Origin of the sequence: Pseudomonas sp. R43(2017) (genome assembly GCF_002112345.1) — a bacterium.
Taxonomy (GTDB): domain Bacteria; phylum Pseudomonadota; class Gammaproteobacteria; order Pseudomonadales; family Pseudomonadaceae; genus Aquipseudomonas; species Aquipseudomonas kribbensis.
The window spans coordinates 1-224,622 of sequence record NZ_NEHJ01000009.1 but is presented as its reverse complement, the minus strand read 5'-3'; the positions used below and the strand labels follow the sequence as shown (position 1 = coordinate 224,622).

Below are 224,622 nucleotides of genomic sequence, written 5' to 3'. Positions count from 1 at the left end.
TCTGGATCGCATCGTTGCGGCGTTCATGCTGGTGGTGTGCTGGATCGTGGCGACCCTGAACCCGAGCATCCTGGGCATGATCGAAACCATCGGTGGCCCGGTCATCGCGGCGATCCTGTTCCTGATGCCGATGTACGCGATCCGCAAAGTGCCGGCAATGGCGCGCTATCGTGGCCAGGCGTCGAACGTGTTTGTTACCGCCGTAGGCCTGGTGGCAATTTCGGCGTTGATCTACTCGCTGGCCGCCTGATTCCAGGCCAGCAGCTCCAAACGGGGGCGAGCAATTCGCTCCCGCTTTTGCAAGACCCCTCAGTGCCTGATCCAGGGCACGCATCCCAAGGCATAAACGGCTACGCTTGAAAGGCACTTTTCCCCGGAGATGCCACATGCCCCGTGCACGACCCCAATTGATCAGCGCCAAACTGGAAAAACTCCATCCCACTCAGCTTACGGTCGGCCTCGCCGAAGTCGCCGACAAGCGCCAGGAATGGAAAAAACTCAAACGCAAGGAGCGGGCGGCTGCGCTGGACAATCACTGGTTCCCCAGTGTGCTCGGGCCTGAAGGCGTCTATTACATCGTCGATCACCATCACTTTGGTCTGGCGCTGATCGAGGAAGAGGTCAAGAAGGCCTCCCTGCTGGTGCTCAAGGACCTTTCGTTTGTCGACACGGTGACCTTCTGAAACGTGATGAACTTCAACCAGTGGGCGCACCCCTACGATGGGCGCGGTGTCCGGCGTACCTTTGAAGCCATTCCCAAGTCCATCGCCGATCTGCAGGACGACCCTTATCGCAGCCTCGCCGGACGCTTGCGCCGGGCCGGTGGCTACGCCAAGGACGCGACGCCCTACAGCGAGTTTCTCTGGGCGGACTTCTTTCGCAGCCGCATCGCCAGTGATCAGATCAGTGACCTCAGTCCCAAATTGCAGACCAAAGCCATGAATCTGGCCCGCAGTCAGGAAGCTCGGTATCTGCCAGGGTGGGTGGGTCCGATTGTCAACTGAACCTCTGAGTACCGCTTCACGCCCCGAAGTGCAAAGTCGTAGCCAGGACCTGCTGGCCGGGTTGTCGATTGCCGGCCTGTTACTGCCCGAGGCGGTGGCATATTCCAGCATTGCCGCGCTGCCACCCCAGGCCGGGGTGATTGCGTTGTTCGCCGGGCTGCTGTGTTACGCGTTGATGGGCACCAGCCGCTTTGCTGTGGTCTCGGCCACGTCGTCCTCGGCGGCGGTGCTGGCGGCTGCAACGGCTTCGCTGGCTGGCGGCGATCCGGCCTTGCGCCTGAGCCTGGCGGTCGGCCTGGTGATGATGACCGGGGTGCTGTTTCTGCTGGCGGGGTTGTTCAAGCTTGGCAGCGTGACATCCTTTATCGCCAAACCGGTGTTGCGTGGCTTTGCACTGGGATTGGCGGTGACGATCATCCTCAAGCAGGTGGCGAGTGTCGTCGATGTCCACCTGACTGAGAGCAACCTGGTTCGCTTTCTGCCGCAGTTGTTGGAGCAGTGGCCAAAATGGAACCTTGCGGGCGCCGGAGTAGCGCTGGTGGCGTTGCTGGTACTGATGGTCTGCGCCCGTTTTCGCCGGGTGCCGGGTGGCTTGATTGTTGTCGCATTGGGCATTGCCGCCAGCCAATGGCTGAACCTGCCGGCCCACGGTGTGAAGCTGATCGGGGTTATCGACCTGGCGCTGGAGATGCCGCAGTTGCCGAACATGCCGTTTGCCGACTGGCTGCGCCTCGGTGAACTGGCATTCGCCATGGTGATGATTCTGTACGCCGAGTCCTATGGCTCGATCAGCTCGTTTGCCCTGAAGCATGGCGACCGTGTGTCCTCGAATCGCGATCTGCTGGCCCTTGGCGCGTCGAATCTGCTGTCGGGGCTGTTTCATGGCATGCCCGCCGGCGCCGGGTATTCGGCAACTTCGGCCAATGAAGCGGCGGGCGCTACATCGCGATTGGCGGGTGTTGTCGCAGCGGCAGTGGTGTTGCTGATCGTTTTGACGGTGCTGCCTTACATCGCCCTGACCCCGGAACCGGTGCTGGCCGCGATTGTGATTCATGCGCTGGGACGAGCGCTGAGCCTGCAACCGCTGGGTCGCTACTTCATCTGGCGCCGCGATCGCCTGTTGGTGATTTGCGCGGTGGCGGCGGTGCTGGTGCTCGGCGTGCTCGATGGTTTGCTGCTGGCAGTAGCGATCAGCGTGGTGCTGATGCTCAAGCAGATGTCCTCGGCGGATATTCAGGTGCTGGGGCAAATGGGCGGCGGTCACGATTACGTCGACGTGCAGCGCCATCCGGATGCCCGGGAAATCCCTGGTGTGCTGATCGTGCGGCCGAGTGAGGCACTGTTTTTCGCCAACGTGGAACGGATTCTCGGCGGCGCGCTGCGGCTGGCTCGGCATGCGCCGGCGGCGGTGCACACGATCATCCTGAGTCTGGAAGAATCACCGGACCTGGATGGCACCAGCATCGAGGCGCTGGAAGCGTTCTTCCTGCAGGTGCGGGCCGAGGACAAACTGTTGATTCTGGCCCGTCTCAAGCATGAAGCGCAGACCGTGCTGGCGCAATTGCCGGCGCTGGAACGCGAGCAGGTGCTGTTGAGCGGTTTGAGTGTGGACGAGGCGGTTCAGCAGGCACTCAAGCTCAATGCATGAGTTTCCGCAGGCATAAAAAAACGCCGCTCATCTCGCGATGGGCGGCGTTTTTCATTGCGTTGCAGCGTCAGGCTTGAACGACCGGGATCTTGGCGTTCGCAGCAGCTTCACGGAACTCGGCAATCTGGTCGAAGGACAGGTAGCGGTAAACATCGGCCGCCATGCTGTCGATCTTGCCAGCGTATTCCATGTACTCCTCGACGGTCGGCAGGCGACCCAGGATCGAAGCCACGGACGCAAGCTCAGCCGAAGCCAGGTAGACGTTCGCGCCGTCGCCCAGACGGTTCGGGAAGTTACGGGTCGACGTCGACACCACGGTGCTGTTCGGCTCAACGCGTGCCTGGTTACCCATGCACAGCGAGCAGCCTGGCATTTCCATGCGTGCGCCGGCCTTGCCGTAGATGCCGTAGTAGCCTTCTTCGGTCAGTTGGTGAGCGTCCATCTTGGTCGGCGGCGACAGCCACAGACGGGTTGGCAGCTGACCCTTGACCTGATCCAGCAGTTTACCGGCAGCGCGGAAGTGACCGATGTTGGTCATGCACGAACCGATGAACACTTCGTCGATCTTCTCGCCAGCAACGCTGGACAGCAGACGGGCGTCGTCCGGGTCGTTCGGCGCGCACAGTACAGGCTCGCTGATGTCGGCCAGATCGATTTCGATGACTTCGGCGTATTCGGCGTCGGCATCGGCTTCCATCAGTTGCGGGTTGGCGATCCAGGCTTCCATCGCTTGAGCACGACGTTCCAGGGTACGCGCATCGCCGTAGCCTTCGCCGATCATCCAGCGCAGCAGGGTGATGTTGGACTGCAGGTACTCGGTGATCGACTCTTTCGACAGCTTGATGGTGCAACCGGCAGCCGAACGTTCGGCCGAGGCGTCGGACAGTTCGAAAGCCTGTTCCAGGGTCAGACCTTCCAGGCCTTCGATTTCCAGGATGCGGCCGGAGAAGGCGTTTTTCTTGCCTTTCTTCTCGACGGTCAGCAGACCGTTCTGGATGGCGAAGTAAGGAATGGCATGAACCAGGTCACGCAGGGTGATGCCAGGTTTCATCTTGCCTTTGAAGCGCACCAGGATCGATTCCGGCATGTCCAGCGGCATGACGCCGGTGGCTGCGGCGAACGCGACCAGACCGGAACCGGCCGGGAACGAGATGCCCATCGGGAAACGGGTGTGCGAGTCACCACCGGTACCTACGGTGTCCGGCAGCAGCATGCGGTTCAGCCACGAGTGGATGATGCCGTCGCCCGGACGCAGGGAAACGCCGCCGCGGGTCATGATGAAGTCAGGCAGGGTGTGGTGGGTGGTCACGTCGATCGGCTTTGGATAAGCCGCGGTGTGGCAGAAGGACTGCATCACCAGATCAGCGGAGAAGCCCAGGCACGCCAGGTCTTTCAGTTCGTCACGGGTCATTGGACCGGTGGTGTCCTGAGAACCTACGGTGGTCATCTTCGGTTCGCAGTAGGTGCCAGGACGGATGCCTTTGCCTTCTGCCAGACCGCAGGCCTTGCCGACCATTTTCTGCGCCAGGGTGTAACCCTTGGTGCTTTCGGCCGGTGCTTCAGGTTTCTTGAACAGGTCGAACGCTGGCAGACCCAGTTCGGCGCGAGCCTTCTCGGTCAGGCCACGGCCGATGATCAGCGGGATACGGCCGCCGGCGCGGACTTCGTCCAGCAGGACCGGGGTCTTCATTTCGAAGGTGGTGATGACTTCGTCGGTACCGTGCTTGCAGACTTTGCCGGCGTGCGGGTACAGGTCGATCACGTCGCCCATGTTCATGTTCGATACGTCGAACTCGATAGGCAGTGCGCCGGCATCTTCCATGGTGTTGTAGAAGATCGGAGCGATCTTGCTGCCGAAGCAGAAGCCGCCGCCGCGCTTGTTCGGCACGTAAGGGATGTCGTCGCCGAAGAACCACAGGACCGAGTTGGTCGCGGATTTACGCGAGGAACCGGTACCGACCACGTCACCGACGTAGGCGATAGGGAAGCCCTGGCCGCGCATTTCTTCGATCTGCTTCATCGGGCCGGTCTTGCCTTGCTCGTCCGGAACGATGCCGTCACGGGCCATTTTCAGCATGGCCAGGGCGTGCAGCGGGATGTCGGGACGCGACCAGGCGTCTGGAGCAGGGGACAGGTCGTCGGTGTTGGTTTCGCCGGTCACCTTGAAGACGCGCAGGCTGATCTTGTCGGCCAGCACAGGGCGCTTCTTGAACCACTCGCCGTCAGCCCAGGATTGCAGCACGGCCTTGGCGTGAACGTTGCCGTTCTTGGCTTTTTCAGCCACGTCGTGGAAGGCATCGAACATCAGCAGGGTGTGCTTGAGTTCTTCGGCGGCCACTGGCGCCAGCTCGGCGTTGTCCAGCAGTTCGACCAGGGTCACGATGTTGTAGCCGCCCTGCATGGTGCCGAGCAGTTCTACAGCGCGTTTCTTGTCCAGCAGAGGGGAGGAGACTTCGCCCTTGGCCAGTGCGGAGAGGAAACCGGCCTTGACGTAGGCGGCTTCGTCCACTCCTGGTGGTACGCGATTGGTGATCAGGTCAACGAGGAAAGCTTCTTCGCCAGCCGGAGGATTCTTCAGCAGCTCGACCAGGCCTGCAGTTTGTTCGGCGTTAAGCGGCTGGGGAACGATACCCAGTGCTGCACGCTCTTCGATATGTTTGCGGTAGGCTTCAAGCACAGTTATTACCCTCATCAGTGGTCCCAAATGGGTGTCCGGGACGCTCATCCCGAAATTGCCGTACTCATGCTCCTCACGACGTTGTGGGTCGTTCGGCCAGAATTACCGGCAATTCCTTACAGAAGCTGCTTTCAAAGTTTTACGCCTGCAGAACGGGGAGCTGATGAGGGTTGGCGTTGGGCTTTTCCCCGCTGGAAAAACCCTTCGCCAACACCGCTCTGAAGGAACGACTGTGCTCGTGACGCTTTGAAAACAGCTTCTAACGGACATTGGCGCCTAAAAAGGCTGGCTGATTCTACGGCAAAAAAAATTTAAAGGTAAGTCGGGCTCTATTGGACTTTGGTGGCGTTGTGCGCCGGCAGGCCAAACCCCGATCCAGCGCTTGCCCCTGACGTTTGAGGGGTGATGAATGCCGGACAAAGGGCTAACATGCCGACCTGTTCCGCGTTTCAAGTGTTCTGCCCATTTATGCCCAATCAGACCATCAAGACCCCCTGCGTCGGCCTCTGCTCCACTGTTTACGGTGATCTGGTGTGCCGTGGCTGCAAGCGTTTCCACCACGAAGTGATCCACTGGAACGGTTACAACGAGGAGGAAAAGCGCGCGGTGTGGCTGCGTCTTGAGCAATTGCTGTCACAAGTGATGGCGAGCAAGGTCGAGGTCTTCGATCCGGCGCGGCTGCGCCAGCAGCTGGAACAGCGCAAGATCCGCTTCGTGCCGCATCAGTCGGAATATTGCTGGGCGTACCAGCTGATCGCCCGGGGCGCGCGGGTGATCATTAATCTGGAAGCCTACGGGATGGTATTGCTGCCGGAGTTTCGCGACTGGAACCTGCCGGAACTGCGCGATGCCATTGATCGGGAATTTTTCCTGCTGTCGGAAGCGCACTATCAGCGCTACATCGCACCCGGTTTCCTGAAGGATGCGCTGGGCGAGTAAGCGTTACCTGTGGCGAGTGTCCTCGCCACAGGATGACAACAGTGCTTAATGCTTCACCGCCAACTCCACCAAATGGTCTTCAACCTCCTGCGGCTTGAGCACCAGCACATCACTCTCCAGCGCATCCAGCACCACTTCGGCGGTATTGCCGATCAGCGCCCCTGACAACCCGGTCCGCGCCACGGTGCCGATCACGGTCACTGCGGCCTGCAGCTTGTGCGCCATGAACGGAATCAGCACATCCGCCGGGCCTTCCTCGACATGCAGATGTTCGTCATCGACATCGAATTCAGCCTGGAACGCCCTGCATTGCTCGCGATAGCGCGCCTCGATGGTTTCCTTGAGCTGGAAAGTCGGGTCGGCGGCCGAGAGCATCGGTGACGGATGGGCGGTAATCACGTGCAGATGCCCTTTGGCCAGACTGGCGATGTCATAACCGTGGTCGATGATAGTGGTGTGCAGGTGGCGGTGTTCGCCATCGGCATTGCCCACATCGACCGCGGCCAGAATCACCCGGTCTTTCCAGGAGGCCGAGGTTTTCACCAGCAGCACCGGGGTCGGGCAGTGGCGCAGCAGTTTCCAGTCCGCCGGCGTCAGCAGGGCTTTTTTCAGCGAACTGTCGGGGAAATGCTGCTTGATTACCAGCCCGCAACCTTCGGCCTGCTGCACGTCGATGATGGTTTCGTGCAGGCTCTCGTTCCACGCCTGTTCGGTGGTGACGCTGTAGCCGTCCGCCAGCAGCGCGGCCTTGAGCACGCTGAGCATGCCGGCGTGATCGTGCTTCTTGTCGCAGACCAGCAGGTGCAGATGGGCCTGGGTCACCCCGGCGATCAGCTTGGCGCGCTTGAGCGCCAGGCTTTCCGCGTGTTCGGGTTCGATGACCACCAGAATGCTGCGAATGGCTTGCATGAGTGAGTCTCCAGCAATGAAAAGGCACGGCGTTGCACAACTATAGTTGCTGCGCATCCGTCCGCGACTTGATGCATATCAAGGGCTGGCGCTGGTGGTCTGCGGGCAGGCCGGTATAATCGGCGCCCTTCGCTCGAACACCTTTGACCGTGAGCCCCATGATCCTTCCCGAAATCCACGAATTCCTTGGCTGCCGCACGCCAGACGCCTGGGTCCAGGCCGCGCTGGCCGATCAGGAAACCCTGCTGATCGACCACAAGAACTGCGAGTTCAAGGCCGCCAGCACCGCGTTGAGCCTGATCGCCAAGTACCATTCCCATGTCGATCTGATCAACATGATGTCGCGTCTGGCCCGGGAAGAACTGGTGCACCACGAACAGGTGATGCGCATCATGAAGCGGCGCAAGATCGAACTGCGCCAGCTCCACGCCGGCCGTTATGCCTCGAGCCTGCGCAAAGTGGTGCGCAGCCACGAACCGGTGAAACTGGTCGACACTCTGGTGGTCGGCGCGTTCATCGAAGCCCGCAGTTGCGAGCGGTTCGAAGCGCTGGTGCCGCATCTGGACGAAGAACTCGGCAAGTTCTACTTCGGCCTGTTGAAAAGCGAGGCCCGGCATTTCCAGGGTTACCTGAAACTGGCCTACCAGTACGGTGACGCCAAGGACATCGCTCAAGTGATTGAGAAAGTCCGCGCCGCCGAGCAGGACCTGATCGAGTCCCCGGACGAGGAATTCCGTTTCCACAGCGGCGTACCCGTCGCGGCATGAATTGTTAAAAACTCTTAAGAGCATGAAACATCAACGAAAACCGGCCCAAGTGGCCGGTTTTTGCTGCCCGCGATAATCGTCTTGCCTGCGAATGCCGCCATAATGTCGCCCACTTCACTGAGGGTTGGCGACGGTCGTTATGGATAACCTGGGTTTTGGCAGAGTCCTGCTGGTGGAAGACGATGAGCGGCTGGCCGCGCTGATCGCCCACTTTCTCGAACAACACGGCTACGAGGTGCGCACGGTGCATCGCGGCGATCTGGCCGTGGCCGCGTTTCTTGAATTCAAGCCCAAAGTCGTGGTGCTCGACCTGATGTTGCCGGGGCAGAGCGGCCTGCACGTGTGCCGGGAAATCCGCAGCGTGTCGGACACGCCGATTGTCATCCTGACGGCCAAGGAAGACGATCTCGACCACATTCTGGGCCTGGAGTCCGGGGCCGACGATTACGTGATCAAACCGATCAAGCCACCAGTGCTGCTCGCGCGTCTGCGGGCGCTGCAACGCCGGCAAGTGCCTGACAGCGGCGTGGTCAGCTCCCTGGAGTTCGGTCAGTTGCACATCGACCGCAGCTGCCGCGAAGTGCGTCTGGCCGGCGAACTGATCGAGCTGACCACCATGGAATTCGAACTGCTGTGGCTGCTGGCCAGTGCCGCCGGCAACATCCTGTCGCGCGATGACATTCTCAACCGCATGCGCGGCATCGCCTTCGACGGCCTCAATCGCAGCGTCGACGTGTACATCAGCAAGTTGCGCAACAAACTCAAGGACAATCCCCGCGAACCGGTGTGCATCAAGACCGTGTGGGGCAAGGGCTATCTGTTCAATCCGTTTGCGTGGGAGTTGTAGATGCTGCGGTTATTTCTCGGGCTGTTTCTGGTGATGACCGTCGGGCTGGTGGCGGCGCTGCAAACCGTCGAACACACTTTCAACGCGCTGCTCGACAACCAGATGCAGGCCTACAACCGCGAGGCGGTACGTGGCCAGGCCTGGTCGCTGATCGAGCACATGCGCGACCAGAAAGGCGCGGCGCGCGAGGCGCAACTGGACGCGCTGCGCCCGCACTACGGGTTGACGCTGAGTCTGGTCGAGGCCGATCAACTGAACCTCAGCGAGGAGGAAAAAGCCGAACTGGCCCAAGGGCTGCTGGTGATACGCCACGACTACACCCAGTTCATCAGCAACATCGACGGCGGCTCGCAACTGCTCAGCATCAAGTTGCCGCCAGAGCCGAGCCTGATGCCGTTCTACATTTCGGCGGCTTACATGATGCTGGCCGTGCTGCTCGGGATCGTCCTGTACTTCTGGGTGCGCCCGCACTGGCGTGATCTGGAAAAATTGCGCCTGGCCGCCGAGCGATTCGGCGACAATGACCTCTCCGCACGTATCCAGCTTTCAAAACGCTCGAACATTCGCGATCTGGCCGAACACTTCAACCTGATGGCGGCGCGCATCGAAGGCCTGATCGCCAATCAGCGTGAACTGACCAACGCCGTGTCCCACGAACTGCGCACGCCGATTGCCCGGCTGTCGTTCGAACTCGACCAGCTCAAGCAACAACCGGACGCCAGCCAGAACCGCGAACTGATCGCCGACATGTACGCCGACCTTGGCGAACTGGAAGAAATGGTCTCCGAACTGCTGACCTACGCCAGCCTCGAACGCGGCGCGACGGTCATCACCCGGGAGAACATTCAGGCCGCCAACTGGCTCGACAGTGTGGTCGGGAGCGTGGCCCTGGAAGCCGAGGCTGCCGGCGTGCAACTGCTGATCGGCGAATGCCGGGTCGACGAGGTGCGGATCGAGCCGCGCTTCATGGCGCGGGCGGTGATCAATCTGCTGCGTAACGCCATTCGTTATGCCGAGCAACGGGTCGAGGTGTCGCTGGTGCGTATCGGCGATCAATACGAAGTGCAGGTCAACGACGACGGTCCGGGTGTGCCGCTGGCCGGTCGGGAGAAGATTTTCGAACCGTTCTCGCGCCTGGATGCCAGCCGCGACCGCCGCACCGGCGGTTTCGGTCTCGGCCTGGCATTGGTGCGACGGGTATCGCAATCCCATGGTGGCCGGGTCGAGGTTGGCGATTCACCGTGGGGCGGGGCGTCGTTCCGCATGACCTGGGCGCATCTGGATTAACCACAATCACTGTGGGAGCGAGCTTGCTCGCGAATGCGCCCGTTTAGCCGACATCGATTGTGGAGCCTACCGGCCTCTTCGCGAGCAAGCTCGCTCCCACAGGATAGGAGTTCCGTCAGCTGAGGACATAGTCGACAGGCTTGAGTGCCGGTGGCAAAGGCTCGACCCCGAGTTCCGCCAGAATATCCCGCTCGATCCCGCGCACCAGTGCATCGGTCGGCAGGTCATTTTCATCCCGGCCGAACGGGTCTTCCAGCTCATCGGCAATCGCATCCAGACCAAAGAACGTGTAGCTGACAATCGCGGTGAACAGCGGCGTCAGCCAGCCCAGCGGTTCGGCCATGGCGAACGGCAGCAAGATGCAGAACAGGTAGATCGTGCGGTGCAGCAGCAGGGTGTAAGGGAAGGGCAGCGGCGTGTTCTTGATCCGCTCGCACACCGCTTGGGCCTGGGTCAGGCTGGTCAGGTGATTGGCCAGCAGCATGTAGCGCCATTCACTGAGATCCCCCGCCTCGTGCAGGTCGGAACACTGCTGGCCGACGGTTTGCAGGATGCGGCCGCTGTAGTCCGGCACCTGTGCGTCGTGTTGCGGGGTGATCCACTCGGCGCTGGCGGCGGCTTCGTTTTCCCGGCGCAACCGTGCGTTCAGGGCATGAGCAAAGCCGCAGAGATTCAGCAGCAATAACCGACGTTGCGCCGATTCGCGGATGACGTGTGTTTCGCGAATCACCGATCGCACATGCACGATCACTTCACCCCAGGCCTTGCGCGCCTCGTACCAGCGGTCGTAGCAGGCATTGTTGCGAAAGTTCATGAAGATCGACAGCGACAGGCCAAGCAGGGTGAACGGCGTGGCGTTGACCTTGGTGAAGTTGCTCGGATGAAGGATTTCCACCAGCACAATGGCCGACGCCAGTAACGTGACCATCAGGGTGCGCAGGGCGATGCGTTTGGCAATCGAGCCCTTGAGGGTGAACAGGATGGCGAACTGATTGACCTTGGGTCGGATGATCATGCTGTTTTTGCCTTGAAAACGTGGCGGCTCAGCCGCCGGTCATGTTCATGAAACGCACCACTTGTACGTCGTCGTTCACTTCAAAGTTATGCCGGTACGGCTTGAGCTTCATCGCGTCGATGATCGCTTTCTCCAGCCGTTGCGGTTGACCCGGATGGGCCCGCAGCACCGCTTTCAAGTCCACCGAATGCTCGTTCCCCAGACACAGTAGCAAACGCCCCTCGACCGTCAGCCGCACCCGGTTGCAGGTGCCGCAAAAGTTGTGGCTGTGGGGCGAAATAAACCCCAGCCGAATGTGCGGCGCTTCGGCCAGTCGCCAGTAGCGCGACGGGCCCTGGGTCGATTCGGCGGAATCGATCAGGGTGAAGCGCTCTGCAATCCGCTCGCGCACCTGAGTGCTTGAGAAGAACGACTCGGCGCGGCTGTGTTCGCTGATGATGCCCAGCGGCATTTCCTCGATGAAGGAAATATCCAGATCCCGCTCGATGGCGAACTGCACCAGATCGTTGATCTCGTGATCGTTGCGGCCCTGCATCACCACGCAGTTGAGTTTAGTGCGGGTAAATCCGGCCTCGCGGGCGGCATCGATGCCGTTGATCACTTGTGCCAGGTCGCCGGTGCGGGTCATTTGTTTGAAAAGCACGGGGTCAAGGCTGTCGAGACTGACGTTGAGGCGTTTAACTCCGGCGTCGAACAGCGGGCCGGCGAGTTTGCCGAGCTGCGAGCCGTTGGTGGTCAGACACAGTTCGCGCAGGCCGGGCAGGGCGGCGATCTGTTTGCACAAACCGACAACGCCGGGCCGAATCAGCGGCTCGCCACCGGTCAGGCGAATCTTGCGGGTGCCCAGCGCCACAAAGCTCTGCGCCAGTTGATAGATCTCCTCCAGCGTCAGCACTCGTTGGCGCGGCAGGAACTGCATGTCTTCGGCCATGCAATAGACGCAGCGGAAGTCGCAACGGTCGGTGACCGACATGCGCAGGTAGTCGACGCGGCGGTTGTAACCATCGATCAAGACGCGCTCTGACATGACAGCCTCGCTTGGGTGAAATCCGCTATTAAAGGGATCGGGTCGGCGCAGGTTATGAGCAACTTCGAACAGCGTCCAATCACTATTAATGACCGGCCGATTGATGCTGTCGATGATGAAATAATTATCTTGGTTTTTGCGTTTCTTAGTTTTGCAAGTGCCCGTATTTAAAGGGTTTACGTCCGTGATAGATGCTTTCGATAACGCAGTCATTAATAGCGATTAGACAAGTTTTTGCAGCGGTTCATATTCTTGGCCCCGTCAAACCAAACGACCGCTTTTGAACTTGAAAGTCAGTCGTCGCTGTTTAAACCCGATCAGGTTTTTGCCTGTGTGCATCGTCATGGAGAAGTCCCATGTCACAAGTCGACCGTTATAAACCCTACAAGGGCGCCGCTGCGGGTTGGGGCGCTGTGATCAGCCTCACCAAAAACTGGCTGGGCAGTGAAAATGCCCTGAAAAACATCCGCGCCATGCTCAAGACCAACCAGAACGGCGGCTTCGACTGCCCCGGTTGTGCCTGGGGTGAAGCACCTGGCGCAAGCATGCTGAAGTTCTGCGAGAACGGCGCCAAAGCGGTGAACTGGGAAGCCACCGGGCGCCTGGTCGATCCGGCGTTTTTCAACAAGTACACGGTGTCGACGCTGGCCGAGCAGAGCGATTACTGGCTCGAATATCAGGGCCGGATCACCCATCCGATGCGTTACGACGCGCGGGTCGACCGCTATGTCGAAACCACCTGGGACGAAGCCTTCGCGCTGATCGCCAAGCACCTCAAAGGCCTGAAGTCACCCCACGAGGCCGAGTTCTACACCTCGGGCCGCGCCAGCAACGAAGCGGCGTTTCTCTATCAGTTGTTCGTCCGTGCCTACGGCACCAACAACTTCCCGGACTGCTCGAACATGTGCCATGAAGCCAGTGCGGTGAGCATGGGCGAAAGCCTCGGTGTCGGCAAAGGCACGGTGGTCTATGAAGACCTGCACCACGCCGACGCGATTTTCGTCATCGGCCAGAACCCCGGCACCAACCACCCGCGCATGCTCGAACCGCTGCGCGAAGCGGTAAAACGCGGCGCTCAGGTGGTGTGCATCAACCCGCTCAAGGAGCGTGGGCTGGAGCGTTTCCAGAACCCGCAAAACCCGATCGAGATGCTCAGCAACGGCTGGGAAGCGACCAACACCGCATACTTCCGCCCGGCACTGGGCGGTGACATGGCGATGATTCGCGGCATGGCCAAGTTCCTGCTGGAGTGGGAGCGTGAAGCCCAGGCCACCGGCGGCGAACCGGTGTTCGATCATGCGTTCATTGCTGAACACACGTCGGGTCTCGACAGCTATCTGGCCGAAGTCGATGCCACGAGCTGGGAGCACATCGTCGAGCAGTCCGGCGTGCCGCTGCATGACATCGAACTGGCCGCGCGCATGTATGCCCGCGCCAAGAGCGTGATCATGTGCTGGGCCATGGGCCTGACCCAACACGTGCACTCGGTGCCGACCCTGCAGGAAGTCATCAACCTGCAACTGCTGCGCGGCAACGTCGGCCGTCCGGGCGCCGGGCTGTCGCCGGTGCGCGGCCACAGTAACGTGCAGGGCGACCGCACCATGGGCATCAACGAACTGGCGCCGAAAGCGCTGATGGACGCCCTTGAAAAGCGCTTCAACTTCAAGGTGCCGCGCATGCACGGCCACAACACGGTGATGGCGATCGGCGCCATGGAGCGCGGCGAAGCCAAGGTGTTCATCGGTCTGGGCGGCAACTTCGCCCAGGCCACGCCGGACACGCCGCGCACCCACGCGGCGATGCGCAAACTCGACCTGAGCGTGCACATCTCGACCAAGCTCAACCGCAGCCATCTGGTGACCGGGCGTGACGCGCTGATTCTGCCGTGCCTCGGCCGTACCGACATTGACGTGCAGGCCGAAGGCCCGCAAGGCGTGACCGTGGAAGACACCTTCAGCATGGTGCATTTGTCGTTCGGCCAGTTGAAACCGAAGTCGGCGCATCTGAAATCCGAGCCGGCGATCATTGCCGGGATCGCTGCCGCCACGTTGGGCAAGCACCCGATCGACTGGGAATGGGCGGTGGGCGACTACGGGCGCATCCGCAACCTGATCGCCGACGTGATTCCGGGCTTCGAGAATTTCAACGAGAAGCTGCTGATCCCCGGTGGTTTTCACCTCGGCAACGACGCCTCCGACCGTGTCTGGAAAACCGAATCCGGCAAGGCTCAGTTCACCCCGTGCGTGCTGCCTGAGCATTTGATCAGCGAAGGCGTGCGCAACCTGCCGGTCAAACCGCATCTGATCCTGCAAACCATGCGCTCCCACGATCAGTACAACACCACGCTGTACGGCCTCGACGACCGTTATCGCGGGGTCTACGGCATGCGCGACGTGGTGTTCGCCAACGAGCAGGACATCCGCCGGCTCGGTTTCGAACCGGGGCAGAAGGTCGATCTGGTAGCGCTGTGGGATGACGAGCGCGAGCGTCGGGTCAGCGGTTTCACCCTGATCGCCTACGACATTCCGGCCGGGCAGGCTGCCGCGTACTACCCGGAAACCAATCCGCTGGTGCCGCTGGAAAGCTACGGTGACCGCACCTACACGCCGACCTCCAAGTTCGTGGCGATCCGCCTCGAAGCGGCCGAGGCGAGCAACCTGATCCCGTCATCGGTGGCCTGACCGACCCACGCGATCCAACCCTTTGCATTTTGACTGGCTGCAGGCGTTCACGCCTGGCGGTGGCCCGGCCGTGTGCTGCCGCTTTTCAGCCTTGATGAGGACATCATCATGTTCAACCTGGAGGCACTGGACCTGGCGCGAATTCAATTCGCGTTCACGGTTTCGTTCCACATCATTTTCCCGGCGATCACCATTGGTCTCGCGAGTTTCCTGGCGGTGCTCGAAGGCCTGTGGCTGAAAACCCGTAACGACACGTACCGCGATCTCTACCACTTCTGGTCGAAGATCTTCGCCGTCAACTTCGGCATGGGCGTAGTGTCGGGTCTGGTCATGGCGTACCAGTTCGGCACCAACTGGAGCGGGTTTTCCGACTTCGCCGGCAGCATCACCGGGCCGTTGCTGACCTATGAAGTGTTGACCGCGTTCTTCCTTGAGGCGGGGTTCCTCGGGGTGATGCTGTTTGGCTGGAACCGTGTGGGCCGTGGCTTGCACTTCTTCGCCACGGTGATGGTCGCCATAGGCACGCTGATCTCGACCTTCTGGATTCTCGCCTCCAACAGTTGGATGCAAACCCCGCAGGGTTTCGAAATCGTCGACGGCCGGGTGATGCCGCTGGACTGGCTGGCCATCGTGTTCAACCCGTCGTTCCCGTTCCGTCTGGCGCACATGGCGATTGCCGCATTCGTTGCCACGGCGTTCTTCGTCGGCGCCTCGGCAGCCTGGCATTTGTTGCGCGGCAACGACAGCAAACCGGTGCGCAAGATGTTTTCCATGGCGCTGTGGATGGCGCTGATCGTCGCGCCGATTCAAGCGGTGGTCGGTGACGCCCATGGCTTGAACACCCTGGAACACCAACCGGCAAAAATCGCCGCCATCGAAGGCCACTGGGAAAACGCTGACAACGGACCGACCCCGCTGGTGCTGTTCGGCCTCCCGGACATGCAGGCGGAGAAAACCAAATACGCAATCGAGATTCCGTACCTCGGCAGCCTGATCCTGACTCATAGCCTCGACAAACAGATCCCTGCGCTCAAGAGCTTCCCGAAAGAAGACCGGCCGAATTCGACCGTGATTTTCTGGAGCTTCCGCGTGATGGCCGGGCTCGGGATGTTGATGATTCTGGTCGGAATTCTGGGGTTGGCGTTGCGGCGCAACGGCAAGGTCTACCGCCATCGCGGTTTCCAGCGTCTGGTGCTGCTGATGGGGCCGAGTGGTCTGATCGCGCTGCTGGCGGGTTGGATCACCACCGAAGTCGGGCGTCAGCCGTGGGTGGTGTACGGCCTGATGCGTACCCATGACGCCGCGTCCCATCACTCGGTGGCGCAGATGAGCACGTCGCTGGCGCTGTTCGTCGTCATCTACTGCTCGGTGTTCACCGTGGGCATCGGCTACATGATGAAGCTGGTGAGCAAGGGCCCGCAGCCGCACCACGAACACCCGCCCGAAGGCACCCCGTTGCAGACCCCGCGCCGACCACTTTCGGCGGTCACCGACAACCTCGAATCCGCGACCCGGGTCCACTGATAAAGGAGCGTTGAGTCATGGGTATTCAAGGTATCGATCTCTCGTTGATCTGGGGCGTGATCATTGCCTTCGGGGTGATGATGTACGTGATCATGGACGGCTTCGATCTGGGCCTCGGGATCCTGTTCCCGATGATCAGCGACGAGCAGGAACGCGACGTGATGATGAACACCGTCGCACCGGTCTGGGACGGCAACGAAACCTGGCTGGTGCTCGGCGGTGCGGCGTTGTACGGCGCGTTTCCGCTGGCTTACGGGGTGATTCTGGAGGCGCTGTATCTGCCGCTGATCTTCATGCTCGCGGGGCTGATTTTCCGTGGTGTGGCGTTCGAGTTTCGCTTCAAGGCGCCAGCGGAAAAACGTCATCTGTGGGACTGGGCGTTCATTGGCGGCTCGTTGTTGGCGACGTTCTCCCAGGGCGTGGTGATCGGCGCGTACGTGGCCGGGATTCCGGTGGTGGATCGGCAGTTTGCCGGTGGCGGTCTCGACTGGCTGGCACCGTTCCCGCTGGTGTGCGGCGTCGGTCTGGTGGTCGCTTATGCCTTGCTCGGCAGCACCTGGCTGCTGGTGAAAACCGAAGGCATGCTCGAGTCGCGGATGCGTCACTACAGCCGTCCGCTGGCGTGGCTGCTGCTGGCGATGGTGCTGGTGATCGGCGCGTGGACGCTGCAACTGCATCCGGAGCTGACCAGTCGCTGGTTCAACCATGCGCACCTGACCGTGTTCGCCGGGCTGGTGGTGCTGGCGGCATTGTCGCTGTTCGGACTGCTGCGTTCGCTGCGTCAGCGGCACACCCACTGGCCGTTCGTATTCACCCTGGTGCTGATGTTCCTCGGTTACATCGGGCTGGCGCTGAGCATCTGGCCGAACATCATCCCGCCGTCGGTCAGCCTGTGGGCGGCGGCATCGCCGGCCACCAGCCAGCTGTTCGCCCTGATCGGCGCGCTGTTCATCCTGCCGGTGATCCTGATGTACACCTTCTGGAACTACTACGTGTTCCGCGGCAAAGTGAGGATTGGCGATGGCTACCATTGAAATGCGTGAAGTGAAGAGCCGCTGGTACAAACGTCTGGGCTGGCTGTTGCTGATCTGGTCCGGCAGCGTGGTGTCGCTGGCGGTGGTGGCGAGTCTGCTGAAACTGGCGATGTATGCGGCGGGGATGAGGACTCACTGAGCATAAAAAAACCGGAGCCTGGCTCCGGTTTTTTATTGCTCGGGATTTATTCCCCGCCAAACATCGCCGTCCAGTAAATGCCGGCGCTGCTCTTCGGATCGACTGCGTAGGCTGCACCGAGCTCGCGGTATTGCGGGTTCATCAGGTTGGCGCAATGGCCGGGGCTGGCGAGCCAGCCGGCGACGACTTTCTGCACCGTGTCCTGCCCGGCGGCGATGTTCTCGCCGACCTGCTGGCCGCTGTAACCGGCCAGTTCGGCGCGGTCGCCGGGGGTGCCGCCATTGCGGTCCTTGTGGTCGAAATAGTTGTTGTTGGCCATCTCGCGGCTGTGATCCTGGGCCACACCGCCGAGCACTGCGTTCCACGCCAGTGGCGCCGCCGCGGAGAACGCCTGGCCGCCGCACTGGCGCGGCTGGCTACGGGCGGCGTTGAGTTGCGTCAGCAGTTTCTGGCCTTCGGCCTGTCCGTCGCCCAGGCGTGCCGACAGCAGCGGTCGCGCCAGGGTGATGCGCCAGTCGCGGTCGGCGCGGCTGACGCCGATATCGACGAACTGCGGATCCAGCACCACCTGACAGAAGCTCTCCTGAATCGCCTTCATTGCCGCCGCCGCATCCCGAGGGCCGTTGAGGGTGATCGCCTGCACATTGACCATCGGGTAACTGGCGCTGGCCATGGCCTGCTGCAGATCGACGACACCACTGGCCGGCAGATGCAGGCGCGGGTCGGCCGACAGCGGCGGCAATTCACTGGATGCCTGGGTACCGCAGCGCTGCGGCTGGCTGCGGTAGCTGTTGATCGACTCGATCAATTGCGACTCGTCACTGGCCATGGCCGAAGCGGCCAGCGCCAGGCCCGTGGACAACGCGGCGAATCGCAGAACGGATGGCATGAAGCGCATGGAAATCTCCCTTGGGCTGAGTGCGCCCATGATGCGCGAAACGCCCCGGGGTCGTGCAATGTCTTTTTTCTTCATGGTGTGGTTTTCAGCACGGAACGTTGCGCCGGATTCTGCCGTCTACACTCTGCGAAGTCCCCGGAAACCGGGCGTCTCAGCCACGTAACACTTTGCCCGCGACGGGCGCTGCCGGAAGAATCGATCATGAAATTGCACGGGCTGATCTGTTGTCTTGTGTTGACCCTGCTGAGCGGCGCGGTGCTGGCCACCGATCAGGCACCGATCAAGGAAAAGGCCGAAGCGAAAGCCGAGGTTCTGGAAGAAAAGGCTGCCGACAAACCCAACGCCCCCCCGGCGCCGAAGTCCGAAGCCATCACCCCGAAAGAAGTACAAGCCGTCGACCCGGCCGGCACCGCGCCGCTGGACGATCCCATCACCTGTCTGGCACGCAGCATCTATTGGGAAGCCAAGGGCAAGGACACGGCGGAAATGGAAGCCGTGGCCAATGTGGTGATGAACCGCCTCGGTCATGACGGTTTTCCGGGCACCGTGTGCGAAGTGGTCAAGCAGGGCTCGGAAACCAAGAGCTGCCAGTTTTCCTGGTGGTGCGACGGCAAGTCGGATCAGGTCAAGGAAGACGCCGAATACGCGCTGGCCAAGGAAATTGCCGGCAAGGCCCTGAACCGTCAGCTCCCCGATCGCACCCATGGCGCGCTGTATTTCCACGATCACAATGTCGACCCGAGCTGGGCGAAGAAGTACACCAAGACCGCCGAGACCGGGAAATTCCTGTTCTACAAACCCAAGGACGGTGAGGCGCGCTAGGCGCAGACTTCCCGCACGCAGTTGCGCAGCCAGCGATGTGCCGGGTCGGCGTCCATGCGCGGATGCCAGAGCATCGACACGCTGATGTCCGGCATGCGCAACGGCAGGGCGAAACTGAACAGGCCTGTTCGCAGTTTGCTGGTGTGACGTTCCGGGACGGTGGCGATCAGGTCGGATTCTCGGACCAGTGTCAGCGCCGCGGAAAACCCGCCGAACGAAGTGACGATGTCCCGCGTCAGGCCGAAGGCGAGCAGCGCTTCGTCCACCGGGCCGCTGCTGCGTCCGCGCCGTGACACCAGAATGTGCTGGCCCGAAGCGAAGCGTTTGGCGCTGACCTTGCCGCTGCTCAGCGGATGCCCCTCACGCACCACACCGATCCACTGATCGCGGAACAGGATGCGGCTGTGCAGCGTCGGATCGGTGCTGTCGTCGACCACGCCGGTTTCCAGATCCACCCGGCCTTCGCGCAGCAGGGTGCTGTCCTTGTCGGCCTTTTGCACAAAACGCAGACGCACGTCGGGCGCCTCTTCGGCGATGCGGGCGAGCAGGGCGGCGGCGAAGGTTTCGACAAAACCGTCGGTGTTGCGCAGGGTGAAAGTGCGCCGCAACTGGCCGGGATCGAGCACTTCTGCCGGCCGCAGAACCGCTTCGGCTTCCTGCACCAGATAGCCGACCCGGTCGCGCAACTCCAGCGCACGCGGGGTCGGCACCAGTCCGCGACCGGCGCGTACCAGCAGCGGGTCCCCGGTGGTTTCGCGCAACCGGGCCAGCGCCCGGCTCATGGCGGACGGACTCAGACCCAGGCGCGTGGCGGCCCGGGCCACGCTGCCTTCGCTCAGCAGAACGTCAAGGGTGATCAACAGGTTCAGGTCCGGTGCATTCATGACGTGGCGTTCCATGCAGGTATCAAGTGCAAAGCATGCGTCTTGCGCCTCGTATTGTCGAGGCTCAGGCTATGTCCCATGACTTCTGCCCTGTGAGCCCCCCATGCACCGAGAACCCCTGAGCCCTTCAGCCCGCTGGGCGCTGACCAGTCTGGCGCTGTCGATGCTGATGCCGTCGCTGGACACCAGCATCGCCAACGCCGGACTGCCGACCCTGGCGGCGGCCTTCGATGCGACGTTTCAGGAAGTGCAGTGGATCGTGCTGGCCTATCTGCTGGCGGTCACCACCTTGATTGTCAGCGTCGGGCGACTGGGTGACGGCTTCGGTCGGCGGCGCTTGCTGTTGATCGGCATTGGCATCTTTACCGCCGCGTCCTTTGCATGCGCACTGGCGCCGAGCCTGGCCTGGCTGATCGGCGCGCGGGCGGTGCAAGGCGTGGGCGCGGCGATCATGTTCGCGTTGACCGTGGCGCTGGTGGCCGATGCGGTGCCCAAGGCCCGGGCCGGCAGTGCGATGGGGTTGCTGGCCACGATGTCGGCCACCGGCACCACCCTCGGGCCGTCGCTCGGTGGGCTGTTGATGGCGCATGTCGGCTGGGAGTCGATCTTTGTGATCAATGTGCCCTTGGGCTTGCTCAACGCATGGCTGGTGTATCGCTATCTGCCCAAGGACCGAATCGTACGCAAGCCTCTGGCGTTCGATTATCCCGGCACCGCGGTGCTGATGCTGACGCTGGCGGCCTATGCACTGGCGATGACGGTTGAGGGATTCACCCCGACGTTGTTGCTGATCAGTCTTTTGGGTGTGGGGTTGTTCATTCTGATCGAGAAGAAGAGCAGGGCGCCGCTGATTCATTTGTCGTTGTTCACCGACACGCGAATCAGCAGCAGTCTGGCGCTGACCTTGCTGGTGACCACGGTGATGATGACCACGCTGGTGGTCGGGCCGTTTTATCTGAGTCGAGGCTTGGGGCTCAGCAGCACTCAGGTCGGACTGGTGTTGTCGGTCGGGCCATTGCTGGCGGCGTTCAGTGGCGTGCCGGCCGGGCGTCTGGTGGATCGTTTCGGGGCGCGGCGAATGGTGCCGGGTGCGTTGCTCGGGCTGGCCTGCGGTTGCAGTTTGCTGGCGCTGTTGCCAGTGAGTCTCGGACTGCTTGCCTATGTGTTGCCGATAACGGTGGTGGCCTTGAGTTATGCGCTGTTCCAGGCCGCCAACAACACCGGATTGATGGCGGGTGTCGGGCAGGATCAACGCGGGGTGGTCTCGGCCATGCTCGGGTTGTCACGCAATCTGGGGTTGATCACCGGGGCAGCGGCCATGGGTGCGGTGTTTGCCCTGACCACGGGCGATCCGACCCGGGCGACGGCGGCGGTCATCGCGAGCGGTTTGCACATGACCTTCGGCGTTGCTGCGGCGTTGATGCTTGCGGCGCTCGGGCTCGGCGCCTTCACACACCTGCGTCTCGCGTCTCCCGTGCCGGAAAGAACAGCTCAAAGCAGGTGACACCCTCAACGCTGCTGACGCTGTAGCGGCCCTGATGCAATTGCATGATGGTCGCCACGATCGACAGGCCCAGTCCGTTGGATTGGGCCGAACGCTCGCGGGACGGATCGGCGCGGTAGAAACGTTCGAACAGCCGCGACAGATGCTCGGGGGGAATCGTCGCCCCGTGATTGCGCACCCGCAGGTAGCTGCCGTCCGGCTCGGCGATGGCTTCAACCTGCATCGTCGAATCGGTCGCGCCGTACTTGATCGCGTTGGCGCACAGGTTGGCCAGGGCCCGGCGCAACAGCATCGGCTCGGCCCAGATCACGCCGCTGCCACGGGCCTCGATGGTGACGCCGACGTCCGCCGCCAATCCTTCGAAGTAATCGGCGATGCGCTGCATTTCGTCGCAGGCGTCCAGCTCCTGACGCTGGCTCAAGGCACTGGCCGGGTCGGTGCGGGCGAGAAACAGCATGTTGTCGAGCATCCGTGCCAGCCGTTCGAGTTCTTCGACGTTGGAGGCGAGCAACTGCTGATAGGCCTCGACGCTGCGGTTCTGTTGCAGGGCGACCTGGGTTTCGCCGAGCAGGTTGTTGATCGGCGTGCGCAGTTCGTGGGCCATGTCGGTGGAGACCTGGCTCAGTTGGGTAACCCCTCTGTCGAGCCGGTCCAGCATCGCGTTGAAGGCTTCGATCATCGGCTGCAATTCCCGGGGCGTGCCGTGACGGTCGAGGCGTTCACCGAGGTTGGCGATGCCGATCCCGTGGGCATGCCGGGCAAGCCGGCGCAACGGCAGCAGGCCGCGATACACCAGCAGGCAGCCGACCAGCGCCAGGACAATCGCCGCCAGTGACGCCAGGCCATACACGCTGAGCCGGTAACTGGCGAGCATTGCCGTGCGTTCGCTCATCACCTTGCCGATCAGCACTTGCAGATTGCCCTGATCGCCGGAGTCGATACTGGCCGCCACCGCCGAAAACGGCACGCCGTTGATGCTCGGCAGATGTTGCACATCGTTGAGGGCCATCACATGGTTGATCGGCACGGCGGGTACGGTCGGCAAGGTCAGGTTGCTGGGATTGACCACGAACAAGGGCGGTTGCCCCGGGGCGCCGATGGTCAACAGCGCTTCGCGGTTGCCGAGCATGTTCTGGAACAGCGCCGGTTTGTTCTGGATCAGCTCCAGGGTGTTGCTGTCGTTGAGGATGGTGCGCAACTGATCGATGCGGCTGACCAGTTGAATGTCATCGCGGCGGGTCAGTTGTTCATCCAGCGCGTTGTACAGCGCCGCGCCGAGGCCCGCCAGGGACGCAAAGGCGAGCACCGCGAACACCAGCGCCAGGCGCAGCGTCAGGGAATACGTGCCAGTGACTTTCATGGCTGGGTATCGAAGCGGTAGCCGATGCCGCGCACGCTGTGGATCAGCTTGAGCGGGAACGGATCGTCGATCTTCGCCCGCAGGCGGCGCACGGCGACATCGACCACATTGGTGTCGCTGTCGAAATTCATGTCCCACACCCGCGAGGCAATCAGCGAACGCGACAGCACTTGCCCTTCGTGGGTGGCGAACAGTTGCAGCAGCGCGAACTCCTTGTTGGTCAGGGTGATCCGGCTGCCGGCGCGGGTGACCCGGCGCTTGAGCACGTCGATCTGCAGATCGGCCACCTGCAACTGTTCTTCTTCATGAATCGGCCCGCGCCGGGTCAGGGTGCGCAGGCGCGCCACCAGTTCGGCGAAGGAAAACGGCTTGATCAGGTAGTCGTCGGCACCCAGCTCCAGGCCTTTGACCCGGTCGGCGATGTCGTCACGGGCAGTGAGAAACAGCACCGGCGTGTCGGCTTCCTTGCGCAGCCGGCGCAGGACTTCCCAGCCATCCATTTTTGGCATCATCACGTCCAGCACGATCACGTCGAAGTCGTGTTCCAGCGCCAGGTGCAGACCGTCGGCGCCGTCCCGGGCCAGGCTCACGTTGTAACCCAGTTCCTGCAAGCCGTTGAGCAGGTAATTGCCGGCCTTGGGTTCGTCTTCGACGACAAGGATATTCATGGGCACTGCGCCTCACTGGTCAGTTGGTGCAACCGCTGCCTTGCACTTGGTAGTCCAGCACATGTTCGCGGCCCTGGTGGTCGAGGTAGTTGAGTCGTGCGGGAATGACGCCGCAAGCCTGGGAAATATCGGTGCTGGAGAGGACTTTGTCGACATCCAGGTGCACGTAGAAACCGTTGGTGTCGTGAATGACCGTGTTGTCCGGCATTTCGGCGGCGAACACAGTGCCGGTGGCGAGGAGGGCGGTGAAGGCCAGGATCAGGGTTTTCATGATGAGTCACTCGTGTCGGTGAAGTGGATCGGCAGGTCTGCCGGAACAACTTCAGGCTACCGAGCGATCCGCTCGGCAAACCGACAACTCAATGACAAAGTTGTAATGAAACCCTGAAAACACAAATCCCCTGTGAGAACAGGGGATTGTTTTGACCGCAGCTGTTTTCAACTGCCGTGGGTACTGAGAATGCTCGCAATCTGCTGCGGCTGGCAGTTGAGGTACGGCGAGGACTTCAGCCAGTGCTGGTCCGGGTACCAGGAAAACATGTACTGGCCGTCCTTCAGGCTGTCGATCACCCGTCTGGCGACTTGCGGGCGCACCGCCGGGCATCCCTGACTGCGGCCCAGGCGGCCCGTGCGTTTGCTCCAGAACAGATTCACGTAGTCGGCGGCGTGGATCACGATGGCGCGGTCCCGGGCCATGTCGTTGACGCCCGGCTCCAGGCCGTCCATGCGCAGCGAATAACCGTGGGTGCCTTCGTAACTTTCCTGGGTGCGGAACAGCCCGAGGCTGGATTGAAAACTGCCCTCACGGTTGGAGAACCGGGTGGCGAAGTTGTCCCCGGACTTCGAGCCGTGGGCAACCAGGTCGCGCAGGATGAGTTTTTTCTGCGTCAGGTCGAAGATCCACAGGCGTCGCTCGGTGGACGGTTGCGAATAATCGATGATCGCCAGGTGGCGGGACTGCTTCGCGCCGTTGTTGATCGCGCATTGCATGGCGTTCAGGGCACCTTTCAGCGCCTGGGGATTGAGTTCCGGAGCGGCGTGGGCGAGGCTGTTGTAGAGAACCGGCGAAGCGGTGCCGGCGGCAAAAACCTGACTGGTCCCCAGCCCCAGGGCAGCGGCAGTCAGCAGAAGTCGGCGCAAAAACGTCAACATTTAAAGTGAATCCTCACTGGCTACATGGTTGGCACTTTGGCTCCTGACGTCCAGTCGTCCCGGGCAGGCCCGCGAATCGGACCTGACTGTATCACCGCACCTGATGTAAGGTTGGCCGTCAATCATGACGGCCACGGATTGGAGTAAAGCAGTTGTTCAAAAAGTACGCATGCTACTTGAGCATTTGTCTGCTCGCTGCGCCGTTTGTCGTTTGTGCCGAAGAGCCGTTGCCGGCGCTCCCGACACTGCCGACGGAGGTGCCCGTGGAGCCGCAAAGTCCGTTGCAGGCCGTGCTGATCGGCCTGCCGCAGGCTTGCCCGGCGATTGCCGCCCGTCTCAGTGGCCCGGCCCTGGAACAGTTGCAGGCTTTCTACCGGCAGCAGGACTGGATGCCGGTGTGGGCAGCGGCCGGGCAATTGCCGGCCTTGCATGCGCAATTGCAGCTGTTGGCCGACGATGGCCTCAATCCGAAACGCTATCCGGTCGCCGACACGGCCCCGCAGGATGGCGAACTGTGCGCCGATATCGACATCAGCCGAAATTACCTGCAGGCCTTGCAGGACCTGCATTACGGTCGTCTGCTGCAATCGCATTTCGAACCGTTGTGGCATTCCGACGATACGCCCCGCGACCGTCAGGCGGAGCTGCTCGCGATTGCCGTGCCGGGCATGCATGACGTTGCCGCCGCCTTCGATCTGGCCCGCCCGCGCCTGGCGCAATACCAGAACCTGCGCCATCTCTACGCCGCACAACGCCTGCAGGCCTTGCCGCACTGGCAATCGGTTGGCAACGGGCCGCTGCTGCGTCCGGACATGGAAGACAAACGCGTGCCGGAGCTGGCGCGGCGGCTGTACAGCGAAGGTTATCTGAGCAGTGTGGTCGGCACGCCGGACAACGCTTATCACGGTGTTTTGGTCGAAGCCGTGAAAAGCTTCCAGGCCAACCATTCGTTGCAGGCCGACGGTGTAGTCGGGCCGGGGACGATTGCCGAGATGAACATCAGCCCGTTGACCCGTCGCGAACAACTGCGGGTCAACCTTGAGCGTTTCCGCTGGCTGGCCCAGGACATGGAGCCCGACGGCCTGCTGGTCAACGTCGCCGCTGCCGAACTGACCCTGTATCAGGGCGGCCTGCCGGTGTGGCAGACCCGCACCCAGGTCGGTCGCGCCGAACGCCAGACACCGCTGCTCAAATCCCGGGTCACGCGCCTGACGCTGAACCCGACCTGGACCGTGCCGCCGACCATCTGGAAAGAAGACAAGCTGCCGGAAATCCGCAAGGACCAGACCTTCCTCAGCCGTCAGAACCTGCAAGTACTCGACGCCAATGGCCAGCCGCTGGCCGCTGCCGATATCGACTGGGATAACCCTGGCAATATCCTCCTGCGCCAGGACGCCGGGCCGCGCAATCCGCTGGGGCAGATGGTCATCCGTTTCCCCAACCCGTTCTCGGTGTACCTGCACGACACTCCGAGCAAGGCGCTGTTCGACAAGGGGCCTCGGGCGTTCAGTTCCGGTTGTGTGCGGGTCGAGCACCCGATGAAACTGCGCGACTTCCTGCTCAGCCCGGCGGAACGAGCGCGCACCGACACCTTGCTCGCGACTGGCACCACCCATGAGTTCCGCCTGAGCAACCCGGTGCCGATCCTCATGACGTACTGGACGGCACAGGTCGACGGGCAGGGCCGCGTGCTCTACGCGCCGGACATCTACAGCCGCGACAGCGCGTTGCTCGCGGGACTTGACCGGGCGCATTGATCCTCAACGGCTGGCGCGTTTCCAGTAAAACCGCGCCAGCCACGCATCCACGCTCAACTTGCCGGCCCCGGCAAACACCAGCGGCACCAGCGCAGCCAGGTAGATCGCCGGCAGCTTGAAGTTGCCGAAGCCCTTGTTGGTGATCGCATAACCCTGGGCCAGTTCGCTCAACGACGACCAGTCTGCCGGCCAGTGCACGGCGGCGGTGGCCACCACCGTCACCACGATCAGCGAAATTGCCGAGATCCGCGTGCCAAGTCCGATCAGGATTGCCAGGGCGCAGATCAGCTCGGCCCACATCGACAGCTCCCAGTTCAGCGTCGCCGGCAAGTGATCGAAGGGAAACGGGAAGCGGTCCTGAATGTCTTCGAACCAGTTCTGGCCGTTGAATTTCTCCAGGCCCGATTCGAAAAACTCCCAGGCGATGAACAGGCGCAGGGTCAGCGGTGCCAGCCACTGGCCGGCGCGGTCGAGGTTCAGGTGCAGGCCTTTGACGGCGGTCGAAAGAGCAGTGGTCATGGTGCGACTCCATTCAATTCATTGGAAAACGGGGCACTGGTGTGCCCCGTGAAAAGGGTTATTCGCCGGCGCCGCACTTGCCTTCGCCGCATTTGCCTTCCGAGGTTTTTTCCGGGGTGTCGGCCTGCGCTTGAGTCTGGCTGTAGCCGTGATCCAGTTGCTTGACGCTGAACGCCTCGGAAGCCGAAGCGGCGTTGGACAGGGCCAGGCCACCGGCCAGCAGCAGGCCGAGGGTCAGGGAGGTTTTCGAGAGCTTGGTCATGGTGAATCTCCGATAAGAAATGTGAGTTCAAAGGCTTGATCGGGGTTGCCGATCGACAGGTTCATTTGAACGTCGGGCTGTATCGGGGATGTGTCGTCAGCGGGGGGATTTGTGCACGTGGTGTGTCCGGGCCTGCGCCGTATACAGTGCGATACACGAACGCGGTGTGATTCGGCCGGCGGGCGCAGCGTCTAGCCACCGTGTCCCCGCAATCCCATGGGGCGAGACTTCGAGACCCGGCATGCAAGCGCTGTTGAACGAGATCCTTGACGCTGTCCGGCCCCTGATCGGGCAGGGCAAGGTGGCTGACTACATTCCCGCCCTCGGCACCGTGCCGCCCGATCAACTGGGCATCGCCGTGTACGGCAACGACGGCGAAATGTATTGCGCCGGCGATGCCGAGACGCTGTTCTCGGTGCAGAGTATTTCCAAGGTGTTCAGCCTGGTGCAGGCCATCGAACACTCCGGCGAGGCGATCTGGGAACGCCTGGGCCACGAGCCGTCCGGCCAGCCGTTCAACTCGCTGGTGCAGCTGGAATTCGAACGCGGCCGCCCGCGCAATCCGTTCATCAACGCCGGAGCACTAGTGATCTGCGACATCAACCAGTCGCGCTTCGCGGCGCCGGCCTTGTCGATGCGTGATTTCGTGCGACGGCTGTCGGGCAATCCCCAGGTGATGGTCGACGGCAAGGTCGCCGATTCCGAATACCAGCATCGCGCACGCAACGCGGCGATGGCCTACCTGATGCAATCCTTCGGCAACTTCCACAACGACGTCGAAGCGGTGCTGCGCAGCTATTTCAGCCACTGCGCACTGCGCATGAGTTGCATCGACCTGGCCCGGGCGTTCTGCTTCCTGGCCAACGACGGTTATTGCAAACACAGCGGCGAACAGATCCTCACCCGCCGCCAGACCCAGCAGGTCAACTCGATCATGGCCACCAGCGGCCTGTACGACGAGGCTGGCAACTTCGCCTATCGCGTCGGCCTGCCGGGCAAGAGCGGTGTCGGCGGCGGCATCGTCGCGGTGGTGCCGGGGCAATTCACGGTGTGCGTGTGGTCGCCGGAACTGAACGCGGCGGGCAACTCGCTGGCGGGGATGGCGGCGCTGGAAATGCTCAGCTCGCGGATCGGCTGGTCGGTGTTCTGAGCCTGTGTTGCTTTGAGGGTGGGCAAGCTATACATTTTCCGGCCGCCCTCAATATGGTGAATCTGCTCCATGTCTCTCGCGCTCGAACGTCTCGTCGCTGGCACGCCCATCCCTTTCGCCGGTAACCGCGTCACCGTGGTCAGCCCCGAACTGGCTGAGCGTTTCCGACCCGGCGACCACCTGTTGGTGGAGCAGGTGAGCGGTGAGCTGTTGCTGATTCCGGTGGTGGATCAGCAGGCCGCTTCGGTGGCGATCGAACGTGCAGCGGCGGCGTTTACTGCGTTGTCTGCGGTGTCGGATGAGGCCATCAGCCGCTTCTTCGATCTGTTCGCTCAACGCCTGGAAAACCCGGACGCCTGGGCGCTGATCGAAACCGCCAACCTCGCCGACATCGAACGGGCCAAGGCACGCGGTCGGTCCACCACCCGATTGCTCGCCGATGAGCGCATGCGCCGCGACATGATCGCCGGCCTGCGCGCCTGGCGAGATGCGCCCGCCACTCGTGGCAAAGTCATTAGCAGCGTCGAGCATGACGGCTGGAAGGTCGAGCAGGTGGTATCGCCGCTGGGCATCGTCGCGTTCGTGTTCGAAGGCCGGCCGAACGTCTTCGCCGACGCCGCTGGCGTGCTGCGCACCGGCAACACTGCGGTGCTGCGCATTGGCAGCGATGCATTGGGCACCGCGCAAGCCATCGTCACCCACGCCTTGAACCCAGCGCTGGCCGATGCCGGCCTGCCGGTGGGTGCGGTGTCGCTGGTCGAGAGCGTCAACCACGCGGCCGGTTGGGCGATGTTCGCCGACCGGCGTCTGTCGCTGGCCGTGGCCCGTGGCTCAGGCCGTGCGGTCAGCCAGTTGGGCAGCATCGCTCAGCAGGCCGGCACCGCCGTCAGCCTGCACGGCACCGGTGGCGCGTGGCTGATCGCCGATCGTGATGCCGACGCCAAACGCTTTGCCGCCGTGGTGCGTAATTCGCTGGACCGCAAGGTCTGCAACACCCTCAATGTCTGCCTGATCCAGCGCGACCGTGCCGCTGAGCTGGTGCCGTTGTTCCTCGACGCCTTGCAGCAGGCCGGCACCGCACGCGGTCAGGGTTGCAAATTGCACATCGTCGAAGGCAGCGAAAGCTACCTGCCGAGCGAGTGGCAGAACGCGACGGTCGAGGTCTATCGCGCCGAGGGTTATCAGACCGAAGCGTTGGCCGAGCCATTGTCGGAGGCACAGCTGGGCCGCGAGTGGGAATGGGAAGAAACCCCGGAAACCAGCCTGATGATCGTCGACGGTCTGGATCAGGCCATCGCACTGTTCAACCGCTACAGCCCGCAGTTCACAGTGTCACTGATCAGCGAAGACGTAGCCGTTCAGGAGCGTTTCTACAGCGCGGTCAATGCGCCGTTTGTGGGCAACGGGATTACCCGTTGGGTCGATGGTCAGTACGCGCTGAACAAGCCGGAGCTGGGGCTTTCGAACTGGGAAAGCGGTCGCCTGTTTGCCCGCAGCGCGATTCTTTCGGGTGACGGTGTGTTCACTGTGCGCAGCCGCATGACCCAGGTCGATCTGGGCGTAAAACGCTAAAACCAGAAATCCGCGCCTGTCGCAATGACAGGCGCGGCGTTTTTGTATCACTTGGCACTGGCGGCGGATTCGATCAGGCTGGCCACGGCTTTCGGATTCGACACCATCACCACATGGGACGCGCCCTTGACCACCACGGTCTTTTTGGCGTGCGCCCGTTCGGCCATGAACGCCATGGCTTGCGGCGGGATGTTCTTGTCCTTGTCGCCGTACACGAACCACGACGGAATCGATTTCCACGCAGGCTCGCTGGCCGCCTCATTCAGAGCGGCCTCGGTGACCGGGCGCTGGGTGGCGGCCATCAGTTTCGCATCCGCGTTCGGTACATCGGCAGCGAACTGGTCGTGGAACTTGTCCTGCTGGATATACAGATCCTTGCCACCGTCCTTCAGGGCAACGGGTGGCGCGAGAGTCGGGCCGAGGGTGCTACCGGGGAATTTTCCGGCCAGCCCGGCCACGGTTTCACCGGTTTCCGGCGCAAACGCGGCGACATACACCAAGGCTTTCACATTGGCGTTGCCATACGCCGCTTCACTGATCACCGGCCCGCCGTAGGAATGGCCGACCAGCACCACCGGCGATTTGATCCCGGCCAGAACGTCGGCGACCGATTGCGCATCACCCTTGAGCGTGCGCAGCGGGTTGGCCGCCGCGATCACCGGATAACCGTCCTTTTCCAGAATCTTCACCACGCCGTTCCAGCTGCTGGAATCGGCGAAGGCACCGTGCACCAGCACCACGGTGGGTTTCTCGGCAGCCATCGCCGAAGTGGCGCCGGCCATGGCGGCGGTGAGGGCCAAACCTGCAAACAACTTGTTCATCGGGTGTTCCTTGTGTCGGGAGGAGGAATGCAGCGTTCGGGCTTATTCAAGGCGTTCGCTGTATCGGGGATGTGTCCGCCTCCCGGCGCGGGTGCATGAAACTGTGTCTGGCAGGGCGCAGGCTACACGCTGATACAAAGCAAACGCCCCGGCAGGTGCGGGGCGTTCGGTTCAGGCGGCATTGACCGTTTGGCCATGCACTGCGCAGGTCGACGGTTGCTCGGCCAGCGAGACGAAGGTGCGACGGTCAGTCGTCAAGGCATCGATGGAGCCGGTCTCGATGTCGTAGACCCAGCCGTGCAGGTTCAGCAGGCCTTTCTCCTGGGCCAGACGCACGCTCGGGTGAGTCTGGATGTTCGCCAGTTGCGCGATCACGTTCTCGCGCACCATCGAACTGAGCTTGGCGGCGTCATTGGCGTGTGGCCGTGATTCGTTGACCACTTTCGCCGACTCGGCATGTTGCAGCCAGCCGCTGACGGCGGGCAGGTGATCCATGCATTTGCACTGGGCGATGGCAGTCATGGCGCCGCAATCGGAGTGGCCGCAGATCACGATGTCGGTGACGCCGAGCACGGCGACCGCGTACTCCACCGTCGCCGAAACCCCGCCCGGATGCGGACTGTAGGACGGCACGATGTTGCCGGCGTTGCGGATCACGAACAGTTCGCCGGGTTCCTGTTGGGTCAGCAGCTCGGGCACTACACGGCTGTCGGAGCAGGTGATGAACAAGGTGCCCGGGGTCTGGGTAGTCGCGAGGTATTTGAACAGCTCGGTGCGTTGCGGAAACGCTTCGCTCTGGAACTTCAGGAAGCCTTCGATCAGGTTTTTCATGGTGTAGTCCTCTCAGTTCGAACAGCCAGTACCGAATTCGCTGTATTGAAGAATGTGTTTTGCGCCGTGGCTGTCGAGGTAGGTCATCTCGACCGGCACTACGCCGCAGATGTCGGCCACCGGGGTGATGCTCACGACTTGCGCGATGTCCAGTTGCATGCCGTAGCGATAGGCGACGGCCTCTTCATCAGCCTGGGCCTGGGCGGCGAGGCCGACGAGCAGGGCCAGGGACAGCAGGATTTTTTGCATGGGGCAGCCTCCAGACAGATGTGGTGACGACTTGGCAATTCAGGTTTGGACGGGCCCGCGCGCGGGGTGCGGGCCCGGAGGGATCAGAACGGACGCAGCGGGAGGAACTTGCCGTCGAGGGTGACCACGGCGCGGGAACCGCCTTCAGGGTCTTCGACTTTTTTGATGTCGAGCTTGAAGTTGATCGCGCTGATGATGCCGTCGCCGAACTGCTCGTGAACCAGTGCCTTCAGGGTGGTGCCGTAGATCTGGATCATCTCGTGGAAGCGGTAGATGGTCGGGTCGGTCGGCACACCGTCGAGGCTGCCGCGCAGCGGGATGATTTGCAGGGCGGCGACGTCTTCGGCGCTCAGTTCCAGCTTGTCGCCGACCACTTCGGCGGCGGCTTTTGGCAGCGGGTGCTGGCCGAGGAGGGCGGCGGTGACGTAGGCCAGGCTCAGGCCGGTGCCGTCGGCCAGGTCCTGCCACGACAGATTTTTCTGTGCCTTGGCATCCAGGGCGCGAGTGGTCAGGGCGATGCGGCTGTCGTTGTAGGCTTGGGATTGCATGGTGCTTCTCCTTTCGGGGTTGGCTTGCTGTGTGGGATTCATCTTCTGCCGATTGATCCATAGCGTCCAAGACCGATATACAATGCAAGGCATAAGCATTGCCTATAGATGGAGAGCCCCATGCTGCTGCGACATTTGCGATACCTGCTGGCCGTGGCCGATCACGGCGGCTTCACCAGGGCGGCCGAAGCGCTGCACGTGTCGCAGCCGACCCTGTCGCAACAGATCCGCCAACTGGAGGAAAGCCTCGGGGTGGATCTGTTTGATCGCACCTCGCGTTCGGTCAAACCCACTGATGCCGGGCAGGCTTACATCGAATGTGCGCGGCGGGTGCTGGTGGAGCTGGAGGCGGGCAAGCGCGCGCTGCATGACGTGAGGGATCTGTCCCGAGGCTCGCTGCGGCTGGCCATGACCCCGACGTTCATGGCGTATCTGGTGGGGCCGTTGGTGCGTGACTACGTGGCGCGGTATCCGGGGATTCATCTGGAGATTTTCGAGCTGTCGATGGATGACATCGAAGCCGGGCTGGCGGATGACTCGCTGGATATCGCGATTGCCTTCACCCCGGTGCGCAATCCGGACATTGAATGCATTCCGGCGTTTGTCGAGACGCTGGGGGTGATGGTCGGGCGGGAGCATCCGTTGTATGACAGCTCATTGGTTCTGAGCCCCAATGACATCGCGCAACTTGATTTCGCACTGTTGGCGCCGGGTTACATCACCCGGGTGTCCGTCGATGAGTATTTTCGCCAGCACGGCATCACGCCCAAGGTGCAGATCGAGGTGAATTCGGTGAGTACCTTGCTCGAAGTGATCCGGCATGCGCCGATGGCGACCATGTTGCCGGAGGCGATAGCCACGGAGGATCGGGCATTGCGCCGGTTGCGTGTGAAGAGTGAGGCGCCGCAGCGGGGGGCGGCGTTGTTGCGGCGCAAGAACAATTATCACAGTGCGGCGGCGGTGGCGTTCATGGAAATGGTGTTGGAAAAACGTTCATGAACAGGGTTTGCGTTCAATAAAAAAGGGCCTGCTCCTTATTGGAAGCAGGCCCTTTTGTTTATTGAAGTTGCAACTTAGCAGAACCGATCAATCACCCGGACTTCGTTCTTGTTCTGCATCGAGTCCCACGCCTGTTTCAGCGTTTGCAGAACATTACCGATGAAGTCCTTGTCGGCCGCGGCTTTTTTGCCGACATAGCCGTGGCCGCGGCGGTACATCTTCAGGCGGGCCAGCAGGTTCTGGTTGTTCCGGTCGAACTCTTCTTCACCAGCGTGGGGCGACAGGCAGTCGATATGGACCTGACCCGACTTGCTGATCCACAGAATATGGCTGTCGTGGCTGTCTTTTTGCGCAGCGAACATACGAGCCAGTTCTTCGATAGTAGGTTGATTGTTCAGATTCATGATATTGCCCCTTGACCAGTCTGGTGATCTTTCAAAGTTGATTCGCTAATACAGGTAGCCCATCGGTTAGTTGATCCCTGGCACCGAAACCAGGACGTCAGCGGTCGCCCGTGTGAAGTACGGGGTCATGCGTCTGTTGCATGTAGTCGTGTTGAATAACTGCTACGCAATAGCGTCACAACGAGGAGAAGCAGCGAAAACCGGGAGGCTCCTTGACGACGTTTTCAGGGTCGACCACAAGCGTCTTGAGAATTTTCGCCAGCGCTTCTCGTCCTTGTACTGGACGTTCAGGCCAGGTCAGCTTCTTCAATCTGCCTTGTGGGCAGCGTGTATCCGGAAAAAACAGCTCGGCGGTCAGACGAGCTTGCTCAAGCGTGTTGCCAGTACTCCCGATCGGGGAGACGTCTGCATCATGCAAAAGCCAAACGACGCCGTCAACGGTTTTGTAGTGATTACTTTTGCTCACTACATATTGTCGGACAAAGTCATTCTGGAATGAGAAAAGGGCCGTTCAGGCAGCGTGAGAAGGGCTACGCAGGCAGTAGAAGGTGCAGGGGTAACCGTCCACGGTTTTCTGCTGGCGAGTGAAGTCGCCGCCGCTCACCTCAGGGATGACCCTGGCCCAGAACCGCTGTGCAGGCAGGTTGGCGTCGACATGGAAAATCTGCCATTGACCGGGCAAGTGACTCAAGAGGGCAGAGGCGACAAACTGCGCGACGCCTTGGCCACGCCAGCGTCGGCTGACGAAGAAATAGCCGATGTTGTAGTCGGCGCCTTCAATGAGGATGTGGTCATCCACGGTCACGAACCCCGCCAGTTCGCCGTCGACATGGATCAGGAACGGCCGGGTTGCCGGTTGGCGCCAGTAATCGTCCTTCAACTGGATCGGGAAGAAACCATGCCCGCCCAGCTTCAGCGGCAGCCATTCGCTGAAGTCGTAGGTGTAGAACTGCATCAGGTTTTCGATGGTGTCCAGTTCGTCGCGCCGGGCGACGCGCAGTTCGATGACAGACATGCCGCAGGCTCCTGACAATCACTGCAGAAACAGTAGCCCGCGGCGGGCTATTTGGCAGCCGGTTTCGCCGCGCGTTTGCTGGTTCCGGCCGTTTTGCGCCGAGTGGTCTTGCGCTTGCTCTTCCACGGCGCTGCAGCCTTGCCGGCAGGCGGTGGGCCGCTGATGGTCAGGTTCAGGCCGGCACAACGGGTCACTTGCTTGCTCATCCACGCGGCCTGTTTGGTGACGAATTCTTCCAGACTCATTTCGCCGCTCTGCACCATGTCCAGCGCCTGTTCCCAGATTGCGGTGGTTCCGGGGTCGGCAATCGCTCGCGGTACCGCGTCGATCAGGCTGAACGCGGCGGGTGTGGCGGACAATGCCTTGCCGTTCTTCACCAGATAACCGCGATCCAGCAGGCCCTGAATGATCGAGGCGCGGGTCGCTTCGGTACCGATCCCGGTGGTGTCCTTGAGTTTCTGCTTGAGCAGCGGGTCTTCCACCAGTTTGGCGACGTTCTTCATCGCCTTGATCAGATCGCCTTCGGTGTAGGGCTTGGGTGGCTGCGTCCACAGATCCTTGAGCTTTACGTCAGCGATAGCACATTCGGCGCCTTGGCTCAGCGTCGGCAGGGTTTGTGGCGCGGGGGCTTCACGGCCCTTGGCCGGGGCCAGTGCTTCCGGCAGTGCGCGTTTCCAGCCCGGTTCTATGATCTGCTTGCCGACGGCGCGCAGGGCTTCACCGGCGCAGTCGAAATCGGCCTGGGTGCGGTCGTATTCATGATTGGGCAGGAACTGCGCCAGATACCGTGCACGGATCAAGGTATAGACCGCCCGGTGCTTACCGCTCAGGCGTTCGAGATTCTTCGCGGCGGCGGTGGGGATGATGCCGTGGTGGGCGCTGACCTTGGCGTCGTTCCAGGCACGGGAGCGGCGCTGTGGCTCCAGATGTTCGCGCAACGCTTCGAGGCCCGGATCGGCCTGACGCAACGCCGCGAGAATCCCCGGCGCCTCGCTGTGCTGGCTCAGGGGCAGGTAGCCGCAATCGCTGCGCGGGTAGGTGATGACTTTGTAGGTTTCATAGAGGGCCTGGGCGATGTCCAGGGTTTCCTGGGCGCCGAGGCCGAGCTTCTTCGAGCAGACTTCCTGCAGGGTGCCAAGATCGAAGGGCAGGGGCGCCACTTCGCGCATGCGCTCGGTGCGCAGCTTGACCACCCGGGCGCTGGCAGCGCTGCTGATTGCGGCGGCCGCTTGCTGGGCGAGCGCCTGATTGAGGCAGCGATCCTGATCGTCGCAGGCATCGTTCGGCGCACGCCATTGCGCCGTAAACGCCGTGCCGTCATGCAGCAGTTGCACATCAATCGCCCAGTACGCGACGGGTATGAAATCGGCAATGCTGCGATCGCGATCCACCACCAGCCGCAGGGTCGGCGTCTGCACCCGGCCCACCGGCAGCACGCCCTGATAGCCCGATTGCCGGCCGAGCAGGGTGAACAGGCGACTCATGTTCATCCCGATCAGCCAGTCCGCCCGGGAACGCCCTAATGCCGAGTGATACAGACTGAAGGTTTCAGCGCCCGGCTTGAGCGCCGCCAACGCCTTGCGAATCGACGCTTCGTCCAGCGCCGACAGCCACAAGCGGCGGATCGGCCCGCGATAGCGGCAATGCTCCACCAGTTCCCGGGCGATCATCTCGCCCTCACGGTCGGCGTCGGTGGCGATGATCAGTTCGCTGGCCTCGCCGAGCAGGCGCTTGACCGCTTTGTACTGGCTGGCGGTGCGCGGCTTGACGGTCATTTTCCATTTGTCCGGGATGATCGGCAGATCCGCCAGCACCCAGCGTTTGTAACGGGCGTCATAGGCGTCCGGCGGAGCGGTTTCCAGCAGGTGGCCGATGCACCAGGTCACCGTGACATCCGTTCCCAGCCAGCAGCCATCGCCCCGGCGCCTGGCACCGAGTACGGCCGCAATATCCTTGGCCTGGGAAGGTTTTTCACAGAGGTACAGCCGCATAACCACCGTCGTCGATCATTGCCCGAAGAGGCGCACAGAATGGCCTGAGTCGGGCGTCGGGGCAACTTTTATCTGTATGGATATACAGATAAAAGGATTGCCGGTCATGACAGCCTGCGTCGGGGCAATCGGGGACGCTATCGAGAAATTGAATGGCGTTCGTGCCCGGCACTGTGTCAGGTTCGAATCGCCTCAACAGGGCGAGTGACAGGACGATCTCGCCAGAAGATCGCCGTTTTACTGTCTGACACTGACTCTTCAGCAACAAGGACGTACACCATGTCTCAACCTTCCTCCCAGGCCAGCAGCGCCTTCACCGCGGTCGACACCTTCAGCCACCTGTATGACCGTGGCACCGGGACCGTCAACGGCAAACCGTCGTTCACCGCCGACCAGGCCGCCGACGAAATCCTGCGCAAGGGCATGTCGTGGCAAGACAAGAATGCCGACGGCAAGATTGATCTGACTTACACCTTCCTGACCGACAAACCTTCGAACTACAACCCGAAGCTCGGCAACTTCAGCGAGTTCAGCGCCCAGCAGAAAGCCCAGGCCGTGCTGTCGATGCAATCGTGGTCGGACGTGGCCAAAGTCACTTTCACCGAAGGCAAGGGCGGTGACGGTCACATGACCTTCGGCAACTACGACGTCAGCACCGGCGGCGCGGCGTTCGCCTACCTGCCACAGGGCAGCAGCTATGACGGCCAGTCGTGGTACCTGATCAACGACCAATACCAGGTCAACAAGACCCCGGACACCAACAACTACGGGCGTCAGACCCTGACCCACGAAATCGGCCACACCCTCGGCCTGTCGCACCCGGGCGCCTACAACGCCGGCAACGGCAACCCGACCTACAACGACGCCAAGTACGCCGAAGACACCCGTGGCTACAGCCTTATGAGCTACTGGAGCGAAGCCAACACCGACCAGAACTTCAGCAAGGACGGCAGCGGCGCCTACGCTTCGGCTCCATTGCTGGACGATATCGTCGCCGTACAGAAACTCTACGGGGCCAACCTCGAAACCCGTGCCGATGACACCGTGTACGGCTTCAACTCCAACGCCGACCGGGACTACTACAGCGCTACTTCGAACACCTCCAAAGTGGTGTTCTCGGTATGGGACGGCGGCGGCAACGACACTCTGGATTTCTCGGGTTTCAGCCAGAACCAGAAGATCAACCTCAACGAAGGTTCGTTCTCGGACGTCGGCGGCCTGGTGGGTAACGTGTCCATTGCCTATGGCGTGACCGTGGAAAACGCCATTGGCGGTTCGGGCAATGACCTGTTGATCGGCAACAGCGCCGCCAACGAACTGATTGGCGGTGCCGGCAACGACATCATCTACGGCGGTGGCGGCGGTGACACGCTGTGGGGCGGTGAAGGCGCGGACACCTTTGTGTTCGGCACCGCCAGCGACTCGACCATGACCGCGCCGGACTGGATCATGGATTTCACCAGCGGCCTGGACAAGATCGACCTGTCGGGCATCGCCGGGTTCGCCACCGGCGCGGCCACGCTGAACTTCGTCAGCGGCTTCACCGGGCACGCGGGCGACGCGATCCTCACTTACTTCGCAGAGACCAACCAGACCAGCCTGATGATTGACCTGACCGGCCAGGGTTCGGTTGATTTCGCTGTGGGCGTGGTGGGGCAGGCTGTGGCGACTGATATCGTCGCGTGATCTGAAACGATAAAAACCGCAGTCCTTTGCAGGCTGCGGTTTTTTTGTTTTCGGACATCGCTCTACGACAGTGAAATCCGTTATTGCTCGGTCTCGAGAATCGACGTGGCGGGGGCGTTACGTACTCTGGCAAACCACCAGAGAGCCGCCACGCCCAGCAGCGTCGCCAGCACGGCCAGAATCAGAATCACACGTTGCGTCCCCAATGGCGCAGCGAGCAGTGCGACCAGCAGACCGGCCAGCGGTTGCGACAAGTTGTTGAGCAGGGTGATCACGCCGACGGTCTTGCCGAAGTCCTGAGGGGGAATGACTCGCTGGCGAATGCTGCGCATGTAAACGTTGAACATCTTGTCGAAGCCGACGATCAGCAGGAAACCCAGCACATAACCCGCCAGGTTCGGGCTCAGGGCACTGATGAAGGCGCCGGCGGCGAGCATCGAATAGGCAACGCCACCCAGTACGCGCAACGGCAATACCACTCGGGCGAGGAAAAACAGAATCACGATGGTGGTCACCGCGCCAGCCGCTTGCAGCACGGCGTAGTCGTCCTTGCCGGCGCTGTATTGACCGAGCACCATGGCCGCCGAAGTGGCCAGGGTGACCCCGACAATCAGGTTGACCCCGACCGCCAGGGTGATGATCTTTTTCAGCTCCGCCAGTTCGCGGATATGCCTGAAAGCGATGCGCAGAGGCTGCAGCCAGATGTCCTGATGCTGCTCGAACACCTCCAGGGTGATACGGCTGAAACGTTGCCACACCAGCATGCTCAGGTCGGCCAGCAGGAACAGCCCGGCCACCCACAGCACCACCCAGTGCCAAGCCGAAACCTCCAGAAGCAATGCCGCCACCAAGGGCCCCAGAACCAGTCCGGTCTGGTCGGCTATCTGCGAGTAGGAAAGGGTTTTGGTGTAGCTGTAGTGCTGAAAAATATGCGGCATCAGCACTTCGCGGGCCATGATGCCCTGAGTAGTCAGCACGCCGCACAGCGCTGACAGCACCACCAGCCATGCGATACCGCCGAAGACGGCATAAAGCCCCACTGCCAGCACGCAGAGCAGCGCGCGGTAGACCTGACTGATGTGCAGGATTCTGATGGGCGAGAACTTGTCGCACAGGGCACCGCACAACGGAAACGCGAGAAAGCGCGGCAGCGACTCGACGAAAAATGCTAGCCCCGCCCAGGACGCGCTGTTGGTGGTCTGGAATACCACCAACGGCACGATGAACAACAGGATCTGATCCGCCAGCCGCGACAGGAACAGCGAGATGAAAAAAGCCAGGTAATCCTTACGCATGATGACACTCCTGTGGGTGGGCGGCCTGGCGGGGCTGCCGCAACGTCAGTAAGCCGAGCCCGAGCTGTCGTTGAGGTTATGTCGCTCGTCGCCACGCAGGGGCGGGTTGAACACGCTGACCAGAATCAGATCCTGTTCCTTGCCCCCGCGCAGATAATGGCGATCGTGCTGGTCGAGCACATACACATCGCCAGGTCGAATCGGGTAGACATTTCCCTGCATATCTTCGACTTCGCCTTCCCCGGCAATGCAATAACACGCCTCCAGATGATTGCGATAGTGCAACAGCGATTCGGTGCCGGCGCGGACCACGGTGTGACATAGGGTAAAACCCATGGCATCGCGTTCGGTGAGCAGACGATGGCTGGTGCCGGCGCCCCATTCGACGAAGTACGGGGTTTTTTCTACTTCGGATTTGTTGCGAATGAACATGTAAACCTCGCTGAGAAAGTCGTTGGTGAAAAATCAGTCAGGCCGTTTTGGCGTCGACGCTGGAAGGGTTCAAAATGGCCTCGCCACAAGCCAGCATCGTGTCGTTCCACACCACGTCGCGGTGCGCGGCGATGGCCTGGATATCGCGCCAGTGACGCTGGAGCGGGTTGCCGGCGACCAGTGACGAGGCACCAAGTCGTTCCACCAGGCGCCGGACCACTTGCACGCATTGCTGTGCCAGATAGGCGCGGTCGCGCTTGAGCTGTAATACTTGCCAGGTGTCCAGTGGGCGATTCTGGACACCTGCCTCATGCAGTCGGGAAACCAGCGAGTCATACAGCAGCCCGGCGCTGTACAACTGCGCAGCCGAGTGGGCTGCCTGCTCGGCGATCCGTGGATCGCCGGCCAGGGGCGATCCGGCAAGCGCCGTCACAAACGCGGCGTGGGCGCCCTCGGCGCAACCCAGCAACGGGCCAATGATCGAGGTCGTGAGGTAGGGCACCAACGGCGCATGGTCGATGTAGTCGGTGCCGGGCGCAGGCGGATGTCGGGCAAATACCTCATGCAGCGCGAACACACGTTCATGGGGTACCAGCAACTGGTGGGTCAGCACATCGTGGGAACCGGTGGCCGACATGCCACAGCTGTCCCAGCTGTCGAGCCGCTGAACATCATTCGCAGCGACCAGCAGCAGGAATCGAGGAGTCTGATCGGCATCCGGGTGATTCGGACATGGGGCATTGAGCATTAGCCAGGTGGCGTCTTCGATCCCCGAGCTGAAGCGCCACCGCCCATTGACCCGAATGCCATCGGTTTCTCGGGATAACTGGCTGTTGGTGCTGCCGGACGCCGAAGCGAACAATTGCCGGGGCCCTTCTGCGTACAACAGGTCCTGGCAGGCCGGTGGCAGGCGCCGGGCGATGCAGCCGTGGCCTCCGACCAGGGCCAGCATCCAGCCCGTGGAGGCACAGGCTCTGGCGGCAATGCGCGCGCTTTCCACCAGCGTTGGCCAGTGCCCGCTGCTGGTGGTCTGCGCGCGCGGCGAGAGCAGGTCCAGCCAGTCGCCAGCGAACAGTTCGCTGAAGGTTCTGCTGCTCAGGCGGCGGTTTTTTTCTGCCGCGGCTGCGCGTTCGCGCCAGGCCGGAAGATGCTCCAGCGCCCGTTGGCACAGTGCGGGTGACGCGGCGTGGTGAAACGCTTGGTCGGCGCGATCAATCATCGACTGGCTCCGCGACAGCAGCGTGGGGAGCTGACAAGTCGCCAAGGCGCGCCCCTTCAAAACAGAACGCTGCGGGTTGCACTACCGGGCCCAGCAGACCGAGGAAACGTTCGATTTGCGCTGGATCGTCCGAGGCGACGAATTCACAGAAATTGCTGCTGCTCCACAGTAAGTGAACATGCTTGAATCGGCCCGACAGGGCACTGACCAGTTCTTCCAGGGTGACCTGTCCATTCTGCATCTGCTCAAGCATCTGCTGGCGTTTCCAGCGGATTTCTTCCTCACTGAAGTAGCGGGTCTTGAATACTTCATCCTTGATCCGTTCGCGCCGCAGGTATTCCTGTGGGGCGGGGTGGTTGAGTTTCTCAAGGAAGAACACCAGCCCCCCAGGTTTGAGAAACTGCTTGATATGAGCGATCTGCCGCTCGCGATCGCGGGTATAGAACTGAAACGCGGCCATTTCATAAATGAAATCGAACCCCTGGCTGAAGCGTTCGTAGTCGGGACTTTGCAGCAGCGCAGGGGTGACTTTGAAGACCGATTGCGGATAGAACAGCGACAGCGCCGGGTCTGCGTGGCGCTCGAACGAAATCCGGTTGGCCTGGTTGGGCGATGAGGTAAAGCTGCGAATCAGACCCTGCGAGTGGCCGGCCAATGCGCGGCCGTTGCTGCCATCGAAAGCATCCACCTCGAACAGGCTGAAGGTCTGGTCGGCGCTTCGGGTACTGGCCCGGGCCAGACGGGTCAGGGCCACGCCGACCCTCGACAGTTCTTCGAGGATGTACGGCACGCTGGCCAGAAAGTGCGAGAACAACGGACCCGCACCTTCGATCAGACGATCGTGGTAGTCGAGGATCTCTGGGTCTTCGATTTCTGACTTCAGATGGCTGTGCAGCGACTGCAATGGTACCTGGCTGGCGCCCGTGGCCAGACTGTGGAAGTGCCCGGCCAGTTTCAGCATGGCGCTCTGTTGCAGATTGTGGTCCAGACCGATGTCATCCAGTGGCGGCTGCGGACAAGTGTTCATGAAGTAGCTCCTGCTGTCAGATCAGTCCTTTGGCGGTGAACTTGCCCGAATCGGTTTTTGGCAAGGCTTCGAGAAATACGCATTGGGCCGGCACCATGTGCCAGTCCAGGCGGCTCTTGCAGTAATCCAGCAAGGCCTGTTCGCTGGTCTGGCGATGGTCGGCGTCAAGTACGATGCAGGCCTTGGGCACGTGCCCGGCCGACTCGTCGGCGACCGGCACCACCAGCACTTCGGCGACGGCGGGGTGGGAGGCCAGGCACTGTTCGATTTCCCTCGGGTTGACGTTCCAGATGTTGCGCGCGAACACATCATCCTTGCGCGCCACGTAGTAGAGATAACCCTCTGCATCTCGCTTGAACAGGTCGCCGGTGCGGTACAGCCGCGAATGGCCGAACTTATCGTGAACGAAGGCCCTGGCATTAGCCTCGGGCATGTTCCAGTACTCCAGCATCAGATAGTCGCTGGTCACCAGCAACTCGCCTACTTGCTCGGGTTCGTCGATGGCACGACCCTGTTCGTCGACCAGGTAGAGGCTGACGCCGGGCAGAGGTTTGCCCACCGACGTCGGGCGCAGGTCAATCTCTTCAGGGGGGAGGTAACTGACACGTTTGCATTCGGTGAGCCCGTAGTTGGAAAAGATCCGCACCTGGGGCAAGGCCTGGCGGATCCGCTGAATATGTCGCGTGTGCAGGGCCTGACCACTGCTGGAGATATAGCGCAGCTCCGGAACCCGTGCCTGCCACTGCGGGTCGGTATTGGCCAGCAGAAAAAACACCGGGGGAAACACATGCATGGCGGTGACGGACTCGCGCTCGACCACCCTGAGGACATCCTCCGCGCTGGCGGCGGGCTTGCTTTCAATGACGCTGGTGGCACCGGCAAACAACGGCATCATCACGTTGTAGACGCCGTAGTCGGAGGCCAGTGTCGAGTAGCTGAGGATGCGGTCGTCGGGACTGTTCTGCAGGTAGGTGGTAACCCTGCTGGAAGCCGCCAGCATGATCCGGTGATTGACCAGCACGCCTTTGGGACTGAAGGTCGAGCCTGAGGTATAGAAAATCGAGGTGGGTCGTTCGGGATCAGCATCCAGTGGTGCGGTGGCCGGGGCATTGTGTGTTTGGTTCGCGGCAAAGACATCGCCCAGATGGATGACTTTTGGCGTAGCCTCGGGGGCGGGAACGGTCAGCAGGATAAGGTCCAGCCCGGCGGCTTCGATCAGTTCCGGCAAGTTGTCGGTGTAGTCAGTGATCAGTACCCGCGCACCGGAATGCTTGAGCTGATGAATCAGCTTGGTGCGACTCAGGGTGTGATGGGTGGCGGCGGTGATTGCCCCGGCTTGCAGCAGCCCGAGGTAGGCGGCGATCAGTTCGACGGAGATGGTCGAATACAGTCCCACGCGCTCGCCCGGTGCAATTCCCAGGCTGGGCATCAGAGAGGCGATGTCGTCCACTCGCTGCTGCAGTTTCTGATAAGTGGTCGCGACCCCATCCAGAACAATGGCCGGTTTGGTCGGGTATTGACGGGCGTTATCGGCGATGACCTGATGAAAAAGTTGCATGGCTCAATATCCTTTCAAGCACAACTTCGGGGGAGTTAATTACGTTTTCTTGCACACACCGAAACATAGGTTCCTTGCCAGGTATAAGGGTCGATTGGCAAGTTTTCGGAGTTGCTTAGTGGCCAACTCTGTTTGTCAAAAAACGTATTGAAGTCATAGATATCAAAGTCGCACAGCCAGGCATCAAAGAAACCTTCGCTGTCTTGAGTGGATAATCCGGCTTCCTTGTCCCAGATAAAAGGCTCGCCGCTTGCCTGGAAGTAACGCGTCAGGTCGGATAACAAGTCGAGGAATATATAACCGCCAGGTTTTACAGCGCTGATGATTTTGGGCATCACGATGCGAAGTTCTTCCTGGCTGAAGAAGTGCAGCACTTCCGAACAGACCAGCACATCGTAAGTTGCAGAGCCGGGGTCATAGTCGAGGATGTCCGTCTGCTGAAAATCGAGCTCGCGTAACCAGGGGTTATGCCTGCGGCTCTGAATCGTGCTGTCCACCATGTCCACGCCGCTAAGGCTGTAGCCCTTGCGGGCCAGGGCCGTGAGGTTGCGACCATCGCCGCAACCCAGCTCCAGTGCGCGACCCGGACCGTCAGGAAGACTGGTCAGAAACTGTTTGAACTCATCGCGCAACTCACCAAACAGTGTGCCGTTATCACAGGCGCTGTATTCTCTGTCATACCATTCTTTCAGGACGGAACTGTTCACTACTTTCATAGTTATTCTCTGGCGTCGACAGGCGTGGCGCGCAAGGAATCGCGCAGGGGAAAAACGTGCGTTCAGTTGATCAGGTAGCGTTTGGGAAATATGAGGTTTTTGTGAAGGAGGGATGTAGCAGGCGACGGCAAGACATAATGAAACTCCATTTAATTGTTTTTCTTGAAGAGCATCCATGATTATCGAAAGTTGTAAGCGGCTCGATAACGGAGGGGATATTTCCATCGTGCGGCTTGTGCTGTCAAGGCGAACAATGGCCCATCATTAGGTATTTTTGTCACCAGTCAGTGACCATAAAAGCCATAGCCATTTCAGATCACGATTGGTTTGATCGAGCAAAAGCCGTTCGGCTGCGAACCCGACGTGATCGGGCCACATGGGTTATACCTGAAGCGCTCCCTTCGTCGCAGTCAGGAGAAACCGATGAAAACCTCCGGTCCCAGTCCCGTCATCACCATCGCCGAGCAGCCAGGTTGTGTGTTGGTGAAGTTCCATGGCATCCAGATCGCCGCCTCGGCCCGCGCACTGGTACTGCTCGAAGCCAATTACCCGCCGGTCTACTACATCCCCCGCGAAGACATCGACGAAAAGTACTTCGCCCGCACCGACCATACGAGCTATTGCCCGTACAAGGGCGACGCCAATTATTTCAGTCTGCAAGTGCCCGGACATGAGGGCGCGAACGCGGTGTGGACGTACGAAAATCCGAAGATTTCGGTCAGCCAGATCAAGGATTACGTTGCGTTCTATCCCGATCAAGTGAAGTTCGAATTGCTGGGGGCGGAGCTCTGACAGGCAGGTTGTGGCGAGGGCGTGAAACCCCCGCCACAGGCTTCAGGATCAGTTCTTGTCGAGATCGATATTCTTGGTCTCACGCAGACAGATCATCCCCACCACCAGGCTTACCCCGGTAATCAGCACCGGGTACCACAGCCCATAGAAAATATCCCCGGTGTACACCACCAGCGCAAACGACACGGTCGGCAGGAAACCGCCGAACCAGCCGTTGCCGATGTGGTACGGCAGGGACATCGAGGTGTAGCGGATACGGGTCGGGAACAGTTCGACCATCAGCGCCGCAAGCGGGCCGTAGCACATGGCGGAGATGATGATCAGGGCGACGATCAGAGCCACGATCATCGGCTTGTTGATCTGCTGCATGTCAGCCTGTTGCGGGTAGCCGGCGAGGGTGATTGCGCCGCGCAGGGCAGCTTCGTCGAAGCCGTCGAGTTTCACATCGCCGACGCTCACTTGCACCGCGCTGCCGGCAGGCGCTGCGACGCTGGAGTAGGGCAGGCCCTGCTTGACCAGGAAAGTCTTGACCTTGTCGCACGGGCTGTCGAATTTGGCCTTGCCCACCGGGTCGAACTGGAAGGTGCAGGTGGCCGGGTCGGCCACTACGGTGATTGGCGCCTGTTGGCTGGCATGGTCGATGGCCGGGTTGGCGTAGTGGGCCAGGGATTTGAAGATCGGGAAGTACAGCGCGGTAGCGAGCAGCAAGCCGAGCATCAGCACCGGTTTGCGCCCGACCTTGTCCGACAGCCAGCCGAAAATGATGAAGAACGGCGCGCCGATCACCACGCTGATGATCAGCAGACTGTTGGCCACCGCCGGGTCCATTTTCAGGAACTGGGTGAGGAAGAACAGCACGTAGAACTGCGCGGCGTAGAAGGTCACCGCTTGCCCGGCGTTGATGCTGAACAGGGCGATCAGCACGACTTTCAGGTTTTCCCATTTGCCGAAGGATTCGCGGATCGGCGCCTTGCTGGCCTTGCCTTCTTCTTTCATCTTCAGATAGGCCGGCGACTCGTGCAGGCTCAGGCGAATCCAGGTGGAAATCCCCAGCAGCACGATCGACAGCAGAAACGGAATGCGCCAGCCCCAGACTTCGAACTGATCACCGGTGAAGTAACGGCAACCGAGCACCACCAGCAGCGACAGCAGCAGACCAAGGGTGGCGGTGGATTGAATCCAGCTCGTATGGAAACCCCGTTTGCCGATCGGTGCGTGTTCCGCCACGTAAGTCGCGGCGCCGCCATACTCGCCGCCGAGGGCCAGGCCCTGGAGCATGCGCAGCACCACCAGAATGATCGGCGCGGCGATACCGATGCTGGCGTAGGTCGGCAGCAGGCCAACGGCGAACGTCGCCACGCCCATCAGGATGATGGTCGCGAGAAAGGTGTATTTGCGCCCGATCATGTCCCCCAACCGACCGAACACCAGCGCCCCGAACGGCCGCACGATGAAGCCTGCGGCAAACGCCATCAGCGCGAAGATGAACGCCGTGGTGTCGTTGACCCCGGCGAAGAACTGCTTGCTGATCACCGCCGCCAGGGCGCCGTAGAGAAAGAAGTCATACCACTCGAACACCGTCCCCAGTGACGAGGCGAAGATGACCTTTCGGGTATCGGAGCCGGCGTCCGTGCTGCGCACGGCGTCCAGCGGCTGAGCGTGTTCTGACATATCGGTATCCCTCACAGTGATTGTTTTTGTTGTTTCCACTGGTGTTGCGTGTCCGGGTGATGCGCGATGTCTACAGGGTGTGGGCCATTTCCGTTTTCGGTGTGATGTTCCTTGTCTCGGGGTTGAGCATCAGCTGTGCCGCTTTTTCAGCAATCATCAGCGTAGGCGAACACGTGTTGCCGGAGGTAATGCGCGGCATGATCGACGCATCGGCAATCCGCAGACCGGGTACACCATGCACCCGCAACTGCGCATCGACCACGGCATCCGCGTCGTTGCCCATGCGACAGGTACCGACCGGGTGGAAAATCGTCGTGCCGATCTTCGCCGCCGCTTCGTGCAGTTGTTCTTCGGTTTGCAGGCTGGCGCCGGGCAGGTATTCCACCGGGTTGAAGGCTTTCAGGGCCGGGGCGCTGACGATGCGCCGGGTCAGGCGGATCGCATCGGCGGCCACGCGCAGGTCTTCGGGATGGCTCAGATAATTGGGCTGGATCAGCGGTGCTGCTTGCGGATCGGCAGAGCGGATCTCGATCCGTCCACGGCTCTGCGGACGCAAATCACAAACCGACGCGGTGAACGCGGGGAAGCTGTGCAGCGGTTCGCCAAAGCGTTCCAGCGACAACGGCTGCACGTGATATTCGAGATTGGCCGAGGTCTGTTCCGGCCCGGAGCGGGCAAACGCGCCCAGCTGACTCGGCGCCATCGACAACGGCCCGCTGCGGTCATAGAGATAACGCAGGCCCATGCCCATCTTGCCCCACACACTGCCGGCGATCTGGTTGAGGGTACGGGCGTTTTCCAGTTTGTAGATCAGCCGCAATTGCAGGTGATCCTGCAGGTTACCGCCGACGCCTGGCAGCTCATGCACGACGCCGATTCCGAACTTCTCCAGCAGAGGACGCGGCCCGATCCCGGAGCGTTGCAGAATGCTCGGCGAGCCCACGGAGCCGGCGCACAACACGATCTCCTTGCGCGCCTTGAAGCTCTTTTGCTGACCCTGCCAACGAGCGCTGACCTTCGAGGCGCGACCGTCCTCGAACAACACGCGGTTCACCTCAACTTCAGTCAGCACCGTGAGATTGGCCCGATCGCGAATCGGCTTCAGAAACGCCTTCGCCGCATTCCAGCGCACCCCGGCCTTCTGGTTGACCTGAAAGTAGCCGCAACCCTCGTTGTCGCCCTGGTTGAAGTCATCGATGCTGGCGATGCCGCTTTGCTCGGCAGCGCTGCGGAATGCATCGAGAATCGGCCACGACAGGCGTTGACGTTCGACCCGCCATTCACCCTGGTCGCCATGGAAATCTGCCGCGCCGGCGAAGTGGTTTTCGCTCTGTTTGAACAACGGCAGCACATCGTTCCAGGCCCAGCCGGGATTTCCTTCGGCGGCCCAGCCGTCATAGTCGTTGGCCTGGCCACGCATGTAGATCATGCCGTTGATCGACGAACAGCCACCCAGCACCTTGCCGCGCGGATAACTTAGCGCGCGGCCGTTAAGGCCCGGTTGTTCTTCGGTCTTGAAGCACCAGTCGGTGCGCGGGTTGCCGATGCAGAACAGGTAACCCACGGGGATGTGGATCCACGGATAGTTGTCGCGCCCGCCGGCCTCCAGCAACAGTACGCGCCGCTGCGGATCCGCCGACAGCCGATTGGCCAGCAAACACCCGGCCGGCCCGGCGCCGACCACGATGTAATCGAATTCATCGAGGGAAGTCTGCATTCCCTGACCTCGCTTATTGTTTTTGTTGTCAGTCATCCTAGTTGTTAGCTTTCTTCAAAAGAATGTTAGTTTTTACGCAGCCGCTGTGCGTTTTCAAACAGCGCTTCCTGACGATAGCCGACAAGGACAAGCCATGTTCGACTGGAACGACCTGCGGTTCTTTCTCGAGTTGCAACGCAGCGGTCGCTTGCTCACGGCCGCCCGCCGCTTGAACACCACCCACGCCACCGTTGCCCGGCATATCGAGGCCATCGAAAAAAGCCTCGGCACCGCGCTGTTTGTCCAGCACGCCCAAGGCTACGAAATGACCCCGGCAGGGGAGGCGCTGCTCAAACACGCCGAAGCCATGGAAAACGTCGCGCTGCTGGCCCAGGAAGAAATCACCCAGTCCACGGCGCCGCTCGGCAAGATCCGTGTCGGCGTGACGGAAGGGCTGGGGATCATGTTTCTCGCCAGTCGCATGATCGGGTTGTTCAAGCGTTATCCGGGGCTGGAAGTGGAACTGGTGGCGGTGCCGCGTTTCGTCAGCATCCTCAACCGCGAGGCGGAAATCAGTATTCACCTGGAACGGCCGGCGGCGGACATGCTGGTCACCCGCAAACTCACCGATTACCGGCTCGCGCTCTATGCCAGCCGCGCTTATCTCGACAATGCATCGCCGCTGCGCAGCCGCGAGGATCTCGGGCGGCATGCGTGGATTGGCTATGTCGATGATCTGCTGTTCAGTCAGGAACTGATGTTTCTCAACAGCTTCTGCCGCAATCCCCGGGTGGTGTTTCACAGCACCAGCGTGATCGCCCAGCAGCAGGCCGCGCGCTCGGGGTTGGGGATTGCGGTGCTGCCTTGCTATATGGCCGCGTCGGATCCGGATCTGATAGCGCTGTTGCCGGACGAAAGCATCGAGCGCAGTTACTGGATCAGCACGCGGCGGGAGTTGCACAAGTCGGTGCGATTGCGGGTGGTTTGGGATTATGTGGTGGAGTTGTGCGAAAGCGAGCGTGAGTTGTTGATGGGGCAGTAACGGGCGACTGTTCCATGCAACTAAAATCCCCCGCAAAAGGTCATTCGATTTGCAGAGGTTGAGTCATCTCGCAGAACCTCCACAACGAAGATGCTTGCCGTGGCCACTCACCTCGATCGCCGCAATAACCTGTCCCTCGACAGCCTGAATTTCTTCCTTGCCGACGTGCGTGACGGGCTCGGTCCTTATCTGGCGATTTACCTGCTGGCGGTTCACCACTGGGAACCGGCGAGTATCGGTCTGGTCATGACGATTGCCGGGATCGCCGCGCTCATCACACAGACTCCGGCAGGTGCGCTGGTCGACAGCACACGCTTCAAACGGGCGCTGATCGCGATTGCCGCACTGGTGGTCACAGGAAGTTGTCTGCTGCTGCCATTCGTTACCTCATTCAGCCTCGTGGCCCTGACGCAAGCCATCAGCGCCGCTGCTGCTTCGATCTTCGCACCGGCCATCTGCGCGATTACCCTCGGCATTACCGGCCCTCGCGCGTTTACACGCAGAACCGGACGCAACGAAACCTTCAACCACGCCGGCAACGCCTGCGCCGCACTGTTGGCTGGTTTGTCCGCGTATCTGTTCGGCCCGGTCGCGGTGTTTTATTTGATGGCGGTCATGGCGCTGGCCAGTGTGATTGCCGTCTCGTTCGTATCGGCCGAAGCCATTGACCATGATCTCGCCCGAGGTCTGGAGCCAAGCGAAACAGGGCAGGGCAAGCAGCCTTCGGGGCTTTCCGTTTTGCTCACCAACAGACCGCTGCTGATGTTCGCGATTTGCTGTGCGCTGTTTCATCTGGCGAACGCGGCGATGCTGCCACTGGTGAGTCAGAAACTGGCGCAAGCCAATCTGCAGATGGCCACGCCGCTTACGTCCGCCTGCATCGTCGCGGCGCAAATGGTGATGGTGCCGGTCGCGTTGCTGGTGGGCGCGAAGGCCGATGTGTGGGGGCGCAAGCCGTTGCTGCTGGCCGGATTCCTGATCCTGCCATTGCGCGGTGTGTTGTATGTGCTGTCCAACGATCCGTGGTGGCTGGTTTCGGTGCAGTTGCTCGACGGCATCGGGGCGGGGATTTTCGGCGCGCTGTTTCCCGTGGTGGTGAAAGACCTGACGCAGGGGACCGGGCACTTCAACGTCAGCCTCGGGGCGATTTCGACGGTGTTCGGTCTGGGGGCGGCGTTGAGCAACAGCCTGGCGGGGGTTGTGGTTCAGGAGGCGGGGTACAGTGCTGCGTTTCTGACGTTGGCGGCGGTGGCGATGGCAGCGCTGGCGCTGCTTTGGGTGGCGGTGCCGGAGACGGTGTCGCGGGGTGCGTTGGAATACGGGCACATTGGGTGAGCCGCCTCCTGCAACGCTTGTGTATCGGCTTGCTTGAGCTCCGGCAAATAGAAGATCGATATCCGGGCCAAACCGCCCGGGATCTGGCCTGGTCCGATCCCGCGCGCTGGTGATGGCTTGACTGTTCAAGCCGTGACCGGAATCGGGCTGATCGCTTGTTGCTTCCAGGCTTTCGGTGACATGCCTTCAGCTTTGGCGAATGTACGGCTGAAGTGAGCTTGATCGCAAAAGCCGCATTCCAGTGCGATCTCTGTGAGCAGCATCGTGGAGTCCTTCATTAATTCTCTGCTTTTCATGACCCGCTGTTCACGCAGCCATTGCTGCGGGGACATCCGGGTGCTTTCCTTGAACAGGCGTGAGAAGTGGCTGCGCGACAATGCGCAGGCTTCGGCCAGTTCAGTCACGGTAATGCCGGTATCCAGCCTGTCGAGCATCAGTTGTTGGGCAGTCCTTATCTGCCAGGGTTTGAGCTGTCCCGTCGAAGTCAGGGTGAGCGTCGCCAGCACGGTAGATTTATCCATGTTCATACACATCCGGAAATTCAGGTAACAGGATGCGCGCGGCTGACTCGACTCAGTCGACAGCGCACCCTTTGCAAGTCTGGACAGCCCCTGGGGCAGGGCCGGCGATGGCTCAGACAGACGCGGCGACAGGCGCCAGGGAGGGGCCATGCTGAACGCGCTCAGGCGCCTTGTGCACCATGGTGTAGGCGTAGTCGACGCCCATGCCGTAGGCACCGGAATGTTCCCTGACCAGTTCCATCACGGCGTCGTAGGTGGCGCGGTTCTTCCAGTCCCGTTGCCATTCCAGCAGCACCTGCTGCCAGGTCACCGGTACCACGCCGGCCTGGATCATGCGCTGCATGGCGTAATCGTGGGCCTCTTTGGTGGTGCCGCCGGAGGCGTCTGCGACCATATAGATTTCATAGCCGGCATCGTTCATTGCCGACAGGGCGAAGGTGGCATTGCACACCTCGGTCCACAGGCCGGAGACGATGATCTTGTTGCGACCATTTTTTTTGAGTGCGTCGCGCACCTTCTGATCGTCCCAGGAGTTCATGGAGGTGCGCTCCAGCAGCGGGGCGTCCGGAAACACGGCGAGTAGTTCGGGATAGGTGTGACCCGAGAAGCTTTCTGTCTCAACCGTGGTGAGGGTGGTGGGGACATTGAAAATCTTCGCTGCCTTGGCCAGGGCAACGGTGTTGTTCTTGAGCGTTTGCCGGTCGATGCTCTGCACGCCGAAGGCCATCTGTGGCTGGTGGTCGATGAAGATCAGTTGGCTGTTCAGTGGAGTCAGGACTTCAGTTTTAGGATTGTTCATTCTTGTTTCCTTTCAGCTCGATGTTGTTCAGTCGCACAAGTACATTCCTCAGCGTCATTGCTGAGGGCGAGCAAAAGATAACGAAACAAAATGTTTAATGGTGGCGCACGTTTGCACTCCTGAAGGCTCATTTTTGCGCCATTGAATGCGTGCTCGCGCTGCTAGCATTCGCCTACCCATACGGATCAGACCGATCCCTCATGAGCTGGAGAATGCAATGGCAGCTACACAACCGTTCAACAAGCAGACCGCCTACTGGGGTGTCCCCTGGGAAGAGGCCTATGGCTATCCGCAGGCACGGCGCTCAGGAAACGAGATCTACGTATCAGGTCAGTTCAACCACGATGAGGAAGGTAATCTGGTCGCCCCGGCGCCGCTGGACGCCAATGGAAAGCCCAGTGATTTCTCTTCGATGGGAGAGCAGATGCGGGTCTCTTACGACAACATTTCGAAGCTACTCGCCTTGTATGGCGCAACGCTGCAAGACGTTGTCGAGGAAACGCTTTACGTGCTGGATATGGATGCTGCGTTCGCGGTCGTCGGCAAAGTGCGCAAGGCTGCCTATGGCACTGAGCGGCCTCAGTGCGCGAGCAATATCATTGGCGTGTCGAGACTTGCCCAGCGCCCGCAACTGATCGAGATCGCATGCAAGGCCGTGATTGGCGCGCGAAACATCTGAGCTGCACTCCCGGTTTCGATTTAGATGACCGGGAGTATCGACTGCCCTTCGACCAAGGGTTTCTGACTGGCCACGGCAGCCGCGCAGAAGGTCATGAATGCCTTGACCCGCCACGATTTTCGAATGTCCTGGTGAGTCAGCAGCCATAACTCATCCTGAAGCTCCGGCACCACCGGCCCGGCACGTACCAGGCCTGGGGTGATGTCGCCCAGCATGCAGGGAAGGAATCCATATCCCAGGCCCGCCGCGATGGCCACGCTTGCCGCTGCAACGGAATCGGTGCGGTACGCGATGCGCTCGGCAGCGACTCTGCTTTCGACATAACGGGTCGCCCTCAGACCGCAGAGCGCTGCGGAGTAGGACACCCATGCCTGGCCCTCTTCGAAAAGGGGCGAGTCAGTCATTTGCCTGGCAGAGCAATAAGGTGCCCAGGCAATGTTTGCCAGTTTGCGCCCCACCAGGCTTTCCGCGGGTTTTCTCGTCGCCCGAATGGCGATATCCGATTCATCCCGGGCGAGGCTGAGGGTTTCATTGCCCACCAGCACCTCGATGGTGATTCCCTCATTCAGAGCCTTGAAGTCCGCGATGATGGGGGTGAAGAAATACAGCAGCAGCGAGTCGCTGGTGGTAATTCGAAGCTTTCCGAGGGGGCCCTGGCCTGAACGCGAAACACGCCGCGTGACGCTGACGATGTCCAGCTCCACCCGCTCGGCGAGTGCTCGCAATTCAGCACCCTCGGCGGTGAGCAGATACCCGGATTTGCGATGATCGAACAGCGCGACGCCGAGCGTGCGCTCGACTTGAGTAATCCGGCGCGAAACGGTGGATACATTGATGCCAAGCTTTTTGGCCGTAGCCGAACGATTGCCGCAATCACTGAGCGTCTTGATGATGCGCAAGTCGTCCCACGAGAGCTGGCTGGCAGCCTCGCCTGCGTCCCACTTTTTCCCGTCAGGGGGAGTCAGAGCCTTTTCAGTTGGCGATTTCACACAGTTCGTTCCGGATGCGAGGGCGGTGATGATACGAGAAGAGGTGGGGGGGGAAGCAGCCAAATTGTTCCGGCGATGCGTACAGCGTTTGATCCTGCGAAACCCACCTCGGCAGCTGATTTTTTCCAGTTGTCAATAGCACGGTTGAGCGACTGTGTGCCGGCGCGCGCGGTGGTACGCTTTCATGGCGTCATTCTGTGCAAGCACCCGGTCTGTTCAGTTCGGTGATATAGGCAGTTCAGGCCAGTGCATAAGCCGCAAGTCAGATAACTGAAAGGATTCGAACATGAATAAGTCCATCACTGCTCTGGCCATATCCGTAACCCTCGTTTTCACCGCCTCTGTCGCGAATGCCTCCGTGCATCCGACGACCTTCAATGCTCCGCGGCCTGCCAATCAGCTAACAGCTTCGACTGACACGCCATTCAGTACTCCTCAAACAGTCGGGAAAATCCAGATGGCCAGCTTGGCCCGAAGTTGCTCCGACGAGCGATATTCATGGTGGGAGTACAGTGGTTGGGAAATCGTCGGTTGTCTCGTAAGCGGCCAGTGGTAACCCCTCACAAAGCCTGGTGCGTGACTCGCAGGGTGAAGTGCGCACCAGCGTCTGCAATGCTACCTGTTGTGAAGCAGCGCTTTCAGATATGCAGCCAGGCCAGCGAACCCAGCATGACCCCCAAACCCGCCGCGCCGAACGAGACGCGCCTGAGCCATTCCTTACGCGTCAGCAGGGTGATGGCCGCCAGTGAGATGGCGATTTGAATCGCGGTCATGGCCTGGGCCCAGCGGTGATGCTGATGCAGGACCTGCTCTGACTTCTCGTCCCACGCTCGCGCCTGCTGCTCAAGTGCTTCCGCCTTTTTTCGGGCTTCCTCTTTCTGCTCCGCATAGCGCCGCGCCTCGGCAACGTAATGAGCGGAATCCAGCCCCGGAAGATGGCTGGCCAGTTCCGACAGGTTCTGCCGGCTGGACTTGGCCTGGTAGTAGTTCCACTCGTTGGCGGCTTCGGTCTTCTGGATGGCGGCGTTGTTTTTGTCCATGGCCGCCTCACTCTCCGTCGAACCGGCCTGATAACTCATCAGGGCGCCGACTGTCGCCATGATCGCCGTCATGACCGCGATCTTGCTGGCAAAGTTATCTCCTTTTGCGTGGGCATGATGGGTGGTGTGTTCAACGTGTTGCTCGTGAGGACTGGGGACTTCGAACTCTTCAGGCATGACGGTCGGACTTGGATTGATGGAGGAATTTGCGCGGATTATGCAGGGTGGCCGGTTTTTTAGACACAGGGGGCTGGCGGTGTCTGGATGAAAGCTGACGAGCTGATTTACGTATTTCCTTCGGACTGCGAAACAGTCTCTTTTGTCAGAAATTAAACACGAAAAACTTGGCCTGTTTATGAGATGCCTCTCGTCACATCCCGATGCCCACAACGCCTTGCGCCACGCCCTACACCTAAGACAGAATCCGCCGGCTTGTGCGTCTGGGGCTCCCTCCGTAACTTGATTCCCGTCACTGCTCATCAGTGATCGGGTCTGCAAGCCCGCCGGAAAAACCAGTCGCACAGCCCTGCCAAAAGGACGCTCGTTTGTGTCCGCTCAATGGCGGCTTTGTGCGGGAGACCCTCGGGTCTGCCGGGTGCCTGGTTTCCCGGTCTTGCAGACCCGCACTTGGCTGCCACCCATCATCTGCAAGTGATGCTGGTAGCTCCTAATCAAAATCAGGAGTTTCACCATGATCAAACCAACACCGAATCCACCAGAAACCGATCCGGTCTCACCCTACAAATTCCCCGATTCCCGAACCTTGAACGAAGCAGCCGAACGCGCCCTCGATCATTACCTGACCCCGCAACAACGCATCATGGGCAGCCACACCACGCACGATCCCATGTTCCTGGCCAACCCCGCCTACAACAGCGAATCCCTCGGTTCCGCCAGCGAAATGCTCAGCAACTTCGCCGCCATCCTCGAACCCGCCCACCGCAAAACCGCACTGGGTATCGCACAAGTGGTCATGGTCGCAGGGCTGGCCGTGAATCAGGCGCTGGATAAGGTTGAGCTGAAAGCGTAGAGGCCGTCCTTAAGTAAAAGGGAGCAGATCCATAACCTGAATCTGCTCCCTTTTTTGTTCGACGAGCTCAGCCGTTGGCGTCTGCTCGCTTTTGCGCCGTCACGATGCAAGCCTTGTAGAAATTGGAATGGAAATCGCTGATCGCTTTCTGCTGCAAGCTCTCGCTTGAGTACTGAGGAATCGCGTACGCCTCGCGAATCAGCGTCTTGAACAACTCACCGACATACTCGCTCTGCTTGCCTGCCGCTTCGGCCAGTTCCCACACCGAATCCATGGGTGCGCCTTGCTGCCTGCTTTTCATGACCTGTTTGGCCGAGTTGTCTATTCGCTGGCACTCTTCGAGCTCTTCCTGCGGCACAGGAGAGGCGAGAGCGAAAAGGCTGATGGTGAAGGTTATCGCGGCTGCTGCAAGAGATTGTTTGTGCACGAGGTGTCGTCCGTGATTTTGAGGGTGAACCTTATCATTCGGGGCGTGGCGCCACCATTGCAGGAAGCCAAGCGCTGGCACAGGGCCACGCCTTGCGTCACCTCGTTTCGACTGTCACCCTCCGGTCCGTTCTCAAAGGATCAGAACAAGGAATCAAGGATTGAGTGGCTACATTCCCAACCCGCCTAAAAACTATCGCAACACAGGCACCAAACCCGTCGATATTCATGCCCAGCGTTGGGCCGAGTATGAGAAACACGGGAAAGAGCCTGCGCGTGAGCCTGAAAAAATCGGCATTGCCCTGCGGATCGGAGTGTTCTTCGATGGTACGGGTAACAATGCCAACAACGCTGCGGCCGGACTTCTGTGCGGCGCTCATCATCCGATTGCGGCTAAAGATATCGATGCAAGCTGCAAGCCGTATATGAGCGATCCGGATAGTAGTTATGGCAATGATGTAAGCAACATCAAAAAACTCAGTGAGCTGTACGACGCAGTTCCGGTAGTACAAGCGGGACGAGCCTCTCGCGTTGTCTACGTCGAAGGTATCGGTACGCGATCCGGAGAAAAAGACAGCACAATCGGTGCAGGTACGGGCCGAGGGGAGACAGGAGTTGCCGGGCGAGTCGAGTCCTCGTTTCCTATGATTCAACAAGCAATCAATCGAGTCCTGGAAGATAACCCAGACAGTGAAATCACCTCACTGACGTTTGATACGTTCGGTTTCAGCCGTGGTGCGGCTGCCGCACGTCATTTTGCTAACGAAATTGTTCGTGGCAGTCGCGGTCCTCTCGGTCATGTGTTGCGAAATCTGCCCAGAGCCTTCAGCTCCAAATTCAATGACCAATACAAAAGCGATATCAATATGGGGTTTATCGGCTTATTCGATACAGTACCCTCGATAGCCGGTTGGTCAAATCTGGGAGATATCAAAAGCCCAATTGCGACGGGTATCAAACTTTACCTTGATCGTCGCTTTTTCACTGATGTCGTTCAGTTGGTTGCTCGTGATGAACGCAGAGCCAACTTCGCACTCAGTCGCGTCAAGCCGGATCATCTGGAGATTACTCTGCCTGGAGTGCATTCCGACATCGGTGGGGGGTATCTGGAGGACGCGCAGGAATGTGTTCTTGTAAGCCCGATGCAAACACTCATCGTGCCCCTGAACACCGACGTCGTGACTACCTCGATCTATAGGGATGCGGTTAACGTTAGAAACCAGTGGTTATCCAAGGGATGGCCTGCAGACATGCTTGAGGTTGTGACTCCTGAAGCTCTTATCGTGCCGAACAGTCCGCAGGATCGGCTGAGTCCGAGCGCTAAACGTGTTTACGCAGCTGTACAGCTGAGGCGTCCGGTGAGTGGCACGCTATCCAGGGTTTACCTGAGAGTGATGCACCATCTGGCAAAAGAGAAAGGCGTTCGCTTCAACGATATTCCTGACACGCCCGACTTGACCATCCCGGCAGAACTTCAAACTTTGTGTGATCGGTTCGTTGCGGGTGACTACAGCACCACGCTTGAAGAGGAGCAACTGCTGAAACTCAAGTACATACACATGTCCGCAAACTGGAACCATCCACTCGGCCGCAGAGATGGCAGCGGAATAAATGCGGTATACATCAACGCCCCGACAGCCGACACCATCCGCGTGCTGCATCCCCACGTACCTGATTGGACGCTTTGGTAATGAGAGTTCTTGTAACCCTGCTTTGTGCTTTGTTCACGACTGGATGCCAGTCTGCGGATCCACTGTCTGCCAAAAACGACCCTAAGTCCGAGTCGTGGGAGCTCGCGTTTACTGAGCCTTACTACATGAAAGTGTGGGTGGAGGACAGCGCCGTCGAAGATATAAACGGCAAGCTGTTCAAGCGTACGGGGGGAGGCACGGCCGCTGGCGGGGAGCCTGAGGACGGTAAAGAGTCTGCACGAGGCTGGCACGCGGTGGGGGCAGCTGCAAAGCCAGTAATTGGTGCCGATCTCCCCAAACGCATTTACGTACGGTGGCAATCGATAGTCGAACCTCAGACCTATCGTGTCTGGTTGGAGGTGCCCGAGGAGGCCAGACGATTAATGCAGACGTCGGTCAATCAACGTTGCCCGGAAACTCCAAAGGAGCAAGCGAGTTACTCCGCTTCTATCTATTTGGGGCTGGCTCCCGGTGGGGTTGTACAAGTCTGGGTCAGAGACTCGTGTCACCATCCGGTGAAAGTGGCGAGGGCCAAAGCAGAAATCGAACCGCTAGGTCCGAGTCAGGGTAAGAACCAAGGACGTTACGCTTATCCGGTGAGTGAGAAGTCGCAACGCTACATCGAGAAATTTGGCATTCCATACGGAAGTTGGTAGCTGTCAGCAAATGAGGAAATTCATAAGTTTGCTATCTGTGTTGTTGATTGCTGGATGTCATTTGATTGATCTGTTGTCAGGCGAAAATGATCCCAAGTCCGAATGGTGGGAACTCGGCTTTACCGAACCTCGCTACATGAAGGTCTGGGTTGAAGACACCGCTGTGGAAGACATCAAAGGAAGAACGTTCCTGCACACGGGCTCTGGGGCTGCTTCGGGTGGGCAGCCAGAGGATGGCACAGAGTCCGCTAAAGGGTGGCACGGCGTAGGTAGTTCTGCGAAAGCAGTGGTAGGCGCGGATCTTCCCAAACGAATCTTCGTTCGCTGGCAATCTATCGTGGAGCCACAAACCTACCGTGTTTGGGTGGAAATACCTGAAGAAGCCAGGCAACTGATGCTGGCGTCGGTCAACCAGCGATGCGCGAAAACGCCGGAGCAAACTGCTACCTATATTTCTTCGGTTTATCTGGGGTTGGCGCCGGGCGGCGTAGTGCAAGTGTGGGTTAGAGACTCTTGTCATCACCCGGTCAAAGTGGCTAGGGCCCAAGCTGAGGTTGAGCCGTTGGGGCCAAGTCAAGGCAAGAATCAAGGGCGTTACGCCTATCCAGTTAATGAAAAAGCTAAACGCTATATTGAGGAATTTGGTATTCCGTATGGCAGTTGGTAATTCTTCGAGGTTTGGAATGAATGGGATGAGTAAAGAGGGTGGGAGGTTAAATAAGTGAAGTTGTCTCCAAACTTTGAATAATTTGTTTTGTGATAGGGTTTTTCTATGAATTCCGAATGCTGGGTGCTCTTTTGAAGATAGTGAAAACTACTCGCTTTGATGATGTCGATCCTGAAGTTGGATATGAATACCGTGGTTATAACTACGACGTACAGAATGAAAAGGATGTGTTTCTGATTAGGGTTTACGATGACGAGCCCGGACAGGCAATGGTAGTGCGCCCGACTTCAATGTCTAAAAACGAAAGCCTTGGAAAGCTTGTCGAGTTCTTACGATCCGAACTTGGAGTGGGCAGGGTCTTGCTTTACAAGGGGGATGTGGGGGGCTATGCCGAGATTGATCTTGATAGCTTGACATTCTATCCCGCCTGAACTCGGTCTCATGGTAGGAAGAAGGAAGATCTACTTCTCGAAAATAAATCTGTCCCGTTATCCATGGGCTCTTGCCTGTCGCAGTAGTTAGAAAAGCGGTGATGGAAATATCTGATAGTTACTTACGGCGCGCCCATGGACAACTTCAGTAACTGAGAGAATTGGGAAATGGTGATATTTATATCTTCCATGGTTTCGCAATCCCACTCTTCAATGGTTCCCAACTCGGCTTTCAATGCAGCGATTCGCCCCTTGATCTCCGCTCTTTCTGCAGAGCCACATTGAGCGGCAATTGCCTCCCATTTTTCCTGGGGGATCTTCTGTTGAATGCATAACCCTTCACGGGCCTGCATGATTAGTGCCGATAATATACTCATGGAATTGCTTCGCTGAAAATGTAATTCATGTTGCGCATATAACTATCACGCAGGCTGCTGTACATTCATAAAGTGAGGATGTTAATGGCAGCAGTCCCCAACCGCTCCCCATTAACCACCACATGCACAGCATGTTCCCCCGCATAATGCTTTCTCGTAGTGAAATCCTTGATCACCTGCCGCCGCGCAACAACCTCACTCCCAAACCCCGCCAACTCCAACGTCTTCAACTTGAAAACCTTGGCCGAAGTCCCGCCATTCGCCTTCACATAGTCAATCGCATAATCAATCACCAACCGCTGTTCCACCGGCGCCAACGACCGCACGGTGAATGACAAAGTGATCGTGTCCCCAAGCCGCACAACCGCCGGTTCGACCTTCACATCCAGCAACTCAACCTCAGCCTTGGCCCCGGCACCAATAACCGTGAGCGCCCGCAAATCCCCCTGTTTGATCAAACTCCGCAGCGCATGTTTGGCAATCCACGCGGTGTGCTTGTTCTCCAGTGCCCACCCCTCAATCGTATCCAGCACCCACTCCGGGTGCTCCTTGGTCACGTCATTCAAATGGTTCGCTACGGACTTGCGCACGTACAAACTTTCATCCGTCTTCAACCGGTGAAGAATCCCGGCGGCCAATTGCGGGTTTGCCTGCACTGGTTCCAGACGAAACGACCATGGCAGGCGAGGGCGGCTGCCTTCGCTGGCGAGGCGGCGGACGTGGTGGTTTTCGTCTCGGGTCCAGTCGTGCATCCGTTCCAGCGAGCGTTCCAGGTCGCTGCGCAGGAAGTGGCGGATGGCGAACTCGGAGGAGCCGAACGTGGTGAAGTACTTCAGGGCTTCCATCGAGGTGTCGAACGCGTGCGCGCCGTAGCTCGCGACGTAGTGCGGCAGGCTCATGCTGACGAAGCCGCTGTTCAGGCGAGGAGCGAGTTCACGCAGTACGGCGAGGGAATCGGTGTAGTCCAGTGGCAGCACGGCGTGCAGGCTTTCGCTGACGCGGGCCATGCGTTGCATCACCGAGAGATCGGCGAGGCCGTGGTTGGCGTGCTTGAGAAAGGCCTTGGCCTTGAACGCCGGGTACACGGCGCTCATTTCGCTGGCGATGTGTTGCAGGCGTTCGGCGTTGAAGATTTCTTTCAGGGCCGGGGCGGTGGTTTCGGTTGTGCTCATGATCAGTTCATCGGGGTGCTGATGAACGCCTGGAGGCCTTCGGCGTAGGCGGTGTATTGAGCGATGCGCGGGAAGCGTTCGGCGTCAATCTGGTCGGGGACGACGAGGCCGGTGAAGCTCCAGGCGACGGCGAGGGTGATGCCGTCCTGCTGGAGGATGCCGTCGGTGGGCAATGGATGTTTTTGCAGTTCGTGTTCGAGGGCGGTGAAGGCGGCGGCGAGTTGGCCTTCGACGCGCTCGACCCACGGCTGATATTGAATGTCGGCCGGGCGCAGGTTGCGTTCGTAGTAGAGCTGCACGGCTTTTTCGCAGGCGGCGAGGCCGAGGCCGATCAGGCGCAGGGCTTGTACCCGTTGCGACAGGTCGGTGGGCAGCAGGGTTTTGCCGGACAGGGCTTCGAGGTAGTCGAGGATCAGCGTCGAGTCGATCAGCACTTCGCCGTCGTCAAGGACCAGCGTCGGCGCCTTGACCACCGGGTTGATCTGCTGGAAACGCTCGAAATGGCGAAACACCGACACCGGATCGTGTTTCAGTTCGATCCCCAGGCACCTGGCGGAGATCGCCACGCGGCGCACATAAGGGGAGTCCAGCATGCCGATCAGTTTCATGACGCGTTCCTTCAAGTCAAACCGGGGGAGGGCATAACGTAGCCGAGGTTGGGGAGATTGTCAGTCCTGAAAGCGGGTTGATTCTGCCGTCGGCGATTGTAAGGAAATGCGACAAAGCGCCGCTCATCCGCCGTTTGTCTTCTATATACAGCCGCTCGACTGAATTTCTTGCTATAAACGCACTCCGATGAGCGCCGTGGGGCCTGTGTCAGAGCACTTTCCGGGCTTTGTCGGACAAATTCCCTGTATTTACAGTTGCTGAGGCCTCAAACGGGCCTTAGACTGCCGCCCCTTCGTAAATTGAGTGCCGGGTGGCGTTTGCAATAAACGATGCCTTTCCGATGACCGCAGGCGGTTCGCCGGAACGCTCCCTAATTCGCCTTAATGCACGTTTTTTTATAGAGATATCAATGACAAAGGACAAGTTGCTGGCCATGCCGGCAGATGACTACATGAATGCCGAGCAACACGCTTTCTTCAGCGAGCTGTTGCAGAACATGAAAGTCGAAACCCACGAGCGCATTGAGCAAAACCGTATTGCCATCGAGAGCCTGGACACCCCGGCTGACCCGGCGGACGCCGCCTCGGTGGAAGAAGAGCGCACCTGGCTGGTAAACGCGATCGATCGCGACCAGCGCATGCTGCCTCAACTGGAACAAGCCCTTGAGCGTATCAAGGAAGACAGCTTTGGCTGGTGCGACGACAGCGGCGAGCCTATCGGCTTGAAACGCCTGCTGATCAGCCCGACCACCAAGTACTGCATCGAAGCTCAAGAGCGTCACGAGCAGATCGACAAGCACCAGCGTCAGGCCTGATTCCTGAGGCGACCCCTTGAATGCGGGTCGTCGCGAAAAGATCGCAGCCTTCCGCAGCTTTTGTTTAAAGCTGCGGAAGGCTGCGATCTTTGCTTTTTCTCGTCTGCCGGAAACTCCCGCACCGTTCCATTGACCTGCCACAGATCCACGACTAACGGACCATGGATAATGGCCTTGTAGTGGCGTTTAATGCAGTCACAACAATGAGAACAAGCGTGGGGTAACAAAATGACGAGAGATGGATCTCTGGTTGCGGCTCTGCCTGCACCAGTTGTTTTGCCGAAGAATCGCTGGCTGTCGCCGACCCTGCAAAGCATCGCCCTGATGCTGTTGCTGGCCGGGATGACCTTCGGCGAATGGCCGTTATACGTGGGCATGCCGCTGGCGGTGCTGATTGTCTGGCTGCCGCGCCTGCGCTCCCGTGCTGTCCCCGAAGCGCAGCCGGTCGATAGCAGCAACGCAATGTCCGAGCTGACTCGCGATCTTTCCTACACCACCAGTCATAACGCGCTGTCAGCCGCCGGCGTGGCGTTTTCCGTCAAGGAACTGGCCGGCAAGCTGCAATCGCAACTCGATGCTGCCGCACAGATCGTCAATAACGCCGAAGTGATGATCGCCACCGAGCAAGCCACATCTCAACTCAGCCGCGAAGCGCTGGGCGCCGCGAGCGAAGCCCATCACAGCAGTGCAGCGGGGCGCACCGAGCTGGTGGATTCGATTTCGCGCATGCATCAGCTCAGCCAGCGCGCCAATGCCAGTCGTGAACTGATCGAAGCGTTGAGCGAGCGCAGCGATGACATTCAGCGCGTGACTCTGGTGATTCAGTCGATTGCCAGCCAGACCAATCTTCTGGCACTGAACGCTGCCATCGAAGCGGCCCGGGCCGGAGAGCATGGTCGCGGTTTTGCGGTGGTGGCAGATGAGGTGCGCGGTCTGGCGGCTCGGACGGCAACGGCCACCGGTGAAGTGGGCGAAATGGTCGCCGACATTCAGCAGCGTACGGCGCAGGTGGTGGAGCAGATCCGCCAGCTCTCCGACGATTTGCACACCGGTGTCGAGCAGGTCGAACACACCGGTCAGCACCTGGAAAACATCGCGCGACTGGCGGCCGGAGTTGAAAACCAGGTCGGCGAAATCGCCCGGGGCGCCGAAACCAATCGCGAACAGCTCGACAGTCTGTTCACCGCCATCGAGCAAATGCGCAGCGATCTGGCGATCAGCGACCAACAGACCCGGCGCCTGGCCGAAGCAGCGGTGCAGATGGAAGGGCAGGCGGAAACCATCAGCGAGCGTCTGGCCGAAGTCGGGCTGGATGACTATCACCAGCGGATCTACGACCTGGCTCGCGAAGGTGCGAGTCAGATTGCTGCGCGTTTCGAGGCCGATGTCGAGCAAGGGCGGATCAGTCTCGAGGACTTGTTCGATCGCCAGTATCAGCCGATCCCGAACACTCAGCCTGCCAAGTTCCAGACCCGTTTCGACCGCTATACCGATCAGGTGCTGCCGGCAATTCAGGAGCCCTTGCTGCCGCGTCACGAGGGGCTGGTGTTCGCCATCGCCTGTACGCAGCAGGGTTATGTGCCGACCCACAATCAGGTATTCAGCCAGCCGCTGACCGGCGATGTGCAGGCCGATACCGTGCACAACCGCACCAAGCGCAAGTTTGCCGATCGCACCGGCATTCGCTGTGGCAGTCATCAGCAACCGGTGCTGTTGCAGACTTACACCCGCGATACCGGCGAGCTGATGCACGACCTGTCGGTGCCGATCATGGTCAAGGGGCGGCACTGGGGCGGGCTGCGCCTGGGGTACAAACCCGAGAACCCGCGCTGAAGTATTGTTGCCGGAATTGCAATGAAGCTGTGCACGCGCGTTGCTGTATCCGCTTGATCCAAATCATTAATATGCCTACATAGTTAGGTAGCTAATGAAAAAATCGGAGGTCAGCATGCAATGCAGAGTCGATGTCGCGGTGATGATCGGCAGCGGTGTTCCGGCCGGGCTGCGTGCGATGGGGCAAAGCGTCTGCTGGGTGGTGTTGCTCAATGGCGAGCGGCGGGGCACGGCGTTCGCCAGTCGTGACGAGGCTGAAGAGTGCAGGGCTGCGTGGCTCGCGCAGTTGAAAGACGAGCCCGGTAGCAGCCTGCACTGATTGTGTTTAATGATCGTGGGCCACCCGTGATTCCAGCGAGCGGGCGAGGGCACAGGCGGCGTTGTGATCCTCACGGAAACCTCTTACGCGGCCGGTCGACTTTTCCCTGATATGGAAGAAGGCGATACCGGCCGGAATCACTTGAAACCGCGGTTCCCGATCACATGATACTGATGCGGCGTCAGTGCCAAGGCTTGGGGCATTCAAGACAAAGGGTTGTTCGTAAGCGGCGGCAAAATGCGTCAAAGTGCACATATGAAGTCCTTTTCATGGATTGACCCGCATTTACAGACGGTTGCGGGTAGTCGCAAGCAGCGTCGCTGCTCTAGAATCGCCAACACCTGTTGACGGCATGGCGTTATCTAAAGCAATTTTTTGCGTGCGATATGTCGGAAAAGTGCTTTTCTTGGTGAGTATTTTCCCTAAAGTTTGTAGTCAGTTTTCTCTGGCCGACCGTGAAGCTTTTTCCTTCAACATTTGGAGAACGTCTTTGCAGGTTTCGCGAGCGCCATTCCAGTAGTCTTGTGAACCTCGCGCTGGACAAGCACTTTGCCCGTTCAGGCTTTTATTCGAGTCATTGCGCAATACCATCGGCCTGGCCGTTTTTAACGTCGTGCGCGTTTTTCGCGTGTGGCACTCTTTCAAGTGTGGGGATGTTTCTTTGGCAGTCAGTAACCTCGATATGCATGCTTTGTTCGTGCTGGGTGATTTGCGGGCAAAGCTGGTCAAGCAGTTTCAGTCGCGTTTTGTTTACATCACCGAGCAAAACGCCGAAGGCATTTACGTTGCCGAAATCGACACCGAAAGCGCATTGGTGGTCGATGACAAGCCCGGCCTCAAGCTCAAGGTCGGCGATCACTTCAGCGCTTCGGTACTGCCCAGCCGTGAAGGCGGCAAGATGGACATCCGTTTTCGCGAGATCAAGATGACCGTGTACGGACTGGGCGACTATGCCTTCGTCAGCACGGCCGACGGCCATGCCATCGTGTTCAAGGAAGGCCATAGCGCAGTCACTGTGTTCGCCGCCAATGAGCAATTGCAGGAAGGCCTGACCAAGACCCTGAAAGCCGTCACTGCCAAAGCCGCCAAGTGGCGCAAGGGCGAACTGGTGACCTTCAAGGCCAGCGAGTGACGGCTGTGAGTCGCGCCGATTTCCATTTGCAGAACCTCGACAGCGCCCGCGATGAAGCCCGGCGCCTGTTCGATGTGAAAGCCGAGTTGAAGGGCGCCTGGCTCGGTTGGGTCGCCTCGCAGATCTACGCTTTGCAGCCTGCGGAATACGCCAGCATGGTCAGACGCGAGCTTCAACGCTTGCAGGAAATGTCTGAAAAGTAGCCTCGTCCGTGGCATGCCCCTGAAAAAGCAGGAACCTCGTCTACAGTCAGTTGACTGAGTATTCAGAGGCTTGTGGTCTTCTGTCAGGCCATCCTGCTATTGCTGTGAACAGCACGAGGTGCAAAGCATGAACGGATTTCGACGGTTGCTGGCCGCTGGGCTGGCCACAATGGGCTTGATGGCTGCGGTGCCGGCGGTCAATGCGGCACAGACCCCGATCCACTTCGCCGACCTGAACTGGGAAAGCGGTAGCCTGATCACCGATGTCCTGCGGATCATCGTCGAGAAAGGCTATGGTCTGCCAACGGATACGCTGCCGGGCACCACCATCACCCTGGAAACCGCGCTGGCCAACAATGACATCCAGGTGATCGGTGAGGAATGGGCCGGGCGCAGTCCGGTGTGGGTCAAGGCCGAGGCCGAAGGCAAGGTCGCCAGCCTGGGCGATACGGTCAAGGGTGCCACCGAAGGCTGGTGGGTGCCGGAGTACGTGATCAAGGGCGATGCCGCCAAAGGCATCAAGCCGCTGGCGCCGGACCTGCGCAGTGTCAGTGACCTGAAGAAGTACAAGGACGTGTTCAAGGACCCGGAAGCCCCGAGCAAGGGGCGGTTCCTCAACAGCCCGATCGGCTGGACCTCGGAAGTGGTGAACAAGCAGAAGCTCACGGCTTATGGGCTGCAGGACGACTTCACCAATTTCCGCAGCGGTTCCGGTGCGGCGCTGGATGCCGAAATCAGTTCGTCGATCCGCCGGGGCAAACCGGTGCTGTTCTATTACTGGTCGCCGACGCCGTTGCTCGGCAAGTTCAAACTGGTGCAGCTGGAAGAGCCGCCGTTCGACGCCGAGGCCTGGAAGACCCTGACGGACGCCGACAATCCCAACCCGAAACCGACCCGTTCACTGGCCTCGAAACTGTCGATCGGGGTGTCCGCGCCATTCCAGAAGCAATACCCACAAATCGCGGCGTTCTTCAGCAAAGTCGATTTTCCGATCGAGGATCTGAACAAGGCGCTGGCTGAGATGAGCGAGAAACATACTCCGCCACGGGAAGCGGCGGAGGCGTTCATGAAGGCTCATCCAGATGTATGGCAGGCGTGGCTGCCGAAGGATGTGGCGGACAAGGTTCAGGCAGGTTTATAGCAGCGTGGCGAGGGAGCTTGCTCCCTCGCCACTGTGTTTCAGAAGCGGGTCTGTACCGCCAGCTCAAAGGTGCGCGGCGTGCCCAAGTAGTACGCCGGCGACACATGGGCGAATTCGGCATACACCTCGTTGGTCAGGTTGCGCACCCGGCCGGTGACGGTGGTGTGCGAATCGACCTTGTAGCTGAGGAAACTCCCGAACAGGGTGTATGACGGCACGGTCATGGTGTTGGCATTGTCCGCATACACCGACGCCACGTACCGCGCATCAACCCCGCCTTGCCACTGTGGGGAAAAGTCATAGGTCAGCCATAGATTGCCGACCCGGTCCGGCACATTGGTCGGCGTGTTGCCCTTGCGTGAAACCACCACGCCGGCGGCGTTCTTCTCGTTGAACTCATCGTATTGCGCATCAACCCAGGCGAAATTGCCCTCGGCCAGCAGCTTGTCGGTGATCCGCAGGGAGCTGGCAATCTCGATGCCTTTTGACGTTTGCTGGCCAACCGGAATGCTGTTTGTCGGGTCCAGTGGATCCGTCACCGCAAAGTCCTTGCGCTCGATGGTGTAGGCGGCCACCGTCGCCGAACCGCGCCCGTTCAGGTAGTCGAACTTGCTGCCGATTTCCCATTGCTTGCCCGTTGAAACATCGAAGTCCTGAGTGCCATTGGGTTGTTCGGCGGCGGTGCTGTATTGCACATAGACATTGGCTGACGGAATGAACTGGTAGGTCAGGCCGACGCGGCCGGTGACCGGTTCCCAGCTGCGCTTGAGATGGCGCGGGTTGCTCGCCGTCACCGTGCGATGGTTGGTCACGTCCAGGTCGATGTCGTCATAGCGCAGGCCGGTGAGCAACGAAAGTTTGTCGGTCAGCGCCAGACGGTTCTCTGCGAATAGCGCCTTGGTGGTGACCTCGTTGGTCTTGTCGCTGACAAAACCGGGCTTCGTGCCCGGAATGTCATAGAAATGCCCCGGACGATAACTGTTCGGGTCCACGGTGCTCGCGCCTTTGACGTTGAGCGGCGAGTTGGTGGTCTGGTTGACCTTGTACTCGAAGCCGCCGGACCAGGTGGTGGCGAGGCCGAACAGCGTGTTGTCGTGACGCAGTTCGAACTGGTTGCCATCCTGCTCACCCTGGTGCCGGACCTGATAGGCCGTGGAGCGGTTCACTGCGCTGTTGTCGGCGTTGTACTGGTAGGTTTCCAGGTTGCGATAATCACGCTGGCTGTCGAGGTGATAGAGCGTGTTGCGCAGGGTTGTGCTGTCGTTGATCCGGTAGTCGATGATCGAGCGCACCCAGATCGTCCGTTGCTCGTAGCGACCGTCCTCGACGTTGTAGTTGTTGAAGCGGTTGTGCCGGTCGATTTTCAACTCGCCAGCCTTGGGGTTGAGCACCGGGGTGCCCCAGTACGGGCTGTCTTCGTGTTCGTCCTGATATTCCAGGGCCAGGGTGTGGGACAGGTTCGGCGTCAGGTCGCTGAGCAGCGAGAACGCCATGCTCCAGGCATCGCGTTCCTGACGGTCGATGTAGCCGTTGCTGGTGTTGTGGCTGACGTCGAGGCGCGCGTAATGCTGCACGTCGGCGCCGGGCTGGCTCAGGGCGTGGTTGAGGCCGAACGCGGTTTCGGTGGTGTCGTAGGTGCCGTAGCTGACCCGGCCTTCGGCGGCTTGCTCGTCGCGAGTGGCCAGTTTGGTCACGTAGTTCAGCGAACCGCCGACCGAGCCTGCACCGTTGATCAGCGACGACGGGCCGCCGACCAGTTCCACCCGGTCATAGATCCACGAATCCACCGGCCGTGCCAATCCGCCGGAAACGTTGACGCCATTGAACATCTGGGTGATCTGGCTGCTGGTAAAACCGCGATAGGAGACGAATCCGCCAAAGCCCGGTGGTGCGCTGGCGTTCACGCCCGGCAGAGTGTTGGCCGCGTCCTGAAAGTTTTGCGAGCCATGACGCTCGATGTCATTGCGATTGGCGATGGCCACCGATGCCGGGGTGTCGCGTACGCTCAAGCCGAGGCGTGAAGCCATGCCGCTGGACTGGTCGAGGCTCAGGCCAGGTTCGGCGGCGGATTCGCCGTCGATGGTGATCGGCGCCAGATCCACGGTGGATTGGGCCCAGGCGTTGACGGACAGGCAGCCGCACAGGCTCGCCAGCAAGGTAAGTTGTTTCATCGATTGAATCCTGAATGCTTGTCTAGGAGTCAGCGCACAGGCGAACGCCGCGCGTTGGCGCAGTGAACTGACAAATCAAAAAGGCAAAGACACTCAGGCGAGCGGCGGGGCGCGGGGATTGGCCGAAGGCCAGGTGAAGCGGGCAGGGAGGTCGGCACTGACGATGACCGGCAGCGGCGGGCTGTGTTGTTCCGGCAGGATCGCCAGGGTCAGGCTGGAGTTGAACGCCGGGCCCATGCCGCCGGTGGAACACAGCGGGCAACCGAAAGCCTTGGCCAGGGTTGGCAGTTTTTCTTCCGCGGGACTGGACGCGAGCGGCGCCTGGGTGCTCGGGTCGACGGCACAGAACTGACCGCCGATACCGTTGAGCTGCATTCCGACCATTTGCCCGTGACCGATGCTGCAGGCGAACACGTTGAACAGGACGCAGCAATAGAGCATCCAGGCCAGCAGTGAGCGATCGGAACGGGTGAATTTCATGGGGCGGCACTTTACCGCACCGCCGACCGGTCGTGCACATGGAAAAATGCCGGCTAGGATGTTTTGTTCAAGCCTCTTGAAAGGATTCTCGACCATGACCTTTGTGTTGGCTCAATGGCTGGTGACGATATTTGCGGCGATCAGCCTGATGCATGTGTATTGGGCGATGGGTGGGCAGTGGGCGGCCGTGGCGGTGATACCGCAGGTTCCGGCGGATAACGGCGGGCAGGCCCTCAGACCGGCGTTCAAGGCGTCAGGCTGGATCACGCTGGTGGTGGCGGCGGCCCTGCTACTGATTGCCGCACTGGTGTGCATGAGGGTGGGCTGGTGGTTTTCGCCGGTGCATCACTGGGCGTTGCAATGGGTGATCAGCGCGATTGCGCTGCTGATGTTCGCGAGGGCGATTGGCGATTCGGAACTGGTGGGTTTCTTCAAGGAAGTGAAGGGGTCGCGTTTTGCCCGGCTCGACACTTGGGTCTACTCGCCGCTGTGTCTGATATTGGGAGCCGGGCTGTTGGCCGTTGCCTGGATCTAGCTGCCGCTCTCGGTGCGTCGGCTGCTCACTTCAGCCGGCACATCGTCCCCGGCCATGCGCTTGCGGAACAGCGCCGCCCGCGCCAGTAGCAGAGTGGTCACCGGCACGGTGATCGCCAGCAGGATCGGGATCAGCCACGCGTGCAGCACCGGCCCGGACTTGAGCGCGGAAAAACAGATGATCGACGCCAGCGCCACGCACCACGCGCCCAGGGTCGAGGCCAGCGCCGGTGGGTGCATACGCTGGAAGTAGTCCTTCATCCGCAGCAGTCCGGTCGCACCGATCAGGGCAAACACACCGCTGAGCACCAGCAGGATCGCCACCGGTATTTCCACCCACAGAGACAATTCAGCGTTCATTCGATCACCTCGCCACGCAGGAGGAATTTCGCCAGGGCAAACGAGCCGACGAAGCCGAACAGTGCGATCAGCAGCGCCGCTTCGAAATAGGTGTCGCTGGAGTAACGAATCCCCAGGGTCAGCATCATCAGCATGGCGACGATGTACAGGTAGTCCAGCGCCAGTACCCGGTCCTGTGCCGATGGCCCTTTGAACAGGCGAAGCAGCGTCAGCACCATCGCCAGCGAGAACAGGAACAGCGTCAGCAGAATCGCATTCGACAGCAACGGGCTCATTCGAAAATCTCCATCAACGGCTGCTCGTAAGTGACCTTGAAGTGCTCGATGAATTGCGCTTCGTCATCCAGATCCCAGACGTGCAACAACAGAATGCTGCGGTCCAGCGCCAGTTCCGACCACACCGTGCCGGGTACGACCGTACAGATCATCGACAGCGCTGCCAGACCGTTGGCATCGCGCAGGTCCAGCGGCACCTTGACGAATCGTGAGCGGGGTGGCCGGCGACCTGCTTTGAGAACGCCCCAGGCAACTTGCAGGTTGGAGACGATCACGTCGCGCCCGACCAGCAGAAACAGGCGCAGGATTGTGCCAGGGCGGCGGATATGGATCTGTTGCGGGCGCAACTTGCGCATCATCAGCGGCGCGCAGAAACCCAGCGCCGCCCCCAGCAGCAGGTTGCCGGGGCTGATCGACAGGTTCAGCACCAGCCACAGCAACCACAATGCAAGTGACAGCCACGGAGCAGGAAACAGGCGCTTCATGGTTGCACCTCCAGCAGCGCAGCCTTGGCTTCCGGGCTCGGTACGGCGCGGGTGCCAAGCACCGCCATCACGTATTGCTGCGGGTTGTTCAACGCGTCTGCGGCGGCCTGGGTGTAACGCAGCAGCGGTTCAGCCTTGAAGGTCAGGGCGATGCTCAGGCCGAGCAGCAGGAATATCGGCGTGCATTCCAGTTTGCGCAACACGGGCGACGGGCGTTCCTCTGGCGACCAGAAGCGCTGGATGCCCAGGCGCGAGAATGCCATCAGCGAGCCGAGTCCGGTCAGGATTAACAGTGCCAGCAACGCCCAGGCAGCATTCGAGATCGGTTCGCCAGTGCCGAGCCCCAACGGATTGAGCAGGGCGCCGATCAGGCTCAGCTTGCCGATGAACCCCGACAGCGGCGGCATGCCGATGATCAGCAGCGCGCAGGCGATGAAGCTCAAACCGAGAAATGCCATGGTCCACGGAATCACCTGGCCGACCACGGCTTTCTGGTCATCGTCGAGGTTGATGCCCTTGACCGGTGGCTGCCATTGCTGGGGACGCGGCAGCAGCTCGTTTTCGTCTTCCAGCGGCACTTCGACGGCAGTGCGCGAACGTTCGATGAGTTCTGCCAGCAGGAACAGCGCGCTCAGGGCCAGTGTCGAGCTGACCAGATAGAACAGCGCCGCGCCGATCAGGTTCGGCTGGGCGAAACCCACGGCTGACAACAGAATCCCCGCCGACACCAGAATGCTCAGGCTGGCCATGCGTTCCAGGCGCTGTGCGGCGATGATCGCCACGCCGGCGCAGAGCATGGTCGCCATGCCGCCGTAGATCAGCCAGTCACCGCCAAAGTAGGCGGAAGCGCCGGCCTGACTGGAGAACAGCAGCGTCCACAGGCGCAGCAAGGTGTAGACGCCGACTTTGGTCATGATCGCGAACATCGCCGCCACCGGTGCACTGGCCGAGGAATAGGCCGGTACCAGCCAGAAGTTCAGCGGCCACATCCCGGCCTTGGCCAGGAACGCCACCGCCAGAATCGCCGCGCCGGCATGCAGCAAGCCGCGGTCGGCTTCCGGCACCAGCGGAATCTTCATGGCGAGGTCAGCCATGTTCAACGTGCCGGTGACGCCATAGATCAGCGCCGCGCCAATCAGGAACAGTGACGAGGCCAGCAAGTTGATCGAAATGTAATGCAGCCCCGACGACACCCGCGCCCGGCCCGAGCCATGAAGCAGCAAGCCATAGGACGCCGCGAGCAGCACTTCGAAGAACACGAACAGGTTGAACAGGTCCGCCGTCAGGAATGCGCCATACAGGCCCATCAACTGAATCTGGAACAACGCGTGGAAGCTCGAGCCTGCGCCGTCCCAGCGGGCCATGGCAAACAGCAGGGCGCTGACGCCGATGATGCCGGTCAGCACCAGCATCAACGCCGACAGCCGATCGACCACCAGCACGATGCCGAACGGCACCTGCCAGTTGCCCGGCAGGTAGACGCCGATGGAACCGGGCACGCCGGTGGTCTGGGTCCATTGCAGCAACAGCAGGGAAACCACAAGGCCCAGCATGGTGGAGAACAGGTTGATCTTCGCCTTCAGCGGCCGGTGCTTTTCGCCAAGCATCAGCATGATGGCGGCGGTCAGCAGCGGCAGCAGGATCGGTGCGGCGATCAGGTGTGTCATCGCCGTCATTCCTTGGGCTCCCTTCCGTCAACGTGGTCGGTGCCGGTCAGGCCCCGCGATGCGAGCAGCACCACGAGGAACAGCGCGGTCATGGCGAAACTGATGACGATCGCCGTCAGTACCAGTGCCTGGGGCAACGGGTCGGTGTAGTTGAGCAAGTCCTGTGGCACGCCGTCCTTGATGATCGGCTCCTTGCCGATGAACAGACTGCCCATGCTGAAGATGAACAGGTTGACGCCGTAGGACAGCAGGCACAGGCCCATGACCACCTGGAACGTCCGCGGACGAAGGATCAGCCAGACCCCGGACGCGGCGAGCACGCCGATGGCGATTGCGATGACTTCTTCCATCAGACGGCTCCTTTGATGGCAGCGGTTTTGTGACCCCGGACCGACTGGTGGGCGAGGGCGGTAAGGATCAACAGTGTCGAACCGACCACTACCGCGTACACGCCGATGTCGAAAAACAATGCACTGGCGATATGGATATCGCCCAGCATCGGCAGACTGAAATGCCAGGTATGCGTGGTGAGGAACGGATAACCCACCAACATTGCGCCGAGACCGGTGACCGTGGCGAACAGCAGTCCGGTACCCATCCAGCGCAGTGGCCGCAGGCTCATTTGCGCCTCGACCCACTGGGTGCCGGCGACCATGTATTGCAGGATGAACGCCACCGACATCACCAGACCGGCAACGAAACCGCCACCCGGCTGGTTGTGTCCACGCATGAACAGATAGAAAGACACCACCAGTGCAATCGGCAGCAGCAGGCGCACCAGCACCGCCGGCACCATCATGAAGCCGAGCGCGGTGTCGCTGGCCGAACGCGGGTTGACCAGATCGGTGACCACGTCCGGCGCCAGCAGGCGTTGCTGGGCTGGCAGTTGCAGGCTTTCTTTCGGTGGGCGGAAGCGGCGCAGCAGGGCGAATACGGTCAGCGCCACGGCCACCAGCACGGTGATTTCGCCGAGGGTGTCGAAACCACGGAAGTCCACCAGCATTACGTTGACCACGTTGCTGCCACCGCCCTCGGGAAGGGCACGGCTGAGGTAGAACGAGGAAATGTCGTTCGGTGTTTGCCGGGTCAGCATCGCGTAGGACAGCAAAGCCATGCCGCCGCCGACGGCAATCGACAGCAGCAAGTCGCGCAGACGCCGCACACGGGCCTTGCGCAGACTGCTTGGCAACGGCGAAACCTCTTCGATCCGCCGTGGCAGCCAGCGCAGGCCGAGCAGGATCAGCACTGTGGTCACCACTTCGACCACCAGTTGCGTCAGGGCCAGATCCGGCGCCGAGAACCAGACGAAGGTCACGCAGGTCATCAGGCCGCAGACGCTGACCATGGTCAGGGCGGCGAGACGGTGATACTTGGCCTGCCACGCGGCGCCGAGGGCACAGGCGATTGCCAGCAGCCACAGGGTCACGAACACGATGGAGCCGGGAATCTTCGGCCGGTCGCCCCAGCTCAGGCTGCTGTGCAGCATCGGGATCAGACCGGCGAGCACCGCCGCCAGCACCATCAGGAACAGCTGGGTTTGCAGGCGTTTGGTGCCGATCCGCCGTTCCAGTCGCCGAGCCAGGCGCATCATCGCGACGAGGCTGCGCTCGAACAGGCGCTTGCCGTTGAAGCGGCCCACCAGTGGCGGGAACTTGAAGCGGCCGCGCTTGAGCTGATTGCGCAACAGCAGATAGACCACGATGCCGCCGGACATGGCAATCAGGCTCATGATCATTGGCGCATTGAGGCCGTGCCAGATCGCCAGGCTGTATTCCGGCAGCACGCCGCCGACTACCGGCAGTGCAGCGGCCGCCAGCAACGGGCCGACGATCTGGGCCGGGAAAATCCCTACCAGCAGGCAGGTGAACACCAGCAGCTCAACCGGTGCACGCATCCAGCGTGGCGGTTCGTGCGGGGTGTGGGGCAGGTCGGTGGCAGTCGGGCCGAAGAACACGTCGACGGTGAATCGCAGCGAGTAGGCAACGCTGAACGTACCGGCGATGGTCGCGACGATTGGCAATGTCGCTTCAACCCACGCGGTGGCGTTGATAAACACGGTTTCGGCGAAGAACATTTCTTTTGACAAGAAACCGTTGAGCAACGGCACGCCGGCCATGGAAGCACTGGCCACCATCGCGAGAGTGGCAGTGAACGGAATCAGTTTGAACAGGCCGTTGAGCTTGCGGATGTCGCGGGTGCCACTTTCGTGGTCGATGATCCCGGCGGCCATGAACAGCGAAGCCTTGAAGGTCGCATGGTTGAGAATGTGGAACACTGCCGCGACCGCTGCCAGCGGACTGTTCAGGCCCAGCAGTAGTGTGATCAGGCCGAGGTGACTGATGGTCGAGTAGGCCAGCAGACCCTTGAGGTCGTTCTGGAACATCGCGCAGTACGCGCCGAGCAACAGCGTGGCGGCACCAGCGCCGCTGACGATGTAGAACCATTCTTCGCTGCCGGACAGCGACGGCCACAACCGTGCAAGCAGGAAGACCCCGGCCTTGACCATGGTCGCCGAGTGCAGATAGGCCGAAACCGGTGTCGGCGCCGCCATGGCGTGGGGCAGCCAGAAATGGAAGGGGAACTGGGCGCTTTTGCTGAGGGCGCCGATGAGAATGAGGGGAAGCAGGATGGGGTAGAGGGCATGTGCGCGAATCAGATCGCCGGCGGCCAGGACCTTGTCCAGGTCATAGCTGCCGACCACATGGCCGAGGATCATGACCCCCGCCAGCAGGCACAATCCTCCCGCGCCGGTGACCATCAGCGCCATGTAGGCGCCGCGCCGGGCGTCGTGACGATGGTGCCAGTAGCCGATCAACAGGAACGAGAAGAGGCTGGTCAGCTCCCAGAAAAACACGATCTGGATCAGGTTGCCGGAAATCACCAGCCCGAGCATGGCGCCCATGAAGGCCAGGAAGAACGCGAAGAAACGCGGCACCGGATCATCCGGCGACATGTAATAACGGGCATATAAGGAAACGAGGGTGCCGATGCCCAGCACCAGCATCGAGAACAGCCAGGCAAAGCCGTCCATGCGCAGGACGAAGTTCAACCCCAGGCTTGGCAGCCACGTGAACTCTTCGCGGATCACGCCGCCGTGGGCGATTTGCGGGTACAGCAAGGCGACCGAGACAGTGCCGATCAAAGCGACCAGGCCTGCCAGCAGGGATTCGGCGTTACGTGCGTTGTGCGGCAGCACGGCTGCCAGACAGCTGCCCACAAAAGGCAGAAGCAGTAGAACTATCAGGGACATAGGCTTCTAATCTGCGGAAGTTTGTGAAGCATCATACGTGCCAGCTCCCGGATCGCCAAACGCGAGGATGTCTCTGAATCCTACAAGGTAGTCGTAAAAACCTCGCTTAGCCTTCTGTCTCGCGCTCGAACTCTTCTGTGACCTCTTGTGTCGCTTTGCCCTTGGTCTTCAACTCACTGACAATCACCGCCGCCACAATCAGTCCCGCCCCCACCAATGCAATCGCAGGCAGACGCTCGCCGGCAATCCGCCCGGCGATTCCGGCCCACACCGGTTCACCGGCGTAGATCAAGGTCGCGCGGGTTGGCGAAACACTTTTCTGTGCCCAGTTCATGGCCACTTGAATCGCCGCACTCATTGCACCCAATCCCAGAGCTGTGCTGAGCAGCAGCCAGGAAAAGTCCGGGATCGCCTCGCCGGTCGGCACCACCATCAGAAACGACAGTGCCGAAGTCGTCGCCAGTTGCACCACCGTCACCCGGCGCACATCGACCTGCCCGGCATAGTTACTGATCAGAATGATCTCGGCCGCTATGGCGATGGCGCTGATCAGCGTGGCGATTTCCCCGGGACTGAAATTCAACGAAGCACCGGACGGCCCGGACAACAGCATCAAACCGGTAAACGCCAACATGATGCCGATGCTCGGCATCAAACCGGGACGTCGGCCGAGTACCAGCCATTGCAGCAATGGCACAAACGGCACGTAAAGCGCGGTGATGAACGCCGATTGACTGCTCGGAATGCTCTGCAAGCCAACGGTCTGCAAACCATAACCGAGCAGGATCGCCACGCCGATGAAGGCGCCAGCCTTGAGTTCGAACAGGGTCAGCTCACGCAGGTGCTTCCACGAAAACAGCGCCACGATGCTCGCCGCTGCGGCAAAGCGCAGGCCGACGAAAAACATCGGGCCGCTGACGGTCATCGCGTGCTGCACCAGCAGAAAGGTGCCGCCCCACAGCATGGTGATCAGCACAAGCACGCACTCGGCTTTGCTGAACCGGGAAAACCGCAGGGGAGTTTGGGGGGAGCTGGCTGACGTCATGATCTTGCGCACTTTTGAAGAGGGGACGCACAATGCGCCAAATGTTGCGCAGTATACTGCCCAACCCCAGCCAGTGAGCAATATAGTGCACAAAGATTCTGTTCAGCGGGCTTCGGTCCTGCAACACGTCAGCCAGAACGTCCGACGCCTGCGCCACGCCGCCGACATGAGCCAGACGACTCTCGCGGAAAAGTCCGGGGTCAGTCGGCGCATGTTGGTGGCGATAGAAGCCGGCGAGAAAAACGTCAGCCTGACCACCCTCGACCGCGTCGCCGAAGCCCTCGAAGTTGCCTTCAGCGATCTGATCCAGGCCCCGGACAATCGCGATCCGAGCCGGATCAACGAACTGGCCTGGGCCGGCAGCATTCCCGGCAGCAAAGCGGTGCTGTTGTCCAAGGCAGCCGCCACTCGGGAAGTGGAGCAGTGGGAATGGTGTTTGCAACCGGGGGAGGTCTATCCCTCGCAAGCGGATGCCGAAGGCTGGAGCGAGCAGATCTTCGTGTTCGAGGGCTGTCTGACCCTGATGCTAGGCGACCAGCCGCAGCACATCGCCGCCGGGGAGTTTTTCATGTTCGCCAGTAACCAGCCGCACACCTATCGCAACGATGGGGAAGTCGCGGCGCGCTTCGTGCGTAATGTGGTGATCTGACTGTTGCCGGGCCGACAGCAGATGAACAGTTTGCTCTTTTATTCGTGCAGATTGCTTTAGGTTGATTCCTCAAGATATTGATAAATAACGAAAAAATATTCAGGCATGACTCCTGCTAAAGGTTCTGGACCCTCATCCGGAAACTACGGAGTCGCCTCACATGACCGCTTCAAATCAAACCGCTAAACGCCTCCTGAACATCGGGAGTGCCGCTTGATGCCCCGCGAAATCCGTCTCAACGCTTTCGACATGAACTGCGTCGGCCATCAGTCGCCGGGCCTATGGGCACATCCGCGCGACCGCTCCTGGCAATACAAGGATTTGGAGTACTGGACCGATCTGGCCAAAATCCTCGAGCGCGGCAAGTTTGATGGATTGTTCATCGCCGACGTGCTCGGCATCTACGACGTGTACAACGGCAACGGCGAGGCGGCCATCCGACAGGCAGCGCAAGTGCCGGTCAACGATCCGCTGCAACTGATCCCGCCGATGGCACTGGTGACCGAGCACCTGGGGTTCGGTCTGACCGCTTCGTTGTCATTCGAACATCCGTATCCCTTCGCCCGACGCCTGTCGACCCTCGATCACCTGACCAAGGGCCGTGCCGGCTGGAACATTGTCACCTCCTATCTGGAGAGCGGCGCGAAAAACATCGGCCAGCAAGCCCAGACTGAACACGATGCGCGCTACGACTTCGCCGAGGAATATCTGGAGGTCTGCTACAAACTCTGGGAAGGCAGTTGGGAAGAGGGCGCGATTTTGCGGGATCGCGAACGGCGGATCTTCAGTGACCCGAGCAAGATCCACGAAATCCGCCACCACGGTAAACACTTCCAGGTGCCGGGCATTCACCTTTGTGAACCGTCACCGCAGCGCACGCCGGTTCTCTATCAGGCCGGGGCGTCCAGTCGGGGCAAGCAGTTCGCAGCCGAGCATGCCGAATGCGTGTTTGTCGCGGCACCGTCGAAAGTGCTGCTGAAGAAAACCGTGGCCGACATTCGCCGCCGCGCCGCCGAGGCCGGGCGCGATCCGTCGAAGGTCCTGATCTTCAATCTGCAAACCGTGATCCTCGGCGAGACCGACGCCAAGGCCAAGGCCAAGTTCGAAGAATACAAATCCTGGGTCAGCTACGAAGGCGCGATGGCGCTGATCTCGGGCTGGACCGGCATCGACTTCAGCCGCTTCAAACCGGACGAACCGCTCAAGCACGTACACACCAACGCGATTCAGTCTGCTGTCGAGGCGTTTTCCACGGCGGATCCGAACAAGGTCTGGACGCCAAATGAACTCGCAGACTGGGTCGGCATCGGCGGTTTCGGCCCGTTGTTCGTCGGTAGCCCGGAAACCGTGGCGGATCTGCTACAGGAATGGGTCGACGAAACAGGCGTCGACGGCTTCAATCTGGCCTACGCATTGACTCATGAAACCTTCATCGATGCAGTGGAATTGCTGGTGCCGGAGCTGCAAAAGCGCGGCGTCTATAAAACCGAATACGCGCCGGGGACGTTGCGAGAAAAGTTGTTTGGCAAAGGGCCGAGGTTGCCGGAGATTCATCCGGGCAGCGGATATCGAAATCTGGGCGAGCTGCATCGGCAGGAGAAAAAGGTCGCGTCTGTCTAGACTCGCTCGCAGCGTCTGCACGACACTGACTGGAGCAAACCCTCTGCAGCGAGAACGGCATGACTCAAACCGATACGACCGCGATCCGTCACGCTGACATCCTGATAGTCGGCGGCGGCCTCAGCGGTGCAATGCTGGCGGCGCAACTGCTGCGCCTGCCGGGCCGGCGGCAGATTCTGGTGATTGAACCCCGTGCCGAGCTGGGCCGGGGTGAAGCGTACAGCGCGGTTGAACTGGGCCACACGCTCAACGGTAACGCGGCGCGGATGAGCGTCGATCCGGACAATGCAGATGATCTGACCCAATGGCTGACCGATCACATTACTGGCGGCGGCTGGCCGGAGTCGGATCAGCAACATGTGCCGATCAGTGAACTGTTTCCGCCACGGGGGCTGTTCGGTGTCTACGTGCAGCAGCGACTGGCTGAAGCGCAGCAGGTGGGCGCGCAACATGGCTCGACTGTCGAGCACGTGCGCGCAGAGGTGATTGATGTACAGGTTTCAGCCGATTCGGTGCAGCTCACCTTGAGCGATGGCCAGCGGCTGCAAGGATTTTTTGCAGTGTTGGCGACCGGGATGTTCCCGGCTGCCCGTACGCCGCAAAAGCAATCCAGCGGCCTCAACGCCGCCGGGCTCGATCCGTGGGATGTAAGCGCCATGCGCCAGCTCGATCCGCAATCGACGGTACTGATCATCGGCTCCGGCCTGACCATGGTCGATGCCGTGGTGTCGCTGGAACAGGCCGGGCATCGCGGGCCGATCGAGGTGTTTTCCCGGCATGGGCTGCTGCCCCATGTCCGTCGGCAACCGCCGGCGTGGGTGGACTTCCTCGCCGAGGATCACAGCCTCCGCACGCCCCGGCAGTTACTGCGTGAATTGCGCCGGCATTGTCGGGAAGCAATCGAGCAAGGTATCGACTGGCAAGCGCCGCTGGATACGGTGCGCGCGCATATTGGTCGGCTGTGGAGCCAGGCGAGCGACGTACAGCGACGGCAATTCGTGCGGCATGTGCGGCCGTGGTGGGAAAGCCATCACCATCGCTCGCCGCCGCTGAGTGCAGAACTGGTCGAGCGTCTGCATCGCGAAGGGCGCCTGCATATTCATGCCGCGTCCTATAAAGGCCTTGAGCCGGTGTCGGGCGGTGGTGTCGGCATTCGCGTCCGCAGTCGGGGCGAGAGTGAAACGCACGTGGTGCAAGGCGCAGCGCTGATCAATTCCAGCGGTATCGAATACGACTGGCGCCGGGTCGATCGGCCTTTGCCGCAGCAGTTGCTGGCCCGTGGGCTGGTACAACCGGGGCCGTTGGCGCTGGGGATTGCGGCGGCAGTGGACGGTGCGGTGCTGGATGCGCAGGGAAAGGTGTCACAACGACTGTTCGCGATGGGCCCGCCACTGAGAGGGATGTGGTGGGAAAGTACGGCGGTGACCGATGTTGCGTCGCAGGCCAAGGCGTTGGCCGCGCGGCTGGTGGCTCAATAGTCGTAGGCGAATCCGGAGTCGTTTTGCGCGACGTAAAGATTCTGCTCCACACTGCCCCTGGCCTCACGGTCAATGCCAACGGTGTCGACATTCAGGGTGCCGGTCATGGCGACAGCGGGTCCGTCGCCATGTGCGCTGGCGATTGCGGCGGAAGTGGCACCGATCAGGGCGACGATAAACCCAAGGGCAATGAAGTCTTTCATGGGTCTGTACCAGAAAGTGGGAGGAAGATAACTGCCACTTTAGGGCTACAGACGCCAGAAGAAAAAACACCTTTTCAGATAGTTGTTATCAAAGACGTTGATGCGTGATCAGCGCGGCAGGGTATTGCTCAGCCAGCGCTGGCGAATTTTCTCCAGACGGCCGTCGGCGCGCAGCGTGTCCAGCGCCTGTTGCCAGCGTGCAACCTGTTTGGGATCGGTCTGGCGGGAGAACGCGATATAGGTGTCGCGCTTCATCAGCGGTATCTGATATTGCAGGCGGCCCGGTTCCATGCCCTGTTCGCGGGCCAGGGACGCGCTGGACAGCGTGTCGGACACCACGAAGTCCGTTCGTCCGAGACTGAACAGACGCATCATCTGCTCCGGGGTTTCCACACCATAGAGGTTGCTCAGGTCCTGTTCCTGCAGGTAGCTGTAGACCAGCCATTTGCGCGGCACGGTGATCCGTCCCAGATGATCGGCCTCGCGCAGGCTGCGGACCGGCGGCTGGAAGTTGTCGTGGGCATACAGCGCGGTTTCGACTTCGATCAGCGGCCCGACCCATTGATAGCGGTCATCCCGTGCGTCGGTGCGCAGCACGGTAAATACGCCGGTGTCCGGCGTCTCGCTGGCCATGCGCAGGGCACGCAGCAATGGCACTTGCTGCAGGTGAATGCGATCGCCGGTCTGCGCTGCCAGGGCCTGCACCACATCCACGCCGAAGCCCACCAGTTGATCGCCCTGAAGGAAATGCAGCGGAGGATGGTTGTCGGTGAGCAGTTGCAGATCTGCCGCATTGGCTGTCAGGGCCAGAAGAGACAACAGGCAGGCGGCAAAACGTTTCATGGATCGTCCCTGAAAATTCAATCGCCCAGCTTAGTACGCACGCGCGGTGGCTGTCGTGGGGAATCAGCGGGGCTTTTGTGTCAGAGAACAGGGCGGTTTGGTAGTGGCGATGCGCCTTGTGGGAGCGCGTGTGCTCCCACAAGGCTGCATCCATCACGAAGGGTCAGGACACCACGCGATAGCACGGCACATACGCCGCGCCACCCGGCAGTTTCATCCGGTGCTGGGCGACGAAGGCTTTGAGCAGCAGATCGAGCGGCTGCATGATCGCGGCGTCGCCACGGATCTGGTACGGGCCGTGTTCTTCGATCAGGCGAATGCCCTTGTCCTTGACGTTGCCGGCGACGATCCCGGAGAACGCGCGGCGCAGGTTGGCCGCCAGTTCATGGGCCGGCTGATCACGGTGCAACTTGAGGTTGGCCATGTTTTCGTGGGTCGGGTCGAACGGGCGCTGGAAGCCTTCGTCGATCTTCAGCAACCAGTTGAAGTGGAACGCGTCGTTGCGCTCACGGCGGAATTGCTTCACGGCCTTGAGGCCCGCCGTCATCTGCCGCGCCACTTCGGCCGGGTCGTCGATGATGATTTCGTAATGCTGCTTGGCTGCCTCGCCGAGGGTGGCGGTGACGAAGGCGTCGAGCTGTTCCAGGTACGGCGCGGCATGTTTCGGCCCGGTGAGAATTACCGGGAACGGCAGGCCGGCGTTGTCCGGGTGCATCAGGATGCCCAGCAGATACAGGAATTCTTCGGCAGTACCGGCGCCGCCCGGGAAGATGATGATGCCGTGGCCGACGCGGACGAAGGCCTCCAGGCGTTTTTCGATGTCCGGCAGGATCACCAGCTCATTGACGATCGGGTTCGGCGCTTCGGCAGCGATGATGCCCGGCTCGGTCAGGCCCAGGTAGCGACCGCCGTGGATACGCTGCTTGGCGTGGGCGATGGTCGCGCCTTTCATCGGGCCTTTCATCACGCCCGGGCCGCAGCCGGTGCAGATGTCGAGGCTGCGCAGGCCCAGTTCGTGGCCGACTTTCTTGGTGTATTTGTATTCTTCGGTGTTGATCGAGTGGCCGCCCCAGCACACGACGATTTTCGGCTCGACGCCCGGACGCAGGGTGCGTGCGTTGCGCAACAGGTGGAAGACGTAGTCGCTGATGCCCTGGGAGGTGCTGAGGTCGATGCTCAGGGCGTCGAGTTCGTTTTCGGTGTAGACGATGTCGCGCAGGGCGCTGAACAGCATTTCCCGGGTGCTGGCGATCATTTCGCCGTCGACGAAGGCGTCGGCCGGGGCGTTCAGCAGTTCCAGGCGCACGCCGCGATCCTGCTGGTGGATGCGGATTTCGAAGTCTTTGTAGGCTTCCAGAATGGTTTTCGCGTTGTCGACATGAGCGCCGGTGTTGAGGATGGCCAGGGCGCACTGGCGGAAGAGGGTGTAGGTGCTGCCGGTTCCGGCCTGGCTCAGTTGCTGAACTTCACGTTGGGAAAGGGTTTCCAGGCTGCCTTTTGGGCTGACCGAGGCATTGATTACGTGTCGTTGGGTCATGCAGTGATCCTTAAAACGATGTCATTGCCGGCCTGGCCAATGGCATCCGAATAGAGTGTATCCATGAATGAAGATGGCACGATCTGCGTGGTATCGCCATGTCCCCTGGTGGACGATGTAAAGATGAAAAGGAGCTCCAGCATAGCTAAATCCGCCTCAGAGGCGATAATGCGCCGGCCTCTTTTTATTTCAAGCCATGGAAGCCTGTCGCGATGTTCGAGATTCAACCGATCAATGCCATCACCTATCGCCAGCAGACCCGGCGCAGCACGCTGATTATCGCGGTGCTGTTCCTGGTGCTGGCGATGGCGTTTTCGACCGTGGCGGTGGCGCTGTTCGGCGAACCGGGCGGGGATAACCTGCGGTTCAATGTCGGCGGGGTGTTCGGCGCATTCCTGCTGACGGCGGCGTTGTTGCGCGGGCGTTTCTGGAACCAGACCTGGATGGCCCCGGCGGTGTACGGCTGGCGGCTCAAGCGCAGCCTGATGAGCATCACCAATGTCATGCATCAGGTGACGGCGGCGGTCGAGAAGGACGATCCGACGGCGATGAAGGTGCTGCGTTTTTACCACCTCGGACTGACGCAGATGCATGAACTGGACGGCAACTCCAGCGATCACGGGCAATTGCACCGGGAAGTCGAAGCACACAAGGCTCGGATGGAAACGCTCGGTCTGGACACCGATCAGACACGCTTCGATCCGGCCTGGATGGAAACCTTGAAGTCGCGTTAAAACGGAATGCGTGCAGCTCGGCGCAGTTGCCACTGGCGGATCAGACGTCCGTACACCAGCAGGTTGATCACCAGCACCACGCTGCCCAGTGCCAGCTGAATCTGCGGGGTCAGCCCTGCGGGGTAGATGATCGGCCAGACATAATGCTCGATGAAACCGCCGGCATACTCGGTCTGCCCGGCGGCGTGGCGCATCAGGTTTTCCCAGTAGGTCAGCGGGCAGGTCAGGTGCAACACCTCGACCATCACGCCCCAGGTGGCGGCCGGCAAATGCAGCCAGGCTACTCGGTGCCACTTAAGCACCAATAACCCGCCGAACAGCACGAACAGAATGAAGGAAAGGTGAAACAGCACCAGCCCGTCGGCGGCAAATCGATACAGCATGTCGTCTCCCTGACGCAGATGTGAATGGCTGTCATGGTACGCCGCTAAACGGTTTGGAGCTGGGCGATTTCCGGCAACTGCGCAAGATTGTTCAAGCCAGCAAAAGGCATTTGCTGGCAGAGTCCGGGGTCTTGTCTCACGGTTGAAGAGCGTTATGTCTGACTCATTAATGCCGCGCAGTGCCTTTCTTCGCGGAGCCGCGGCGATCATGCCGTTATCTCTGGCGACCGCGCCGTGGGGGCTGCTGGCCGGCTCCATGGCGATCGAAGCCAACCTCACGCCACTGCAGGGGCAGGGCTTGTCCACCATTGTGTTTGCCGGCGCTGCGCAGCTGGTGGCGATCGGCATGCTCAAGGGCGGTGCCGGGATCTTCTCGATTCTGCTGACCACGCTGCTGCTGACGTCGCAGCATTTGCTCTACGGCATGAGCATGCGCCACGTGATTTCGCCGTTGCCGGGGCGCTGGCGCATCGGCCTGGGTTTTTTGCTCACTGACGAACTGTTCGCCCTGACCAGCCAGCACGACCGTCAGCAATTCAATCGCTGGTATGCCTTGGGCGTCGGCCTGACGTTCTACATCGCCTGGAACCTCTTCACCCTGGCCGGCATTGTGCTCGGCAGCAGCATTCCGGGGCTTGAGCACCTGGGACTGGATTTCTCGATTGCCGCGACCTTTATCGCGCTGATCACGCCGGTGGTGCGCAATGTGCCGACCGTGGTCTGCGTGGCGGTGTCACTGTTCTGCTCGGTGCTGTTCAGTTACTGGCAGTGGGGTTCGGCGCTGGTGCTGTCGGGGCTGGCGGGAATGATGGCCGGGTTTATCTGCAACAAGCTGTATCGGGAGCGCACTTGATGATCTGGGCAGTGATTTTCGGCATGGGGATTCTGGTGTTCCTCAATCGCTATGTGTTTCTCGAACCGCGCCTGCCGGTGCGTTTGAGCAGCAATGCGCGGCAGTTTCTGGGTTTCGCCGTGCCGGGCATGTTGACCGCGATTTGCGGGCCGATTGTGTTCATGCCGGACAAACAGCTGAATTTGCAGTGGGACAATCCCTATTTGCTGAGTTCGTTAGTCGCCATAGCACTCGTGATCTACACGCGTAATACGCTGCTTAGCATGCTGTTGAGCATGGCGTTCTTCTTTCTGTTGCGCTGGTGGTTGTAAGTTGCCTGTCTGAATCTGTTCTACGCTGTAAGGATGACTGATGACTTATGACAGCGAGGTGAACATGGCAACCGAGCAGAATCGTCCCGAAGAAGATGAAGAACCGAGCGAAGAAGAGATCGAGCGGGAGAAACACAAGGAGCAGACCTGGAAACATGACGACAGCCGCGAGTTGTCCGATCGCGACCAGGAACGCCCGCTGAAACCCTGAACGCCACAACGAAAAAGCCCCGCGATGGCGGGGCTTTTTCGTTTCATCAAAGATCGTCCAGCTGTGTGAAATCGGGGTGCGAAGCCCGATAACCCAAGGTCTTGTCGATCCAGGCATTCAGCTCGTTGACCATCACCGGCGGGTGGCAGGGATAGTTTTGGAGAGTGGTGCGCAGGAGGCGGTCGATCTCGGGTACGTCACGCAGGTTTCGAGTCTTTATGTAGTGGGCGATAAAACAGTCGAGTTGAAAGCGTTCTGTCATGGACAGATAAATACACTCCAGGCCGTTGGCCTGTTTGATTGCAAAATCGTCGCGCAACTTAGTTCTCTGCAAGGCTTGTAAGTTTGTAGGGTATTTCCGGTTTGTTGACTCTTTGGTCAACTGGTATGCCAATAGGAAATGCGGCGCGCATGCTATCTGTAGTGTTACTAAATGTATGTATGACGATTGAAATGTCAGACAGGCGGTTGGTTTTAATCAAACGACCGATTCAATGATTGTTTCGAGTTTGAAACACTGACTGTAACGAACGGTTCTCACTTGCTGCGTGATATCAATTTGACTCACGTCTTCCGACTATTCGATAGACGTGCCGGCCCGCAAAATATTTAAGCCACTACTTCAATTAAATCCGCCCCCTGATTGCGTGAGTTGCCGACAGCTTTGCCGACTTTGTGCCATTCGAACGCTTCGCTGCCCAACCCTTCGAACAGCAACATTTGCTCGGCGCGCTCAACGGGCGTAGCCGGGTCGAGCCATTCCCGCGCGCCCTCGGCGGACAATACGATGGGCCGACGATCATGCAGATCGAGCAGGCCACCTGCGCTGTCGGCGGTGATGATCACAAAGCCGTCGTCTTCCCGTGGTTCTGATCCGGGTGTCGGAAACTGGCCGATGGCGGCGCAGAAAACCGGTTGATGATCGAGTCGATGGATCAGCCAGGGTTGGCGGCTCTTGTCCGGCCCGTCGACCCACTCGAACCAGTTGTCGACCGGCACGATCAGGCGATGACGCCAGATCGCCCGAAAGAACGGGCCGTGGACGACTTTTTCGACCCGCGCATTGATCGGTGCCGCGCGATCCCTGGCCCAGTGCGGGCGCCACCCCCAGCGCAGGTTGTCGGCGTACAAGCGTTGTTCGTGTTGATGCAGAATGGCCAGCGCGGTGGTGGGCGCCGCGTTGTAGCGCGCCAGCGGTGCATCGCCGACGTGATTGATCAGCGCATCGGGAATGCTCAGCACCGCGACGAAATCGTGGATGCCCCGGTACTGCGAGAGTCTTCCGCACATCGGCCGAACCTCCGGCGAACACTGCCTGAAGGTTCAGCTTAGTTGTGCGTATCAGTCCTTGCTGCCCTGGCCGGTGAAGGTGTCGCGCCAGGCCAGACAGCGGCGTTCGAGTGTGGCGAGCAGGCCGTCGCTGAGTTTGCCTAGCAGCGCCAGAACGATGATCGCCGCCAGCACGATGTCCGGACGCGAGGTTTCACGCCCGTCACTCAGCAGGTAGCCCAGGCCTTTGGTCGCCGCGATCAGTTCGGCCGCCACCAGAAACATCCACGCCAGACTCATGCCGCTGCGCAGCCCGGTGAACAGGCCGGGCAGGGCGGCGGGCAGCAGAATCCGCCGCACCAGTTGCAGGCGACTGAAACCATAAATGTGGCCAACCTCCACCAGTTTGCGGTCGATGTTGCGGATCGCCGCGACCACGTTGACGTACACCGGGAAGAAAGCGCCGATGGCGATCAGGACGATTTTCGAGGTCTCGTCGATGCCCAGCCACAGCAGCAACAGCGGCACCCAGGCCAGACTGGGAATCGAGCGCAGTGCGGCGAACGTCGGCTCCAGGTATGCCTCGGCCTCGCGGCTCAGGCCGACCCACGCGGCAAACATCAAGGCCAGACTCGCGCCGATGGCAAACCCGATCAGCACGCGAATCAGGCTGGCGCCGATGTGTTTCCACAGTGCTCCTTCGGCCAGATCGGTGAGGGTCATGGCGACCTCGCTCGGCGCGGGCATCTGATAGGGCGGCAGCCAGCCGACGCGCACGATGATCTCCAGCGCGATCACGATCAGCAGCGGCAGGGCCAACCCTTTAAGGCGTCGCCGCCAGAGCGGATTCAGCGGCCGGTTTTGTCGGCGCGACAGCGGCACGGCGAGGCGGGCGGGCAGGTCATTGCTCATGGAAGGGTCTCCGCTCACGACAAATCCGCGACGGACGCGGATCCGTTGTGAGCCTGATCGGTTACTGGGCGGCGGCGACTTGTTGGAAACCGGTGTCGATCAATTGATCGATGACCTGATCGACATTCACCCCACGGCGCACCAGTTCTTCGGAGACCAGAATCGGCGCGGCGGCTTTCGAGGCGAGCACATCCTTGGCGGTGAGTTGCGGGCTGCTCAGGTCGGTGCGCGACAGTTGCAGCCTGGCCACGTCCAGTGGCAGGCCGGATTCGCTGGCGAGCAATTTGGCCAATTCATCGGGATTTTTCACCGACCATTCGCGAGCCTGCTCATAGGCTTTGATCACGGTGTCGATGGTGTGCGGATGTTCCTTGGCGTATTGCTCGGTGACGCTGACCACGCCGTAGCTGTTGAAGTCGCGGTTGCGGTACAGCAGGCGCGAACCGGCCTGCACCTGGCTGGCGGCCATGTGCGGATCGAGGCCGGCCCAGGCGTCGACTTCACCTTTTTCAAGAGCGGTGCGGCCGTCCGGGTGTTGCAGGTGCACCAGCTCCACGTCGTCCTTTTTCAGGCCGGCCTGTTGCAGGCTGCGCAGGGTGAACAGGTACGGGTCGGTGCCTTTGGTGGCGGCGATTTTTTTGCCCTTGAGGTCGGCAACGGTCTGATACGGCGAGTCCTTGCGCACCACCAGTGCAGTCCACTCGGCGCGGCTGTAAACGTACACCGATTTGATCGGGCTGCCGTTGGCGCGGCTCAGCACCGCAGCAAGGCTGGCCGACGAGGCGAAATCCACGCCGCCGCTGTTGAGGTATTCCAGCGAACGGTTGCTGCCCTGGCTCAGCACCCAGCTGACCTTGCTCTGGGGCAGGGCCTTTTCCAGATAACCCAAATGTTTCAGCGCCAGGCTGACAGGGGAGTAGTAGGCATAGTCCAGATGCACTTCGGCGGGCGGGGTTTCCGCTGCGTGGGCGAGAGGTTGCAGGCTCAGGGCCACAGCGCAGGCCGCGAGCAGCGTTTTGACACGGGAAAACGGTAAACGGGATTTCATGGGCACGCTCCGGCAAGGCAACAGTTTCTTATGTCCAGAAAGATATTTTTATCGAATACTTCCTGCATGAATGGAATATTGCAGGCTCTGTGCCATATGCCCCGAGTCCCATGTTTACGGGGTTTTAATGCGATTTGTGCGCTTTGAACTGTTGCCGGGAAAACACTGTGCCGCGCCACTGTTGCCAGACAAACAGCGCTTATCGACCGTGCTGAGCTTATGCACTAATAGAATTTCAAATGCGATTTATAAGAGCGTTATGGTCTATAAAAACCCCCTTTGCAGGATTCGCCATGAAGCTCTCCCGTTTCCTACGCGCTGCGTTGACCAGCGCCTTGATTGCCTCGCCACTGACTTACGCAGCCGAACCTGTGGTCCTGCACGTCGGTGACCAGAATTACTACAACATCCGCGCTTCGGTAGAAGCGTCCGGCGTATTGAAGGGCGCGCCTTACACGGTCGACTGGAAACATTTCCAGGCCGCCGCGCCGTTGGCCGAAGCGTTACAGACCGGTTCGCTGGATCTGGGCTTTCTCGGTGATTCGGGCTTTCTGTTTCTCGCCGCGAAACAGGCGCCGGTGAAACTGATCGGCGTGTCGCGGCAGAACCCGGACACCATCGCACTGTTGGTGCCCAAGGATTCACCGGTGAAAACCATCGAGGATTTGAAGGGCAAGAAAGTCGCTTACTGGCCGGGTGCCTGGAGTCAGCAGTTGACCCTGCGGGCGCTGGAGCAGAATGGGTTGCCGGAGAATTACGTCGACTTCGTCAAACTGATGCCGATTGACGCGGCAGCGGCATTACCTCAGGGCAGCATCGATGCCTTCCCGGTGTGGGAACCGTACATTTCCCAGCAGATCGTGTTCTCCGGTGCACGGCCGATTCTGACCGCAAAAAACCTGATGCCGGGTTTGAGCGCCATCGCCGCTTCCGCGCCGTCCATCGACAGCAAGCGAGAGGCGATTACCGATTTTCTCGGGCGACTGAAACAGGCCCGGGTCTGGGTCGACAGTCACACCGATGAATACGCGGATCTGTGGGCGAAGAAAGCCAATCTCGATCAAGAGGTCTCGCGGCACTGGTTACGCCAGGCGCACATGACGGTCGGCCCGGTGGATCAACAAGCCGCTGCCGACCTGCAAGGCACTGCGGACTTCCTGTTCAAGGTCAAGGCGTTGCCGGCTCCGCTGAACACTGCGGGGATTATCGATACCTCGTTCCAGCAGGCATTGGCGCACTGAGTGAGCACCGGAACAAAACCCTGTTATCTTTATCCAACCTCGGCCCATTTCGGTGGGTCGCAGGGAGGCAGCAGCGGCGAGGGAGTTTTGCCAATCGACAATGTGACCGCAACGGTCGGGCTCAAGGCAAAACATGAAACTCTGGTTCAAGCTTTTCTGCGCTGTGGCCGTCATCACCGGGCTGGCCGGTTGCATTGCCGCTCCCATCGAACTGACCGCGCAAACTCGCTCGCGGCTGGATGCGCAGGCGCCGGTGAAGTTTCTGCTGACCTTCGATGACGGCCCCAGCGCTTCGAGTTTCTACAACCCCACCGAAACCGTGCTCGACAGCCTGAAAGACAACCCGCTGCAACCGAACATCAAAGCGGTGTTTTTCGTCCAGACTCGCGCGCCGAGGGCCGGCAACAGCGAGATCGGCCGGCGGATCATGCATCGCGAGCACGATGAAGGGCACATTCTCGGATTCCACACCGCGACGCACTGGCACACCAATCACCGTTCGCTCGACCCGCAGGAACTCGAAACCTCACTGACCAACGGCACGGCGGACATCGCAGCGATCACCGGCGCGCAGCCGATTTTGCTGCGCCCACCTTTCTGGAACTACGACAAGCGTACGTTCGCGGCCTATCAGCGACATGGTCTGCATGTATTGCTCACGGACCTGAGCGCCAACGACGGCAAGATCTGGGGCTTCAACGGCAGCCCCAGACGCCGCGCGAACATGCTGCGTCAGCTGTCGGAAGTGCGAGAGCGAATCGCCCTCGGCGAATTGCCGACGGTGGACGGGGTGATTCCGGTGGTGGTGACGTTCCATGACCTCAACCGCTATACCGCGCGACATGCCCGCGAGTATCTGCAGATCCTGCTCGACAGCGCTGCTGCCACCGGCGTGCGCCTGGCCGATAAACCGTTCTACGACGATCACGCACTGCTGGAAAAAGCGGCACTGGCGCGTACGGTGCAGAAAAGCTCGGATCCGGTGCAATTGCCGGGGATCTGGAACTGGATCTGGGGGCGCGACGCCAACTGATCGGTGTTGCGCAAGGATGTGAAGCGGTTGGCATTTTCTGCGATCGAGCGCTCGCGCAGGGTCGAAAAAGCTCATCTATGCTCAATCGATCGACCGATCTTCGCCCGCGAGGCGTCCGCCCATGCTTGCCATTGCCGACATTTGCCGCATCGTCGAGTCCGGCTTTTCGCCCCTTTACTGTGACTGCAGGGAAACGGGGCAGGGGCTGTTGCAGATCAAGGTTTACGAACCGGACAGCGGGCGGGTCGATCTGCTGCTTAACGGTGTGTCGCCGGAGCATCTGGTCACCATTCGTGACATCTCCAACTTCATCGGTGAGTTGCGCACTGAAATGAGTGCCGGGCGTCGGGCGTTCGCCGGTTGACTCACAGTCGGCGCTGAAAGGCGCGGACGATTTGCAGGGTTGCTTCACTGACACTCAGGTTCTGCACCGCATTCAACGGATGCCAGATGCAATCGATGATCTCGTTCTGTGGCCGTACTTCATCAATATTCAGTACCGACGCCTCGTAGACATGGTGGCGCGTGCCGCCAGCCTCCAGCTCCATCAGATACAGCATGCCATCGGCGAGCAGCCCGGTTTCTTCCTCAAGTTCACGCGTCGCGGCGTCGGCCCTGGTCTCGCCGGGCTCGACCTTGCCGCCCGGCAAGTTCCAGCGGCATCGGGGTTTGCGCACCAGGAGAATGTGTCGATCCTGTTCGCAGATGATGGTTGCACGTACTTTCATTTGTTACCCGATTGCCGGTTGTCATGAATCGGTCATGAAAATGCAATATTCAAGCCGTGCCTTGGTTTAGAGGCGCTTGTGATGTCAGAGTGGTCGAAAAGCGCAAAAGTGCCAGACGCTTGCCGCCGCTGTGGGGCGACGTCTGGTCGGCACACCCTGTCGCACCCGGTGTAAGGTGCAAAAGTGCAGTTGATCGATAGTCGACAGGAGGTGCCTATGAGCATGGCGATGCTGAACAAAATGCACATGAATGGCTACGACGTACTCAGCGTGAATAACGGCCCGTGGCGGGTCTGCACGCAAGGTGATCGACTGGCGTCTTTCGCCAGCCGGGAGGAAGCACTGGCGTACGCCGCTGCACTTCCGGGTTACAAAAGCCGGCCCCATGGCCGCAAGACAGGCTGAAGGCCTGCAATGAAAAAGCCCCGGATTGTCCGGGGCTTTTTGTTTGGGGTGTCAGTGGATTTTGGTTCGGCTGATGGCGCGGGCTTTCACTTCCCTGGCATAGAGTTGCAAACGTTCTTCATCGCTTTGCAGCACCTCGCAGGACCTGAGCACGCTTTGCGCATCCGCCTCGTTGCCGGACTTGCGCAACTGCTCGGCAATACGCTTGAGGTCGACCGCCGACCATCTCAGGTCAGATGCCACGCTTTGCAAGTCACGTTGAAGTTCGTGTTCGTATTCATTGAGCCGCATGATCACCTCCGGAACATTCTCGGTAGAAAATAGTAGCTGCATTTTTCGGGAGCGGGGCAAGAGGTTCTGGTCAATGAGCTGAACGGCCGTGAACAAACTGCCGTTGGTCGGAGCAATGGTTTGCCGTGACGCCAGAGAGCCCGGTTTTCGGGGGTAAAGCATTGCGCCACGATGGATGTTCAACCAGTAACAGGGTAAATTCGCGCTTTTTCAGATGAAGGATTCAATATGCGGATGTTGATCGGGGGCCTGCTGATGGCCGCGTTGGCCGGGTGTTCACTTCCGGCATCGCTGGTCCCGGGCGAGCCGAATCTCAGCAAGGTCAGTGGCAAGGCTCCCAAGGACTACGCCGCATGCGTGTTGCCGTTGTGGCAGCAGGATATTCCCAAGACTTCGCAGGTCGCGATTTCCAACGGTTACCGGATCACGGCGCCAAGCATCGTCACGGCCGACGAGATTCTCGATATCGTCAAGTACAAGGATGGCAGCCGCGTGTCGCTGTATCAGGGACCGCCGTGGGCCAAGTCCGGCTCGCTGCGCAAATCGGTACGCGATTGCCTCTGAGGACAGCACTGCCGAAATGAAAAAAGCAGAAACCGTGTGATCGGGTTCTGCTTTTTTTTGCCTGTCAGTCGGAGATGTCGGTGAGCGGGATGCCCGAGCCGGCGGTCTTCTTGTCGCGACGGTCCTGAATCCAGTTTTCCACTTGGCTATTGAACTCCGCCGGCGCTTTGCGTCCGACCTTTCTGGCGATGTCGAGAATGGTCTGCTGGGCGAGGGCTTCTTCCATGCGCTTCTGCGCAACCATCATCGCCCCGTGGATCGAACAGGTTCCGTCCACGGCCCACTCCGGCGGCGAGCCGTCAAACAGCGCGCAGCGGCCACGGATGTCGCGGCATTCGAAAATGTTCTTCGGGCCGTCGATGGCATTGACGATATCGAGCAGGGTGATCTCGTCCGCCGGGCGCGCCAGGGTAAAGCCACCGCGCACGCCGCCGGTGGCCACCACCAGTTTGCCTTTGGCCAGTTTGGTGAAGATCTTCGCCAGGTAATCCAGCGGCACCCCCTGCAGATCGGCCAGGTCGCGCACGCTCGCTTCGCGACTGTCACCGCCGCTGCCCACCAGAAACGCCAGGCAATGGATGCCGTACTCGACGCCCGCACTGTAAAGCGACATAGCTATCTCCGACTGTAGTTGTCGCAGATGTTAGCAGGGTAATGCGTGGCGGACAAATCTGATAAGTGCCTGAATCTTTGCCTTGAAACCCGTATTTGCTCGGTATGCAACGGATTCTATGGTTTCGAAATCCTCAGAAGGGGTCAGGTCAGCTATCGAATATTTCGATTCGAATGATCGGATAATCTGACTTGTTGGATGTAACGGCGACCAATACAGTCGCCGTTAACCGGTGAGCAGTGTTCAACGCTTTCAGAAACCCCAAGCGTGCCGACTCCCGATAAACGTGAATTCTTGAACCTCTTTCTACGACTTGGCTTCGGGCCTGGAGACAACAATGAAACAGCACATTCTGGTAATCGGCGCAGGTTTCGGTGGCATGTGGACGGCGCTGAGTGCGACCCGTCTGGTCGACATTCACAACCGCGACAACATCGATGTGACCGTGCTGGCGCCGCAGGCTGAGCTGCGTGTACGTCCGCGTTTCTACGAGCCGAATGCCCACACGCTGGCTGCGCCGCTGGGCGACCTGTTCGACGCGGTGGGCGTCAACTTCATCAAGGGCGCCGCGAACACCATCGACGTCAACGCCAAAACCGTGGGTTACACCGACGCCAACGGTGCCGCTCAGGTTTTCCACTACGACAAACTGGTGCTGGCTTCCGGCAGTGGTCTGGCGCTGCCGGATACCCCGGGTGTCGCAGAACACGCCTTTGACGTTGACCAGATCGAAGCCGCGATTCGCCTGGAAAACCACCTGAAATCCCTGGCCGATCAGCCTGCGAGCCAGGCGCGCAACACTGTAGTTGTGGCTGGCGGCGGCTTCACCGGCATCGAAACCGCCACGGAAATGCCGGCGCGTCTGCGGGAAGTGCTGGGCGATCAGGCTGACGTTCAAGTGATCATCGTCGACCGTGGGCAGAAAGTCGGCGCGGCCATGGGCGAGGCCATCAGCGTCTCGATTGCCGAAGCGAGCGAAGCACTGGGCGTCGAATGGCGACTGGGTGTGTCGGTGCTGTCGGTCGATGAAAACGGCGTAACCCTGTCGGACGGCCAGCGCATCGAGGCAAAAACCGTGGTCTGGACCACCGGCGTGCGCGCCAGTAGCCTGACCGAGCAGATTCCGGCCGAACGCGATCGCCAGGGCCGTCTACATGTGGATGCACACCTGAAAGTCATCGGCCAGGACGATATCTTCGCCACCGGCGACGTGGCTTATGCGGCCACTGACGATATCGGCAACTTCGCCTTGATGACTTGCCAGCACGCGATCTCCCTCGGCCGACATGCCGGCAACAACGTCGCGGCGCAGATTCTCGGTGTCGATCCGACGCCGTACAGCCAGCCGAAGTACGTGACCTGCCTCGACCTCGGTGCCTGGGGCGCGGTATACACGGAGGGTTGGGATCGTCAGGTGAAACTGGTCAAGGAGGAGGGCAAGTCGCTCAAGACCCAGATCAACACCCAGTGGATCTACCCGCCGGCCGCTGATCGTGCCATTGCGCTGGCGGCTGCGGATCCGATGATTCCGGTTGTCGCGTAACTAAGCGCAGTCCTAGAAGTCCCGCTCCCGAGCGGGATTTTTTTCGTCACCACAAATGGCTATGACTAAAAGTCATTGCCCCATGATTTTTAATGGTTACGGGTGCCCTGATGCCCGGTGTTAAAAAATCGCAAACACAGCTCATCAATAACAACCAGAGAGCGTTTGCAGCCATGTCCCGATTCTCCCTTCGCGTCTCCCCGTGTCCGTTATTGATCCCGTTGGCCATCCGGCCCGCGTGAGCTGTCGATCACCCCAAAAAATCCCTCTGCATCGCAAAGAGTAATGACTGATGAAAGAACTCGACCTGTACATCGGTGAAGGTTTCGAAGGCCCGGGCGTGAACGCCGCGCACATCAATATCCTGATCGGCCCGCGCAACGGCCCGGCGGGGCAGGCGTTCGCCAACAGTCTGGCGTCGCCGAGCCAGGGTCACTGCCCGTTCATGGTGATCGCCCAGCCGAACATTCCGGTCAAACCGATGACCCTGTACGTCAACAAGGCTGCGATCAGCAGCGACCTGCACGGCAACGCAACCTGGGGTGCTTCCCAGGCCGGTATCGCCAAGGCTGTGCTCGAAGCGCTGCTCGACGGCACGCTGCCGCCGGAAGCCGAAGACGAGTGGGCGATCGTCACCGCCAACTGGGTCAACCCGGCTTGCGATGACCTCGATGCGGTCTACCTGAACAACTACAACGCCTGCCGCACCGCGATCCGCGCCGCCCTGACCGGCAAGCCGGAAACCGCGCAGCTCAAGGATGTGGTCAACCACATCAGCAACCCTTTCTACACGCCAAAAGCCTGAGGTCCGCGCCATGCAATACATCCGTTTGGGCAACTCCGGCCTGCAAGTCTCCCGCCTGTGCCTGGGCACCATGAACATGGGCACCCCGGACTGGAAACCGTGGATCTTCAATGAAAAACAAAGCGAGCCGATCGTCGCTCACGCGCTGAACAACGGTGTGAACTTCATCGACCTGGCGGACTTCTATTCCGCCGGTGTCGGCGAAGAAGTGGTGGGGCGTATCGTCAAGCGTCTGGCCCGTCGCGAAGACCTGGTGATCACCACCAAGGTCGGCTACGGCACTCGTAACGCGATCAACGCCAGCGGCCATTCGCGCAAGCACATCATGGACAGCATCGATGCCTCGCTGAAGCGTCTGGACATGGATTACGTCGACGTGTTCATGCTGCATTACTTCGACGTGAACACCCCGGTCGAGGAAACCATGGGCGCACTGAACGACATCGTGCGTTCCGGCAAGGCCCGTTATATCGGCGTCTCGACCATGCTCACCGGTCAACTGGCGAAAATCCTCATGGCCTGCGAGCGCAACGGTTGGGTCAAGCCGATCAATATGCAGCTGCAACTGAACTGCGCCTACCGTGAAGAAGAACGCGAGATGATTCCGTTCTGTCGCGATCAGGGCATCGGCGTGTCGGTGTTCAGCCCGCTGGCACGTGGCCTGTTGACTGGTGATGTGCAATCGACCCGCAACCAGACCGACTTCTTCACCCAGCAGATGTACAGCGACGAAGTCTCGTTCGAGATCGCTCATTCGGTGCAGCGCGTGGCCCGTGCCCGTGGCGTGTCGAACGCGCAGATCGCCCAGGCCTGGGTCGCCAATCACCCGGGCGTGGATTGCATGCTGGTCGGCGCCGACACCACGGCGCAGTTCGACAGCGCACTGGCGGCATTGGAAACCAGGCTCGATGCCGAAGAGCTGCACGAGCTGGAGCGCAACTACACCCCGTGCGACGTGATCAACGATTACACCGCCGGCAAACGCATTCTGCGCACGGCCCGTCCGGGGCAGGAACGTTTCACGTTGCAGGGGGCGGTGGCATGAGCGGGTTGATTCGTCACGGCAACTTCATCGACGGTCAGTGGGGCAGCGGCGGCGCGACTTATCCGGTGCGCAATCCGGCCAATGGCGAGTTGATCACCGAGGTGCAAAAGGCTAGTGCCGAGGAAACCAATCTCGCCATCGAAGCCGCCAATCGTGCCTTGCCGGCCTGGCGCAAACTCACTGCGAAGGAGCGCAGCCAGCGTCTGAAACGCTGGAGCGATCTGATGCTCGCCAACCAGCAGGAACTGGCGACCTTGCTCAGCCGCGAACAAGGTAAACCGTTGGCCGAAGCCAAGGGCGAAGTGGTCTACGCCGCGAGTTTTCTCGAATGGTTCGGTGAAGAAGCCAAGCGTGCCTACGGCGATGTGATCCCGAGCCACAAGGCCGATGCGCGGATCATCGTGACCAAGGAAGCCATCGGCGTGGTCGCGGCCATTACTCCGTGGAACTTCCCGCTGGCGATGGTTACCCGCAAGGTCGGTCCGGCGCTGGCGGCGGGTTGCACGATGATTCTCAAACCGTCGGAAGAAACGCCGCTGTCGGCATTCGCCCTGGCGGTGCTGGCCGAGCAGGCCGGGATTCCGGCGGGTGTGTTCAACATCGTTTCCGGCGACGCGGTGGCCATCGGCGGCGCTCTGCAAGCATCCAGCGTGGTGCGCAAGCTGTCGTTCACCGGCTCGACCCGCACCGGCAAACTGCTGATGCGCCAGGCTGCCGACACCCTGAAAAAGGTCTCGCTGGAACTGGGCGGCAACGCGCCGTTCATTGTCTTCGACGATGCCGACATCGATGCGGCCGTGAAGGGCGCAATGGCCTCGAAATTCCGCAACACCGGGCAGACCTGTGTGTGCGTCAACCGCTTCTTCATTCAGGACGGCGTCTACGAAGCCTTCACCGGCAAACTCGCCGAAGCCGTGGCGGCGATGCGCGTGGGCAGTGCGCTGGACGGTGACACCGAACAAGGTCCGCTGATCAACGCCGCCGCACTGGCCAAGGTCGAAGCCCACGTGAGCGATGCGCTGGAGAAGGGCGCCACGCTGTTGTGCGGCGGTCGTCGTCATGCCCTCGGCGGCACGTTCTACGAACCGACCATCCTCACCGAAGCCAACGGCGACATGCTGATTGCTCAGGACGAAACCTTCGGCCCGGTGGCCGCATGTTTCCGCTTCAAGGACGAAGCCGAAGTGCTGGCGCGGGCCAACGACACGCCGTTCGGCTTGTCGGCGTACTTCTACAGCCGCGACATCGGCCGGGTCTGGCGCATGGCCGAAGGGCTGGACGCCGGGATGGTCGGCATCAACGAAGGGATCATCTCCACGGAGGTGGCGCCGTTCGGTGGCATCAAGGAATCGGGCCTTGGGCGTGAAGGTTCGAAGTACGGTCTGGATGACTATCTGGAGATCAAATACCTGTTGATGGGTGGCCTCTGAACCTTCACTGAAATCTCCATGTGGGAGCGGGCTTGCTCGCGAAAGCGGTGGATCAGCTGGAGCAAATGTTGACTGACACACCGCCTTCGCGAGCAAGCCCGCTCCCACAAAAAACCAGCAAGAGCTTTCCGTTTCTCCGTCAATAACAACAATTGGAGACGAACATGTCCGCTCAACCCGTAAAGATCGATGACCTGCCCATCGGGCGCTTCCATATCAAGATCGCCGGCCTGACCTTCGGCGCGCACTTTACCGACGGCTACATCCTTGGCCTGATCGGCATCGCATTCACTTTGCTCAGCCCGCAGATGCAGCTCGACGCGTTCTGGCAAGGCCTGATCGGCGCATCGGCGTTGATCGGCCTGTTTCTCGGCAGTCTGTTTTTCGGCTGGATCTCGGACAAGGTCGGCCGGCAGAAAATCTTCCTGGTCAGTTTTGTGCTGATCACGCTCGCTTCGGTGATGCAGTTCTACGTCGAAACCGCCATGAGCCTGTTCCTTTGTCGGGTGCTGATCGGCATCGGCCTGGGCGGGGATTTCAGCGTCGGTCACGCGATGCTCGCCGAGTTCGCACCGAAGAAACATCGTGGCGTGTTGCTGGGTTCGTTCAGCGTGATCTGGACCTTCGGCTACGTTGCGGCGACCTTCGTCGGCACCGCCATGCTCAGCCTCGGTGATGACGCCTGGCGCTGGATGCTGGCGTCGTCGGCGATCCCCGCTGCGCTGATTCTGATCGCACGGATCGGCACGCCAGAATCACCACGCTGGCTGGTCAATCAGGGCCGAGTGGCGGAAGCCCGTGCCATCGTCAAAAAGCATCTGGGCGACAACGTCGAGCTGGATGAAACCCGCTCCAGCGAAACCCGTTCGGGCTACGCGGTGCTGTTCAGCCGCGAATACCGCAAGCGCACGGCGTTCAACTGCCTGTTCTTCGTCTGCATCGTCATGCCGTACTTTGCGATCTACACCTTCCTGCCGTCGATCCTGCAGAAGATGGGCCTGGCCGAAGGCTTCGGCACCGAGCTGATGCTCAATATGCTGCTGATCCTCGGCGCGTTGATCGGCATCTGGTGCACGATCAAATTCACCCGGCGCGGGTTCCTGATCAACTCGTTCATCATTCTGGCGGTGGCGTTGTTTCTGCTGGCGGTGTTGCCGGGCAGTGCGGCGTGGCTGATGGTGCTGGTGTTCGGTGTGTTCACTCTGGTGCTGTCGGCGGTGAGCAATCTGGTGGGCGTGTTCCCGGCGGAGAGCTTCCCGACGGAAGTGCGGGCCAGCGGGATCGGCCTGGCGACGGCGGTGAGTCGTCTGGGTTCGGCGGTCAGTACGTTCCTGTTGCCGGTGAGTGTGGCGGGGATTGGCTTGAGTCCGACCATGGGCATTCTTGCGGCGATCCTGGCGATCGGTGCGTTGCTGTCGTGGGCCTGGGCCCCGGAGACCAAGTCGTTGACGTTGAGCCAGGCGTGCAAGGCGCAGAGCCCGGTGGAAGTCGGGACAGGGGTGGTCGGGAAAGTCGCCACGCCCGTCTGATGAGTGCAGGTCAGGGGTTGCTGACAACCCCTAGCCACTCGGTAAACAGCTTCACCTTCGACAACCCCTGCTTGTCATTCGCCACATCCAGCCAATACCCATAAGGGCCGATCACCTCAATCGGGGTGATCGGCAGCAGGCTGCCGTTGGCCAGTTCCTTTTCGATCATCTGCCGGTCGATCACTGCCAGGCCGCCACCTGCCAGGGCGGTGTGGATCACCTGGTCCAGGGTGCTGAATTCCAGCCCTTGCCCGGCCTTGATGTCATCCCGGCCCATGGCCGCCAGCCAGTTCTCCCAGACCTTCAAACGCTTGCCGTCGTGCAGGATGTGCAGCAGCGGAAACTGCCGCAGGTCCGGTGGCTGATCACCGTTGAACAGTTCCGGGCTGGCCACCGCGATGTGCCGTTCCATCACCAGCAACTGACTGACGCAGTGCGGCGCTGCCGCGAGGCCGAAGCGGATGTGGCAATCGACTTCCGTGAGGCTGTCGTGGCCGATCTGGTTGGTGACGCTGAGGTTGATGTCCGGGTAGCGCTGGCAGAACGCGCGCAGGTGTGGCGACAGCCAGCGCGTGGCCCAGGTCGGCGGTGCGAGCACTTTCAAACGCTGGCGCAGATTGGGTACGCGCACCGCTTGCAAGGAGCGTTCGATGTGGTCGAAGGCTTCAGCCAGATGCGGGGAAAGATTGCTGCCGGCTTCGGTCAGCGACAGGCCTTGAGGCGTGCGCACGAACAGCGCCACGCCGAGGTAGTCTTCAAGCTGTTTGATCTGGCGACTGACTGCGCCCTGGGTGACGTTCAACCCGATGGCGGCCTGACTGAAACTGCGATGACGGGCGACTTCTTCGAACACGCGCAGGGTGTTGAGCGAGGGCAGTTGACGCATGGAGGCGGGACTCCAGACCGGGCGGTTTATTGTTGTTTTGAGAGGGGCCTATCTGACTATTGGTGATGGGCGGATGCAAGTGTTGTTTGAGCAGACGCCATCGCGAGCAAGCTCGCTCCCACAGGATCTGTGTACGACTCAAATCCACTGTGGGAGCGAGCTTGCTCGCGATAGCAATTTGAAGGGCGAAAACGAAGCTGGATCAGAAGTAGTAACCGACGTTCACATATAACTGGTTTTCCCACTGATCCAGCCCGCCCGCGCCAAGGCTCTGGGTGTAGCTGCTGCCTCCGATGTACGGATCGTTTTTGCCGAACAGCCATTCCGTGGCCACCCACAATTTACTCACGGAAAACGAGGTACCGAGGATCATCCGCTCGGACGTCTTGAACCCGCTGGCGGACTTGTCGAATGCGCTGTAGTTGGCGTAGAGCTTGACCCCGCTGATCTGGTCGAACAGGTATTTGCCGCCGACGTCGTAACTCAGGTCGGCCACATACAGATTGCCGCGACTGGCGACGTTGTAAGTGCCGTCGTAACCGCCGAGGGTCACCACTTCATCACTGCCGGGATTGCGCGGTGACATCTGCTGCCGCGCCGCCTGCAACTGCACGCCCCACGGGCCGTTCTTGCCCATGTAGTGCACGGCCACGGCGTTGCGTCGGCCATCGTTGTTGGTGTCCTTGTTCTCGAGGCTCGAAGTCAGGCCGGAGATCCCGACTTCGGATTTCCACGACCCCAGATCCATCGCCTTGGCGACCCGCAGCACCACCGTGTTGCGTTCCTGGTTGTTGCTGCCGTCGGCCACGTAGCTGTCGGCTTCGGACACCACGCTCGAATACGTCACCCCTTTGCTGGTGCCTTTGCCTTGCCAGGCCGGGCGCAAGTAGTAGCCGGCCTGGATGTTCCAGTCGCCGCTTTGCTGGATGTACTTGGTGCCGATCTGTTGCACGTCTTCAAGGCCGATGACGTTTCCCAGGGTTTCGTAGAAGGTGCTGCCGAAGTATGGCTGCAAACCGAACGGCACGGTGTTCAGGCCCACTTGTACTTGCTGGTCGGGATTGAACTTGTAGCCGACCCACGCGAACTTGGCGAAGCGGATATCGCCGTAGTTTTTGGTGTACTGGTACGGGTAGGAGCGGCCGTAGAAGCGGTATTGCGCTTCACCGATCCACGAGTCGGAGTTGTACTTGGCGCTGAGGAGTACCGTGTCGAGGCCGAACTTCTGGATGTCGCGATCGGGGTCCACGTCCCAACGGGCACGAATGGCGCCGCCAAGGTCGAGATTGTCGGTGACCTGGACCGCCATGGCCGGGGCGGCAATGCTGCAGAACAGAGCGATGGAGGTGGTGCGCAGGCGCAAAGATGCAGGGAAGGGCATGGAGCGGCTCTCGATTGTTTTTATTAGAGATGCCGCGCAGTTTTGCCATCCGCCCGCTGCAGAACAAACGATAAAAACGTCAGGGAAACCTGCATCGAATGCATGTTACTCGGAAAATCCTGTAGGACAATTCGCAAATGTCGTGGGATGCTTCGCACCTTGTCTGTGGTTTTCGAGTGCCTTGTATGAAACGCAAAATGCCCGGTCTGAATGCACTCAAAGCATTCGAAGTGGCCGGCAGCACCGGCAGCTTCACCCGCGCCGCCGAGTTGCTCAACGTCACCCAGAGCGCGGTCAGCCGTCAGGTGCGGCAACTGGAAGAGCAGCTCGGCGAGAGCCTGCTGGAGCGCCGCCATCACCATCTCGAACTGACCGGCGCCGGCAAGATTCTGCTGCGGGCGCTGCATCAGTCGTTCGACAAGATCGAGCTGACCGTGCGCAGCATCCAGCAGAAAACCCACGCCAATCGCCTGCACATCAATGCGCCGCCCACCTTCACCAGCCGCTGGTTGATGCCGCGCCTGGGGCGCCTGCGCGAGCAGCATCCGGAGCTGGAACTGAGCATCACCACCCGCTTGCAGGACAGTCTTGCGGAAACCAGCACCCTCGATTGCGCGATCCGTTTTGGCGACGGCGAGTGGGACGGGCTCGACAGTTCGCTGCTGATTCAGGAACGGCATATCGCCGTGTGCGCGCCGACCCTGTATGCACGGGAGGGCGGCGATCAGGGCATCGACCTCAATCGCCTGACCCTGCTGCATGTGCTGGCCCGGGAGGATCAGCGCTACCTGACCTGGAAACACTGGCTCGACGCGGCGCGCATCAGCGGGGTCGATACCCAGGGCGGTTATGAATTCGACCTGCTGGACCTGGCCATTCAGGCGGCGGTCGATGGTCTGGGGATCACCATTGCCGACTGGCACATGGTCGCCTCGGAACTGGCCAGCGGGCAGTTGACCCAAGTGCACAACGTGCATGTGGAAGGGCACCAGTCCTACTGGCTGGTGACCCGCCCGGAACAGACGCAGATGCCGCAATTGCAGGCCTTCAGTCAGTGGTTGCAGGAAGAGATCTGGCTGGCGCAGCGCCAGCTTGAGCCTTCGAAGGCGATTTTCTGAGTAACGTGCTTTTTTCGAATGTTTGATCGCCGGATAAATCGTTTGTTGAACCCGCTGTCGATGACAAGACTGGCGGCATCGATAAAAACAAACGATGGGCGATGCACATGCGAGTCGAGCGAAATTTTGTTAACGGCCACTTCATCGAGCCGGCCAGCGCGGCGCTGATCGCGGTCTACAACCCGGCCACCGAAGCGTTGATCGGCCAGGTGTCGGCCGCCACTGCCGAAGAGGCCACGGCGGCCGTCGATGCCGCCGCAGCGGCGCAGAAAGTCTGGGGCAAACTCACCAGCATCGAGCGCGCCGAACACCTGCGAGCGTTTGCGGCGGCCCTTGAAGATTGCGCCGACGCCATCGGCGCCGCCCTGGCCGCCGAGTCCGGCAAAAGCCATAGCGACGCCAGCAACGAAGCCCGCTATGCCGCGCAGATCACCCGTTACCACGCCGAATGGGCGCGCCGCATCGAAGGCGAGATCATTCCCAGCGACAGCCCCGACGAAAACCTGTTCCTGCACCGCGAGCCGATTGGCGTCGTCGCGTGCCTGATTCCGTTCAACTACCCGGTCTACACCTTACTGCGCAAAATCGCTCCGGCGCTGATTGCCGGCAATACCGTGGTGGTGCGCCCGAGCAACAACACCCCAACCTCGGCGTTCGAAATCGCCAAAGCCGTGGAGCAATCGGGCATGCCGGCCGGCGTAATCAATATCCTGACCATGGATCACGCCACCGCCGCAGCGGTTTGCACCCATAAAGCCGTGGGCCTGATCACCCTGACCGGCAGCGTCAACGCCGGGCGCATCGTCCTCGACTATTGCAAGGCCAACATCGCCAAGCCGTCGCTGGAACTGGGCGGCAAGACCCCGGCAATCATCGAGGCCGACGCCGATCTTGAAGCGGCCGCGAGCGCGATCATCGCCTCCAAGACCACTCATTGCGGCCAGTTGTGTACGGCGGTGGAGCGGGTCTATGTGCAGGAAAGCGTCTACGACCGTTTCCTCGCGCTGCTCAAAGCGAAAATCGCTGCCGTGAAGTTCGGCGACCGCGCCACGGACGCGAGCCTGATGGGCCCGCTGGTCAACGCCAGTTCGCAGAAGAACATTCACGCCATGGTCGAGCGCGCGATTGCCGACGGCGCCGTCCTCGAAAGTGGCGGTGTACTGCCCGAGGGGGCGGGGCATTTCTACCCGCCAACGCTGCTGAGCGGCTGCCGTCAGGACATGGAAATCGTCCAGGAAGAAATCTTCGGCCCGGTGCTGCCGGTGCTCAAGTACCGCGACATCGACGAAGCGCTGGCCATGGCCAACGACCACCAGTTCGGCCTGTCGTCGGTGCTGTACACCGAGAACTATCGCACTGCGCAGAAAGTCGCCAACGCCATCGAAGCCGGCGAGTTGTACGTCAATCGCACCCCGGCCGACCCGTACCAGGGCTACCACGCTGGCTGGAAACGCTCGGGCCTGGGCGGCGATGACGGCAAGCACGGCATGCTCGAATTCACCCAGACCCGTCTCGTGGTCATGAAGTACTGATCCACCGCCTCACGCCTCACGCTACACCTATAAAAACAATTATTAGGGGCGCCCGGAGCACGGGTCGCCCGAGGTCACTTCAATGTCCAAGCATGCATCCTCTGCTGCCGCTGTTCAGGGTTCCGATTCGGCTTCGAAAAGCCGCAGCGACAAGGGAAGTCGCTATTTCCAACTGATGTTGCTGGTGCTCGCCGCCGGTGCAATCTACCCGATTCTGTACCTGCGCCAGGTCTACCAGACCACCATGCTCGAGGTGTTCCAGATCAGCCACAGCGAGCTGGGTTATCTGTACTCGATGCTGGGGACGATTTTCCTGCTCAGCTACTTGCCGAGCGGCTGGCTGGCCGACCGTATCGCGCCGCGTTTCCTGATCTTCTTCTCGCTGGTGGCAACCGGCGCGCTGGGCCTGTGGTACTCGACGGCGCCGTCGATGACCGGGCTGATGATCATCTTCGGTTGCTGGGGGCTGACCACCGGCCTGACGTTCTGGGCCTCGGTGCTCAAGCGGGTGAAGATGATTGCCCATCACACCGAGCAGGGCCGTTTCTTCGGCATTCTCGATGGCGGTCGCGGGCTGGTTGAAGCGCTGCTGGCAACAGTTGCGCTGGCGTTTTTCGCCTTCGCTACCGAAACCCGTGGCGAGTCCACCGCCGAAGGTTTCAAACACGTGGTTTACCTCTACGCCTTCACCTGTATCGCCATCGGCTGTGTGCTGGTGCTGATCAAGGACCCGAAGTCGATGGAGGACACGCCGCCGGTGGAGAAGGGCAAGTTCAACCTGTTCACGGATCTGGCGACCCTGGTGAAGATCCCTGAACTGTGGCTGGTCACCGCGATCGTGTTCTGCGGTTACCACATCTTCTGGGCCACCTACAGCTTCTCGGACTACCTGCAAGGCAGCGGTCTGACCGCCGTCATGGCCGGCACCATCACCACCATCAAACTGTGGATGCGCCCGATCGGCGGCATTGGTGGCGGTTGGCTGGGGGACAAGTTTTCGAACATCTCGGTGCTGATCGTTGCGCTGTTGCTGGCGAGTCTGGCAATCGTCGGCCTGATTGTGTTCCCGGCACTCAACAGCATGGGGCTGCTGATCGCGACAGTGATTTTCATCGGCCTGATGACCTACGCAATTCGCGGTCTGTACTGGGCGATCCTCGACAGCTGCAACATTCCGCTGCGCATCACCGGACTGGCCATCGGCATCGTCTCGGTGGTCGGTTACATGCCGGATGCGTTCATCCCGTTGATCAACGGCTACCTCACTGAACATTTCCCCGGCGCCCTCGGCTACAAGCTCTATTTCGGCTACATCGCCACTATCGGTCTGATCGGCACTCTGGCTGCCGTGACCCTGCGTGCCCGGATCAACAAAAAATCTTCGTATAAAACAGGTGCCTGAGATGAAAATCGTCGCCCTTGAAACCCATATCGTCGCCGTACCGCCACCGCACATCGGCGGCATGTACTGGCTGTTCGTCAAGCTCAAGACCGACTGCGGCATCGAAGGCGTCGGCGAAATCTACGCCGCGACCTTCGGCCCCAAAGCCATGCTGCCGATCATCGAAGACGTGTTCGAACGCTACCTGTTGAATCAGGATCCGCACCACATCGAACGCTTCTTCCGCCAGGCCTATTCGAGCGGTTTCACCCAGCGTCCCGACCTGACCATGATGGGCGTGGTCAGCGGTCTGGAAATGGCCTGCTGGGACATCATCGGCAAGGCTGCGAACAAGCCGGTCTACGAACTGCTCGGTGGCAAGGTTCACGAACGCCTGCGTTCCTACACCTACCTGTACCCGGTCAACAGCCGTGGCGAGTACGACTACGACGATCCGGATCTGGCGGCCGAGTGCGCCATTGAGAACATGAACAAAGGCTTCACCGCCGTGAAGTTCGACCCGGCCGGACCGTACACCGCGTATTCCGGGCACCAGATCTCGCTGGAAGTGCTGGAACGCTGCGAAACCTTCTGCCGCAAGATCCGCGAAGCGGTGGGCAACAAGTGCGACCTGCTGTTCGGCACCCACGGGCAAATGGTGCCGTCATCGGCGATTCGCCTGGCCAAACGCCTGGAAAAGTACGACCCGCTGTGGTTCGAAGAACCGGTGCCGCCGGGCCAGGAAGAGGCCATGGCGCAAGTCGCGGCCAAGACCAGCATTCCGATTGCCACTGGTGAGCGCCTGACCACCAAGTACGAATTCTTCAAGCTGTTGCAGGCCGGCGGTGCGTCGATTCTGCAGATGAACGTGGCGCGCTGCGGCGGCCTGCTCGAAGGCAAGAAGATCGCCAGCATGGCCGAAGCCTATTACGCGCAAATCGCCCCGCATCTGTACAACGGGCCGATTGGCGCAGCGGCGAGTTTCCAGCTCGCGGCCTGCACGCCGAACTTCCTGATCCAGGAAAGCATCGAGACCTGGGGCGGCTTCCACGCCGAGGTCCTGAAAAAGCCGTTGCAGTGGGAGGACGGCTACATCATCCCGTCCACCGAGCCGGGCCTGGGCGTGGAGCTGAACATGGACGTGGTGCGCAAGCATTCGCCGTACACCGGTGAGCGTCTGCACCTGCAAATGGCCCCGACCCCGGCCGACGTCAAAGACACATCGCCGGCCAAGGGCTGACGGGATTTCCCCGCCCGGCAACGGGCGGGTTCGATAAAAAGACTTACGCGGTAACCGTGCATGACATACGACTACATCATCGCTGGCGCAGGCGCCGCTGGCTGCGTCCTGGCCAACCGGCTCTCGGCCTCGGGCCAACACACGGTGCTGCTGCTGGAGGCGGGCGGCAAGGACAGTTCCCTGTGGTTCAAGATCCCGGTCGGCTTCGCCAAAATGTATTACAACCCGACCTTCAACTGGATGTACTACAGCCAGCCGCAGAAGCAGTTGGGCAATCGCGAAATCTACGCCCCGCGCGGCAAGGTCCAGGGCGGTTCGGGCTCGATCAACGCGATGATCTACGTACGTGGTCAGGCCCATGATTTCAACGACTGGGCGGCCAACGGCAACGACGGCTGGGGCTTCAAGGATGTGCTGCCGTACTTCCGAAAACTGGAAAACCACCCACTGGGCGACAGCGAATACCACGGCGGCAGCGGCCCGATCAGCATCACCCCGATGGCCGGCCAGACCCACCCGATCTGCGACGTGTTCCTCAAGGGCTGCGATGAACTCGGTTACCCGCGCAGCGACGATTTCAACGGTCCGAAATTCGAAGGCGCAGGCATCTACGATGTCAACACCCGCAATGGCCAACGCAGCTCCAGCAGCTTCGCCCATCTGCATCCGGCATTGAGCCGGCCGAACCTGACGGTCGAGCACTACGCGCTGGTCGACCGGGTGCTGTTCGATGAAGGCCAACAGCGCGCCACCGGCATTTCCATCACCCAGCATGGCGTGGTGCGGACCTTTACGGCACGCAAGGAAGTGATCCTGTGCGCAGGCGCCGTTGATACGCCGAAGATCCTGCAACTGTCCGGTGTGGCGGATCGTGCATTGTTGGAAAAGCATCAGATTCCGTTGGTCAAACACCTGCCGGCCGTGGGGCAGAACCTGCAGGATCACCTGTGCGTCAGCTACTACTACAAGGCCAATATTCCGACGTTGAACGATGAGCTCAGCTCGCTGTTCGGCCAGTTCAAACTCGGCGTGAAATACCTGCTGACCCGCAAGGGCGCGCTGGCGATGAGCGTCAATCAGGCGGGCGGTTTCTTCCGGGGTAACTCGGAGCAGAGCCATCCGAACTTGCAGCTGTACTTCAATCCGCTGTCGTACCAGATTCCGAAAAACAACAAGGCCAGCCTCAAGCCCGAGCCGTATTCAGGCTTTCTGCTGTGCTTCAACCCGTGCCGCCCGACCAGTCGCGGGCACATCGAGATTGCTTCGAAAAATCCGCGTGATGCCGCGTTGATCGACCCGAACTACCTGAGCACGCAGAAGGACATCGACGAGGTCATCCAGGGCAGTCGCCTGATGCGCAAGATCATGGGCGCTCCGGCGCTGAAGGGCATCACGGTTGATGAAGTCTTGCCGGGGCCGGCGGTGGAAACCGACGAGCAGATGCTCCAGTACTTCCGTGACAACTGCGGCTCGATCTATCACCTGTGCGGTTCATGCGCGATGGGTGCGGATGAGCAGACTTCGGTGGTCGACAAGCGCCTCAAGGTGCATGGCCTAAACGGGCTGCGGATCGTCGATGCGTCGATCTTCCCCAACGTGACATCGGGCAACACCCATGCGGCGGTGCTGATGGTGGCGGAGAAGGGCGCGGATCTGATTCTGCAGGATGCGTAATGCGCGGTGACAGTTGATCGCGGGCGTTTTTCCCGCGTGCACTAGGCTTTGAATGCCGGCCCATTACGGGCCGGCATTGCTGTTTCTGGAGGATTGTTTTTTTTGATTCAAGGAGTGACCGATCATGGATGATCTGGTGAAAGAGGTAATTCCGCTGTTGCAGTACCTGATCCCGGGGTTTGTCTCGACCTGGATTTTCTACACCCTGACGGCTTTCAAACGGCCGGATACGTTCGGGCAGATTGTGCAGGCGTTGATTTTTACGTTTGTGATTCACGGGATGGTGTTGGGGATCGGGGTGGTTTGTGTGTGGGTGGGAGAGAAGGGATTTTCTATAGGAAAGTGGGATGCCAAGGCTGAAGCGTGCTGGGCATTTTCTACTTCGTTGCTGCTGGGGTTGATCGCTTGTTGTCTGGCTACCAATGGCAAATTGCATAGGTGGTTGCGCAGCAGAAACGTAACGAAACAATCTTCCTATCCCAGTGAATGGTTCTGCGCTTTCGCTCAATATGATCGATTCATCACCCTTCATCTGGATGATGAAAGGCGCGTTCTAGGCTGGCCAGTCGAGTGGCCACCGGAGTCGAACACCGGGCAGTTTTTGATGAAGTTTCCACGCTGGCTCAACGACGATGGCAAATTGGATCCTATTGGCGCCGAATTTTTGCTGATAGATTCCGCAAAGGTTAAGTGGGTTGAGTTCAGCCCAGCATCAGAGGAATCATCATGACTGCCAGAGCACCGCAACCAATGCCGAAACATTTGGAACGCCTATTCGTCGGACCCGACGGGAAGTTGCTGGAGCAACCATTGATCAAGGGTCCAAAGGCACCGCCACCGCTGAAGCGTTAGCCGATACAAGGGGCGTTTATTCGCCCCGGTTGCCAGCTCTCCAGTTCAGGCTCGCCAAGTCAGAGCGTCTGCACCAGCCAATCCCGAAACGCCTTCAATGACGCCAGCGATTCATTGCGCGCCGGGTACACCAGGTAATAACTGCGCCGACTGCTGATCGGTTCCCCCAGTTGCACCAGCTCACCGCTGTACAGTTCATCCTCCACCAGAATCCTCGGCACCAGTCCGATACCGATATTGGCGCGCACGGCCTGGATCAGGTGCGAGGTCATCTCGAAGCTCGGCCCGATGCGCATGCTGCGATGGGGCAGGGCGTGGTGGCTGAACCATTCGCTCCACGCCTGAGCATTGCTGCTGACGTTGAGCAGCAGTTGCCCGGCGATATTCCTATCGGCAGCCAGACGCTCGGCATCGGACAGTTGCGCACTGGCGATCACCACCAGTTCTTCGGTGTGCAGGCGGTGGGCGGTCAGCCCCGGCCAGTCACCGCCGCCAACACAAATCGCCGCGTCGATTTCACTGGTGTCGAAGTCGATGGCTTCGATGCGCGAATGCAGGTGCACGGTCATGCCAGGGTGCGCGGTGTAGAAGTCCTTCAGGCGGGGCAGCAGCCATTTCGAGCCGAAGGTCGGCAGGGTCGCAAGGCGCAGGCTGTGAATTCCCGAGCCAAACGCCATGGCCTGCAGCGTTGCGCTGCGGATCTGCCCAAGGGCTTCGGACAGCTCGCGCTGGTACATGCGCCCGACGTCGGTAAGGATCACCCGCCGGCCTTCGCGGCTGAACAGGCGCATGCCGAGCATCTTTTCCAGAATCTGCACCTGACGGCTGACCGCGCTCTGGGTCAGCGACAGTTCGTGGGCGGCGCGGGTGTAGCTTTCATGGCGTGCAGCGGCTTCAAACGCCAGCAGCAACGACATCGAAGGAGTGAGAGTTCGCGGATTCATTCGTTTTAGTCATGGATTGCGGGTCGATTTTACGGTTGTCCCGACATCGCTCTGCAATGAACATAAGGCCTATGAGATGGCGGGAGCGTGACGCAATCATTCCTTGCGCACAACTGTTCACCGCCACACGGCCCGTTTTTGACCGAGATTGCACGCCCGATGATTGCCCAGCTGTCGCCTTCCACCACGCTGAACACCGACTACCAACAGTTTCTCAAAGCCCTTGAAACCAGCGGTTTTCGCGGCGAAATCAGTGCCGACTACGCCAGCCGAGTGGTGCTGGCCACTGACAACTCGATCTATCAGCGCTTGCCGCAAGCAGCGGTATTCCCGCGCGACGCCGACGACGTGGCGCTGCTGGCACGCCTGATTGCCGAGCCGGCGTACCAGAAAGTCGTGATAACACCTCGTGGCGGAGGCACCGGCACCAACGGCCAGTCGTTGACCGACGGCATCGTCGTGGACCTGTCGCGGCACATGAACCGCATCCTTGAAATCAACGTTGAACAGCGTTGGGTGCGGGTGCAGGCCGGCGTGGTGAAGGATCAACTGAACGCGGCCCTGAAATCCGCCGGGCTGTTTTTCGCCCCGGAGCTGTCCACGTCGAACCGCGCCACCGTCGGCGGCATGATCAACACCGATGCCAGCGGCCAGGGCAGTTGCACCTATGGCAAGACCCGCGACCACGTGCTGGAACTGCACATGGTCCTGCGCGGTGGCGAGCGTTTGCACGGTCGTCCACTGGAAGAAAGCGAGCTGGCAGCGGAATGCGCCCGCGAGGGCCAGGCTGGCGAGGTGTATCGCTGCGCGCGGCAGATCATCGATGAGCAGGGCGAGTTGATCCGGGAAACCTTTCCTGACCTCAACCGTTGCCTGACCGGCTACGACCTGGCGCACCTGCGCGAGGCCGACAACCGTTTCAACCTCAACAGCGTGCTGTGCGGCGCCGAAGGTTCGCTGGGGTTTGTGGTCGAGGCCAAGCTCAACGTGTTGCCGATCCCCAAGCACACCATGCTGGTGAATATTCGCTACGCCGGCTTCATGGACGCGTTGCGCGATGCCCGGGCGTTGATGGCGCTCAAGCCGCTGTCGATTGAAACCGTTGACTCCAAAGTGCTGTTGCTGGCGATGCAGGACATCGTCTGGAATGGCGTCGCTGAATACTTCCCGGAAAGCGCCGAACGACCGACGCTGGGGATCAACCTGGTGGAGTTCTGCGGCGACGATCCCGAGGAGCTGCAAGGCCGGGTCGAGGCCTTCATCCAGCACTTGGGCACCGATGCCACGGTCGAGCGACTGGGCCATACGCTTGCCGTCGGTCATGCGGCGGTGAATCGCGTCTACGGCATGCGCAAACGTGCTGTGGGTTTGCTCGGCAACGTTGCCGGTGAAGCGCGGCCGCAGCCCTTTGTCGAAGACACCGCCGTGCCGCCGCAACACCTGGCAGAGTACATCGCCGAACTGCGCGACCTGCTCGACAGCCACAATCTGCAATACGGCATGTTCGGCCACGTCGATGCCGGCGTGCTGCACGTGCGGCCGATTCTCGACATGAAAGACCCGCAACAAGCCGCACTGGTGCGTCCCGTTTCGGACGGCGTCGCCGCGCTGACCCAGCGTTACGGCGGCCTGCTGTGGGGCGAGCACGGCAAGGGCCTGCGCTCGGAATACGCGCCGGCCTTCTTCGGCGCGTTGTACCCGGCACTGCAAGCGTTGAAGGCGGCGTTCGATCCGTTCAACCAGTTCAATCCCGGCAAGATTGCCACGCCGAATATTCCCGGCGCGGCATTGCTGAAAATCGACGAAGTGACCCTGCGCGGCGAACTCGATCGGCAGATCGACGAGAAAGTCTGGCAGGACTACGGTGCGGCCATGCACTGCAACGGCAACGGCGCCTGCTACAACTTCGATCCCGACGATGCCATGTGCCCGTCGTGGAAAGCCACTCGCCAGCGTGCGCAATCGCCCAAGGGCCGCGCCTCGCTGATACGCGAATGGCTGCGGCTGCAGGGCGAAGCAGGTGTCGATGTGTTGTCCGATGCCAGTCGCCGCCCGCCGTTTTTCAGCTCGTTGCTGCAGCGCTGGCGCAATAGCCGAGCCCAGGAAAAGGACTTCTCTCATGAGGTGTACGACGCCATGGCCGGGTGCCTGGCGTGCAAGTCCTGTGCGGGGCAGTGCCCGGTGAAGGTCAACGTGCCGGACTTCCGTTCGCGATTCCTCGAGCTGTACCACACCCGTTACCTGCGGCCGGCGCGGGATTATCTGATCGCTTCGCTGGAATACACGATTCCGTACATGGCACGGATTCCGTTTCTCTACAACGGTTTGATGGGCGCCTCGTACAGCCGTCGTTTGATCGAGCGTCTCGGCGGCATGGTCGATGTGCCGTTGCTCAGCCGTTTCGATTTTCATGCGGCGATGCGTCGCTGGCAGGTTCAGCCGGCGTCGGTCGAGGTGCTTTCGGCGCTGACTCAGGCACAACGCGAGCGCAGTGTGGTGCTGGTGCAGGATGCGTTCACCCGGTATTTCGAGGCGCCATTGCTGGCGGATCTGATCGAGCTGATTTCGCGACTGGGCTATCAGGTTTATCTGGCACCGTTCAGCGCCAACGGCAAGCCGCTGCATGTGCAGGGCTTCCTGTCGGCGTTCAATCGCGCGGCGTTGCGCAATGCCGGGCAACTGCGCGCACTGGCCGAGATCGGTGTGCCGCTGGTGGGGCTCGATCCGGCGATGACGTTGGTGTATCGCCAGGAATATCTGAAAGTGCCGGGGATGGAAAAATGCCCGGAGGTGGCGCTGGTGCAGGAGTGGCTGCTCAAGGTCATGCCGGAGCAAGCCGATCAGCGCCGCGAAGAAACCTTCCGTCTGCTCGCGCACTGCACCGAGAAAACCAACGCGCCTGCCGCGACCCGACAATGGGAGCAAGTGTTCGAACGTGTCGGTTTGAAGCTGACGACCCAGGCCACCGGTTGCTGCGGGATGTCCGGCACCTACGGCCACGAAGCACGCAATCGCGAAACCTCGGCGGTGATTTACGAGCAGTCCTGGGCGAAGCAGATCGAGGCACCGGCAGAACGGGGCGAAGCGCTGGCGACCGGATATTCCTGCCGCAGCCAGGTCAAGCGCCAGGCAGATCGGACGGTGCGTCATCCTTTGCAAGTGCTGCTTGAACGGCTGCGTTCTGCTTGAGAAGCGTTGGCAATTGAAGCGTTTTTTCGTGTTATAAGGTAACGCAAATATTCGGGCTGTTCGCACGCGGCCCGATCGAACTCTTCACTCGATTGCGAACCCTTCATGACCCTTGCTGTTCCCCGAAACGTCCCGCCGGCGACTGGCCGGCTGTTGTCCATTGATGCGCTGCGCGGCCTGGTGATTCTGTTCATGTTGCTGGACCACGTGCGCGAGACCTTTCTGTTGCATCGTCAGGTGTCCGACCCGATGGACATCGCCAGCACCGAGCCGGCGCTGTTTTTCAGCCGCACTTTGGCGCATCTGTGCGCGCCGGTATTCGTGCTGCTGACCGGATTGTCGGCGTGGCTGTTCGGGGAGAAGTACGACGGCAAGGCTGATGTCAGTGCCTTTCTGTTCAAGCGTGGCTTGTTCCTGGTCGCGCTCGAATTCACCTTGGTGAATTTCGCCTGGACGTTCCAGCTGCCTCCGACCGTGATCTACCTGCAAGTGATCTGGGCCATCGGCCTGAGCATGATTGCGCTGTCGCTGCTGGTCTGGCTGCCACGCTGGCTGTTGTTGACGCTGAGTCTGACGATCATCGCCGGGCACAATCTGCTCGATGGTGTGCATTTCGGAACGGAATCGGCGCTGCATGTGCCCTGGGCGATCCTGCATGACCGGGGCTGGATCGAGGCGGGCGAGACCTTGCGCCTGCGTACGTCGTACCCGTTGCTGCCGTGGATCGGCGTGATCGGTCTGGGTTACACGCTGGGGCCGTGGTTCGCTCGCGCTGCCGATTCAGGTGTGCGCCAGCGCCGCTTGTTGATCGGTGGCATCGCCGGACTGCTGGGTTTTGTGGCGCTGCGACTGGTCAACGGTTACGGCGAAAAACCGTGGTCGATCAATGACAGCACTGTGCAAACCCTGATGGGTTTCTTCAACATCACCAAATATCCGCCGTCGCTGTTGTTCATCACGCTGACGGTGAGCATCGGTCTGCTGCTGTTGCTGGTGTTCGAACGCGCACAGGATCGACGCTGGATTCGCTGGCTGACGGTGTTCGGTTCGGCACCGATGTTTTTCTATCTGTTGCACCTATATGTGCTGAAGGTGCTGTATCTGATTGGCGTGGCGTTGGTCGGGCTCAATCAGGGCAGCTATTTCGGTTTTTCGTCGGTGGCGGCAGTGTGGCTGGCGGCGATGGTGCTGGCGATTGCGTTGTTCCCGGCAGTGAGATGGTTCTCAGCACTAAAGGCCCGGCGCCGCGACATCGCCTGGTTGAAGTACCTGTAACTACCCGGTTTTGCCGTCGCGAACATTGCGGGCAAAGTCGATGAAAGCCTTGAGCGGCGCCGGTACATGGCGTCGGCTCGGGTAATACAGGTGCAGCCCGGGATAGTACGGACACCAATCCGCCAACACCTGCACCAGACGCCCGGCCGCGAGGTGTTCGCTGACCATGTCTTCAAACACATAGGCCAGTCCCAGGCCTTGCAACGCCGGGCCGACCATCAGGCTGACATCGCCCAGGGTCAGCGGGCCGTTGACTTCGATTTCCTGTTCAATGCCTCCGCGTTCGAACTCCCAGCGGTACATCGAACCGCTCGGGAACCGATGGCGGATGCAGGGCAGGGCATGCAGGTCTTCCGGTTTCTGTGGTGCGGGATGGCGCTGGAAAAACGCCGGCGAGCCGACCACCACTGAGCGAAGGTTCGGCCCGATGGGCAGCGATACCATGTCAGCCTCCAGCCGATTGCCGAAACGTACGCCGGCATCGAATCCGGCGGCAACGATATCCAGCAGCGCGTCACTTTCGACCACTTCCAGACGAATGTCCGGGTAGGCCTGCAAGAACTCGCTGGCAATCGGCAGTAGCACCAGTTCGCACGCCTGGCGCCCGGAGGTGATGCGCAGGTTGCCCGAAGGTTTGTCGCGAAAATGGTTGAGGTCCTCAAGCGCATCTTCGATATCGCGAAACGCCGGTTTCAAGCGGGCGTAGAGCCGTTCGCCGGCCTCGGTCAGGGCCACGCTGCGGGTGGTGCGATTGAACAGCCTCACGCCGAGGCGATTTTCCAGAGCCCGCAACGAGTGGCTCAGCGCCGAAGGTGTCAGGCCCAGATCCACCGCCGCACGACTGAAATTCAGATGCTGGGCGATGCTCAGAAAGATCGACAGATCCGCCGTGGACGGATTTTTCATTGATGAGCGCCTTTCACAAAGTCATGTAATTTTGTTGGGATTATCGCATCAGTAGCACGGCTTTAAAGTCGCATCAACTCATCGAGAAGGCCCGGCAATAACGCCAGGGTCACCGACAGGAGGAGTTGCTATGCGTACCTGGCTGATTACCGGAGCTTCCCGTGGTTTTGGCACCCTCATCGCAGAACACGCCCTGCGTGCCGGCGACGCGGTGATTGCCACTGCCCGCAAACCGCAGGACATCACGGATCGCCTCGGCGAGCACCCGAACCTGCTGGCGCTGCGTCTGGACGTCACCCGTGAAGACGAGGCCCACCAAGCGGTGGCGGAAGGTATCAAGCGTTTCGGCCGCATCGATGTACTGATCAACAATGCCGGCTTCGGCGTGCTGGGCGCGGTGGAAGAAACCAGCGCCAGCGAAACCGAGCGCCTGTTCGCCACCAACGTATTCGGCCTGCTCAACGTCACTCGCGCCGTGCTGCCGCACATGCGAGCCCGGCGCAGTGGACGTGTCATCAACATCTCGTCCATCGGTGGTTATCAGGCCTACATGGGCTGGGGTGTCTACGGCTCCACCAAGTTCGCGGTGGAAGGCATCAGCGAAGCGCTGCATCAGGAACTGGCGCCGCTGGGCATTCAGGTCACGGTGGTCGAACCGGGTTTCTTTCGCACCGATTTCCTCGACGAACAATCGCTGGTCAAGACTGCACTGGTATTGCCGGACTACGACGAAACAGTCGGCAAGATGCGCACCTTCGCCGAAGCCGCCAACCATGCGCAGCCGGGCGATCCGGTGAAGTTTGCCGAGGCCATGCTGGCGTTGGTCAATGCGCCGAACCCGCCGCAACGGTTGGCGCTGGGTAGCGACACCGTCGCGCGAATCGAGGCGAAGAATCGTTTGGTGGCACAGGAGCTGGCGGAGTGGAATGAGCTGGCACTGTCCACGGATTTCAAGGACTGACACAACCCCCGTTGAAGCCATCGCAGGCTGCGCTCTGTTGATCGCAGCCTGATTTTTTTTCATTGGATGAAATCATGAAAACCGTCTCTCACTACCATGACGCGCGCGACAAACTGCTGATCCTCGCGGCCATTTGCCTGTCGGCACTGGTCCTTCCGTTAAGTTTTACCGGTGGCGCGGTGGCGACGCCGGCCATCGGCCGTGACCTGGGTGGCAGTCCTGTGGCGCTGACCTGGATCACCAACGCATTCATGTTGTCGTTCGGCAGTTTGCTGATGGCGGCGGGGGCGTTGGCTGACGTTTATGGGCGTAAACGCTTGTTTACCGGCGGCATGTTGCTGTTTACCGGGGCGTCGATTGCCCAGAGTCTGGCGCCTTCGGTGTTCTGGCTGGATGTGCTTCGGGCGATCCAGGGCGTGGCCGGGGCGGCGGCGCTGGCCAGTGGTTCGGCAGCGCTGGCGCAGGAATTCGAAGGCCACGCGCGCACCCGCGCCTACAGCATGCTCGGCACCACGTTTGGCATCGGCCTGGCGTTCGGGCCGTTGGTGGCAGGCGCGTTGATCGAGGCGTTCAACTGGCGTGCGATCTTTGTCTTCACCGCACTGATCGGTGTGATCGCGATGGTCTTCGGCCTGCCGCGCATGCGTGAAACCCGCGACCCCTACGCCAGCGGTCTCGACTGGCCGGGCACCATGACCTTCAGTTCGATGCTGGCGCTGTTCACGTTCGGAGTGATTCAGGCTCCCGAAAGCGGTTGGGGAAGTCCGTTGGTGATCGGTTTGTTGGGCGCTTCTGCGTTGTTGCTGGCGCTGTTCGTCTTCATCGAAATGCGTGTCAAACGCCCGATGCTCGATCTGACCCTGTTCCGTTTTCCGCGCTTCATCGGGGTGCAGATGCTGCCGATCGGCACCTGCTATTGCTACATCGTGCTGGTGGTCATGCTGCCGCTGCGGTTTATCGGTGTCGAAGGCTTGAGTGAAATCGACGCCGGCCTGCTGTTGCTGGCGCTGTCGGCGCCGATGCTGGTGGTGCCGATGCTCGCGGCTTCGATGACGCGTTTTGTTTCGGCCGGTATTTTGTCAGGCGTGGGCTTTTTGATTGCCGCCGTGGGACTGCACTGGCTGAGTCTGTACAACGTCGGCGAATCGAGATTCGCGTTGGTGATGCCGATGGTGTTGATCGGGATCGGCGCAGGTTTGCCGTGGGGCTTGATGGACGGACTGTCGGTCAGCGTGGTGCCGAAAGAGCGCGCCGGCATGGCGGCCGGGATCTTCAACACGGTGCGGGTGGCGGGTGAGGGGATTGCACTGGCCAGCGTGGCGGTGATGCTTGCCTCGCTGCTGCATACCGATCTGCAATCGGTGGCCGGCAGCGCCGACGTTGCATTGATTGCCGAAACCGCGCACCGGGTGACGACAGGCGACATGGCGCACGCAATCAACACGATTCCAGGGTTGGCCAATGAACGTCTGGTGCAAGGCTACGCTTCGGCGTTCCAGTACCTGCTGCACATCCTGACACTCATCACGCTGGCGTCGGCAGCCGTGGTGCTGGGGCTGTTGAGCAAGGACCGGACGGTATCGGAGCCTCAAGAGGCTGCGGCATAAATGAAAAAGCCCGGAAGCGCAAAACGCTTCCGGGCTTTGTTCATTGGATCAACGGCGATCCAGCCACACGGTCTGCGCATTGCAAAATTCGCGTACGCCGAAGTGCGACAGCTCACGGCCGAAACCGCTTTTCTTCACACCACCGAAAGTCACGCGCGGGTCACTGGCGGAGTAGCCGTTGATGAACACGCCACCGGTTTCCAGTTCGCTGGTCAGTTGCTGGGCCAAGGCGACGTTGGCGGTGTAGATCGTCGCGGTCAGACCGAACTCGCTGTCGTTGGCCAGGGCCACGGCGTGAGCACAGTCGCGAGCGGTGATGATCGAAGCCACCGGGCCGAACAGTTCCTGTTTGAACGAGGTCATGCGGTCGGTGACGTCGGCCAGCACGGTCGGCTCGTAGTAGTTGCCTGCGCCCTCGACCTTGCCGCCGCCGAGCAGCAGGGTGGCACCTTCTTCGAGAGTGTCGCGCACCTGTTGATCCAGCTCGTCACGCAGATCGAAACGAGCCATCGGGCCGATGTAGTTGTCGGCGGACAACGGATCACCCATCTTCAACTGGCGGGTGGCTTCGACGAATTTGCGGGTGAACTCTTCGACCACGCCTTCTTCGATGATCAGGCGTTTGGCTGCCGCGCAGACCTGGCCGGAGTTCTGGTAACGACCGATCACTGCCGCTTGCACGGCTTCATCGATATCGGCGTCGTTGAGCACGATGAACGGATCGGAACCGCCCAGTTCCAGTACGCATTTCTTCAGTGCGGCACCGGCCTGTGCGCCGATGGCCATGCCGGCGCGGACGCTGCCGGTCAGGGTCACGGCGGCGATGCGCGGGTCAGCGATGGCGGTGGACACGCCTTCCGGGGTGACGTTGATCACTTCGAACACGCCATCGGCAAAACCGGCGCGCTTGAAAGCATCGCGCAACAGGTAGGCGCTGCCCATCACGTTTGGCGCATGCTTGAGCACGTAAGTGTTGCCGGCAATCAGCGCCGGGACGGCACCGCGCAGCACTTGCCAGATCGGGAAGTTCCACGGCATCACCGCAAGGATCGGCCCCAGCGGGCGGTATTCGATGCGCGCCTTGCCGCCTTCGACCAGGGTCGCCTCGGCGTTGAGCATGGCCGGGCCGTGTTCGGCGTACCACTCGCAGAGCTTGGCGCATTTCTCGATTTCGCCACGGGCCTGGGCGATCGGCTTGCCCATTTCCCGGGTGATCATGGTCGCCATGGCTTCGCTGCTGTGACGCAGGGCGCCGGCCAGCGCGGTCAGGGCGCGGGAGCGGTCCTGCAAAGGCTTGCGTTTCCATTTGCCGAATCCGAAGGCGGCACGGGTCAGTGCGGCATCGAGGGCCTCGGCGGATTCGAAGGCGTAATGACCGATCTGCTCGCCGGTGGCGGGGTTGATCGAGATGGCGTGGGTCTGGCTGGAAATCGGGCTCATGGCATCGTCCTGCGAGGTCAGTGGATGCGCTCAGAGTAGGGTGGCGTTTGATTTCTGGAAACTGAATAATAAAGAGCGTTTCTTTCACGATTGGAGAATGACTGTGGATCTGGTGCAACTGGAAATCTTCAAGGCCGTGGCCGAGCACGGCAGCATCAGCGCGGCGGCGGCGCAGATCCATCGCGTGCCGTCGAACCTGACGACCCGCATCAAGCAGCTGGAGGAAGATCTGGGTGTCGACCTGTTCATCCGCGAGAAGAGCCGTTTGCGCCTGTCGCCCGCCGGCTGGAGTTTTCTGGAATATGCGCGGCGGATTCTCGACCTGGTGCAAGAGGCGCGCGCCACAGTGGCCGGCGAGGAACCGCAAGGTGCATTCCCGCTGGGCTCGCTGGAAAGTACCGCAGCGGTGAGGATTCCCGGTTTACTGGCGACCTATAACCAGCAGCATCCGAAGGTCGATCTGGACCTCTCGACCGGCCCCTCCGGGACGATGATCGACGGGGTGCTCTCCGGACGCCTGGCGGCCGCGTTCGTCGACGGCCCGGTCTTGCACCCGGCGCTCGAAGGCATTCCGGCATTCGAGGAGGAAATGGTCATTATCTCGCCGCTACATCACGGGCCGATCAAACGTGCTGCGGACGTGAATGGCGAGAACATCTATGCGTTCCGCTCGAACTGCTCCTATCGCCATCACTTCGAAAAATGGTTCAGCACCGACGCGGCGGTGCCCGGCAAGATCTTCGAAATGGAGTCCTATCACGGCATGCTCGCGTGCGTCAGCGCGGGCGCCGGTCTGGCGTTGATGCCGCGCAGCATGCTGCAGAGCATGCCCGGTTGCGCGACGGTGAGTGTCTGGCCGCTGGCGGCGGATTTCCGCTATCTGACCACGTGGCTGGTGTGGCGGCGGGGCACGGTGTCGCGCAGTCTGAGCATGTTTGTGCGCTTGCTCGAGGAGCGCGGCGTGGTGCGTGCAGAAGAGAATTGACACTTTGTGTCATGGTTGTATCTTAGGCGTCCTGTTTCGCAATATAAAAAACTATACAGCGCAAGCAATTAGCCAGAAGGAATCAGCGATGACCACAGCCCTGAGCGGTAAAGAAGCAGTAGGTGAGCGTTTTGTGCTGGAAACCATGCGCCACGCCCAGCAGTTGACCTGGAAGGCCGTGGACGAGATCGCCAAGGTGATCAAACCCGGCATGCGCGAATCCGAAGCCCATGCGCGTGGCAAGGAAATCCTCGTCGAACTGGGCATGGACCGGATCTGGCATCCGCTGCTGATCCGCTTCGGCGCCAATACCCTCAAGACCTTCAAGGAGCGTTCCGACGGCGATCCTGTCCTGGGCGGGAGCGACATTTTCTTCATCGACATGGGCGTGGTCTGGGAAGGCCACGAAGGCGATGCCGGGGCGACGTTCGTCACCGGGTCTGATCCACAGATGATCGCCTGTGCGGCGGCCTCCAAAGAACTCTTCGACAAGGTCGAAGCCTTCTGGCGCAAGGGCGTAACCGGTGTCGAACTGTATCGCTACGCCACCGATCAGGCCGAGGCCATGGGCTGGAAGTTGAACCTGGACATCAAGGGCCACCGGGTCAGCGATTTTCCTCACGCGATTTATCGTGGCGGCAATCTCGGTGATTTCGATCAGGCGCCGAATGCCGGTGTGTGGATTCTGGAAATCCAGATCGAACACCCTGAGCTTCCTTATGGCGCGTTCTATGAAGACCTGTTGATCTGATCCGCTTTTTGTACAAGGAAATCTCATGACGACGTCACCAGAGCCGACGGTGCTGCTGTTCTCCTATGGCACGCTGCAGGACCGCGCGGTTCAGCTCTCCAGCTTCGGTCGTGAACTGCATGGCCGCGCCGACAGCCTGCCGGGTTACCGACAGGAAATGGTCGAAATCACCGATCTGGCGGTGCTCGCCGCCAGTGGCAAGACACATCACCCCATCGTCCAGGCGAGCGGCAACCCGGCAGACGAGATTGCCGGCACGGTGTTCGAGATCACGGCGCAGGAACTGGCAGCGGCGGACGAATACGAAGTGGCGGACTACAAGCGCGTCAGCGTGCTGCTAAAGTCAGGTGTCGATGCGTGGGTCTATGTGCAAGCGTGACCCCAAAAGTGCAGCGCTGTAGTTGTAACTACATAGCGATTGCTTCGATGATGCAGGCCGTTTCCTAACTCCAAAGTCAACAAAAGGACGTCCATCATGAAAGTCAGTGCCCGCAACGTGTTCAAAGGTCAGGTCAGCCAGGTTCAGGAAGGCTCGGTCAATGCCGAAGTTGTCCTGACTCTGCCGGGCGGCGAGAAGCTGGTTGCGGTCGTGACCCTGGCCAGCCTCAAGAGCCTCGGCATTGCGGTGGGCAAAGAAGCCGTTGCCCTGGTCAAGGCGCCTTGGGTGATGCTGATGACCGAATCCAGCGACATTCGCCTGTCAGCCCGCAACTGCCTGCAAGGCAAGGTGCTGAGCGTGACCGATGGCGCGGTCAACGCCGAAGTGGTGATCGAGCTGGCCGGCGGTTCGAAAGTTTATTCGATCGTAACCCGCGACGCGGTGAACGAACTGGGCCTGGCGGCTGGCGTCAGTGCCACGGCGGTGATCAAGGCTTCGCACATTATTCTGGGTGTGCCGGCCTGATCGAGCGCGTGACTCGATAAAAATGCCCGGTTCGGTGGTTTGCCGAACCGGGCATTTTTTTATCTATCTCAGAGACTGCCCGCCAGCTTCCCGGTCATCAGCCGCCGACGATAAGCACTGTCACGACTCGCCAGCCAGAAATACAACGGTGAAGTCACCAGCAACCCCACCAGCCACGACAGGTCCGCGCCGTTGATGTGCGCCGACACCGGGCCGACATACAGCGGCGTGTTCATGAACGGAATCTGCACCACGATGCCGATCGCATACGCCAGCAAGGCTTGCGGGTTGTAGCGGCCGTAGATGCCGCCGTCGACCTGGAAGATCGAGGCGATGTCGTACTGACCTTTATGGATGGCGTAGAAGTCGATCAGGTTGATCGCCGTCCACGGCACCAGTACCACCAGCAACACCAACACCATGTCGACGAAGTGGCCAATGAAGTCCGACGACGCACCCACCGCAGCGAAGCAGCAGGCCAGCAGCACGATCAGCGAAATCACCGCGCGGCTCTTGGCGGTCGGAATCCAGCGGTAGGCGAAGGTCTGCACCAGGGTAATCAGCGACAGCACCGCGCCGTACAGGTTGAGCGCGTTGTGGCTGATCACGCTGAGCAGGAACAGCACCAGCATCAGCGGGCCGATCGAGCCGGTGGCGAGTTTCACCGCGTCCATGGTGTCCATGCCCACCGGGGTTGCCAGCACGGCGACAGCACCGAAGATGAACGACAGGCTGGAGCCCAGCGCGGAGCCGAGGTAAGTGGTCCAGAACGTCGCGGCCACCGGCACATTGGCTGGAAGGTAACGCGAGTAGTCCGACACATACGGCGCAAATGCAATCTGCCACAACGCAGCCAGCGACACCGTCGCGAGCCAGCCCGAAAGATTGAAACTGCCACGGGTGAGGAAGTCAGCCGTCTGCACGTGAGTCAGGATGTAGCCGAAGCCGACCACAATCCCGATCCCCAGCACCCAGGTGCCGATACGGTTGAGCACGTGGATGAAGCGGTAACCGATGATCCCGATGATCCCCGAGCCCAGCGCGCCGATGACGATGCCGACCGGTACCGGAACGCTGTCGACCACGCCATGCAGCGACTTGCCGGCCAGCACGATGTTGGAGGCGAAAAAGCCGATGTACATCACGCCGGCAATCAACACCACCAGCAGTGCGCCGAGGGAGCCGAATTGCGCACGACTCTGGATCATCTGCGGGATGCCCATCTGCGGGCCTTGCGCCGAGTGCAGCGCCATCAGCACACCGCCGACCAGATGGCCGACCAGAATGGCGACGATGCCCCACACCAGGTTCAGGTGAAACAACTGCACGCCGAGGGCGCCGGTGACGATGGGCAACGGCGCGATGTTGCCGCCGAACCAGAGGGTGAACAGATCCCGAACCTTTCCGTGGCGATCTTCGGGCGGCACGTAGCCGATCGTGTGTTTCTCAATGAGCGGTGCGGACGTTGTTGCAGAGGTGGCCATGACGAACTCCAAGGCAAGGACGAGTACGTGGACGTACTTCAGTGAGCGCCGGCACGGACGGCGCATTTCTTGTTGGGGTTGATCATGGGCAAGGAAAGGGGAGAGATAAATTAGTAGTTTTGTTGCTTCAGACGTTAAAAATACGAGGCTCTTCGGTCAGCTGAAAGCGCTCTGTTTCGGGCGTTTCAGCGCCATGAACGGCAACGCAGCTGACCTCCATTGGAGCAGCTGTCTGTCGGTGTTATTGCGGCTTGGCTGCGGACTTTTATCCAGCAGCCAGACCGTTTTTTCAAAGGCGAATCGACGCCAGCATCCGTTGCAGCATCGCATCGCAGGCCTTGAGCTGAACGCGGCTGACGAACTCGTCCGGCTTGTGGCCCTGATCCATGCTGCCGGGGCCGCACACCACCGTGGGAATCCCCACGGCGTCGAACAATCCGCCTTCGGTCCCAAACGCAACAGTGCCGAAATCATCCGAACCACAGAACGCGGCGATCAATTGCGCCGCCTCGCTCCGGGCATCAGTCGCCAGCCCCGGATACGCCGACAACTCGCTGAAATGAATATCGCTCTGCCCGCTGACGGCCCGCATGCGCGGCAGCATTTGCTGTTCGGCGTAAGCCTTGAGTTGCTGAGCGACGATAGCCGGATCCTGCGAGGGCAGAGCGCGGATTTCGAAATCAAAACGGCAATCGGCGGGGACGATATTCAACGCCTTGCCTCCGTTGATCACGCCGGTTTGCACCGTGGAGTAGGGCGGGTCGAAACGCGGGTCGACGTGTTCATCCTTGAGCTGCCGGCCAATGCGTCCCAGCTCGCCGATCAGTTCGGCAGCGCATTCAATCGCGTTGACCCCGAGCGGCGCATAGGCCGAGTGACAAGCGTGACCCTGGACATCGCAGCGCATCGCCAGTTTGCCCTTGTGCCCGAGCACCGGTTTGAGTTCGGTCGGTTCGCCGATGATGCACAGCAGCGGTTTGACCGGACGCTGCTCCAGCACCTTGAGCAACGAACGCACGCCGAGGCAGCCGACCTCTTCGTCATAGGACAGAGCAATGTGCACCGGCATACGCAATGGTGCTTCGATCAACGAAGGCACGAACGCCAGCACGCAGGCGATGTAGCCCTTCATGTCCGCCGTGCCACGACCGTACAACTTGCCGTCACGCTCGCTGAGTTCGAACGGCGGCACAGTCCATGGCTGACCATCGGCAGGCACCACATCGGTGTGCCCCGACAACACGATGCCCGGCTGATCGGCCGGGCCGATCGTGGCAAACAGGTTGGCCTTGCTGCGCTCATCGTTGTAGATCAGCTCGCACGGCACATCGAACTGTTCGAGATAGTCGCGCACGAAGTCGATCAATTGCAGGTTGGACTCGCGGCTGGTGGTGTCGAACCCCACCAGCGTCTTGAGCATCGCGACGCTGTCGCTCATCGGTCGTCTCCGGCAACCCCGTAGCCCGGCGCCTTGGCCGGATCGAGGGCGCGGTCGATGTAGTCCTGCAACTGCGGGCGATAGGCGTCCCAGAGTTTCTGCAACTGGCCGATCGGGTCTTCATCGGCCCAGTCTACCCGCAGGTTGACGATGGGCCAGGTCAGCTCGCCGACCACGACCACGGCGGCCGAATGCACCGGGCCTGCTTCACCGCCCAGGGCCTGGGCGGCGTGCAAAGCCTTGAGCAGGCGGTCGGCCAATTGGCCTTCGCCATCCTCGAAGGCGCTGACCATGGCTTCGATCACGGAGCGCCCGGCGAGCATGTTGCCCGCCGCCACGCATTGTTCGCCCGACACGGCGTTGTGCACGCCGAGGGTTTGCGCGCCGCTGAAATGCGCGGTCTGGCCGAGGTGGTTGATCGCGGTGATCTGCCGGTACTGACTATAGCCGTTGCGGGTCAGCACCTTGTCCAGCGCCGCCTCGGGCGTCAGGCCTTGCTCCATCAAAGCGAGCACTTCCGGGCCGAGCGACGGCAGGGTGATGTTCTGGCTCGACACCGCGCCGACACCGGGCAGCAGCCACGGGCAGCGGGCGCCGACGGCGATGCTGGAGGAACTGATGGCGATGCCGAACTGACCGGTTTCGGGGCAGCGGGCGGCGATGGAAAATGTCATGTGTGGCCTCCTTTCGCTAAGGTCGAATTACTCGGGAATCACCGCAACCACATCGATCTCCATCAGCCACTGCGGCTGACCCAGGGCCGACACCACCAGCCCGGTGGAAATCGGGAACACGCCTTTCAGCCATTTGCCGACTTCCTGATACACCGGCTCGCGGTAGCGCGGGTCGATCAGGTACGTGGTGGTCTTGACGATGTGGCTCAGGTCGCTGCCGGCCTCTTCGAGCAGTTGCTTGACGTTGCGCATCGCCTGTTCGGCCTGCGCGCGCGGGTCGCCGAGGCCGACCAGTTCGCCATCGAAATTGGTGCCGACCTGACCACGGACATACACGGTGTTGCCGGCACGCACGGCCTGGCACAGGTCGTTGTCCAGGGTCTGGTTCGGGTAGGTGTCCTTGGTGTTGAACATGCGGATGCGGGTGTGGGTTGGCTGACTCATGTGAGGCTCCTGAAGAAATCGAACCCGGCGCGACGGGCGCCGGTATGGAAGAGGGAAATCAAGCGTCGACGGTGGCGGCGGCTTTGTTGTGCAGTACGGCTTCGCGTTGCTCGGCATCGCGATAGGCCAGGTATTTGCGCTGGGTGGCGATGTGATCGGCCACGTGTTTGGCGTCGTGCCACACGCCCCAGATGAACGATGAACCGCGTCGCGACTGCCACGGCAGACCGAGGAAATACACACCCGCTTCGCTGGACACGCCGCGCTGATGTTGCGGCTTGCCGTTGTCGTCGAACGCAGCGACTTTCAGCCAGGAATAGTCCACGGCAAACCCGGTGGCCCAGATGATCGAGGTAATGCCGGCGGCGGCCAGATCGAGGTCGGCCAGCGGGTTTTTCACGCATTCAGGGTCTGGATAGGTTTCCCGGGCTTCCGGTTCCAGCGGCAGATCAAGGCCGTTGCGATCGATGTAGGCGTCGGCGGCATCCAGCAGCGCGAGGTAGTTCTCGTCACCACGCTTGAGGTTGTCGCGCAGGTCTTGCTTGAAGGTCACCACACCTTCGCTGAACGATTCGGTGACGCCGACCAGAGTCATGCCGCGATGGGCCAGGCCACGGAAGTCGATAGTGCGGCCACCGTGGGCGCCGCTGACGGCGATGGTCACGTGCTCGCGTCCGGGTTTCATTGCGGCCTGATCCCACTCACCGAGTACGCCGAGCCACCAGCAGAAATCACGGTTGCGATAAGCGCGAGGCGGGCGGTCATGAGCACCGACCGAGAGGTAAACCTGCTTGCCCGAGCGTTGCAATTCATCGGCGATCTGCACGCCCGACGAACCGGCACCGACCACCAGCACCGCGCCGGCCGGCAGTTGTTGCGGGTTGCGATAGTCGGCCGAGTGAATCTGCAACAGGCGTTCATCTTTCGGCGCAATGGCCGGGATCACTGGACGCTGGAACGGGCCAGTCGCCGCGACGACCCGGGCGGCTTCGATCACGCCTTCGGAAGTCTCGACGGTGAAGCCCGGACGCCCGACATTGCGCACCACGCTTTTCACGTCCACGCCGGTGCGGATCGGCGCGTTGAATTTCTTCGCATAGGCTTCGAAGTAATCGGCGACACGTTCCTTGTGAGCGAAGCCATCCGGATCGACATCGTCGAATTCCATCCCCGGAAAGCGGTCGTGCCACGCCGGACCATTGGCCACCAGCGAATCCCAGCGCCCGGTGCGCCAGCGTTCGGCAATGCGGCTGCGTTCCAGCACCAGGTGCGGCACCCCGAGTTTGCTCAGGTGTTCACTCATGGCCACACCCGCTTGACCGGCGCCGACAACAAGCGTGTCTGTTTTTATTATTTCAGTGGTCATCTCTGATCCCTTCTCACGAGGCCGTTGGATTCAGGCCGCTGTCGACCTGTTCTCTGTGCTTGGGATCAGACTAGGGAGGGGGTGGTTATCGGTAAAATATTATTAAGCTGGCATGTGAAGATAAAAACGTGATGCAGAGGCTTCAAAGCCCCGTAAATACTGGGTCTCGCCATGGCACCGGAATCCGGGACAACGAAAAAAAAGGGCCGCCGACAGGGTTGTCGACGGCCCTTTGCAAGGCGTGTTCGGATCACACGGACTCAGCGATCGAGAAACGCCAGCAGGTCTTCATTCAGTTGCTGCGCATGGGTCACGGCGAAGCCGTGGGGCGCCCCGGCATACACCTTCAATTCGGCGCCCTTGATCTGCGCGGCGGCGCGTTTGCCGGTGGTTTCGAACGGTACGATCTGGTCGCCATCGCCGTGAATCACCAACGTCGGTACATCGATTTTCGCCATGTCCGGGCGGAAGTCGGTTTCCGAGAATGCAGTGACGCAATCCACGGTGCCCTTCAGCGAGGCGAGCAGGGCGATGTTCAGGGTTTGGGTCAGCACGCCGTCGGAGACTTTCTGGCCCTGGTTGGTGCCGTAGAACGGCGCATTGAAGTCAGCGATGAATTGCGCGCGATCCTTCAGCAGGCCGGCCTTGATTCCGTCGAACACCGACTTGTCGACGCCTTCGGCAAAGTCCGGCTTCTTGCCGAACAGCGGCGTCACCGCACCCAGCAGCACCAGTCCGGCAACGCGCTCGCTGCCGTGGCGTGCGATGTAGCGGCTGACATCGCCGCCGCCCATGGAGAAGCCGACCAGGGTCACGTCACGCAGGTCGAGGTGCTCGATCAACTGCGCGATGTCATCGGCGAAGGTGTCGTAGTCGTAACCGCTCCACGGTTGCTCGGAGCGCCCGAAACCGCGGCGGTCGAAGGCGATTGTGCGGTAGCCGCGGCTGCTCAGGTATTCCATCTGGTATTCCCACATGTCGGCATCCAGCGGCCAGCCGTGGCTGAACAGCACGGGCTTGCCGCTGCCCCAGTCCTTGAAATAGATCTCGGTACCGTCTTGGGTGGTGAACGTGCTCATGGAAACTCCTTGGAGGTTGGCTCTATGTGGTTGCCGTGGTGGCAGCAATCACTATCGCGGCAAAGCAGCTCGGCCACTTGTACGCAGGTGCTAAGTTCGTGGTGGCCGGTGTTATCGCTTCTGAGACATGAGTTGTAAGATGCAACCGCATCCCATCTTTCGTTTGCCGGAGATATACGAAATGAAGCGCAAAAGCCTTGCCGGCAATGCCTGCCCGGTCGCCCGGACGCTGGACCTGATCGGCGACTGGTGGTCGTTGCTGATCGTCCGTGATGCGCTGGAAGGCATCCGCCGTTTCGGCGATTTCGAGAGAAGTCTGGAAATCGCCAAGAACATCTTGAGCGTTCGCCTCAAAGGCCTGGTGGAGCGCGACATCCTGCGCCTGGTGCCGGCGTCCGATGGCAGTGCCTACAAGGAGTACGTGCTGACGGAAAAGGGCCGGGCGCTGCAAACCGTGATCGTCGCGCTGTCGCAGTGGGGCGGGGAGTTCATGTTCGAGCCCGGTGAGTCGGGGTCAGTGATGGTCGATGCGCAGAAGGGGAAGCCGATCAGGAAGCTGGAGTTGCTGTCAGCCGATGGCCGGGTACTGGCGCCGGAGGATGTGGCGACGAAACGGGCTGTTGAACATTGATGTGAAGTGAGCGCGACCTTTCGGACGATTTCACCGGTGCCGTTCGTCGGCAACACTATTCCGGTGAATCCTTAAATTGACGTCAGAATAGTGGCACTTTAACATAGCGCCACTATTCTGATATCACTTTCCGTCTCGAGGGATCGAACATGTCCTCACCCGCCCTCGTGGCGAGGTTGTGCCTGGCTTTGCTGTGCCTTTCTCCGCTTGATGCTGTATTCGCTGCACCCACCCCCGGTGATACCGACCTGATCCGCGACCGCCAGAACCGACTGCTCGAAGAGCAGCAGCGGCGTCTTGAAGAACTCAAGGATCTGCCCGGCAAGGAAGCCAGACCGGTTCAACCGGTGGCGCCGACCGACACCCGTTGCTTCCCGATCAAGGACATCGAACTCAAAGGCGCCGACAGCCTGTCGGAGAGCGACAAGGTGCGCCTGCTCAAGCCTTACATCGGCGAGTGTCTGGGCGTGCCGCAGCTCAATGAACTGCTCAAAGTCATCACCGACCACTACATCGAGAAGGGGCTTGTGACCAGCCGTGCCTACCTGCCACAACAGGACCTGTCCGCCGGGCACCTGAAAGTGCTGGTGGTCGAAGGCAAACTCGAAAGCCTGAAAGGCGCCGAGAACAGCAAACTTTCCGAGCGTGAGCTGGCAATGGCGTTTCCCGGCAAGGCCGGCGAACTGGTCAATCTGCGCGAGATCGAGCAGATGGTCGATCAGCTCAATCGCTTGCCGTCCAATCAGGCCAAGATGGAGCTCTCGCCGGGCCAGAACGTCGGTGGCAGTGATGTACTGGTCAACAACACCCCGCAAAAGCCCTGGCGTGTCGGGTTGTCGCGCAGCAACGACGGCCAGCGCAGCACCGGCGAACAGCAGTGGGGCACCACGTTTGACTGGGACAGCCCGCTGGGCCTGGCCGATCAGTTGAGCTTGCGCGGCGGTCACGATGCGATGACAGACCATCAGCACACCTCCAACAACGCCATGCTCAATTACAACCTGCCGTGGGGCTGGTGGAACTTCAGCTACACCTACAGCCAGAGCGAATACCGCTCGCAGATCGCCGCCAACGGCTACAACTTCAAGCAGACCGGCGACAGCGAGAACCACCAGTTCCGTGCCGAGCGTGTGATCCACCGCGACGCCGTCAGCAAGACGTCCCTCAGCACTGGCCTGTCATACCTGCGCAGCAACAACTTCATTGAAGACAGCAAACTGCGCCTGAGCAGCAACCGCATCAGCGAAGCGCAGTTCGGCTTCAACCACGGGCGGCGGATCGGCAGCGCCTTCGTCAACTTCGATGCCGGCATGCAGCAAGGCATCGGCGCGTTCGATGCCCAGGGCAGCCACGATCCGGGCCCCGGCGAGCCGGACGCGCGATACCGCAAATACACCGCGACCCTGAGTTATCTGCAGCCGTTCAAGCTGTGGGGCGAGTCGCTCACCTTCAGCAGTCTGATGACCGGCCAGCGCAGCGAAGACGTGCTGTTCAGTCCGCAGCGCACCAGCCTTGGCGGACTGTCATCGGTCCGTGGCTACAAGGATCAATCGCTGTCCGGCGACAGCGGCGGCTACTGGCGCAACGACCTGCGCTGGGCACGCCCGGTGACCGCCGAATGGCTGCGCCCGGTGTTCGCCGAATACGGCACCAGCCTGGGCTACGACCAGGGCGTCATTCGCAATGATCGCTACAACGGCGATCAACACGGACGCATGTCGAGCAACTCGCTGGAGCTGTTCGCCCGCGGCCAGCATGTGGCGGCCAGCGTGACCTTCGCCCATTCCCTGGAACGACCCGCCGCGCTGACCGAGCGCGAAGCGCCGATCTATTTCCGCATGGATTTCTTCCTCTAATTCCGTCTGCTCCGAGTTTTTGATATGAACATTCGCCACTTGGCCTTTCTGGCCAGGCAGCCTTCTGCTGCCTATGAAAAACGCGATCACTTCTGGGGCATGCCCAAACGCGGCCTGGCATTCCTGCTGGCCAACGTCATGTTCTGGCAGCCAATGTGGGCGCAAGCGGACGGAATCGTGGTCAGTGCCCCCGGCACCACGCTCGACCGGGCCGGCAACGGCGTACCGATCATCAACATCGCCACGCCCAACGGCGCGGGGCTGTCGCACAACCAGTTCCACGATTACAACGTGGACGCTCAAGGCGTCATCCTCAACAACGCGACCGGTCGCACCCAACTGACGCAGATGGGCGGGATCATTCTCGGCAACCCGAACCTGCGCGCAGCGGCTGCGCAAACCATCCTCAACGAAGTCAACGGCGGCAGTCCGAGCCAGTTGCGCGGTTACACCGAAGTGGCAGGGCAGTCGGCGCGGGTGATCGTCGCCAACCCGTATGGCATCAGCTGTAACGGGTGCGGCTTCATCAATACACCACGCGTGACCCTGACCACCGGCAAACCGGTGCTGGATGGTGCGGGACGTCTGGATCGTTTCCAGGTCGATCAGGGCAGCGTTTCCATCGACGGCAAAGGTCTGGACGCCAGTGCTGTCGACAGCTTTGAAATCATCACCCGCAGTGCGCAAATCAACGCGCAGATCCATGCCAAGCGCCTGAACATCACCACCGGTCGCAACGATGTAGACGCCGAAACGCTCAACGCCACTGCACGGGCCGACGACGGCAGCGCCAAACCGCAACTGGCGATCGACTCATCGGCACTCGGCGGGATGTATGCCGGCGCGATCAAACTGGTGGGCACCGAGGCGGGTGTCGGCGTGAAACTGGCAGGCGAACTGGCGGCCAGCGCCGGGGATATCCAGATCGACGCCAATGGCCAGCTGACAATGGTCAAGGCCACGGCCAGCAATGCGATCGACATCAAGGCCAGCAGTCTTGAAGCCCAACAGGCGGTTTACGCCGGTACGCAACTCGCGGTGCAGACTGCGCAGGATCTGGTGAACCAGCAGAGCCTCGCCGCCCGCGACGCCGTGCGCCTCACCAGCGGCGGCACGCTGACCAATGCCGGCGTGATCGAAGCCGGGGTGAACGCGGACAACAGCCGTAATGGCAATGGTGACGTTGCCATCAACAGCGGCGCGGTGAGCAACCGTGGCAGCCTGTTGGCCAGTCGCTCCCTGAGCGTCAGTGCCGCAGGTTTGTTCGATAACCAGAACGGTATCGTCCAGGCCAAAACCGTCGCGCTGGGCGCTACTCGCCTGGTCAACCAAGGGGCTGACGCACGGATTTACGGCGAGACCAGTCTGGCCTTCAATGTCCCGGCAATCGTCAACCTCAGTGGTTTGATCCGTTTCGCCGACGGCCAGGCGGCAACGCTCTCCGTTGACAGTCTGGACAACCGCAAGGGCCGAATCGAAATCGCCGGCGGCCGTTTGAAGCTCAATGCTCGGGCGCTGCAAAACGACGACGGCAAAATCATTGCCGGACGCCTGGATCTCGATACCCGACAACTCGACAACGCTGGCGGCCTGATCGCTGCCAGCCTGGGCGAAACCAAGGTCGTCGCCCATGAACGTCTGAACAATGGCAAAGGCAAGATCCAGGCAAAGACCGACCTCGTTGTGTCGGGCGCCGAGTTGCTCAATCAGGGCGGCACATTGGCGGCCGATTCGATCCGGGTCACCGGCACCCGGCTGGATAACAGCGGCAAGGGAGTCATCAGTGCCGAAAACGGCAAGGTTGACCTGACACTGGATCAGGACCTCGCCAATCACGATGGCAAGATTCAGGCCTCCGATCGATTGAGCGTCACGGCCCAGAGCATCGACAACCGCAATGCCAGCCTGACCGGCAAAACCCTCGAGGTCACCAGTCGCGGCAAACTCGACAATACCCAGGGCACGATTTCATCCGATGACAGCGTGCTGGCCAGTGAAGACCTGGACAACACCCAGGGCCTGATTCAGGGCAACACGACCCTGAACCTGACCGCCCGCGATCTGGATAACACCAATGGCCAACTGCTCGGCGGTGTCGTCGATGCGACGCTGGACAATCTCACCAGCAACGACAAAGGCGCAATCAGCGCCGAAACCGGCCAGCTCACGCTGGTGGTCAACAAGCACCTGAACAATGCCTTGGGTCGACTCCAAGCCAGCCAGGGTGACGTGGACGTACAGGCCGGCAGTATCGACAACCGCAAAGGCGTGGTAGCCGCGCAACAATTGCTGGTGGTCGCTCGCGATGGCCATATCGACAACCGTGGCGGGCGAGTGATTGGCGATCGAATCAACCTGCAAGCCGCCAGCCTGGATAACGGCGAGGGTGGTCTTCTGGCGGCGGGCGTCGACGGTGCCCGGTTGATCCTTAAGCACGCTGTTGCCGGCCAGTCGCAACTGCTCAATCAAAAGGGCCGGATCCAGAGCGACGCCGACCTCTACATTGAAAGCGACACTGTCGACAACAGTGCCGGTGTCCTGCTCGGCAAAACCATCGAAGTCACCGCAACACAACTGAATAACAGCGACAAGGGCGGCATCGTCGGCACGGGCGGTGACATTGCGCTGAACATCGCCGGCGTGTTCAAAAACGTCACGGGTGTAGTCGACGCCGGTGAGCAACATCTGCTGCTCGAGCAACTGGTCGAACTCGACAACCGCGGCGGCACATTGCGCGGCAAACGTCTGGACATCGCCAGTACGTCCATCGACAACCGCAATGCGGGCCAGATCATTGCCGGCAGCGATGGCCTGAAAATCGTTGGCAACACCCTGCTGAACCAGCAGGGTGCGATCCTCGCCAATGGCAGCCACGCAGAACTCGCACTGGGCGCCGGCAGCCTGCAGAACCAGGGCGGTACGCTACAGGCCGACACCCTGAACATCACCAGCGCCGATCTCGACAACAGCGCAGTCGATGGCAAGGCCGGATTGATTTCCAGCCTGCTGGGTGACTTGAAACTGACGGTGACACGCCTGACCAACCATGCCGGCAAGCTCTTCGGCAAAGATCAAGTGATTTTCGATGGTTCCAGCCTGGATAACGCCGGCGGAGAGATCAGCGGCAATCGACTGGCATTCGAAGCGGTCAGCCAGGTGCTCAATCAGGGCGGCCTGATCGAATCGGCAACCGATCTGCAACTCATCAGCGGCCAATTGAACAACAGCGCCGGCGGGCAGATCCGCGCACTGGGCGGCGCCTCCAGCAAGATCAAGCTGAACGGCAACCTGTACAACCAGAACGGCGTCATCGAGATCGGCAGCGAGGATCTGGAACTGGCCGGGGCCCAGCTCAACAACCTCAGCGGCAATGTTCGTCACGCTGCAAAAGGGTTGTTCGATCTGGATCTGACCAACCTGACCGGCTCTCAAGGCAGCCTCACCGGTCTGGGCAACGGCGTCTGGGATATCGCGTCGGTCAATGGCGTGGGCACCTGGCAACTGAACGGTGGCCTGACCTATACCAGCGCGCAGGATTTGAACCTCAATGTCGGGGATCGCATCGCCAGTGCTTCGGCGCTCAAGCTCAACGTCGCCAGTCTGAATAACGCCGGTGAACTGGCTACTGACGGCGATCTGACGCTGAATCTCGGCGGCAACCTGATCAACAGCGGGCGCGTGTCCGCCAAACAGAAACTCGTTATCGGCGCCAACGACCTGATTCAGCAGGACGGTCGCCTGGTCAGCGGGGGTGACACCGAGCTGACGCTGCGCGGCACTCTCGACAACCTGGGCCGACTGATTGCCAACCAGAACCTCACGGTCTCCGCTGCACGGATCGACAACAAAGGCACGCTGGGCGCTCAAGGCAACCTGCTGTTCAACGCCACCAATGGCATCAGCAACGGCCCCGACACGCTGTTGTTCAGCGGCGGCACCATGGAGTTGCACGGCAACAGCCTGAGCAATTTCTATGGCGATATTTACAGCCGCGGCAAGCTGACGTTCGACGCCGTGGGCGGAGGTCGGGCGGCGTCGTTCAGTAACCTGTCGGGCACCCTCGAAGGCGAAGGTGATATCGACATCAACGCCGTTTCGTTTGAAAACGCCAAGGCCGAATTCGAAATCGCTTCGGGGCCATCGTCCGGCAGCCTGAGCTGGGTCTGCGCCCAGCATTGCGGCGGCGGCGATGGCTGGAAGCGTGGCTACATCACGATTACCACCGAGTTCAGTGACAAAGTCCTGAAAGACTCGCGGGCGGCGCGGTTTGTCGCCGGCAAGAACCTCACTCTTCATGCCAATAACGTCGAAAACCGCTACAGCCTGCTGGCGGCGAACGGCGATCTGACCGTGACGGCCGACAGCCTGCTGAACCAGGGCGCAATGTCCCGCTCGGGCCAGCGGATAGTGAAGATCGGCACCCCGGCGCACATCGACAACAGCCTCTGGGACCAGATGGAGTTCATCGACATCCCGGCGTTCAACGCAGCGACTGCGGCGGGTCACTTTGATGAGGAACGTTTCAACGAGTTGGTCAGTCGTTCGAGTGATGAACGATTTTTGCAGACAAGTGATGTCACCACGACGGGAGATACCCCTGAAAAAGTCTACTCGTCGGTGCTTCAGGCCGGAGGCAAGGTCAAACTGGACGTTGCTCACAGCATCCAGAACGGCACCCTCTACGACAACACTTACGACCAGCTGACCGGCAAACTGTCCAGCGATCAGACAACCGCCGTCGGCGGCGTCACCATCAACCTTGGCAAACACAGCACCGACGCCAGCGCCCAGGCGCCGAAAGACGTCACCCGAATCGAGCGCGTCGACGCCGATGGCGTGAAGCAGATCAGCTTCGTTCCTGTCGATTTCAAGGGCGTGCCGTTTGCCGCGGTCGATCCGACGGCCTCCTCGACATTCCGCCTGCCGAAAGGCCCCTACGGCCTGTTCGTGCAGAGCTCGAATCCGCAGAGCCATTACCTGATCGAAACCAACCCGGAGCTGACCCAGTCCGCGCCGTTCATGAGTTCCGATTACCTGCTGGGCAAACTCAGTTTCAGCGCCGATGAAGCGGCTCGCCGCCTCGGCGATGGCCGCTACGAGACGCGACTGATCAGCGATGCAGTGATGGCCCAGACCGGCCAGCGCTTCCTCGCCGGTGGCCTGAACAATGACTACGAGCAGTACCGTTATCTGATGGATAACGCGCTCGCCAGCAAGAATGAGCTGAACCTGTCCGTGGGCGTGAGCCTGACGTCCGAGCAAGTGGCGGCACTGACCCACGACATCGTGTGGATGGAAGAGCGCATCGTCGACGGCCAGAAAGTGCTGGTGCCGGTGCTCTATCTGGCCCAGGCCGAATCACGCAACGTGCGCGGCGGCAGTCTGATTCAAGGGCGCGACCTGGAACTGATCGCGGGCAATGATCTGGTCAACGTCGGCACGTTGCAGGCGACCAAGGATCTGTCCGTCGACGTCAAAGGCAGCCTCTATCAGGGCGGCCTGGTCGAAGCCAACGAGCGCATCACGCTCATGGCCACCGACAGCATCCGCAATGCGTTGGCCGGTGAAATTCGCGGCAATCAGGTCAGCCTCACCAGCCTCAAGGGCGACATCGTCAACGATCGCACCGCCGTCGCCGTACGCGACGGTCACGGCATGCGCACCCTGGTGGACGATGGCGGCAACATCAGCGCACGCGACACGCTGACCATCAAGTCGGGCAACGACCTCGTCAACTCCTCGTCCATCAGCAGCGGCGGCGACGCCACCCTGAGCGCCACCCGCGACATCAACCTGTTGGCGACGCGCAACGAAAGCGAACTGCACGAATCGTTCGAGGGCGGCCATCGTTCAGTCATCACCACCACCGTGGAAAACCTCGGTTCCAGCGTGAAAAGCGGCGGTAACCTGAAACTCGATGCTGGCCGGGATCTCAACGTCGTGGCCAGCACCGCCGAGGCCAAGGGCAACCTGACCGCCGACGCCAAGCGCGACATCTACCTGTCCTCGGCGGGTGACGAACACAACGTCGAAACCCACAGCAAAGACGGCAAGAAACGCGTCCACGAAGAAGACAATCACACCGTCCAGAAAGCCGCCGAGTTCATCGCCGGTGGTGACGTCAAGACCAGCTCCGGTCGCGACACGACGCTGGTGGCGAGCAAGATCAGCGCAGGCAATGAAGCCTATGTCTATGCCGGCAACGACCTGAACCTGCTGGCCGCGCAGAACAAGGACTACACCCTCTACGACATGAAGGAGAAGGGCGGTTTCGGCAACCTGAAACTGCAGCGCGACGAAGTCACCCAGATCACCCACGTCGGCACCGAGATCAAGACCGGCGGCAACCTCTCGCTGGTCAGCAAAGGCGACCAGCACTACCAGGTAGCCAAGCTCGACAGCGGCAAGGACATCATCCTGGACAGCGGCGGCTCCATCACCTTTGAAGGGGTGAAGGATCTGCATGACGAGAGCCACACCAAAACCAACAACAACGCCGCGTGGGTATCGGCCAAGGGCCGCGGCAACACCGACGAAACCCTGCGCCAGACCCAGATGATTGCCAAAGGCAACATTGTGTTGAAGGCGGTTGATGGGCTGAAGATTGATATCAAGGATGTGAACCAGCAAACCGTCGGCCAGACCATTGATGCAATGGTCAAGGCGGATCCGCAATTGGCGTGGTTGAAGGATGCCGAGGCGCGGGGGGATGTTGATTGGCGGTTGGTGAAGGAGATTCACGAGTCGTTCAAATATGACAACTCGGGGGTCGGGCCGGCAGCACAAATCGCCATTGCGATCATGATGTCGTTTGTCATGGGGCCAGGTGGGTTGGCGTTGGTGAGCGGAGGCGCCACTGGTGCAATTGCCACCAGTCTGGCGACCACGGCTGTGACCAGCACCATCAGCAACAAGGGCAACCTGGGTGCCGCGTTCAAGGAAACTTTCAGTGCAGACAGCCTAAAGAACGCCGCTATTGCCGGTATTACGGCGGGCGTGCTCGATTACGGGGACAAGCACTGGTTCGACGCAGCCGCGGGAGGCGTCAAGAACGCGAACATTCTCACCAGCTCCAACTTTACCGATGTTGCGATTCGGACTACTGGACGAGCGGTTATAACCAGTAGCATTTCGTCGGTTACCGGAGGTGGCAGCTTCGGGAGTAATTTCGGTAACGCGCTTCTAGGTGAGGCGGGCAACGTTGGCATGGCGACCGGGTTCGATTGGGTGGGTGCCAACACCATCAGATTCCCTGAGGGAGGCGTCGAGAAAGTCTTTGCTCATGCGCTGATGGGCGGCTTGCTATCGCAGGTCATGGGTGGCGATTTTGCGACCGGAGCGGCAGCGGCGGGGCTGAACGAAGCGGCAATCAACGCGATTTCCGGAATCGCAGGCGGAAACGCGGAACTGGAGAAAACACTTTCTCAACTGACTGGATTGATTGGCGCAGCGGCAGTGGGTGGGAACCTTTCATTAGGTTCAGATATTGCTAAAAACGCGACGGAGTACAACCACCAGGGTGAGGGGCACTCCCACCTGGACCAATTGCAAGGTCACGGGATTCAGGAGGTTGATGAAGAACTAAGGCATACGCTTGGAGAGCATATTCCGCTTCAGGAGCAAGAAGCGGTTGGTGATTTGACGTTGAAAATTGATCCGGGCCTTAGTCCTGGGATGGCAGGACTTGGGATTAAAGTTCCTGCTGTTAATGCGCCCGTGGTAAGGCCTGTAGAAAATTCAATTATCGGCGTTCAGCGTACGGGCAGTGCTAATAAACAGGATGCTGATCACGGTTTCAATAACATAATTGACAACTATGCATCCTATGCGAGCAAATTTTCTATACCGACTAAAGGGGCCGGGGGCGTGATTTTGAGGACGTCCGAACTGAATCAGGTCGAAGGGAGTCTCAACGGCAGACCGGGTGTTTTTGAATGGATTCTGGACGGTGGAAATGTGACGCATAGACGGTTTATTGGCGGCGGTACGGTGACGGGTTATCCTAATCAGGTGCCCAAGAGATAGAGTGATAAAAATGGATGTGAAACAGGTAATGAAAGATCTTGGATTTCTATCCTGGCTCGCGATTTTTATTGGGTTTCAGCGAGGTTGGGTGAACAGTCCAGAGGTAATCGCTTTCGCAAATGATCAATATTTTTCAGGTAAAGGATCGGAAAACGATGCTTTAGAGGAGTTGGTGAGTGCTCGCTATGTGGGGGAAGATGAAATAAAGGTAGCGTTGCTAAAACTAGCCGGCAGCGACCTTGATGAAGAAACGGTGCTGAAAAGATGGCGGCTTGCTTATCTCTTGAGCCTTTCCAATGCAGAGCTTTCGGATGAGGCGAAAATCGCAAGGCTTCAAGAGTTGTACGCGGAGTTTGATTATCCTGAGGATATGAGGTTTTGTAGTATTTACTCTTTAGGTACAAAGGATCCATTAATTGTGATGTCAGAGGTCGTTCAACAGCTTGAGAAAGAGCTGGTTGACGCTGGTTGATCAAAAGTTAAAGGCAAGTTAAAGAGAAAAGGGGACGGATTTATTTGATTTGAAAAATTGAGAAAAGGGGACGGATTTATTTGATTTAATAAATTCGTCCCCTTTTTTACTGACGCTGTCGGCGTAATAATGAACCTCTTTGATTCTTGTCTTGATTGGGTTTTTTATGTTTTTAAGAAAAGGAGGCGGATTTATTTGATTCAGTGATTGGTTTGTAGTTGGCGCGAATCTAGGATGGAGAATTAAGTGAAATTCATAAAATTGATGCCCGATTACGAATGTCATCCTTTATGGAATATTTCTCCTGATGAGTATAAATGAAAAGGGGACAGATTTATTTGATTTAATAAATCTGTCCCCTTTTGTTCTTGAGTCGGCGCCGCACATTGAAGACGCTATTGGCGCAGGAAAACCGGGCGCGGAGACATTGAAGTCGGTGAGAAGATGAAAATTGGTAATCCAATACAAATACTCAACCCCTACGATTGGCTGCCAGGCTTTGGTGAGTCGAAGGTGTGTTTTTATTCTGCAGAGCTGGATGTCATTGTAGATATAAGCTATGAGCGCGCAGGGGCGGGTGCTGACGAAACCTTGTTGGTGAGGCGGAAGTTGCGGTTTAAAAATGTAAGTCATTTCCTAAAGCTACCATTTCCGGCGATTGATTTTTTTCAGTTTGCAGGTGATGCAAGTGAATTTGCGCTAGGGGCTTTGACCGAGTTTAGACGCTCAGACTTGTTGAGTCTGGGAGGTGTAAGTTTTGAAAGCGGTCGGATTAAGCACTTTAGTATTCAGTTTCTTTCGGAGAATTTGAGCTTGCATGTCATTGCAGAAGATGTTTCGCTATCTGAAGAGCTTTCACTGCAGTAAAGCTAACTAAGTTGTACTGAGTCGAAAAGGGGGTGGATTTATTTTAATTAATAAATCTGTCCCCTTTCGTTATTTTATAAATCTGTCCCCTTTCGTTCTTTTACGCTGAGAAAGTCGAGATTCTAGGGGGAAATCCTAACGGGTTCCCGATTGTCAAATATAAAGGCGTGACCGGGATTGATGTGAATAAGGGCGCTGGTTATGATAACTAGCCGACCAATGTCTTTATTTTTAAGGGGGCAAGAAAACCAAGCGTTGTCCCTATCAACCCCTACTGGAATAAAACATGAAAGATCTGGCGGATCTGAAAGACTGGAATTTCCAGGTTTTGATGCTTGTTCAAGCAATGCTGGGTGCAATCACTCCAAACTTCAGGATGGTGGTTTTATCTCGAGATGAACATGGATGGTTGATCAAGTTTTATCTTGAGGAGGATAGCGAGGAGGACGCTGAAGAAGTGGAGGACATAGTGTGTCAATACGCCGCTTATCAGGACTCCTGCTTGAAGTGTAATTGGGTGGTTTTATTGGGCGCTGGCGAACTCCCGGTGCCTGCGCAAACTGACCGAGTTGTTTATCGACGAAAAGAAATTTTCGACCAGGACGCAAGCCAGTGACGGAACCAATCGTTCGAAAGGATCCAGACGGTGAGTGAAGTGAAAAAATACCCGCGTCTGAAAGTGTTTCTGGCCTTTCTTCTCTGTCCACTGGTTCCAGGGTTTATCGCAAGCATCATCAAGACCCTTGCAACGATCTTCCATCTGGCCATGAATCCACGGCTGATGGGTGAGGTCGTGGGAGGGGAGTTGATGTTGATGCCGTTCCTCGGTCCCTTGCTCGCCGAGGTGGTATTTCTTGTACCGTTTTTGGTGTTCGCGATGGTGATTGCACTGATGAAGGTCAAACGGACGAACCGAGCCTGCTCAGTGATTGCACTGACAGGCGCCGCGTTGGCGACTTTATGGGTAACGCCGTTTGTCCTGGCCGTTGTATCGGACGTTAAGGGAGCGACCTTTTCCGATGAGATGTTCGGAATGGTCGTACTGTTCGTCACGGCAATGGCAACATGCTGGCTGACAGCGCGCTTCTTTCTGCCTGATCCGACAGAGCCATCGTTGCCTTGAATCCCCAAATGAAAACGCCCCGAACAACTCGGGGCGTTTTCATATATCGGGCAGCAGACTTATCTAAACGCCGGCACCACATGCTTGATAAACAACTCCAGCGACTTCTTCTTCTCCGCATGCGGCAAGCTGTTATCACACCAGAAACTAAACTCATCCACCCCCAGTTCCTGGTAGTACTTGATCCGTGGAATGATCTCTTCCGGCGTGCCGATCATCGCGGTCTTGTGCAGGCTCTCCAGCTCAAACTCCGGACGTCCGGCAAATTTCTCTTCAGGGCTCGGGGCGAGGAAGCCGTTCACCGGTACTTCCTTGTTGCCGAACCACGCATCGAAGGTGCGGTAGAAACGTGAAATCGCCTTGGCGCCGACCTTCCAGCCTTCCGGGTCATCCACTGAGTGCACGTGGGTATGACGCAGCACCATCAATTGCGGACGCGGCACTTCGGGATTGTTGTCCAGCGCGGTCTGGAATTTGTTTTTCAGGTCGAGGACTTCTTCGTCGCCCTTCATCAACGGCGTGACCATCACGTTGCAGCCGTTGGCCACGGCGAAGTTGTGAGAGTCCGGGTCGCGGGCGGCGATCCACATTGGCGGGTTGGGCTGCTGAATCGGTTTCGGCACGCTGGTGGAGGTGGGGAATTTCCAGATTTCGCCATTGTGGGCGTAGTCGCCTTGCCACAGGGCGCGCACCACCGGGACCATTTCCCGCAGCGCCTGGCCGCCACTTGAAGCAGGCATGCCGCCGGCCATGCGGTCGAATTCCACCTGATAGGCACCACGGGCCAGGCCGACTTCCATCCGGCCGTTGCTGATCACGTCGAGCAGGGCGCATTCGCCGGCGACCCGCAGCGGGTGCCAGAACGGCGCGATGATGGTGCCGGCGCCGAGGTGAATGGTGGTGGTTTTGGCGGCGAGGTAGGCCAGCAGCGGCATCGGGCTCGGCGAGATGGTGTATTCCATGGCGTGGTGTTCGCCGATCCACACGGTGCTGAAACCGCCGGCCTCGGCCATCAACGTCAGTTCGGTCAGGTCTTCGAACAGTTGACGGTGGCTGACGCTTTCGTCCCAGCGTTCCATGTGTACGAACAGGGAAAATTTCATGACGCTACCTCGAATTTCTTGTGGTCGGCCGGTCGCTTGCAGGCCTGTTTAAATGCAATTGTGCGGATCAGGCGAAGGCGGGCAGGGCGCCCATCTTGCCGTGGCAATACACCAGGGGGCCGGTGTCCTGCTGAGGGACGATGAGGTTTTTCACCGCGCCGACCATGATCGCGTGGTCGCCGCCTTCGTATTCGCGCCACAGCTCACATTCGATGATAGCTGTCGCGTTGGCCAGGATCGGGTTACCCAGTTCGCTCAGTGTCCACTCGATGCCCTGCGCCTTGTCTTTGCCTTTGCGGGCGAACGCATAGGCTTCGCTCTGCTGTCCGCCGGACAACACGTGAATGGCAAAACGTTTGTTCTTGATCAGGACGGGATAGGAGTCGGAGCTGTAGTTGGGGCAGAACAGCACCAAGGCCGGGTCCATCGACAGCGAACTGAATGCGCTGGCGGTGAGGCCGACGATCTGGCCGTCGTCATCAATCGTGGTGATGACGGTGACGCCGGACGGGAACGAGCCCATGACTTGTTTGTAGACGGCAGCATCGATCATTGGTCAATCCTCGAGTGCGGTGAAGCGTGTTTTTATTCGTTTGTGGGTCTGATGGTATACCGTAATACATCGATTGCAAGCGCTTTTTTGGTGAAACGATAAACGTGGTGCATTCGTCGGAAACTCAACATTTACGGGGCTTTCGTCTAGCCGTAAAGCCTGGCTATCGGGGAGGATGCCGGATCAGTTGCCGCCGCAAACAGCGGATCAGTCTTGTGAAAATGTTGGAATACCATAATATGGTGTTCATCTGAGGGGCGACCAAGAACGTCCCCGGTTTGGCTTCATACAACGATAAGAACAGACCCAATCGAGTTCATATATGTCCCAGATGTCCCGGCAAGATCCGTTGATCGAGAATCACACGGTCGACTACGTCCCACTCGCGGAACGCCACGGGAAGGCCCGCGACCTTTTCACCCTTTGGTTCAGCACCAACATTGCGCCACTGCCCATCGTCACCGGCGCCATGGTGGTTCAGGTGTTTCATCTCGACCTGTTCTGGGGGCTGCTGGCGATTGCGCTGGGGCACATGATCGGCGGGGTGGTGATTGCCCTGGCGTCGGCGCAAGGCCCGCGCATGGGGATTCCGCAGATGGTGCAGAGTCGTGGCCAGTTCGGGCGTTATGGTGCGCTGCTGATCGTGTTCTTCGCGGCGATCATCTACATCGGTTTCTTCATTTCCAACATCGTGCTCGCGGGCAAATCCATCGTCGGCATAGCGCCGTCGGTGCCGGCGCCATTGAGCATTCTGATCGGCGCCCTCAGTGCTACGGCCATCGGCGTGATCGGCTACAACTTCATCCACACACTGAACCGCATCGGCACCTGGGTGATGGGCAGCGCGTTGCTGGCCGGCTTCATCTACATCTTTGCCCATGACTTGCCGGCGGACTTCTTTACCCGTGGCAGCTTCAATTTGTCCGGGTGGCTGGCGACGGTGTCGCTGGGGATCATCTGGCAGATCAGTTTCTCGCCGTACGTGTCCGACTACTCCCGTTACCTGCCGGCGGACATCGGTATCAGCAAGCCATTTATCGCGACTTACCTGGGCGCCACGCTGGGCACGATTCTGTCGTTCACCTTCGGTGCGGTGGCGGTGCTGGCGACACCCGAGGGCACCGAGGCGATGGCGGCGGTCAAGCAGTCCACCGGTTGGCTGGGGCCGATTCTGATGGTGCTGTTTTTGCTCAACATCATCAGCCACAACGCGCTGAATCTGTATGGCGCGGTGCTGTCGATCATCACCTCGATCCAGACCTTCGCCAGCCAGTGGACACCGAGCATCAAGGTGCGAGTGATTCTGTCGAGCGTCGTGCTGACGGGCTGCTGCGTGGTGGCGCTGGGGGCTTCGGCGGATTTCATTTCCGAGTTCATCGGCCTGATTCTGGCGCTGCTGCTGGTGTTGGTGCCGTGGGCGTCGATCAACCTGATCGACTTCTACTTGATCAAGCGTGGCAGCTATGACATCGCCTCGATCTTCCGTGCCGATGGCGGGATCTACGGGCGCTTCAATCTGCACGCGATCATTGCCTATTTCATCGGCATCATCGTGCAGTTGCCGTTTGCCAACACTTCGTTGTACGTCGGCCCCTACGCCAACCTGGTGGACGGTGCGGACCTGTCGTGGCTGGTCGGCCTGATCGTGACATGCCCGTTGTATTACTGCCTGGCGACACGCGGGCAGACGCAGAAGAGCGGGGCGGCAAAGTTGGGTTTTACTGACTGACCGTTCGCCGTCTGTTCAAACAATGCCCGGCCACTCGCCGGGCATTGTCGTTTCAGTATTCTGACGGTCACTCAAATTGGCCATATCGATCCCCTTTTGGCCAATCGGCTACTGTGCGTCTTGTGCGCTTGTCGGCAAGAATCGAAGCCACAACAAGACGCTGCACCTTCCTTGCCCTTGGCTGACCTGACAGCCGCTGCCGTGTACAGAACATAAAAACCATCGACTCACGCTGCATTCGGGGAAACACAACATGGTCACGATGAAACGCATTCTGGGCGCTACTGTTTTCGGGCTGACGCTGCTGGCCGGCGCCGTCCAGGCCGAACAGCGCGAACTGCGGGTATACAACTGGGCGGATTACATCCTGCCGTCGGTGCCCAAGGACTTCGCCGCCAAAAGCAACATCAAAGTGACCTGGGACACCTTCGATACCAACGAATCCCTCGAAGCCAAGCTGTTGACCGGCAACTCCGGCTACGACCTGGTGGTGCCGTCGAACCAGTTCCTCGATACGCAAATCAAGGCCGGCGTGTTCCAGAAACTCGACAAGTCCAAATTGCCGAACTGGAGTCACCAGGACCCGGCGCTGCTCAAGCTGCTCGATTCCAACGACCCCGGCAATCAGTACGGCGTGCCCTACATGGTCGGCACGGTGCTGATCGGTTTCAACCCGGCCAAGGTCAAGGCTGCGCTGGGCGAGAATGCGCCGGTGGACAGCTGGGATCTGGTGTTCAAACCGGAGAACATGGAAAAACTCAAATCCTGCGGCGTGGCGATGCTTGATTCGCCGTCGGAAATCCTCCCGCTGGCCCTGCATTATCTCGGTCTCGATCCAAACAGCCAGAACCCGGCCGACTATGAGAAAGCCAAGGACCTGATGCTCAAGGTTCGCCCCTATGTCACCTATTTCAACTCAGCCAAGTATATGACCGATATCGCCAACGGTGACATCTGCGTGGCCATCGGTTATTCCGGCAGCTTCTACCAGTTCGGCAACCGCGCCAAAGAGGCGAAAAACGGCGTGGTGGTCGACTGGCGCCTGCCGAAGGAGGGCGCGCCGATCTGGTTCGACACCTTCGCCATTCCGAAGAGCGCGAAGAACGTTGAAGAGGCCCACGAGTTCCTCAACAACCTGCTCGATCCGAAGGTCATTGCCTCGATCAGCGACTTCCTCGGCTACCCGAATGCCAACAAGGACTCGCTGCCGCTGATCAACAAGGAGATCACCGGCAACCCGAATCTGACGCCGACCAGCGAGGCGCTCAAGACGCTGTATGTGGTGCAGCCATTGCCGCAGAAACTGGAGCGGGTGCGGACGCGGGTGTGGACCAGCATCAAATCGGATAAGTAGCAGTCCACAATTACTGTGGGAGCGAGCTTGCTCGCGATAGCGTCGTGTCATTCAACAAATTAGTTGGTTGACTTGACGCCTTCGCGAGCAAGCTCGCTCCCACAAATTTTACTTCGCCTGACCTTCCTGCGTTTCGCTCTCGGGCGACTTGTCCTTCGTCAGCACCAGACTGAGCAACACCGACGCCAGAATCAGCCCGCCGACAATCGCCAGCGACCACTCCACCGGCATGTGAAACCACGGCATCGCCGTCATCTTCCCGCCGATGAACACCAGCACCAGCGCCAGTCCGTACTTGAGCAGATGAAAGCGATCGGCCATGTCCGCCAGCAGAAAGTACAACGCCCGCAGGCCCATGATCGCGAAGATGTTCGAGGTGAAAATGATGAACGGATCGGTCGTCACCGCGAAAATTGCCGGGATGCTGTCGACCGCGAACATCAGGTCGCTGGCCTCGATCAGCACCAGCACCAGAAACATCGGCGTGGCCCAGCGCACGCCGTTCTGCAGCACGAAAAAACGCTCGCCATGAAAGCCATTTGTGATCCGCAGATGCCCGCGCACCCAGCGCAGAAGCGGATTGTTATCGAGGTCCGGTTGCTGTTCGGCGAACACCAGCATTTTGATCCCGGTGATGATCAGGAACACGCCGAACACATACAGCAGCCAGGTGAACTGCGACACCAGCCACACGCCGGCAAAGATCATCGCCGCGCGCATCACGATCGCCCCGAGCACGCCGTAAAGCAGCACACGGCGCTGCAACTCCGGCGGCACGGCGAAGTAGCCGAAAATCATCACGAACACGAACATGTTGTCGATCGACAGCGACTGCTCGATCAGATAACCGGTGAGGAATTCCAGGGTCTTGCGCTGGGCGATCTCGGGGCCGAATTCACCGTTCAGATACCACCAGAGCAGCCCGGCGAAGGCCAGCGCGAGCATGCACCACGCTATCACCCAGGATGAGGCCTCGCGCACCGAGACCCGATGCGCCTTGCGCCCGCCGAAGACAAACAGGTCAACGGCCAGCATGGCGAGGACAAAAACGATGAAGGCGGCCCACATCCAGGGTTCGCCGATGTTGATGGGGTGCATGTCGTTCTCCCTGTCTTTATGTTTTTCGGGGTAGACGGGGCCATGCTAGTAGGAGAATTCCGACGAAGAAAAATCGTTTATTTCGTGGGTATTGTTCGTGAATAACGAAGTGTCGATCGCCACGTGCAGCGCACGGGTAATACTTCATCAACACTTCTTTGCTAACCTCGCTGTCGAGCCAGTCCACCACGCCAGGAGCGACGATCATCGACACGCCAGATCCTCAAGCCGTCTGCAGCCCGATCACCAGCGCTGCGATCTTCATCGTGGCGACCCTCAACGCCGAAGCCGAGGCGGCTGAAACAGTCCGTGGTTGGTGCGCCGATATCGCAGGCCTGACGCGTTCGGTCGGCAAGCGCGTGCCCTCGGGCAACCTGTCCTGCGTCTGCGGGTTTTCTTCCAGCGCCTGGGATCGTCTGTTCGGCAGTCCGCGACCGGCGTCGCTGCATGACTTTCGCGAATTCGGTGTAGAAGGGCGGCGCGCCGTTTCCACGCCTGGCGATTTGCTTTTGCACATCCGTGCCGATCAGATGGACCTGTGTTTCGAGCTGGCGACGCAGTTGATGTCGGCACTGGACGGTGCCGTGACGGTGACCGACGAAGTACAGGGTTTCCGCTATTTCGACATGCGCAGCATCATCGGTTTTGTCGACGGCACGGAGAATCCGGTCGGCCGCAAAGCCGAGCATTTCACCCTCGTAGGCGATGAAGATCAGACGTTCAGCGGCGGCAGTTATGTGTTGGTGCAGAAGTATCTGCACAACATGAAGGCGTGGAACGAATTGCCGGTTGAAGCGCAGGAACGGGTGATCGGGCGCACCAAGCTGTCCGATATCGAGCTGGACGACGCGGTCAAGCCGAGCAATTCCCACAGCGCGCTGACGACCATCACCAAGGACGGCGAGGAAGTGAAGATCCTGCGCGACAACATGCCGTTCGGTCGGCCCGGCGCAGGCGAGTTCGGCACTTATTTCATCGGTTACGCACGTTCGCCCGAGCCGCTGGAGCAGATGCTGGAAAACATGTTCGTCGGAAAGCCGCCCGGCAATTACGACCGATTGCTGGACTTCAGCACGGCAGTCACCGGCAGTCTGTTCTTTGTGCCTTCGGCGGATTTGCTGGAAGAGTTGGCAGAGCGATAAAAAAAACGGCGGGATCAATTGATCCCGCCGTTTTGCATTTACTTGCCTGCCGCCAGTGCCGGCGTACGCGGCGGCACCAGTCGTTTCGACCCGGTCGCTTCGAACGCCGCTGCCAGACGCAGCAACGTCGAATCGTCATAGGCGCGACCGGCAAACGTCAGCCCCACCGGCATACCGATGTCGGCCATCACGCCCATCGGCACGGTGACGGTCGGCACGCCGAGGTGGCGGATCGCGAGGTTGCCGTTGGCGACCCAGATGCCGTTGCTCCAGGCGATGTCCGCCGAGGCCGGGTTGACGTCGGCATCCGCCGGGCCCACGTCGGCGTTGGTCGGGAACAGCACGGCGTCGAGGCCGAGGCGATCCATCCAGTCTTCGAGGTCGAGCTTGCGGGTCTTCTCCAGACCGCGCAGACCGTCCGGCAGGGTCGGGATCTGATCCCACGGCGTGATACCGCGTTCGGCCATGCGCACGTACTCATCCATCCCGGCGGCGAGGTCGCCTTCACGGTTGGGCAGGGTGCCCGGGTCGTGCGGGAAGATTTTCGGCCCGTCGACGTTTGCCAGTTGATTGAGTTTCGGGTCGCCGTTGGCGCGCAGGAAGTCATCGAAGGCCCATGCCGACAGGTCCCACAATTCGTGGTGCATGAATTCTTTGGAAACGATGCCGCGATTAAATACGGTCGGCGCGCCCGGACGGTCGCCTTCGCAATTGGAGACCAGCGGGAAATCCACTTCGATGACTTCCGCGCCGGCGGCTTCGAGGGCCTGGCGGGCCTGTTTCCACAGGTCGATCACCGAGGCGCGGGTGTTGATGCGCTGCCCGGTCGGGCCGCCGATGCCCGGCTCGTCGCTGGTACCGGCCTCAGGGTCGGCGTTGATGTACATGCGCGGCACGCCCAGGCGTTTGCCAGCCAGAGCATCACTTTTCACCGCCAGATCAAGGTAGGAAGCAGGGCGCACCGAGGCGACGCTCGGGATCGGCACCCAGGGTTGCAGGCGCCACAGGTCGCCACGGGTGTCGGTGTCTTCGGCGACGACTACGTCGAGCACTTCCAGCAGATCGGCCATGGTCCGTGCGTATGGCACCACCACGTCCATGGTCGGCGTCAGCGGCCAGTTGCCGCGCACCGAGATCACCCCGCGCGACGGCGTGTAGGCGCACAGGCCGTTGTTCGACGCCGGGCCACGACCGCTCGACCAGGTCTCTTCCGCCAGACCGAATGCAGAGAAGCTGGCAGCAGTGGCGGTGCCGGCACCGTTCGACGAGCCGGAAGCAAACGGCGCAGTCAGATAAGCAGCGTTGTAAGGACTTTCAGCGCGGCCGTAGACGCCACGCTGCATCCCGCCATTGGCCATCGGCGGCATGTTGGTCTTGCCCAGGCAGATCGCGCCGCCGGCGCGCAGGCGCTCGATGGTGAACGCATCACGCTGGGCCACCAGATCGGCGAACGCCGGGCTGCCGGACGCAGCGGTCAGGCCTTTGACCAGATAGCTGTCCTTGGCGGTGTAGGGGATGCCGTCCAGCGGACCGAGGGTTTCGCCCTTGGCTCGGCGGGCATCGGACGCCTCGGCTTCCTTCAGGGCCTCGGGGTTGCGCACGATCACCGCGTTCAGGGCGGTGGCGGTTTGCGGGCCGTCATAGGCATCGATACGCGCCAGATAGGCCTGAACCAGTTCAACCGCGGTGGTCTGGCCGGATTCGAGCGCCGAGCGCAGTTGAGCAATGGAGACTTCAGTGACTTCGATCATGCTGTTACCGCCGACAGGTTCGCTAAAGGGTGGTTGATCATTGTTATCGTCGAAACGTGTCAATCATTCTTGATGGGCGAAACTCTACCCTGAAGTTTGTCGATTGGCATGTCCTAATTCGATAAATATCGACAAAAATCAGCGAAAAAATTCTCCGGGCGTCTCACCAAACTGCTGACGAAAGGCTGCGATGAACGCCGATGTCGAATCATAACCGCAGGCCAGAGCCACTTCGGTGACCCGTTCGCCACGCTCCAGCGGTGTCAGCGCGCCCAGCAAGCGCAAGCGCTGGCGCCATGCACGAAAGGTCAGGCCGGTATCGCGCAGAAACAGCCGACTCAGGGTTTTCTCGGTCACGCCGAACTTTTCGCTCCAGTGACTGAGTGTGGTCTGCTGTTCCGGATGTTGCTCGAGACTTTGGTAGATCTGTCGCAAACGGATGTCCTGAGGCAGTGGCAGCATCAGGTCGATTTGCGGGGCTTCGGCCAATTGATCGAGGATCACCTGTGCCAGGCGTCCATGAGGGCCGCTCTGGTCATACTCGACAGGAATCTGACTGAAGGCCCGGATCAGCTCCCGCAGAAGATCGCTGACGCCGAGCACATGACAACGTTCCAGCGCCCAACCCGCCACGCTGCAATCGATGTACAGGCTGCGCATTTCCGTGTGCGGCGAACTGAATACCCGATGGGGCACCCCCGCCGGAATCCAAACGGCCCGCTCTGGCGGCGCGACGAAACGACCGGCGGCGGTCTGCACTTCGAGCACGCCCTGGATTGCGTAAGACAATTGCACCCACGGATGACTGTGGCGACGGGTCAGAGCGCGATTGGGCAGCGATTCGGTGCGCCCGTACAACGGACGCGGCAGGCTCGGCAGCCCGGGAATGCTGCGTCTGACGCTCTTGTCGTGTCCTTTTGGCGGCATCTTGCGGCTCTTCGGCGTTAGTCGGTAATTTCCAGTCACGTTAGAGTCGCTTCCACGTACTGGCAACCCCCGGATGAACAAACCATGACGCGCCCAAGATTCTTGCCCGACAACTTCACCCTGACCCTGGTCGCCGTGGTGCTGCTCGCCAGCTTCCTGCCCGCCAGCGGCCAGGTCGCGGTCGGCTTCGGCTGGCTGACCAACATTGCGATTGCGCTGCTGTTTTTCCTGCACGGCGCCAAGCTTTCCCGCGAATCGATCATCGCCGGCGCCGGTCACTGGCGCCTGCATCTGCTGGTGTTCGGCCTGACGTTTGTCCTGTTCCCGCTGCTGGGGCTGGCGCTCAAACCGGTGTTGTCGCCGATGATCGGTGACAACCTGTACATGGGCATGCTTTACCTCTGCGCATTGCCGGCCACGGTGCAGTCGGCGATTGCCTTCACGTCGCTGGCCCGGGGCAATATTCCGGCGGCAATCTGCAGTGCGGCGGCGTCCAGCCTGTTTGGGATCTTTCTCACACCGTTGCTGGTGACGTTGTTGCTGAACGTGCATGGCGACGGCGGTTCGACCGTCGACGCGATCCTGAAAATCAGCGTGCAACTGCTGCTGCCGTTCATCGCCGGTCAGATCGCCCGTCGCTGGATCGGCGCCTGGGTCGGTCGCAACAAGAACTGGCTGAAATTCGTCGATCAGGGTTCGATTCTGCTGGTGGTCTACGGCGCGTTCAGTGAAGCCGTCAACGAAGGCATCTGGCACCAGATTCCGGTGATCGACCTGCTGGGGTTGGTGGTGGCCTGCTGCATCCTGTTGGGGCTGGTGCTGCTGGCGTCGACGCTGCTGGGCAAGTTGTTCGGCTTCAACCTGGAAGACCGCATCACCATCCTGTTCTGCGGCTCGAAAAAGAGCCTGGCCACCGGTGTGCCGATGGCGCAGGTGTTGTTTGCAGGTAGCACCATCGGTGTGCTGATTCTGCCGCTGATGCTGTTCCACCAGATCCAGTTGATGGTCTGCGCGGTGCTGGCGCAGCGTTATGCGAAACGCCAGGAGTCGGTGCAGGAACTGATGGCGCAGGTTGATCCTTGACAATCAGCGAACGGGCCATTGTGTTTGCAGATGCTCAAACAGATAGTCCGTAAATGCCTTGACCTTGGGGGTCATGGCGGCGCGCTCCTGCACGCAGGCGTAGATTTCGAGAGGGGCAGTGACGGCAAGGTTTGATCCGTCGCCGGGCTCAAGCAGCCGGACGAGTTCACCGCTTTCCAGGTAGGGTGCGGCAACGAATTCGGCCAGTCGCGCAATGCCCGCGCCATGAGCCGTCATCTGCGCCAGGGCATCGATGTCGTCGCTGATCGCGGTTGCATTGATCGGTGCTTCGAAGCGCTGACCGTCGCGGATGAACCACCAGCGCAGGAAGCGCCCGTCCAGCGGGTAACGGAACGCAAGGCAGGCGTGCTGCGGAAGATCTTCCGGGGTAGCCGGGTAACCGGCCCTTTGCAGATAACCGGGGCTGGCGCAAATCACGAATGGCACTGTCGCGACTTTGCGCGCGATGATGCCATCCTCCAGTTGCGGCTCGATGCGCAGGCTCAGGTCGATACCTTCATGCAGGTGATTGATCTTGCGGTCGGTGGTCGAGAGCTCGAGCGTCAGTTGCGGGTAGCGCTCGGCGAAACCGGCAATGACCGGCGCCAGTACGTGGCGTCCGAATCCGGCGGTGGAGGCGATGCTCAAGTGGCCTTGAAGTTGCGTCTGGGGGTGGCTGATGGCGCTCTGCGCGGACTCAAGATCGAGCGCGATACGTTTCACTTTCTCGAAGTAAACCGAGCCACTTTCGGTCAGCGCCATGCTGCGGGTGGTGCGTTGCAGCAGGCGTGTGTCGAGGTGAGCCTCCAGGCGGTTGAGCGTCTGGCTGACGGCGGCAGCGCTGACCCCGAGGACTTTTGCGGCGCCGACGATCGATCCCGCCTCAACGACTTTGATAAAGCAATCGATTGCACCCAGCAGATTCATGTGCGGATCCTGGTCACTGAATACTCATAAGATTTTGTTTATAAAGTCCTCACGATGATCCGTCTAGTTTCCGGATGGTCGGGTTGTTAGGGTGCTCGACGCCCGAGCATTTCAAACAACAAGGACCGACATGAATCAGAGACTCCCCTCAACCACTGCCGCACTCAGCCCGCGCAAGCTGTCTGCCCGTGCCACGCCATACGTGTTCGCGTTGTACATGGCGACCATCATGGCGTTCCTGATGTCACTGGTGATCACCGCAGCGAACTCCGGCATTGAGTCGGACTACCTTAGCAATGCACTGCACGCCTACAAACTGGCAATGCCCGTGGCGTTTTTGTGCATTCTGGTGGTCCGGCCAATCGTGGTGAAACTGGTGGCGCTGACGGTGCACCCGCACCGCTGACGCAGGAACAAGCTACATCGCCCCGGAATATTTCACCGCTGCCGCCGCCCTCGACGGCACATTCAATGCCCGCAACAACGACGACACATGAATCCGCACCGTGAACGGGGAAATATCCAGTTCACGGGCGATTTCCTTGTTGGTCTTGCCTTGGGCAATCAGTCGCAGCACATCCTGCTGACGCGGGGTGAGGGCGGCGCCGGTTTCCAGCGGAAGCAGGCCCGACGGGGCGAACTTCACCAGCACTTCGCCTTCGCGGATCGCCAGGATGGCCTCGCCGATCTCGTCGGGGGCGATGTTCTTGCCGATGAAACCGTCGATGCCCGCCGCCATGACTTCGCCGATCAGCGCCTCGTCATCGACCATCGACACCACGATCAGCGTGGTGCGCGGCAGGCGCCGGCGCAGTTCGCCGAGCTGGCTGACGCAAGTCAGGCCGGGGAAGCGCAGGTCGAGGATCAAGGTGTCGGGCTCATCGCCGGAAGGCAGCAGGGCGAGCACCGCCTCCAGATCGCCGGCTTCTTCGATCTGCGCCCCAGGCAACAGACGACTTACCGTGCGCAACATCGCTTCGCGAAACAGCGGATGATCGTCGGCTATGATGATTCGGCATGTCATGGCACAACCCTCCCTGGGTCGACATTTCTCACGGCATGCACCTTAGCACCGGGCGAAGGCGTTGCCTGTCGGTTCGTGCTGATTCTGACGATTGCCGCACAAGGACGTTCCCCAATGAAGTTCGAGAAAAACACCGAGCTCGACCAGGCCAATCTGCGCATCATCATCGCCAGTATCGCGCTGGTTTACATGGCGGTACTCGGTTTCCTGCCGGGCCAGCGCTTCGATACCTATCTGCCGGTGGTCACTTACATTGCCCTGTTTCTGCTGGCCTCCGTCGGGCTGCGTCAGGCCATCGTGCGTTGGCCGGGGCATTATCCGGCGCGGCGGATTTTCGGCATGGTCCATGATTACACCGGCACCAGTTTCGGGCTGGTGGTCGGTGGCGAGGCGGCGCTGCCCATTTATGCCGTCATGGTCTGGGTCAACCTCGGTAACGGCATGCGCTATGGCTCGCGCTATCTGGCGATTGCCACGGTATTGGCTTTACTGGCGCTGCTGGCGGTCTATCGGTTGACGCCGTACTGGCAGGCGCAACCTTTCATGGTGCTGATGCTGATGATCACCAGCACGGTGATTCCGGTGTATGCGCACTTGCTGCTGGAGCGTACGCGCAAGGCTTCCGAAGAGGCGGTTGCGGCGAATCTGGAGAAATCGCGGTTCCTGGCCCAGGCCAGTCATGACCTGCGCCAGCCGATCCACTCCATCGGCCTGTTTACCGCATGTCTTCGCGAGTCGAGACTGGGCGAGGATGAGCGGCGGCTGGTGGACAACATCGACCGTTCGCTGCTCAACGTGTCGCAGCTTTTCCGCTCGATCCTCGATCTGTACACCCTCGATAACGGCCGGGTTCAACCCCGGATGCAAACGCTGGAACTGGGGCAGTGGCTGACGGAACTGATTCGCCAGAATGCCGAGGCTGCACGTTGGGCGGGTGTGGAATTACGTCTGCACCGTTGCGAGCATTGGGTGCGCACGGATCCGGCCTTGCTGGCGACCATGGTGCAGAACGTGCTGTCCAACTGCTTCAAATATGGCGCGCAGCGGCCGGTGCTGGTGGGCGTGCGCAGAAAGGGCGCGGGTTTGGCCATCGTGGTGTATGACCGTGGCAGCGGCATTGCCGAGGAGCATCTGTCCAGGGTTTTCGAGGAGTTTTATCGGGTCCGTCAATTGCGTGACAAGGACGTTGAAGGCGTGGGGCTGGGCCTGTCGATCGTCAAGCGGCTGGGGCAGATGATCGGTGTCGATGTGCTGATTCGCTCGCGGCTGGGGCACGGCACGGCTGTGACGCTGCAGGGCTTGTCACGGGCGGCGCCGCAGTTGCCGGTCAACCGGGAGGAGGCTCGTCAGGTCGGATTGCTGACGGGGTTGAAGGTGTGTCTGGTGGAGGATGACCATAACGTTCTGCTGGCGACATCGGCGTTGCTCGAGCGCTGGGGCTGTGTCGTGCAGGCCGAACTGACGGGGCAGGGGCTGGTCACCGATTGCGACATCATCGTCGCCGACTATGACCTCGGCTCTCACAGTACCGGTATCGAGTGCATCGACGAGGTGCGCCGGCAGCGGGGCTGGGCGGTGCCGGCGATGATCATCACCGGGCATGACATCGAAAAAATCCAGGCGGCCCTACATGACCGCCAGATCGCCATTCTGTCCAAACCGGTACGCCCGGCCGAGCTGCGCGCGACCTTGCGTGCGCTGCGCGACCGGCAGACCGAAGCGGTCAGCGCTTACACAGATAGTCCTGCGTAATGGTGGTTTGCAGGCAGTTGTACTGGCCCATGGTGCGGCAAATGTTTTTCTCCGAGCCGGACACTTCGGCGCTCTTGTAGCCCCAGACCTTGCAGCGTCCTTCAGCCGTGGCCAATCCCTGGGCGGCAGAGGTTTGCCCGCTTTCGAACTGGCCCAGTTCATAGGAGACCTGGACGACGCCATCGGTTTTGCTGCCGCCGGTGGCTTCCCATTGTTTCGGTGTGGCGCAGCCGGTAAGAACGACGGCGGCGAGGCTGAGGGTGGCGATGAGTGTTTTCATGATCGAACGGAATCCTTTACCGGATGAGAAGGCGGTGTAACGGTTTACTGGACCGGAATCGGCGACGCGCCTTTGGGCAGGCAGGACAGCGGAGGCGTCATGATGCCCATGCTGGCGACCGCGATGATTGCGCCACTGGGCAGTTCGCAGTTGTATTCGCCGGCGGCGGTGTAGGCGGTGTAGTAGGTCAGGGTGCTGTCGTTGCGGATGTTGCCGATTTTGGAGACGGGCTTGCCGATGACGGTCTGGGCCCGTTCGCGCATGCTGTCTTCGGTGGGCTTGGCGGTCTGGCAACCGGTGGCGCCGATAAGCAGGGCACCGAGCACCGTGATTCTGGCGACGTTGAGGTACAGGTTCATGGTGTTGCTTCCTTGGTGTTGTTGTTTTTCCAGGCACAACGATCCCGCGCACTGCGCAGCGGCAATGTTGGGGAGTGGCGGGGGTTGCGAGGGAATATAACGCCAGGGAACGGGGTGGTCGATTAGCACAAATGTGCTAGTGCGGCGCAACCGGCAGGCCGCCGGTCGCGCCGAACAGCATTACTGAGGACTGTTGAACTGGTCTGAATAGCTGCCGGTCATGAGGGCGGACGCGACCTGATCGGAGCCCACACCACGGCGAGAGTAGGCGAGCCTTCTGGCGTCCACCTTGTCTGCGCCATCGGATGCGACTGCGCCAGCGCCCACGTGATCGGCACCATCGGAAGCGACTGCGCCAGCGCCCACATGATCTGCGCCATCGGAAGCGACTGCTCCAGCACCCACGTGATCGGCCCCATCGGAAGCGACGGCACCAGCGCCCACATGATCGGCGCCATCGGAGGCGACTGCGCCAGCGCCAACGTGATCGGCGCCATCGGAAGCGACTGCGCCAGCGCCAACGTGATCGGCGCCATCGGAAGCGACTGCCCCGGCGCCCACGTGATCGGCGCCATCGGATGCGACTGCACCAGCACCTACATGATCGGCCCCATCGGAAGCGACTGCGCCAGCGCCCACGTGATCGGCCCCATCTGAAGCGACTGCTCCAGCGCCCACGTGATCAGCACCATCGGATGCGACTGCGCCAGCGCCCACGTGATCGGCGCCATCAGAGGCAACCCCTCCAGCACCCACGTGATCAGCACCATCGGAAGCGACTGCGCCAGCGCCCACATGATCGGCACCGTCGGAGGCGACGGCCTTGGCGCCAACGTGATCCGAACCATCCGAGGCAACCGACCCCGCACCCACATGATCGGCCCCGTCAGACGCCGCAGCCTGCGCCTGCGCCGCCCAGACTTCGGGCATCACAACCACCGTTGCAGCGACCGCCAGGACCATGCCTGACCAAAGCTTGTGTTTCATGATTTTCTCCACGACCCATCAGCCACCCAGCATCCGAGCATTCCCCGTCGGTTGACGGTGTGGCTCGTTGGCCCCGGGGTTAACCAGATTGGCGATTGGCACGGGCGCGCCGCGAGGCGCACGGGTGTCGACGTTTTGCATGAAACCTGAACAGCGAACTGAAAAAGTATAGTTCGCCCCGATCGGGTGGCAGGTCCGGGGAGCGCGAAGGCGATAGTCGGTTAACTTCCTTGCAGGCAAGCGCTAGAAGAAAATCAATCTAAAAGCCGCGTAGCGCAAAGCAACGTGTTTGCTAGGCTCAAGAATGTAGGCGAAGACGCAGACTGATGCGCAAGCGGATAGCGAGGAAGCGTTGGGCGCGTTCCGAAGGGTACACGGTTAGAAAGAACCCCGCGCTGGGTTCCAGCCCTTATGCCGTGTGAAGCAGCAGAGCACATTGCCTGTACTGTGGGAGTCCTGAGAAACCTCGTAAGCCAGAGACCAGCACTGGCCGCCTACTCGAACACCAAAGCCCGCTTCGTGCGGGCTTTGACGTTTCTGCGGGTTAGATGCTGGCCAGGGCCTGCGCCAGATCCGCACGCAGGTCCTCGATATCCTCGACGCCCACCGACAGGCGCACCAGGCTGTCACCGATGCCGAGCTTGGCGCGGGTTTCGGCCGGGATGGTGGCGTGGGTCATGATCGCCGGGTGCTCGATCAGGCTTTCCACGCCGCCGAGGCTTTCGGCCAGGGCGAAGATCTGCACGTTTTCCAGGAAGCGCCGGGCGCCTGCCAGATCACTGTTCAGATCCAGGGAAATCATCCCGCCGAAACCGCGCATCTGACGCTTGGCCAGTTCATGCTGCGGATGGGATTCCAGGCCCGGGTAGTAGACGCGTTTGACCTGCGGCTGTTGCTCCAGCCAGCGCGCCAGCTCCAGCGCGTTGCTGCAATGACGCTCCATACGCAGCGCCAGGGTTTTCACACCGCGCAGGGTGAGGAACGCGTCGAACGGGCCGGAGATTGCACCGACGGCGTTCTGCAGGAAGCCCAGACGCTCGGCCAGCGCTGGATTGTCACCGACGACCGCGATCCCGCCGATCACGTCGGAGTGACCGTTCAGGTACTTGGTGGTCGAGTGCAGCACGATGTCGAATCCCAGTTCCAGCGGACGCTGGATCCATGGGCTGGCGAAAGTGTTGTCGGCCACGCAGATGATCCCGCGGGCCTTGCAGATGCGCGCGATGGCGGCGAGGTCGGACAGGCTCAGCAGCGGGTTGGTCGGGGTTTCCACCATGACCATGCGCGTGTCGTCCTGCAGCGAAGCCTCGAACGCCGACAGGTCGGCCAGATCGACGTAGCTGAAGCGGTGACCGGCGCTGCGCTGGCGCACCTTGTCGAACAGACGGAAAGTCCCGCCGTACAGATCATTGCCGGACACGATGTGCGAGCCGGCGTCGATCAGTTCGAGCACCGTGGAAATCGTCGCCAGCCCGGAAGCGAAGGCGAAGGCCTGGGTGCCGCCCTCCAGATCCGCCACGCAACGCTCCAGCGCAAAACGCGTCGGGTTGTGCGAGCGTCCGTAGTCGAACCCCTTGTGCACGCCGGGGCTGTCTTGCAGATAGGTGGAGTTGGCGTAGATCGGCGGCATCAGCGCGCCGGTGGTCGGGTCCGGCGTCTGCCCGGCGTGGATCACGCGGGTGGCGAAACCCTGCGGGCGGGCGTTCTTGTCGTGCTGACTCATGCAAGGGATCTCCGTAGTTGGTTGAGCATGTCGACGCGGGTGATCAGGCCGTGGAAGCCCGAGGCGTCGGCAATGATCGCCACCAGGCCGCTGCTGAGCACGGCTTCCAGTTCAGCCAGGGTCGCGGCGGGGGCGAGGGTTTGCAGTTTGTCCGTCATCGCGCTGGCGACGGGTTTGCTGAAGAGCGTGGCATCTTCGTGTACGCGCACCAGGATGTCCGATTCATCGATCACGCCGACCAGTTGTTTGCCTTCCACCAGTACCGGCAGTTGCGAAACATCCGCCAGGCGCATGCGCTGGAACGCGGTCATCAGGGTGTCGTCCGGGCCGACGCTGACCACTTTGCCGTCTTCGAAGCGGCGGGCAATCAGGTCGCGCAGATCGCCGTAGCGTTTGCGCTGCAACAGGCCCTGATCGGTCATCCACTGGTCGTTGTAGACCTTCGACAGATAGCGGGTGCCGGTGTCGCAGACGAAGCTGACCACGCGTTTTGGCACGGTCTGCTCACGGCAGTAACGCAGCGCGGCGGCGAGCAGGGTGCCGGTGGACGAACCACCGAGAATGCCTTCCGAACGCAGCAACTGGCGGGCGTGATCGAAGCTTTCTTCGTCGCTGATCGAGTAGGCGCTGCGTACGCTCGACAGGTCGGTGATCGACGGAATGAAGTCTTCGCCGATGCCTTCCACCGCCCACGAACCGGCAGTGCCGAGGTGCTTGCTGCGGCTGTATTCAGCCATGACCGAACCGACCGGGTCGGCCAGGACCATCTCGAGGTCCGGTTGTACGCGCTTGAAGAAACGGGTCAGGCCGGTCAGCGTACCGGCGGAACCGACGCCGACCACGATGGCATCCAGATCATGCTCGGTCTGCGCCCAGATTTCCGGCGCGGTGCTGCATTCGTGGGCCAGCGGGTTGGCAGGGTTGTTGAACTGGTCGGCGAAGAAGGCGCCGGGAATGTCTTTCGCCAGACGGGCGGCGACGTCCTGATAGTACTCGGGGTGACCCTTGCCGACATCGGAGCGGGTGATGTGCACTTCGGCGCCCATGGCCTTGAGGTGCAGGACTTTTTCCGTGGACATCTTGTCCGGCACAACCAGCACGACGCGGTAGCCCTTGGCGCGTCCCACCAGCGCCAGGCCCAGGCCGGTGTTGCCGGCAGTCGCTTCAACGATGGTGCCGCCGGGTTGCAGGCGACCGTCGCGCTCGGCGGCGTCAATCATCGCCAGGCCGATACGATCCTTGATCGAGCCGCCGGGGTTCTGGGATTCGAGCTTGAGAAACAGGGTGCACAGACCGGTATCGAAGCGGGTGACTTGTACCAGCGGAGTATTGCCGATCAGCCCAAGTACGGCAGGGCGTGATTCCTTTGACATTTCTTCACCTCTTTGTGGTGTTGATCGCGTTCCATTCGCGGGGGAAAAGCTCGCGTGCAACATAGGCGCAGACATCAACTGTCGCAACCATTAGTCAGCGTGCAATTCAGCCATTTCGATCTAACCATAGAACGAAATCAGAGAAGGGAAGGAAGCGATTTACCGAGGTTTACACAGAGGCGTCATCGAGTATTCAAAGGGCGTCTTCAGCGTCATGAACGGCTTGATCTGACGATGAATATCCGGCAGCGAAAACCGATCAGTGGTTGCTCATCAGGCCGTGCAGAACACCCAGCCGCAAACCGGGTTCAGACGGCTCCATTTGCGCAATGCCGAACACCTTGAAGGCGGCGAGCATGACCACCAGTCCGCCGGGCAGAATGCTCTGACGATGGGATTGCAGGCCGGCGAGTTTCAAATGCCGCACATTGCTGACTTCCAGCAGGCGAAGCGACAGCCGCAGCAGGCCGCCGTAAGTGATGCCGCCCTGACCGTAGTCGTTCAGGCGATTGGCCTTGAGTACTTTGGCCAGCATCCGCGCCGTGCCCGAGGAACCGATAGTCTGCTGCCAGCCCTGGGCGCGATAGCGGCGGGCGACCTTTTCGAATTGCAGGATCGCCACCCGTTCGGCCTCTTGAAGGGCGCCGGGGGAAATCTCGCCATTGCGAAAGTAGCGTGCGCTCAAGGTGCCGCTGCCGATGGCGATGCTTTCGGTCAGCAACGGTTGCGAACCCTGGCCGAGGATCAGTTCGGTGGAGCCGCCGCCAATATCGACCACCAGACGCATGTCATCGGCGACCGGCAAGGTGTGGGCCACACCGGCGTAGACCAGACGCGCTTCTTCGTGCCCGGAAATCACATCGATGCGAAAGCCCAGATGCCGCTCCGCACTGCCGAGAAACAACTGGGCATTGTCGGCCTCGCGCACGGCGCTGGTGGCTACCGCGCGCACACGACCCGGCTCGAAACCGCGCAGCTTTTTGCCGAACCGCGCCAGGGCCTGCCAACCGCGATCCAGTGCCATTTCGTCGAGCGCCCGGCCATCGAATCCTTCCGCCAGCCGCACCGGTTCACGCAAGGTTTTCACTTCCTGAATCATGAAGCCCTTTCTGCTGCGGACCGACTGGCCGATCATCATGCGAAACGCATTCGAACCGAGATCGATGGCAGCAAACAGCGAGGCGTCTTCTTTCATGGGAGTCCTTGCAAAATCCACCGCCCCAGGCCCGGGCGGTTTGCGAGGATTCTGCTATGGCTTCGATGACAACCTGATGACGCGGGGAGGGCGGTTCAATGAATTTGGCGCTGTCATGACACTGTCATTATCGGGTGCCCATACTTGCCCTCAATACATCGCGTGCTTTTCATGATTTTGGCTGCCAACTTTGGCAGCTTTTTTTTGCCTGCGATTTGACTCGTCAGCGAAATTTGCAATTCGAAGGAATGCCCGATTAATATACGTTCCATATATATTCCATATCGGATCTTGCCATGGGCATCGTAAAGATTTCAGAGGACATGCACGAGAATCTGCGCATCTCCAGTAACGCACTGAGCCGCTCAATCAACGCGCAGGCCGAGCACTGGATGCGCATCGGCATGCTCGCCGAGCTGTATCCCGACCTCGATCACCACGCCATCTGCCGCTTGCTGATTCGCGCGGAGCAAGCGGGTGGTCTGGATCTGCAACAAATCTGTGCTCTGGCCGACGCCGCGCAGAACATCCCGGTTCAAGAGGCAGCCAAGGCATGAGAAACCCGATCAAGATCAACACCCGGGCCGAGATCGCCCAGTCCCGTGTGGCTGCGCAATTGGCCGCCGAGGTGCTGGCGATGCTGGTGGCGTACGTCAAGGCTGGCGTCACCACCGATCAACTCGACCAGTTGTGCAACGATTACATCGTCAATGTGCAGAAGGCGATTCCGGCGAACGTCGGTTATCACGGCTTCCCGAAAACCGTCTGCGCGTCGGTCAACGATGTGGTCTGTCACGGCATTCCATCGGGCACGCCGTTGAAGGATGGCGACATCCTCAACCTCGACATCGCCGTGATCAAGGACGGCTGGTTCGGCGACACCAGCCGCATGTACGTGGTCGGCCAGGCCTCGCCCGAGGCGCAGCATCTGATCAAGACCACCTACGAGGCCATGTGCGCCGGCATCCGCGTGGTGCGTCCGGGCGCCACCTTGGGTGACATCGGCCATGCAATCCAGAGCCTGGCGGAAAGGGAAGGTTTCAGCGTAGTGCGCGAGTACTGCGGACACGGGATCGGCAAGGTCTATCACGATGAGCCGCAAGTGCTGCATTACGGTTATCCGAATCAGGGTCTGAAGCTGAAGGCGGGGATGATCTTCACCATCGAACCGATGCTCAACGCCGGCAAGCGCCATGTGAAGAACATGCCGGATGGCTGGACCGTGCTGACCAAGGATGGCTCGCTGTCGGCGCAGTGGGAACACATGGTGGCGGTGACGGAGGACGGGTTTGAGGTGTTGACGGTTTGGCCTGATCAGATCGAAGGTTTTACGGCTATCGCTTGAAAAAAAGGCCACCGCAACCCGACGTTGCGGTGGCCGCAAGTAACACGCGAAACGTCCGCAGGTCAGTGAGCACCCGCGGCTTTGTTCAGATCGCTTTCGGCCCACTCGGTATAGACGCAAGCATCCGCCGTCGCCCAACGCACTTGCACCGGATCGCCAGCCCTCAACGGCATCCCCGCCGCCGACAACGCCTTCACCGTCATCGAAGTCCCGCCCGAAGTGACCACACTGCAAGTCTGGCTCTCGCCCAGAAACAGCACCTCGACCACTTTCGCCGAAACCTCGTTCCAACCGGCCGCCAGCGGCTCGCTGGCCGCTTGCTGCACACTCAACGCCAAAGCCTTTTCCGGGCGCACCATCAGCAAAACATCCTGCCCGGCCTGCAATCCGGCAGTCAGGCGAATCGACAGCGACTGCCCTTCAAAACTCGCCGCGCCGTTGCCCTGTGCCTTGAGCTTGAGGAAGTTCGAGTTGCCGAGGAACGACGCCACAAATGCATTCGGCGGATTCTGGTACAGGTCATAACCGCTGCCGAGCCCGACAATCTTGCCGTGACTGAAAATCGCGATGCGCTGGGACAGGCGCATGGCTTCTTCCTGATCGTGGGTCACGTAGACGATGGTGATGCCGAGGCGGCGGTGCAGCTGGCGCAACTCGTCCTGCAAGTCTTCGCGAAGTTTCTTGTCCAGCGCACCCAGGGGCTCGTCCATCAGCAGAATGCGTGGCTCGTAGACCAGAGCGCGAGCGATGGCGACCCGTTGCTGCTGGCCGCCGGACAGTTGCGAAGGGCGGCGGTGGGCGAATTGTTCGAGTTGCACCAGTTTCAGCATCGCATCGACACGTTTGTCACGCTCGGCCGCCGCGAGTTTGCGGATCGCCAGCGGGAACGCGATGTTGTCGCGCACCGACAGATGCGGGAACAGCGAGTAACGCTGGAACACCATGCCGATGTCGCGCTTGTGCGGCGGCACGTTGACCAGCGACTGGCCGTTGACCAGGATCTCGCCGCTGCTCGGGGTTTCGAAGCCGGCGAGCATCGACAGCGTGGTGCTTTTGCCCGAGCCGCTGGAGCCGAGGAAGGTCAGGAATTCGCCGTCCTTGATGTCCAGCGAGATGTTGTCCACGGCGGCGAAATCGCCGTAGTGCTTGTTCAGGTTGCGCAGGCTGACCAGGGGTTTGTCGTTCTGCTGGGATGCGTCTTTGATCACGGCACTCATGTCGTACTCCTGGCGCTCAGGCGCTGATTTCGTTGCGCCGGCGCAGAGCGGCGGCGATCACCATGACCAACACCGACAGGCCGATCAGCAGCGTCGAAGCGACGGCGATCACGGGCGTCAGGTCCTGGCGCAGGGTGGTCCACATTTTCACGGGAAGGGTTTGCAGGGTCGGGCTGGCCATCATCACGCTGAGCACCACTTCGTCCCACGAAACCAGGAAGGCGAAGAGGGCGCCGGCGACCATCCCCGGGCGAATCGCCGGAAAGGTCACCTTGAACACCGCTTGCAGGCGTGACGCCCCGCAGATCACCGCCGCGTCTTCAATCGACTGATCGAACAGCTTCAGCGAGTTGATGATCGAGATGATGGTGAACGGCAGCGCGACGATCACATGGCTGACGACGAACGCGAACATTGTCCCGGTGTAGCCGAGCTTGAGGAACAGCGCGTACACCGCCACGGCGATGATCACCAGCGGCACGATCATCGGCAGGGTGAACAGGCCGTAGAGCATTTCCCGGCCGGGAAAGCGCCCGCGCACCAGCGCAAAGGCAGTCGGCAAACCGAGGGCCACGGCGCAGATCGTGGTCAGTACCGCGACCTTGAGGCTGGCCGCCGCTGCGTTCATCCAGTCGGCGTTGGAGAAGAACTGTCCGTACCATTTCAGCGTCCAGCCCGGTGGCGGGAACACCAGCCATTGGGACGAGCCGAACGACAGCAGCACGATGAACACGATCGGCAGCAGCAGAAACAGCGCGATCAGCCCGGTGGTGGCGTACAGGCCGAAGCGCATCCGGCGGCTCATGGCATTGGGAGTCAGGAGCATGTCGGCTTACCTCGCGTTACTGGCGCCAACCGGGGATTCCGGCTGAAGCTTCAGGTAGAAGTAGAACAGCACCAGGGTGATGACGATCAGCAACGCGGCGCCGGCGCTGGCCAGGCCCCAGTTGAGGAACGATTGCACCTGCTGAATGATGAACTCCGGCAGCATCATGTTCTGCGCCCCGCCCAACAGCGCCGGGGTGACGTAGTAACCGAGCGACATCACGAACACCATCAACCCGCCGGACGCCAGACCCGGCCGGCACAGCGGCAGGAACACCCGGAAGAAGTTGGTCCATGGACTGGCGCCGCAGATCGAACCGGCCTGCAGGATCATCGGGTCGATGGCCTGCATGGTCGCCTGCAACGGCAGCACGATGAACGGGATCATGATGTAGCTCATGCCGACCACCACGCCGGTCAGGTTGTGCACCATTTCCAGCGGCTGATCGATGATGCCCATGGCCATCAAGGCTTTATTGATGACGCCCGAAGCCTGCAACAACACCAGCCACGAATAAGTGCGGGCGAGGAGGCTGGTCCACATCGACAACAGCACGATGTTGAGAATCCAGCGACCCCAGCCCCGTGGCACCAGAGTGATTGCCCAGGCCAGCGGGAAGCCCAGCAACAGGCTGAACACCGTCACCAGTCCTGCCACCGAGAAGGTGTTGAACAGCACCCGGGCGTAAGCCGAGTTGGCGAACAGTTGCTCATAGTTGCCAAGGCCCGGCACCGGTTCCAGCACGCCGCGCAACAGCAGGCCAATCAACGGCGCGAGAAAGAACAGGCCGAGGAACAACAGCGCCGGCGCGAGGTTGCCAGCGCCGCGCCAGCGTTGCTTGAGGGACGGGGCTGGCGCCATGGCACTGGCCTTTTTTCCGGCGGCCGACCCGGCAGCGCTGGCGGCGCTCCCGGTGGCAGTGGAGGGACGGGACGCGGTGGCCGCCATTTTCATTTGACCAGCCATTCGTTCCACCGTGTCGCGATGGCCTGGCCGTTCTTGGCCCAGTACGCGAAATCAAGAGTGATCTGATCCTTAGCGTAGGCAGTCGGCAGGTTCGGGGCCAGCGTCGAGTCCAGACGCTGCACACTGTCGACGTTGACCGGGGCGTAGGCGGTCAGGTTGGAGAAGTCGGCCTGGCCCTTGGCACTGCTGGCGCTGGCCAGGAACTTCATCGCCGCGTCCTTGTTTTTCGAACCCTTCGGCACCACCAGAATGTCGGCCATGACTAGGTTCTGTTTCCAGCTTACGCCGACCGGTGCGCCGTCTTCTTGCAGGGCATGAATCCGGCCGTTCCAGAACTGGCCCATGCTCGCTTCACCGGAAGCCAGCAGTTGCTGCGACTGCGCGCCGCCGCCCCACCAGACGATGTCTTTTTTGATGGTGTCGAGTTTCTTGAAGGCGCGATCCAGGTCCAGCGGGTAGAGCTTGTCGGCCGGCACGCCGTCGGCGAGCAGAGCCAGTTCCAGCACGCCGGGGCTCGGCCATTTATAGAGGGCGCGTTTGCCAGGAAAGGTCTTGGTGTCGAACAGCGCGCTCCAGTCCTGCGGCTTGCTGGCGCCGAGTTTGCCCTCGTTGTAGCCGAGGACGAAGGAGAAGAAGAACGAACCGACGCCGTAGTCGCTGACGAAACGCGGGTCGATCTTGTCGCGCTGGATCTGTTTGAAATCGAGGGGTTCGAGCAAGCCTTCGGAGGCGGCGCGCAGGGCGAAGTCGGCTTCGACGTCGACCACGTCCCATTGCACGTTGCCGCTTTCGACCATGGCCTTGAGTTTGCCGTAGTCGGTCGGGCCGTCCTGCACGACGGTGATGCCGCTGGCCTTGCTGAACGGATCGGCCCAGGCCTGTTTCTGCGCATCCTGGGTGCTACCGCCCCAGCTGACAAAGTTCACACTCTCGGCGGCCATCGCGGCCTGACCGGTCACGCTCAGCAGTCCCGCAAGAAAGATCGCGGTTGCAGCTTTGTTCAACACCATTTTTACGCCCTCATTGTTGTGTTTTTGAGCGGGCTTGCGTTGTTGCCCGCCTGTCGGGAGCAGTAGCTGGACGGTTTTTCAGGTCGTCCGGTCTATGGAGTATCATATTATGGTATTCCAAACATTGTGCAAGCACTTTGCCTTACCGGCTATCTGGCAAACGGGGTTATTCGGTGAACGGAATGCTCTCGACCACCTCAAGATCGTAGCCGGTCAAACCGGCATATTTCAGCGGCGGCCCCAGGTGGCGCAGCTTGCCGACGCCCAGGTTCTGCAGAATCTGCGCCCCGGTGCCGACCTCCGAATAGATCCGCGATTGCGAACGACTGAACTGCCGAGGCGGCTGGGTCAGTTGCGGCACCCGCTCCAGCAACGCCTGGGAAGACTCATGATTGGCCAACACCACGACCACGCCATGTCCTTCGGCGGCGACCCGTTGCAGCGCCGCCCACAATGTCCAGTTCGTCGGCCCGCTGTACTCGGCGCCGACCAGATCGCGCAGCGGATCGATCACATGCACGCGCACCAGCGTCGGTTCCTCACGGCGCAATTCGCCCATGACCATCGCCATGTGCACGCCACCCTCGATGCGATCTTCGAAGGTGATCAAACGGAAGGTGCCATGCACTGTCGGCAATTCCCGCTCGCCGATGCGCTCGATGGTGTGTTCGGTGCTCAGGCGATAGTGGATCAGGTCAGCGATGGTGCCGATCTTGATCCCGTGCTTGCGCGCAAAGACTTCCAGATCCGGGCGGCGGGCCATGGTGCCGTCGTCGTTCATCACCTCGACGATCACCGAGGCGGGCGTGAACCCGGCGAGCCGCGCCAGATCGCAACCGGCCTCGGTGTGACCGGCGCGGGTCAGCACGCCACCTTCCTTGGCGCGCAGCGGGAAGATATGGCCGGGCTGCACCAGGTCTTCTGCGCGTGCGTTCGGCGCCACCGCAGCGGCCACCGTGCAAGCGCGGTCGGCAGCGGAAATGCCCGTAGTCACACCGACTGCCGCTTCTATGGAAACCGTGAACGCCGTGCTGAACACGCTGCCATTGCTCGGCACCATCTGCTCCAGCCCCAGGCGCTGGCAATGATCGTCAGTCAACGTCAGGCAAATCAGCCCCCGAGCCTCACGGGCCATGAAACTGATTGCCTCGGGCGTGCAACGGTCGGCGGCCAGCAGCAGGTCGCCTTCGTTTTCCCGGTCCTCGTCATCGACCAGCAACACCATTTTGCCGAGGCGATAATCTTCGATGATTTCTTCAATGCTGTTGAAGGCCATGCTGGACTCTCGATGTGGATGAAATTTGTGGTATACCATAATACAAATTCAACCAAGAGGTCACTATGAAGGCGTACTGGATTGCTCACGTGGACATCACCGATCCCGATCACTACAGCCAATACACCCAGCGCGCGCCGAAAGCGTTCGCCGAGTTCGGCGCGAAGTTCTTGGCCAGAGGCGGGCGCAGCGAAGCGATGGAAGGCAGGGCGACGCCGCAGCGCAGCGTGGTGATTGAATTCGACAGCTACGAACAGGCGGTGGCGTGCTACCGCTCGGCGGCGTATCAGGAAGCGAAAAGCTATCGCGAGGAATGGGCGCGGGCGGAGATCATTATTGTGGAAGGGATGGCGCCGTAACGTCTTGCCTGCAAACCCGCAGGAACTACAGAATCGAACGCGACCGCGATCTTTTGATATTTTTTCTGGATCAGGAGATCGTCCGCCGGACGGAATTTAATGCCTGCGATTTTGCACGGTGTGCTCTAAGGGAATATTGATGCGCATGACAAAAGGAATGTTTGCAGGTGGGCGAGTGGGCCTCTGGCTGGTGGTTGCGCTATTTGTAAATGCAGCCTTTCTGGCTTTTCTGATTTTCGGGAACAGTGCGAAGGGACGCGATCTGGAGATGATTAAAACCAAAGAACCCCTGCTGATCGAAGGGCAAGGTGGCGATGACAATTACTATGTCCTGCCGATGGGGACAACGCTATATCACGATAAAAGCTTTCCAGAAGGGCACGATCGTTATGTGGTGTATCTGAATCACAAAGGTGCCATTGCCCACGAAGAAGTCCCGATGAAGCCTGAATATGGCGGTTCCTTTATCGATCCTCTTTGGCTGGCCAATATTGATGCCGATACCTTGAAAGACATTTTCAAGCGTTTCCCACTCTCCAAGAAAGACATCTCCGCTGCTCTCAAAGCCAATGAAATCACCAAAGATGATCTGGCGGATATCATTCGTGCGATGCCGGATTGAGTGAGCAACTGTCGAGGCCCCAGGCCCGGCTCTGCATCTCTGGCAAGTGACGTTTAATCAACGCATGAAATGAATCTTGCCGCTGTCGTCATTGCCCATGTACATGCCATACACCCCGGCCTGGCGTTCCTCGATGTAGCGTTCGAGGATCTGCCGGATTGCCGGGTAGTAGATCTGCTCCCACGGGATGTCTTCCGGGGCGAAGAATTTGCAGTCCTGGGTTTCCGGGCCGTACTGGCCGGTGATTTCCAGCGCCAGGGCGCGGAAGATGATGTAGACCTCGCTGATCTTTGGCACGCTGAAAATCGAATAGGGCGAGACGATTTCCGCGCGTACGCCGCTTTCCTCCCAGACTTCGCGCAGGGCGGCCTGTTCGGTGGTTTCGCCGCTTTCCATGAAACCGGCGGGCAGGGTCCAGGTGCCGGGGCGAGGTGGGATCGCCCGTTGGCACAAGAGGTATTTGCCGTCCTGCTCGATGATGCAGCCGGCGATGATCTTCGGGTTCACATAGTGGATGTAGCCGCAGCCGCGGCACATCAGGCGCTCGTGCGTATCGCCCGGCGGCACTTGCTGACCGAGGTCGGCGCCACCGCATTTCGGGCAAAAGCTCGGGCTGAACATGTCAGTGACCTATGCGCGGTTCTTTCAGCGCGATGGGCAGGGTGATCGCCGGTGTGGCGCCGGTCTCTTCCTGTTTGCGCTTGAGGTAATCGAGGGCCACGGCAGCTGCAGCGCGAACGTGATCGACGCAGGCCTGATGCGCTGCGAGTGCGTCGCCGCTCTTGATCGCCTCGACCATTTTTTCCATTTCCTGGTTGCTCGCGCCGCGACGGTTTTCCTGGGACACCGACGTCGCCCGCAGGTAGCTGATACGCGCCTGCAACTGGCGCAGTTGAGTGGCCGCGACATGGTTGCCCGAGCCTTCCAGCAGCACGTCGTAGAAACCCTGCACCGAGTCGATCACCTGCTGCAGTTCGCCGTCCTTGAGTGCCTTGCGGTTCTCGTCGAGGGCTTTTTCCAGGGCCTTGATATCCTTGGCCTTGGCGCGCAGGGTGAACAGCTGGACGATCAGGCCTTCGAGCACGCAGCGCAGTTCATAGATGTCGACCGCATCGGCGAGGGTGATGATCGCCACGCGCGGGCCCTTGGCGTCGGCGAATTCCACCAGACCTTCGGATTCCAGGTGACGCAAGGCTTCACGCACCGACGTACGGCTCACGCCCAGGCGATCGCACAGATCGCGCTCCACCAGGCGATCGCCCGGCAGCAGCTGGAAGTTCATGATGGCGCTTCGCAGTTTATCCAGCACGATTTCGCGCAGGGTGACGGGGTTGCGATTGACCTTGAAGCTGTCGTCGAGTGGCAGGCGTTTCATGGGGTCCGCTCTTTAAGTTGGCTGTCCATGCCAGACGGGCATTCAAACAGCCGAGGGGTTAACTGGAGGCCTCGGCGTCGGCTTCGGCGAAGGCTTCACGGGCGAGCCGGAAACTGTCCACGGCTGCCGGGACGCCGCAATAAATACCGACCTGAAGCAGAATTTCGCGTATTTGCTCACGACTCAGGCCGTTACGCAAGGCGCCGCGCACATGCAACTTGAGTTCGTGCGGGCGGTTCAGCGCCGAGATCATCGCCAGGTTGATCATGCTGCGCTCCTTGAGCGACAGACCCTCGCGTCCCCAGACATGGCCCCAGCAGTATTCGGTGACCATTTCCTGCAGCGGGCGGGTGAAGTCGTCGGCGTTCTCGATCGAGCGCTGCACGTAGGCTTCGCCCAGTACCTGAGTGCGGATCTTCAGGCCTTGCTCATACTTTTCGTTGCTCATGTGTCCTCCGCTCAGCCCAGTGTCGGCAAGGCGCCGAGCTTGCCCTTGTGATAGATCATCGGCGTCACCGGTTGCGCCGGCAGGATCAGGTTCTTCACCGCGCCGACAATGATCGCGTGATCGCCACCGTCGTATTCGCGCCACAGTTCGCACTCGATGATCGCCGTGGCCTTGGCGAGGATCGGGTTACCCAGTTCGCTCAAGTGCCAGTCGATGCCGTTGGCCTTGTCCTTGCCTTTGCCGGCAAAGGCGTAGGCCTCGGCGGTCTGGTCGGCGGACAGCAAATGGATCGCGAAACGCTTGCTGTCGCGCAACACCGGGTAGGTGTCGGAGGCGTAGTTGGGGCAGAACAGCACCAGCGCCGGATCAATCGACAGTGCACTGAAGGCGCTGGCGGTGATGCCGACGATGCCGCCGTCCGGGTCGAGGGTGGTGACCACCGTGACCCCGGACGGAAACGAGCTCATGACGTCTTTGTAAATGCCGGGTTCGATCATGTCGCAGGACTCCTAGCGCATCACAAACGGATCAGGCATCGGTGCCTGAGAGAGGTTGATCCACACCGTTTTCAGTTCGGTGTAGGCCAGCACCGAATCGATGCCGCTTTCGCGTCCATAGCCACTGTTCTTGAAGCCGCCGATCGGTGCCATCGCCGACACCGCGCGGTAGGTGTTGACCCAGATGATCCCCGAGCGCACGTCCCGGGCCAGACGGTGGGCGCGGCCCAGATCGCGGGTCCAGATGCCGGCGGCGAGGCCGAACTGCGAGTCGTTGGCAATCGCCAGCGCTTCTGCTTCATCTTTGAAGCGGATGACCGAGGCCACCGGACCAAAGACTTCTTCCTGCATGATCTTCATCGAGTTGCGGTCGCACTCGAACAGCGTCGGTTCATAGAACCAGCCGTCACCCACGCCGCTCGGGCGTTTGCCGCCCAGACGCAGACGCGCGCCTTCGGCGATGGCATCGGCCACCAGACCTTCGACCACCGCCAGTTGCTGCGCGGTGGCCATCGGGCCCATTTCGCTGCTGTCGTCCTGCGGGTTGCCGATGCGGATGCGTTGGGCGCGCTCCACCAGTCGGCTGACGAATTCGTCATAGATTTCGTCCTGCACCAGCAGTCGCGAACCGGATACGCAGCTCTGGCCGGACGCCGCGTAAATCCCGGCGATGGCGCCGTTGATCGCGCTGTCGAGATCAGCGTCGGCGAAGATGATGTTCGGCGACTTGCCGCCCAGTTCCAGCGACAGCTTGGCGAAGTTCTCGGCGCTGCTGCGCACTACATGCCGGGCCGTGGCCGCGCCGCCGGTGAAGGCGATCTTGCGGATCAGCGGATGGCGGGTGAGGGCAGCACCGGTGCTCGGCCCGTAACCGGTAACGACGTTGACCACGCCCGGCGGAATCCCGGCTTCGAGGGCCAGGCGCGCCAGCTCCAGAATGGTCGCCGAGGCGTGTTCGGACGGCTTGATCACGATGGTGTTGCCCGCTGCCAGCGCTGGGGCCAGTTTGATCGCGGTCAGATAAAGCGGGCTGTTCCATGGAATGATCGCGGCGACCACACCCATGGCCTCGTGCACGGTGTAGGCAAACAGATCAGGTTTATCCAGGGGCAGGGTGCCGCCTTCGAGCTTGTCGGCAAGGCCGGCGGTGTAGTGGAAAAACTCCGGCAGATAACCGACCTGACCCCGGGTTTCGCGGATCAGTTTGCCGTTGTCGCGGCTTTCCAGCTGCGCCAGTTGTTCCTTGTTTTCGGCGATCAGGTCACCGAGACGACGCAGCAGTTTGCCGCGCGCGGTGGCGGTCAGGCCGCGCCATGCCGGGCTGTCGAAGGCGGTCTGTGCGGCTTGCACGGCGCGTTCGACATCGGCTTCATCCGCGTCGGGCAATTCGGCCCAAGGCTCGGCCAGCGCCGGGTTGAGGCTTTCGAAAGTCTTGCCGGAGAGGGCGTCGACCCATTCTCCGCCGATGCACATCTGGAAGCGTGCGAGTGTCATGCAACGATCCCCTTTATATGGTTTTGTCGGGCGTGTGCGGTTTCGAGAAATTCCAGCAGCGTCTGGTTCACCAGCCGAGGCGACTCTACCGGCATCATATGCCGTTGCTCGGGCAGCACGGCAACCTTCGCGCCGGGAATGCGCGCGGCCAGTTGCTCGGCCATTTCCGGGGTCGATCCGGGGTCCAGCTCGCCGGTGGCGATCAGCGTCGGCGCCTGGATGCTGCCCAGGTCGTCGGCGCGGTACATGTCTTGTGTGGCGAACAATTCGTAGGTGGTCAGGTAACCCTGCGGGTCATTGCCGGCCAGGGTCTGGCGAATCGCGGCGATTTGCGCCGGGTTGGCTGCCTGATATTCACGGCTGAACCAGCGAGATAGCGCCGCTTCGGCATTCGCGTCTGGCCCGTGCTCGGCGGCTTGGGCGGTGCGGGCAATGACCCCGGCGCGCTGCTCTTCGCTACGGTTGAACACACTGTTGAGCACCACCAGGCTTTTCAGGCGCTCCGGGTAATGCAGGGCAAAGGCCCGCGCCACCAGACCGCCCATGGAAAAGCCGATCACCGATGCCAGCGGCAATTGCAGGTGGTCGAGCAGCTCCAGCAACTGATCGGCATAACCGAGCAGGGCGGTGCCGCTGGCCGGACGCGGGCTGGCGCCATGGCCGAGCATGTCGTAGGCGATCACCCGGTATTGCGTGGCCAGGCCAACGATCTGGCCGCCCCACATTTCTTTGTTCAGGCCCACGCCGTGGATCAACACCACGGGGTGGCCTTGGCCGGTCGCCAGATAACTGGTGCCGGCCGGGGTGAGTTCAGCGGTGAGCCGAATCATGGAGCGCTCCTGCAATGCCTTTTTTTATTGTGATTACTGGGCTTTTTCGGCGGCCAGTTCTTCCAGATCGATGTAGCGGTTGCCGATGCGCGGGTGCAGGCGACCACCGTCGGCGCAACCGAGCACCACGACGATTTCGTCGGCGCGCGGAGCGTCTTCGATCTGCATTTCCAGGGTGATGTAGTGCGAGCGCAGGCCTTCGTCGTCCTTATGCATCATCGGGATCTGGATCGAAGTGCCCGGGCCGCCGCGCTTGTTGGTGAAGCTCAGGTAGCTCTTGGCCTTGACCGCTTCGCGGTAGTGGTTGCCGAAGCGCAGGGTGTGGATCACCGCCGAGGCGTGTTCGATCTCGCCATCGGCGCCGACCACCGCAGCCTTGCCGTAAGCCTCGATCTTCTCGGCGCCGCCGATGATGCCCACCAGGCGCTCGACCATCATCGCGCCGAGGTCGGAGCAGTTGGCGCGGATCTGCGGCTTGAGATCCTCGACAAAGCCGTTGCCGACCCACGGGTTTTTCATCACGACGGCCAGGCCCACCATGGTCACTGGGGTGTCGGACGCCTTGCCGCCTTCAATGAAGGTCTCTTCGACATAGCTGACGATCTTGCGAATTTCGAAACTCATGAGCTGCTCCGTAGGGGATAAAGAGTGTCTGTGCGTCTGATGGTATACCATAATACCGATCGTGCAAGTCCCCCACGCAAGATTCCCGTCCATCAGTCGGACGAATGCCCGCGCATTCAGCCGCCGCTGTAATCCCTTTCGGTTAACAAAAGATAACGTTGCGCCGATTGTCAGACGTTTCGAATGCCCGATAGGATGAGCCAGCTTCCGAAGTGGCTCTGGATTGCGGGTTTCAGGACTATGCTTCTGACCAGCCGTCGCCGGAGCACACTTGCGGCGCCCTTGAAGGCCGAATGGCCTAACAATAATAAATAGGGGAAGGTCTATGAGTCGTTGCCGCCCGCCGGCGTTACGCAACACCGCGTTGCTGGCCACAGCACTCTCTCTGCTGGGCTTTGCCACCTTGTCGGCGCCTGTCCTGGCTGCCGAAGCGCCTGCCGACGTGGTCTACGCCATCGAATCGGCCAAGGCCCCGAAAAGCCTGATGCTCGATGTCGTCCACGCCGGTTCACGGCTGGTGGCGGTCGGGGATCGCGGGCACATTCTCTACTCCGACGACCAGGGCAAGTCCTGGACTCAGGCCAAGGTGCCGAGCCGCCAGTTGCTGACGGCCGTGTATTTCGTCGACGACAAGCACGGCTGGGCCGTCGGCCATGACGCGCAGATCCTCGCCAGCGAAGACGGCGGTCAGACCTGGACCAAACAGTTCGAAGACCTCAAGCGCGAATCGCCGCTGCTCGACCTCTGGTTCAAGGACCTCAACAACGGCCTGGCCGTGGGTGCCTACGGCGCGTTGCTGGAAACCACCGACGGTGGCAAAAACTGGCAAGACGTCAGCGACCGCCTCGACAACCAGGACCAGTTCCACCTCAACGCCATCGCCGCCGTCAAGGACGCCGGGCTGTTCATCGTGGGCGAGCAGGGCGCGATGTTCCGCTCCGCCGACTGGGGCCAGACCTGGGAAAAAATCGAAGGCCCGTATCAAGGCTCGCTGTTCGGTGTAATCGGCACTGCCCAGCCGTCCACGCTGCTGGCCTACGGGCTGCGCGGCAACCTCTACCGCTCCACCGATTTCGGCAGCACCTGGCAGCAGGTCGAACTCAAGGCTGCGCGCGGCGCCCTGGAGTTCGGCCTGTCCGGCGCCACGCGGCTCGACGACGGCTCCATCATCATCGTCGGCAACGGCGGCACAGTGATCAGCAGCAGCGACAACGGTGAAACCTTCAGCGTGTTCAACCGCCCGGATCGCATCTCGCTGTCGTCGGTCACCGCCGCCGGCAACGGCAACCTGATCCTGAGCGGGCAGGGTGGCGTCCACACCACCACGCCCAACGGCACCGAGCTGGGCAAATGAGCCGAATCAATAATAAGAAGGCGGGGCTATGACTTCCTTGAGCACTCATCATCAGGACAAGGCGACGTTCCTCGAACGCCTGATCTTCAACAACCGCCCGGCAGTGATCGTGATCTGCCTGCTGGTCAGTATTTTCCTGTTCTGGCAGGCGACGCTGATCCGGCCGTCCACCAGCTTCGAAAAAATGATCCCGCTCAAGCATCCGTTCATCGAGAAGATGATGGAGCACCGCAACGATCTGACGAACCTGGGCAACACCGTACGCATTTCGGTGGAAGCCAAGGACGGTGACATCTTCTCCAAGGAATACATGGAGACCCTGCGTCAGATCAACGACGAGGTGTTCTACATCTCCGGCGTCGATCGTTCCGGCCTGAAGTCGCTGTGGAGCCCGAGCGTACGCTGGACCGAAGTGACCGAGGAAGGTTTCGCCGGCGGTGAAGTGATCCCGCAGAGCTACGACGGCTCCCAGGACAGCCTCGACATGCTGCGCAACAACGTGCTCAAGTCGGGTCAGGTCGGGCGTCTGGTGGCCAACGACTTCAAGTCGAGCATCGTCGACATCCCGCTGCTGGAGTCCTACCCGGACCCGCAGGACCAGGGCAAGTTGCTGGCGCTGGACTATCGCCAGTTCTCCCATGAACTGGAAGACAAGATCCGCAACAAGTTCGAAGCACAGAACCCCAACGTCAAGATCCACATCGTCGGTTTCGCCAAAAAGGTCGGTGACCTGATCGATGGTCTGGTGATGGTGGTGATGTTCTTTGGCATCGCGTTCGTCATCACCCTGATCCTGCTGCTGTGGTTCACCAACTGCCTGCGCAGCACCGTGGCCGTACTGAGCACCACGCTGGTGGCGGTGGTCTGGCAACTGGGGTTGATGCACTTCTTCGGGTTCGGCCTCGATCCGTATTCGATGCTGGTGCCGTTCCTGATCTTCGCCATCGGTATTTCCCACGGCGTGCAGAAGATCAACGGTATCGCCCTGCAATCGAGCGAAGCGGACAACGCCCTGACCGCTGCGCGGCGCACCTTCCGGCAACTGTTCCTGCCGGGGATGATCGCGATTCTCGCGGATGCGGTGGGCTTCATCACCCTGCTGATCATCGACATCGGCGTGATCCGTGAACTGGCCATCGGCGCGTCCATCGGCGTGGCGGTGATCGTGTTCACCAACCTGATCCTGCTGCCGGTGGCGATTTCCTATGTCGGCATCAGCAAGCGCGCCATCGCCAAGAGCAAGAAGGACGCGAACCGCGAACACCCGTTCTGGCGCCTGCTGTCGAATTTCGCCAGCCCGAAAGTTGCACCGGTGTCCATCGCGCTGGCCCTGATCGCCTTCGGCGGTGGCCTCTGGTACAGCCAGAACCTGAAGATCGGCGACCTCGACCAGGGCGCGCCGGAACTGCGTCCGGATTCGCGCTACAACAAGGACAACAACTTCATCATCAACAACTATTCCACCAGCTCCGATGTATTGGTGGTGATGGTCAAGACCAAGTCCGAAGGCTGCTCGCGCTATGAAGCGATGGCGCCGATCGACGAGCTGATGTGGAAGATGCAGAACACCGAGGGCGTGCAGTCGGCGATCTCGCTGGTGACCGTGTCCAAGCAGATGATCAAGGGCATGAACGAGGGCAACCTGAAATGGGAAACCCTGTCGCGCAACCCGGACGTGCTGAACAACTCCATCGCCCGTGCCGATGGCCTGTACAACAACAGTTGCTCGCTGGCGCCGGTGCTGGTGTTCCTCAACGATCACAAGGCGGAAACCCTGGATCGTGCGGTCAAAGCCGTGCAGGAATTCGCCAAGGACAACAACAAGGACGGTCTGGAGTTCATCCTCGCGGCCGGTAACGCCGGGATCGAAGCGGCCACCAACGAAGTCATCAAACAGGCTGAACTGACCATCCTGATTCTGGTGTACATCTGCGTGGCGGTGATGTGCATGATCACCTTCCGCTCCTGGGCGGCGACCCTGTGCATCGTGCTGCCGCTGGTATTGACCTCGGTGCTGGGCAACGCGCTGATGGCGTTCATGGGCATCGGCGTTAAGGTCGCAACCCTGCCGGTGGTGGCGCTGGGCGTGGGGATCGGCGTGGACTACGGCATCTACATCTACAGCCGCCTGGAAAGTTTCCTGCGAGCCGGCCTGCCGTTGCAGGAAGCCTATTACCAGACCCTGAAATCCACCGGTAAAGCGGTGCTGTTCACCGGGCTGTGCCTGGCCATCGGCGTGTGCACCTGGATCTTCTCGGCGATCAAATTCCAGGCCGACATGGGTCTGATGCTGACCTTCATGCTGCTGTGGAACATGTTCGGTGCGCTGTGGCTGTTGCCGGCGCTGGCCAAGTTCCTGATCAAGCCTGAGAAACTGGCGGGGCAGAAGGGGAATTCGTTGTTTGCCCACTGATCCATTTGGCTGAAATGAAAAAGCCGCAACCTTGAAGGGTTGCGGCTTTTTTTATGTCTTCAGGACAGTTCGGTGCCGAGCACAACACTTAGCGCACTCCGCGCATCATCCAGCTGCACCAACGTCGCATGCCGAGCCCCCAACGCATCCCGGTTCTCGATCGCGGTGAGTATCGCCTTGTGCCGAGGCAACGCCAGTTCATGCAGATTCGGCCGCTGGTTGGAATGCTTCAACGCCTCGGCAATTGCCACCGACAGCATGTTGCACAGGTTCGCCAGCAAATCGTTGTGGGTCGCATCGGCAATGCGGCTGTGGAAGTCCAGGTCCGGTTGCAGCAAGGCTTCCGGTGTCGGCGCGGCTTCCATGCGTTGGTAGGCTTCGCCGATGGCGGCGATGTCGGCATCCGTAGCGTGCTGGGCGGCGAGGGCGGCGGCGGCCGGTTCGATGATGCTGCGCACGCTGGTCAGCACGTTGAAGAATTCATTCTGCGGGCTGCTTTGCATCAGCCAGTGCAGCACGTCCGGATCAAGCATGTGCCATTCGCGGCGCGGCTTGACCACTGTGCCTACGCGCGGTTTCGAGTACACCAGCCCCTTGGCCACCAACACCCGCGTGGCTTCGCGCAACACCGGCCGACTGACCGCGTATTCTTCGCAGAGCAAGGCTTCGGCGGGCAGTTTGTCGTCGGGCAGAAAACGGCCGGAGACGATCTGCATGCCCAGTTCCTGGACGATGCGCGAGTGCATGCTTTTGCGGTCGGAAGGTTTGCGGTAATCCATGGGGAGCGGCACGATCCTGAGCGATGGAGATGCCGCGCATCATAGCAGGCACCACACAATCTTGAGGCAGATACAGAGCAAATGTGGGAGCGGGCTTGCTCGCGAAAGCGGTGTGTCAGACAAACACAGGTTGCTGACACACCACTTTCGCGAGCAGACCCGCTCCCACAGGAGGCATGGTGGTGTCAGTGGGAGTGGCGGGGCACTTCAGCACCTCGGCAACCGACCAGGAAATCAAAATCACACCCCTGATCCGCCTGCAGCACATGGTCGATATACAACTGACGATAACCCCCCACCAACAACTGTTGCGGCGGTTGCAGATCCGCCATGCGCGCCGCCAGTTCGGCGTCCGGAATGTCCAGGTGCAGACGCCCGCTGGCGCAATCCAGCTCGATCCAGTCGCCTTCCTTCACCACCGCCAAAGGCCCGCCGGCAGCCGCTTCCGGGGCAACGTGCAAGACAACGGTGCCGTAAGCGGTGCCGCTCATCCGCGCGTCGGAGATACGCACCATGTCGGTCACGCCCTGGGCCAGCAGCTTGGCCGGCAAACCCATGTTGCCGACTTCGGCCATGCCCGGATAACCCTTCGGACCGCAGTTCTTCATCACCAGAATCGAGTTGGCATCGACGTCCAGCTCCGGGTCGTTGATTCGCGCCTTGTACATGTCGAAGTTCTCGAATACGACGGCGCGGCCACGGTGTTGCATCAGTTCCGGCGTGGCGGCGGACGGTTTGAGCACCGCACCGAGCGGCGCCAGGTTACCGCGCAACACGCAGATCCCGCCGTCAGCGCGGATCGGGTTGTCGAGGGTGCGGATCACTTGGTCTTCGCCGTAGATCGGTGCGTCCTTGGTGTTCTCGCCAATGGATTTGCCGTTGACGGTCAGCGCGTCAGGATTCGGAATCAGATTGGCCTCGCCAAGACGTCGCAGCACCGCCGGCAAGCCGCCCGCGTAGTAGAACTCCTCCATCAGGAAACGCCCGGACGGTTGCAGGTCGACAATGGTCGGCATGCCACGGCCCATGCGGGTCCAGTCGTCCAGATCCAGCTCCACACCGATCCGTCCGGCAATGGCTTTGAGGTGAATCACCGCGTTGGTCGAACCGCCAATCGCTGCGTTGACCCGGATCGCGTTTTCGAAGGCTTCTTTGGTGAGGATCTTCGACAGCTTCAAGTCTTCACGCACCATCTCGACCGCACGCATGCCGGACATGTGCGCCAGCACGTAACGCCGCGCATCCACCGCCGGAATCGCCGCGTTGTGCGGCAGGGAAGTGCCCAGCGCTTCGGCCATGCAGGCCATGGTCGACGCGGTGCCCATGGTGTTGCAGGTGCCGGCCGAGCGGGACATGCCGCCCTCGGCCGCCAGGAAGTCGTCGATGGTGATGGTGCCGGCCTTGACCTGCTCGCTGAGCTGCCAGACCACGGTGCCGGAACCAATGTCCTTGCCCTTGTGCTTGCCGTTGAGCATTGGCCCACCGGTGACGACGATCGCCGGTACGTCGCAACTGGCTGCGCCCATCAGCAGCGCCGGGGTGGTCTTGTCGCAACCGGTCAGCAACACCACGCCGTCAATCGGGTTGCCGCGAATCGCTTCCTCGACGTCCATGCTCGCCAGGTTGCGGGTGAGCATGGCGGTCGGACGCAGGTTGGATTCGCCGTTGGAGAACACCGGGAATTCCACCGGAAAGCCGCCGGCCTCGATCACACCGCGTTTGACGTGCTCCGCAATCTGGCGGAAATGCGCGTTGCACGGCGTCAGTTCCGACCAGGTGTTGCAGATGCCGATGATCGGCTTGCCATGGAACTGATGGTCGGCGATGCCCTGATTCTTCATCCAGCTGCGGTACATGAAGCCGTTCTTGTCGGCTGTGCCGAACCATTGGGCGGAGCGCAGGGTGGGTTGCTTATCAGACATGATCGATTCTCTTATTGTAAGACTATTGTTTGCGAGCTTCGGCTAAACATAAGCGCAAAATCGATGGTTTGGAAGTGTTGTTGCGTAATTAGTATTACTATATAGTCGTTTTCGATTGAGGGATGGCCCTGGCGGTTTTCCGCGAGAGGCGTCCCCGCAGGTTCCATAAAAACAACAATCGGAGACCGATCCCATGAGCCAGGAACTGCGGCTTGTCCGGCGTATCACGCTGAAACTGATTCCCTTCCTGATCCTGCTGTACCTGATCGCCTATGTGGATCGCTCCGCCGTCGGCTTCGCCAAGCTGCACATGGGCGCCGATATCGGCATCGGCGATGCCGCCTACGGCCTCGGTGCCGGACTGTTTTTCATTGGCTACTTTCTGCTGGAAATCCCCAGCAACCTGATGCTCGAACGCTTCGGTGCGCGGCGCTGGTTCGCGCGGATCATGATCACCTGGGGCGCGATCACCATCGGCATGGCCTTCGTCCAGGGCCCGCACAGTTTCTATGTGATGCGCTTTCTGCTCGGCGCGGCGGAGGCGGGGTTCTTTCCCGGCGTTCTGTACTACATCACCCAATGGTTCCCGGTGCGCCATCGCGGCAAGATCCTCGGGCTGTTCATACTGTCCCAACCCATCGCGATGATGATCACCGGCCCCGTATCCGGCGGCCTGCTGGGCATGGACGGCATCCTCGGTCTGCACGGCTGGCAGTGGCTGTTCATCGTCATCGGCACCCCGGCGATCCTGCTGACCTGGCCGGTATTGCGCTGGCTGCCGGACGGCCCGCAGCAAGTGAAATGGATGAATCAGGCCGAGAAGGACTGGCTGACCGGCGAACTGAAAAAGGATCTGCAGGAGTACGGCCAGACCCGCCACGGCAATCCGTTGCATGCGCTGAAAGACAAACGTGTGTTGCTGCTGGCGCTGTTCTATCTGCCGGTGACCCTGAGCATCTACGGACTTGGCCTGTGGCTGCCGACTCTGATCAAACAGTTCGGCGGCAGCGATCTGGTGACCGGTTTCGTGTCATCGGTGCCATACATCTTCGGCATCGTCGGGCTCCTGATCGTGCCGCGCAGTTCTGACCGCATGAATGATCGCTACGGGCATCTGGCGGTGCTTTACGTGCTGGGCGCCCTCGGCTTGTTCCTCAGTGCCTGGCTGTCGTTGCCGGTGGCGCAACTGGCGGCGTTGTGTCTGGTGGCGTTCGCGCTGTTCTCCTGCACGGCGGTGTTCTGGACCTTGCCGGGGCGCTTCTTTGCCGGCGCCAGTGCGGCGGCGGGGATCGCCCTGATCAACTCGGTCGGCAACCTCGGCGGCTACATCGGTCCGTTCGTGATCGGCGCGCTGAAGGAATACACCGGCAACCTTGCTTCGGGCCTGTACTTCCTGGCCGGCGTAATGGTGTTCGGGTTGATTTTGACGGGCGTCGTCTATCGCTTGCTGGAGCGCAAGCATGTGCTGCCGGTCGAGCAATTTGCAGCGAGTGCACGCGGTGCAACGCGCACTTGAATCTGCGGAACCATACACAACCCATGTGGGAGCGGGCTTGCTCGCGAATGCGTTGGGTCAGCCACCCTCACAGTTGAATGACACACCGCTTTCGCGGGCAAGCCCGCTCCCACAATGGGGCGGCGCCGAACTCAGAATTGGTATACAGGAGAGGACATATGCATCTGGTTCAATTCGAATTAAGTAACGGCGAGCGCCGTGTCGGGGTGGTCGAGGGCGGTCTGGTGCACGAAGTGCAGGATGCGCGCACGGTTCGTGATCTGGCACTGGCGGCGATCGAGGCCGGCAGTACATTGGCGCAGCAAGTGCAAACCCTCGGCCTCGGCATCAGCCACGATTACGCGCAGTTGCTCAAAGACCTGCGCGTCCTGCCGCCGCTGGATCACCCGGACCCGGCGCATCTGCTGGTCAGCGGCACCGGCCTCACGCACCTCGGCAGCGCGTCGGCCCGGGACAAGATGCACCAGCAGGCCGGCGACGAAGCGGCGATGACCGACACCATGCGCATCTTCAAGTGGGGCGTGGAGGGCGGCAAACCGGCGGCGGGGCAGGCCGGCGTGCAGCCGGAATGGTTCTACAAGGGCGATGGCAGCATTGTCGTGCGTCCTGGTCAGCCATTCCCGCTGCCGCCGTTTGCCGAAGACGCCGGCGAAGAGCCGGAGATGGCCGGCCTCTACGTTATCGGCCACGACGGCAAGCCGTATCGCCTCGGTTTCGCGGTGGGCAACGAGTTTTCCGATCACGTCATGGAGCGCAAGAACTACCTCTACCTGGCTCACTCGAAACTGCGCAGTTGCAGCTACGGCCCGGAACTGCGCGTCGGTGAATTGCCGCAACATCTGGCCGGCACCAGCCGCATCCTGCGCGACGGTGAAGTGCTGTGGCAGAACGAGTTCCTCAGCGGCGAGGCCAACATGTGCCACAGCCTGGCGAACCTCGAATACCACCACTTCAAGTACAGCCAGTTCCTGCGTCCGGGCGACGTGCACATTCACTTCTTCGGCACCGCGACTCTGTCGTTCGCCGATGGCATCCGCACTCAGCCGGGCGACGTGTTCGAGATCAGCCAGGCCGAATTCGGCGCGCCGCTGGTCAACGGCATTGCCCCGGTTGAAGCGGTTTTCCAACCGGACAGCATCGGCACCCTTTAAGGAGATTCCATGACTCAGATTCTCGGTCACAACTACATCGGCGGGCGTCGCAGCGCGGCGGGCAGCGTCAAGTTGCAGAGCATCGACGCCACGACGGGTGAGGCGCTCCCTCACGATTTCATTCAGGCGACGCAGGAGGAAGTGGACGCCGCCGCCAAAGCGGCCGCTTCTGCCTACCCGGCCTATCGCAGCTTGAGCGCCGAACGACGCGCGCAATTTCTCGATGCCATCGCCGATGAACTGGATGCGCTGGGCGATGATTTTGTCGCGGTGGTCTGCCGTGAAACCGCGCTGCCTGCCGGGCGGATTCAGGGCGAGCGTGGTCGCACCAGCGGCCAGATGCGGCTGTTCGCGAAAGTGCTGCGGCGCGGTGATTTCTACGGTGCGCGCATCGACCTGCCTCTGCCGGATCGCCAGCCGCTGCCGCGTCCCGATCTGCGTCAATACCGTATCGGCCTCGGCCCGGTGGCGGTGTTCGGCGCGAGCAATTTTCCGCTGGCATTTTCCACCGCTGGCGGCGACACCGCATCGGCGCTGGCCGCCGGGTGCCCGGTGGTGTTCAAGGCCCACAGCGGCCATATGGCCACGGCCGAATTCGTGGCTGACGCGGTGATTCGGGCGGCGGAAAAAACCGCGATGCCGGCCGGTGTGTTCAACATGATCTACGGCGGTGGCGTCGGCGAGTGGCTGGTCAAGCATCCGGCGATTCAAGCTGTCGGTTTCACCGGTTCGCTCAAGGGCGGACGGGCGTTGTGCGACATGGCAGCTGCGCGTGCGCAGCCGATCCCGGTGTTCGCCGAGATGTCGAGCATCAACCCGGTGATTGTGTTGCCCCAGGCCCTGGCCGTGCGTTCGGAATCCGTCGCCCGTGATCTGACCGCCTCGGTGGTGCAAGGCTGCGGTCAGTTCTGTACCAACCCGGGCCTGGTGATCGGCATTCGCTCGCCGCAATTCACGGCGTTCGTCGAGCAAGTCGCTGCGCTGATCGGCGATCAACCGGCGCAAACCATGCTCAATGCCGGGACCCTTGGCAGCTATGGCAAAGGTCTGGAAAAACTCTTGGCGCATGCCGGCATCGAGCATCTGGCCGGCAATCCGCAGCAGGGTAATCAGGCGCAGCCGCAGTTGTTCAGGGCCGATGCCAGTCTGTTGATCAATGGCGATGAAGTGTTGCAGGAAGAAGTGTTCGGCCCGACCACGGTGATCGTCGAAGTGGCCGATCAGGCGCAACTGAGTGCGGCGCTGCATGGTCTGCATGGGCAACTCACCGCGACGATCATCGGCGAGCCGGCAGACTTCGTGCAGTTCCCGGAACTGACGCCGTTGCTGGAACAGAAGGTCGGGCGGATCCTGCTCAACGGTTACCCGACCGGTGTCGAGGTGTGTGATTCGATGGTTCACGGCGGGCCGTATCCGGCAACGTCCGATGCTCGCGGCACCTCGGTCGGCACCCTGGCCATTGATCGTTTCTTGCGCCCGGTGTGCTTCCAGAACTACCCCGACAGCCTGCTGCCGGAACCGTTGAAAAATGCCAACCCGCTGCGGATTCAGCGGCTGGTCGACGGCAAGCCTTCACGCGAAGCGCTCTAAGCCGGATCGCCGGGTCTTGTGTGGGCAAGCTCCCCTGAGGCCCGGCGGCCACATTGAGCTATCATTGCCACTTTCCCCCTGAAAGACATGATCGACATGACTGCCGTACCAGACACCCTTCTCAACGCCCTCGAACACTGCGGTATGGTCGAAATCGACGGCCTGCACGCCTTCGAATTCGCCCTCGATGAAGACGACAACCTGCATATCGAGTGCATCGATGGCCGAACGGCCAAGCATTGGGAGTTCACACCGGCCCAGGTTGAAGCGGCGACGTTCGACCAGGACCTGCAGAGCTGGTTGATCATCGGTTTTGCCAGCGACACCAAAACCGTCGGCGAACACCGTCTGGTCTGCCTCGGTGATGTACTCAGCAGCGCCGACGACGAGGATGAAACCGAATGAACATGCGTAAATTCTGGCCGTTGCTGATGGCCGGCAGCGTCGGTGCGATGGGCCTGTCCAGTGCCTCGGCCGAGAGCTTCCAGTTGCTGGTCGGCTCCTACACCGCCGGCACCAGCCAGGGCATCTACCGGATGAACTTCGACAGCGCCACCGGCCAGATCGACGCCAAGCCGCTGCAGGTGATCAAGAGCGAAAACCCGTCGTGGCTGACCCTCTCCAAGGATCAGCACCGGGTGTTCGTGGTCAACGAAAACGGCCCGGGCCAGAAAGACCCGGTCGGTCGCGTCAGCAGTTATTCGATCGATCCGAAAACTCATGCGCTGACCCTGATCAATCAGGTGCAGAGCCTGGGCAATGAGCCGACCCATTCGAGCCTCAGCGGCGACGCCAGTCATCTGTTCGTCAGCAACTATTCCGTGGTCGAAGATCCGGGCGGCACCCTCGCGGTGTTGCCGGTGGGCAGCGACGGCAAGCTCAAACCGGTGGTGCAGATGAGCGCGCACCCGGCGAGTCGGGTCAATCCCGAGCGTCAGGCCTCGAACCACGTGCACTCGACGATTTCCTCGCCGGACGGCCGTTATGTGTTCTCCAACGACCTGGGTGCAGACAAAGTCTTCGTCTACCAATTCGACCCGAAAGCCAACCCGGACCTGCCGCTGACTCCGGCGAAAACCGCTTCGGTGCAACTGCCACCGGGCAGCGGGCCGCGTCATCTGCTGTTCAGCGCTGACGGCAAACATGCCTGGCTGACCATGGAAATGAGCGCCCAGGTTGCCGTGTTCGACTACAAGGACGGCGTGCTGACCCAGACGCAAATGGTTGATCTGGCAGCCGGCCAGCCGACTTCGGACAAAGCCGCTGCGGCGCTGCACGCGTCGGCTGATGGCAAATTCCTCTACGTCAGCAACCGTGGCACCGCCAATCAGTTGCTGGTGTTTGCCATCGACCCGGCCAGCGGCCAGCTCAAGGAACTGCAGCGACGTTCGGTGGAAGGCGATCACCCGCGTGAGTTCAGCCTCGATCCGAGCGGCAAATTCCTGCTGATCGCCAACCAGAAGAGCAACCAGATTGTCGTGGTCGAACGCGACGGCAAGACCGGTCTGCTCGGCAAAACCGTGCAAAAACTGCCGATGGACGCCCCGAGCGACCTCAAGTTTCTCGTGCGTCAATAAGCCGCAGGCCCCGGTCTACGGGGCCTGACGCTTTGTATTAATCCTGCTGATAACAGGTAATGGTGCAAAGCATTTCAAGCGAGCAACCCTCGAGCGTTAAGTTTGCTTCACGGCCCAACCGGGCAAGCAAGCCAACCGAACTCGAGGGTTACCGCCATGAACTTCAATCTCTTCTCCGTAATTGCCGCTTCCGCCATCTCCGCCACCGTTGCTCTGCCAGCCAGCGCCAACGTTGAAATCAGCAGCAAAAAATCCCACACCCAGAGCTACACCCAGAAATACCTGCAACAGAGCGCCAACTTCTACGCCGCGCTGGATCACAAAGCCCAACACTGAAATTTCCGTCACACCCTGGAACTGCCCAAGGCTGCGATCCTTTGATCTTGTTTATCAAAAGCAAAATCAAAAGATCGCAGCCTTGGGCAGTTTTTTGCGCGTGTATCGTCAGGCGATAGACATTTTCAAACGGCGGGATAGACCGGCTAAATAATCAACGAAGCTGATGGTTACTATGGTAAACGCTGAGTGGTTACCCCGGCTTTTTTGATTGATTCTGTGGGCGTCGAAACATTGTCCACGGAGCACACATCATGGCCAGTTCAATCCTCACTTCCGCCAAACGCGGCGCCTACCTGGCCATCGGTCTGTACCTGGTCATGGTGCTGTTCGTCAGCCTCGCGTCCCAGTCGCAACACAGCTTCGATGCGCCGATCCAGGTCGCGCATCCCGGCGTCCAGTTCGAACTCCGCTCGCAAAGCGCAGCGGTGGATTCCGCTGAACTTGCGGGAGCCGTCGGAGCATGAAAGGCTACAGATTCTGGGTCATCGCCGGTCTGGCGATCATGACCAATGGCGCGTCCCTGTTGGGGTTCGGTCAGGGCTCGGTCGGCGGGCTGGCCCGGGCCATAGAGGCCAACCACACCATTGCGCACAACATCGAACGGGCCAATGCGCTGGGGCTGCTGGCCGGCAATCCACCGGTGAAAACCGAAGTGAGTTTTCTCGGACCGTTCCAAGTGGATTGCTCGGCCATCGGCATGTGCCAGGTACTGGCGTAAGGCGCTTACTTTTTCATGATGGCGGTAAACAGCTCCGACTCGAGAAAGCGCTGTAGCCAAGCCTGCAACCGCTCATAAGGCGTCGTCGCAAACCACTCGCGATCCACATGGGCGAACTGGCGGACGAAGGGCAGCAGCGCGATATCGGCCAGGCAAGGATGATCGGTCAACAAGTAATCACGACCTTCGAGCAATCCATCCAGCTGCTGCAAGAACAGCGCACCTTCCGCGCGATAAACCTCCATCGGCTGTTCCGGGTAACGCTCGGCGTACTTGTAGCGATTCAGGTGCACCTTGAACACTTGATCGTTGGCTTCGATCAACTCGGCAATCCTTGAATCGCCACCCAGTAACCAGTCATCCGGATCATTCTGCGCCAGCGCCCAGCGCATGATCTCCAGGCTTTCATCGATCACCTGACCACCGGCATCCAGCACCGGCACCGTGCCCTTGGGCGAGATCGCCAGCATCTCGGCCGGTTTGGCCTTGAGGCTGACTTCGATGATCTCCACCGGCACGCCCGAATAGCGCAACGCCATCCGCGCCCGCATCGCGTACGGGCAGCGGCGGAACGAATACAGCGTGTTCATTTCACCTCCAGTGTGCTCAAACCATTGCCCTGGCGCTGCACCTGAATCTGCACCGGAATCCGCTCGTGCATTTCCTGCACGTGGGAAATCACCGCGACCTTGCGGCCCTGAGCCTGCAAACCGTCGAGGGCGTCCATGGCCAGTTGCAGGGATTCCGGATCGAGGCTGCCGAAGCCTTCATCGATGAACAGCGATTCGATCTTCAACGTGCTCGACGCCATCGAGGCCAGACCCAATGCAAGAGCCAGCGACACCAGGAAGGTTTCTCCGCCGGACAGCGAATGCACCGAGCGCAGTTCGTCGCCCATTTCGGTGTCCATCACCAGCAGACCCAGCATGCTGCCGCCGCGTTTGAGGCGATAGCGTTTGACCAGTTGCCGCAGTTGCGCGTTGGCGTGATGCACCAGCAGGTCGAGGTTGTAGGCCTGAGCGATCTTGCGGAAGGTGTCACCGGTGGCCGAACCGATCAAGGCATTGAGTCGTGCCCAGCGCTGATATTCGGCATAGGCGTCGGCGATCTGCTGCGCCAACACGGAGTTGGCGTTCTGCCGGCGCTGATCTTCGACTTGTTCGGCGCGCAGTTCGGCGCAGAGCTGTTCACTGGCGCCGCACTGGTTCTGCAAGTCGGCGAGGGCGGCGGCGAGTTGTTCGGCTTCGAGGTTGCCGTTGTGCTGCGCCCGATGCTCGAGCAACTGGCGATCACGCTCCTGCAACAGCACTTTGGCGTGCTCCAGGGCCTTTTCGTTGCGCTGCAAACGCTCGCGCAGCTCGCTGACCTGCGCGTCATCGACCCGCAACAGATCTTCGAGACCGCCATCATCCAGTTCCGGATGACGGGCGCGCCAGTCGGCAATCTTGCCGGCCAATTCACGGTCTTCGGCTTCCAGCGCCTGCAAACGCTCTTGCTGCGCCTTGAGTTCGGCGGCGATTTGCACGAGTTGCGTGCGCACGCCTTGCAGGGCCTGAGTCGTGGTGGATTCGGCGTTGCGCGCCTGTTCCACCGCGAGTTCAAGCTGCTGCTGCCAGTGTTCGGCACAGTTGTGATCGCCCAGCAATTGCGACAGTTTCTCCTGGCTGGCCTGTTGTTGAGCGGTCAGCGTGTTGAGCTGTTGCTCAGCGGTTTGCAACTGCTGGACACGGCTCTGTTGACGATCTTGTTCCTTCTCGAGCGTCTGCTGGCGTTGTTGCTGTTCAGCCAGTTCTTCTTTTTGCTGATCGACTTGCGCCAGACGCTCGGCAATCTGCCGGTCAAGCTGCATGAAGGTCGCGGCCGGTTCGGCGCGCAGGGCTTCGTGAGTTTCGGAAGGCAACAGCGTGGCGAAGGCTGCGAGTTCTTCGTCCAGACGCTGGCGGTCGGCATTCAGCTCGCGTTGCTGATTGCTCAGGTTCTGGGTGGCTTGCTGGTGTGCGGTTTCGGCGTGACGCAATTGCTGGTTCAGGCGCGCCGCATCCTGTTGCAAGGTGAGCAGGGCGGTCTGGCGTTGTTCGTCCTGGGCGATGCTCTGGTTCAGTTGATCGTTCTGGCGAGTGAGCCACGCAGCGCGCTTGTCGCTGTCCTGATTCAGCAACTGAGCGGCCAGCGGATGAGATTCGATGCTCGGCGTCAGTGCCTGCTGTTGTACCGCTAGTTGTTCCTGCTGTTGCAGCAACTCTTTCTGTTGGGCAATCACGCCACCGACGCTGGCGCGCAGCTCGGTGAGTTTTTCCTTCAGTTGATCGACCGCCTGCTGCGCGCTGGCCTGCTCGCTTTCATCGTGACGACCGAGGCTTTGCAGCAGGGCTTCCGGCTGGTGATATGGATGCTCGTTGCTGCCGCAGACCGGACATGGCTGGTCATCCTGCAATTGCGCACGCAGCTCTTCGACACTGGCACTGCGGGCTAGACGCTGGCGTTCGAGCAGTTCACGGGTGACGTTGAGGGTCTGTTCGGCGACGGTCAGTTCGGACTTGGTTTTTACTCCGTCCTGGGTCAGGCGCTCACGCTCCTGTTGCGCATCGAGCTGGCGCTGTTGCAGCTCCGCACTGCGTTTGTCCAGTTCCTGTTGACTGGCCCACAGGCGCGTCAGGTCTTCGACGGCGCGCAGTTGTTTGCGGTTGTCCTGCAACAGGGTGCCGAGGATGCCGATCTGCTCGGCGACGGCGTCCGGCTCAGCGCCGGCCTCTTTGAACAGCACTTCAAGTTGCTGTTTTTGCGTTGACAGTTCTTCGGTGGCGCGGGCGGCGTTCTGTTCGAGACTCGCCAGTTCGCTTTCGCCCTTGTTCAACCGGTTGCCGATCAGCATCAGTTGCTGCAACCGGTCGCGGTAGGCATTCCAGGCTTCGCTCAACGGTGCCAGATGAGCGCTTTGCTCCAGATCGGCGGCGATGCGTTGCAGGCGTTCCGCGACCTGCTTTTGCTGATCGAGCAGGGTCTGGATTGCGCTTTGGCCCTGAGTGCAGGCCTGTTCGGCAGCTTGCTTCGTTTCGGCACCGGACGCGACTTCCCTGACGAGGCGGGCGAGGGTGCTTTGCTCATCGAAGGCCTGACGCAACAGCGGCGCACTTTCGCTCTGTTGCTTCTGCGCTTCGGTCAGGGCGATTTGCGCAGCACTCAGGTCTTGTTCAAGTTGAGCCTGACGTTCGGTCAACTCGGCTTGTTGCTGGGTATGCGCCTGGATTTGCGCCGCCAGTGGCGTCAGCCGCGCATCGATTTCAGCCTTGCGGGCGAACTGGTGCCGTTGCGGGGCGAGCTGTTCAAGGCGCGTCAGTCGCAAGCGTTCGCCGGCCAGCGTTTCGCGCTCATGTTCGGCGCTCTGCAGTTGCTCGGCAGCTGCTTGCTGCGCGTCCTGCAACAGGTGCAGATCCTTGAGCCAGGTGTGTTGTTGCTCAAGCTGTTTGAGTTGTGCCTGCTGCAACTTCAATTGCTGCTGGGCAGCGTTGAAGCGCTCGTCGAGTTCGGCGCGAGCCTCGGGCGGCAGCGGGGTCACGCCGGTGGCCTGATCCTGCAACTGCTTGTGGGCTTCGCGAGCCTCTTTGGTCTTGTCGAACGCACGCCGGCCGAGGCGGGTGTAGAGCGCCGTATCGGTGAGTTTTTCCAGCAGCTCGCTGCGGTCGTTGTCATCGGCCTTGAGGAACGCACTGAACTCGCTCTGGGCCAGCAGCACGGCGCGGGTGAACTGTTCGAAGTTCAGGCCCAGCGCGGCTTCGAGCTGAACCTTGTACTCGCCTTTCTGGCTGGCGAGCAGTTGATCCTGATCGATGTCGCGCAGGCTCTGGCGGCTGGCCTGCAACTTACCGCCGGCCTTTTCCCGGGCGCGGTTGGCTTCCCAGCGCGCGCGATAGCGGCGACCATCGACGCCGACAAAATCCACTTCGGCAAACCCTTCGCCCGTACCACGACGCAGCAGGGTGCGCGGGTCGCCGGTGGCGATTTCGCCGTCGGCGTCCGGCACCTTGGCGTCACGCCCGGTGTTGTTCAGACGCGGCACGGCGCCAAACAACGCCAGGCACAAAGCATCGAGCAAGGTACTTTTGCCGGCACCGGTGGGGCCGGTGATGGCGAACAGACCGGCGCTGGCCAGCGGCTCAGCGGTGAAGTCGATCTCGAACGGTCCGGCCAGCGAAGCAAGGTTCTTCAAACGAATGGCGAGAATCTTCATGGCTGCTCGCCCTCCATTTGTACGTCCTGCAGCAGCGTGGCGAAGTCCTTGAGCGTTTGCTCATCGACCTCGTTGCCGTAATTGTCGAGCCAGGCGCGGCTGAACAATTCCTGTGGTGTGAGCTGGTCCAGTTCGATCAGCGCGCTGCCGTCCTCGACGCCGTCAGCGCCACGGTTGCCGGCGTATTCGGCGGCGATCCGCACCAGTCGCACGGCCTTGCCTTGCAGGGCACTTTCGACCTGATGGCGCAGATCCGGTTGCGGTTCGTCGAGGGTCACGCGCACTTCCAGCCACGGCTGGCGCTGGGTTTCGGCCAGCAGGTCGATGTTCGGCAGATCCGCCAGTTGCAGCAGAATTTCCGCCAGCGGCGCAGGGCCGAGGCGTTGCAGATTCACGGAACGGGGGATCAGTATCGGCTCGACGCTGACCAGGGTTTCGCCGTCGAGCACGACGTCGAGAACTTGATGCTGATAACTGATTTCCGAAAACGACAACGGAATCGGCGAGCCGCTGTAGCGAATCCGCTCTTCGCCATTGACCTTCTGCGGTTTGTGCAAATGGCCGAGGGCGACATAGCTGATGCTCGGCCCGAACAGGCTGGCGGGCAGGGCTTCGGCATTGCCAATGATCAGGCTGCGTTCGGAGTCTTCCGACACCGAACCGCCAGCCATGTGTGCGTGGCTGATGGCGATCAGCGCCTGGCCAGGCTGACGCTTGGCGTTGGCCGCTTCGATCAGCCATTCATGCACCTGGCCAATGCCGCGCAGATAGTTGTCGCCCAGATGCGTGCCGGTCACTTCGGCCGGGCGCAGGAACGGTAGCGCCAGGCACCACGCGGCGATCTCGCCCGAGGCATTCGGCAGCGGCAACAACAGGCGTTCCGAATCGAGCTCGCCGTCGTCCAGCCACAACACCCGGCCCAACGCATGGGTACGCAAACGCCGCATCAACGGCGCGGGCAACTCGATCCGCGAGCCGGAATCGTGGTTGCCGGCAATCATCACGATGGTCAGCAGCGGCTGCTGCTCGTGGGCGTTGACGATGAAATCGTAAAGGCGTTCCTGGGCTTTGACCGGCGGGTTCACCGTATCGAAGATGTCGCCGGCGATCAGCAGCACGTCCGGCTGCGCCAGCTTCAATTGACGCAGCAGCCACTCGAGAAAACAGCTGTGTTCGAAATCGCGCTCCTGGCCGTGCAGGTTCTGCCCAAGGTGCCAGTCGGAGGTGTGAAACAGACGCAAGGCTGACTCCGCAATATAAAGAGGTGATGGCCGCGTGGAAGGAGAGGGCGGCGAAAGAGGGGGAGTTTACAGATTATTGCGGCAGGCAGGCTTGTCCGGGAGGCGGGGGCACGATCTCGATGAATCCTTGATTGACGGGCCTACACCCGATATCTACCATCGCGCCACTATATTGATATCAATCAGGATCGGAGCGGCCCTTGCAACTGATTTGGGAGCCGGGCATGAGATTTCGGGATCTGGAACAAGGTCCGGAACGCTTCAGCCTTGAGCCGGGTGTTTACAGGCGTGCCGTGATGATCGTGATGAATATAAATCTGTCCCCGTTTTTACTGCTTTTAAAGGATGATTATGCGCTGTTTCGGAATCTCGTTATTGCTGGGCATTACTCTGCTGACGTCAGGCTGCAATACCACGCCCGTAGACAAGGCGACGGTTTACTATGATCGGGCACAATTTTCTTCGCAGATCGTAAAAGATGATCCTTCTCTGAGTGATCCAATTCTTCAGCACGGGCGTTGCTCATTGATTATCTCCACGCCAGGATCGAATACGGGCACCTACCAATTCTGTACTTTTGCGCTGACTGCCAATGGGCTTTATGTCCAGGGATGGGATGCGAAAGCGTTGAAGTACGTCGAGGTCGTGCATGTTGAATTGTCGAACATCAAGGAAATGTCGCTTCATACTTTCTTCCGTACCAAGCAACTACAGTTGACTGAGGAACGGCGACAACTGGCATTGAGTGTATCGATTGATGAGGGTGGCTACGTTGATGCTGCCGCGACTGAGCGTTTGTTTGACACCATCAAGAAGAAGGGTGTTCTTGTGGTGGAAAGCAAGGGGATGATCAACCCACCTGCACCGCCGGCACCGATGATTATTCCTGTCATTATTCCGAGATAAAGCTGTTGAAAACGGGGGGCAGATTTATTTGATTGAATAGTTCTGCTCTCTATTGATTGCAAGTGTGACTAGTTGCTTGGCGCTAAGTGAGAGGCTATGCCGAAATTTGCTTGTGTTTGCGGTTATGTAATAAACCTGTCCAAAGGCACGTCTGAAGCTGAGCTTTCTCTGGTCTCAGAGCAAAAGATAGATGATATCGGTAATGCGCTCTCGAGCCGTGGTTTGACTGAAGAAGAGTTTTATCAGTTTTTCGAAACCGGGGCTGTCACAGTCTATCGCTGTCCCCAATGTGCTCGATTGCACGTGGATGAAGGGGGAGGAAGATTTTCTGCCTATATTAAAGAAGTGCGGAATATTTGATTTTTCTATGGTTTAAAGGTGGCGGTTTTTTACCCGGTTTTGTTTTGTTTAATAAATCTGTCCCCTTTATTGCCTTTATTGCAAAAAAAGGATTAGAAGGTGGAATTGAAATTTTTCTACAGGTACGGTGGAACCCACCCTGTAGTGGGTCATGTGTATTACGCTGCCGCGGAGACCTTGCCGGGGCAAGCAGGAGCGAAACGATATGACCGGTACGTATGTGAAGTGTTAATTGCGATAGCTCAAACCGCCGAGAGTTGTGACCGAATTCTTGACGCCATCGAATCAATTGAAGAAGGTTTGGAAACCACCATCATTGAAGGTGGGAATGATGTACTGCTGAACATGGACGCCTCAGGTGTACAAGTGGACATTTTGGTCAATGATGACTGGGTGGGGCAGCCGGAAAGTCATTTTTCATTAGTGGAGTGGCGGATGGTTATTGAAAGATGGAAATGTCTTCTTCAGCGCCCTGAGGATTCCGGCGAGGTAGATCTATTAACTTTGCCATAGTGAGGGGCAAAAGGACAAATGGGCAAATGGGCAAATGGGTGAAAGGGGGGGCGGATTTATTTAATTCAGTAGAAAAAATTAAATAAATCTGTCCCCTTCTTGTGGTCCCCTTCTTGTGCTTCTTGTATGTTATGGGTGCACCACTTATGTCACTTTCGGAAAATAGGCGTCTATTCGCAAAAATATTGGATGGAGAGTTGCCGAGCGCAGTGTTTAATATGATGCTGAAAGCTGTTAGTGATCTGGATAAGTATGTTTTGGCAGAGGCTTTTCTGGAGGAATATGATCGTTTGGATGATAAGATTATTTCTGTGATTTGGCATTGGAAAAGTGTTAAATCGATGAGAGGTACTTCTGATCAGCAACTTGATGAGGCACTTCTAAGGAAGATGAGAGAGGCAGGTTATAAGGTTTGAAGAGTTGAAGAGTTGAAGGAGAGACGATTTTTTTTGGACGATAAAAGGGGGGCATGTGATGACTAATGGATATGCTGTTGTTTTGCAGTCAAGTGCTGAATTGCCCGAAAGAACATTTTTGGTCAATCAGGCATGGGGTAGTGTTCCTGTCTCGTTTGTTCAGGATGAAGAGGATTTTAAGACAAAAGGGGACAGATTTATTTGATTTGATTAGTTCGCGATATTCCCCTGAATCAATTGAGTGTGAGCGATCTTGGCGATGATTAATGTTTCAAGTGTAGATTCTGCGTTGTCAAGGAGCGCTTTGGCTTTAGCCAAAGTGCTTGAGAATATGAGCTGATGTTTGAGGGTTTCTGTGAAAGCTAACAAGGCAATGGAGTCGCTGCTGGCTGACCTCCCACACGTTGTTCTGGAGGGTGAGCTGGGCCGTATTGCACGTTCTGGTTTTGTCGAGCGTGATGGTTGTATTTTTATCGCAGCCCTGAATCCTCAAAGTCATATGAACCTCGATAGCTTTCCTGATAGAACCGGCTATGAGTGTTTCGTCAACTCGGTTCATATTGATGATTATGTCAGTGCTGATTTTTTAGCGACCGCTATTTTCTGGTTGTCCCTGGTACTTGATCAGTGGAATAAGTCTGCTCTGCCGGGTGTTCTTCAGGGGAGCGTTTCAAACGACGAATTCGGTGCTACGGTCAAGGTTCATGTGCTCCGTCCTGATGAATCCTGGTTGAGCGATGACCTTGAGGGGTATGAGCAAGCAGTGCTTACTATCAACTCGGGCGACAGAGGATTTCTTGAGGCGACAACTCTCGGTCTTTCAGTTCTCTGAGTTGGAGACTCTTTCGGAAATGGTGGTAATCGCTCAATAACTCGAAAGGCTTTTATGAATGACTGTTGAATTTGATTTGCTCGGCCCTCGAGACCTTGGGCCGATTCGCGCAGGTATGACCCGTGACGATTCGAGGTCGGCCCTTGAAAGCCCCTTTGACGAGTTTTTGAAAAATCCGGATTCCTCTATCCCAACCGACGCATACGTCGAGGCTGTTTATGTGGACTTTACTGGCGTCGACTGAGCGTAGCCGGGGATGACCTACTTCGGATAAAGCGGCGGCAACCCGCTATCGCCCACCGGATCCTGCACCCGCTCCGCCGTCGGAATCGTGCGGATCGCGCGCCACAAATCTTCACCCTGCCAATGCTGCCCGGTTTCGCTGTACAGCGCGCCGTTCAAACCATCAAGCGCATTCGACAGCGGCACAAAACGCGCCGCCATGTCTGCCAGGGTTTCCGGCTGCTGACGGGCCCACGCGTCGAGCGCCTGGCGGGTGGCTTGCGGGTCGTTGGCCTGGCTGGCGCGTTTGATGTCGTCGAGCAGGGTGCGCGGACTCGGGCCGGTTTGGGCGGCGCGCAGGATTGCCGGTTGCCAGCGGGCACGCCACCAGAGGCCGAAGCCGAGCAGGGTGGTGCAGGCCAGGATCAGTGTGCTGAGTTTCCACCACCACAGCGCTTCGCTGTCGGCGGTGTTGAAGGATTGCGAACTGCCGGCCGGGGTGTCGACCTGCAGGCTCGGGTTGTTCACCACTTGCAGGGTGCGGGCCGGCAGGCTGGTGTGTTCCAGGTGATCTTCGAAGGTGTTCCACCACACCACGTCCACGGTCGGCAGTTCGATCGAACCGCTGCGGCTCGGCACCAAGGCTTCGCGTTCTTCACGGCTGCCGATCAGGCCACGCTCGCTGCTCTGGTTGTTGAGCACCGGTTGGTCCGGGTAGCGACGCAGGCCGTTGGCCTCGGTGGCCGGCAGGGCGGGCAGTTGCGAACTGGCCAGGCCTTCGATCTTGAGGGTCAGGCTGCGGGTCAGAGAGTCGCCGACCTGGGTGTGATCCGGCTCCGGGTTCCAGCTTTCGCTCAGGCTCAGGCTGCGGGCCGGCAGCCACGGCGCGTCGGCCGGATAAGTGATCGGCTTGGGTTTGACCGTCAGCGGGATTTCCGTAGAAGTCACTCGCAACACTTTGCCCGGTTTCGGACCCTGTGCGTTGGCGTCCTTGGCAGGCTGGGTGTCCACCCGTGTGGCGCTGAAGGTCTGCGGGGTGATGGTCAGCAAACCGCTGTGCTGCGGGAAGATCGCATAGCGCATTTCGATCACGCCATGCCGCACGCCGTTGATGTCTTTTTCGTAGGTGCGTGTATCGCCCAACTGTTCGACCCGCGCATCGGTGATCTGCAACGGCGTGACGCTGCTGTCGTCGTACAGCGACACCGAATGGTAGATGCGCAGGGTCAGGACGGCCTGGGCCTGCACGTAGACGCTGCTCTGGTCGAGGCTGGACTCGATGAACACCGGATCGAGCACGTTCTTTTCTTCGGTGACGTCGCTTTCCACCACCTGCACGGTGATCGGCTGGCTCTGGGTTTCACCCAGTTTCAATGACGGAATCTCAACGCTGCCATTCTGTTTCGGCAACAGGGTGATGATCCAGCGGGTGGTGGCGCGGTTCTCGTTGTTGAGGGTGTTCAGCTGGTTGACCTGCCGCGTGCCGCGCACTTCGAACAGCGGCTCCAGCGGGGTCAGGTCCGGTTTGCCGAATTGCGTGACATCGTTGGATTCGAGGGTGAGTTCCACCGTCTCGCCGGAGTTCAGGCGACTGCGATCCACACTGGCCGTCAGCTCGGCCGCCTGAGCGGTGGCCGTGCAGATCAGCAGGGGTAGCAAGAGAGCGGTGAAACGGGTCATCGAGTGTTTTCCTGATCCTGATGTTGTTGCTGTTCGTACCAGAATTTGCGTCGCAGCAGTTCGCCCGGATCGTCCGGGATCTTGCCCAGCCATTGTTCCAGTGCCTGACGCTGCTCGGCTTCGAGGTTGTCCTCGCCGGGGCTCAGCGTCGGGGCCGTGTTCTGTTCCGCGTCCGGCGCGCTGTCCGGCAATTCGTTGGGGCCCGGCTGTGGCGGGGTGGTCGGCGGCGGTTCGCTCGCTGACTCCGCAGGCTGGGCCTCACTTTGCGCGTCATTCTTGATCGCTGGTGGCGGCGCAGTGGCGGGCGGTGGTTCGTCGCCCGGCACGTTTTGCTGCGTCGGTTGCTTCTCGGGCTCGGTTGGCGGCGGAGTGTTTTTCTGCTTGAGCAGGTTCTCCACCAGCGCCTTGTTGGTCAGCGCCGGGCGCAAGTCCGGCTGCAATTCCAGGGCCTGTTCATAGGCGTCGATCGCCGCTTCCAGCTCACCGCTTTTCGCCAGTGCGTTGCCACGATTGTAGTGGGCGCGGGCATCGCTGCCCTCGGCGAAACGCTCGGCGGCGCCACTGTAATCGCCGGCCTCGTACAACGCCAGCCCCTGCCATTGGTGGTCTTCGAAGTGTTGCGCAGCCTCGGCCGGACGCTTCTGTTTCAGCAGGTGCAAACCCTGTTGGTCAGGTCGCAGCCACAGGTCTTCGAAATTGAAAGCGTAGCTCGGTTGCGGCAGGCAGAAGAGCAGCGGCAGACAGAACAACCAGCCACGGCGCCCGGCACAGGCGGCGAGCAGCAACAACGGCAACAGCAGCCAGTAACCCTGATCGGCCCAGGTATCGAGGCGCAAGGTCTGGCCGTCATTGCGCAGGCTGCGCGGGCCATCGAGCAGGCCGAGGCTGCGCAAGTCCGATTCATCCAGCCGCGCGCTGTGGTACTCGCCACCCACCGAATTGAGGAAGGCACCGAGGCCGGGGCTGTCGAGTTGCGGCACGCGGATCGCACCCTGGGCGTCCTTGAGGAAACTGCCGTCCTCCTGAGCAATCGGCGCGCCCTCGGCGGTACCGATGCCGAGCATCAGCAACTGCGCCGATTGCCCGCTCAGTGCGCGGCGAATGCCCTGGCGCTCTTCATCGGACAGCGAAGAACCGATCAGCAGAATACGGCCCTGACCCAGCGCCCCTTGTTCCAGCAAGGTCAGCGCTTTGCTCACGGCAAGATCGGCGCGATGGCCGCTTTCCGGCATCAGCGACGGCTTGAGGGCATCGAGCAGATTGCGGCTGGTCGCCAGATCATCCGACAGCGGCACCAGCGTGTGGGCGCTCCCCGCGTAAACGACGATGGCGGTCTGCGCGTCGCTGCGTGCTTTGAGCAGATCGAACAGCTTGCGCCGGGCTTGCTCCAGACGGGTCGGCGGCGAGTCGGTGGCGAGCATTTCCGGGGTCAGTTCCAGCACCACCACCAGTGGATCGGCCGGCTTCTGGCTGGTCTGTTCAACCCGCTCCCAGCTCGGCCCGAGCAGCGCCAGAATAGTCAGCAACCACGCGACGCCCAGCGCAACCCACGGCAACTTGCTGTCGCGCCCGCTGCCGCCACTGAGCAACGCGGCATGGAACGCCGGCGGCAGAATCATCTGCCAGCGTCCGGCGCGTTTCTGTCGGTGCCAGAGCTGCCAGATCAACCAGCCGAGCAGCGGCAACAGCAGCAACCACCATGGACGGAACCAGTGCGGCCAGAGGGCGATCATCGGCGCCTCCGCAGACGCAAACGCTTGAGGCGCTCGCGCCAGTCAGGCAGGGGGCTTTGCAGATACAGCTCCTTGGTGAACAGCCGTTGCAGCGGGTTGTCCGGCCACAATTCACGGGCGACCAGCAACATGCTCAACAGCAACGCCAATGCCAGCGGCCATTGATACAACGCCTGGGCCGGGCGCGCCTGAGTCGGCTGCTGGGCCACCGGTTCCAGTTGGTCGAGGGTGTCCTTGATCGCTTGCAGTTCCTTGCCGTCGCGGGCGCGGAAATAACGGCCACCGGTAGCGTCGGCAATCGCCTTGAGTGCCGGCTCGTCGAGGTCGAGGGTCGGGTTGCCGCCGAGCAGTGCCGTGGCGCCGCTTTCTTCAGGATCGGCACCGATGCCGATCGGATAGATTTTCACGCCTTCGTTGGCTGCCAGTTTTGCGGCGGTCAGCGGCTCGATTTCGCCGCCGTTGTTGGCACCGTCAGTCACCAGAATCAGCACGCGGCTCTGCGCCGGGCGCATGCGCAGGCGTTTCAGGGCCAGACCGATGGCGTCGCCGATGGCGGTGTTTTTGCCGGCGATGCCGATCCGCGCTTCGTCGAGCCACACCCGCACGGTGCGCCGGTCAAACGTCAGCGGTGCTTGCAGGTAAGCCTGACTGCCGAACAGGATCAGACCGACCCGGTCACCATCGCGGCTTTCGAGGAAGTCACCGAGCAAATGCTGGACCAGCGACAGACGACTCACGTCTTCGTCGTTCCATTGCATGTCGGGGAAGTCCATCGAGCCGGACACGTCCACCGCCACCAGCAGATCGCGACCGCTCGCAGCAATCGGCAACGGCTCGCCCAGCCATTGCGGGCGGGCGGCGGCGATCAGCAGCAGCAACCACAGCAGCATGAACGGTGCTTGCTGACGCCAGGCCGGCAAATTGGCCCGGGCGCGGCGGCGGGCGAGGCCTTCCAGGTCACCGAGAAAACTCACTTTCAACGCCGGCTCGCCACTGTCGGCCACCGGCAGCAAGAGGCGCATCAGCCACGGCAGTGGCAACAGCACAAAGATCCACGGCCAGGCGAACTCAAACATGCTTGCGGATCCAGGTATCGACGGCTTGCGTCAGGCCGGCGATGGCCTTGTCGTCGAGTTTGCATTCGGGCTTGTAGGCGCCTTCCACCAGCACCATCCAGCGGGTCAGGCCAGCGGCAGGGCAACGGTTGTCGAGGAACGCCAGCCACTTGCGCCCGTTGAGGGTGTGGCTCTGGCTGTAGGGGTAGTGGTTGCGACACAGGCGTTTTAACAGGCCGTTCAGTTGTTGCAACCATGCGCCGGCCGGTGCGCCGTCGTAGGGTTTGACCATTTGTGCCAGTTCGGCCAGCGCGGCAACGCGCACCGGATCAAGCGGGATTTCGGCGCGCACGACCGGTTTTTTCTTGATCGGGATGAAACGGCGCAGACGCCACAACGCGTAGCCGATCAGCGGCAGCAGCAAAAGCAGCAGCCACCAGCCCGGCGCCGGAGGCCAGAAGGCGATCGGTGGCGGGGAAATCAGCGGTTGCAGTTGTTCGAGGCCGTTCATCGAACGTTCCCCGGGCGCTGCGGGTTGAGGAACTCGCGCATCTGCTCGACCATTTCGCTCTGGGTGCTCAGTGGCATCAGCAAGACCCGCAGTTTCTGCGCGAGCAATTCCCAGCGAGCGATGCGCGCTTCGGCCTGGGCGCGATAGGTCTGGCGCAGGTCAAAGTTCAGCGTGTCGAGTTCCAGTTGTGCGCCACGTTCGGCGAATCGCAGCAGACCGGCAGCGGGCAGGGCGTGGTCCAGCGGATCGGACAGCGGCAGCATCAGCAGATCGCAATGGCGTGACAGCAGGCTCAGTTGCTGCTCGGCGCTGTCGCTCAAGGCGCGCTCGTCACAGATCACAATCACCAGACTGCCCGGACGCAATACTTCACGGGCCCGGCGCAACGCGACACCAAACGCATCGCGATCCGGCTCCCGCTCGCTGTGCAGCGACTGATTGACCTTCACCAGCCGGTTGAGCAATTGCAGCAGGCTTTGCTTGCTGCGGCGCGGCTTGATCTCGTAATGCTCGTTGTCGCCGAACACCAGCCCGCCGACCCGGTCGTTATGGCCCAACGCGGCCCAGCCAATCAGCGCCGCAGCCTGCGCCGCGAGTACCGATTTGAACATCAGCCCGGAGCCGAAGAACAGCCGCGTGCTTTGCTCGACCATGATGAAAATCGGCCGCTCGCGTTCTTCATGGAACAGCTTGGTGTGCGGCTCCTGAGTTCGTGCTGTGACGCGCCAGTCGATGGTGCGCACGTCGTCGCCGGCCTGATAGACCCGCACCTGATCGAAGTCCACGCCACGACCGCGGAATTTCGAGTGATGCAGGCCGATCAGCGGGCTGCGCTGGCTCGGCGTGGAAAACAGCTGCACTTCGCGCACGCGGTGGCGCATCTCGATCAATTCGGCGAGGGAGATGCGGATACCGGGTTCGGACGGCAGAGAGGCGTTCATGGGGGTCAAGCGACGGCTACGACGTCGAGAATCCGTTGCACCACCCGATCCTGGTCAATGCCGGCGGCTTCGGCCTCGAACGACAGAATGATGCGGTGACGCAATACATCGAACAACACCGCCTGGATGTCTTCCGGGCTGACGAAGTCGCGACCGGCCAGCCAGGCGTGGGCGCGGGCGCAGCGGTCGAGGGCGATGGAACCACGGGGGCTGGCGCCGTAGGCAATCCATTCGGCCATTTCCGGGTCGAACTTGGCCGGGTTGCGCGTGGCCATCACCAGTTGCACCAGGTATTCCTCCACGGCATCCGCCATGTACAGACCGAGGATTTCCTTGCGTGCGGCGAAGATTGCCTGCTGGCTGACCCGCCGTTCGGGTTTGGTTTCACCATTCAGAGCTTCGCCCCGTGCCTGTTGCAGGATCCGGCGTTCGACAGCCGCGTCCGGGAAACCGATTTTCACATGCATCAGGAAGCGGTCGAGTTGGGCTTCGGGCAGCGGATAGGTGCCTTCCTGCTCGATCGGGTTCTGCGTGGCCATTACCAGAAACAGTGGCGACAGTTCATAAGTGCTGCGCCCGACACTAACCTGACGCTCGGCCATCGCTTCGAGCAATGCCGACTGGACCTTGGCCGGGGCACGGTTGATTTCGTCCGCCAGCACCAGGTTGTGGAAGATCGGGCCTTGCTGGAACACGAAACTGCCGGTTTCCGGGCGATAGATCTCGGTGCCGGTGATGTCGGCAGGCAACAGGTCCGGGGTGAACTGGATGCGATGGAACTGGGCTTCGATGCCCTCGGCGAGCTCTTTGATCGCTTTGGTCTTGGCCAGACCCGGAGCGCCCTCGACCAGCATGTGGCCGTCGGCGAGCAGGGCGATGAGCAAGCGCTCGATGAGTTTTTCCTGGCCGAGAATCTGCGTTGAAAGAAAGGTTCGCAGCGCCAGCAGCGCTTCACGATGTTCCATCGATGACTGTTCCTGGAAAGGGTGGCCACAGGCGTTCGGATAACGCCGGGGCTGGGGGCGTTACTTTAATCCATCGCGGGGGGTGGCGACTAACGGCATTTTGCGCAAAGTGCGGGAAATGACCGGGGCAATTGTTGGAAATTTGTAGGGCGGGGGAGGTACGGTGTTCTTTCGGGCCCTTTCGCGAGCAAGCCCGCTCCCACAATGGACCATATTCTCCTGACAGAACGCGGTCACTGTGGGAGCGGGCTTGCTCGCGAAGGGGCCGGCCCAAGCAGCCTCAAATCTGGCTGATAAAGGTGCCAGTACCGTCAAGAATGTTCTTCAGGGTTTCCTCGACCTCGGCCAGATCCACCATGTCAGGGTTGTAGGTGATTTCCAGCACATCATCGCCATTCAGCGCATCGGCATCCGCCGCCGCGATTTCGATCTTCAGCAGGGTCTTGGTCAGGGTGACTTTCACGCCATCGAGGGTCGACGGTTCGCCATCGAGGGTGATCTCCAGCTCATCCTCGTCCGGGTAGCGGCTCATCAGAAACATTTCGCCCTTGTCGCTGTGGCAGCAGAGCATGGCCATGTTGTCTTCTTCGTCGTCGCACGGGTTGACGATCAAAAGGGCGGTGGTCATTTGCATGGGGAATTCCTGCCTCGACGGGCTTGTTGGTCGCAATTGGGCGCGATTCTGCCAGCCCCCGGGAATTTCTGCATGTGAGAGTGTCAGAGGATGTGTCGTGAACGCGACACAGGTCAATGGTCATTTCTGGCACGCCTGTACCGTAAAACCGGGGATTCAGACCGGCGTTCCGCCCCATGAATGCTAGTGTTTACCGATGCGCCTGCCCGGGGTTACGTGCCAATGACCGAATATGTCGCAGCACCGCAAGCAGACACATTGTCGCACCCATTAAGCTGCGCAACGGATGAGCACCCGTAAAGACATTGTCGGCATGCCGGACAGTCGTTTTTGCAGATGCCCATTCATGGAAGGTGAATGTGACCTGAGTGTCTCGTCCAGCTTCACCCACCTGTCACCCTGTTTCCTCTGCCCGAGATTCAGGAACAGGGCGACGGAACGCCCCGAAAGGGGTTTTGTACGCGACGCTTTCCATCAATAACAAGCCCAAGCGGAGTACCACAGATGGCGTTCTTCACCGCAGCCAGCAAAGCCGACTTCCAGCACCAACTGCAAGCGGCACTGGCGCAGCACATCAGTGAACAGGCACTGCCACAAGTGGCGCTGTTCGCTGAACAATTCTTCGGCATCATTTCCCTGGACGAGCTGACCCAACGTCGCCTCTCCGACCTCGCTGGCTGTACTCTTTCTGCGTGGCGCCTGCTTGAGCGCTTCGATCACGCGCAACCGCAAGTGCGCGTCTACAACCCCGATTACGAACGTCACGGCTGGCAGTCGACCCACACCGCGGTCGAAGTGCTGCACCACGACCTGCCATTCCTGGTGGACTCGGTGCGTACCGAGCTGAACCGCCGCGGCTACAGCATCCACACCCTGCAGACCACCGTGCTCAGCGTGCGTCGTGGCAGCAAGGGCGAACTGCTGGAAATCCTGCCGAAGGGCACCACCGGCGAAGGCATCCTGCACGAGTCGCTGATGTACCTGGAAATCGACCGCTGCGCCAACGCGGCCGAACTGAATGTGCTGAGCAAGGAACTGGAACAGGTTCTGGGTGAAGTCCGCGTCGCGGTCGCCGATTTCGAGCCGATGAAGGCCAAGGTGCAGGAAATCCTCACCAAGCTCGACAACAGCGCATTTGCCGTCGATGCCGGCGAGAAGAACGAAATCAAGAGCTTCCTGGAATGGCTGGTGGGCAACCACTTCACCTTCCTCGGCTACGAAGAATTCACCGTGGTCGATCAGGCCGATGGCGGCCACATCGAATACGACCAGAATTCGTTCCTCGGCCTGACCAAGATGCTGCGCACCGGTCTGACCAACGAAGACCGCCACATCGAAGACTACGCCGTGAACTACCTGCGCGAACCGACGCTGCTGTCGTTCGCCAAGGCTGCACACCCGAGCCGCGTGCACCGTCCGGCTTACCCGGACTACGTGTCGATCCGCGAAATCGACGCCGACGGCAAAGTCATCAAGGAACACCGCTTCATGGGCCTGTACACCTCGTCGGTGTATGGCGAAAGCGTTCGTGTCATCCCGTTCATCCGCCGCAAGGTTGAAGAGATCGAGCGTCGCTCCGGCTTCCAGGCCAAGGCTCACCTGGGCAAGGAACTGGCCCAGGTTCTGGAAGTGCTGCCGCGTGACGACCTGTTCCAGACCCCGGTCGACGAACTGTTCAGCACCGTGATGTCGATCGTGCAGATCCAGGAACGCAACAAGATCCGCGTGTTCCTGCGCAAAGACCCGTACGGTCGTTTCTGCTACTGCCTGGCCTACGTGCCGCGCGACATCTACTCCACCGAAGTTCGCCAGAAGATCCAGCAAGTGTTGATGGAGCGCCTGAAGGCGACCGACTGCGAGTTCTGGACCTTCTTCTCCGAGTCCGTGCTGGCCCGCGTGCAGCTGATCCTGCGCGTCGACCCGAAAAACCGCATCGACATCGACCCGCTGCAACTGGAAAACGAAGTCATCCAGGCTTGCCGCAGCTGGCAGGACGACTACGCCGCACTGACCGTCGAAACCTTCGGCGAAGCCAACGGCACCAACGTGCTGGCCGACTTCCCTAAAGGCTTCCCGGCCGGTTATCGCGAGCGTTTCGCTGCGCACTCGGCCGTGGTCGACATGCAGCACCTGCTCAACCTGAGCGAGAAGAAGCCGCTGGCCATGAGTTTCTACCAGCCGCTGGCTTCCGGCCCGCGCGAGCTGCACTGCAAGCTGTATCACGCCGATACCCCGCTGGCCCTGTCCGACGTGCTGCCGATCCTGGAAAACCTCGGCCTGCGCGTGCTGGGCGAGTTCCCGTATCGCCTGCGTCACAACAACGGCCGCGAGTTCTGGATCCACGACTTCGCGTTCACTGCCGCCGAAGGCATGGACCTGGACATCCAGCAGCTCAATGACACCCTGCAGGACGCGTTCGTCCACATCGTGCGCGGCGACGCCGAAAACGATGCGTTCAACCGTCTGGTGCTGACCGCCGGCCTGCCATGGCGCGACGTCGCGCTGCTGCGTGCCTACGCTCGCTACCTGAAGCAGATCCGCCTGGGCTTCGACCTCGGCTACATCGCCAGCACCCTGAACAACCACACCGACATCGCTCGCGAACTGACCCGGTTGTTCAAGACCCGCTTCTACCTGGCACGCAAGCTGGGCAGCGATGATCTGGACGACAAGCAACTGCGTCTGGAGCAAGCGATCCTGACCGCACTGGACGACGTTCAAGTCCTCAACGAAGACCGCATCCTGCGTCGTTACCTGGACCTGATCAAAGCGACCCTGCGTACCAACTTCTACCAGACCGACGCCAACGGTCAGAACAAGTCGTACTTCAGCTTCAAGTTCAACCCGCACTTGATCCCTGAGCTGCCGAAGCCGGTACCGAAGTTCGAAATCTTCGTTTACTCGCCACGCGTCGAAGGCGTGCACCTGCGCTTCGGCAACGTCGCGCGTGGTGGTCTGCGCTGGTCCGACCGTGAAGAAGACTTCCGTACCGAAGTCCTGGGCCTGGTAAAAGCCCAGCAAGTGAAGAACTCGGTCATCGTGCCGGTGGGTGCGAAGGGCGGCTTCCTGCCGCGTCGCCTGCCACTGGGCGGCAGCCGTGACGAGATCGCGGCCGAGGGCATCGCCTGCTACCGCATCTTCATTTCGGGTCTGCTGGACATCACCGACAACCTGAAGGACGGCAAACTGGTTCCGCCAGTCAACGTCGTGCGTCATGACGATGATGACCCGTACCTGGTGGTCGCGGCGGACAAGGGCACTGCAACCTTCTCCGACATCGCCAACGGCATCGCCATCGACTACGGCTTCTGGCTGGGTGACGCGTTTGCATCCGGTGGTTCGGCCGGTTACGACCACAAGAAAATGGGCATCACCGCCAAGGGCGCGTGGGTCGGCGTACAGCGCCACTTCCGCGAGCGCGGCATCAATGTCCAGGAAGACAGCGTGACCGTGGTCGGCATCGGCGACATGGCCGGCGACGTATTCGGTAACGGTCTGTTGATGTCCGACAAGCTGCAACTGGTTGCCGCGTTCAACCACATGCACATCTTCATCGACCCGAACCCGAACCCGGCCACCAGCTTCGTCGAGCGTCAGCGCATGTTCGACCTGCCGCGTTCGGCCTGGTCCGACTACGACACCAGCATCATGTCCGAAGGCGGCGGTATCTTCTCGCGCAGCGCGAAGAGCATTGCCATCTCGCCACAGATGAAAGAGCGCTTCGACATCCAGGCCGACAAGCTGACCCCGACCGAGCTGCTGAACGCCTTGCTCAAGGCGCCGGTGGATCTGCTGTGGAACGGCGGTATCGGTACTTACGTCAAAGCCAGCAGCGAAAGCCACGCCGATGTCGGCGACAAGGCCAACGATGCACTGCGCGTGAACGGCAACGAACTGCGCTGCAAGGTAGTGGGCGAGGGCGGTAACCTCGGCATGACCCAACTGGGTCGTGTGGAGTTCGGTCTCAATGGCGGCGGTTCCAACACCGACTTCATCGACAACGCCGGTGGCGTGGACTGCTCCGACCACGAAGTGAACATCAAGATCCTGCTGAACGAAGTGGTTCAGGCCGGCGACATGACAGGCAAGCAACGCGATCAGTTGCTGGCGAGCATGACCGACGAAGTCGGTGGTCTGGTGTTGGGCAACAACTACAAGCAGACCCAGGCTCTGTCCCTGGCTGCCCGCCGTGCCTACGAGCGTGCCGCCGAGTACAAACGCCTGATGAGCGATCTGGAAGGCCGTGGCAAGCTGGACCGCGCCATCGAGTACCTGCCGACCGAAGAGCAGCTCACCGAGCGCGCCGCGACCGGCAAGGGCCTGACGCGTCCGGAGCTGTCGGTGCTGATCTCGTACAGCAAGATCGACCTCAAGCAGCAGCTGCTGGACTCGCTGGTACCGGACGACGACTACCTGACCCGCGACATGGAAACCGCGTTCCCGCCGAGTCTGGTCAGCAAGTTCGCCGATGCCATGCGCCGTCACCGTCTGAAGCGCGAGATCGTCAGCACCCAGATCGCCAACGATCTGGTCAACCACATGGGCATCACTTTCGTTCAGCGACTCAAAGAGTCCACCGGCATGACTCCGGCGAACGTGGCCGGCGCTTACGTGATCGTGCGTGACATCTTCCACCTCCCGCACTGGTTCCGTCAGATCGAAGCGCTGGACTATCAGGTCTCCGCTGACGTGCAACTGGAGCTGATGGACGAGCTGATGCGTCTGGGCCGTCGCGCTACGCGCTGGTTCCTGCGTGCCCGTCGCAACGAGCAGAACGCTGCCCGTGACGTCGCGCATTTCGGTCCGCACCTGAAGGAGCTGGGCCTGAAATTGGACGAGCTGCTGAGCGGCGAAATCCGTGAAAACTGGCAGGAGCGTTATCAGGCTTACGTCGCGGCCGGTGTACCGGAATTGTTGGCGCGTATGGTGGCGGGTACGACCCACCTCTACACGCTGCTGCCGATCATCGAAGCGGCCGACGTGACTGGCCAGGATCCGGCCGAAGTGGCCAAGGCGTACTTCGCCGTGGGCAGCGCGCTGGACATCACCTGGTACATCTCGCAGATCAGCGCCTTGCCGGTTGAAAACAACTGGCAGGCCCTGGCCCGTGAAGCGTTCCGCGACGACGTCGACTGGCAGCAACGCGCGATCACCATCGCCGTTCTGCAAGCGGGCGGCGGCAACCTGGACGTGGAAGAGCGTCTGGGGCTGTGGATGGCGCAACACGACGCGATGATCCAGCGCTGGCGCGCCATGCTGGTGGAAATCCGTGCCGCCAGCGGCACCGACTACGCCATGTACGCGGTGGCCAACCGTGAGCTGAACGACGTGGCGCTGAGCGGTCAGGCGGTCGTGCCTGCTGCGGCGACTGCGGAGCTTGAGCTTGCTTGAGTAGCCGTTGAATGAAAAAGCCCCTGCATTGTGAGATGCGGGGGCTTTTTTTTGCCTGATGGTTTTCTCGTTACTGCAAGTTATGTCCTTGTTTTTTATCGAGCATCGACACTTTATCTGCCGACTTGGTCAACAAATTACTGAGCGACTGGTCAAACTTCTGCAACGCCCGAACCTGAACTTCCTGTTGCTGATTAATATCAGCAACAATCTCCTCCGAACGCTTGAAGTCCGCCCACACCGGCGTCAACTCTTTCGCCTCGGACCCTTTGGCGGTCCCGATGTAGTTGAACTTGCCGTCATAGAAGTCCGCACTCACATCCGCCTTGATGTCCGAACTGCGCGAAGTAATCAACTGGCTGTGAGTATCGACGATCGCCACCACATCCGGATTCGCCGCACGCAAGCTCTGCATGTCCGGGTACACCGTGACCGAGCCGAACTGGCGTTGCAGCGAGGCTTTCACCCAGTCCACGGCCATGTCCGGTTTTGAGGTGGCGACGTAGGCGTCGTGGATCGGCTGCACCAGTAAACTCTGACCGAAACCGGTGCCGGCGTTGGCCTGATACTCGCGCAAGTATTCGCGGTTGGTCTGGGTGCTCGGGCTGTAGACGACGCCCAGCGAGACACGGGGGCCGCTTTTCACCTGGGCGGCGCTGCTGCGGCCGACAGGTTGGGTGAACAGTGTGTCGAGGGAAGAAACCGCTTTGGGGGCGGTAGGAACTGAACAGGCGGACAACGCTAAAACCGATATCGCCAAGGTACTGGCAAAGGCAAGTTTCATGGTGAGTCTCCCGTGAAGCAACTTCAGTCGGAAAGTCAGGAATGTCGGGGTTCATTAAATAGAATCGGCGACAGTTGCCTCAGACTACTCCCGCCAAACTGAAAACAACCTGACAATTTGCTGAATGACTGTCATGCAATAGTTTTATTGGCTGTAAGCGTTTTTGATTAATTGCCGCGAGAAATAAAAAAGGCGCAAATCAACAATTTGCGCCTTTTATTTATGGCTGGTTAAACAACCATCAGTTTTTCAATGGGATCAGCACTTGTTCGTCCGGCGACAGCACCATGAACACCAGCAACTTGGCAGGTTTGGTTTTACTGGCGTTTTTCGACACCAGATGTTCGGAACCGGCGGGTTCGTACCAGAACTGGCCCTTCTTGTAGGTGATCGCTTGTTCGCCCTTGACCTGGGAAGTCACTTCGCCTTCGAGCACATAGGCCATGGCCGTGCCGTCGTGTTTGTGGGCGATGGAGGACTGACCGGGTTTGTAGTCGACTTCGATCATCATGGCTTTTTTGCCGGGGACGTTTTTCAGCATCTGGTCCTGGAGGACCGAGACCTTCTCGGAGGCATCGTGGGCCATGGCGGCGGCAGAAACAGACAGGGCGAGAGCGGCGGCGAAAATGGGCAGGAGTTTCATGGCGGGTCACCTGTGAAGTGGGGGAGTCGGCTTTCACAGTAGTCCGCGTGCCGGGCCAATCACACCGCCAATATTCGGGAAGTTCAGGTGACCAATATCAGGGGGCTCGATTTAAGAATGTCAGTGCTTTCCATGACGCCATCGCGAGCAAGCTCGCTCCCACAGTTTTCTGTGTGGTTCATATTATTTGTGAACTACACAAAACCCTGTGGGAGCGGGCTTGCTCCGGGCGGCGTTCCGACGAAGGCGTCGAGTCAGACGATAGGGAAGCTGTTGAAATCCACACTATTGGCCAGCCGACTGTCGATCAAATCAATAAACCCCTGCGCCTCAGGTCGGTTGAAATGCGCCTGCATCGCCGCCTCCGACTGCCAGCGAGCACTGACCGTCCAGCGGTGGCTGTCGTCAGGGCAACGGTCGACCAGATAGGAATCACAGCCCGGCGTTTCGCGAAGGGTTTCGACGATCTTCTGCAACTGCCTGCCCAGCTCCTCGGAGCGGCCGGCCGCAGCCTGCACCTGTACGGTGTTGATCACTTCGTTGGACATTGCTCACACTCCTGAACCAGGCCGGACGAATCCTGCTCATTGAGGGATAACGCCTGTGCAGAATAGGCCTGCACCCCCGGATCACCAATAACCAATCGGCGGGTAATCCGTTAGACCAATCTACCCGGCAACCTGTTGCAGAATGTCGCGCAGGCGATCCAGCGCGATATCGATATCCAGCGTCTCGATGGCGCCGAAACCGAAGTACATCCCGCTTCTGGCCGGCTGCTGGTAATAGAAGCCGTCGATGGCGTACAGCCCGACTTCGACCTTTTTCGCCAGTTCGATCACCAGCGGCAAGTCGATCGGCACCCGGCAGAACACCGCCATATGGAAGCCCGCACTCGCCGGCACGGCCTCCAGCCACGGCGAGAGGTCAGTGGCCATGCGCGCCAGGATCCGCTCGCGGCGCTGGGCGTAAACGGTGTGGCAGCGGCGAATGTGCTTGAGCAGGCAGCCCTCGGCGATGAACTTGGCCAGCGCCCATTGCGGCAGGGTGGAGGCGTGCAGGTCGGTGAGCTGCTTGGCGCGGATTACCGCTTCGAGGATGGCCGGCGGCAGGATCGCGTAGCCGAGCCGCAGCTCTGGCAGCAGAGTTTTGGAGAAGGTGCCGACGTAAGCGACGATGCCGTGCTGATCGAGGTTGTGCAGTGAATCGGTCGGCCGGCCCTCGTAGCGGAATTCGCTGTCATAGTCGTCTTCGATGATGATCGCGCCCAGCTCGTAAGCCCGGGCCAGCAACGCCTCGCGCCGGGCGTGACTCATCGGCATGCCCAGCGGGAAGTGGTGCGACGGCGTCACGTAGATCAACCGGGTGCCATCGGGAATCTGCTCGACCTGAATCCCTTCCGCATCCACCGGTACACCGACCACGGTGGCGCCATGAGTGCCGAACAGCAGCCGCGCCGGCGGATAACCCGGATCTTCCATCGCCACCAGATTTCCGGGGCGCAGCAGCACCCGAGCGATCAGGTCCAGCGCCTGCTGCGCGCCGTTGCACACCACAATGTCTTCGTCCTGGCAGTTCACGCCACGGGAAAACGCGATGTGCCGGGCAATCGCATTGCGCAGCGCCGGCAAGCCTTCCGCCACGCTGTAAAAGCCCTTGGACCCCGCCATTTGCCGCATGGCGTGGGAGACGCAGCGGCGCCAGTCATCGTGGGGAAACTGGCCCTTGCTGGTGGCGCCGCCGATGAAGTCGTAACGCAGCGAGCCTTCCAGCGTCGGATGGCGCAGGAACACCGGCAGGTTGCACCAGCTCTCGATCACCTCGGAACTGGCCAGCTCGGAATGGCTTTGTTTGCGCTGTACTGGCGTCGAGCGGGCGTTGACGTAGGTGCCTTTGCCGATGACCCCGGTGAGGAAGTTTTCGTAAGTCAGCTGCGCGTAAGTGTCGGAAATGGTCTTGCGCGAAATCCCCAGTTGCTCGGCGAGCAAGCGGCTGGGCGGCAGCTGCGTGCCGGCGGCCAGACGCCCGGATTCAATGGCGCCGCGCAGTTGCTGGTACAACTGACCGGCCAGATCCTTGCGGCCGTTGATCACGACATGAAGTTCCATACCGACGGGGCTCCTGGGGGCGAATGAGGTGGATTGTGCGCCCGCCAGATTACTCCCGAATGCACGCGGGGCAGAAGTTGAGTAGTGAAAATCCCCGAAATTGGCGCAGGACCCTGTGGGAGCGAGCTTGCTCGCGAAAGCGGTGTCTCGGTTGACATCAATGTTGAATGTAATGCCCCCATCGCGAGCAAGCTCGCTCCCACAGGTTCAGTGTGTATCCGCAGCTCAGTGGTGTACCGGTTTTCCGTGCAATTGGGGCTGTAACGCTGGCCTGTCAGCGCTTACCGTGAAATCACTCTTCTGCTGCCCGAGACCCGCCCATGTCCCCGCGTCTGGATTACTACAGCGCTTCACCCAAAGCCATGAAAGCAATGATTGCCCTGGAAGCGCTGACCAGCAGCCTGAGCATCGAGGCGCCGTTGCTGCACCTGATCAAGATCCGCGCCTCGCAACTCAACGGCTGCGCGTTCTGCACCGACATGCATTCGGTGGAAGCGCGGCGGGCAGGGGAGACGGATCGGCGGCTGTACGCCATCGCGGTCTGGCGTGACAGCGGCTTTTTCAACCTGCGCGAGCGGGCCGCACTGGCGTGGACCGATGCGGTGACGCTGCTGGCGGAAAGTCATGTGCCGGATGACGTCTATGAGCAGGCGCGGACACAGTTCAATGAAGGCGAACTGGTGGACCTGACCATGGCCGTCAGCACCATCAGCAGCTGGAATCGCCTGGCGGTGAGCTTTCGGCAAGTCCCCAGTGACTGATCTACGAAACTAGTTCGGTGGCCGCTGCGGTTTCACCGACGTGCCAAACGTATTGCCCATCCGCGTACTCGTAGCCGCCGGCGTCGCCAACCCAACCTGATTCGGCGGACGCTTGTTGACCGGCACATTCATCGCTTCCTGATTCTTTTGCGCAGCCGCCGCGCCGTCGGGGTTGTTGCCCATCTGTTGGCTCAGACAGTCGTAATTCGGCGCCTTGTAACCGCCCACGGTCACCTCGACGCAACCCACTGCCTGCTCGGCATGCACACCGCCTGACAGCGTCAACAACAGCCCGCTCAGCGCCAATGTCCACAGTGATTTCATGTGTGCCTCCTGGCCGGCCCGAAGGGGCCGCTCTAACTCAAGAGTCTAGTGCAACGGGCGCGCCGATCCCGTGATGGTTTTTTTGCAGTGGCCGTCACACCAGATTCATAAACAGCCCTCAGGATGACGGTTTTCAGGGATACATCAGCCGTGCAGCGAGGCCGTGCCAGGGAGGATGTTGTGCGCTCAGCGCTCGTGCGCCAGCTCTGTCTGGGGCTGCTGCTTGGCTTGTTTTTGAGCCGTGCCAGCGCCGATCCGGTGCCGGCGACGATGCGTTTGACCTTGCACATTCCGGCCCAGGAACTGGCCCGCGCCCTCGATCAGTTCAGCCGCGCCACCGGCATGGCGGTGCTGGTCGACAGTCAGTTGAGTCGCGGTCGGCGCTCCCTGGCGGTGGATGGCGAATTCACCGCCGCCGAAGCGCTGCGGCGGATGCTCGGCGGCAGCGGGTTGATGGCCAAGTACAGCCGCGACGACGCGTTCACCTTGCAGGTGGCGCAAGTCGAGGACGTGCCGTTGCCGGCGGAGAAACCGACCCCCGCCAGCGTCGCGGTCAACCGCAGTTACGCCACGGCGGTGCAGGCGGCCATCGAACGCAACCTGTGCCGCTCGCCGTTGACCCGGCCCGGCAGTTTTCGCGCGGTGTTGCAGCTGTGGATCGGCCGCGACGGCGTGGTGCAGCACAACCGGTTGGTCACCTCGACCGGTGATGTTCGGCGCGATGCAGCGCTGGTAGACAGTTTTCACACGCTCAAGATCGACCGGCCCACACCCGGCGCATTGCGCCAGCCAGTCACGTTGCTGTTGTTACCCGAATCGTCAGGAAAGCGCATGGAATGCACACAATGGGAAGGAGTTTCCGGGGGATGAAAGACGCCGGACAAAGTTCGATGGTCCAGCTGTTCCTGACGTCCTACGAGGACTTTCGGGTGCGCCTGCGACGCCGTCTCGGCTCGGAGGACCTGGCCAACGACGTGCTGCACGAAACCTACCTGCGGGTCGACCGCATGGAAGCGCCGCCGAACCTGCTGCGGCCCAACGCCTACCTCTATCGCATGGCCCTGAACATCGCCGCCGACCGCCGCCAGGCCGATGCGCGATTGCTCACCGGCAGCGAAGTCGAAGAACTGCTGCAAGTCAGCGACGAAGCGCTGGACCCGATGCGCGTGGTCGGCGGCCAGAAGGAAATCCAGTCCCTGCTCAGCGCCCTCTACGAACTGCCGGCCCGGCGCCGCCGGATCTTCATCGCCGCGCGGCTGGAAGAAGCGCCGCACCTGGAAATCTCCCAGCGTTTCGGCATCTCCACGCGCATGGTCGAGAAGGAAATCAAGGCCGCCCTCGGACACTGCGCGGCCAAACTGGAAAGAAAAGTGTTTCAGCGGTTCGGTCGCGGGGCCGGAAAACCGTCTAGTGAATGAAGCTCCCGATCAACCCGTCGAGTACCTGCGCGTTTGAACATCTTCCGTCTGACACCTGCCGAGCCCACGCCTGCCGAGCGTCTGCAAAGCGAAGCCCGCGACTGGCTGATCCTGCTGACCTCCGGCCGCGCCACGGTCGCCGACGCCCGAGCGCTGCGCCAGTGGTGCGCCCAGAGCCCCGAACACGCCCGCGCCTTCGAAGAGTGCAAGGCGTTGTGGCACCTGCTGCAACCGGCGGCCGAAGCGACGCAGGCACCACGCCGGTTCGGACGACGGGCCTTTCTCGGCGGCGCGATTGCCGCGTCGGCAGCGTTCCTGCTGGTCCGCGGCACGATACCGGGCGGGTTCTCCGGACTCGGTGCGGATTACATCACCGAAGTCGGCCAGCAACGTCGCGTCGAACCGGCCGATGGCTTGAGCCTGGAATTGAACACCCAGACCCGCATCAACCAGCGTTCGGTGGATGAGGGCGTGCAAGGCTTTGAACTGGTCAGCGGCGAAGTCGAAGTGCAGACCGCACGGCTGCCGATGGCGATGCAGGCCGGTGGCGGCTGGTTGCGGGCGAGCAGGGCGCGGTTCAACCTGCGCAACCTTGATCAGCAGGTATGCGTGACGTGCCTGGATGGCGCGGTGGATGTGGAAGTCGAAGGCCGCAGCCTGCGACTGGAACCCGGCCAGCAACTGACCTACGACGCGCAACAGGTTGGCACCGTGCAAAGCGTCGACACGGCGGCGGTCACCAACTGGCGCCAACAGGTCCTGGTGTTCAACGGCACGACCCTCAGCCAGATGATCGACGAGATCAACCGCTACCGCCCAGGCATGTTGCTGCTGCTGAACCGCGAACTCGGCCAACGCCGCGTGCAGGCGCGTTTCTCCCTCGACCAACTGGCCGGCGTAGGCGCACTGATCCGCGATGCCTACGGCGTCAAATGCACCGAGTTGCCGGGCGGCGTAGTCGTCCTCAGCTAATCAACACAGCACTCAAAAACACCACAGAACCCTGTGGGAGCGAGCTTGCTCGCGAAAGCGGTAGTTCAGTCAATGAGATGTTGAATGTTCCGGCCCCATCGCTGGCAAGTCAGCTCCCACAGGTTTTTGAGGAGGCAGGACTTACTGCAACGGCCCCATCACCTGCCGATACTTCTCCACCCCTTGCGGTGTCTGCCGGGTCAACTTCACCTCCAACCCCAACGGATCTTCCCGCCGATTCCCGCTCAACTGCCGCCACCCCTTGTCCGCCTCCCAAACCCGCACCTGCAAATCACTCACCTCACCCAACACCGCCACCCCCGCCGTAGGCGCCGGCAACGGATAACGACTGCGCGCTGGCGCCACCGCGCGATACAGCGTGTCCCCCTTGAGCCACCAGCGCACCCGCTGCAAAGCCCCCGGCTGATCCGCCGCGCTCCGAATGATGTCCAGCCGAAACCCCTTGCTGTCACTGCTGCGCACCGTAACGGCAGGCGGGGCCGTCGCCGGTTCATCCTCGGTGCCGACCTTCTTCGGCTCCGTCAGCTCGATCCCGGCGCGCATCTCCACATCCCGCTGCATCTGATTCAACGCCCGCAACAGGCTGTCGCTCTGCTCACCACTGGCCTGCAAATGGCTGTCGGCGCGGGTGACGCTGTCCAGCCCCTTCCAGGCAATCAGACTGACCACCGCCATCAACAGAATCGCGACCATCACCTCGATCAGCGTAAAACCTTGCTGCCTGCACCGGTTCATCGAATGCGCACTCCCTTGCGTCCAGCCCGTCCCAAAAAAACCATCCTGCACGGCCAACATGTAAGGCGTGTGAAATAAAACCGTGAGAATTGCCGCGTAGTCGTCCCTGCTTCTGACAACCGCCGAATCCCACACCCCGGCCGCCGCTTCACAACTGCTCGCTGCGCGCAGCGATAACCCGGCGTTGCAATGGTTTTCCAACCGCACGACGTCGGTGGAGATCAAGGTCAGTGGCGTGATGGTGGGGAGTCGCGGAGCGGTGGCGATCCTCAGCCTCAACGACGGACCGCCGAGGAGTTTTTTGCAGGGGGAGCGGGTGAGTCCTGGGGGGAAGTTGGTGGCGGTGGATGGGGATGGGGATGGGGTGGGAGATGCCTAGGTTGGTTAGGCCGTGACTGGAATCGAAGAGTACCGTTTGTAGTTGAAACAAGGCGTCCGGGGTAACGGCTCAGACGCCTCTGCACAAATAGAACGGACAAGCAAACAGCGTTTTCTCGTTTTCAGTCGAATGGAATAATAGCTAAATTTTTTATTCAAAAAAATATTTAAAAAATGTCAGTTATGACAGTGGCGCGTCTTAAAAAAATGAAGCATTAATTGCCTGCAATGAGATGTTTAACTTGAAAGAGTAACGAGTAATCGGTTTGATTTAAACCGCAGGAGCGCCTGCCAGTGAAGGCTGCGTGAGGGAGTGTTTAACTATGGTGTGGGGTTATGAATATGGTAGCCAATGTGCATTTTCACACGCCAACAGTTGAAGTTTTTGACCCGCGTGGTTTAGTCATTCGTAATATTGGCTTTTATCGGTGTGATCCAGATGAAATGGTACAAAGCCGAATCAGTCGACAAGTATTCGATCAGTCTGCCCGATTGACTGCGAACTGGGATCCTCGCTTGTGGGCGCTGGTCGAGCAAGGTCACGATGTTTTACCCAATAATCGGGTGACGTTTACTCTTAACAGTCTGCCCATCCTTACGCGAAGTGTGGATGGGGGGCAACGATTGACTCTTTTGGGTGACGCGGCGCAAGCACTGGATGTTTGGGATTCACGTGGGAGCCGGTTTCATCGTGTCTACGATGACCAGTTACGTGTGTTGGAATTGCACGAACGAACACTGAATGAGCCTTTTGGATGTATAGAACGTTTGCGGTATGCAGGCAATGAAATAGAGCCCGCATATAATTTGCGCGGACGGCTTCTGCGCCACGACGATGCAGGAGGTAGTCGAAGTTGGGAAGGCTACGATCTGCATTCGCAGCCGCTTAGAGAGGTACAGCGATTTCTCAAGACAATGAATGTTCCGGATTGGCCTGAAAATGAACCGGAGCGTGAAGCGTTGCTGGAGTCGTCGAGCTACAAAACGCAGTGGATGCGAAATGCAGAAGGTAAAACAATTAACTTTGTTGACGCCAAGGGAAATGATGTTTCACGGGTTTTTAACATATGTGGCCAGGCCACTGAGGTCTGGCTTACCTTGGCTGGAACTTCTAAGCCCCATTGTCTAGCTTCTTCGATGGTTTACAACGCACAAGGTAGTGTTGTTTCCCAAACATCCGGAAAGGGAATTTTTATCAGCGCAGAATTCGACCCTCTCACTGGATATCTACGACAAAGTCAGGTGCGAAAATCGAGCGGCCAATTGCTTCAGGATTTAAGATACAGCTATGACGCAGTTGGCAATGTGGTTAAAAAAGAAGATCGGGCGCAATCGGTGCAATATTTCAAAAATCAGATAATCGAACCGATTGCGATCTATCAATACGATACGCTTTATCGACTCATATCCGCGTCAGGTAAAGAAAGTATCTTGGCGACAGGTGGGGCTGATTTGCCTGAGTTGTCCCCTATTGGTGATGCCAGTCGTCAGCGAAATTATCTGGATACATTTGTTTACGATGCGGCCAATAATCTTTTAGAACTGCATCATCAAGCCGGTGAGGGCAGTTATAAAAAGAAAATGAAAGTGGCTGAACGCACGAATCGGAGCCTTTATTGGCAAGAAGGCGAAGATGATTCAGATCCAGATTCGGGATTTGATCTTAACGGTAACCAGAAAAACTTACTCAAAGGCCAAGAATTGGGCTGGGATTTGCGTAATCAACTGGTTCGTGCCAGTCAGGTTGTTCGAGCGGAGGGCGTAAATGATGAAGAGTTTTATCAGTATGATAGTTCAAGCAGTCGTTTGCGAAAGTTAAGCGTGAAGAAAGCCAAGTCATTAGTCAGTACATCGGTCGTGAGCTATTTGCCTGGTCTTGAGATTAGAGAAGATCTTGTTGCGGGTGAGCAGCTTCAAGTTGTTTGTGTGGAACTCGAAGGTGGTACGGTTCAGATATTGCATTGGGACTCGGGGCCACCAGAAGGGTTGCTCAACGACAGTTTCCGATTTGGTTTTTCCGATCAACTGGGTAGTGTTTTGCTTGAATTGAGCGAAGATGCAAGATTGATTAGCCAAGAAGAATATCATTCTTTCGGAACTACGGCCTGGTGGGCCTCTGGATCAGCGGTCGAAGCCAAGTACAAAACCATTCGCTACTCAGGTAAACAACGCGATTCGACAGGGCTTTATTATTATCGCTATAGGTATTATGCACCCTGGATTTTTCGGTGGCTCAGTGCGGATCCTGCCCCAACGGCTGAAGAAGTAAATCGCTACTGCATGGTGGGGAATAACCCGGTCTCATATATTGATTCGCACGGCCTCAATAGATTAAAAGCATCGGAAATGGATCAGATAGTCCCTGCGCATGAACGGCTGTATGTGGCTCAGGGCATGATAAATGAGATCAGCCAATATGAGCCCGCTGTTACCTCTTTACTGGATCAGGTTTCTGCAGAGCTAGGGGCCACGTTATATGGGCGAGAGTATCGTTTGAAAACTGCTGAGTCACTGGCGCAAAAATTAAGCGTCGCTCCACCCAATCAAATGAATGACGTATTGCGTTATACGATAGGGTTTCCATATGGCGAGCAAGGAGATATAAGTGAGCAGGATCAGCAAGACTTTTTGCAGGGGGTTGTGAGGTCTTTTTATGTTCTGGGGAGTAGTGGTTATAAACCTGCGCTCATTCGAAATACTTTTTCTTCGGGGCAGGCATACAAAGGAATTAATGCAAACTTTTTGCTTCCGGATGGAAAGACTAAGTTTGAAATTCAGGTTCATACAAGTCAGAGTTATAAGATTAAAAGCGAAGGGCATGTTCGGTATGAGGCTATAAGGTCTTTAGATCGAGAGCTTGCAAGTGGTGCTGTAAGTGAAGATAGAAGGGAGGCCGTCGAAGCGGAACTATCATCTCGACGTATTGCGCATACAGAGGCATCAGCTGCCATTTCCACACCTGTAGGAATTCAAGAATGGGTTCCGAGTACGCCAGAAATGAAAGGATTCAAATGGCAAACGCACCGGCTTACCAGCGAGCAGCGTAGATTTTACAGTGAACGGGTGAAAACCAATATGCGCATACTTACAAGGACTTCGCAGAATAATTCCACGATCGCCAGGCGTAATTCGATGTGACATAAAATCGAATGCCTAAAGCAGGAACGCTGAAATTGAAGTTAAAAAATGGCGACTGATTTATTTCCAGAAATAAATCAGTCGCCTTTGTTCACCTCTCCACATCCCGCTGCATCTGATTCAACGCCCGCAACAGGCTGTCGGCGCGCGTGACACTGTCCAGCCCCTTCCAGGCAATCAGACTGACCACCGCCATCAACAGAATCGCGACCATCACCTCGATCAGCGTGAAACCTTGTTGTCTGTTCATTGCACGCTAATCCGGCCCGAGGCATCGCGCAGCACACTCAACCGATTGAGCCCGTCAGACAGCGTCAACTGCAGCGGCGGATTGATCCACTCCGCGTTGAGCACCACTTTCTGCTTCGGCTCCACCCGCACCTCCAGCTTCGGACTCTGCCAGGGACGCGGCCGCAACTGCGGGTCCCGATCGAAATGATCAAACCCCTTGCCACTGTCACTGCGCCGACTGAACCGAAACCCCTTGCCATCGCTCAACCACGCAATCGGCCGGCCATCGGCGCGGGCCTCGGCCTGGGCAATCTGCAGCAACTGCGCCACGCACTCAGCATCCTTGCGCAGCAACTGCAACGGATCGGGCTTGATACTCAGACTGATCGCCGCACTGGCGATGCCGATGATCACCAGCACCACCATCAACTCGATCAGCGTAAAACCCTGCTGCCTGCACCGGTTCATCGAATGCGCACTCCCTTGCGTCCAGCCCGTCCCAAAAAACCATCCTGCACGGCCAACATGTAAGGCGTGTGAAATAAAACCGTGAGAATTGCCGCGTAGTCTGGTAACCGGGACTAAAAGGAGATTCAGCCCATGAGATTCACCGCACGCTTTTCACCCCCCCAAATCACCCAGGCCGCCGCACTGCTGGCCGCCCTGGTCGGCGTCGCCACCTGGTCATCCCTGCTACTGACCACCGCCGAATCCCACACTCCGGCCGCCACCCCGCAACTGCTCGCGGCGCGCAGCGATAACCCCGCGTTGCAATGGTTTTCCAACCGCACGGCGCCGGTGGAAATCAAGGTGAGTGGCGTGATGGCGGGGAGTCGCGGGGCGGTGGCGATTTTGAGTTTGAACGATGGGCCGCCGAGGAGTTTTTTGCAGGGGGAGCGGGTGAGTCCTGGGGTGAAGTTGGTGGCGGTGGAGGGGGATGGGGT

216 protein-coding genes and 6 pseudogenes (1 of these 222 only partly in view) are annotated in these 224,622 nt (G+C 60.3%); 106 read left to right on the top strand and 116 right to left on the bottom strand.

Annotated elements, in window-relative coordinates; all coding sequences use genetic code 11:
• The 3 genes and pseudogenes from CAG02_RS24455 to CAG02_RS24445 form a co-directional block, all read left to right on the top strand.
• On the top strand, window positions 1-250 hold the 3' end of the coding sequence (locus CAG02_RS24455) for an HAAAP family serine/threonine permease (RefSeq protein WP_085711479.1). Its footprint begins 1,031 nt before the window's first position; the window shows 250 of its 1,281 coding nt (coding positions 1,032-1,281); its start codon lies beyond the left edge, outside the window; the stop codon is at window positions 248-250.
• A gap of 136 nt (window positions 251-386) precedes the next feature.
• Window positions 387-1,004 (top strand): annotated as a pseudogene (locus tag CAG02_RS24450) (ParB-like protein).
• Window positions 994-2,652, top strand: a complete 1,659-nt coding sequence (locus CAG02_RS24445) for a SulP family inorganic anion transporter (protein ID WP_085711478.1) — start codon at window positions 994-996, stop codon at window positions 2,650-2,652. The pseudogene CAG02_RS24450 and the gene CAG02_RS24445 overlap by 11 nt, the downstream one beginning before the upstream one ends.
• 67 nt (window positions 2,653-2,719) lie before the next feature.
• Here the strand turns inward: CAG02_RS24445 and acnB are convergent, their stop codons facing one another.
• Window positions 2,720-5,329, bottom strand: coding sequence for a bifunctional aconitate hydratase 2/2-methylisocitrate dehydratase (gene acnB, locus CAG02_RS24440; protein WP_085711477.1), 2,610 nt, complete (start codon window positions 5,327-5,329; stop codon window positions 2,720-2,722).
• A 468-nt stretch (window positions 5,330-5,797) separates the two neighbouring features.
• Here acnB and CAG02_RS24435 point away from each other — a divergent pair, with 468 nt between their 5' ends.
• Window positions 5,798-6,268 (top strand): DUF1289 domain-containing protein, encoded by a 471-nt coding sequence (locus CAG02_RS24435; protein WP_085711613.1) that lies wholly within the window; start codon window positions 5,798-5,800, stop codon window positions 6,266-6,268.
• A 45-nt stretch (window positions 6,269-6,313) separates the two neighbouring features.
• Here the strand turns inward: CAG02_RS24435 and CAG02_RS24430 are convergent, their stop codons facing one another.
• Window positions 6,314-7,177 carry a universal stress protein gene (locus tag CAG02_RS24430; RefSeq protein WP_085711476.1) on the bottom strand — a complete coding sequence of 288 codons (864 nt, stop codon included), beginning with the start codon at window positions 7,175-7,177 and terminating at the stop codon, window positions 6,314-6,316.
• Window positions 7,178-7,335: 158 nt separating this feature from the next.
• Here CAG02_RS24430 and CAG02_RS24425 point away from each other — a divergent pair, with 158 nt between their 5' ends.
• The 3 genes from CAG02_RS24425 to CAG02_RS24415 all read left to right on the top strand — a co-directional run bounded on the left by CAG02_RS24425 (window position 7,336) and on the right by CAG02_RS24415 (window position 10,078).
• Window positions 7,336-7,944 carry a tRNA-(ms[2]io[6]A)-hydroxylase gene (locus CAG02_RS24425; RefSeq protein WP_085610660.1) on the top strand — a complete coding sequence of 203 codons (609 nt, stop codon included), beginning with the start codon at window positions 7,336-7,338 and terminating at the stop codon, window positions 7,942-7,944.
• Window positions 7,945-8,083: 139 nt separating this feature from the next.
• Window positions 8,084-8,791 carry a response regulator gene (locus tag CAG02_RS24420; RefSeq protein ID WP_085711475.1) on the top strand — a complete coding sequence of 236 codons (708 nt, stop codon included), beginning with the start codon at window positions 8,084-8,086 and terminating at the stop codon, window positions 8,789-8,791.
• Window positions 8,792-10,078 (top strand): ATP-binding protein, encoded by a 1,287-nt coding sequence (locus CAG02_RS24415; protein ID WP_085711474.1) that lies wholly within the window; start codon window positions 8,792-8,794, stop codon window positions 10,076-10,078.
• A 115-nt stretch (window positions 10,079-10,193) separates the two neighbouring features.
• Here the strand turns inward: CAG02_RS24415 and CAG02_RS24410 are convergent, their stop codons facing one another.
• Together CAG02_RS24410 and moaA are read right to left on the bottom strand one after the other, a co-directional pair.
• Window positions 10,194-11,093: a bestrophin family protein gene (locus CAG02_RS24410; protein ID WP_085711473.1), complete on the bottom strand. Its 900-nt coding sequence runs from the start codon at window positions 11,091-11,093 to the stop codon at window positions 10,194-10,196.
• Between the two features lie 28 nt (window positions 11,094-11,121).
• On the bottom strand, window positions 11,122-12,120 hold the full coding sequence (gene moaA, locus CAG02_RS24405) for a GTP 3',8-cyclase MoaA (RefSeq protein WP_085711472.1): 999 nt from the start codon (window positions 12,118-12,120) through the stop codon (window positions 11,122-11,124).
• 356 nt (window positions 12,121-12,476) lie between these two features.
• Here moaA and CAG02_RS24400 point away from each other — a divergent pair, with 356 nt between their 5' ends.
• The 4 genes from CAG02_RS24400 (at window position 12,477) to CAG02_RS24385 (ending at window position 17,498) form a co-directional block, all read left to right on the top strand.
• Window positions 12,477-14,801, top strand: coding sequence for an FdhF/YdeP family oxidoreductase (locus CAG02_RS24400; RefSeq protein WP_085711471.1), 2,325 nt, complete (start codon window positions 12,477-12,479; stop codon window positions 14,799-14,801).
• Between the two features lie 108 nt (window positions 14,802-14,909).
• A complete protein-coding gene (locus tag CAG02_RS24395) occupies window positions 14,910-16,325 on the top strand; it encodes a cytochrome ubiquinol oxidase subunit I (RefSeq protein ID WP_085711612.1) in 1,416 nt (471 codons plus the stop codon).
• Window positions 16,326-16,342: 17 nt separating this feature from the next.
• The gene (cydB, locus tag CAG02_RS24390; protein WP_085711470.1) at window positions 16,343-17,359 is read left to right on the top strand and encodes a cytochrome d ubiquinol oxidase subunit II; all 1,017 of its coding nucleotides are present in this window, start codon (window positions 16,343-16,345) and stop codon (window positions 17,357-17,359) included.
• Complete coding sequence (locus tag CAG02_RS24385) at window positions 17,346-17,498, top strand: DUF2474 domain-containing protein (protein WP_074688757.1); 153 nt, start codon at window positions 17,346-17,348, stop codon at window positions 17,496-17,498. The genes cydB and CAG02_RS24385 overlap by 14 nt, the downstream gene beginning before the upstream one ends.
• Before the next feature lie 46 nt (window positions 17,499-17,544).
• Here the strand turns inward: CAG02_RS24385 and CAG02_RS24380 are convergent, their stop codons facing one another.
• The gene (locus tag CAG02_RS24380; protein WP_085711469.1) at window positions 17,545-18,396 is read right to left on the bottom strand and encodes a CAP domain-containing protein; all 852 of its coding nucleotides are present in this window, start codon (window positions 18,394-18,396) and stop codon (window positions 17,545-17,547) included.
• A 201-nt stretch (window positions 18,397-18,597) separates the two neighbouring features.
• Between CAG02_RS24380 and CAG02_RS24375 the strand changes: the two genes are divergently transcribed.
• The gene (locus CAG02_RS24375) at window positions 18,598-19,218 is read left to right on the top strand and encodes a cell wall hydrolase (protein WP_085711468.1); all 621 of its coding nucleotides are present in this window, start codon (window positions 18,598-18,600) and stop codon (window positions 19,216-19,218) included.
• Here CAG02_RS24375 and CAG02_RS24370 read toward each other — a convergent pair.
• Window positions 19,215-20,102 carry a LysR family transcriptional regulator gene (locus tag CAG02_RS24370; RefSeq protein ID WP_085711467.1) on the bottom strand — a complete coding sequence of 296 codons (888 nt, stop codon included), beginning with the start codon at window positions 20,100-20,102 and terminating at the stop codon, window positions 19,215-19,217. The genes CAG02_RS24375 and CAG02_RS24370 overlap by 4 nt on opposite strands.
• A 103-nt stretch (window positions 20,103-20,205) precedes the next feature.
• Between CAG02_RS24370 and CAG02_RS24365 the strand changes: the two genes are divergently transcribed.
• The gene (locus CAG02_RS24365) at window positions 20,206-21,606 is read left to right on the top strand and encodes an MFS transporter (protein WP_085711466.1); all 1,401 of its coding nucleotides are present in this window, start codon (window positions 20,206-20,208) and stop codon (window positions 21,604-21,606) included.
• On the opposite strand, the gene CAG02_RS24360 is transcribed toward CAG02_RS24365, so the two are convergent.
• From CAG02_RS24360 to CAG02_RS24345, 4 genes are all read right to left on the bottom strand, one after another.
• Window positions 21,551-22,966 carry a heavy metal sensor histidine kinase gene (locus CAG02_RS24360; protein WP_085711465.1) on the bottom strand — a complete coding sequence of 472 codons (1,416 nt, stop codon included), beginning with the start codon at window positions 22,964-22,966 and terminating at the stop codon, window positions 21,551-21,553. The two genes, CAG02_RS24365 and CAG02_RS24360, sit on opposite strands and share 56 nt — an antisense overlap.
• Window positions 22,963-23,634, bottom strand: a complete 672-nt coding sequence (locus CAG02_RS24355) for a heavy metal response regulator transcription factor (protein ID WP_085711464.1) — start codon at window positions 23,632-23,634, stop codon at window positions 22,963-22,965. The genes CAG02_RS24360 and CAG02_RS24355 overlap by 4 nt, the downstream gene beginning before the upstream one ends.
• Window positions 23,635-23,653: 19 nt before the next feature.
• Window positions 23,654-23,905, bottom strand: coding sequence for a DUF2790 domain-containing protein (locus CAG02_RS24350; RefSeq protein ID WP_085711463.1), 252 nt, complete (start codon window positions 23,903-23,905; stop codon window positions 23,654-23,656).
• Between the two features lie 167 nt (window positions 23,906-24,072).
• A complete protein-coding gene (locus tag CAG02_RS24345) occupies window positions 24,073-24,786 on the bottom strand; it encodes a murein L,D-transpeptidase catalytic domain family protein (protein ID WP_085711462.1) in 714 nt (237 codons plus the stop codon).
• A 152-nt stretch (window positions 24,787-24,938) separates the two neighbouring features.
• On the opposite strand from CAG02_RS24345, the gene CAG02_RS24340 reads away from it, so the two are divergent.
• A complete protein-coding gene (locus tag CAG02_RS24340) occupies window positions 24,939-26,543 on the top strand; it encodes a murein L,D-transpeptidase (protein WP_085711461.1) in 1,605 nt (534 codons plus the stop codon).
• Window positions 26,544-26,546: 3 nt separating this feature from the next.
• Here the strand turns inward: CAG02_RS24340 and CAG02_RS24335 are convergent, their stop codons facing one another.
• Together CAG02_RS24335 and CAG02_RS24330 are read right to left on the bottom strand one after the other, a co-directional pair.
• Complete coding sequence (locus CAG02_RS24335; RefSeq protein ID WP_085711460.1) at window positions 26,547-27,062, bottom strand: DoxX family protein; 516 nt, start codon at window positions 27,060-27,062, stop codon at window positions 26,547-26,549.
• 58 nt (window positions 27,063-27,120) lie between these two features.
• A complete protein-coding gene (locus tag CAG02_RS24330; protein WP_085711459.1) occupies window positions 27,121-27,324 on the bottom strand; it encodes a hypothetical protein in 204 nt (67 codons plus the stop codon).
• A gap of 241 nt (window positions 27,325-27,565) precedes the next feature.
• On the opposite strand from CAG02_RS24330, the gene glsB reads away from it, so the two are divergent.
• On the top strand, window positions 27,566-28,474 hold the full coding sequence (glsB, locus tag CAG02_RS24325) for a glutaminase B (RefSeq protein ID WP_085711458.1): 909 nt from the start codon (window positions 27,566-27,568) through the stop codon (window positions 28,472-28,474).
• A 69-nt stretch (window positions 28,475-28,543) separates the two neighbouring features.
• Entirely contained in the window at window positions 28,544-30,046 is a 1,503-nt protein-coding gene (locus tag CAG02_RS24320) for an aldehyde dehydrogenase family protein (protein WP_085711457.1), read from the top strand.
• 47 nt (window positions 30,047-30,093) lie between these two features.
• On the opposite strand, the gene CAG02_RS24315 is transcribed toward CAG02_RS24320, so the two are convergent.
• The 4 genes from CAG02_RS24315 to cynS all read right to left on the bottom strand — a co-directional run bounded on the left by CAG02_RS24315 (window position 30,094) and on the right by cynS (window position 32,495).
• Complete coding sequence (locus CAG02_RS24315) at window positions 30,094-30,867, bottom strand: alpha/beta fold hydrolase (RefSeq protein ID WP_085711456.1); 774 nt, start codon at window positions 30,865-30,867, stop codon at window positions 30,094-30,096.
• A gap of 171 nt (window positions 30,868-31,038) precedes the next feature.
• The gene (locus tag CAG02_RS24310; RefSeq protein WP_085711455.1) at window positions 31,039-31,698 is read right to left on the bottom strand and encodes a carbonic anhydrase; all 660 of its coding nucleotides are present in this window, start codon (window positions 31,696-31,698) and stop codon (window positions 31,039-31,041) included.
• Between the two features lie 12 nt (window positions 31,699-31,710).
• Window positions 31,711-31,947 carry a DUF2790 domain-containing protein gene (locus CAG02_RS24305; RefSeq protein WP_085711454.1) on the bottom strand — a complete coding sequence of 79 codons (237 nt, stop codon included), beginning with the start codon at window positions 31,945-31,947 and terminating at the stop codon, window positions 31,711-31,713.
• Window positions 31,948-32,030: 83 nt separating this feature from the next.
• On the bottom strand, window positions 32,031-32,495 hold the full coding sequence (gene cynS / locus CAG02_RS24300) for a cyanase (RefSeq protein ID WP_011334741.1): 465 nt from the start codon (window positions 32,493-32,495) through the stop codon (window positions 32,031-32,033).
• A gap of 120 nt (window positions 32,496-32,615) precedes the next feature.
• Here cynS and cynR point away from each other — a divergent pair, with 120 nt between their 5' ends.
• Complete coding sequence (gene cynR / locus CAG02_RS24295; protein ID WP_085711453.1) at window positions 32,616-33,494, top strand: transcriptional regulator CynR; 879 nt, start codon at window positions 32,616-32,618, stop codon at window positions 33,492-33,494.
• Between the two features lie 74 nt (window positions 33,495-33,568).
• Here the strand turns inward: cynR and CAG02_RS24290 are convergent, their stop codons facing one another.
• The 4 genes from CAG02_RS24290 to CAG02_RS24275 all read right to left on the bottom strand — a co-directional run bounded on the left by CAG02_RS24290 (window position 33,569) and on the right by CAG02_RS24275 (window position 36,904).
• A complete protein-coding gene (locus CAG02_RS24290) occupies window positions 33,569-33,898 on the bottom strand; it encodes a hypothetical protein (RefSeq protein ID WP_047293552.1) in 330 nt (109 codons plus the stop codon).
• A 175-nt stretch (window positions 33,899-34,073) separates the two neighbouring features.
• Window positions 34,074-34,364 (bottom strand): hypothetical protein, encoded by a 291-nt coding sequence (locus CAG02_RS29865; protein WP_170931642.1) that lies wholly within the window; start codon window positions 34,362-34,364, stop codon window positions 34,074-34,076.
• A gap of 45 nt (window positions 34,365-34,409) precedes the next feature.
• Window positions 34,410-34,913 carry a GNAT family N-acetyltransferase gene (locus tag CAG02_RS24280; protein WP_085711451.1) on the bottom strand — a complete coding sequence of 168 codons (504 nt, stop codon included), beginning with the start codon at window positions 34,911-34,913 and terminating at the stop codon, window positions 34,410-34,412.
• Between the two features lie 47 nt (window positions 34,914-34,960).
• Window positions 34,961-36,904 (bottom strand): DNA topoisomerase III, encoded by a 1,944-nt coding sequence (locus CAG02_RS24275; protein ID WP_085711450.1) that lies wholly within the window; start codon window positions 36,902-36,904, stop codon window positions 34,961-34,963.
• A gap of 279 nt (window positions 36,905-37,183) precedes the next feature.
• Here CAG02_RS24275 and CAG02_RS24270 point away from each other — a divergent pair, with 279 nt between their 5' ends.
• Window positions 37,184-38,590 carry a serralysin family metalloprotease gene (locus tag CAG02_RS24270; RefSeq protein ID WP_085711449.1) on the top strand — a complete coding sequence of 469 codons (1,407 nt, stop codon included), beginning with the start codon at window positions 37,184-37,186 and terminating at the stop codon, window positions 38,588-38,590.
• Between the two features lie 80 nt (window positions 38,591-38,670).
• Here the strand turns inward: CAG02_RS24270 and CAG02_RS24265 are convergent, their stop codons facing one another.
• The 6 genes from CAG02_RS24265 to CAG02_RS24240 are packed head-to-tail and all read right to left on the bottom strand — an operon-like array spanning window position 38,671 to window position 45,014.
• A complete protein-coding gene (locus tag CAG02_RS24265) occupies window positions 38,671-39,885 on the bottom strand; it encodes an MFS transporter (protein ID WP_085711448.1) in 1,215 nt (404 codons plus the stop codon).
• Window positions 39,886-39,930: 45 nt separating this feature from the next.
• Window positions 39,931-40,317, bottom strand: coding sequence for an ectoine synthase (locus CAG02_RS24260; protein WP_085711447.1), 387 nt, complete (start codon window positions 40,315-40,317; stop codon window positions 39,931-39,933).
• A gap of 37 nt (window positions 40,318-40,354) precedes the next feature.
• Complete coding sequence (locus CAG02_RS24255; protein WP_085711446.1) at window positions 40,355-41,536, bottom strand: acyl-CoA dehydrogenase family protein; 1,182 nt, start codon at window positions 41,534-41,536, stop codon at window positions 40,355-40,357.
• Window positions 41,529-42,563: a hypothetical protein gene (locus CAG02_RS24250; protein ID WP_085711445.1), complete on the bottom strand. Its 1,035-nt coding sequence runs from the start codon at window positions 42,561-42,563 to the stop codon at window positions 41,529-41,531. Before CAG02_RS24250 ends, CAG02_RS24255 begins: the two co-directional genes overlap by 8 nt.
• Before the next feature lie 16 nt (window positions 42,564-42,579).
• Window positions 42,580-44,121: a class I adenylate-forming enzyme family protein gene (locus tag CAG02_RS24245; RefSeq protein WP_085711444.1), complete on the bottom strand. Its 1,542-nt coding sequence runs from the start codon at window positions 44,119-44,121 to the stop codon at window positions 42,580-42,582.
• 35 nt (window positions 44,122-44,156) lie between these two features.
• A complete protein-coding gene (locus CAG02_RS24240) occupies window positions 44,157-45,014 on the bottom strand; it encodes a bifunctional 2-polyprenyl-6-hydroxyphenol methylase/3-demethylubiquinol 3-O-methyltransferase UbiG (RefSeq protein ID WP_256576916.1) in 858 nt (285 codons plus the stop codon).
• 246 nt (window positions 45,015-45,260) lie between these two features.
• On the opposite strand from CAG02_RS24240, the gene CAG02_RS24235 reads away from it, so the two are divergent.
• Entirely contained in the window at window positions 45,261-45,629 is a 369-nt protein-coding gene (locus CAG02_RS24235; protein ID WP_085711442.1) for a DUF427 domain-containing protein, read from the top strand.
• A gap of 48 nt (window positions 45,630-45,677) precedes the next feature.
• On the opposite strand, the gene CAG02_RS24230 is transcribed toward CAG02_RS24235, so the two are convergent.
• Window positions 45,678-47,300 carry an MFS transporter gene (locus CAG02_RS24230; protein WP_085711441.1) on the bottom strand — a complete coding sequence of 541 codons (1,623 nt, stop codon included), beginning with the start codon at window positions 47,298-47,300 and terminating at the stop codon, window positions 45,678-45,680.
• Window positions 47,301-47,370: 70 nt separating this feature from the next.
• A complete protein-coding gene (locus CAG02_RS24225; RefSeq protein WP_085711440.1) occupies window positions 47,371-49,017 on the bottom strand; it encodes a GMC family oxidoreductase in 1,647 nt (548 codons plus the stop codon).
• A gap of 133 nt (window positions 49,018-49,150) precedes the next feature.
• Here CAG02_RS24225 and CAG02_RS24220 point away from each other — a divergent pair, with 133 nt between their 5' ends.
• Both CAG02_RS24220 and CAG02_RS24215 read left to right on the top strand, forming a co-directional pair.
• Entirely contained in the window at window positions 49,151-50,038 is an 888-nt protein-coding gene (locus CAG02_RS24220) for a LysR family transcriptional regulator (RefSeq protein ID WP_085711439.1), read from the top strand.
• A 99-nt stretch (window positions 50,039-50,137) separates the two neighbouring features.
• Window positions 50,138-51,373, top strand: coding sequence for an MFS transporter (locus CAG02_RS24215; protein ID WP_085711611.1), 1,236 nt, complete (start codon window positions 50,138-50,140; stop codon window positions 51,371-51,373).
• Between the two features lie 125 nt (window positions 51,374-51,498).
• Here the strand turns inward: CAG02_RS24215 and CAG02_RS24210 are convergent, their stop codons facing one another.
• Both CAG02_RS24210 and CAG02_RS24205 read right to left on the bottom strand, forming a co-directional pair.
• Entirely contained in the window at window positions 51,499-51,900 is a 402-nt protein-coding gene (locus tag CAG02_RS24210; protein ID WP_085711438.1) for a helix-turn-helix domain-containing protein, read from the bottom strand.
• Between the two features lie 106 nt (window positions 51,901-52,006).
• Window positions 52,007-52,693: a hydrolase gene (locus CAG02_RS24205; RefSeq protein ID WP_085711437.1), complete on the bottom strand. Its 687-nt coding sequence runs from the start codon at window positions 52,691-52,693 to the stop codon at window positions 52,007-52,009.
• A 217-nt stretch (window positions 52,694-52,910) separates the two neighbouring features.
• On the opposite strand from CAG02_RS24205, the gene CAG02_RS24200 reads away from it, so the two are divergent.
• Entirely contained in the window at window positions 52,911-53,372 is a 462-nt protein-coding gene (locus tag CAG02_RS24200; protein ID WP_085711436.1) for a RidA family protein, read from the top strand.
• 20 nt (window positions 53,373-53,392) lie between these two features.
• Here CAG02_RS24200 and CAG02_RS24195 read toward each other — a convergent pair whose 3' ends face one another.
• Together CAG02_RS24195 and CAG02_RS24185 are read right to left on the bottom strand one after the other, a co-directional pair.
• Window positions 53,393-54,361, bottom strand: coding sequence for a LysR family transcriptional regulator (locus CAG02_RS24195; RefSeq protein ID WP_170931641.1), 969 nt, complete (start codon window positions 54,359-54,361; stop codon window positions 53,393-53,395).
• Between the two features lie 638 nt (window positions 54,362-54,999).
• Entirely contained in the window at window positions 55,000-55,578 is a 579-nt protein-coding gene (locus CAG02_RS24185; RefSeq protein ID WP_085711434.1) for a DUF4337 domain-containing protein, read from the bottom strand.
• 514 nt (window positions 55,579-56,092) lie between these two features.
• Here CAG02_RS24185 and CAG02_RS24180 point away from each other — a divergent pair.
• A complete protein-coding gene (locus CAG02_RS24180; RefSeq protein WP_085711433.1) occupies window positions 56,093-56,431 on the top strand; it encodes a DUF6124 family protein in 339 nt (112 codons plus the stop codon).
• Window positions 56,432-56,498: 67 nt separating this feature from the next.
• Here the strand turns inward: CAG02_RS24180 and CAG02_RS24175 are convergent, their stop codons facing one another.
• Window positions 56,499-56,858, bottom strand: a complete 360-nt coding sequence (locus tag CAG02_RS24175) for a hypothetical protein (RefSeq protein ID WP_085711432.1) — start codon at window positions 56,856-56,858, stop codon at window positions 56,499-56,501.
• A 160-nt stretch (window positions 56,859-57,018) separates the two neighbouring features.
• On the opposite strand from CAG02_RS24175, the gene CAG02_RS24170 reads away from it, so the two are divergent.
• The 4 genes from CAG02_RS24170 (at window position 57,019) to CAG02_RS24155 (ending at window position 60,302) form a co-directional block, all read left to right on the top strand.
• Window positions 57,019-58,548, top strand: coding sequence for a DUF2235 domain-containing protein (locus CAG02_RS24170; protein WP_085711431.1), 1,530 nt, complete (start codon window positions 57,019-57,021; stop codon window positions 58,546-58,548).
• Window positions 58,548-59,204, top strand: coding sequence for a DUF2931 family protein (locus tag CAG02_RS24165; RefSeq protein WP_085711430.1), 657 nt, complete (start codon window positions 58,548-58,550; stop codon window positions 59,202-59,204). The genes CAG02_RS24170 and CAG02_RS24165 overlap by 1 nt, the downstream gene beginning before the upstream one ends.
• A gap of 10 nt (window positions 59,205-59,214) precedes the next feature.
• Window positions 59,215-59,871, top strand: a complete 657-nt coding sequence (locus CAG02_RS24160) for a DUF2931 family protein (RefSeq protein WP_085711429.1) — start codon at window positions 59,215-59,217, stop codon at window positions 59,869-59,871.
• A gap of 116 nt (window positions 59,872-59,987) precedes the next feature.
• A complete protein-coding gene (locus tag CAG02_RS24155; protein ID WP_256576915.1) occupies window positions 59,988-60,302 on the top strand; it encodes a hypothetical protein in 315 nt (104 codons plus the stop codon).
• Between the two features lie 122 nt (window positions 60,303-60,424).
• Here CAG02_RS24155 and CAG02_RS24150 read toward each other — a convergent pair whose 3' ends face one another.
• The 3 genes from CAG02_RS24150 to CAG02_RS24140 all read right to left on the bottom strand — a co-directional run bounded on the left by CAG02_RS24150 (window position 60,425) and on the right by CAG02_RS24140 (window position 62,459).
• Entirely contained in the window at window positions 60,425-60,655 is a 231-nt protein-coding gene (locus tag CAG02_RS24150) for a hypothetical protein (RefSeq protein WP_371856514.1), read from the bottom strand.
• 89 nt (window positions 60,656-60,744) lie between these two features.
• Window positions 60,745-61,851: a DNA alkylation repair protein gene (locus tag CAG02_RS24145; protein WP_085711427.1), complete on the bottom strand. Its 1,107-nt coding sequence runs from the start codon at window positions 61,849-61,851 to the stop codon at window positions 60,745-60,747.
• Between the two features lie 2 nt (window positions 61,852-61,853).
• Window positions 61,854-62,459, bottom strand: coding sequence for a glutathione S-transferase (locus CAG02_RS24140; RefSeq protein ID WP_085711426.1), 606 nt, complete (start codon window positions 62,457-62,459; stop codon window positions 61,854-61,856).
• A 410-nt stretch (window positions 62,460-62,869) separates the two neighbouring features.
• Here CAG02_RS24140 and CAG02_RS24135 point away from each other — a divergent pair, with 410 nt between their 5' ends.
• The 3 genes from CAG02_RS24135 to CAG02_RS24125 all read left to right on the top strand — a co-directional run bounded on the left by CAG02_RS24135 (window position 62,870) and on the right by CAG02_RS24125 (window position 65,426).
• Window positions 62,870-63,274, top strand: coding sequence for a TraR/DksA C4-type zinc finger protein (locus CAG02_RS24135; protein WP_007935965.1), 405 nt, complete (start codon window positions 62,870-62,872; stop codon window positions 63,272-63,274).
• Window positions 63,275-63,502: 228 nt separating this feature from the next.
• Window positions 63,503-65,107, top strand: coding sequence for a methyl-accepting chemotaxis protein (locus tag CAG02_RS24130; protein WP_085711425.1), 1,605 nt, complete (start codon window positions 63,503-63,505; stop codon window positions 65,105-65,107).
• A 115-nt stretch (window positions 65,108-65,222) separates the two neighbouring features.
• Entirely contained in the window at window positions 65,223-65,426 is a 204-nt protein-coding gene (locus CAG02_RS24125) for a hypothetical protein (protein ID WP_085711424.1), read from the top strand.
• Between the two features lie 6 nt (window positions 65,427-65,432).
• On the opposite strand, the gene CAG02_RS30100 is transcribed toward CAG02_RS24125, so the two are convergent.
• A complete protein-coding gene (locus CAG02_RS30100) occupies window positions 65,433-65,681 on the bottom strand; it encodes a hypothetical protein (protein ID WP_085711423.1) in 249 nt (82 codons plus the stop codon).
• Between the two features lie 406 nt (window positions 65,682-66,087).
• On the opposite strand from CAG02_RS30100, the gene CAG02_RS24115 reads away from it, so the two are divergent.
• The 3 genes from CAG02_RS24115 (at window position 66,088) to CAG02_RS24105 (ending at window position 67,902) form a co-directional block, all read left to right on the top strand.
• Window positions 66,088-66,558: a hypothetical protein gene (locus CAG02_RS24115; protein ID WP_085711422.1), complete on the top strand. Its 471-nt coding sequence runs from the start codon at window positions 66,088-66,090 to the stop codon at window positions 66,556-66,558.
• 5 nt (window positions 66,559-66,563) lie between these two features.
• Window positions 66,564-66,761: a hypothetical protein gene (locus tag CAG02_RS24110; protein WP_085711421.1), complete on the top strand. Its 198-nt coding sequence runs from the start codon at window positions 66,564-66,566 to the stop codon at window positions 66,759-66,761.
• Window positions 66,762-66,888: 127 nt separating this feature from the next.
• On the top strand, window positions 66,889-67,902 hold the full coding sequence (locus CAG02_RS24105; protein WP_085711420.1) for an ABC transporter substrate-binding protein: 1,014 nt from the start codon (window positions 66,889-66,891) through the stop codon (window positions 67,900-67,902).
• A gap of 38 nt (window positions 67,903-67,940) precedes the next feature.
• Here CAG02_RS24105 and CAG02_RS24100 read toward each other — a convergent pair whose 3' ends face one another.
• A complete protein-coding gene (locus CAG02_RS24100) occupies window positions 67,941-70,073 on the bottom strand; it encodes a TonB-dependent siderophore receptor (protein ID WP_085711419.1) in 2,133 nt (710 codons plus the stop codon).
• A gap of 93 nt (window positions 70,074-70,166) precedes the next feature.
• On the bottom strand, window positions 70,167-70,553 hold the full coding sequence (locus CAG02_RS24095) for a DUF2946 domain-containing protein (protein ID WP_085711418.1): 387 nt from the start codon (window positions 70,551-70,553) through the stop codon (window positions 70,167-70,169).
• Window positions 70,554-70,647: 94 nt separating this feature from the next.
• Here CAG02_RS24095 and CAG02_RS24090 point away from each other — a divergent pair, with 94 nt between their 5' ends.
• Window positions 70,648-71,088, top strand: coding sequence for a DUF3995 domain-containing protein (locus tag CAG02_RS24090; RefSeq protein WP_085711417.1), 441 nt, complete (start codon window positions 70,648-70,650; stop codon window positions 71,086-71,088).
• Here CAG02_RS24090 and CAG02_RS24085 read toward each other — a convergent pair.
• From CAG02_RS24085 to CAG02_RS24055, 7 genes are all read right to left on the bottom strand, one after another.
• Complete coding sequence (locus tag CAG02_RS24085) at window positions 71,085-71,447, bottom strand: Na+/H+ antiporter subunit G (protein ID WP_085711416.1); 363 nt, start codon at window positions 71,445-71,447, stop codon at window positions 71,085-71,087. The genes CAG02_RS24090 and CAG02_RS24085 overlap by 4 nt on opposite strands.
• Entirely contained in the window at window positions 71,444-71,722 is a 279-nt protein-coding gene (locus CAG02_RS24080; RefSeq protein WP_085711415.1) for a K+/H+ antiporter subunit F, read from the bottom strand. Before CAG02_RS24080 ends, CAG02_RS24085 begins: the two co-directional genes overlap by 4 nt.
• On the bottom strand, window positions 71,719-72,207 hold the full coding sequence (locus tag CAG02_RS24075) for a Na+/H+ antiporter subunit E (protein ID WP_085711414.1): 489 nt from the start codon (window positions 72,205-72,207) through the stop codon (window positions 71,719-71,721). Before CAG02_RS24075 ends, CAG02_RS24080 begins: the two co-directional genes overlap by 4 nt.
• The gene (locus tag CAG02_RS24070; RefSeq protein ID WP_085711413.1) at window positions 72,204-73,883 is read right to left on the bottom strand and encodes a monovalent cation/H+ antiporter subunit D; all 1,680 of its coding nucleotides are present in this window, start codon (window positions 73,881-73,883) and stop codon (window positions 72,204-72,206) included. The genes CAG02_RS24075 and CAG02_RS24070 overlap by 4 nt, the downstream gene beginning before the upstream one ends.
• Window positions 73,880-74,224: a Na+/H+ antiporter subunit C gene (locus tag CAG02_RS24065; protein WP_003192163.1), complete on the bottom strand. Its 345-nt coding sequence runs from the start codon at window positions 74,222-74,224 to the stop codon at window positions 73,880-73,882. Before CAG02_RS24065 ends, CAG02_RS24070 begins: the two co-directional genes overlap by 4 nt.
• The gene (locus tag CAG02_RS24060; RefSeq protein WP_085711412.1) at window positions 74,224-77,124 is read right to left on the bottom strand and encodes a monovalent cation/H+ antiporter subunit A; all 2,901 of its coding nucleotides are present in this window, start codon (window positions 77,122-77,124) and stop codon (window positions 74,224-74,226) included. Before CAG02_RS24060 ends, CAG02_RS24065 begins: the two co-directional genes overlap by 1 nt.
• Window positions 77,125-77,230: 106 nt before the next feature.
• Window positions 77,231-78,169, bottom strand: coding sequence for a DMT family transporter (locus tag CAG02_RS24055; protein WP_085711411.1), 939 nt, complete (start codon window positions 78,167-78,169; stop codon window positions 77,231-77,233).
• Between the two features lie 85 nt (window positions 78,170-78,254).
• On the opposite strand from CAG02_RS24055, the gene CAG02_RS24050 reads away from it, so the two are divergent.
• From CAG02_RS24050 to CAG02_RS24040, 3 genes are all read left to right on the top strand, one after another.
• Window positions 78,255-78,818 (top strand): helix-turn-helix domain-containing protein, encoded by a 564-nt coding sequence (locus CAG02_RS24050; RefSeq protein WP_085711410.1) that lies wholly within the window; start codon window positions 78,255-78,257, stop codon window positions 78,816-78,818.
• A 216-nt stretch (window positions 78,819-79,034) separates the two neighbouring features.
• Window positions 79,035-80,438: an LLM class flavin-dependent oxidoreductase gene (locus tag CAG02_RS24045; protein WP_085711409.1), complete on the top strand. Its 1,404-nt coding sequence runs from the start codon at window positions 79,035-79,037 to the stop codon at window positions 80,436-80,438.
• A 59-nt stretch (window positions 80,439-80,497) separates the two neighbouring features.
• Window positions 80,498-81,916: an FAD/NAD(P)-binding protein gene (locus CAG02_RS24040; RefSeq protein WP_085711408.1), complete on the top strand. Its 1,419-nt coding sequence runs from the start codon at window positions 80,498-80,500 to the stop codon at window positions 81,914-81,916.
• Here CAG02_RS24040 and CAG02_RS24035 read toward each other — a convergent pair.
• The 3 genes from CAG02_RS24035 to ppnN form a co-directional block, all read right to left on the bottom strand.
• The gene (locus CAG02_RS24035; RefSeq protein WP_085711407.1) at window positions 81,910-82,119 is read right to left on the bottom strand and encodes a hypothetical protein; all 210 of its coding nucleotides are present in this window, start codon (window positions 82,117-82,119) and stop codon (window positions 81,910-81,912) included. The genes CAG02_RS24040 and CAG02_RS24035 overlap by 7 nt on opposite strands.
• Before the next feature lie 108 nt (window positions 82,120-82,227).
• Entirely contained in the window at window positions 82,228-82,962 is a 735-nt protein-coding gene (locus CAG02_RS24030; RefSeq protein ID WP_085711406.1) for an ABC transporter substrate-binding protein, read from the bottom strand.
• A 163-nt stretch (window positions 82,963-83,125) separates the two neighbouring features.
• Window positions 83,126-84,499, bottom strand: coding sequence for a nucleotide 5'-monophosphate nucleosidase PpnN (gene ppnN / locus CAG02_RS24025; protein WP_085711405.1), 1,374 nt, complete (start codon window positions 84,497-84,499; stop codon window positions 83,126-83,128).
• 212 nt (window positions 84,500-84,711) lie between these two features.
• Here ppnN and CAG02_RS24020 point away from each other — a divergent pair, with 212 nt between their 5' ends.
• A complete protein-coding gene (locus tag CAG02_RS24020) occupies window positions 84,712-85,233 on the top strand; it encodes a DUF3087 domain-containing protein (protein ID WP_085711404.1) in 522 nt (173 codons plus the stop codon).
• Here the strand turns inward: CAG02_RS24020 and CAG02_RS24015 are convergent.
• Window positions 85,230-85,616 (bottom strand): DUF2784 domain-containing protein, encoded by a 387-nt coding sequence (locus CAG02_RS24015; protein ID WP_085711403.1) that lies wholly within the window; start codon window positions 85,614-85,616, stop codon window positions 85,230-85,232. The two genes, CAG02_RS24020 and CAG02_RS24015, sit on opposite strands and share 4 nt — an antisense overlap.
• A 154-nt stretch (window positions 85,617-85,770) precedes the next feature.
• Here CAG02_RS24015 and CAG02_RS24010 point away from each other — a divergent pair, with 154 nt between their 5' ends.
• Genes CAG02_RS24010 through CAG02_RS29860 form a run of 3 tightly spaced genes read left to right on the top strand, consistent with a single transcriptional unit; the run spans window position 85,771 to window position 86,991 of the window.
• The gene (locus CAG02_RS24010; RefSeq protein WP_085711402.1) at window positions 85,771-86,469 is read left to right on the top strand and encodes an AzlC family ABC transporter permease; all 699 of its coding nucleotides are present in this window, start codon (window positions 85,771-85,773) and stop codon (window positions 86,467-86,469) included.
• Window positions 86,469-86,780: an AzlD domain-containing protein gene (locus tag CAG02_RS24005; RefSeq protein ID WP_139831893.1), complete on the top strand. Its 312-nt coding sequence runs from the start codon at window positions 86,469-86,471 to the stop codon at window positions 86,778-86,780. The genes CAG02_RS24010 and CAG02_RS24005 overlap by 1 nt, the downstream gene beginning before the upstream one ends.
• Window positions 86,781-86,820: 40 nt before the next feature.
• Window positions 86,821-86,991: a hypothetical protein gene (locus tag CAG02_RS29860; RefSeq protein WP_162803443.1), complete on the top strand. Its 171-nt coding sequence runs from the start codon at window positions 86,821-86,823 to the stop codon at window positions 86,989-86,991.
• Window positions 86,992-87,037: 46 nt separating this feature from the next.
• Here CAG02_RS29860 and CAG02_RS24000 read toward each other — a convergent pair whose 3' ends face one another.
• The 4 genes from CAG02_RS24000 to CAG02_RS23985 form a co-directional block, all read right to left on the bottom strand.
• Window positions 87,038-87,310 carry a hypothetical protein gene (locus tag CAG02_RS24000; protein WP_085711400.1) on the bottom strand — a complete coding sequence of 91 codons (273 nt, stop codon included), beginning with the start codon at window positions 87,308-87,310 and terminating at the stop codon, window positions 87,038-87,040.
• Window positions 87,311-87,600: 290 nt separating this feature from the next.
• The gene (locus CAG02_RS23995; protein ID WP_085711399.1) at window positions 87,601-88,281 is read right to left on the bottom strand and encodes an SOS response-associated peptidase family protein; all 681 of its coding nucleotides are present in this window, start codon (window positions 88,279-88,281) and stop codon (window positions 87,601-87,603) included.
• A gap of 51 nt (window positions 88,282-88,332) precedes the next feature.
• Complete coding sequence (locus CAG02_RS23990) at window positions 88,333-89,172, bottom strand: ABC transporter permease (protein ID WP_085711398.1); 840 nt, start codon at window positions 89,170-89,172, stop codon at window positions 88,333-88,335.
• Between the two features lie 61 nt (window positions 89,173-89,233).
• Window positions 89,234-90,220, bottom strand: a complete 987-nt coding sequence (locus CAG02_RS23985; RefSeq protein ID WP_085711397.1) for an aliphatic sulfonate ABC transporter substrate-binding protein — start codon at window positions 90,218-90,220, stop codon at window positions 89,234-89,236.
• A gap of 239 nt (window positions 90,221-90,459) precedes the next feature.
• On the opposite strand from CAG02_RS23985, the pseudogene CAG02_RS23980 reads away from it, so the two are divergent.
• A pseudogene (locus CAG02_RS23980) lies at window positions 90,460-91,380 on the top strand (ABC transporter substrate-binding protein); the annotation flags it as partial.
• Here CAG02_RS23980 and CAG02_RS30325 read toward each other — a convergent pair.
• Window positions 91,354-91,461: pseudogene (locus CAG02_RS30325) on the bottom strand (hypothetical protein); the annotation flags it as partial. The pseudogenes CAG02_RS23980 and CAG02_RS30325 sit on opposite strands and share 27 nt — an antisense overlap.
• A gap of 133 nt (window positions 91,462-91,594) precedes the next feature.
• Here CAG02_RS30325 and CAG02_RS23975 point away from each other — a divergent pair.
• Window positions 91,595-92,494 carry a polysaccharide deacetylase family protein gene (locus tag CAG02_RS23975; RefSeq protein WP_085711395.1) on the top strand — a complete coding sequence of 300 codons (900 nt, stop codon included), beginning with the start codon at window positions 91,595-91,597 and terminating at the stop codon, window positions 92,492-92,494.
• A 121-nt stretch (window positions 92,495-92,615) separates the two neighbouring features.
• A complete protein-coding gene (locus tag CAG02_RS23970) occupies window positions 92,616-92,858 on the top strand; it encodes a DUF1652 domain-containing protein (RefSeq protein WP_085711394.1) in 243 nt (80 codons plus the stop codon).
• A 1-nt stretch (window position 92,859) separates the two neighbouring features.
• Here the strand turns inward: CAG02_RS23970 and CAG02_RS23965 are convergent, their stop codons facing one another.
• The gene (locus tag CAG02_RS23965) at window positions 92,860-93,222 is read right to left on the bottom strand and encodes an NUDIX hydrolase (RefSeq protein WP_085711393.1); all 363 of its coding nucleotides are present in this window, start codon (window positions 93,220-93,222) and stop codon (window positions 92,860-92,862) included.
• A 216-nt stretch (window positions 93,223-93,438) separates the two neighbouring features.
• Here CAG02_RS23965 and CAG02_RS23960 point away from each other — a divergent pair, with 216 nt between their 5' ends.
• Complete coding sequence (locus tag CAG02_RS23960) at window positions 93,439-93,627, top strand: DUF2188 domain-containing protein (protein WP_085711392.1); 189 nt, start codon at window positions 93,439-93,441, stop codon at window positions 93,625-93,627.
• A 51-nt stretch (window positions 93,628-93,678) separates the two neighbouring features.
• On the opposite strand, the gene CAG02_RS23955 is transcribed toward CAG02_RS23960, so the two are convergent.
• Window positions 93,679-93,918: a hypothetical protein gene (locus CAG02_RS23955; protein WP_085711391.1), complete on the bottom strand. Its 240-nt coding sequence runs from the start codon at window positions 93,916-93,918 to the stop codon at window positions 93,679-93,681.
• Window positions 93,919-94,146: 228 nt separating this feature from the next.
• Here CAG02_RS23955 and CAG02_RS23950 point away from each other — a divergent pair, with 228 nt between their 5' ends.
• A complete protein-coding gene (locus tag CAG02_RS23950; RefSeq protein ID WP_065259781.1) occupies window positions 94,147-94,482 on the top strand; it encodes a hypothetical protein in 336 nt (111 codons plus the stop codon).
• 64 nt (window positions 94,483-94,546) lie between these two features.
• Here the strand turns inward: CAG02_RS23950 and CAG02_RS23945 are convergent, their stop codons facing one another.
• Complete coding sequence (locus CAG02_RS23945; RefSeq protein WP_085711390.1) at window positions 94,547-95,095, bottom strand: Rrf2 family transcriptional regulator; 549 nt, start codon at window positions 95,093-95,095, stop codon at window positions 94,547-94,549.
• A 337-nt stretch (window positions 95,096-95,432) separates the two neighbouring features.
• Here CAG02_RS23945 and CAG02_RS23940 point away from each other — a divergent pair, with 337 nt between their 5' ends.
• The 5 genes from CAG02_RS23940 to CAG02_RS23920 all read left to right on the top strand — a co-directional run bounded on the left by CAG02_RS23940 (window position 95,433) and on the right by CAG02_RS23920 (window position 101,447).
• Entirely contained in the window at window positions 95,433-96,638 is a 1,206-nt protein-coding gene (locus tag CAG02_RS23940) for an NAD(P)/FAD-dependent oxidoreductase (RefSeq protein WP_085711389.1), read from the top strand.
• A gap of 292 nt (window positions 96,639-96,930) precedes the next feature.
• Window positions 96,931-97,443, top strand: a complete 513-nt coding sequence (gene fae / locus CAG02_RS23935) for a formaldehyde-activating enzyme (protein WP_007950493.1) — start codon at window positions 96,931-96,933, stop codon at window positions 97,441-97,443.
• A 10-nt stretch (window positions 97,444-97,453) separates the two neighbouring features.
• Window positions 97,454-98,488, top strand: a complete 1,035-nt coding sequence (locus CAG02_RS23930; RefSeq protein WP_085711388.1) for an aldo/keto reductase — start codon at window positions 97,454-97,456, stop codon at window positions 98,486-98,488.
• Window positions 98,485-99,918: an NAD-dependent succinate-semialdehyde dehydrogenase gene (locus tag CAG02_RS23925; RefSeq protein WP_085711387.1), complete on the top strand. Its 1,434-nt coding sequence runs from the start codon at window positions 98,485-98,487 to the stop codon at window positions 99,916-99,918. The genes CAG02_RS23930 and CAG02_RS23925 overlap by 4 nt, the downstream gene beginning before the upstream one ends.
• A 164-nt stretch (window positions 99,919-100,082) precedes the next feature.
• The gene (locus tag CAG02_RS23920) at window positions 100,083-101,447 is read left to right on the top strand and encodes an MFS transporter (RefSeq protein ID WP_085711386.1); all 1,365 of its coding nucleotides are present in this window, start codon (window positions 100,083-100,085) and stop codon (window positions 101,445-101,447) included.
• Between the two features lie 10 nt (window positions 101,448-101,457).
• On the opposite strand, the gene CAG02_RS23915 is transcribed toward CAG02_RS23920, so the two are convergent.
• Window positions 101,458-102,333, bottom strand: a complete 876-nt coding sequence (locus CAG02_RS23915; RefSeq protein ID WP_085711385.1) for a LysR substrate-binding domain-containing protein — start codon at window positions 102,331-102,333, stop codon at window positions 101,458-101,460.
• A 202-nt stretch (window positions 102,334-102,535) separates the two neighbouring features.
• Entirely contained in the window at window positions 102,536-103,714 is a 1,179-nt protein-coding gene (locus CAG02_RS23910) for a hypothetical protein (RefSeq protein ID WP_085711384.1), read from the bottom strand.
• Between the two features lie 185 nt (window positions 103,715-103,899).
• Here CAG02_RS23910 and CAG02_RS23905 point away from each other — a divergent pair, with 185 nt between their 5' ends.
• The 6 genes from CAG02_RS23905 to CAG02_RS23880 all read left to right on the top strand — a co-directional run bounded on the left by CAG02_RS23905 (window position 103,900) and on the right by CAG02_RS23880 (window position 111,389).
• Entirely contained in the window at window positions 103,900-104,832 is a 933-nt protein-coding gene (locus tag CAG02_RS23905; protein ID WP_085711383.1) for a LysR substrate-binding domain-containing protein, read from the top strand.
• A gap of 107 nt (window positions 104,833-104,939) precedes the next feature.
• Window positions 104,940-106,364 carry an aldehyde dehydrogenase gene (gene aldA / locus CAG02_RS23900; protein ID WP_085711608.1) on the top strand — a complete coding sequence of 475 codons (1,425 nt, stop codon included), beginning with the start codon at window positions 104,940-104,942 and terminating at the stop codon, window positions 106,362-106,364.
• An 82-nt stretch (window positions 106,365-106,446) separates the two neighbouring features.
• On the top strand, window positions 106,447-107,766 hold the full coding sequence (locus CAG02_RS23895) for a nitrate/nitrite transporter (protein WP_085711382.1): 1,320 nt from the start codon (window positions 106,447-106,449) through the stop codon (window positions 107,764-107,766).
• Window position 107,767: 1 nt separating this feature from the next.
• A complete protein-coding gene (locus tag CAG02_RS23890) occupies window positions 107,768-108,985 on the top strand; it encodes a mandelate racemase/muconate lactonizing enzyme family protein (RefSeq protein WP_007950483.1) in 1,218 nt (405 codons plus the stop codon).
• 60 nt (window positions 108,986-109,045) lie between these two features.
• Entirely contained in the window at window positions 109,046-110,659 is a 1,614-nt protein-coding gene (locus CAG02_RS23885) for a GMC family oxidoreductase (RefSeq protein ID WP_085711381.1), read from the top strand.
• A 124-nt stretch (window positions 110,660-110,783) separates the two neighbouring features.
• Window positions 110,784-111,389: a DUF6338 family protein gene (locus CAG02_RS23880; protein ID WP_085711380.1), complete on the top strand. Its 606-nt coding sequence runs from the start codon at window positions 110,784-110,786 to the stop codon at window positions 111,387-111,389.
• 181 nt (window positions 111,390-111,570) lie between these two features.
• On the opposite strand, the gene CAG02_RS23875 is transcribed toward CAG02_RS23880, so the two are convergent.
• Entirely contained in the window at window positions 111,571-112,455 is an 885-nt protein-coding gene (locus CAG02_RS23875; RefSeq protein ID WP_085711379.1) for a LysR substrate-binding domain-containing protein, read from the bottom strand.
• A gap of 159 nt (window positions 112,456-112,614) precedes the next feature.
• Between CAG02_RS23875 and CAG02_RS23870 the strand changes: the two genes are divergently transcribed.
• On the top strand, window positions 112,615-115,644 hold the full coding sequence (locus tag CAG02_RS23870; RefSeq protein ID WP_085711378.1) for an FAD-binding and (Fe-S)-binding domain-containing protein: 3,030 nt from the start codon (window positions 112,615-112,617) through the stop codon (window positions 115,642-115,644).
• 105 nt (window positions 115,645-115,749) lie between these two features.
• Entirely contained in the window at window positions 115,750-116,919 is a 1,170-nt protein-coding gene (locus CAG02_RS23865) for a DUF1624 domain-containing protein (RefSeq protein ID WP_085711377.1), read from the top strand.
• On the opposite strand, the gene CAG02_RS23860 is transcribed toward CAG02_RS23865, so the two are convergent.
• Window positions 116,920-117,825 carry a LysR family transcriptional regulator gene (locus CAG02_RS23860; protein ID WP_085711376.1) on the bottom strand — a complete coding sequence of 302 codons (906 nt, stop codon included), beginning with the start codon at window positions 117,823-117,825 and terminating at the stop codon, window positions 116,920-116,922.
• A gap of 130 nt (window positions 117,826-117,955) precedes the next feature.
• Here CAG02_RS23860 and CAG02_RS23855 point away from each other — a divergent pair, with 130 nt between their 5' ends.
• Window positions 117,956-118,786 (top strand): oxidoreductase, encoded by an 831-nt coding sequence (locus CAG02_RS23855; RefSeq protein WP_085711375.1) that lies wholly within the window; start codon window positions 117,956-117,958, stop codon window positions 118,784-118,786.
• 74 nt (window positions 118,787-118,860) lie between these two features.
• Entirely contained in the window at window positions 118,861-120,393 is a 1,533-nt protein-coding gene (locus tag CAG02_RS23850; RefSeq protein WP_085711374.1) for an MFS transporter, read from the top strand.
• Between the two features lie 48 nt (window positions 120,394-120,441).
• Here the strand turns inward: CAG02_RS23850 and CAG02_RS23845 are convergent, their stop codons facing one another.
• Window positions 120,442-121,833, bottom strand: coding sequence for an aldehyde dehydrogenase family protein (locus CAG02_RS23845; protein WP_085711373.1), 1,392 nt, complete (start codon window positions 121,831-121,833; stop codon window positions 120,442-120,444).
• A gap of 103 nt (window positions 121,834-121,936) precedes the next feature.
• On the opposite strand from CAG02_RS23845, the gene CAG02_RS23840 reads away from it, so the two are divergent.
• The 4 genes from CAG02_RS23840 (at window position 121,937) to CAG02_RS23825 (ending at window position 124,473) form a co-directional block, all read left to right on the top strand.
• Window positions 121,937-122,818, top strand: a complete 882-nt coding sequence (locus CAG02_RS23840) for a LysR family transcriptional regulator (RefSeq protein WP_085711607.1) — start codon at window positions 121,937-121,939, stop codon at window positions 122,816-122,818.
• A gap of 88 nt (window positions 122,819-122,906) precedes the next feature.
• Window positions 122,907-123,569 carry a M24 family metallopeptidase gene (locus CAG02_RS23835; protein WP_085711372.1) on the top strand — a complete coding sequence of 221 codons (663 nt, stop codon included), beginning with the start codon at window positions 122,907-122,909 and terminating at the stop codon, window positions 123,567-123,569.
• Between the two features lie 25 nt (window positions 123,570-123,594).
• Entirely contained in the window at window positions 123,595-123,948 is a 354-nt protein-coding gene (locus CAG02_RS23830) for a gamma-glutamylcyclotransferase family protein (protein ID WP_085711371.1), read from the top strand.
• 96 nt (window positions 123,949-124,044) lie between these two features.
• On the top strand, window positions 124,045-124,473 hold the full coding sequence (locus tag CAG02_RS23825; protein ID WP_007950468.1) for a molybdopterin-binding protein: 429 nt from the start codon (window positions 124,045-124,047) through the stop codon (window positions 124,471-124,473).
• 68 nt (window positions 124,474-124,541) lie between these two features.
• Here the strand turns inward: CAG02_RS23825 and CAG02_RS23820 are convergent, their stop codons facing one another.
• The 6 genes from CAG02_RS23820 to CAG02_RS23795 form a co-directional block, all read right to left on the bottom strand.
• Window positions 124,542-125,957 carry a cytosine permease gene (locus CAG02_RS23820; protein WP_085711370.1) on the bottom strand — a complete coding sequence of 472 codons (1,416 nt, stop codon included), beginning with the start codon at window positions 125,955-125,957 and terminating at the stop codon, window positions 124,542-124,544.
• A gap of 289 nt (window positions 125,958-126,246) precedes the next feature.
• Complete coding sequence (gene argE / locus CAG02_RS23815; RefSeq protein WP_085711369.1) at window positions 126,247-127,395, bottom strand: acetylornithine deacetylase; 1,149 nt, start codon at window positions 127,393-127,395, stop codon at window positions 126,247-126,249.
• Entirely contained in the window at window positions 127,392-128,069 is a 678-nt protein-coding gene (locus tag CAG02_RS23810) for a DUF1028 domain-containing protein (RefSeq protein ID WP_085711368.1), read from the bottom strand. Before CAG02_RS23810 ends, argE begins: the two co-directional genes overlap by 4 nt.
• A 27-nt stretch (window positions 128,070-128,096) precedes the next feature.
• Entirely contained in the window at window positions 128,097-128,513 is a 417-nt protein-coding gene (locus CAG02_RS23805) for a RidA family protein (RefSeq protein WP_085711367.1), read from the bottom strand.
• A 58-nt stretch (window positions 128,514-128,571) separates the two neighbouring features.
• Entirely contained in the window at window positions 128,572-129,879 is a 1,308-nt protein-coding gene (locus tag CAG02_RS23800; protein ID WP_085711366.1) for an NAD(P)/FAD-dependent oxidoreductase, read from the bottom strand.
• A 260-nt stretch (window positions 129,880-130,139) separates the two neighbouring features.
• Window positions 130,140-130,958 carry an alpha/beta fold hydrolase gene (locus CAG02_RS23795; RefSeq protein ID WP_085711365.1) on the bottom strand — a complete coding sequence of 273 codons (819 nt, stop codon included), beginning with the start codon at window positions 130,956-130,958 and terminating at the stop codon, window positions 130,140-130,142.
• Between the two features lie 181 nt (window positions 130,959-131,139).
• Here CAG02_RS23795 and CAG02_RS23790 point away from each other — a divergent pair, with 181 nt between their 5' ends.
• From CAG02_RS23790 to CAG02_RS23760, 7 genes are all read left to right on the top strand, one after another.
• Entirely contained in the window at window positions 131,140-131,589 is a 450-nt protein-coding gene (locus tag CAG02_RS23790; RefSeq protein WP_085711606.1) for a helix-turn-helix domain-containing protein, read from the top strand.
• 149 nt (window positions 131,590-131,738) lie between these two features.
• Window positions 131,739-133,445 carry a ShlB/FhaC/HecB family hemolysin secretion/activation protein gene (locus CAG02_RS23785; RefSeq protein WP_085711364.1) on the top strand — a complete coding sequence of 569 codons (1,707 nt, stop codon included), beginning with the start codon at window positions 131,739-131,741 and terminating at the stop codon, window positions 133,443-133,445.
• 24 nt (window positions 133,446-133,469) lie between these two features.
• Complete coding sequence (locus CAG02_RS23780; RefSeq protein WP_256576913.1) at window positions 133,470-141,470, top strand: DUF637 domain-containing protein; 8,001 nt, start codon at window positions 133,470-133,472, stop codon at window positions 141,468-141,470.
• Window positions 141,471-141,480: 10 nt separating this feature from the next.
• Window positions 141,481-141,942 (top strand): DUF2247 family protein, encoded by a 462-nt coding sequence (locus tag CAG02_RS23775; RefSeq protein WP_085741059.1) that lies wholly within the window; start codon window positions 141,481-141,483, stop codon window positions 141,940-141,942.
• Window positions 141,943-142,386: 444 nt separating this feature from the next.
• Window positions 142,387-142,809, top strand: a complete 423-nt coding sequence (locus CAG02_RS23770; RefSeq protein WP_085711362.1) for a hypothetical protein — start codon at window positions 142,387-142,389, stop codon at window positions 142,807-142,809.
• A 286-nt stretch (window positions 142,810-143,095) separates the two neighbouring features.
• Window positions 143,096-143,425 (top strand): hypothetical protein, encoded by a 330-nt coding sequence (locus tag CAG02_RS23765; RefSeq protein WP_085711361.1) that lies wholly within the window; start codon window positions 143,096-143,098, stop codon window positions 143,423-143,425.
• A 30-nt stretch (window positions 143,426-143,455) separates the two neighbouring features.
• Window positions 143,456-143,932 carry a hypothetical protein gene (locus CAG02_RS23760; RefSeq protein WP_256576912.1) on the top strand — a complete coding sequence of 159 codons (477 nt, stop codon included), beginning with the start codon at window positions 143,456-143,458 and terminating at the stop codon, window positions 143,930-143,932.
• A 59-nt stretch (window positions 143,933-143,991) separates the two neighbouring features.
• Here the strand turns inward: CAG02_RS23760 and CAG02_RS23755 are convergent, their stop codons facing one another.
• Together CAG02_RS23755 and CAG02_RS23750 are read right to left on the bottom strand one after the other, a co-directional pair.
• On the bottom strand, window positions 143,992-145,035 hold the full coding sequence (locus CAG02_RS23755) for an LLM class flavin-dependent oxidoreductase (RefSeq protein ID WP_085711360.1): 1,044 nt from the start codon (window positions 145,033-145,035) through the stop codon (window positions 143,992-143,994).
• A 67-nt stretch (window positions 145,036-145,102) separates the two neighbouring features.
• Window positions 145,103-145,588 carry a flavin reductase family protein gene (locus tag CAG02_RS23750; protein WP_085711359.1) on the bottom strand — a complete coding sequence of 162 codons (486 nt, stop codon included), beginning with the start codon at window positions 145,586-145,588 and terminating at the stop codon, window positions 145,103-145,105.
• Window positions 145,589-145,910: 322 nt separating this feature from the next.
• Here CAG02_RS23750 and CAG02_RS23745 point away from each other — a divergent pair, with 322 nt between their 5' ends.
• A complete protein-coding gene (locus CAG02_RS23745) occupies window positions 145,911-147,317 on the top strand; it encodes a cytosine permease (RefSeq protein WP_085711358.1) in 1,407 nt (468 codons plus the stop codon).
• Window positions 147,318-147,570: 253 nt separating this feature from the next.
• On the top strand, window positions 147,571-148,671 hold the full coding sequence (locus CAG02_RS23740) for a polyamine ABC transporter substrate-binding protein (protein WP_085711357.1): 1,101 nt from the start codon (window positions 147,571-147,573) through the stop codon (window positions 148,669-148,671).
• Window positions 148,672-148,684: 13 nt separating this feature from the next.
• On the opposite strand, the pseudogene CAG02_RS30095 reads toward CAG02_RS23740, so the two are convergent.
• Together CAG02_RS30095 and CAG02_RS23735 are read right to left on the bottom strand one after the other, a co-directional pair.
• Window positions 148,685-148,774, bottom strand: a pseudogene (locus CAG02_RS30095) (metal ABC transporter ATP-binding protein); the annotation flags it as partial.
• Between the two features lie 5 nt (window positions 148,775-148,779).
• Entirely contained in the window at window positions 148,780-149,769 is a 990-nt protein-coding gene (locus tag CAG02_RS23735) for a TerC family protein (protein ID WP_085711356.1), read from the bottom strand.
• Window positions 149,770-149,927: 158 nt separating this feature from the next.
• Here CAG02_RS23735 and CAG02_RS23730 point away from each other — a divergent pair, with 158 nt between their 5' ends.
• Complete coding sequence (locus tag CAG02_RS23730) at window positions 149,928-150,911, top strand: Dyp-type peroxidase (RefSeq protein WP_371856513.1); 984 nt, start codon at window positions 149,928-149,930, stop codon at window positions 150,909-150,911.
• A gap of 38 nt (window positions 150,912-150,949) precedes the next feature.
• Here CAG02_RS23730 and CAG02_RS23725 read toward each other — a convergent pair whose 3' ends face one another.
• Both CAG02_RS23725 and CAG02_RS23720 read right to left on the bottom strand, forming a co-directional pair.
• Window positions 150,950-152,662, bottom strand: coding sequence for an amidase (locus CAG02_RS23725; RefSeq protein WP_085711355.1), 1,713 nt, complete (start codon window positions 152,660-152,662; stop codon window positions 150,950-150,952).
• 138 nt (window positions 152,663-152,800) lie between these two features.
• On the bottom strand, window positions 152,801-153,589 hold the full coding sequence (locus tag CAG02_RS23720; protein WP_085711354.1) for a helix-turn-helix domain-containing protein: 789 nt from the start codon (window positions 153,587-153,589) through the stop codon (window positions 152,801-152,803).
• A gap of 84 nt (window positions 153,590-153,673) precedes the next feature.
• On the opposite strand from CAG02_RS23720, the gene CAG02_RS23715 reads away from it, so the two are divergent.
• Window positions 153,674-154,672 (top strand): bile acid:sodium symporter family protein, encoded by a 999-nt coding sequence (locus CAG02_RS23715; protein ID WP_085711353.1) that lies wholly within the window; start codon window positions 153,674-153,676, stop codon window positions 154,670-154,672.
• Window positions 154,673-154,675: 3 nt separating this feature from the next.
• Here CAG02_RS23715 and CAG02_RS23710 read toward each other — a convergent pair whose 3' ends face one another.
• On the bottom strand, window positions 154,676-155,599 hold the full coding sequence (locus tag CAG02_RS23710; protein ID WP_085711352.1) for a LysR family transcriptional regulator: 924 nt from the start codon (window positions 155,597-155,599) through the stop codon (window positions 154,676-154,678).
• A 130-nt stretch (window positions 155,600-155,729) separates the two neighbouring features.
• On the opposite strand from CAG02_RS23710, the gene CAG02_RS23705 reads away from it, so the two are divergent.
• Window positions 155,730-156,005, top strand: coding sequence for a DUF2798 domain-containing protein (locus CAG02_RS23705; protein ID WP_085711351.1), 276 nt, complete (start codon window positions 155,730-155,732; stop codon window positions 156,003-156,005).
• A gap of 12 nt (window positions 156,006-156,017) precedes the next feature.
• On the opposite strand, the gene CAG02_RS23700 is transcribed toward CAG02_RS23705, so the two are convergent.
• Window positions 156,018-156,623 (bottom strand): response regulator transcription factor, encoded by a 606-nt coding sequence (locus tag CAG02_RS23700; RefSeq protein ID WP_085711350.1) that lies wholly within the window; start codon window positions 156,621-156,623, stop codon window positions 156,018-156,020.
• Between the two features lie 114 nt (window positions 156,624-156,737).
• Here CAG02_RS23700 and CAG02_RS23695 point away from each other — a divergent pair, with 114 nt between their 5' ends.
• Window positions 156,738-158,375 carry a hybrid sensor histidine kinase/response regulator gene (locus tag CAG02_RS23695; RefSeq protein ID WP_085711349.1) on the top strand — a complete coding sequence of 546 codons (1,638 nt, stop codon included), beginning with the start codon at window positions 156,738-156,740 and terminating at the stop codon, window positions 158,373-158,375.
• On the opposite strand, the gene yecR is transcribed toward CAG02_RS23695, so the two are convergent.
• The 7 genes from yecR to CAG02_RS23665 all read right to left on the bottom strand — a co-directional run bounded on the left by yecR (window position 158,347) and on the right by CAG02_RS23665 (window position 164,292).
• Complete coding sequence (gene yecR, locus CAG02_RS23690) at window positions 158,347-158,655, bottom strand: YecR family lipoprotein (RefSeq protein WP_007950440.1); 309 nt, start codon at window positions 158,653-158,655, stop codon at window positions 158,347-158,349. The two genes, CAG02_RS23695 and yecR, sit on opposite strands and share 29 nt — an antisense overlap.
• Window positions 158,656-158,699: 44 nt before the next feature.
• Window positions 158,700-159,014 carry a hypothetical protein gene (locus CAG02_RS23685; protein WP_085711348.1) on the bottom strand — a complete coding sequence of 105 codons (315 nt, stop codon included), beginning with the start codon at window positions 159,012-159,014 and terminating at the stop codon, window positions 158,700-158,702.
• A 218-nt stretch (window positions 159,015-159,232) separates the two neighbouring features.
• Complete coding sequence (locus CAG02_RS29855) at window positions 159,233-159,610, bottom strand: hypothetical protein (RefSeq protein ID WP_170931640.1); 378 nt, start codon at window positions 159,608-159,610, stop codon at window positions 159,233-159,235.
• Entirely contained in the window at window positions 159,611-159,811 is a 201-nt protein-coding gene (locus tag CAG02_RS29850; protein ID WP_170931639.1) for a hypothetical protein, read from the bottom strand.
• 734 nt (window positions 159,812-160,545) lie between these two features.
• Window positions 160,546-161,724: a cystathionine gamma-synthase gene (locus CAG02_RS23675; RefSeq protein WP_085711347.1), complete on the bottom strand. Its 1,179-nt coding sequence runs from the start codon at window positions 161,722-161,724 to the stop codon at window positions 160,546-160,548.
• Window positions 161,721-163,097, bottom strand: a complete 1,377-nt coding sequence (locus CAG02_RS23670; protein ID WP_085711346.1) for a pyridoxal-phosphate dependent enzyme — start codon at window positions 163,095-163,097, stop codon at window positions 161,721-161,723. Before CAG02_RS23670 ends, CAG02_RS23675 begins: the two co-directional genes overlap by 4 nt.
• A 259-nt stretch (window positions 163,098-163,356) precedes the next feature.
• Window positions 163,357-164,292, bottom strand: coding sequence for a Ppx/GppA family phosphatase (locus CAG02_RS23665; protein ID WP_085711345.1), 936 nt, complete (start codon window positions 164,290-164,292; stop codon window positions 163,357-163,359).
• A gap of 296 nt (window positions 164,293-164,588) precedes the next feature.
• Here CAG02_RS23665 and CAG02_RS23660 point away from each other — a divergent pair, with 296 nt between their 5' ends.
• Window positions 164,589-164,849: a ParD-like family protein gene (locus CAG02_RS23660; RefSeq protein ID WP_085711344.1), complete on the top strand. Its 261-nt coding sequence runs from the start codon at window positions 164,589-164,591 to the stop codon at window positions 164,847-164,849.
• Window positions 164,846-165,637, top strand: a complete 792-nt coding sequence (gene map / locus CAG02_RS23655) for a type I methionyl aminopeptidase (RefSeq protein WP_085711343.1) — start codon at window positions 164,846-164,848, stop codon at window positions 165,635-165,637. Before CAG02_RS23660 ends, map begins: the two co-directional genes overlap by 4 nt.
• A 62-nt stretch (window positions 165,638-165,699) precedes the next feature.
• On the opposite strand, the gene CAG02_RS23650 is transcribed toward map, so the two are convergent.
• The 5 genes from CAG02_RS23650 to ribBA all read right to left on the bottom strand — a co-directional run bounded on the left by CAG02_RS23650 (window position 165,700) and on the right by ribBA (window position 170,932).
• Window positions 165,700-166,854 (bottom strand): ABC transporter ATP-binding protein, encoded by a 1,155-nt coding sequence (locus CAG02_RS23650; RefSeq protein WP_085711342.1) that lies wholly within the window; start codon window positions 166,852-166,854, stop codon window positions 165,700-165,702.
• Window positions 166,855-166,870: 16 nt separating this feature from the next.
• The gene (locus CAG02_RS23645) at window positions 166,871-167,680 is read right to left on the bottom strand and encodes an ABC transporter permease (protein WP_085711341.1); all 810 of its coding nucleotides are present in this window, start codon (window positions 167,678-167,680) and stop codon (window positions 166,871-166,873) included.
• 6 nt (window positions 167,681-167,686) lie between these two features.
• Window positions 167,687-168,634 (bottom strand): ABC transporter permease, encoded by a 948-nt coding sequence (locus CAG02_RS23640; protein ID WP_085711340.1) that lies wholly within the window; start codon window positions 168,632-168,634, stop codon window positions 167,687-167,689.
• Window positions 168,631-169,656, bottom strand: coding sequence for an ABC transporter substrate-binding protein (locus tag CAG02_RS23635; RefSeq protein ID WP_085711339.1), 1,026 nt, complete (start codon window positions 169,654-169,656; stop codon window positions 168,631-168,633). The genes CAG02_RS23640 and CAG02_RS23635 overlap by 4 nt, the downstream gene beginning before the upstream one ends.
• Before the next feature lie 166 nt (window positions 169,657-169,822).
• On the bottom strand, window positions 169,823-170,932 hold the full coding sequence (gene ribBA, locus CAG02_RS23630) for a bifunctional 3,4-dihydroxy-2-butanone-4-phosphate synthase/GTP cyclohydrolase II (RefSeq protein WP_085711338.1): 1,110 nt from the start codon (window positions 170,930-170,932) through the stop codon (window positions 169,823-169,825).
• 65 nt (window positions 170,933-170,997) lie between these two features.
• On the opposite strand from ribBA, the gene CAG02_RS23625 reads away from it, so the two are divergent.
• Together CAG02_RS23625 and CAG02_RS23620 are read left to right on the top strand one after the other, a co-directional pair.
• Window positions 170,998-171,291: a DUF1330 domain-containing protein gene (locus CAG02_RS23625; RefSeq protein WP_085711337.1), complete on the top strand. Its 294-nt coding sequence runs from the start codon at window positions 170,998-171,000 to the stop codon at window positions 171,289-171,291.
• Between the two features lie 139 nt (window positions 171,292-171,430).
• On the top strand, window positions 171,431-171,913 hold the full coding sequence (locus CAG02_RS23620) for a hypothetical protein (RefSeq protein WP_256576910.1): 483 nt from the start codon (window positions 171,431-171,433) through the stop codon (window positions 171,911-171,913).
• 57 nt (window positions 171,914-171,970) lie between these two features.
• Here the strand turns inward: CAG02_RS23620 and CAG02_RS23615 are convergent, their stop codons facing one another.
• From CAG02_RS23615 to CAG02_RS23585, 7 genes are read right to left on the bottom strand one after another with little or no spacing between them, the layout of a single operon-like run.
• Window positions 171,971-172,534: an NUDIX hydrolase gene (locus CAG02_RS23615; protein ID WP_085711336.1), complete on the bottom strand. Its 564-nt coding sequence runs from the start codon at window positions 172,532-172,534 to the stop codon at window positions 171,971-171,973.
• 1 nt (window position 172,535) lies between these two features.
• Window positions 172,536-173,288, bottom strand: coding sequence for a GntR family transcriptional regulator (locus tag CAG02_RS23610; RefSeq protein ID WP_074688591.1), 753 nt, complete (start codon window positions 173,286-173,288; stop codon window positions 172,536-172,538).
• A 58-nt stretch (window positions 173,289-173,346) separates the two neighbouring features.
• A complete protein-coding gene (locus tag CAG02_RS23605; protein WP_007957404.1) occupies window positions 173,347-173,736 on the bottom strand; it encodes a carboxymuconolactone decarboxylase family protein in 390 nt (129 codons plus the stop codon).
• An 11-nt stretch (window positions 173,737-173,747) separates the two neighbouring features.
• The gene (locus CAG02_RS23600; protein WP_085711335.1) at window positions 173,748-174,233 is read right to left on the bottom strand and encodes a flavin reductase family protein; all 486 of its coding nucleotides are present in this window, start codon (window positions 174,231-174,233) and stop codon (window positions 173,748-173,750) included.
• Between the two features lie 12 nt (window positions 174,234-174,245).
• The gene (locus CAG02_RS23595) at window positions 174,246-175,727 is read right to left on the bottom strand and encodes an aldehyde dehydrogenase (RefSeq protein ID WP_085603065.1); all 1,482 of its coding nucleotides are present in this window, start codon (window positions 175,725-175,727) and stop codon (window positions 174,246-174,248) included.
• Window positions 175,724-176,557, bottom strand: a complete 834-nt coding sequence (locus CAG02_RS23590; protein ID WP_085711334.1) for an alpha/beta fold hydrolase — start codon at window positions 176,555-176,557, stop codon at window positions 175,724-175,726. The genes CAG02_RS23595 and CAG02_RS23590 overlap by 4 nt, the downstream gene beginning before the upstream one ends.
• A gap of 33 nt (window positions 176,558-176,590) precedes the next feature.
• Window positions 176,591-177,181, bottom strand: a complete 591-nt coding sequence (locus CAG02_RS23585) for an amino acid synthesis family protein (protein ID WP_007957412.1) — start codon at window positions 177,179-177,181, stop codon at window positions 176,591-176,593.
• Between the two features lie 325 nt (window positions 177,182-177,506).
• Between CAG02_RS23585 and CAG02_RS23580 the strand changes: the two genes are divergently transcribed.
• Together CAG02_RS23580 and CAG02_RS23575 are read left to right on the top strand one after the other, a co-directional pair.
• Window positions 177,507-178,535, top strand: a complete 1,029-nt coding sequence (locus CAG02_RS23580; RefSeq protein ID WP_085711333.1) for a YCF48-related protein — start codon at window positions 177,507-177,509, stop codon at window positions 178,533-178,535.
• Window positions 178,536-178,563: 28 nt separating this feature from the next.
• Window positions 178,564-180,948 carry an RND family transporter gene (locus tag CAG02_RS23575; protein ID WP_085711332.1) on the top strand — a complete coding sequence of 795 codons (2,385 nt, stop codon included), beginning with the start codon at window positions 178,564-178,566 and terminating at the stop codon, window positions 180,946-180,948.
• Window positions 180,949-181,007: 59 nt separating this feature from the next.
• Here the strand turns inward: CAG02_RS23575 and CAG02_RS23570 are convergent, their stop codons facing one another.
• Window positions 181,008-181,727: a FadR/GntR family transcriptional regulator gene (locus CAG02_RS23570; RefSeq protein WP_085711331.1), complete on the bottom strand. Its 720-nt coding sequence runs from the start codon at window positions 181,725-181,727 to the stop codon at window positions 181,008-181,010.
• A gap of 185 nt (window positions 181,728-181,912) precedes the next feature.
• A complete protein-coding gene (locus tag CAG02_RS23565) occupies window positions 181,913-183,649 on the bottom strand; it encodes an IlvD/Edd family dehydratase (RefSeq protein WP_085711330.1) in 1,737 nt (578 codons plus the stop codon).
• A gap of 193 nt (window positions 183,650-183,842) precedes the next feature.
• On the opposite strand from CAG02_RS23565, the gene CAG02_RS23560 reads away from it, so the two are divergent.
• The 8 genes from CAG02_RS23560 (at window position 183,843) to CAG02_RS23525 (ending at window position 190,540) form a co-directional block, all read left to right on the top strand.
• Window positions 183,843-185,165 (top strand): MFS transporter, encoded by a 1,323-nt coding sequence (locus CAG02_RS23560; RefSeq protein WP_085711329.1) that lies wholly within the window; start codon window positions 183,843-183,845, stop codon window positions 185,163-185,165.
• Window positions 185,166-185,323: 158 nt separating this feature from the next.
• On the top strand, window positions 185,324-186,316 hold the full coding sequence (gene araD1 / locus CAG02_RS23555) for an AraD1 family protein (protein ID WP_085711328.1): 993 nt from the start codon (window positions 185,324-185,326) through the stop codon (window positions 186,314-186,316).
• A 9-nt stretch (window positions 186,317-186,325) separates the two neighbouring features.
• Window positions 186,326-187,906, top strand: coding sequence for an aldehyde dehydrogenase (NADP(+)) (locus tag CAG02_RS23550; RefSeq protein ID WP_085711327.1), 1,581 nt, complete (start codon window positions 186,326-186,328; stop codon window positions 187,904-187,906).
• A 96-nt stretch (window positions 187,907-188,002) separates the two neighbouring features.
• Window positions 188,003-188,311, top strand: a complete 309-nt coding sequence (locus CAG02_RS23545) for a DUF5629 family protein (RefSeq protein ID WP_085711602.1) — start codon at window positions 188,003-188,005, stop codon at window positions 188,309-188,311.
• The gene (locus tag CAG02_RS23540; RefSeq protein WP_085711326.1) at window positions 188,308-189,483 is read left to right on the top strand and encodes a lactonase family protein; all 1,176 of its coding nucleotides are present in this window, start codon (window positions 188,308-188,310) and stop codon (window positions 189,481-189,483) included. Before CAG02_RS23545 ends, CAG02_RS23540 begins: the two co-directional genes overlap by 4 nt.
• A gap of 156 nt (window positions 189,484-189,639) precedes the next feature.
• Entirely contained in the window at window positions 189,640-189,819 is a 180-nt protein-coding gene (locus CAG02_RS23535; RefSeq protein WP_085703571.1) for a hypothetical protein, read from the top strand.
• A 254-nt stretch (window positions 189,820-190,073) separates the two neighbouring features.
• Window positions 190,074-190,286 carry a hypothetical protein gene (locus CAG02_RS23530; protein WP_085711325.1) on the top strand — a complete coding sequence of 71 codons (213 nt, stop codon included), beginning with the start codon at window positions 190,074-190,076 and terminating at the stop codon, window positions 190,284-190,286.
• Window positions 190,283-190,540, top strand: a complete 258-nt coding sequence (locus CAG02_RS23525; protein ID WP_085711324.1) for a hypothetical protein — start codon at window positions 190,283-190,285, stop codon at window positions 190,538-190,540. Before CAG02_RS23530 ends, CAG02_RS23525 begins: the two co-directional genes overlap by 4 nt.
• A 5-nt stretch (window positions 190,541-190,545) precedes the next feature.
• On the opposite strand, the gene CAG02_RS23520 is transcribed toward CAG02_RS23525, so the two are convergent.
• From CAG02_RS23520 to CAG02_RS23510, 3 genes are read right to left on the bottom strand one after another with little or no spacing between them, the layout of a single operon-like run.
• Complete coding sequence (locus CAG02_RS23520; protein WP_085711323.1) at window positions 190,546-191,130, bottom strand: glutathione S-transferase; 585 nt, start codon at window positions 191,128-191,130, stop codon at window positions 190,546-190,548.
• Window positions 191,127-194,768 carry an AAA family ATPase gene (locus CAG02_RS23515; RefSeq protein ID WP_085711322.1) on the bottom strand — a complete coding sequence of 1,214 codons (3,642 nt, stop codon included), beginning with the start codon at window positions 194,766-194,768 and terminating at the stop codon, window positions 191,127-191,129. Before CAG02_RS23515 ends, CAG02_RS23520 begins: the two co-directional genes overlap by 4 nt.
• Window positions 194,765-196,009: an exonuclease SbcCD subunit D C-terminal domain-containing protein gene (locus tag CAG02_RS23510; protein ID WP_085711321.1), complete on the bottom strand. Its 1,245-nt coding sequence runs from the start codon at window positions 196,007-196,009 to the stop codon at window positions 194,765-194,767. Before CAG02_RS23510 ends, CAG02_RS23515 begins: the two co-directional genes overlap by 4 nt.
• Before the next feature lie 375 nt (window positions 196,010-196,384).
• Between CAG02_RS23510 and CAG02_RS23505 the strand changes: the two genes are divergently transcribed.
• From CAG02_RS23505 to CAG02_RS23480, 6 genes are all read left to right on the top strand, one after another.
• Window positions 196,385-196,915 carry a hypothetical protein gene (locus tag CAG02_RS23505; protein WP_256576909.1) on the top strand — a complete coding sequence of 177 codons (531 nt, stop codon included), beginning with the start codon at window positions 196,385-196,387 and terminating at the stop codon, window positions 196,913-196,915.
• 96 nt (window positions 196,916-197,011) lie between these two features.
• Window positions 197,012-197,275, top strand: a complete 264-nt coding sequence (locus CAG02_RS23500; protein ID WP_256576908.1) for a hypothetical protein — start codon at window positions 197,012-197,014, stop codon at window positions 197,273-197,275.
• Window positions 197,276-197,374: 99 nt separating this feature from the next.
• Window positions 197,375-197,788 carry a hypothetical protein gene (locus CAG02_RS23495; protein WP_085711319.1) on the top strand — a complete coding sequence of 138 codons (414 nt, stop codon included), beginning with the start codon at window positions 197,375-197,377 and terminating at the stop codon, window positions 197,786-197,788.
• Window positions 197,789-197,934: 146 nt separating this feature from the next.
• Window positions 197,935-198,204, top strand: coding sequence for a hypothetical protein (locus CAG02_RS23490; RefSeq protein WP_085711318.1), 270 nt, complete (start codon window positions 197,935-197,937; stop codon window positions 198,202-198,204).
• Between the two features lie 355 nt (window positions 198,205-198,559).
• Complete coding sequence (locus CAG02_RS23485; RefSeq protein WP_256576907.1) at window positions 198,560-199,036, top strand: hypothetical protein; 477 nt, start codon at window positions 198,560-198,562, stop codon at window positions 199,034-199,036.
• Window positions 199,037-199,094: 58 nt separating this feature from the next.
• Entirely contained in the window at window positions 199,095-199,280 is a 186-nt protein-coding gene (locus CAG02_RS23480) for a hypothetical protein (RefSeq protein ID WP_085711317.1), read from the top strand.
• A 17-nt stretch (window positions 199,281-199,297) separates the two neighbouring features.
• Here the strand turns inward: CAG02_RS23480 and CAG02_RS23475 are convergent, their stop codons facing one another.
• From CAG02_RS23475 to CAG02_RS23445, 7 genes are all read right to left on the bottom strand, one after another.
• Window positions 199,298-200,938: a BatD family protein gene (locus tag CAG02_RS23475; RefSeq protein WP_085711316.1), complete on the bottom strand. Its 1,641-nt coding sequence runs from the start codon at window positions 200,936-200,938 to the stop codon at window positions 199,298-199,300.
• Entirely contained in the window at window positions 200,935-202,671 is a 1,737-nt protein-coding gene (locus CAG02_RS23470) for a tetratricopeptide repeat protein (protein ID WP_085711315.1), read from the bottom strand. Before CAG02_RS23470 ends, CAG02_RS23475 begins: the two co-directional genes overlap by 4 nt.
• Complete coding sequence (locus CAG02_RS23465) at window positions 202,668-203,747, bottom strand: VWA domain-containing protein (protein WP_085711314.1); 1,080 nt, start codon at window positions 203,745-203,747, stop codon at window positions 202,668-202,670. Before CAG02_RS23465 ends, CAG02_RS23470 begins: the two co-directional genes overlap by 4 nt.
• Window positions 203,740-204,237 carry a DUF4381 domain-containing protein gene (locus CAG02_RS23460; RefSeq protein ID WP_085711313.1) on the bottom strand — a complete coding sequence of 166 codons (498 nt, stop codon included), beginning with the start codon at window positions 204,235-204,237 and terminating at the stop codon, window positions 203,740-203,742. The genes CAG02_RS23465 and CAG02_RS23460 overlap by 8 nt, the downstream gene beginning before the upstream one ends.
• A complete protein-coding gene (locus CAG02_RS23455; RefSeq protein WP_085711312.1) occupies window positions 204,234-205,178 on the bottom strand; it encodes a DUF58 domain-containing protein in 945 nt (314 codons plus the stop codon). The genes CAG02_RS23460 and CAG02_RS23455 overlap by 4 nt, the downstream gene beginning before the upstream one ends.
• 5 nt (window positions 205,179-205,183) lie before the next feature.
• Window positions 205,184-206,143 carry a MoxR family ATPase gene (locus CAG02_RS23450; RefSeq protein WP_007913915.1) on the bottom strand — a complete coding sequence of 320 codons (960 nt, stop codon included), beginning with the start codon at window positions 206,141-206,143 and terminating at the stop codon, window positions 205,184-205,186.
• A gap of 280 nt (window positions 206,144-206,423) precedes the next feature.
• Window positions 206,424-206,777 carry a hypothetical protein gene (locus tag CAG02_RS23445; protein WP_085711311.1) on the bottom strand — a complete coding sequence of 118 codons (354 nt, stop codon included), beginning with the start codon at window positions 206,775-206,777 and terminating at the stop codon, window positions 206,424-206,426.
• 504 nt (window positions 206,778-207,281) lie between these two features.
• Between CAG02_RS23445 and CAG02_RS23440 the strand changes: the two genes are divergently transcribed.
• Window positions 207,282-212,168 carry an NAD-glutamate dehydrogenase gene (locus CAG02_RS23440; RefSeq protein ID WP_085711310.1) on the top strand — a complete coding sequence of 1,629 codons (4,887 nt, stop codon included), beginning with the start codon at window positions 207,282-207,284 and terminating at the stop codon, window positions 212,166-212,168.
• A 70-nt stretch (window positions 212,169-212,238) separates the two neighbouring features.
• On the opposite strand, the gene CAG02_RS23435 is transcribed toward CAG02_RS23440, so the two are convergent.
• From CAG02_RS23435 to CAG02_RS23420, 4 genes are all read right to left on the bottom strand, one after another.
• Window positions 212,239-212,952 (bottom strand): ATPase, encoded by a 714-nt coding sequence (locus CAG02_RS23435; RefSeq protein ID WP_085711309.1) that lies wholly within the window; start codon window positions 212,950-212,952, stop codon window positions 212,239-212,241.
• Between the two features lie 241 nt (window positions 212,953-213,193).
• Entirely contained in the window at window positions 213,194-213,595 is a 402-nt protein-coding gene (locus CAG02_RS23430) for a cupin domain-containing protein (RefSeq protein ID WP_085711308.1), read from the bottom strand.
• Window positions 213,596-213,849: 254 nt separating this feature from the next.
• Window positions 213,850-214,143, bottom strand: a complete 294-nt coding sequence (locus tag CAG02_RS23425) for a putative quinol monooxygenase (RefSeq protein WP_085711307.1) — start codon at window positions 214,141-214,143, stop codon at window positions 213,850-213,852.
• Window positions 214,144-214,263: 120 nt separating this feature from the next.
• Entirely contained in the window at window positions 214,264-215,700 is a 1,437-nt protein-coding gene (locus CAG02_RS23420) for a PLP-dependent aminotransferase family protein (RefSeq protein ID WP_085711306.1), read from the bottom strand.
• Between the two features lie 320 nt (window positions 215,701-216,020).
• Between CAG02_RS23420 and CAG02_RS23415 the strand changes: the two genes are divergently transcribed.
• The gene (locus CAG02_RS23415; protein ID WP_065260552.1) at window positions 216,021-216,461 is read left to right on the top strand and encodes a carboxymuconolactone decarboxylase family protein; all 441 of its coding nucleotides are present in this window, start codon (window positions 216,021-216,023) and stop codon (window positions 216,459-216,461) included.
• Window positions 216,462-216,470: 9 nt separating this feature from the next.
• Here CAG02_RS23415 and CAG02_RS23410 read toward each other — a convergent pair whose 3' ends face one another.
• Entirely contained in the window at window positions 216,471-216,785 is a 315-nt protein-coding gene (locus tag CAG02_RS23410; protein ID WP_025109823.1) for a hypothetical protein, read from the bottom strand.
• Window positions 216,786-216,908: 123 nt separating this feature from the next.
• Between CAG02_RS23410 and CAG02_RS23405 the strand changes: the two genes are divergently transcribed.
• Genes CAG02_RS23405 through CAG02_RS23395 form a run of 3 tightly spaced genes read left to right on the top strand, consistent with a single transcriptional unit; the run spans window position 216,909 to window position 219,175 of the window.
• A complete protein-coding gene (locus CAG02_RS23405) occupies window positions 216,909-217,655 on the top strand; it encodes an STN domain-containing protein (protein WP_371856512.1) in 747 nt (248 codons plus the stop codon).
• Window positions 217,652-218,203: an RNA polymerase sigma factor gene (locus tag CAG02_RS23400; RefSeq protein ID WP_011334580.1), complete on the top strand. Its 552-nt coding sequence runs from the start codon at window positions 217,652-217,654 to the stop codon at window positions 218,201-218,203. Before CAG02_RS23405 ends, CAG02_RS23400 begins: the two co-directional genes overlap by 4 nt.
• A 33-nt stretch (window positions 218,204-218,236) precedes the next feature.
• The gene (locus CAG02_RS23395) at window positions 218,237-219,175 is read left to right on the top strand and encodes a DUF4880 domain-containing protein (protein WP_085711304.1); all 939 of its coding nucleotides are present in this window, start codon (window positions 218,237-218,239) and stop codon (window positions 219,173-219,175) included.
• Between the two features lie 141 nt (window positions 219,176-219,316).
• Here CAG02_RS23395 and CAG02_RS23390 read toward each other — a convergent pair whose 3' ends face one another.
• Entirely contained in the window at window positions 219,317-219,931 is a 615-nt protein-coding gene (locus CAG02_RS23390; RefSeq protein ID WP_085711303.1) for a prepilin-type N-terminal cleavage/methylation domain-containing protein, read from the bottom strand.
• A gap of 106 nt (window positions 219,932-220,037) precedes the next feature.
• Here CAG02_RS23390 and CAG02_RS30085 point away from each other — a divergent pair.
• Window positions 220,038-220,289, top strand: a pseudogene (locus CAG02_RS30085) (type II secretion system protein N); the annotation flags it as partial.
• A 356-nt stretch (window positions 220,290-220,645) separates the two neighbouring features.
• Window positions 220,646-223,447: an RHS repeat domain-containing protein gene (locus CAG02_RS23380; protein ID WP_085711302.1), complete on the top strand. Its 2,802-nt coding sequence runs from the start codon at window positions 220,646-220,648 to the stop codon at window positions 223,445-223,447.
• 100 nt (window positions 223,448-223,547) lie between these two features.
• On the opposite strand, the pseudogene CAG02_RS23375 reads toward CAG02_RS23380, so the two are convergent.
• Together CAG02_RS23375 and CAG02_RS23370 are read right to left on the bottom strand one after the other, a co-directional pair.
• Window positions 223,548-223,697 (bottom strand): annotated as a pseudogene (locus tag CAG02_RS23375) (type II secretion system protein J); the annotation flags it as partial.
• Window positions 223,694-224,146, bottom strand: a complete 453-nt coding sequence (locus CAG02_RS23370; RefSeq protein ID WP_085711301.1) for a prepilin-type N-terminal cleavage/methylation domain-containing protein — start codon at window positions 224,144-224,146, stop codon at window positions 223,694-223,696. The gene CAG02_RS23370 and the pseudogene CAG02_RS23375, both read right to left, overlap by 4 nt.
• A gap of 132 nt (window positions 224,147-224,278) precedes the next feature.
• Between CAG02_RS23370 and CAG02_RS23365 the strand changes: the two genes are divergently transcribed.
• On the top strand, window positions 224,279-224,622 hold a 344-nt coding region (locus CAG02_RS23365), incomplete at its 3' end, for a general secretion pathway protein GspC (protein ID WP_139832221.1).

Excerpts from the sequence above, each read along its gene's own strand:
- CAG02_RS24425 (WP_085610660.1), top strand. The coding sequence starts at position 7,336 with ATGATCCTTCCCGAAATCCACGAATTCCTTGGCTGCCGCACGCCAGAC.
- CAG02_RS23800 (WP_085711366.1), bottom strand. The coding sequence starts at position 129,879 with ATGACCACTGAAATAATAAAAACAGACACGCTTGTTGTCGGCGCCGGT.
- CAG02_RS23700 (WP_085711350.1), bottom strand. The coding sequence starts at position 156,623 with ATGACATGCCGAATCATCATAGCCGACGATCATCCGCTGTTTCGCGAA.
- CAG02_RS23945 (WP_085711390.1), bottom strand. The coding sequence starts at position 95,095 with ATGTCGCTTTACAGTGCGGGCGTCGAGTACGGCATCCATTGCCTGGCG.
- CAG02_RS23380 (WP_085711302.1), top strand. The coding sequence starts at position 220,646 with ATGAATATGGTAGCCAATGTGCATTTTCACACGCCAACAGTTGAAGTT.
- CAG02_RS24335 (WP_085711460.1), bottom strand. The coding sequence starts at position 27,062 with ATGACCACTGCTCTTTCGACCGCCGTCAAAGGCCTGCACCTGAACCTC.
- CAG02_RS23550 (WP_085711327.1), top strand. The coding sequence starts at position 186,326 with ATGACTCAGATTCTCGGTCACAACTACATCGGCGGGCGTCGCAGCGCG.
- CAG02_RS23715 (WP_085711353.1), top strand. The coding sequence starts at position 153,674 with ATGACGCGCCCAAGATTCTTGCCCGACAACTTCACCCTGACCCTGGTC.
- CAG02_RS23720 (WP_085711354.1), bottom strand. The coding sequence starts at position 153,589 with ATGCCGCCAAAAGGACACGACAAGAGCGTCAGACGCAGCATTCCCGGG.
- CAG02_RS24430 (WP_085711476.1), bottom strand. The coding sequence starts at position 7,177 with ATGCAAGCCATTCGCAGCATTCTGGTGGTCATCGAACCCGAACACGCG.
- fae (WP_007950493.1), top strand. The coding sequence starts at position 96,931 with ATGAAAGAACTCGACCTGTACATCGGTGAAGGTTTCGAAGGCCCGGGC.
- CAG02_RS24105 (WP_085711420.1), top strand. The coding sequence starts at position 66,889 with ATGAACGGATTTCGACGGTTGCTGGCCGCTGGGCTGGCCACAATGGGC.
- CAG02_RS23825 (WP_007950468.1), top strand. The coding sequence starts at position 124,045 with ATGAAAGTCAGTGCCCGCAACGTGTTCAAAGGTCAGGTCAGCCAGGTT.
- CAG02_RS23475 (WP_085711316.1), bottom strand. The coding sequence starts at position 200,938 with ATGACCCGTTTCACCGCTCTCTTGCTACCCCTGCTGATCTGCACGGCC.
- CAG02_RS23910 (WP_085711384.1), bottom strand. The coding sequence starts at position 103,714 with ATGCCCTTCCCTGCATCTTTGCGCCTGCGCACCACCTCCATCGCTCTG.
- CAG02_RS23615 (WP_085711336.1), bottom strand. The coding sequence starts at position 172,534 with ATGTTCAGCCCGAGCTTTTGCCCGAAATGCGGTGGCGCCGACCTCGGT.
- CAG02_RS23560 (WP_085711329.1), top strand. The coding sequence starts at position 183,843 with ATGAGCCAGGAACTGCGGCTTGTCCGGCGTATCACGCTGAAACTGATT.
- CAG02_RS23820 (WP_085711370.1), bottom strand. The coding sequence starts at position 125,957 with ATGGCCACCTCTGCAACAACGTCCGCACCGCTCATTGAGAAACACACG.
- CAG02_RS24415 (WP_085711474.1), top strand. The coding sequence starts at position 8,792 with ATGCTGCGGTTATTTCTCGGGCTGTTTCTGGTGATGACCGTCGGGCTG.
- CAG02_RS29850 (WP_170931639.1), bottom strand. The coding sequence starts at position 159,811 with ATGTGGGCGCTGGCGCAGTCGCTTCCGATGGTGCTGATCACGTGGGTG.
- CAG02_RS23810 (WP_085711368.1), bottom strand. The coding sequence starts at position 128,069 with ATGACATTTTCCATCGCCGCCCGCTGCCCCGAAACCGGTCAGTTCGGC.
- CAG02_RS24140 (WP_085711426.1), bottom strand. The coding sequence starts at position 62,459 with ATGAAACTGATCGGCATGCTGGACTCCCCTTATGTGCGCCGCGTGGCG.
- CAG02_RS23660 (WP_085711344.1), top strand. The coding sequence starts at position 164,589 with ATGGGCATCGTAAAGATTTCAGAGGACATGCACGAGAATCTGCGCATC.
- map (WP_085711343.1), top strand. The coding sequence starts at position 164,846 with ATGAGAAACCCGATCAAGATCAACACCCGGGCCGAGATCGCCCAGTCC.
- CAG02_RS24375 (WP_085711468.1), top strand. The coding sequence starts at position 18,598 with ATGAAATTGCACGGGCTGATCTGTTGTCTTGTGTTGACCCTGCTGAGC.
- CAG02_RS23585 (WP_007957412.1), bottom strand. The coding sequence starts at position 177,181 with ATGAGTTTCGAAATTCGCAAGATCGTCAGCTATGTCGAAGAGACCTTC.
- CAG02_RS23440 (WP_085711310.1), top strand. The coding sequence starts at position 207,282 with ATGGCGTTCTTCACCGCAGCCAGCAAAGCCGACTTCCAGCACCAACTG.
- CAG02_RS23595 (WP_085603065.1), bottom strand. The coding sequence starts at position 175,727 with ATGACACTCGCACGCTTCCAGATGTGCATCGGCGGAGAATGGGTCGAC.
- CAG02_RS23755 (WP_085711360.1), bottom strand. The coding sequence starts at position 145,035 with ATGAAATTTTCCCTGTTCGTACACATGGAACGCTGGGACGAAAGCGTC.
- CAG02_RS24370 (WP_085711467.1), bottom strand. The coding sequence starts at position 20,102 with ATGAATGCACCGGACCTGAACCTGTTGATCACCCTTGACGTTCTGCTG.
- CAG02_RS23750 (WP_085711359.1), bottom strand. The coding sequence starts at position 145,588 with ATGATCGATGCTGCCGTCTACAAACAAGTCATGGGCTCGTTCCCGTCC.
- CAG02_RS23400 (WP_011334580.1), top strand. The coding sequence starts at position 217,652 with ATGAAAGACGCCGGACAAAGTTCGATGGTCCAGCTGTTCCTGACGTCC.
- CAG02_RS23665 (WP_085711345.1), bottom strand. The coding sequence starts at position 164,292 with ATGAAAGAAGACGCCTCGCTGTTTGCTGCCATCGATCTCGGTTCGAAT.
- CAG02_RS23895 (WP_085711382.1), top strand. The coding sequence starts at position 106,447 with ATGTCCAAGCATGCATCCTCTGCTGCCGCTGTTCAGGGTTCCGATTCG.
- CAG02_RS23845 (WP_085711373.1), bottom strand. The coding sequence starts at position 121,833 with ATGAGCCCGATTTCCAGCCAGACCCACGCCATCTCGATCAACCCCGCC.
- CAG02_RS24145 (WP_085711427.1), bottom strand. The coding sequence starts at position 61,851 with ATGAGCACAACCGAAACCACCGCCCCGGCCCTGAAAGAAATCTTCAAC.
- CAG02_RS24125 (WP_085711424.1), top strand. The coding sequence starts at position 65,223 with ATGCAATGCAGAGTCGATGTCGCGGTGATGATCGGCAGCGGTGTTCCG.
- CAG02_RS24350 (WP_085711463.1), bottom strand. The coding sequence starts at position 23,905 with ATGAAAACCCTGATCCTGGCCTTCACCGCCCTCCTCGCCACCGGCACT.
- CAG02_RS24085 (WP_085711416.1), bottom strand. The coding sequence starts at position 71,447 with ATGAACGCTGAATTGTCTCTGTGGGTGGAAATACCGGTGGCGATCCTG.
- CAG02_RS24210 (WP_085711438.1), bottom strand. The coding sequence starts at position 51,900 with ATGAACATGGATAAATCTACCGTGCTGGCGACGCTCACCCTGACTTCG.
- CAG02_RS23420 (WP_085711306.1), bottom strand. The coding sequence starts at position 215,700 with ATGGAACTTCATGTCGTGATCAACGGCCGCAAGGATCTGGCCGGTCAG.
- CAG02_RS24250 (WP_085711445.1), bottom strand. The coding sequence starts at position 42,563 with ATGAACACTTGTCCGCAGCCGCCACTGGATGACATCGGTCTGGACCAC.
- CAG02_RS24180 (WP_085711433.1), top strand. The coding sequence starts at position 56,093 with ATGATCAAACCAACACCGAATCCACCAGAAACCGATCCGGTCTCACCC.
- CAG02_RS24185 (WP_085711434.1), bottom strand. The coding sequence starts at position 55,578 with ATGCCTGAAGAGTTCGAAGTCCCCAGTCCTCACGAGCAACACGTTGAA.
- CAG02_RS24245 (WP_085711444.1), bottom strand. The coding sequence starts at position 44,121 with ATGCAACTTTTTCATCAGGTCATCGCCGATAACGCCCGTCAATACCCG.
- aldA (WP_085711608.1), top strand. The coding sequence starts at position 104,940 with ATGCGAGTCGAGCGAAATTTTGTTAACGGCCACTTCATCGAGCCGGCC.
- CAG02_RS24130 (WP_085711425.1), top strand. The coding sequence starts at position 63,503 with ATGACGAGAGATGGATCTCTGGTTGCGGCTCTGCCTGCACCAGTTGTT.
- CAG02_RS24265 (WP_085711448.1), bottom strand. The coding sequence starts at position 39,885 with ATGCGTAAGGATTACCTGGCTTTTTTCATCTCGCTGTTCCTGTCGCGG.
- CAG02_RS23695 (WP_085711349.1), top strand. The coding sequence starts at position 156,738 with ATGAAGTTCGAGAAAAACACCGAGCTCGACCAGGCCAATCTGCGCATC.
- CAG02_RS24100 (WP_085711419.1), bottom strand. The coding sequence starts at position 70,073 with ATGAAACAACTTACCTTGCTGGCGAGCCTGTGCGGCTGCCTGTCCGTC.
- CAG02_RS23795 (WP_085711365.1), bottom strand. The coding sequence starts at position 130,958 with ATGAGCACGTTCACCACCCAAGACGGTACCGAGATCTATTTCAAGGAC.
- CAG02_RS24385 (WP_074688757.1), top strand. The coding sequence starts at position 17,346 with ATGGCTACCATTGAAATGCGTGAAGTGAAGAGCCGCTGGTACAAACGT.
- CAG02_RS23445 (WP_085711311.1), bottom strand. The coding sequence starts at position 206,777 with ATGCAAATGACCACCGCCCTTTTGATCGTCAACCCGTGCGACGACGAA.
- CAG02_RS24420 (WP_085711475.1), top strand. The coding sequence starts at position 8,084 with ATGGATAACCTGGGTTTTGGCAGAGTCCTGCTGGTGGAAGACGATGAG.
- CAG02_RS24275 (WP_085711450.1), bottom strand. The coding sequence starts at position 36,904 with ATGCGGCTGTACCTCTGTGAAAAACCTTCCCAGGCCAAGGATATTGCG.
- glsB (WP_085711458.1), top strand. The coding sequence starts at position 27,566 with ATGCAAGCGCTGTTGAACGAGATCCTTGACGCTGTCCGGCCCCTGATC.
- CAG02_RS24080 (WP_085711415.1), bottom strand. The coding sequence starts at position 71,722 with ATGAGCCCGTTGCTGTCGAATGCGATTCTGCTGACGCTGTTCCTGTTC.
- CAG02_RS23390 (WP_085711303.1), bottom strand. The coding sequence starts at position 219,931 with ATGAACCGGTGCAGGCAGCAAGGTTTTACGCTGATCGAGGTGATGGTC.
- CAG02_RS23370 (WP_085711301.1), bottom strand. The coding sequence starts at position 224,146 with ATGAACCGGTGCAGGCAGCAGGGTTTTACGCTGATCGAGTTGATGGTG.
- CAG02_RS24005 (WP_139831893.1), top strand. The coding sequence starts at position 86,469 with ATGATCTGGGCAGTGATTTTCGGCATGGGGATTCTGGTGTTCCTCAAT.
- CAG02_RS23430 (WP_085711308.1), bottom strand. The coding sequence starts at position 213,595 with ATGAAACTCCTGCCCATTTTCGCCGCCGCTCTCGCCCTGTCTGTTTCT.
- CAG02_RS23785 (WP_085711364.1), top strand. The coding sequence starts at position 131,739 with ATGTCCTCACCCGCCCTCGTGGCGAGGTTGTGCCTGGCTTTGCTGTGC.
- CAG02_RS23740 (WP_085711357.1), top strand. The coding sequence starts at position 147,571 with ATGGTCACGATGAAACGCATTCTGGGCGCTACTGTTTTCGGGCTGACG.
- CAG02_RS24075 (WP_085711414.1), bottom strand. The coding sequence starts at position 72,207 with ATGAAGCGCCTGTTTCCTGCTCCGTGGCTGTCACTTGCATTGTGGTTG.
- CAG02_RS23850 (WP_085711374.1), top strand. The coding sequence starts at position 118,861 with ATGAAAACCGTCTCTCACTACCATGACGCGCGCGACAAACTGCTGATC.
- CAG02_RS23465 (WP_085711314.1), bottom strand. The coding sequence starts at position 203,747 with ATGTTTGAGTTCGCCTGGCCGTGGATCTTTGTGCTGTTGCCACTGCCG.
- CAG02_RS24150 (WP_371856514.1), bottom strand. The coding sequence starts at position 60,655 with ATGCAGGCCCGTGAAGGGTTATGCATTCAACAGAAGATCCCCCAGGAA.
- CAG02_RS23410 (WP_025109823.1), bottom strand. The coding sequence starts at position 216,785 with ATGAAATCACTGTGGACATTGGCGCTGAGCGGGCTGTTGTTGACGCTG.
- CAG02_RS23970 (WP_085711394.1), top strand. The coding sequence starts at position 92,616 with ATGCTTGCCATTGCCGACATTTGCCGCATCGTCGAGTCCGGCTTTTCG.
- CAG02_RS23580 (WP_085711333.1), top strand. The coding sequence starts at position 177,507 with ATGAGTCGTTGCCGCCCGCCGGCGTTACGCAACACCGCGTTGCTGGCC.
- CAG02_RS24410 (WP_085711473.1), bottom strand. The coding sequence starts at position 11,093 with ATGATCATCCGACCCAAGGTCAATCAGTTCGCCATCCTGTTCACCCTC.
- CAG02_RS23535 (WP_085703571.1), top strand. The coding sequence starts at position 189,640 with ATGAACTTCAATCTCTTCTCCGTAATTGCCGCTTCCGCCATCTCCGCC.
- CAG02_RS23570 (WP_085711331.1), bottom strand. The coding sequence starts at position 181,727 with ATGGATTACCGCAAACCTTCCGACCGCAAAAGCATGCACTCGCGCATC.
- CAG02_RS23940 (WP_085711389.1), top strand. The coding sequence starts at position 95,433 with ATGAAACAGCACATTCTGGTAATCGGCGCAGGTTTCGGTGGCATGTGG.
- CAG02_RS24255 (WP_085711446.1), bottom strand. The coding sequence starts at position 41,536 with ATGATTGATCGCGCCGACCAAGCGTTTCACCACGCCGCGTCACCCGCA.
- CAG02_RS29860 (WP_162803443.1), top strand. The coding sequence starts at position 86,821 with ATGACTTATGACAGCGAGGTGAACATGGCAACCGAGCAGAATCGTCCC.
- CAG02_RS23470 (WP_085711315.1), bottom strand. The coding sequence starts at position 202,671 with ATGATCGCCCTCTGGCCGCACTGGTTCCGTCCATGGTGGTTGCTGCTG.
- CAG02_RS24230 (WP_085711441.1), bottom strand. The coding sequence starts at position 47,300 with ATGTCAGAACACGCTCAGCCGCTGGACGCCGTGCGCAGCACGGACGCC.
- CAG02_RS23725 (WP_085711355.1), bottom strand. The coding sequence starts at position 152,662 with ATGATCGAAGTCACTGAAGTCTCCATTGCTCAACTGCGCTCGGCGCTC.
- CAG02_RS23565 (WP_085711330.1), bottom strand. The coding sequence starts at position 183,649 with ATGTCTGATAAGCAACCCACCCTGCGCTCCGCCCAATGGTTCGGCACA.
- CAG02_RS23950 (WP_065259781.1), top strand. The coding sequence starts at position 94,147 with ATGCGGATGTTGATCGGGGGCCTGCTGATGGCCGCGTTGGCCGGGTGT.
- CAG02_RS23500 (WP_256576908.1), top strand. The coding sequence starts at position 197,012 with ATGCCGAAATTTGCTTGTGTTTGCGGTTATGTAATAAACCTGTCCAAA.
- CAG02_RS23995 (WP_085711399.1), bottom strand. The coding sequence starts at position 88,281 with ATGTGCGGAAGACTCTCGCAGTACCGGGGCATCCACGATTTCGTCGCG.
- CAG02_RS30100 (WP_085711423.1), bottom strand. The coding sequence starts at position 65,681 with ATGTGCACTTTGACGCATTTTGCCGCCGCTTACGAACAACCCTTTGTC.
- CAG02_RS23990 (WP_085711398.1), bottom strand. The coding sequence starts at position 89,172 with ATGAGCAATGACCTGCCCGCCCGCCTCGCCGTGCCGCTGTCGCGCCGA.
- araD1 (WP_085711328.1), top strand. The coding sequence starts at position 185,324 with ATGCATCTGGTTCAATTCGAATTAAGTAACGGCGAGCGCCGTGTCGGG.
- CAG02_RS23835 (WP_085711372.1), top strand. The coding sequence starts at position 122,907 with ATGACCACAGCCCTGAGCGGTAAAGAAGCAGTAGGTGAGCGTTTTGTG.
- CAG02_RS23515 (WP_085711322.1), bottom strand. The coding sequence starts at position 194,768 with ATGAAGATTCTCGCCATTCGTTTGAAGAACCTTGCTTCGCTGGCCGGA.
- argE (WP_085711369.1), bottom strand. The coding sequence starts at position 127,395 with ATGAGCGACAGCGTCGCGATGCTCAAGACGCTGGTGGGGTTCGACACC.
- CAG02_RS24160 (WP_085711429.1), top strand. The coding sequence starts at position 59,215 with ATGAGGAAATTCATAAGTTTGCTATCTGTGTTGTTGATTGCTGGATGT.
- CAG02_RS24365 (WP_085711466.1), top strand. The coding sequence starts at position 20,206 with ATGCACCGAGAACCCCTGAGCCCTTCAGCCCGCTGGGCGCTGACCAGT.
- CAG02_RS23880 (WP_085711380.1), top strand. The coding sequence starts at position 110,784 with ATGGATGATCTGGTGAAAGAGGTAATTCCGCTGTTGCAGTACCTGATC.
- CAG02_RS24260 (WP_085711447.1), bottom strand. The coding sequence starts at position 40,317 with ATGTTCATTCGCAACAAATCCGAAGTAGAAAAAACCCCGTACTTCGTC.
- CAG02_RS23620 (WP_256576910.1), top strand. The coding sequence starts at position 171,431 with ATGCGCATGACAAAAGGAATGTTTGCAGGTGGGCGAGTGGGCCTCTGG.
- CAG02_RS24200 (WP_085711436.1), top strand. The coding sequence starts at position 52,911 with ATGGCAGCTACACAACCGTTCAACAAGCAGACCGCCTACTGGGGTGTC.
- CAG02_RS23545 (WP_085711602.1), top strand. The coding sequence starts at position 188,003 with ATGACTGCCGTACCAGACACCCTTCTCAACGCCCTCGAACACTGCGGT.
- CAG02_RS24165 (WP_085711430.1), top strand. The coding sequence starts at position 58,548 with ATGAGAGTTCTTGTAACCCTGCTTTGTGCTTTGTTCACGACTGGATGC.
- CAG02_RS24355 (WP_085711464.1), bottom strand. The coding sequence starts at position 23,634 with ATGAATATCCTTGTCGTCGAAGACGAACCCAAGGCCGGCAATTACCTG.
- CAG02_RS24310 (WP_085711455.1), bottom strand. The coding sequence starts at position 31,698 with ATGAAAAACCTGATCGAAGGCTTCCTGAAGTTCCAGAGCGAAGCGTTT.
- CAG02_RS23600 (WP_085711335.1), bottom strand. The coding sequence starts at position 174,233 with ATGATCGAACCCGGCATTTACAAAGACGTCATGAGCTCGTTTCCGTCC.
- CAG02_RS24060 (WP_085711412.1), bottom strand. The coding sequence starts at position 77,124 with ATGTCCCTGATAGTTCTACTGCTTCTGCCTTTTGTGGGCAGCTGTCTG.
- CAG02_RS23905 (WP_085711383.1), top strand. The coding sequence starts at position 103,900 with ATGAAACGCAAAATGCCCGGTCTGAATGCACTCAAAGCATTCGAAGTG.
- CAG02_RS24055 (WP_085711411.1), bottom strand. The coding sequence starts at position 78,169 with ATGACGTCAGCCAGCTCCCCCCAAACTCCCCTGCGGTTTTCCCGGTTC.
- CAG02_RS24045 (WP_085711409.1), top strand. The coding sequence starts at position 79,035 with ATGCCCCGCGAAATCCGTCTCAACGCTTTCGACATGAACTGCGTCGGC.
- CAG02_RS23425 (WP_085711307.1), bottom strand. The coding sequence starts at position 214,143 with ATGTCCAACGAAGTGATCAACACCGTACAGGTGCAGGCTGCGGCCGGC.
- cynR (WP_085711453.1), top strand. The coding sequence starts at position 32,616 with ATGCTGCTGCGACATTTGCGATACCTGCTGGCCGTGGCCGATCACGGC.
- CAG02_RS24270 (WP_085711449.1), top strand. The coding sequence starts at position 37,184 with ATGTCTCAACCTTCCTCCCAGGCCAGCAGCGCCTTCACCGCGGTCGAC.
- CAG02_RS23435 (WP_085711309.1), bottom strand. The coding sequence starts at position 212,952 with ATGAAACTTGCCTTTGCCAGTACCTTGGCGATATCGGTTTTAGCGTTG.
- CAG02_RS23865 (WP_085711377.1), top strand. The coding sequence starts at position 115,750 with ATGACCCTTGCTGTTCCCCGAAACGTCCCGCCGGCGACTGGCCGGCTG.
- CAG02_RS24040 (WP_085711408.1), top strand. The coding sequence starts at position 80,498 with ATGACTCAAACCGATACGACCGCGATCCGTCACGCTGACATCCTGATA.
- CAG02_RS23985 (WP_085711397.1), bottom strand. The coding sequence starts at position 90,220 with ATGAAATCCCGTTTACCGTTTTCCCGTGTCAAAACGCTGCTCGCGGCC.
- CAG02_RS24305 (WP_085711454.1), bottom strand. The coding sequence starts at position 31,947 with ATGCAAAAAATCCTGCTGTCCCTGGCCCTGCTCGTCGGCCTCGCCGCC.
- CAG02_RS24395 (WP_085711612.1), top strand. The coding sequence starts at position 14,910 with ATGTTCAACCTGGAGGCACTGGACCTGGCGCGAATTCAATTCGCGTTC.
- CAG02_RS23870 (WP_085711378.1), top strand. The coding sequence starts at position 112,615 with ATGATTGCCCAGCTGTCGCCTTCCACCACGCTGAACACCGACTACCAA.
- CAG02_RS24020 (WP_085711404.1), top strand. The coding sequence starts at position 84,712 with ATGTTCGAGATTCAACCGATCAATGCCATCACCTATCGCCAGCAGACC.
- CAG02_RS23775 (WP_085741059.1), top strand. The coding sequence starts at position 141,481 with ATGGATGTGAAACAGGTAATGAAAGATCTTGGATTTCTATCCTGGCTC.
- CAG02_RS23490 (WP_085711318.1), top strand. The coding sequence starts at position 197,935 with ATGTCACTTTCGGAAAATAGGCGTCTATTCGCAAAAATATTGGATGGA.
- CAG02_RS24070 (WP_085711413.1), bottom strand. The coding sequence starts at position 73,883 with ATGACGGCGATGACACACCTGATCGCCGCACCGATCCTGCTGCCGCTG.
- cynS (WP_011334741.1), bottom strand. The coding sequence starts at position 32,495 with ATGCAATCCCAAGCCTACAACGACAGCCGCATCGCCCTGACCACTCGC.
- CAG02_RS23885 (WP_085711381.1), top strand. The coding sequence starts at position 109,046 with ATGACATACGACTACATCATCGCTGGCGCAGGCGCCGCTGGCTGCGTC.
- CAG02_RS23830 (WP_085711371.1), top strand. The coding sequence starts at position 123,595 with ATGACGACGTCACCAGAGCCGACGGTGCTGCTGTTCTCCTATGGCACG.
- ppnN (WP_085711405.1), bottom strand. The coding sequence starts at position 84,499 with ATGACCCAACGACACGTAATCAATGCCTCGGTCAGCCCAAAAGGCAGC.
- CAG02_RS24435 (WP_085711613.1), top strand. The coding sequence starts at position 5,798 with ATGCCCAATCAGACCATCAAGACCCCCTGCGTCGGCCTCTGCTCCACT.
- CAG02_RS23605 (WP_007957404.1), bottom strand. The coding sequence starts at position 173,736 with ATGAGCAACGAAAAGTATGAGCAAGGCCTGAAGATCCGCACTCAGGTA.
- CAG02_RS23805 (WP_085711367.1), bottom strand. The coding sequence starts at position 128,513 with ATGAGTCAGCCAACCCACACCCGCATCCGCATGTTCAACACCAAGGAC.
- CAG02_RS24400 (WP_085711471.1), top strand. The coding sequence starts at position 12,477 with ATGTCACAAGTCGACCGTTATAAACCCTACAAGGGCGCCGCTGCGGGT.
- CAG02_RS23405 (WP_371856512.1), top strand. The coding sequence starts at position 216,909 with ATGACGGTTTTCAGGGATACATCAGCCGTGCAGCGAGGCCGTGCCAGG.
- CAG02_RS23930 (WP_085711388.1), top strand. The coding sequence starts at position 97,454 with ATGCAATACATCCGTTTGGGCAACTCCGGCCTGCAAGTCTCCCGCCTG.
- CAG02_RS23640 (WP_085711340.1), bottom strand. The coding sequence starts at position 168,634 with ATGAAAATGGCGGCCACCGCGTCCCGTCCCTCCACTGCCACCGGGAGC.
- CAG02_RS24280 (WP_085711451.1), bottom strand. The coding sequence starts at position 34,913 with ATGTCTGTCATCGAACTGCGCGTCGCCCGGCGCGACGAACTGGACACC.
- CAG02_RS23780 (WP_256576913.1), top strand. The coding sequence starts at position 133,470 with ATGAACATTCGCCACTTGGCCTTTCTGGCCAGGCAGCCTTCTGCTGCC.
- CAG02_RS23520 (WP_085711323.1), bottom strand. The coding sequence starts at position 191,130 with ATGAACACGCTGTATTCGTTCCGCCGCTGCCCGTACGCGATGCGGGCG.
- CAG02_RS24330 (WP_085711459.1), bottom strand. The coding sequence starts at position 27,324 with ATGACCAAGCTCTCGAAAACCTCCCTGACCCTCGGCCTGCTGCTGGCC.
- CAG02_RS23480 (WP_085711317.1), top strand. The coding sequence starts at position 199,095 with ATGACTGTTGAATTTGATTTGCTCGGCCCTCGAGACCTTGGGCCGATT.
- CAG02_RS23675 (WP_085711347.1), bottom strand. The coding sequence starts at position 161,724 with ATGAGTCAGCACGACAAGAACGCCCGCCCGCAGGGTTTCGCCACCCGC.
- CAG02_RS24095 (WP_085711418.1), bottom strand. The coding sequence starts at position 70,553 with ATGAAATTCACCCGTTCCGATCGCTCACTGCTGGCCTGGATGCTCTAT.
- CAG02_RS24290 (WP_047293552.1), bottom strand. The coding sequence starts at position 33,898 with ATGAATCTGAACAATCAACCTACTATCGAAGAACTGGCTCGTATGTTC.
- cydB (WP_085711470.1), top strand. The coding sequence starts at position 16,343 with ATGGGTATTCAAGGTATCGATCTCTCGTTGATCTGGGGCGTGATCATT.
- CAG02_RS24205 (WP_085711437.1), bottom strand. The coding sequence starts at position 52,693 with ATGAACAATCCTAAAACTGAAGTCCTGACTCCACTGAACAGCCAACTG.
- CAG02_RS23965 (WP_085711393.1), bottom strand. The coding sequence starts at position 93,222 with ATGAAAGTACGTGCAACCATCATCTGCGAACAGGATCGACACATTCTC.
- CAG02_RS23705 (WP_085711351.1), top strand. The coding sequence starts at position 155,730 with ATGAATCAGAGACTCCCCTCAACCACTGCCGCACTCAGCCCGCGCAAG.
- CAG02_RS23610 (WP_074688591.1), bottom strand. The coding sequence starts at position 173,288 with ATGAAACGCCTGCCACTCGACGACAGCTTCAAGGTCAATCGCAACCCC.
- CAG02_RS24010 (WP_085711402.1), top strand. The coding sequence starts at position 85,771 with ATGTCTGACTCATTAATGCCGCGCAGTGCCTTTCTTCGCGGAGCCGCG.
- CAG02_RS23710 (WP_085711352.1), bottom strand. The coding sequence starts at position 155,599 with ATGAATCTGCTGGGTGCAATCGATTGCTTTATCAAAGTCGTTGAGGCG.
- CAG02_RS23860 (WP_085711376.1), bottom strand. The coding sequence starts at position 117,825 with ATGAAAAATCCGTCCACGGCGGATCTGTCGATCTTTCTGAGCATCGCC.
- CAG02_RS23925 (WP_085711387.1), top strand. The coding sequence starts at position 98,485 with ATGAGCGGGTTGATTCGTCACGGCAACTTCATCGACGGTCAGTGGGGC.
- CAG02_RS23575 (WP_085711332.1), top strand. The coding sequence starts at position 178,564 with ATGACTTCCTTGAGCACTCATCATCAGGACAAGGCGACGTTCCTCGAA.
- CAG02_RS24220 (WP_085711439.1), top strand. The coding sequence starts at position 49,151 with ATGTTCGACTGGAACGACCTGCGGTTCTTTCTCGAGTTGCAACGCAGC.
- CAG02_RS24035 (WP_085711407.1), bottom strand. The coding sequence starts at position 82,119 with ATGAAAGACTTCATTGCCCTTGGGTTTATCGTCGCCCTGATCGGTGCC.
- CAG02_RS24320 (WP_085711457.1), top strand. The coding sequence starts at position 28,544 with ATGTCTCTCGCGCTCGAACGTCTCGTCGCTGGCACGCCCATCCCTTTC.
- CAG02_RS24090 (WP_085711417.1), top strand. The coding sequence starts at position 70,648 with ATGACCTTTGTGTTGGCTCAATGGCTGGTGACGATATTTGCGGCGATC.
- CAG02_RS24065 (WP_003192163.1), bottom strand. The coding sequence starts at position 74,224 with ATGGAAGAAGTCATCGCAATCGCCATCGGCGTGCTCGCCGCGTCCGGG.
- CAG02_RS23635 (WP_085711339.1), bottom strand. The coding sequence starts at position 169,656 with ATGGTGTTGAACAAAGCTGCAACCGCGATCTTTCTTGCGGGACTGCTG.
- CAG02_RS24225 (WP_085711440.1), bottom strand. The coding sequence starts at position 49,017 with ATGCAGACTTCCCTCGATGAATTCGATTACATCGTGGTCGGCGCCGGG.
- CAG02_RS23770 (WP_085711362.1), top strand. The coding sequence starts at position 142,387 with ATGAAAATTGGTAATCCAATACAAATACTCAACCCCTACGATTGGCTG.
- CAG02_RS23975 (WP_085711395.1), top strand. The coding sequence starts at position 91,595 with ATGAAACTCTGGTTCAAGCTTTTCTGCGCTGTGGCCGTCATCACCGGG.
- CAG02_RS23685 (WP_085711348.1), bottom strand. The coding sequence starts at position 159,014 with ATGAACCTGTACCTCAACGTCGCCAGAATCACGGTGCTCGGTGCCCTG.
- CAG02_RS24030 (WP_085711406.1), bottom strand. The coding sequence starts at position 82,962 with ATGAAACGTTTTGCCGCCTGCCTGTTGTCTCTTCTGGCCCTGACAGCC.
- CAG02_RS23645 (WP_085711341.1), bottom strand. The coding sequence starts at position 167,680 with ATGCTCCTGACTCCCAATGCCATGAGCCGCCGGATGCGCTTCGGCCTG.
- CAG02_RS24360 (WP_085711465.1), bottom strand. The coding sequence starts at position 22,966 with ATGAAAGTCACTGGCACGTATTCCCTGACGCTGCGCCTGGCGCTGGTG.
- CAG02_RS23460 (WP_085711313.1), bottom strand. The coding sequence starts at position 204,237 with ATGAACGGCCTCGAACAACTGCAACCGCTGATTTCCCCGCCACCGATC.
- CAG02_RS23765 (WP_085711361.1), top strand. The coding sequence starts at position 143,096 with ATGAAAGATCTGGCGGATCTGAAAGACTGGAATTTCCAGGTTTTGATG.
- CAG02_RS23670 (WP_085711346.1), bottom strand. The coding sequence starts at position 163,097 with ATGTCAAAGGAATCACGCCCTGCCGTACTTGGGCTGATCGGCAATACT.
- CAG02_RS24155 (WP_256576915.1), top strand. The coding sequence starts at position 59,988 with ATGCTGGGTGCTCTTTTGAAGATAGTGAAAACTACTCGCTTTGATGAT.
- CAG02_RS23875 (WP_085711379.1), bottom strand. The coding sequence starts at position 112,455 with ATGAATCCGCGAACTCTCACTCCTTCGATGTCGTTGCTGCTGGCGTTT.
- CAG02_RS23650 (WP_085711342.1), bottom strand. The coding sequence starts at position 166,854 with ATGAGTGCCGTGATCAAAGACGCATCCCAGCAGAACGACAAACCCCTG.
- CAG02_RS23625 (WP_085711337.1), top strand. The coding sequence starts at position 170,998 with ATGAAGGCGTACTGGATTGCTCACGTGGACATCACCGATCCCGATCAC.
- CAG02_RS23920 (WP_085711386.1), top strand. The coding sequence starts at position 100,083 with ATGTCCGCTCAACCCGTAAAGATCGATGACCTGCCCATCGGGCGCTTC.
- CAG02_RS23530 (WP_085711325.1), top strand. The coding sequence starts at position 190,074 with ATGGCCAGTTCAATCCTCACTTCCGCCAAACGCGGCGCCTACCTGGCC.
- CAG02_RS24315 (WP_085711456.1), bottom strand. The coding sequence starts at position 30,867 with ATGAACAAGTTGTTTGCAGGTTTGGCCCTCACCGCCGCCATGGCCGGC.
- moaA (WP_085711472.1), bottom strand. The coding sequence starts at position 12,120 with ATGTCAGAGCGCGTCTTGATCGATGGTTACAACCGCCGCGTCGACTAC.
- yecR (WP_007950440.1), bottom strand. The coding sequence starts at position 158,655 with ATGAAAACACTCATCGCCACCCTCAGCCTCGCCGCCGTCGTTCTTACC.
- CAG02_RS24015 (WP_085711403.1), bottom strand. The coding sequence starts at position 85,616 with ATGCTGTATCGATTTGCCGCCGACGGGCTGGTGCTGTTTCACCTTTCC.
- CAG02_RS23745 (WP_085711358.1), top strand. The coding sequence starts at position 145,911 with ATGTCCCAGATGTCCCGGCAAGATCCGTTGATCGAGAATCACACGGTC.
- ribBA (WP_085711338.1), bottom strand. The coding sequence starts at position 170,932 with ATGGCCTTCAACAGCATTGAAGAAATCATCGAAGATTATCGCCTCGGC.
- CAG02_RS23790 (WP_085711606.1), top strand. The coding sequence starts at position 131,140 with ATGAAGCGCAAAAGCCTTGCCGGCAATGCCTGCCCGGTCGCCCGGACG.
- CAG02_RS23735 (WP_085711356.1), bottom strand. The coding sequence starts at position 149,769 with ATGCACCCCATCAACATCGGCGAACCCTGGATGTGGGCCGCCTTCATC.
- CAG02_RS24240 (WP_256576916.1), bottom strand. The coding sequence starts at position 45,014 with ATGGATGCTCTTCAAGAAAAACAATTAAATGGAGTTTCATTATGTCTT.
- CAG02_RS23525 (WP_085711324.1), top strand. The coding sequence starts at position 190,283 with ATGAAAGGCTACAGATTCTGGGTCATCGCCGGTCTGGCGATCATGACC.
- CAG02_RS23590 (WP_085711334.1), bottom strand. The coding sequence starts at position 176,557 with ATGATTCGGCTCACCGCTGAACTCACCCCGGCCGGCACCAGTTATCTG.
- CAG02_RS24380 (WP_085711469.1), bottom strand. The coding sequence starts at position 18,396 with ATGCGCTTCATGCCATCCGTTCTGCGATTCGCCGCGTTGTCCACGGGC.
- CAG02_RS23455 (WP_085711312.1), bottom strand. The coding sequence starts at position 205,178 with ATGAACGCCTCTCTGCCGTCCGAACCCGGTATCCGCATCTCCCTCGCC.
- CAG02_RS23450 (WP_007913915.1), bottom strand. The coding sequence starts at position 206,143 with ATGGAACATCGTGAAGCGCTGCTGGCGCTGCGAACCTTTCTTTCAACG.
- CAG02_RS23540 (WP_085711326.1), top strand. The coding sequence starts at position 188,308 with ATGAACATGCGTAAATTCTGGCCGTTGCTGATGGCCGGCAGCGTCGGT.
- CAG02_RS23915 (WP_085711385.1), bottom strand. The coding sequence starts at position 102,333 with ATGCGTCAACTGCCCTCGCTCAACACCCTGCGCGTGTTCGAAGAAGTC.
- CAG02_RS24345 (WP_085711462.1), bottom strand. The coding sequence starts at position 24,786 with ATGTTGACGTTTTTGCGCCGACTTCTGCTGACTGCCGCTGCCCTGGGG.
- CAG02_RS23855 (WP_085711375.1), top strand. The coding sequence starts at position 117,956 with ATGCGTACCTGGCTGATTACCGGAGCTTCCCGTGGTTTTGGCACCCTC.
- CAG02_RS23955 (WP_085711391.1), bottom strand. The coding sequence starts at position 93,918 with ATGCGGCTCAATGAATACGAACACGAACTTCAACGTGACTTGCAAAGC.
- CAG02_RS24235 (WP_085711442.1), top strand. The coding sequence starts at position 45,261 with ATGAAAACCTCCGGTCCCAGTCCCGTCATCACCATCGCCGAGCAGCCA.
- CAG02_RS24135 (WP_007935965.1), top strand. The coding sequence starts at position 62,870 with ATGACAAAGGACAAGTTGCTGGCCATGCCGGCAGATGACTACATGAAT.
- CAG02_RS23890 (WP_007950483.1), top strand. The coding sequence starts at position 107,768 with ATGAAAATCGTCGCCCTTGAAACCCATATCGTCGCCGTACCGCCACCG.
- CAG02_RS23960 (WP_085711392.1), top strand. The coding sequence starts at position 93,439 with ATGAGCATGGCGATGCTGAACAAAATGCACATGAATGGCTACGACGTA.
- CAG02_RS23415 (WP_065260552.1), top strand. The coding sequence starts at position 216,021 with ATGTCCCCGCGTCTGGATTACTACAGCGCTTCACCCAAAGCCATGAAA.